Origin of the sequence: Rhizobium sp. AB2/73, assembly GCF_020871915.1 — a bacterium.
Lineage (GTDB): Bacteria > Pseudomonadota > Alphaproteobacteria > Rhizobiales > Rhizobiaceae > Rhizobium > Rhizobium dioscoreae.
This window is the reverse complement of record NZ_CP067073.1, coordinates 511362-740565: the sequence shown is the minus strand read 5'-3', so window position 1 is coordinate 740565 and position 229204 is coordinate 511362. Positions and strand designations below refer to the sequence as shown.

The 229204-nt window shown below is 59.6% G+C and carries 196 protein-coding genes and 15 pseudogenes (1 of these 211 running past the window's edge); 125 read left to right on the top strand and 86 right to left on the bottom strand.

From position 1 onward, the window contains the following. Nucleotides 1-279: 279 nt before the first annotated feature. The 11 genes from I8E17_RS29450 (at nucleotide 280) to I8E17_RS29400 (ending at nucleotide 10672) form a co-directional block, all read left to right on the top strand. Nucleotides 280-882: an amino acid synthesis family protein gene (locus I8E17_RS29450; protein WP_069615048.1), complete on the top strand. Its 603-nt coding sequence runs from the start codon at nucleotides 280-282 to the stop codon at nucleotides 880-882. Between the two features lie 16 nt (nucleotides 883-898). Next, nucleotides 899-1744, top strand: a complete 846-nt coding sequence (locus I8E17_RS29445) for an alpha/beta hydrolase (RefSeq protein WP_069615049.1) — start codon at nucleotides 899-901, stop codon at nucleotides 1742-1744. Further along, the gene (locus tag I8E17_RS29440) at nucleotides 1741-2676 is read left to right on the top strand and encodes a flavin reductase family protein (RefSeq protein ID WP_069615050.1); all 936 of its coding nucleotides are present in this window, start codon (nucleotides 1741-1743) and stop codon (nucleotides 2674-2676) included. The genes I8E17_RS29445 and I8E17_RS29440 overlap by 4 nt, the downstream gene beginning before the upstream one ends. Beyond that, entirely contained in the window at nucleotides 2673-3713 is a 1041-nt protein-coding gene (locus I8E17_RS29435) for an LLM class flavin-dependent oxidoreductase (protein ID WP_069615051.1), read from the top strand. Before I8E17_RS29440 ends, I8E17_RS29435 begins: the two co-directional genes overlap by 4 nt. Before the next feature lie 5 nt (nucleotides 3714-3718). Further along, the gene (locus I8E17_RS29430; RefSeq protein WP_113366268.1) at nucleotides 3719-5182 is read left to right on the top strand and encodes an aldehyde dehydrogenase; all 1464 of its coding nucleotides are present in this window, start codon (nucleotides 3719-3721) and stop codon (nucleotides 5180-5182) included. A 5-nt stretch (nucleotides 5183-5187) separates the two neighbouring features. Continuing rightward, nucleotides 5188-5502, top strand: a complete 315-nt coding sequence (locus I8E17_RS29425; protein WP_069615053.1) for an NIPSNAP family protein — start codon at nucleotides 5188-5190, stop codon at nucleotides 5500-5502. A 54-nt stretch (nucleotides 5503-5556) separates the two neighbouring features. Beyond that, nucleotides 5557-6567 carry an ABC transporter substrate-binding protein gene (locus tag I8E17_RS29420; protein WP_113366269.1) on the top strand — a complete coding sequence of 337 codons (1011 nt, stop codon included), beginning with the start codon at nucleotides 5557-5559 and terminating at the stop codon, nucleotides 6565-6567. Nucleotides 6568-6680: 113 nt separating this feature from the next. Further along, complete coding sequence (locus tag I8E17_RS29415) at nucleotides 6681-7553, top strand: ABC transporter permease (RefSeq protein ID WP_069615055.1); 873 nt, start codon at nucleotides 6681-6683, stop codon at nucleotides 7551-7553. 1 nt (nucleotide 7554) lies between these two features. Beyond that, nucleotides 7555-8355, top strand: a complete 801-nt coding sequence (locus tag I8E17_RS29410; protein WP_113366270.1) for an ABC transporter permease — start codon at nucleotides 7555-7557, stop codon at nucleotides 8353-8355. Then, a complete protein-coding gene (locus I8E17_RS29405; RefSeq protein ID WP_069615057.1) occupies nucleotides 8352-9431 on the top strand; it encodes an ABC transporter ATP-binding protein in 1080 nt (359 codons plus the stop codon). The genes I8E17_RS29410 and I8E17_RS29405 overlap by 4 nt, the downstream gene beginning before the upstream one ends. 227 nt (nucleotides 9432-9658) lie before the next feature. After that, nucleotides 9659-10672: an aldo/keto reductase gene (locus I8E17_RS29400; RefSeq protein ID WP_113366307.1), complete on the top strand. Its 1014-nt coding sequence runs from the start codon at nucleotides 9659-9661 to the stop codon at nucleotides 10670-10672. An 18-nt stretch (nucleotides 10673-10690) separates the two neighbouring features. Here the strand turns inward: I8E17_RS29400 and I8E17_RS29395 are convergent, their stop codons facing one another. After that, nucleotides 10691-10912, bottom strand: coding sequence for a hypothetical protein (locus I8E17_RS29395; protein WP_219511756.1), 222 nt, complete (start codon nucleotides 10910-10912; stop codon nucleotides 10691-10693). Nucleotides 10913-10928: 16 nt separating this feature from the next. Continuing rightward, nucleotides 10929-11945, bottom strand: a complete 1017-nt coding sequence (locus tag I8E17_RS29390) for an alpha/beta hydrolase (protein WP_069615246.1) — start codon at nucleotides 11943-11945, stop codon at nucleotides 10929-10931. Nucleotides 11946-12142: 197 nt separating this feature from the next. Between I8E17_RS29390 and I8E17_RS29385 the strand changes: the two genes are divergently transcribed. Then, nucleotides 12143-13054, top strand: a complete 912-nt coding sequence (locus I8E17_RS29385; RefSeq protein ID WP_162750888.1) for a LysR family transcriptional regulator — start codon at nucleotides 12143-12145, stop codon at nucleotides 13052-13054. Nucleotides 13055-13224: 170 nt separating this feature from the next. Here the strand turns inward: I8E17_RS29385 and I8E17_RS29380 are convergent. The 3 pseudogenes from I8E17_RS29380 to I8E17_RS29370 all read right to left on the bottom strand — a co-directional run. Further along, nucleotides 13225-13699, bottom strand: a pseudogene (locus tag I8E17_RS29380) (transposase); the annotation flags it as partial. 4 nt (nucleotides 13700-13703) lie between these two features. Beyond that, nucleotides 13704-13793 (bottom strand): annotated as a pseudogene (locus I8E17_RS29375) (IS66 family insertion sequence element accessory protein TnpB); the annotation flags it as partial. A 74-nt stretch (nucleotides 13794-13867) separates the two neighbouring features. Next, nucleotides 13868-14377, bottom strand: a pseudogene (locus I8E17_RS29370) (DUF1194 domain-containing protein); the annotation flags it as partial. A 23-nt stretch (nucleotides 14378-14400) separates the two neighbouring features. On the opposite strand from I8E17_RS29370, the gene I8E17_RS29365 reads away from it, so the two are divergent. Next, complete coding sequence (locus I8E17_RS29365; RefSeq protein WP_113366274.1) at nucleotides 14401-14889, top strand: response regulator; 489 nt, start codon at nucleotides 14401-14403, stop codon at nucleotides 14887-14889. Here I8E17_RS29365 and I8E17_RS29360 read toward each other — a convergent pair. After that, nucleotides 14875-14994, bottom strand: a pseudogene (locus I8E17_RS29360) (IS6 family transposase); the annotation flags it as partial. The gene I8E17_RS29365 and the pseudogene I8E17_RS29360 sit on opposite strands and share 15 nt — an antisense overlap. Nucleotides 14995-15007: 13 nt before the next feature. Beyond that, nucleotides 15008-15355, bottom strand: a complete 348-nt coding sequence (locus I8E17_RS29355; protein ID WP_069615063.1) for a helix-turn-helix domain-containing protein — start codon at nucleotides 15353-15355, stop codon at nucleotides 15008-15010. 136 nt (nucleotides 15356-15491) lie between these two features. On the opposite strand from I8E17_RS29355, the gene I8E17_RS29350 reads away from it, so the two are divergent. After that, entirely contained in the window at nucleotides 15492-16346 is an 855-nt protein-coding gene (locus tag I8E17_RS29350) for an SDR family oxidoreductase (RefSeq protein ID WP_113366275.1), read from the top strand. 193 nt (nucleotides 16347-16539) lie between these two features. Next, the gene (locus I8E17_RS29345) at nucleotides 16540-17064 is read left to right on the top strand and encodes a hypothetical protein (RefSeq protein WP_229002225.1); all 525 of its coding nucleotides are present in this window, start codon (nucleotides 16540-16542) and stop codon (nucleotides 17062-17064) included. A gap of 98 nt (nucleotides 17065-17162) precedes the next feature. Here I8E17_RS29345 and I8E17_RS29340 read toward each other — a convergent pair whose 3' ends face one another. From I8E17_RS29340 to I8E17_RS29330, 3 genes are all read right to left on the bottom strand, one after another. Continuing rightward, complete coding sequence (locus tag I8E17_RS29340) at nucleotides 17163-18869, bottom strand: CocE/NonD family hydrolase (RefSeq protein WP_229002224.1); 1707 nt, start codon at nucleotides 18867-18869, stop codon at nucleotides 17163-17165. Nucleotides 18870-19078: 209 nt separating this feature from the next. After that, nucleotides 19079-20068, bottom strand: coding sequence for an SDR family oxidoreductase (locus I8E17_RS29335; RefSeq protein WP_113366276.1), 990 nt, complete (start codon nucleotides 20066-20068; stop codon nucleotides 19079-19081). Nucleotides 20069-20111: 43 nt separating this feature from the next. Then, a complete protein-coding gene (locus tag I8E17_RS29330) occupies nucleotides 20112-21002 on the bottom strand; it encodes an SDR family oxidoreductase (protein ID WP_113366277.1) in 891 nt (296 codons plus the stop codon). Between the two features lie 104 nt (nucleotides 21003-21106). Here I8E17_RS29330 and I8E17_RS29325 point away from each other — a divergent pair, with 104 nt between their 5' ends. After that, nucleotides 21107-22075, top strand: a complete 969-nt coding sequence (locus tag I8E17_RS29325) for an AraC family transcriptional regulator (RefSeq protein ID WP_113366278.1) — start codon at nucleotides 21107-21109, stop codon at nucleotides 22073-22075. Between the two features lie 224 nt (nucleotides 22076-22299). Here the strand turns inward: I8E17_RS29325 and I8E17_RS29320 are convergent, their stop codons facing one another. Then, a complete protein-coding gene (locus I8E17_RS29320; RefSeq protein WP_069615068.1) occupies nucleotides 22300-22893 on the bottom strand; it encodes an NAD(P)H-dependent oxidoreductase in 594 nt (197 codons plus the stop codon). Nucleotides 22894-22982: 89 nt separating this feature from the next. On the opposite strand from I8E17_RS29320, the gene I8E17_RS29315 reads away from it, so the two are divergent. Then, the gene (locus I8E17_RS29315; RefSeq protein WP_069615069.1) at nucleotides 22983-23381 is read left to right on the top strand and encodes a helix-turn-helix domain-containing protein; all 399 of its coding nucleotides are present in this window, start codon (nucleotides 22983-22985) and stop codon (nucleotides 23379-23381) included. A gap of 102 nt (nucleotides 23382-23483) precedes the next feature. Here the strand turns inward: I8E17_RS29315 and I8E17_RS29310 are convergent. Then, a pseudogene (locus tag I8E17_RS29310) lies at nucleotides 23484-23939 on the bottom strand (FAD-dependent monooxygenase); the annotation flags it as partial. A 118-nt stretch (nucleotides 23940-24057) separates the two neighbouring features. Between I8E17_RS29310 and I8E17_RS29305 the strand changes: the two are divergent. The 3 genes from I8E17_RS29305 (at nucleotide 24058) to I8E17_RS29295 (ending at nucleotide 26518) form a co-directional block, all read left to right on the top strand. Further along, nucleotides 24058-24504 carry a transposase gene (locus I8E17_RS29305; RefSeq protein ID WP_162750996.1) on the top strand — a complete coding sequence of 149 codons (447 nt, stop codon included), beginning with the start codon at nucleotides 24058-24060 and terminating at the stop codon, nucleotides 24502-24504. Beyond that, nucleotides 24497-24850, top strand: a complete 354-nt coding sequence (gene tnpB / locus I8E17_RS29300; RefSeq protein ID WP_113367575.1) for an IS66 family insertion sequence element accessory protein TnpB — start codon at nucleotides 24497-24499, stop codon at nucleotides 24848-24850. Before I8E17_RS29305 ends, tnpB begins: the two co-directional genes overlap by 8 nt. Before the next feature lie 69 nt (nucleotides 24851-24919). Then, a complete protein-coding gene (locus I8E17_RS29295) occupies nucleotides 24920-26518 on the top strand; it encodes an IS66 family transposase (RefSeq protein WP_113367574.1) in 1599 nt (532 codons plus the stop codon). A 98-nt stretch (nucleotides 26519-26616) separates the two neighbouring features. Here the strand turns inward: I8E17_RS29295 and I8E17_RS29290 are convergent. Then, nucleotides 26617-27285: pseudogene (locus I8E17_RS29290) on the bottom strand (FAD-dependent monooxygenase); the annotation flags it as partial. Between the two features lie 81 nt (nucleotides 27286-27366). Between I8E17_RS29290 and I8E17_RS29285 the strand changes: the two are divergent. Beyond that, nucleotides 27367-28044, top strand: a complete 678-nt coding sequence (locus I8E17_RS29285) for a TetR family transcriptional regulator (RefSeq protein ID WP_069615071.1) — start codon at nucleotides 27367-27369, stop codon at nucleotides 28042-28044. A 73-nt stretch (nucleotides 28045-28117) separates the two neighbouring features. Here I8E17_RS29285 and I8E17_RS29280 read toward each other — a convergent pair. Both I8E17_RS29280 and I8E17_RS29275 read right to left on the bottom strand, forming a co-directional pair. After that, a pseudogene (locus I8E17_RS29280) lies at nucleotides 28118-28405 on the bottom strand (helix-turn-helix transcriptional regulator); the annotation flags it as partial. Between the two features lie 177 nt (nucleotides 28406-28582). Beyond that, entirely contained in the window at nucleotides 28583-29149 is a 567-nt protein-coding gene (locus I8E17_RS29275) for a TetR/AcrR family transcriptional regulator (RefSeq protein ID WP_069615073.1), read from the bottom strand. A gap of 150 nt (nucleotides 29150-29299) precedes the next feature. Here I8E17_RS29275 and I8E17_RS29270 point away from each other — a divergent pair, with 150 nt between their 5' ends. Then, nucleotides 29300-30706, top strand: coding sequence for an amidase (locus I8E17_RS29270; protein WP_113366280.1), 1407 nt, complete (start codon nucleotides 29300-29302; stop codon nucleotides 30704-30706). A gap of 80 nt (nucleotides 30707-30786) precedes the next feature. Here I8E17_RS29270 and I8E17_RS29265 read toward each other — a convergent pair whose 3' ends face one another. Further along, a complete protein-coding gene (locus I8E17_RS29265; RefSeq protein ID WP_113366309.1) occupies nucleotides 30787-31413 on the bottom strand; it encodes a TetR/AcrR family transcriptional regulator in 627 nt (208 codons plus the stop codon). Between the two features lie 210 nt (nucleotides 31414-31623). On the opposite strand from I8E17_RS29265, the gene I8E17_RS29260 reads away from it, so the two are divergent. Next, nucleotides 31624-32757: an alpha/beta hydrolase gene (locus tag I8E17_RS29260; RefSeq protein WP_069615075.1), complete on the top strand. Its 1134-nt coding sequence runs from the start codon at nucleotides 31624-31626 to the stop codon at nucleotides 32755-32757. Nucleotides 32758-32823: 66 nt separating this feature from the next. Here I8E17_RS29260 and I8E17_RS29255 read toward each other — a convergent pair whose 3' ends face one another. After that, the gene (locus I8E17_RS29255) at nucleotides 32824-33747 is read right to left on the bottom strand and encodes a LysR family transcriptional regulator (RefSeq protein ID WP_069615076.1); all 924 of its coding nucleotides are present in this window, start codon (nucleotides 33745-33747) and stop codon (nucleotides 32824-32826) included. 87 nt (nucleotides 33748-33834) lie between these two features. On the opposite strand from I8E17_RS29255, the gene I8E17_RS29250 reads away from it, so the two are divergent. Then, nucleotides 33835-34242, top strand: coding sequence for a nuclear transport factor 2 family protein (locus I8E17_RS29250; protein WP_069615077.1), 408 nt, complete (start codon nucleotides 33835-33837; stop codon nucleotides 34240-34242). A 305-nt stretch (nucleotides 34243-34547) separates the two neighbouring features. Here the strand turns inward: I8E17_RS29250 and I8E17_RS29245 are convergent, their stop codons facing one another. Beyond that, entirely contained in the window at nucleotides 34548-35348 is an 801-nt protein-coding gene (locus I8E17_RS29245; RefSeq protein WP_113366281.1) for a BtpA/SgcQ family protein, read from the bottom strand. Nucleotides 35349-35405: 57 nt separating this feature from the next. Next, nucleotides 35406-36260: a DeoR/GlpR family DNA-binding transcription regulator gene (locus I8E17_RS29240; protein WP_069615079.1), complete on the bottom strand. Its 855-nt coding sequence runs from the start codon at nucleotides 36258-36260 to the stop codon at nucleotides 35406-35408. A gap of 184 nt (nucleotides 36261-36444) precedes the next feature. On the opposite strand from I8E17_RS29240, the gene I8E17_RS29235 reads away from it, so the two are divergent. Genes I8E17_RS29235 through atzF form a run of 7 tightly spaced genes read left to right on the top strand, consistent with a single transcriptional unit; the run spans nucleotide 36445 to nucleotide 43683 of the window. Next, nucleotides 36445-37224: an SDR family NAD(P)-dependent oxidoreductase gene (locus I8E17_RS29235; RefSeq protein WP_113366282.1), complete on the top strand. Its 780-nt coding sequence runs from the start codon at nucleotides 36445-36447 to the stop codon at nucleotides 37222-37224. 42 nt (nucleotides 37225-37266) lie between these two features. Beyond that, entirely contained in the window at nucleotides 37267-38430 is a 1164-nt protein-coding gene (gene ugpC / locus I8E17_RS29230; RefSeq protein ID WP_113366283.1) for a sn-glycerol-3-phosphate ABC transporter ATP-binding protein UgpC, read from the top strand. Between the two features lie 14 nt (nucleotides 38431-38444). Next, nucleotides 38445-39932, top strand: coding sequence for an FGGY-family carbohydrate kinase (locus I8E17_RS29225; RefSeq protein WP_113366284.1), 1488 nt, complete (start codon nucleotides 38445-38447; stop codon nucleotides 39930-39932). Then, nucleotides 39929-40540, top strand: a complete 612-nt coding sequence (locus I8E17_RS29220; RefSeq protein WP_069615083.1) for an HAD family phosphatase — start codon at nucleotides 39929-39931, stop codon at nucleotides 40538-40540. Before I8E17_RS29225 ends, I8E17_RS29220 begins: the two co-directional genes overlap by 4 nt. Next, on the top strand, nucleotides 40537-41208 hold the full coding sequence (locus I8E17_RS29215) for an isochorismatase family cysteine hydrolase (protein WP_113366285.1): 672 nt from the start codon (nucleotides 40537-40539) through the stop codon (nucleotides 41206-41208). The genes I8E17_RS29220 and I8E17_RS29215 overlap by 4 nt, the downstream gene beginning before the upstream one ends. Then, a complete protein-coding gene (locus I8E17_RS29210) occupies nucleotides 41201-41833 on the top strand; it encodes a cysteine hydrolase (protein ID WP_069615085.1) in 633 nt (210 codons plus the stop codon). The genes I8E17_RS29215 and I8E17_RS29210 overlap by 8 nt, the downstream gene beginning before the upstream one ends. Nucleotides 41834-41844: 11 nt before the next feature. Beyond that, the gene (atzF, locus tag I8E17_RS29205) at nucleotides 41845-43683 is read left to right on the top strand and encodes an allophanate hydrolase (protein WP_113366286.1); all 1839 of its coding nucleotides are present in this window, start codon (nucleotides 41845-41847) and stop codon (nucleotides 43681-43683) included. Nucleotides 43684-43818: 135 nt separating this feature from the next. Here the strand turns inward: atzF and I8E17_RS29200 are convergent, their stop codons facing one another. The 3 genes from I8E17_RS29200 to I8E17_RS29190 all read right to left on the bottom strand — a co-directional run bounded on the left by I8E17_RS29200 (nucleotide 43819) and on the right by I8E17_RS29190 (nucleotide 47025). Further along, nucleotides 43819-44640 carry a carbohydrate ABC transporter permease gene (locus tag I8E17_RS29200; RefSeq protein WP_219511752.1) on the bottom strand — a complete coding sequence of 274 codons (822 nt, stop codon included), beginning with the start codon at nucleotides 44638-44640 and terminating at the stop codon, nucleotides 43819-43821. Then, nucleotides 44637-45581: a sugar ABC transporter permease gene (locus tag I8E17_RS29195; RefSeq protein WP_113366311.1), complete on the bottom strand. Its 945-nt coding sequence runs from the start codon at nucleotides 45579-45581 to the stop codon at nucleotides 44637-44639. Before I8E17_RS29195 ends, I8E17_RS29200 begins: the two co-directional genes overlap by 4 nt. Nucleotides 45582-45741: 160 nt before the next feature. Further along, nucleotides 45742-47025, bottom strand: coding sequence for a sugar ABC transporter substrate-binding protein (locus tag I8E17_RS29190; protein ID WP_113366287.1), 1284 nt, complete (start codon nucleotides 47023-47025; stop codon nucleotides 45742-45744). A 241-nt stretch (nucleotides 47026-47266) separates the two neighbouring features. On the opposite strand from I8E17_RS29190, the gene I8E17_RS29185 reads away from it, so the two are divergent. Further along, nucleotides 47267-48730, top strand: a complete 1464-nt coding sequence (locus I8E17_RS29185) for an NAD(P)/FAD-dependent oxidoreductase (RefSeq protein ID WP_229002223.1) — start codon at nucleotides 47267-47269, stop codon at nucleotides 48728-48730. After that, a complete protein-coding gene (locus I8E17_RS29180) occupies nucleotides 48727-49752 on the top strand; it encodes a questin oxidase family protein (protein WP_113366289.1) in 1026 nt (341 codons plus the stop codon). Before I8E17_RS29185 ends, I8E17_RS29180 begins: the two co-directional genes overlap by 4 nt. A gap of 597 nt (nucleotides 49753-50349) precedes the next feature. Here the strand turns inward: I8E17_RS29180 and I8E17_RS29175 are convergent. Then, nucleotides 50350-51147 carry an NAD(P)H-dependent oxidoreductase gene (locus I8E17_RS29175; protein ID WP_113366290.1) on the bottom strand — a complete coding sequence of 266 codons (798 nt, stop codon included), beginning with the start codon at nucleotides 51145-51147 and terminating at the stop codon, nucleotides 50350-50352. Nucleotides 51148-51241: 94 nt separating this feature from the next. Between I8E17_RS29175 and I8E17_RS29170 the strand changes: the two genes are divergently transcribed. Next, nucleotides 51242-52159, top strand: a complete 918-nt coding sequence (locus I8E17_RS29170) for a LysR family transcriptional regulator (protein ID WP_113366291.1) — start codon at nucleotides 51242-51244, stop codon at nucleotides 52157-52159. A 170-nt stretch (nucleotides 52160-52329) separates the two neighbouring features. Here I8E17_RS29170 and I8E17_RS29165 read toward each other — a convergent pair. Further along, nucleotides 52330-52455 (bottom strand): annotated as a pseudogene (locus I8E17_RS29165) (LLM class flavin-dependent oxidoreductase); the annotation flags it as partial. A 156-nt stretch (nucleotides 52456-52611) separates the two neighbouring features. On the opposite strand from I8E17_RS29165, the gene I8E17_RS29160 reads away from it, so the two are divergent. Beyond that, nucleotides 52612-53964 carry an FAD/NAD(P)-binding protein gene (locus tag I8E17_RS29160; RefSeq protein ID WP_113366292.1) on the top strand — a complete coding sequence of 451 codons (1353 nt, stop codon included), beginning with the start codon at nucleotides 52612-52614 and terminating at the stop codon, nucleotides 53962-53964. Between the two features lie 33 nt (nucleotides 53965-53997). Here the strand turns inward: I8E17_RS29160 and I8E17_RS29155 are convergent, their stop codons facing one another. The 4 genes from I8E17_RS29155 to I8E17_RS29140 all read right to left on the bottom strand — a co-directional run bounded on the left by I8E17_RS29155 (nucleotide 53998) and on the right by I8E17_RS29140 (nucleotide 56541). Next, nucleotides 53998-55029, bottom strand: coding sequence for an NADP-dependent oxidoreductase (locus I8E17_RS29155; protein ID WP_113366293.1), 1032 nt, complete (start codon nucleotides 55027-55029; stop codon nucleotides 53998-54000). 128 nt (nucleotides 55030-55157) lie between these two features. Next, complete coding sequence (locus tag I8E17_RS29150) at nucleotides 55158-56003, bottom strand: VOC family protein (RefSeq protein WP_113366294.1); 846 nt, start codon at nucleotides 56001-56003, stop codon at nucleotides 55158-55160. A 140-nt stretch (nucleotides 56004-56143) separates the two neighbouring features. Continuing rightward, the gene (locus I8E17_RS29145; protein WP_069615095.1) at nucleotides 56144-56335 is read right to left on the bottom strand and encodes a hypothetical protein; all 192 of its coding nucleotides are present in this window, start codon (nucleotides 56333-56335) and stop codon (nucleotides 56144-56146) included. A gap of 11 nt (nucleotides 56336-56346) precedes the next feature. Further along, nucleotides 56347-56541, bottom strand: a complete 195-nt coding sequence (locus I8E17_RS29140) for a hypothetical protein (protein WP_113366312.1) — start codon at nucleotides 56539-56541, stop codon at nucleotides 56347-56349. Nucleotides 56542-56946: 405 nt separating this feature from the next. Between I8E17_RS29140 and I8E17_RS29135 the strand changes: the two genes are divergently transcribed. The 9 genes and pseudogenes from I8E17_RS29135 to I8E17_RS29095 all read left to right on the top strand — a co-directional run bounded on the left by I8E17_RS29135 (nucleotide 56947) and on the right by I8E17_RS29095 (nucleotide 68412). Further along, nucleotides 56947-58572, top strand: coding sequence for a TIGR04028 family ABC transporter substrate-binding protein (locus tag I8E17_RS29135; RefSeq protein WP_113366295.1), 1626 nt, complete (start codon nucleotides 56947-56949; stop codon nucleotides 58570-58572). Between the two features lie 61 nt (nucleotides 58573-58633). Beyond that, nucleotides 58634-59575, top strand: a complete 942-nt coding sequence (locus I8E17_RS29130; RefSeq protein WP_069615097.1) for an ABC transporter permease — start codon at nucleotides 58634-58636, stop codon at nucleotides 59573-59575. Further along, nucleotides 59575-60492 (top strand): ABC transporter permease, encoded by a 918-nt coding sequence (locus tag I8E17_RS29125; protein WP_113366296.1) that lies wholly within the window; start codon nucleotides 59575-59577, stop codon nucleotides 60490-60492. Before I8E17_RS29130 ends, I8E17_RS29125 begins: the two co-directional genes overlap by 1 nt. Beyond that, nucleotides 60489-62168, top strand: coding sequence for an ABC transporter ATP-binding protein (locus I8E17_RS29120; protein ID WP_113366297.1), 1680 nt, complete (start codon nucleotides 60489-60491; stop codon nucleotides 62166-62168). Before I8E17_RS29125 ends, I8E17_RS29120 begins: the two co-directional genes overlap by 4 nt. Before the next feature lie 4 nt (nucleotides 62169-62172). Next, the gene (locus I8E17_RS29115) at nucleotides 62173-63222 is read left to right on the top strand and encodes a putative FMN-dependent luciferase-like monooxygenase (RefSeq protein WP_113366298.1); all 1050 of its coding nucleotides are present in this window, start codon (nucleotides 62173-62175) and stop codon (nucleotides 63220-63222) included. A 30-nt stretch (nucleotides 63223-63252) separates the two neighbouring features. Next, the gene (locus I8E17_RS29110; RefSeq protein ID WP_113366299.1) at nucleotides 63253-63882 is read left to right on the top strand and encodes a CMD domain protein; all 630 of its coding nucleotides are present in this window, start codon (nucleotides 63253-63255) and stop codon (nucleotides 63880-63882) included. 23 nt (nucleotides 63883-63905) lie between these two features. Next, nucleotides 63906-64508, top strand: a complete 603-nt coding sequence (locus I8E17_RS29105; protein WP_069615102.1) for an alkylhydroperoxidase domain protein — start codon at nucleotides 63906-63908, stop codon at nucleotides 64506-64508. Between the two features lie 145 nt (nucleotides 64509-64653). After that, nucleotides 64654-64920 (top strand): annotated as a pseudogene (locus tag I8E17_RS29100) (N5,N10-methylene tetrahydromethanopterin reductase); the annotation flags it as partial. Between the two features lie 465 nt (nucleotides 64921-65385). After that, nucleotides 65386-68412 carry a glycoside hydrolase family 38 C-terminal domain-containing protein gene (locus tag I8E17_RS29095; protein ID WP_113397239.1) on the top strand — a complete coding sequence of 1009 codons (3027 nt, stop codon included), beginning with the start codon at nucleotides 65386-65388 and terminating at the stop codon, nucleotides 68410-68412. 73 nt (nucleotides 68413-68485) lie between these two features. On the opposite strand, the pseudogene I8E17_RS29090 reads toward I8E17_RS29095, so the two are convergent. Next, nucleotides 68486-68785, bottom strand: a pseudogene (locus tag I8E17_RS29090) (ATP-binding cassette domain-containing protein); the annotation flags it as partial. Here I8E17_RS29090 and I8E17_RS29085 point away from each other — a divergent pair. Further along, a pseudogene (locus I8E17_RS29085) lies at nucleotides 68769-68873 on the top strand (LacI family transcriptional regulator); the annotation flags it as partial. The pseudogenes I8E17_RS29090 and I8E17_RS29085 overlap by 17 nt on opposite strands. A gap of 147 nt (nucleotides 68874-69020) precedes the next feature. On the opposite strand, the gene I8E17_RS29080 reads toward I8E17_RS29085, so the two are convergent. The 15 genes from I8E17_RS29080 to I8E17_RS29010 form a co-directional block, all read right to left on the bottom strand. Beyond that, nucleotides 69021-69968 carry an AraC family transcriptional regulator gene (locus I8E17_RS29080; protein WP_229002222.1) on the bottom strand — a complete coding sequence of 316 codons (948 nt, stop codon included), beginning with the start codon at nucleotides 69966-69968 and terminating at the stop codon, nucleotides 69021-69023. 1137 nt (nucleotides 69969-71105) lie between these two features. Then, a complete protein-coding gene (locus I8E17_RS29075; protein ID WP_229002221.1) occupies nucleotides 71106-71669 on the bottom strand; it encodes a DUF995 domain-containing protein in 564 nt (187 codons plus the stop codon). Further along, entirely contained in the window at nucleotides 71636-72583 is a 948-nt protein-coding gene (locus tag I8E17_RS29070; protein ID WP_069615108.1) for a glycosyl hydrolase, read from the bottom strand. Before I8E17_RS29070 ends, I8E17_RS29075 begins: the two co-directional genes overlap by 34 nt. A 17-nt stretch (nucleotides 72584-72600) precedes the next feature. Further along, the gene (locus I8E17_RS29065; protein ID WP_112723855.1) at nucleotides 72601-73140 is read right to left on the bottom strand and encodes a DUF995 domain-containing protein; all 540 of its coding nucleotides are present in this window, start codon (nucleotides 73138-73140) and stop codon (nucleotides 72601-72603) included. After that, nucleotides 73137-74555: a UDP-glucose/GDP-mannose dehydrogenase family protein gene (locus tag I8E17_RS29060; protein ID WP_069615110.1), complete on the bottom strand. Its 1419-nt coding sequence runs from the start codon at nucleotides 74553-74555 to the stop codon at nucleotides 73137-73139. Before I8E17_RS29060 ends, I8E17_RS29065 begins: the two co-directional genes overlap by 4 nt. A gap of 38 nt (nucleotides 74556-74593) precedes the next feature. Next, nucleotides 74594-76423 carry a glycosyltransferase family 2 protein gene (locus I8E17_RS29055; protein ID WP_113367491.1) on the bottom strand — a complete coding sequence of 610 codons (1830 nt, stop codon included), beginning with the start codon at nucleotides 76421-76423 and terminating at the stop codon, nucleotides 74594-74596. Beyond that, on the bottom strand, nucleotides 76420-77406 hold the full coding sequence (gene galE, locus I8E17_RS29050) for a UDP-glucose 4-epimerase GalE (RefSeq protein WP_112723852.1): 987 nt from the start codon (nucleotides 77404-77406) through the stop codon (nucleotides 76420-76422). Before galE (I8E17_RS29050) ends, I8E17_RS29055 begins: the two co-directional genes overlap by 4 nt. Further along, entirely contained in the window at nucleotides 77406-78419 is a 1014-nt protein-coding gene (locus tag I8E17_RS29045; protein ID WP_069615113.1) for a UDP-glucuronic acid decarboxylase family protein, read from the bottom strand. Before I8E17_RS29045 ends, galE (I8E17_RS29050) begins: the two co-directional genes overlap by 1 nt. Before the next feature lie 578 nt (nucleotides 78420-78997). Continuing rightward, nucleotides 78998-79336 (bottom strand): hypothetical protein, encoded by a 339-nt coding sequence (locus tag I8E17_RS29040; protein WP_069615114.1) that lies wholly within the window; start codon nucleotides 79334-79336, stop codon nucleotides 78998-79000. An 18-nt stretch (nucleotides 79337-79354) separates the two neighbouring features. Next, nucleotides 79355-79909 (bottom strand): ATP-binding protein, encoded by a 555-nt coding sequence (locus I8E17_RS29035; protein WP_113367489.1) that lies wholly within the window; start codon nucleotides 79907-79909, stop codon nucleotides 79355-79357. A 4-nt stretch (nucleotides 79910-79913) separates the two neighbouring features. After that, nucleotides 79914-82274 (bottom strand): SpoIIE family protein phosphatase, encoded by a 2361-nt coding sequence (locus tag I8E17_RS29030; RefSeq protein ID WP_113367488.1) that lies wholly within the window; start codon nucleotides 82272-82274, stop codon nucleotides 79914-79916. After that, entirely contained in the window at nucleotides 82271-83446 is a 1176-nt protein-coding gene (locus tag I8E17_RS29025; protein WP_069615117.1) for a class I SAM-dependent methyltransferase, read from the bottom strand. Before I8E17_RS29025 ends, I8E17_RS29030 begins: the two co-directional genes overlap by 4 nt. Further along, nucleotides 83443-83952 carry a ubiquinone biosynthesis methyltransferase UbiE gene (locus I8E17_RS29020; protein WP_069615118.1) on the bottom strand — a complete coding sequence of 170 codons (510 nt, stop codon included), beginning with the start codon at nucleotides 83950-83952 and terminating at the stop codon, nucleotides 83443-83445. The genes I8E17_RS29025 and I8E17_RS29020 overlap by 4 nt, the downstream gene beginning before the upstream one ends. Before the next feature lie 38 nt (nucleotides 83953-83990). Further along, on the bottom strand, nucleotides 83991-85694 hold the full coding sequence (locus tag I8E17_RS29015) for a bifunctional diguanylate cyclase/phosphodiesterase (protein ID WP_219511749.1): 1704 nt from the start codon (nucleotides 85692-85694) through the stop codon (nucleotides 83991-83993). A 388-nt stretch (nucleotides 85695-86082) separates the two neighbouring features. Continuing rightward, nucleotides 86083-87270, bottom strand: coding sequence for a glycosyltransferase (locus I8E17_RS29010; protein WP_113367486.1), 1188 nt, complete (start codon nucleotides 87268-87270; stop codon nucleotides 86083-86085). Nucleotides 87271-87651: 381 nt separating this feature from the next. On the opposite strand from I8E17_RS29010, the gene I8E17_RS29005 reads away from it, so the two are divergent. From I8E17_RS29005 to I8E17_RS28990, 4 genes are all read left to right on the top strand, one after another. Next, nucleotides 87652-88920: a polysaccharide biosynthesis/export family protein gene (locus I8E17_RS29005; RefSeq protein WP_229002220.1), complete on the top strand. Its 1269-nt coding sequence runs from the start codon at nucleotides 87652-87654 to the stop codon at nucleotides 88918-88920. A 29-nt stretch (nucleotides 88921-88949) separates the two neighbouring features. Continuing rightward, the gene (locus I8E17_RS29000) at nucleotides 88950-92207 is read left to right on the top strand and encodes a GNVR domain-containing protein (RefSeq protein ID WP_229002219.1); all 3258 of its coding nucleotides are present in this window, start codon (nucleotides 88950-88952) and stop codon (nucleotides 92205-92207) included. 4 nt (nucleotides 92208-92211) lie between these two features. Continuing rightward, nucleotides 92212-93519, top strand: coding sequence for a glycosyltransferase family 4 protein (locus I8E17_RS28995; protein ID WP_113367485.1), 1308 nt, complete (start codon nucleotides 92212-92214; stop codon nucleotides 93517-93519). A 131-nt stretch (nucleotides 93520-93650) separates the two neighbouring features. Beyond that, complete coding sequence (locus I8E17_RS28990; RefSeq protein WP_069615122.1) at nucleotides 93651-94343, top strand: sugar transferase; 693 nt, start codon at nucleotides 93651-93653, stop codon at nucleotides 94341-94343. Here the strand turns inward: I8E17_RS28990 and I8E17_RS28985 are convergent. After that, a complete protein-coding gene (locus I8E17_RS28985; protein WP_162718440.1) occupies nucleotides 94333-94506 on the bottom strand; it encodes a hypothetical protein in 174 nt (57 codons plus the stop codon). The two genes, I8E17_RS28990 and I8E17_RS28985, sit on opposite strands and share 11 nt — an antisense overlap. 236 nt (nucleotides 94507-94742) lie before the next feature. On the opposite strand from I8E17_RS28985, the gene I8E17_RS28980 reads away from it, so the two are divergent. Both I8E17_RS28980 and I8E17_RS28975 read left to right on the top strand, forming a co-directional pair. Further along, nucleotides 94743-96293 carry an oligosaccharide flippase family protein gene (locus I8E17_RS28980; RefSeq protein ID WP_229002218.1) on the top strand — a complete coding sequence of 517 codons (1551 nt, stop codon included), beginning with the start codon at nucleotides 94743-94745 and terminating at the stop codon, nucleotides 96291-96293. A gap of 38 nt (nucleotides 96294-96331) precedes the next feature. Next, nucleotides 96332-97168 (top strand): methyltransferase, TIGR04325 family, encoded by an 837-nt coding sequence (locus I8E17_RS28975; protein WP_083258298.1) that lies wholly within the window; start codon nucleotides 96332-96334, stop codon nucleotides 97166-97168. An 86-nt stretch (nucleotides 97169-97254) separates the two neighbouring features. Here I8E17_RS28975 and I8E17_RS28970 read toward each other — a convergent pair whose 3' ends face one another. Further along, a complete protein-coding gene (locus I8E17_RS28970; protein ID WP_229002217.1) occupies nucleotides 97255-98973 on the bottom strand; it encodes a GMC family oxidoreductase in 1719 nt (572 codons plus the stop codon). Between the two features lie 212 nt (nucleotides 98974-99185). Between I8E17_RS28970 and I8E17_RS28965 the strand changes: the two genes are divergently transcribed. Further along, the gene (locus I8E17_RS28965) at nucleotides 99186-100370 is read left to right on the top strand and encodes a DegT/DnrJ/EryC1/StrS family aminotransferase (RefSeq protein ID WP_113367506.1); all 1185 of its coding nucleotides are present in this window, start codon (nucleotides 99186-99188) and stop codon (nucleotides 100368-100370) included. Between the two features lies 1 nt (nucleotide 100371). Further along, entirely contained in the window at nucleotides 100372-101109 is a 738-nt protein-coding gene (locus I8E17_RS28960; RefSeq protein ID WP_113367483.1) for a 4'-phosphopantetheinyl transferase superfamily protein, read from the top strand. Here I8E17_RS28960 and I8E17_RS28955 read toward each other — a convergent pair. From I8E17_RS28955 to I8E17_RS28935, 5 genes are all read right to left on the bottom strand, one after another. Then, complete coding sequence (locus I8E17_RS28955) at nucleotides 101079-102680, bottom strand: hypothetical protein (protein ID WP_113367482.1); 1602 nt, start codon at nucleotides 102678-102680, stop codon at nucleotides 101079-101081. The two genes, I8E17_RS28960 and I8E17_RS28955, sit on opposite strands and share 31 nt — an antisense overlap. 159 nt (nucleotides 102681-102839) lie before the next feature. Further along, entirely contained in the window at nucleotides 102840-105323 is a 2484-nt protein-coding gene (locus I8E17_RS28950) for a condensation domain-containing protein (RefSeq protein WP_113367481.1), read from the bottom strand. Next, nucleotides 105320-113404: a non-ribosomal peptide synthetase/type I polyketide synthase gene (locus tag I8E17_RS28945; protein ID WP_113367480.1), complete on the bottom strand. Its 8085-nt coding sequence runs from the start codon at nucleotides 113402-113404 to the stop codon at nucleotides 105320-105322. Before I8E17_RS28945 ends, I8E17_RS28950 begins: the two co-directional genes overlap by 4 nt. Continuing rightward, nucleotides 113401-115314: a non-ribosomal peptide synthetase gene (locus I8E17_RS28940; RefSeq protein WP_113367479.1), complete on the bottom strand. Its 1914-nt coding sequence runs from the start codon at nucleotides 115312-115314 to the stop codon at nucleotides 113401-113403. Before I8E17_RS28940 ends, I8E17_RS28945 begins: the two co-directional genes overlap by 4 nt. A 290-nt stretch (nucleotides 115315-115604) precedes the next feature. Next, entirely contained in the window at nucleotides 115605-116354 is a 750-nt protein-coding gene (locus I8E17_RS28935) for a glycoside hydrolase family 16 protein (protein ID WP_229002216.1), read from the bottom strand. Between the two features lie 243 nt (nucleotides 116355-116597). On the opposite strand from I8E17_RS28935, the gene I8E17_RS28930 reads away from it, so the two are divergent. The 4 genes from I8E17_RS28930 to I8E17_RS28915 all read left to right on the top strand — a co-directional run bounded on the left by I8E17_RS28930 (nucleotide 116598) and on the right by I8E17_RS28915 (nucleotide 121190). Beyond that, a complete protein-coding gene (locus tag I8E17_RS28930; RefSeq protein ID WP_219511746.1) occupies nucleotides 116598-118022 on the top strand; it encodes a hypothetical protein in 1425 nt (474 codons plus the stop codon). Beyond that, entirely contained in the window at nucleotides 118019-119239 is a 1221-nt protein-coding gene (locus tag I8E17_RS28925; protein ID WP_069615130.1) for a polysaccharide pyruvyl transferase family protein, read from the top strand. The genes I8E17_RS28930 and I8E17_RS28925 overlap by 4 nt, the downstream gene beginning before the upstream one ends. A 253-nt stretch (nucleotides 119240-119492) precedes the next feature. Next, on the top strand, nucleotides 119493-120164 hold the full coding sequence (locus I8E17_RS28920) for a Crp/Fnr family transcriptional regulator (RefSeq protein WP_069615131.1): 672 nt from the start codon (nucleotides 119493-119495) through the stop codon (nucleotides 120162-120164). Between the two features lie 258 nt (nucleotides 120165-120422). Further along, entirely contained in the window at nucleotides 120423-121190 is a 768-nt protein-coding gene (locus tag I8E17_RS28915) for a response regulator transcription factor (protein ID WP_069615132.1), read from the top strand. A gap of 388 nt (nucleotides 121191-121578) precedes the next feature. Here I8E17_RS28915 and I8E17_RS28910 read toward each other — a convergent pair whose 3' ends face one another. Continuing rightward, nucleotides 121579-122004 (bottom strand): hypothetical protein, encoded by a 426-nt coding sequence (locus tag I8E17_RS28910; protein ID WP_069615134.1) that lies wholly within the window; start codon nucleotides 122002-122004, stop codon nucleotides 121579-121581. A 399-nt stretch (nucleotides 122005-122403) separates the two neighbouring features. Continuing rightward, complete coding sequence (locus I8E17_RS28905; protein ID WP_069615136.1) at nucleotides 122404-122889, bottom strand: hypothetical protein; 486 nt, start codon at nucleotides 122887-122889, stop codon at nucleotides 122404-122406. A gap of 326 nt (nucleotides 122890-123215) precedes the next feature. Here I8E17_RS28905 and I8E17_RS28900 point away from each other — a divergent pair, with 326 nt between their 5' ends. The 5 genes from I8E17_RS28900 (at nucleotide 123216) to I8E17_RS28880 (ending at nucleotide 126638) form a co-directional block, all read left to right on the top strand. Further along, nucleotides 123216-124289 carry a hypothetical protein gene (locus I8E17_RS28900; RefSeq protein ID WP_112723832.1) on the top strand — a complete coding sequence of 358 codons (1074 nt, stop codon included), beginning with the start codon at nucleotides 123216-123218 and terminating at the stop codon, nucleotides 124287-124289. A gap of 27 nt (nucleotides 124290-124316) precedes the next feature. Continuing rightward, complete coding sequence (gene csgH / locus I8E17_RS28895) at nucleotides 124317-124745, top strand: curli-like amyloid fiber formation chaperone CsgH (protein ID WP_069615138.1); 429 nt, start codon at nucleotides 124317-124319, stop codon at nucleotides 124743-124745. Then, on the top strand, nucleotides 124742-125251 hold the full coding sequence (locus I8E17_RS28890) for a hypothetical protein (RefSeq protein WP_113367477.1): 510 nt from the start codon (nucleotides 124742-124744) through the stop codon (nucleotides 125249-125251). The genes csgH and I8E17_RS28890 overlap by 4 nt, the downstream gene beginning before the upstream one ends. 41 nt (nucleotides 125252-125292) lie before the next feature. After that, nucleotides 125293-125601 carry a curli assembly protein CsgF gene (locus I8E17_RS28885; protein WP_229002215.1) on the top strand — a complete coding sequence of 103 codons (309 nt, stop codon included), beginning with the start codon at nucleotides 125293-125295 and terminating at the stop codon, nucleotides 125599-125601. A gap of 143 nt (nucleotides 125602-125744) precedes the next feature. Then, a complete protein-coding gene (locus I8E17_RS28880) occupies nucleotides 125745-126638 on the top strand; it encodes a CsgG/HfaB family protein (RefSeq protein ID WP_229002214.1) in 894 nt (297 codons plus the stop codon). A 17-nt stretch (nucleotides 126639-126655) separates the two neighbouring features. On the opposite strand, the gene I8E17_RS28875 is transcribed toward I8E17_RS28880, so the two are convergent. Beyond that, nucleotides 126656-126946 carry a hypothetical protein gene (locus I8E17_RS28875; protein ID WP_141720100.1) on the bottom strand — a complete coding sequence of 97 codons (291 nt, stop codon included), beginning with the start codon at nucleotides 126944-126946 and terminating at the stop codon, nucleotides 126656-126658. A 195-nt stretch (nucleotides 126947-127141) separates the two neighbouring features. Further along, a complete protein-coding gene (locus I8E17_RS28870; RefSeq protein WP_112723827.1) occupies nucleotides 127142-127483 on the bottom strand; it encodes a hypothetical protein in 342 nt (113 codons plus the stop codon). A gap of 174 nt (nucleotides 127484-127657) precedes the next feature. Between I8E17_RS28870 and I8E17_RS28865 the strand changes: the two genes are divergently transcribed. Then, complete coding sequence (locus tag I8E17_RS28865) at nucleotides 127658-128290, top strand: invasion associated locus B family protein (protein ID WP_113367474.1); 633 nt, start codon at nucleotides 127658-127660, stop codon at nucleotides 128288-128290. 216 nt (nucleotides 128291-128506) lie between these two features. Here the strand turns inward: I8E17_RS28865 and I8E17_RS28860 are convergent, their stop codons facing one another. Further along, nucleotides 128507-129364, bottom strand: a complete 858-nt coding sequence (locus I8E17_RS28860; protein ID WP_113367473.1) for an alanine--tRNA ligase-related protein — start codon at nucleotides 129362-129364, stop codon at nucleotides 128507-128509. A gap of 371 nt (nucleotides 129365-129735) precedes the next feature. Between I8E17_RS28860 and I8E17_RS28855 the strand changes: the two genes are divergently transcribed. Then, nucleotides 129736-130356: a hypothetical protein gene (locus tag I8E17_RS28855; protein ID WP_069615143.1), complete on the top strand. Its 621-nt coding sequence runs from the start codon at nucleotides 129736-129738 to the stop codon at nucleotides 130354-130356. Between the two features lie 165 nt (nucleotides 130357-130521). On the opposite strand, the gene I8E17_RS28850 is transcribed toward I8E17_RS28855, so the two are convergent. Continuing rightward, a complete protein-coding gene (locus tag I8E17_RS28850) occupies nucleotides 130522-131433 on the bottom strand; it encodes a DMT family transporter (RefSeq protein WP_113367472.1) in 912 nt (303 codons plus the stop codon). A gap of 264 nt (nucleotides 131434-131697) precedes the next feature. Between I8E17_RS28850 and I8E17_RS28845 the strand changes: the two genes are divergently transcribed. Together I8E17_RS28845 and I8E17_RS28840 are read left to right on the top strand one after the other, a co-directional pair. After that, nucleotides 131698-132405: an MgtC/SapB family protein gene (locus I8E17_RS28845; RefSeq protein WP_113367505.1), complete on the top strand. Its 708-nt coding sequence runs from the start codon at nucleotides 131698-131700 to the stop codon at nucleotides 132403-132405. A 68-nt stretch (nucleotides 132406-132473) separates the two neighbouring features. Beyond that, nucleotides 132474-133025 carry a BON domain-containing protein gene (locus I8E17_RS28840; protein WP_113367471.1) on the top strand — a complete coding sequence of 184 codons (552 nt, stop codon included), beginning with the start codon at nucleotides 132474-132476 and terminating at the stop codon, nucleotides 133023-133025. Between the two features lie 174 nt (nucleotides 133026-133199). Here I8E17_RS28840 and I8E17_RS28835 read toward each other — a convergent pair whose 3' ends face one another. Beyond that, nucleotides 133200-133640 (bottom strand): hypothetical protein, encoded by a 441-nt coding sequence (locus I8E17_RS28835; RefSeq protein ID WP_229002213.1) that lies wholly within the window; start codon nucleotides 133638-133640, stop codon nucleotides 133200-133202. 347 nt (nucleotides 133641-133987) lie between these two features. Here I8E17_RS28835 and I8E17_RS28830 point away from each other — a divergent pair, with 347 nt between their 5' ends. Continuing rightward, nucleotides 133988-134344, top strand: coding sequence for a hypothetical protein (locus tag I8E17_RS28830; protein ID WP_083258313.1), 357 nt, complete (start codon nucleotides 133988-133990; stop codon nucleotides 134342-134344). A 106-nt stretch (nucleotides 134345-134450) separates the two neighbouring features. Here I8E17_RS28830 and I8E17_RS28825 read toward each other — a convergent pair whose 3' ends face one another. Beyond that, entirely contained in the window at nucleotides 134451-134708 is a 258-nt protein-coding gene (locus I8E17_RS28825) for a DUF2934 domain-containing protein (RefSeq protein ID WP_113367504.1), read from the bottom strand. A gap of 142 nt (nucleotides 134709-134850) precedes the next feature. Here I8E17_RS28825 and I8E17_RS28820 point away from each other — a divergent pair, with 142 nt between their 5' ends. From I8E17_RS28820 to I8E17_RS28810, 3 genes are read left to right on the top strand one after another with little or no spacing between them, the layout of a single operon-like run. Then, nucleotides 134851-135312 (top strand): YbhB/YbcL family Raf kinase inhibitor-like protein, encoded by a 462-nt coding sequence (locus tag I8E17_RS28820; protein ID WP_069615147.1) that lies wholly within the window; start codon nucleotides 134851-134853, stop codon nucleotides 135310-135312. Nucleotides 135313-135368: 56 nt separating this feature from the next. Further along, entirely contained in the window at nucleotides 135369-135539 is a 171-nt protein-coding gene (locus I8E17_RS28815) for a hypothetical protein (protein ID WP_176728046.1), read from the top strand. 39 nt (nucleotides 135540-135578) lie between these two features. Further along, the gene (locus tag I8E17_RS28810) at nucleotides 135579-135767 is read left to right on the top strand and encodes a DUF3008 family protein (RefSeq protein ID WP_095438378.1); all 189 of its coding nucleotides are present in this window, start codon (nucleotides 135579-135581) and stop codon (nucleotides 135765-135767) included. A gap of 35 nt (nucleotides 135768-135802) precedes the next feature. Here I8E17_RS28810 and I8E17_RS28805 read toward each other — a convergent pair whose 3' ends face one another. The 3 genes from I8E17_RS28805 to I8E17_RS28795 form a co-directional block, all read right to left on the bottom strand. Further along, nucleotides 135803-138178 carry a phosphoketolase family protein gene (locus I8E17_RS28805; RefSeq protein ID WP_113367468.1) on the bottom strand — a complete coding sequence of 792 codons (2376 nt, stop codon included), beginning with the start codon at nucleotides 138176-138178 and terminating at the stop codon, nucleotides 135803-135805. Nucleotides 138179-138196: 18 nt separating this feature from the next. Then, nucleotides 138197-139369 (bottom strand): acetate/propionate family kinase, encoded by a 1173-nt coding sequence (locus I8E17_RS28800; protein ID WP_113367467.1) that lies wholly within the window; start codon nucleotides 139367-139369, stop codon nucleotides 138197-138199. A gap of 157 nt (nucleotides 139370-139526) precedes the next feature. Next, a complete protein-coding gene (locus I8E17_RS28795; protein ID WP_069615151.1) occupies nucleotides 139527-139904 on the bottom strand; it encodes a hypothetical protein in 378 nt (125 codons plus the stop codon). A 332-nt stretch (nucleotides 139905-140236) separates the two neighbouring features. On the opposite strand from I8E17_RS28795, the gene I8E17_RS28790 reads away from it, so the two are divergent. Beyond that, nucleotides 140237-141877 (top strand): FAD-binding dehydrogenase, encoded by a 1641-nt coding sequence (locus I8E17_RS28790; RefSeq protein ID WP_113367466.1) that lies wholly within the window; start codon nucleotides 140237-140239, stop codon nucleotides 141875-141877. Between the two features lie 717 nt (nucleotides 141878-142594). On the opposite strand, the gene I8E17_RS28785 is transcribed toward I8E17_RS28790, so the two are convergent. Continuing rightward, on the bottom strand, nucleotides 142595-144328 hold the full coding sequence (locus tag I8E17_RS28785; protein ID WP_113367465.1) for a phospholipase D-like domain-containing protein: 1734 nt from the start codon (nucleotides 144326-144328) through the stop codon (nucleotides 142595-142597). A gap of 390 nt (nucleotides 144329-144718) precedes the next feature. On the opposite strand from I8E17_RS28785, the gene I8E17_RS28780 reads away from it, so the two are divergent. The 10 genes from I8E17_RS28780 (at nucleotide 144719) to I8E17_RS28735 (ending at nucleotide 153561) form a co-directional block, all read left to right on the top strand. Further along, nucleotides 144719-145765 (top strand): LacI family DNA-binding transcriptional regulator, encoded by a 1047-nt coding sequence (locus I8E17_RS28780; RefSeq protein WP_229002212.1) that lies wholly within the window; start codon nucleotides 144719-144721, stop codon nucleotides 145763-145765. 82 nt (nucleotides 145766-145847) lie between these two features. Next, complete coding sequence (locus I8E17_RS28775; RefSeq protein ID WP_069615154.1) at nucleotides 145848-147455, top strand: ABC transporter substrate-binding protein; 1608 nt, start codon at nucleotides 145848-145850, stop codon at nucleotides 147453-147455. 10 nt (nucleotides 147456-147465) lie between these two features. After that, nucleotides 147466-148434, top strand: coding sequence for an ABC transporter ATP-binding protein (locus tag I8E17_RS28770; protein WP_069615155.1), 969 nt, complete (start codon nucleotides 147466-147468; stop codon nucleotides 148432-148434). Next, entirely contained in the window at nucleotides 148427-149290 is an 864-nt protein-coding gene (locus I8E17_RS28765; RefSeq protein WP_113367503.1) for an ATP-binding cassette domain-containing protein, read from the top strand. The genes I8E17_RS28770 and I8E17_RS28765 overlap by 8 nt, the downstream gene beginning before the upstream one ends. A gap of 11 nt (nucleotides 149291-149301) precedes the next feature. Beyond that, complete coding sequence (locus I8E17_RS28760; RefSeq protein ID WP_069615156.1) at nucleotides 149302-150228, top strand: ABC transporter permease; 927 nt, start codon at nucleotides 149302-149304, stop codon at nucleotides 150226-150228. A gap of 108 nt (nucleotides 150229-150336) precedes the next feature. Continuing rightward, nucleotides 150337-151143 (top strand): ABC transporter permease, encoded by an 807-nt coding sequence (locus I8E17_RS28755; RefSeq protein WP_229002211.1) that lies wholly within the window; start codon nucleotides 150337-150339, stop codon nucleotides 151141-151143. A 37-nt stretch (nucleotides 151144-151180) separates the two neighbouring features. Then, on the top strand, nucleotides 151181-151978 hold the full coding sequence (locus I8E17_RS28750; RefSeq protein ID WP_069615158.1) for a glycerophosphodiester phosphodiesterase family protein: 798 nt from the start codon (nucleotides 151181-151183) through the stop codon (nucleotides 151976-151978). Nucleotides 151979-152062: 84 nt separating this feature from the next. Continuing rightward, the gene (locus I8E17_RS28745; RefSeq protein ID WP_069615159.1) at nucleotides 152063-152386 is read left to right on the top strand and encodes a metalloregulator ArsR/SmtB family transcription factor; all 324 of its coding nucleotides are present in this window, start codon (nucleotides 152063-152065) and stop codon (nucleotides 152384-152386) included. Continuing rightward, a complete protein-coding gene (locus I8E17_RS28740; protein ID WP_069615160.1) occupies nucleotides 152383-152814 on the top strand; it encodes an SRPBCC domain-containing protein in 432 nt (143 codons plus the stop codon). Before I8E17_RS28745 ends, I8E17_RS28740 begins: the two co-directional genes overlap by 4 nt. 126 nt (nucleotides 152815-152940) lie before the next feature. Then, nucleotides 152941-153561, top strand: a complete 621-nt coding sequence (locus I8E17_RS28735) for a YdeI/OmpD-associated family protein (RefSeq protein WP_069615263.1) — start codon at nucleotides 152941-152943, stop codon at nucleotides 153559-153561. Between the two features lie 72 nt (nucleotides 153562-153633). Here the strand turns inward: I8E17_RS28735 and I8E17_RS28730 are convergent, their stop codons facing one another. Then, nucleotides 153634-155193, bottom strand: coding sequence for a glycosyltransferase family 39 protein (locus I8E17_RS28730; protein WP_113367464.1), 1560 nt, complete (start codon nucleotides 155191-155193; stop codon nucleotides 153634-153636). Nucleotides 155194-155916: 723 nt separating this feature from the next. Between I8E17_RS28730 and I8E17_RS28725 the strand changes: the two genes are divergently transcribed. Further along, the gene (locus tag I8E17_RS28725) at nucleotides 155917-157206 is read left to right on the top strand and encodes an MFS transporter (protein ID WP_113367462.1); all 1290 of its coding nucleotides are present in this window, start codon (nucleotides 155917-155919) and stop codon (nucleotides 157204-157206) included. Nucleotides 157207-157255: 49 nt separating this feature from the next. On the opposite strand, the gene I8E17_RS28720 is transcribed toward I8E17_RS28725, so the two are convergent. The 4 genes from I8E17_RS28720 to I8E17_RS28705 form a co-directional block, all read right to left on the bottom strand. Then, nucleotides 157256-157840 carry a YigZ family protein gene (locus I8E17_RS28720; RefSeq protein ID WP_113367461.1) on the bottom strand — a complete coding sequence of 195 codons (585 nt, stop codon included), beginning with the start codon at nucleotides 157838-157840 and terminating at the stop codon, nucleotides 157256-157258. Between the two features lie 503 nt (nucleotides 157841-158343). Further along, complete coding sequence (locus I8E17_RS28715) at nucleotides 158344-160440, bottom strand: carboxy terminal-processing peptidase (RefSeq protein ID WP_219511744.1); 2097 nt, start codon at nucleotides 160438-160440, stop codon at nucleotides 158344-158346. Nucleotides 160441-160859: 419 nt separating this feature from the next. Next, nucleotides 160860-161909 (bottom strand): porin, encoded by a 1050-nt coding sequence (locus I8E17_RS28710; protein WP_069615165.1) that lies wholly within the window; start codon nucleotides 161907-161909, stop codon nucleotides 160860-160862. A 653-nt stretch (nucleotides 161910-162562) separates the two neighbouring features. Continuing rightward, nucleotides 162563-164035, bottom strand: coding sequence for a nucleobase:cation symporter-2 family protein (locus tag I8E17_RS28705; protein ID WP_113367502.1), 1473 nt, complete (start codon nucleotides 164033-164035; stop codon nucleotides 162563-162565). Nucleotides 164036-164378: 343 nt separating this feature from the next. Between I8E17_RS28705 and I8E17_RS28700 the strand changes: the two genes are divergently transcribed. The 3 genes from I8E17_RS28700 (at nucleotide 164379) to I8E17_RS28690 (ending at nucleotide 167587) form a co-directional block, all read left to right on the top strand. Then, nucleotides 164379-164711 carry a hypothetical protein gene (locus I8E17_RS28700; protein WP_229002209.1) on the top strand — a complete coding sequence of 111 codons (333 nt, stop codon included), beginning with the start codon at nucleotides 164379-164381 and terminating at the stop codon, nucleotides 164709-164711. A gap of 288 nt (nucleotides 164712-164999) precedes the next feature. Next, nucleotides 165000-166628 carry a thiamine pyrophosphate-binding protein gene (locus I8E17_RS28695; protein ID WP_112723800.1) on the top strand — a complete coding sequence of 543 codons (1629 nt, stop codon included), beginning with the start codon at nucleotides 165000-165002 and terminating at the stop codon, nucleotides 166626-166628. Between the two features lie 317 nt (nucleotides 166629-166945). Beyond that, nucleotides 166946-167587 (top strand): Pr6Pr family membrane protein, encoded by a 642-nt coding sequence (locus I8E17_RS28690; RefSeq protein WP_113367458.1) that lies wholly within the window; start codon nucleotides 166946-166948, stop codon nucleotides 167585-167587. A 77-nt stretch (nucleotides 167588-167664) separates the two neighbouring features. On the opposite strand, the gene I8E17_RS28685 is transcribed toward I8E17_RS28690, so the two are convergent. After that, a complete protein-coding gene (locus I8E17_RS28685) occupies nucleotides 167665-168888 on the bottom strand; it encodes an MFS transporter (protein WP_113367457.1) in 1224 nt (407 codons plus the stop codon). A 135-nt stretch (nucleotides 168889-169023) separates the two neighbouring features. Here I8E17_RS28685 and I8E17_RS28680 point away from each other — a divergent pair, with 135 nt between their 5' ends. After that, nucleotides 169024-169617 (top strand): TetR/AcrR family transcriptional regulator, encoded by a 594-nt coding sequence (locus I8E17_RS28680; protein WP_162750986.1) that lies wholly within the window; start codon nucleotides 169024-169026, stop codon nucleotides 169615-169617. 15 nt (nucleotides 169618-169632) lie between these two features. Here I8E17_RS28680 and I8E17_RS28675 read toward each other — a convergent pair whose 3' ends face one another. Continuing rightward, on the bottom strand, nucleotides 169633-170283 hold the full coding sequence (locus I8E17_RS28675) for a glutathione S-transferase family protein (protein WP_113367455.1): 651 nt from the start codon (nucleotides 170281-170283) through the stop codon (nucleotides 169633-169635). A gap of 143 nt (nucleotides 170284-170426) precedes the next feature. After that, on the bottom strand, nucleotides 170427-171380 hold the full coding sequence (locus I8E17_RS28670; protein WP_307777823.1) for a LysR family transcriptional regulator: 954 nt from the start codon (nucleotides 171378-171380) through the stop codon (nucleotides 170427-170429). A gap of 101 nt (nucleotides 171381-171481) precedes the next feature. On the opposite strand from I8E17_RS28670, the gene I8E17_RS28665 reads away from it, so the two are divergent. Both I8E17_RS28665 and I8E17_RS28660 read left to right on the top strand, forming a co-directional pair. Continuing rightward, nucleotides 171482-172192, top strand: a complete 711-nt coding sequence (locus I8E17_RS28665) for an SDR family NAD(P)-dependent oxidoreductase (protein WP_113367454.1) — start codon at nucleotides 171482-171484, stop codon at nucleotides 172190-172192. 178 nt (nucleotides 172193-172370) lie between these two features. After that, on the top strand, nucleotides 172371-172637 hold the full coding sequence (locus I8E17_RS28660; RefSeq protein ID WP_069615267.1) for a WGR domain-containing protein: 267 nt from the start codon (nucleotides 172371-172373) through the stop codon (nucleotides 172635-172637). A gap of 58 nt (nucleotides 172638-172695) precedes the next feature. Here I8E17_RS28660 and I8E17_RS28655 read toward each other — a convergent pair whose 3' ends face one another. After that, entirely contained in the window at nucleotides 172696-172899 is a 204-nt protein-coding gene (locus I8E17_RS28655; protein WP_047631453.1) for a cold-shock protein, read from the bottom strand. Nucleotides 172900-173238: 339 nt separating this feature from the next. Here I8E17_RS28655 and I8E17_RS28650 point away from each other — a divergent pair, with 339 nt between their 5' ends. Together I8E17_RS28650 and I8E17_RS28645 are read left to right on the top strand one after the other, a co-directional pair. Continuing rightward, entirely contained in the window at nucleotides 173239-174897 is a 1659-nt protein-coding gene (locus tag I8E17_RS28650; protein ID WP_113367452.1) for an acetolactate synthase large subunit, read from the top strand. Continuing rightward, a pseudogene (locus tag I8E17_RS28645) lies at nucleotides 174887-176277 on the top strand (aldehyde dehydrogenase family protein). Before I8E17_RS28650 ends, I8E17_RS28645 begins: the two are co-directional and overlap by 11 nt. Nucleotides 176278-176415: 138 nt before the next feature. On the opposite strand, the gene I8E17_RS28640 reads toward I8E17_RS28645, so the two are convergent. Next, entirely contained in the window at nucleotides 176416-176988 is a 573-nt protein-coding gene (locus I8E17_RS28640) for a TetR/AcrR family transcriptional regulator (RefSeq protein ID WP_113367451.1), read from the bottom strand. A gap of 141 nt (nucleotides 176989-177129) precedes the next feature. Between I8E17_RS28640 and I8E17_RS28635 the strand changes: the two genes are divergently transcribed. Next, the gene (locus I8E17_RS28635) at nucleotides 177130-177492 is read left to right on the top strand and encodes a DoxX family protein (protein WP_113367501.1); all 363 of its coding nucleotides are present in this window, start codon (nucleotides 177130-177132) and stop codon (nucleotides 177490-177492) included. A gap of 187 nt (nucleotides 177493-177679) precedes the next feature. Next, nucleotides 177680-178252, top strand: coding sequence for a flavodoxin family protein (locus I8E17_RS28630; protein ID WP_162750985.1), 573 nt, complete (start codon nucleotides 177680-177682; stop codon nucleotides 178250-178252). Between the two features lie 399 nt (nucleotides 178253-178651). Here the strand turns inward: I8E17_RS28630 and I8E17_RS28625 are convergent. Continuing rightward, nucleotides 178652-179262 (bottom strand): annotated as a pseudogene (locus I8E17_RS28625) (ROK family protein). A gap of 16 nt (nucleotides 179263-179278) precedes the next feature. Here I8E17_RS28625 and I8E17_RS28620 point away from each other — a divergent pair. The 3 genes and pseudogenes from I8E17_RS28620 to I8E17_RS28610 form a co-directional block, all read left to right on the top strand. Further along, nucleotides 179279-179419, top strand: a pseudogene (locus I8E17_RS28620) (sugar ABC transporter permease); the annotation flags it as partial. Beyond that, nucleotides 179416-180249, top strand: a complete 834-nt coding sequence (locus I8E17_RS28615; protein WP_113367449.1) for a carbohydrate ABC transporter permease — start codon at nucleotides 179416-179418, stop codon at nucleotides 180247-180249. The pseudogene I8E17_RS28620 and the gene I8E17_RS28615, both read left to right, overlap by 4 nt. A gap of 207 nt (nucleotides 180250-180456) precedes the next feature. Next, entirely contained in the window at nucleotides 180457-181386 is a 930-nt protein-coding gene (locus I8E17_RS28610) for an MYG1 family protein (RefSeq protein ID WP_069615178.1), read from the top strand. Between the two features lie 477 nt (nucleotides 181387-181863). On the opposite strand, the gene I8E17_RS28605 is transcribed toward I8E17_RS28610, so the two are convergent. Further along, a complete protein-coding gene (locus tag I8E17_RS28605) occupies nucleotides 181864-183342 on the bottom strand; it encodes an adenylate/guanylate cyclase domain-containing protein (RefSeq protein ID WP_229002208.1) in 1479 nt (492 codons plus the stop codon). A 577-nt stretch (nucleotides 183343-183919) separates the two neighbouring features. On the opposite strand from I8E17_RS28605, the pseudogene I8E17_RS28600 reads away from it, so the two are divergent. Together I8E17_RS28600 and I8E17_RS28595 are read left to right on the top strand one after the other, a co-directional pair. After that, a pseudogene (locus I8E17_RS28600) lies at nucleotides 183920-185050 on the top strand (2-isopropylmalate synthase); the annotation flags it as partial. A 190-nt stretch (nucleotides 185051-185240) separates the two neighbouring features. Beyond that, on the top strand, nucleotides 185241-187028 hold the full coding sequence (locus tag I8E17_RS28595; protein WP_113367446.1) for a thiamine pyrophosphate-dependent enzyme: 1788 nt from the start codon (nucleotides 185241-185243) through the stop codon (nucleotides 187026-187028). Nucleotides 187029-187067: 39 nt separating this feature from the next. Here I8E17_RS28595 and I8E17_RS28590 read toward each other — a convergent pair whose 3' ends face one another. Then, complete coding sequence (locus tag I8E17_RS28590; RefSeq protein WP_069615182.1) at nucleotides 187068-187301, bottom strand: hypothetical protein; 234 nt, start codon at nucleotides 187299-187301, stop codon at nucleotides 187068-187070. A 242-nt stretch (nucleotides 187302-187543) separates the two neighbouring features. Here I8E17_RS28590 and I8E17_RS28585 point away from each other — a divergent pair, with 242 nt between their 5' ends. From I8E17_RS28585 to I8E17_RS28550, 8 genes are all read left to right on the top strand, one after another. After that, nucleotides 187544-187795, top strand: a complete 252-nt coding sequence (locus I8E17_RS28585) for an antitoxin (RefSeq protein WP_069615183.1) — start codon at nucleotides 187544-187546, stop codon at nucleotides 187793-187795. Beyond that, nucleotides 187792-188103, top strand: coding sequence for a type II toxin-antitoxin system RelE/ParE family toxin (locus I8E17_RS28580; protein ID WP_069615184.1), 312 nt, complete (start codon nucleotides 187792-187794; stop codon nucleotides 188101-188103). Before I8E17_RS28585 ends, I8E17_RS28580 begins: the two co-directional genes overlap by 4 nt. A gap of 606 nt (nucleotides 188104-188709) precedes the next feature. Beyond that, the gene (locus tag I8E17_RS28575) at nucleotides 188710-189711 is read left to right on the top strand and encodes a glycosyltransferase family A protein (RefSeq protein WP_219511741.1); all 1002 of its coding nucleotides are present in this window, start codon (nucleotides 188710-188712) and stop codon (nucleotides 189709-189711) included. Further along, nucleotides 189708-191531, top strand: a complete 1824-nt coding sequence (locus tag I8E17_RS28570; RefSeq protein WP_113367444.1) for an ABC transporter ATP-binding protein — start codon at nucleotides 189708-189710, stop codon at nucleotides 191529-191531. Before I8E17_RS28575 ends, I8E17_RS28570 begins: the two co-directional genes overlap by 4 nt. Beyond that, on the top strand, nucleotides 191512-192735 hold the full coding sequence (locus I8E17_RS28565; RefSeq protein WP_113367443.1) for a glycosyltransferase: 1224 nt from the start codon (nucleotides 191512-191514) through the stop codon (nucleotides 192733-192735). Before I8E17_RS28570 ends, I8E17_RS28565 begins: the two co-directional genes overlap by 20 nt. Next, a complete protein-coding gene (locus I8E17_RS28560; protein WP_113367442.1) occupies nucleotides 192732-194045 on the top strand; it encodes a glycosyltransferase in 1314 nt (437 codons plus the stop codon). Before I8E17_RS28565 ends, I8E17_RS28560 begins: the two co-directional genes overlap by 4 nt. After that, complete coding sequence (locus I8E17_RS28555) at nucleotides 194042-194782, top strand: class I SAM-dependent methyltransferase (RefSeq protein ID WP_069615188.1); 741 nt, start codon at nucleotides 194042-194044, stop codon at nucleotides 194780-194782. The genes I8E17_RS28560 and I8E17_RS28555 overlap by 4 nt, the downstream gene beginning before the upstream one ends. Nucleotides 194783-194829: 47 nt before the next feature. After that, nucleotides 194830-196050 (top strand): glycosyltransferase family 4 protein, encoded by a 1221-nt coding sequence (locus I8E17_RS28550; protein ID WP_229002207.1) that lies wholly within the window; start codon nucleotides 194830-194832, stop codon nucleotides 196048-196050. Here I8E17_RS28550 and galE (I8E17_RS28545) read toward each other — a convergent pair. Beyond that, the gene (gene galE, locus I8E17_RS28545; protein ID WP_069615190.1) at nucleotides 196010-196984 is read right to left on the bottom strand and encodes a UDP-glucose 4-epimerase GalE; all 975 of its coding nucleotides are present in this window, start codon (nucleotides 196982-196984) and stop codon (nucleotides 196010-196012) included. The genes I8E17_RS28550 and galE (I8E17_RS28545) overlap by 41 nt on opposite strands. Then, complete coding sequence (locus I8E17_RS28540; RefSeq protein WP_113367440.1) at nucleotides 196981-197955, bottom strand: UDP-glucuronic acid decarboxylase family protein; 975 nt, start codon at nucleotides 197953-197955, stop codon at nucleotides 196981-196983. The genes galE (I8E17_RS28545) and I8E17_RS28540 overlap by 4 nt, the downstream gene beginning before the upstream one ends. Nucleotides 197956-198340: 385 nt before the next feature. Between I8E17_RS28540 and I8E17_RS28535 the strand changes: the two genes are divergently transcribed. Next, a complete protein-coding gene (locus I8E17_RS28535) occupies nucleotides 198341-199189 on the top strand; it encodes a sugar phosphate isomerase/epimerase family protein (protein ID WP_229002206.1) in 849 nt (282 codons plus the stop codon). Between the two features lie 25 nt (nucleotides 199190-199214). On the opposite strand, the gene I8E17_RS28530 is transcribed toward I8E17_RS28535, so the two are convergent. After that, nucleotides 199215-200102 carry a sugar phosphate isomerase/epimerase family protein gene (locus I8E17_RS28530; RefSeq protein WP_113367439.1) on the bottom strand — a complete coding sequence of 296 codons (888 nt, stop codon included), beginning with the start codon at nucleotides 200100-200102 and terminating at the stop codon, nucleotides 199215-199217. Between the two features lie 121 nt (nucleotides 200103-200223). Between I8E17_RS28530 and I8E17_RS28525 the strand changes: the two genes are divergently transcribed. Then, on the top strand, nucleotides 200224-201711 hold the full coding sequence (locus tag I8E17_RS28525) for a GMC oxidoreductase (protein WP_069615193.1): 1488 nt from the start codon (nucleotides 200224-200226) through the stop codon (nucleotides 201709-201711). 185 nt (nucleotides 201712-201896) lie between these two features. Here I8E17_RS28525 and serA read toward each other — a convergent pair whose 3' ends face one another. Continuing rightward, nucleotides 201897-203135 carry a phosphoglycerate dehydrogenase gene (gene serA, locus I8E17_RS28520; protein ID WP_113367438.1) on the bottom strand — a complete coding sequence of 413 codons (1239 nt, stop codon included), beginning with the start codon at nucleotides 203133-203135 and terminating at the stop codon, nucleotides 201897-201899. 263 nt (nucleotides 203136-203398) lie between these two features. On the opposite strand from serA, the gene I8E17_RS28515 reads away from it, so the two are divergent. Both I8E17_RS28515 and I8E17_RS28510 read left to right on the top strand, forming a co-directional pair. After that, the gene (locus tag I8E17_RS28515) at nucleotides 203399-203668 is read left to right on the top strand and encodes a type II toxin-antitoxin system ParD family antitoxin (protein ID WP_069615195.1); all 270 of its coding nucleotides are present in this window, start codon (nucleotides 203399-203401) and stop codon (nucleotides 203666-203668) included. Continuing rightward, nucleotides 203658-204008 carry a type II toxin-antitoxin system RelE/ParE family toxin gene (locus I8E17_RS28510; RefSeq protein ID WP_113367437.1) on the top strand — a complete coding sequence of 117 codons (351 nt, stop codon included), beginning with the start codon at nucleotides 203658-203660 and terminating at the stop codon, nucleotides 204006-204008. Before I8E17_RS28515 ends, I8E17_RS28510 begins: the two co-directional genes overlap by 11 nt. 248 nt (nucleotides 204009-204256) lie before the next feature. Here I8E17_RS28510 and I8E17_RS28500 read toward each other — a convergent pair whose 3' ends face one another. Next, on the bottom strand, nucleotides 204257-205003 hold the full coding sequence (locus I8E17_RS28500; protein WP_069615271.1) for a glucose 1-dehydrogenase: 747 nt from the start codon (nucleotides 205001-205003) through the stop codon (nucleotides 204257-204259). 147 nt (nucleotides 205004-205150) lie between these two features. Here I8E17_RS28500 and I8E17_RS28495 point away from each other — a divergent pair, with 147 nt between their 5' ends. After that, complete coding sequence (locus I8E17_RS28495; protein WP_113367499.1) at nucleotides 205151-206647, top strand: aldehyde dehydrogenase family protein; 1497 nt, start codon at nucleotides 205151-205153, stop codon at nucleotides 206645-206647. Between the two features lie 3 nt (nucleotides 206648-206650). Here I8E17_RS28495 and I8E17_RS28490 read toward each other — a convergent pair whose 3' ends face one another. Continuing rightward, complete coding sequence (locus tag I8E17_RS28490; RefSeq protein WP_113397243.1) at nucleotides 206651-207547, bottom strand: LysR family transcriptional regulator; 897 nt, start codon at nucleotides 207545-207547, stop codon at nucleotides 206651-206653. Nucleotides 207548-207867: 320 nt separating this feature from the next. Here I8E17_RS28490 and I8E17_RS28485 point away from each other — a divergent pair, with 320 nt between their 5' ends. Genes I8E17_RS28485 through I8E17_RS28470 form a run of 4 tightly spaced genes read left to right on the top strand, consistent with a single transcriptional unit; the run spans nucleotide 207868 to nucleotide 212054 of the window. After that, nucleotides 207868-209004, top strand: coding sequence for an efflux RND transporter periplasmic adaptor subunit (locus I8E17_RS28485; RefSeq protein ID WP_113367435.1), 1137 nt, complete (start codon nucleotides 207868-207870; stop codon nucleotides 209002-209004). Further along, nucleotides 209001-209711 (top strand): ABC transporter ATP-binding protein, encoded by a 711-nt coding sequence (locus I8E17_RS28480; RefSeq protein ID WP_113367434.1) that lies wholly within the window; start codon nucleotides 209001-209003, stop codon nucleotides 209709-209711. Before I8E17_RS28485 ends, I8E17_RS28480 begins: the two co-directional genes overlap by 4 nt. After that, the gene (locus I8E17_RS28475; protein WP_113367433.1) at nucleotides 209708-210850 is read left to right on the top strand and encodes an FtsX-like permease family protein; all 1143 of its coding nucleotides are present in this window, start codon (nucleotides 209708-209710) and stop codon (nucleotides 210848-210850) included. The genes I8E17_RS28480 and I8E17_RS28475 overlap by 4 nt, the downstream gene beginning before the upstream one ends. A 4-nt stretch (nucleotides 210851-210854) precedes the next feature. After that, the gene (locus tag I8E17_RS28470) at nucleotides 210855-212054 is read left to right on the top strand and encodes an ABC transporter permease (protein ID WP_113367432.1); all 1200 of its coding nucleotides are present in this window, start codon (nucleotides 210855-210857) and stop codon (nucleotides 212052-212054) included. Nucleotides 212055-212380: 326 nt separating this feature from the next. On the opposite strand, the gene I8E17_RS28465 is transcribed toward I8E17_RS28470, so the two are convergent. Further along, nucleotides 212381-213463, bottom strand: coding sequence for an FAD-binding oxidoreductase (locus tag I8E17_RS28465; RefSeq protein ID WP_069615201.1), 1083 nt, complete (start codon nucleotides 213461-213463; stop codon nucleotides 212381-212383). Further along, on the bottom strand, nucleotides 213453-214706 hold the full coding sequence (locus I8E17_RS28460) for an aromatic ring-hydroxylating dioxygenase subunit alpha (protein WP_069615202.1): 1254 nt from the start codon (nucleotides 214704-214706) through the stop codon (nucleotides 213453-213455). The genes I8E17_RS28465 and I8E17_RS28460 overlap by 11 nt, the downstream gene beginning before the upstream one ends. 108 nt (nucleotides 214707-214814) lie before the next feature. On the opposite strand from I8E17_RS28460, the gene I8E17_RS28455 reads away from it, so the two are divergent. Continuing rightward, a complete protein-coding gene (locus I8E17_RS28455; RefSeq protein WP_219511762.1) occupies nucleotides 214815-215702 on the top strand; it encodes a LysR substrate-binding domain-containing protein in 888 nt (295 codons plus the stop codon). A gap of 111 nt (nucleotides 215703-215813) precedes the next feature. On the opposite strand, the gene I8E17_RS28450 is transcribed toward I8E17_RS28455, so the two are convergent. Continuing rightward, nucleotides 215814-216821, bottom strand: a complete 1008-nt coding sequence (locus I8E17_RS28450; protein ID WP_083258315.1) for an AraC family transcriptional regulator — start codon at nucleotides 216819-216821, stop codon at nucleotides 215814-215816. A 195-nt stretch (nucleotides 216822-217016) separates the two neighbouring features. On the opposite strand from I8E17_RS28450, the gene I8E17_RS28445 reads away from it, so the two are divergent. From I8E17_RS28445 to lpdA, 7 genes are all read left to right on the top strand, one after another. Then, nucleotides 217017-217784 carry a 3-hydroxyacyl-CoA dehydrogenase gene (locus tag I8E17_RS28445; protein ID WP_113367431.1) on the top strand — a complete coding sequence of 256 codons (768 nt, stop codon included), beginning with the start codon at nucleotides 217017-217019 and terminating at the stop codon, nucleotides 217782-217784. A 26-nt stretch (nucleotides 217785-217810) separates the two neighbouring features. Continuing rightward, the gene (locus I8E17_RS28440) at nucleotides 217811-218998 is read left to right on the top strand and encodes an acetyl-CoA C-acyltransferase (RefSeq protein WP_113367430.1); all 1188 of its coding nucleotides are present in this window, start codon (nucleotides 217811-217813) and stop codon (nucleotides 218996-218998) included. A 24-nt stretch (nucleotides 218999-219022) separates the two neighbouring features. Then, entirely contained in the window at nucleotides 219023-220150 is a 1128-nt protein-coding gene (locus tag I8E17_RS28435; protein ID WP_113367429.1) for an acyl-CoA dehydrogenase family protein, read from the top strand. Nucleotides 220151-220230: 80 nt separating this feature from the next. Beyond that, complete coding sequence (locus I8E17_RS28430; RefSeq protein WP_219511739.1) at nucleotides 220231-221463, top strand: 3-methyl-2-oxobutanoate dehydrogenase (2-methylpropanoyl-transferring) subunit alpha; 1233 nt, start codon at nucleotides 220231-220233, stop codon at nucleotides 221461-221463. A 1-nt stretch (nucleotide 221464) separates the two neighbouring features. Further along, nucleotides 221465-222478, top strand: a complete 1014-nt coding sequence (locus I8E17_RS28425; RefSeq protein ID WP_112723766.1) for an alpha-ketoacid dehydrogenase subunit beta — start codon at nucleotides 221465-221467, stop codon at nucleotides 222476-222478. A 2-nt stretch (nucleotides 222479-222480) separates the two neighbouring features. After that, entirely contained in the window at nucleotides 222481-223785 is a 1305-nt protein-coding gene (locus I8E17_RS28420; RefSeq protein WP_113367428.1) for a dihydrolipoamide acetyltransferase family protein, read from the top strand. A gap of 4 nt (nucleotides 223786-223789) precedes the next feature. Beyond that, nucleotides 223790-225178, top strand: a complete 1389-nt coding sequence (lpdA, locus tag I8E17_RS28415; RefSeq protein ID WP_112723764.1) for a dihydrolipoyl dehydrogenase — start codon at nucleotides 223790-223792, stop codon at nucleotides 225176-225178. A 21-nt stretch (nucleotides 225179-225199) separates the two neighbouring features. Here the strand turns inward: lpdA and I8E17_RS28410 are convergent, their stop codons facing one another. After that, on the bottom strand, nucleotides 225200-225748 hold the full coding sequence (locus I8E17_RS28410; protein ID WP_113367427.1) for a VOC family protein: 549 nt from the start codon (nucleotides 225746-225748) through the stop codon (nucleotides 225200-225202). A 273-nt stretch (nucleotides 225749-226021) separates the two neighbouring features. On the opposite strand from I8E17_RS28410, the gene I8E17_RS28405 reads away from it, so the two are divergent. The 3 genes from I8E17_RS28405 to eutC all read left to right on the top strand — a co-directional run. Beyond that, entirely contained in the window at nucleotides 226022-227221 is a 1200-nt protein-coding gene (locus I8E17_RS28405; RefSeq protein ID WP_229002263.1) for a DUF3422 domain-containing protein, read from the top strand. A gap of 274 nt (nucleotides 227222-227495) precedes the next feature. After that, nucleotides 227496-228482 carry a hydroxyectoine utilization dehydratase EutB gene (gene eutB, locus I8E17_RS28400; RefSeq protein ID WP_219511736.1) on the top strand — a complete coding sequence of 329 codons (987 nt, stop codon included), beginning with the start codon at nucleotides 227496-227498 and terminating at the stop codon, nucleotides 228480-228482. Beyond that, nucleotides 228479-229204: the 5' portion of an ectoine utilization protein EutC gene (eutC, locus tag I8E17_RS28395; RefSeq protein WP_069615212.1), read on the top strand. 285 nt of this gene lie beyond the right edge of the window; only the first 726 of its 1011 coding nucleotides appear in the window; it begins with the start codon at nucleotides 228479-228481; the stop codon falls past the right edge of the window. The genes eutB and eutC overlap by 4 nt, the downstream gene beginning before the upstream one ends.

The window sequence follows — 229204 nt, the reverse complement described above, 5'->3', positions numbered from 1 at the left end:
CATCAAATTGTCGTTTGCCTGGCGGAGCGGGTTGACACTGCTACGCCTTCGGTGTGACGGCATACCATAATAACGAATACGGAAGCGGAGCATCGGCGGCTTAAGATCCGCCACGACAAGCATTGCTGTCGCGGGCATTTGCCTCTACCACTTCTTAAGTTACTGATCTGGATGATTATTTTCTGACGGCCCCAGGTTTTTTGGTCCGGTCGTTCAAAGCTGCTTGACAGCGACATATTATGGCATACCATCATATGTAATCCTAGATGAGAGCGAGCCATGAGCCTTCAGATCCGAAAAACCGTCCTGCAGATCGAAACGACGCTTGTTGAAGGGGGCAGGGCAGCGGCCACGCCGTTGAAGCTCTTCTCGGCATGCGCGATCGTCAAAAACCCTTGGAGTGGTCGTGGCTTCGTCCCGGATCTGAAGCCCGAGATTCATGCCGCGGCCCCCGTTCTCGGCGAACTGCTCACCAAGATGATCATCGATGCGGTCGGATCGGGCGAGGCCGTCGAGGCTTATGGCAAATCCGCCGTCGTCGGCCTCGATGGCGAGATCGAGCATGCATCCGCGCTGATCCACACTCTTCGCTTCGGCAATCATTATCGCCATGCCGTCGGCGCCAAATCCTATCTCGCCTTCTGCAACACGCGCGGACCGGCCAATGCGCCGATCATGATCCCGCTCATGGACAAGAATGATGAAGGTCGCCGCTCGCATTATCTGACAATCCAGACGTCGATACCGGATGCACCGGCGGCCGACGAAATCGTCATTGCGCTTGGTGCCTCGATCGGTGGTCGGCCGCATCATCGCATCGGCGATCGCTATCAGGATCTTAAGGATCTGGGACAGGACGTCTCCAATCCGGCCGGCGTTTAAGAGATCGGGCGTCTGGATGCCGGCGATGGAAACGATGGATCAGAACAAGGCCGATCTTCTGGATGTGGGAGGCTTGCCTCGCAAGCACACGGCGCGCGGCACAGCCTATCACGAAGTCGGCAAAGGTGAGCCGCTGGTGCTGATCCATGGTGTCGGCATGCGGCTTGAAGCCTGGACGCCACAGATCGAGGCTTTTTCCAGAAGCCATCGCGTCATCGCCGTCGATATGCCGGGTCATGGGGAAAGCGTTTGTTTGCCCCCCGGCAGCAAGCTGGAAGCCTTTGTCGCCTGGTTTGGCGGCTTTCTCGATGAGATGGCGTTCAGTGAGGTCAATGTCGCCGGCCATTCGATGGGCGCGCTCGTTGCCGGAGGGGCCGCCGCCACCTTCGGTGAGCGGATCAAGCGGGTCGCCTATCTCAATGGCGTCTATCGGCGCGATCCCGAGGCCAAGGCGGCCGTGCTGGCACGCGCGGCCGCGATACCGATTTCAGGTGTCGACAAGGAAGGCCCGCTGCTGCGTTGGTTCGGCGATGATGCACAAAGTGGAGTCGCGCGGGAACTCACGCGGAATTGGTTGAGCCTTGTGAATCCGAAAGCCTATGCCACGGCCTATGCGGCTTTCGCCGGTGGTGATGAGACCTATGCCAATCGCTGGCCGGATGTCGGGGCGCCGGCCTTGTTCCTGACGGGATCCGACGATCCGAACTCGACGCCACGGATGGCGGAGGAGATGGCCGCGGCGGCACCCAAAGGCTGGGCACGGATCGTCGAAGGGCACCGCCATATGGTGAACCTGACCGCGCCAGATATCGTCAATGAGCTGCTTGCCGAGTGGCTTTCATGCGGGGAGGACGCAAGATGACGGCACAAGATTTCGATCCAAGGGCGCTGCGCGACGCCTTCGGCGCGTTTCCGACGGGCGTGACGGTCGTGACAGCGCGCGATCAGGCCGGTCAGCCGATCGGCTTTACGGCGAATTCCTTCACGTCGGTATCGCTTGAACCGCCGCTTCTTCTTGTTTGCCTCGCCAAGACCTCGCGTAATTTCGCGGCCATGACGAGCGCGAAGCACTTTGCCATCAATGTGCTCTCGGAGACGCAGAAGGCCGTCTCCAACACCTTTGCCCGACCCGTTGAAGACCGGTTCGCCGCCGTCGAGTGGGCTTCCGGAGCGGATGGCTGTCCGATCCTTGCCGATGTCGCCGCCTGGTTCGAATGTGCCATGAGCGAAGTGATCGAAGCAGGCGATCACGTTGTCCTGATGGGACGTATCGTCTCGTTCGACAATAGCGGCCGCAATGGGCTGGGCTATGCCCGTGGCGGCTATTTCACCCCGATCCTGGCGAGCAAGGCGGTCTCCGCTGCGGCGGAGGGCAATATCGAGCTGGGTGCCGTTCTCGAGCGCGACGGTGAGATCCTGCTGCTCGGGGACGATGTTCTGGCTCTTCCGAATTGCGAGGGCAGGGAGGGCAGCCCCGCCGATATTCTCGGTCAGTATTTACGGACGCTGACCGGCCTTACCGTGACCGTCGGCTTTCTCTATTCCGTCTATGAAGGCAGGAGCGATGGCAAGCATCACATCGTCTATCGGGCCTTTGCTTCACAAGGTGAGCCGCGCGAGGGCCGGTTCCTCAAGCCGGATGCGCTCAAGACCGCGCATTTCAAGACCAGCTCCACCGCCGATATCGTCTCCCGATTCGCGCTGGAAAGCCAGATCGGCAATTTCGGGGTCTATTTTGGCGACGAGACCTCCGGCATGGTGCGACCGGTTTCCGGAAAGGCGGTGCGGGCATGAAATTCTCTCTCTTCGTTCACATGGAGCGCCTCGACGCGAACCAGACGCATAAAAGCCTCTATGACGAGTTCGTCGCGCTGTGCGAGATCGCCGACAAGGGCGGCATGCACGCGATCTGGACGGGCGAGCATCACGGGATGGATTTCACCATCGCGCCCAATCCCTTCGTGACCATCGCCGATCTGGCGCGGCGTACATCGCGGGTAAGGCTTGGCACCGGAACGGTGATCGCGCCTTTCTGGCATCCGATCAAGCTTGCCGGTGAAGCCGCCATGGCCGATATCATCTGCGACGGCAGGCTCGATATCGGCATTGCCCGCGGCGCCTACTCCTTTGAATATGAGCGATTGTTGCCGGGTCTCGACGCCTGGGGCGCTGGTCAGCGCATGCGCGAGCTGATCCCGGCCGTCAAAGGCATTTGGCAGGGGGATTACGCCCATGAGGGCGAGTTCTTCAAATTCCCGTCGACCACCTCGGCGCCAAAGCCGCTGCAGCAGCCCAATCCGCCGATCTGGGTTGCCGCGCGCGACCCGAATTCACATGAGTTCGCCGTCGCCAATGGCTGCAATGTCCAGGTGACGCCGCTCTGGCAGGGTGACGATGAAGTCGAGGCGCTGATGGGGCGGTTCAACGACGCCTGCGCGAAGAACCCGGACATCGAGCGGCCGAAGATCATGCTCCTACGCCATACCTATGTCGGCTCGTCCGAGGATGACATCGCACGGGCCGCTCATGAGCTCAGCGTCTATTACAACTACTTCTTCGCCTGGTTCAAGAACGAGAAGCCGATCCATCAGGGCCTGATCGAGCGCATCCCGGAAGAGGACATTCGCGCCAATGCCATGTTGTCCGGTGCGGTCATGCGCAGCAATAACGTCGTCGGCGATGCCCAAACCGTGATTGCCCGACTGAAGGCTTATCAGGCGATGGGCTACGACGAATATTCCTTCTGGATCGACACCGGCATGTCGTTCGAGCGCAAGAAGGCATCGCTCGAACGCTTCATCGCCGAGGTCATGCCGGCATTTCAGGAGTGAACGCCATGCAGCGCTTCCAGTATTACATCGACGGCGAATTTCTGGATGGGGAAGCCCGCTTCCAGAGCATCGATCCCGCGACTGGCGACGTCTGGGCAGAAATGCCGGAAGCGCGGGAGGCTGATGTCGACCGCGCCGTCGATGCCGCAGAGAAGGCGCTTTACGAAGGCCCCTGGGCAAAGATGACGGCGACGCAGCGTGGCAAGCTTCTCTACAGGCTTGCAGACCTCGTCGCGGCCAATGCACGGAAACTTGCCGAACTGGAAACGCGCGACACCGGCAAGATCATCCGCGAGACCTCGGCGCAAATCGCCTATGTCGCCGACTATTATCGCTACTATGCCGGCATCGCCGACAAGATTGAGGGCTCCTATCTGCCGATCGACAAACCGGACATGGATGTCTGGCTGCGCCGCGAGCCGGTCGGCGTCGTCGCCATGGTCGTGCCCTGGAATAGCCAGCTTTTTCTCTCGGCGGTGAAGATCGGCCCGGCGCTCGCCGCAGGCTGCACGATGGTCGTCAAGGCGTCCGAGGATGGTCCGGGGCCGCTGCTGGAATTCGCGCGCCTGGTTCATGAAGCCGGCTTTCCGGCCGGCGTCGTCAACATCATCACCGGTTTCGGCCCTTCTTGTGGCGCGGTACTGGGAGGGCACCCCAAGGTCGCGCATATCGCCTTTACCGGCGGACCTGAGACGGCACGCCATGTCATCCGCAATTCGGCCGAGAACCTTGCTTCGACCTCGCTGGAACTGGGTGGCAAATCACCCTTCATCGTCTTTGCCGATGCCGATCTCGAGAGCGCCGCGAATGCGCAAGTCGCCGGCATTTTCGCGGCGACCGGTCAAAGCTGCGTTGCCGGCTCGCGGCTTATCGTCGAGGCCAGCGTCAAGGACGCCTTTCTGTCGATCCTCAAGCGCAAGGCCGAGGCGATCCGCATCGGTTCACCGCTCGACATGGCGACCGAGGTCGGCCCGCTCGCCACGAAGCGCCAGCAGGATCATGTGACCGCTCTCCTCGATAAATCCATTGCGAGCGGCGCTCGGCTGATCACCGGCGGCCAAAAGCCAGACGGCGTGGGTTATTACTTCCCGCCGACGATCCTCGATTGCGATGGCGTCAACTCGCCGTCATTGGCCGAGGAATTCTTCGGGCCGGTTCTGTCGGTTGTCTCGTTCGAGAGCGAGGCAGAAGCGTTGAGGCTTGCAAACGACACCCGCTACGGCCTGGCATCCGGCGTGTTCACCCAGAACCTCACGCGGGCCCATCGCCTGATGAAGGGCATCCGCGCCGGCGTCGTCTGGGTCAATACCTATCGGGCGGTATCGCCTATCGCGCCCTTCGGTGGCTTTGGCCTTTCCGGCCATGGCAGGGAAGGCGGTCTTGCCGCAGCGCTCGATTATACGCGCACCAAGACGATCTGGCTGCGCACATCGGATGATCCGATTCCCGATCCCTTCGTCATGAGGTGAGACCGATGTTTTACGAGATCCGCACCTATCGGCTGAAGAACGGCACGACCCCGCAATATCTGAAGGCGGTGGAAGAGGAAGGGATCGCCATCCAGAAGGCTCATCTCGGCGATCTCGTCGGCTACTTCTACTCGGAAATCGGTGTCATCAACGAGATCGTGCACATCTGGGCCTATGCAAGCCTCGACGATCGCGAGGCGCGGCGCGGGCGGCTGGCCGCCGACCCCAAATGGCAGGCCTTCCTGCCGAAGATCCGCGACCTGATCGAACAAGCGGAAAACAAGATCATGAAGCCCGCCGGTTTCTCCCCATTGGGGTGAATGGGCGGGTGCGTAAGGCATGCCTCTAAAAACCGAAAACAAGGACAAGGGAACATGAAAGCAAGAATTGCACTCGCGGCCTTTGCCGCCATGATGGCCGCATCCATGCCCGCCAAGGCCGACACCATGGTCTTCACGAGCTGGGGAGGAACGACGCAGGATGCGCAGAAGGTCGCCTGGGCCAATCAGTTCACGGCAAAGACCGGTGTCGGCGTCATGCAGGACGGCCCAACGGATTACGGCAAGTTGAAAGCGATGGTCGAAGCCGGCCAGGTGAGCTGGGACGTTGTCGACGTCGAGGGTGATTATGCCGCGCAAGCCGGCAAGGCGGGTCTGCTCGAAAAGCTCGACTTTTCCGTCATCGACAAGTCCAAGCTCGATCCGCGTTTCGTGAGCGATTACTCCGTCGGTAGCTTCTATTATTCCTTTGTCATCGGCTGCAACGCCGATGCGGTCGGCGCCTGCCCGAAGACCTGGGCTGATCTCTTCGACACGAAGAAATTCCCCGGCAAGCGCACCTTCTACAAATGGTCCGCGCCGGGCGTCATCGAAGCGGCGCTCTTGGCCGATGGCGTTCCCGCCGACAAGCTCTATCCGCTCGATCTCGATCGCGCCTTCAAGAAGCTCGATACGATCAAATCCGATATCGTCTGGTGGTCGAGTGGCGCGCAATCGCAGCAGCTGCTGGCCTCGGCCGAAGCGCCTTTCGGCAGTCTCTGGAATGGCCGCATGACCGCGCTTGCCAGCAGCGGCGTCAAGACGGAGACCTCCTGGAGCCAGAACATCACGGCAGCGGATGCCCTTGTCATCCCCAAGGGTGCGCCGAACCTCGAAACGGCGATGAAATTCATCGCGCTCGCGACCTCGGCACAGTCGCAGGCCGATTTGGCGAAGGCCACCGGATATGCGCCGACAAACCTCGGCTCGGCGAAACTGATGGACCCTGAAATAGCCAAGACCTTGCCGGACCAGCAGACCGCCAGTCAGGTCAATGCCGACATGAATTACTGGGCCGCGAACAGGGATGCGATCGGCAAGAAGTGGTACGCCTGGCAGGCGCAGTAAACGGCGGAGATGACCAGACCACCGCGGACAAATCTCCGCGGTAGGGCATGCGAGGTCCAGGCCTGTGCATAGCGATCGCTGCTCAACAGCGCCCATGGTGGGAAAGGATTGCCATGTCGACATACGTAGACGTCGCGGACGCGGCCGCATCGGCGCGCAAGACGGCAGGGTCGACCGGATTCGCGCAGGTCGCGCCGGCCCTCGCCTTCGTCGCGATCTTTTTCATCTTTCCGGTCATCGCGTTGCTTCTGCGCAGCGTGATGGAGCCGGCATTCGGCTTCGGCAATTACGCCGAATTGCTGGGCTCCGAAACCTATCTGAAGATCTTCGCCAACACGTTCATCGTGTCGGGCCTCGTCACCGTCCTGTCGCTGCTGATCGGCTTTCCCGTGGCATGGACGCTGGCGATCATGCCGTCGCGCTGGTCCTCGGTCGTCTTTGCGATCCTGCTGCTGTCGATGTGGACGAACCTGCTCGCGCGCACCTATGCCTGGATGGTGCTTTTGCAGCGCACGGGATTGATCAACAAGATGCTCATCGGCATGGGCCTGATCGACAAGCCGCTTGCCCTCGTCAATAACCTTACAGGCGTGACGATCGGCATGACCTATATCATGCTGCCCTTCATCATCCTGCCGCTCTACGGCGTCATCAAGAAGATCGATCCGGCCGTATTGCAGGCGGCGGCGCTCTGCGGCGCCAGCCGTCTGCAGTGCCTCACTCGCATTCTGATACCGCTTGCCGCTCCCGGCATGATGGCGGGAGCCCTGATGGTGTTCGTCATGTCGCTCGGCTACTACGTCACGCCGTCGCTGCTTGGCGGCACCGCGAACATGATGCTCGCCGAACTCATCGCCCAGTTCGTGCAATCGCTCGTCAACTGGGGCATGGGCGGGGCGGCCGCCTTCGTCCTGCTCGTCGTCACCCTGACGCTCTATGCGGTCCAGCTGCGGCTCTTCGGCGTTCAAAGCACGGGGGGACGCTGAGATGTTGCTGAATTTCGACCGTCTCGGCTGGTGGAAATATGTGCTGCTTGCCATCACCGTCCTGACCGCGGCCTTTCTTCTTCTGCCGATCCTGTTCATCGCCGCCTTGTCGTTCGGCTCATCGCAATGGCTGATCTTTCCGCCGCCGAGTTGGACCTGGCGCTGGTACGCGGAACTGCTTTCCGATCCGCAATGGCTGGCCTCCGCCTGGACGAGCTTCAAGATAGCTTCGATCGTCACCGTGCTTTCGGTGCTGCTCGGTCTTGTGACCTCCTTCGGCCTGGTGCGCGGGAAGTTCATGTTTCGCGATGCGCTGAAGGCACTGTTCCTGACGCCGATGATCCTGCCTGTCGTCGTCTTCGCCGTCGCTCTCTACGCCTTCTTCCTGCGAATTGGGCTGGGCGGCACCTTGGTCGGCTTCGTGTTGTCCCATTTGGTCCTGGCGCTACCCTTTTCCATCCTGTCGATCGCTGGCGCGCTCGAAGGCTTTGACAAGTCGATCGAGGATGCCGCGGTGCTTTGCGGCGCATCTCCGCTCGAGGCGAAGATCAGGGTCACGCTGCCCGCCATCAGCCATGGATTGTTCTCGGCTGCCGTCTTCTCGTTCCTGACGTCCTGGGATGAGGTGGTCGTTGCGATCTTCATGGCGAGCCCGACGCTGCAGACGCTGCCCGTCAAAGTCTGGGCGACGCTCCGGCAGGACCTGACGCCGGTCGTCGCAGCAGCCTCCACACTTCTCATCCTTTTGACGGTCATGTTGATGACGCTGGCCGCGATCGTGCGCAAGGTTCAAAAAAAATGAGCGAATCCTTCCTGAAGATCAAAGGCATCCGCAAGGAATATGGTCCCGTCGTCGCGGTCCACGACGTCAATCTCGAGGTCAAGCGCGGCGAGTTCCTGACCTTTCTCGGCCCCTCCGGCTCGGGCAAGAGCACGACGCTCTATATCCTCGCCGGTTTCGAGAACCCCACCAAGGGTGATATCCTGCTGAACGGCGAGACGCTGCTGTCGACGCCATCGCACAAGCGCAATATCGGCATGGTGTTCCAGCGCTATACGCTATTTCCGCATTTGACCGTCGGAGAGAATATCGCCTTTCCGTTGAAGGTGCGCCGCAAGTCCAAGGCGGAGGTCGACAGCCGGGTCAGGGAGATGCTCCGCCTTGTCCGGCTGGAAGGCTTCGAGGATCGCAAGCCCGCGCAAATGTCCGGCGGCCAGCAGCAACGCGTCGCTCTTGCAAGGGCACTCGCTTATGATCCGCCAGTGCTTTTGATGGACGAGCCGTTGTCGGCTCTCGACAAGAAATTGCGCGAAGAGATCCAGCACGAGATCAAAAGGATCCACGAGCAAACCGAGGTAACGATCCTCTATGTGACCCACGACCAAGAAGAGGCCCTGCGGTTGTCCGATCGTATCGCCGTCTTCTCCAAAGGCATCATCGATCAGATAGGAACCGGCCCGGAACTCTATGCCAATCCACGTACCCGTTTTGTCGCCGAATTCATCGGCGACAGCGACTTCATCTCCTGTCATCTGCTTTCATCGGACAATGGCCAGGCGACGATCTCACTCGGCGGCAAGATCATCTTCGACAGCATCCCGGTTCACGGCCGGCCGGCGTCGGGGAGCAAAGCGGCATTGATGTTGCGGCCGGAACGCATCCGGCTCGGGCGCGAGGCGGGCGTGAGCAAGGGCCTCAGCGCGACCGTCAACGATATCACTTTCCTCGGCAACAACGTGCATGTGACCACGCGGATTGCCGCCGGGGAAACCCTGTCCGTGCGCCTGCCCTTCGGCCACGAAGCCATCTCTGGTCTAAGCCGCGGCGATAACGTGCATCTGGAGTTCGATCCCGACGCCGCGCATGTCTTCTGTTAGCGCTGACCGGAGGCCGGCGTGGTCGAAGCACGATGAAGACAATGGCAGCGAGGACGGCAGCCCTATTTGCGCCAGAGTGCGTTCTACACCATGCGGAGCTTCCTGCATTATTGCGCAGCGGCCACCCGTTTTTCATCAATGAAAAATACCCTGCAGATTTGGCTGTTTATCGCTCTGGCATCTCTCCCTATGTCTGCCTGCAACGATAGATGATCGTGGAGGACGACATGCTGACCAAACCCGATAGCACGACCACAATGACGCTCTGGAATGGCCGGGAAATTCCACGCCTGGGCATGGGATGCTGGGCGATTGGCGGACCGTTTTATGCTGGCGATGTGCCGCTCGGCTGGGGTGACGTCGATGATGATGAATCGGTCCGTGCCATCGACCGGGCGGTGGATCTCGGCATTCGCTTCTTCGACACCGCCTCGAATTACGGGGCTGGTCATTCCGAAGAGGTGGTCGGCAGGGCGATCGGCAATCGGGACGATATCACCATCGCCACCAAATTCGGCTTCGCGACGGACGAGAAGACCAAGCAAGCCACGGGCGCCTTTTCCGATCCTGCCTTTATCCGGCGGTCCGCTGAGACGTCATTGCGCCGCTTGCGCCGCGATCGTCTGGATCTGCTGCAGTTCCATCTTAACGATTTTCCGCTCGAAGCTTCTGACGAGGTATTTGAGACACTCGAAGCGCTCAAGGCCGAAGGCAAGATCGATGCTTTCGGCTGGAGTACGGATCATCCTGACCGCGCCGCACGTCACGTGCATCGCTCAGGGTTCGTTTCGGTTCAGCATACGATGAACGTCTTCGAGCCGGTCCCGGCGATGATCGATGTCATCGAGCGTAATGGTCTGATCTCCATCAATCGCGGTCCGCTCGCCATGGGGCTGCTCAGCGGCAAGTTCACGTCTGACAAGGCAGTCGGAGAAAAAGATGTGCGTGGTGCGAGCCTCGACTGGATGGTCTACTTCAAAGACGGCAGGATTGCTCCTGAATTTGCCGCGCGCCTGGAGGCGGTCCGCAATCTGCTGACTGAGGGGGGCCGCACCCTCACACAGGGTGCGCTTGCCTGGTTGTGGGCGCGTTCGCCGCGCACGCTGCCAATTCCGGGCTTCCGCACGGTTGCTCAAGTCGAGGAAAACGCCGGAGCCTTGGCCAAGGGACCGCTGCCGGCGGATGTGATGGCGGCAGTCGATCGGGCGCTCGCGGGTCTCCAGTCGTCGCTCCGCGAATAGGATGATGGGGCATGATGGTTAGATCTCTTTGCCGTCGTGTCGCGGCCGCAATGCCAGCCCGATCTGGCTCATGGCAGCCAGGATCCCGACGAAGCCACTGGAGATGGAAAGTGCCTCGCACACGTTAACGAGCAGCGGCTGAATGTAATAAGCGATCGCCACGGCGGTTGCCGCGGCGACCGTCAGCAGGCCAACAGCGCGATCGCTGAGGATTGTTGCACTCTTCATCTGCGAGGTCATTCTTCGATTACCGCCATCAAAGTTTTTTGCTCTGGAGCCAGCGTCGGATGGCCTGGATGAGTTCTTCCTTGCGCTCCAACGGCAGCCAATGCCCGCAGGGCATACTCGCCACGGTAAGGTCTCGGCAGGCTGCACGCATCGGGTCGCCCTGGCGATTTCCGTTGATGCTGCAGATCTGATCGAAGTCGCCGTTGACGAACAGCACCGGCTGCGACAGTCGGCCCCCATTGGGCGCCTCGCGCGCATAGACGGTGTTGGCGTCGCCGTTCAGATACAACGCGCAGGTAGGGAGGAAGCCACGAAGCTTGAACGCGTGCACCAGCTCTTCGAAGTCCGCCGGCGGCCACAGTGCCGGGTCGGGCCGAGTGGGCGGGGCTCGATGTGCGGCGCCGAAGCGCCCACCGTTGCGCGTGACTTTCGCGGATGGCGAAACCTCGCCGACGGCGGCAGGGCTGCCCGATCGAAAGATCGATGCCAACGATGCTTCCGCGTCCGCGTCGAGGTCGGCCACCGCCGTATCGAAATGCGTCGTGTAGTAGCGGTAGTAATCCCATTGGCCGTCCGGATACCGATCAGCGGGGTAAATCGTTCGATCGACCAGCGCAACGAGCGTGGGCAGGGCGTTCCCGTCGGGAAAATACGCCCACGAGATCAGTACGACGCCACGGCAGCGTTTCGGCTCATGCGCGGCCAACGCGCCGGCTACGATGCTGCCCCAGTCGTGGCCAACCCAGATCGCAGCCTCGCGGCCAAGGTGGTCGTGGAGCTCCGCCATGTCCGCCACAATTTCCTCGATGGTATAGGCATCGTTGGCTGCAGGTGCGAAAGAGCTGCCAAAGCCGCGAAGATCAGGAGCGATGCAGCGCCACCCGTCGGCGCCGAAGGCGTTCATCTGGGCGCGCCACATCAGACCTATGCCCGGCCAGCCGTGGAGGAAGATCATCAGCGGTCCGTCGGCCGGCCCGCATTCGATGTAATGCGTTGTCTGACGGGGCGTGCTGAAAGTGCGTGAAACCAGCGTTGATGAGGGCATTCCCCCCGCTGCGCCCGACAGGACGGCCGCGTCGGTCACCAGGGGGATGGACCGTTGGTTGGGATGTCCGATCAGCACCGTACCTTCGGCGGAATGGTATTGGATTGTAGGCATGCGCAACCGTACGCCGAACAGATGCTTGCGATTAGCCCCGAAATCAAACATGAAGTATGAAGCAAAACTTCAAGGTGGATCACTTGCGACAGAAAAATATCCTCGAAGGCGTGGCCGTGTTTGTCGCCGTGGCCGAAGCCGGTAGCTTTTCCGAAGCAGCGCGGCGTCTCGGCATCTCTCCATCTGCGGCCAGCCAGGCGATCCGAAGCCTCGAGGAGCGTCTCGGCGCGCCGCTTTTGCGCCGCTCGACCCGCAGTTTGAGTTTGACGGAAGTCGGTAGCGACTATCTGCTGGCGGCAGCTCCTGCCCTATCGCAATTGAGGCGAGCCGCGGAGGAGGCAGCACGGCGGGGCGGTCGACCAGCAGGCCCTTTGCGCCTCACCATGCCGCGCGCGCCCTTCGACCTGCTCATTGCCGCAGCACTGGCGGCTTTTCAGGATGCCTATCCTGAGGTGGAACTCGAAATCGCGGTCGAGGCACGCATGATCGACATCGTCAAGCAAGGCTACGACGCGGGATTACGCTATGGCAATTGCCTCGAGAAGGACATGGTGGCAGTTCCAGTCGCGCCCGAATCAGAAGCCATTCTCGTCGCGTCACCTGCCTATCTTCATGCCCGGGGGATGCCAAATCTCCCAAGCGATCTGCTCAGTCATCGCGCCGTGGTGTGCCGCAGTCAGACGACCGGTTTGATCATACCATGGATCCTGCAATCCGCAGCCGAGAGCGTACAGATCGCGCCGCCCGCGGCAACGATCGTTCACGATCTCGCCTCACAGATCGAGCTGACTGTAAGGGGGCTAGGAATTGTCAGCGCGCCGGCTGCGAGCGTGTCCGATCTCCTCGCCGCTGGAAAATTGTCACGGGTCCTGCCCGAATGGTCTTCGCCGCTGGAGGCGCTTTATCTCTATTTTCCGAGCAGGCGCCATCAATCAGCGGCATTGCGCGCGTTCGTCGCGTTTCTGAAGGGACGCTCCTATCTTGCCTCCAAATGAGTAATGGTCACGTTAAAAACCTAGATGGGCGAGATGAAGCCTCATCCCGCCCGGGATCAATTCGCGCTCGGCCTTAAGACTGATCAGCCTGAAGGTTAGCAAGCAGTATGGAAGGCATCGTAAAGTCAGCGGCCAAGCAGCAAGAAGATGACGCTCGTCGCAGGCACCGCTCATGCCCGCGCGATTTTCGTCCACAGCTTCATCGCCGCTGCGCGCAGTTCGCGATGATGGCTGGAGGGTAATCGTGGCGTGGGATGTGGAACAGGTTGGTAATCGGATCATGGATGGAAACGAAACGTTGCAAATGTCGCTTTGACTTGAAGCGCTTCATGATCCGCTCTCGCTGTCGGCTGGCTGGTGAGAATTCTCCACCGATTGTTCAGGCCTTTGTGGGACCGATGCTCGACGCCGGGCATGATCTCCCGCTTTGCGACATCGTAGGAGCGAAGCTTGTCGATGATCATCACACGTGGCGCCCGACCGAAACCTTTCAACAGCTTGCGCATCAGGCGCTTGGTCGCCTTGGCATTGCGGCGACTTTGCACGAGAACGTCCGGAACGAAACCGTTCTGATTGACGGCGGATCTCATTGGCGAAGGTGCGGCCGTATTTCTCCGCCCACAGTCGGACCGTCTGATGGGAAACAATGGCTTTCCCCTACAATCCGTAACTTCGTGTTGTCGGGCCGCCGTCGGTTTCCGCGACGAGGCTCTTCAACTTCGTATCACCCGGCAAATCCTCGCCATCCGCCCGATCGCCAACCTCGATGAAGAGTTTTTTCCGGATTGCATACGCATAGTCGGTGACGGCATTTGGAGTGATGACGAAGGAACCGGGGCCACCGATGACTTCGCGTTTGAAATAGCCGGGCAGATCGGACGTAATCCCAGGCTCTTGGGGAGTGACCGCAATGACATTGATCACCCGCCCTTTTTCCAGAGCGCGCCTGCGGCTTTCCAGAACCGGCGGACCATCATTATTGGTCCCGTTGGCCGAAATGTCTATGATTTTGCGAGCAGTTGACCATGGCAGGCGGTCCAGAAGAATACTTGCGGCATCGATCGCAAAGGACACCGAAGTTCGGCCCCCGCCAGGCCGTGCGAATCCACTGTCGGCTCCTTCTTCAATTGCGCTCGCGGCAGCTTCCGTGTCGCCTCGATTGCAAAGCCTTACCCAGGGAACAATTGTTTGAAACTGCCCTACGCTCGACCACTCTATATATGTCACGGCGATGCAGCCGAGCGGGCCGCTTGCAATCGCCGTGTTGACCATGTCGGAGCGCAGGGCCGCAGCATGGCCATCACGTTGCAGTCTTGCCGCCAAGGAATCGATCGAAAAGCGGTTCGATGTTTGCTCTTACTGTTCCCATTGCCACCGTAGATATTCCTGAGACAGAGATTGCTGACGAGGTGGTGACGAATGGCGCACTTGCCGTCGCGGTGATAGACGACGAGCGCGATGCTCTCGATGCGATCAGCCTGCTGTTGAAAACCCTTGGGCACAGGGTCTATGCCGGACGCTCGGCAACTGAGGCTTGCCGAGCGCACGCGGAAGCTTCGCTCGGTGAAGCCTTGCCGATTGACATCGTCATCACCGACTACCGGCTGGAGGCCGGGGCAAATGGTCTTGAGGCAATAGACCAGATGCGCAGATATGCGGACCGCTGTTTGCCGGCCATTACCTTGACCGGCGACACGTCGCCAGCCCGGCTGAAGCAAGTCTCCGAAAGCGGCCACTCGCTGTTGCACAAGCCGGTAGATGCCGAGCAGGTGCAGAAAGCAATCTTCGAATTGCTTGCGGTTCAAACGCGCGATGGTCCGTCCAACTGCAAATGATGATCGACGGCGGATCTCATTGGCGAAGGTGCGGCCGCATTTCTCCGCCTACAATCGGACCGTCTGATGGGAAAGAATGATCCCACGGGCAGCCAGCAAATCCTCGCCGTCAGCGACGCTAGGAGGTAGAATCACGCAACAGCAGGCGCGTCCCGACCTCTACGATGGATCTGATCGCGGGGAGGAGTTCCTTCCCCAACTCGGTCAACTCATATTCCACCGTGGGCGGTGATGTCGGTAAAACCTTGCGCGTGAGGACGCCGCGCTGTTCGAGATCCCGCAGCCTGCTCGTCATCACCTTCGCCGAGATGAAAGGATTGTCCCGGCGCAATTCCGAGAACCGGCGCGGGCCTTCACTCAGGGACCAGAGCACCTCCGGCGTCCAGCAGCCACCAAGGAGATCCATGCATTTGGACATGGGGCAGCCCGGAGGTGTCTCCACCTTCTTTCGTACCTTGAGTACCATCGTCCTTCCTTCAACGGCAGTTTCCAGTTGGTTACCGGAAAATAGAGGTAACCGCAAGATACGTGGTTTCCCATGGTAACGATGGACGCTATGTAAAGGCCATCGAATTCATTGCAACCACGAAATGGACTGAACGATGTACGCAGTAACTGGAGCAACAGGACAACTTGGCCGCCTCGTGATCGAGGCGCTGCTGAAAACCATTCCCGCCAACCGGATCGTCGCGGCGGTTCGCAATCCGGCAAAGGCCAGCGACCTGGCCGAACGCGGGGTGATCGTGCGCGAGGCGGACTATAGCCGGCCAGACACGCTTGGTCCGGCGCTGACTGGCGTGGAGAAACTGCTGCTGATTTCCTCGACCGAGGTCGATGGCCGCCTGCCGCGGCATCGGGCCGTGATCGAAGCGGCCGGGCGAGCCGGGATTTCGCTGATCGCCTACACCAGTATGTTGCACGCCGACACGTCACCGGCGAGGCTCGCAATCGAGCATCGCCAGACAGAGGAGGTCATCGCGGCCTCGGGGCTGCCCGCGGTGATCCTGCGCAATGGCTGGTACACCGAGAACCACCTCATGGCGCTCTCCGCAGCGCTTGAGCACGGCGCCTTCGTCGGCGCCGCGAAGGATGGGCGCTTCTCATCCGCGGCCCGGCAGGACTATGCCGAAGCCGCAGCCGTGGTGCTGGCGACTGACGGGCACGTCGGTAAGACGTATGAGCTTGCGGCCGACCAGGCCTTTAAGCTTGCCGAGCTTGCCGCGGAGGTCTCGCGCCAGTCGGGCAAGGTCGTCGTCTACAACGACCTGTCCGAGATTGCCTATCGTGATGTCCTGACGGGTGCCGGCCTGCCAGCCGATCTCGCCGCTCTCCTGGCGGATGCCGACGCCGCTGCCTCGCGCGGGGCGCTGTTCGACGAGGGTGGTGTGTTAGGGCGGTTGATTGGTCGTCCGACCACTTCGATGCAGAGCCTGGTCGCCGCCGCGTTGCGCGCCTGAGCCAGGCCTTCAGGCGATGTCACGTCGACAGAACTGCCGTGGTTTCCTGCTGGGCGGAACCGCCCGACTTCCATCCAGCCTCGCGAACTCGCGTGACACCAACGTGGCCGCGAGGGGGAGGAAGTCTCACCCATCAACGCGATCAAAGCTCAGTTCATCTCGTAAGATTAATCCAGAGAGCTGTCCCATGCCCATGAAATATCAAACAAACGACAAGGCGACGTCTTCAACAACGCGTCTGGAGCACAATTTGTCCCGCGCCGTCTCAGTCGGTTTCAGCGCTGGACTGACTGCCGGCGTGATCGTTCTCGTGCCGGTTCTGATCCTGCAACTGTCCCGGGGCGTCGGGATCGTACCTGAGATGCAACTGGCAGCCAGCAGCCTGATGGGCATGGCCGCCTATGCGGGCGCGACCGGCTTCGTCTTGGGGACGCTGCTCCACTTTTTCGTATCGGTCGTTCCAGCCGTCGCCTACGCGCTGGTCGTCTGGCAAGTGCCGGTCTTGAACCGCTGGGCGTGGATCGGTGGTCCTGTGCTCGGCATCATCCTGTTCTTCTTCATGGGCTTTGTCGTATTGCCGCTCAGCGCCTTCACGACACCCGCATCGGTGACCCCGATGCCCTTCGTGCCGGCCCTGCTGATCCATATGTTCGGTCTTGGGTTGCCGATCGCATGGGTTGTCAGGCGCGGATGGGCTCGGTCGAACGGTGTCGCTTGATCTGCTATGCGCGGTGATCAGCCTCGCTGGTAAGACAAGGTGAGGAAGAGCCCGATTTAGCGCGAAACGACAGCGGGTTGAACGCGGTTGATCGCCTCTCATCGGCGAGTCGATATGTGCGGTAACAGCAGATAGGATGCATGCTCTCCGCCCGTCGCCAGCGTATCCGTCCCGCCATAGAGGGTGGCGTCGCGGTTAGGATGCGCGGCGAAGAACAGCCCGGAGTTGCTGGAGTTCGGAAGATCGTAGTCCTTGGCGCGAACGATGGTTGCGCCCGGGCCGTAGCCGAAATCCTTGCCCTGGATGGTCAGAGCCAGACGATAGCCCTTCGGAATGACGATGCTCGTCGGTTCGGTGAATTCCACATCCACCGGGTAAAGCTGCCCGGGCGTCATCGGCTCCGACGTCAGATGCGGATGGAACGGAGCATACTCGGTCGAGCGCGCCGGATCGACCGCTCGGTGCGACCCGCGCAGATAGCCGAGGCCGAGCGGTACGTTCGGGTCGCTGTTGCCCATGAAGGCGACGTCGCGGCCCTGCGGATCGATCAGCCGCACGGCCGCGAAGATGTCCATGTCCGCTGTGGAGGAACCGACCCAGAGCCTGACGGCGATTGGGCCGGTGAACTCCGTCTCCTCAGTGAACGGCGCGGAGGTGAACGTCAGCCCGTCGCCTTGTCCGGGATAGGATTTTTCCGCGGGTGCGGCAGTTCCGAGCGCGGGGTCCATCGATCCGTTTGCCGCGTCGAGATAATAACGCTGCCACTGCGTTTGGGGGAGCGGCCACGCGGCGGCACTGCGCCACGTGGTTCCGTCGGGGCGACGGACCTGCACGGCGACTCGCGGCTCCTTCTCCCAGCCATTGTTCACGCCCTTGAGGAAGTGATCGAAGAAGCGCTTCTGCAGCGCTAGCGCTTCGTCTGAATAGAAGGGCGTCAGATGATCGCCGGTCTGGATGCGCAGCCATTTCTGCTTGCTCGCGGCGGAGCGAAAGCCCTCCGTGCTCCAGTCGGTCCAGTTGGCGACGTCGAGCAGCGGCACGGTGATGCGGCTGCCGTCGGGCGTGCGCTGGTGGTAATAGGCGTTGTCGAACGGGTGCTTGGCGAAGGCCTCGACCGGATCGACACGGTTCTGCTTCAAGACGTCCGGGGAGAGCGGCGCCCCGGTATCCTTGGCGCCATTGATGGAGTCGACCAGCGGCGTTTCCGCATTGCCGTTCTGGTTGGGCACCACCTGGTGCGTCCACCAATATTCCCAGGCGACGTTGAGAATGCCGCCGTAATAGGCGATCTCGCGATACTGATCGTACGCGCCTTCCCAAGGCAGGATCGCCGCGAGGCCTTCCGGTTGCAGGGCGGCAACCTGATACTGATTGATCGCCTGGAATGACGTGCCCAGCAGGCCGACCTTTCCCGAGCTCCAGGGCTGGTGCGCGGCCCAGGTGATCAGCGTCGCATAATCTTGCGTTTCGCGCGGCGAGAAGGGATCGAGCACGCCTGGTGAGGCGCCGGCGCCGCGGACATCGGCATGGATGACGATGTAGCCGTTCGTGACCCAGCGTTCGGGATCGGGCGCCTCGAAGCGGATGTAGCGGCAGGAGGATTTTTTGCAGAGATCGGGGTATTTCGCGATCAGCTTCGCCCACGACGTCTTGTAGGCGGGCGCATCCGCGAGGCTCGTATCCTTGCCATAGGGGCCCATCAGCATCAGCACCGGATAGCGGCCCGGCTTTTCCGGACGATAGATGTTGGCGCGCAGCTGCAGGCCATCGGTCATGGTGATCGGCACATCATGGTCGAAGAGCATCCCGGGAACGCCGGAGGCGACAGCGTCGCCAGGCTCGGCTTGGCAAAAGCGAGCGCGAGAGTGAAGGCAAGGGGCAGTAGTTTGGTCAATCGCATCGGAGGTTTTCCTTTGTTATCCGCAGGCCGAGCAGCGGCGTTCTTCAGCGCGCGCGATGTTCCGCGACCAAAGTCATGCAGGAATGTGAGTGTGCTTGTACCTTTGGGTTCGCTTCAGGCGAGGGCCGATGATGCCCGCGCCTCGGCGTTGCGGAGAGCCGCGCCGATATCGTCCATGAGCCGCGGATGGGTCGGCTGCCAGCTCAGGCGCCGCTGCGTGAGTTCACTGGACACGGGATTGTCGGCGCTGACGAAGGGCGCGAGCCAGCCGAAATGCTTGTGTGCGTCTTTCGGAAACAAACCTTCGACGCGGATTCCGAGGTGGCTGCCGATCGCCTCCGCGATGGCGCGCACCGGGATTCCTTCTTCGGCGACCGCATGATAGCAGGTGGCGGCTTCGCCCTGTTCGAGGACGAGGCGGAAGAGGCGCGATGCGTCGAGCCGATGGACAGCGCCCCACCTGTTTTCACTATCGCCGATGACATAGGCGGAGACCCGCTTCTTGCGCGCGATAGCGATCAACTGGGTGACGAGGCCCTGCCGGGTTTCGTCGTGTACCGAAGGCGGTAGCCGAACGATCGTGGCCTTCACGCCGCGGGCTGCGAGCGCCAGGGCTGCCCCCTCAGATCGGGCCCTGAGACCGCCCACAGCATTCGGATCGGCGGGATCCGTTTCAACCGCCAGCCGTCCCTGAACCATCGCCATTGTCGGAAAGGCAATGACCAGCGATCGCTGATCTCCGCGCAGCGCGTTGCCGAGCGTCTCGATCGCGCGCCGGTCCGCCTCGACGGCAGCGGTCATAAACCGCTTGACGATATTGGTCGGGCTGCCGCCGAGCATGACCCGCAGGCGCGTCGCGAGACTGGCGTACGAGAAGGCATGGAAGAAGGCGGTGTGAATCACGCCGTCCGCCCGGGCCGCGCCGCGTGCGAGGCTTTCGAGCTCCTCGATTCCGCCGCGCCGCGGTTTCGCGCCGGCCGCCTCAAGCTTCGCGGCTGCCTCCGCTGAGCGGACGAGCCCGGTGACCTCGTGCCCGGCCTCGATGAGCTCGCGGACGATGGCGGACCCGATGAAGCCGGTGGCTCCTGTAACAAAAACTCGCATTTCGGCTTCCTTTCCACTCCAGACTCAATGGATCGCGGGCTGCTTAGGCGCCGAAATAATCCGGACGGGCGAGATCCTCGAGCAGCTCCGGTTGCTCGGGTGTCCAATTCAGGAGCGTGCGCGTACGGTCGCTGCTGGTTGGTGCATCGAGGCCGACGAACAGCGCGAACCACCCGAAATGCTCGCTTGCCTCGGCGGCCGCCTTGGAGACCAGGGGAAGATCGAACCTGCGCGCGATCGCCTCGGCGATGTCTTTCAGCGCCACGCCCTGTTCTGCGACGGCATGAAACGGCCCCTCGGCGGTGCGCTCCAATGCCAAGCGGAAGATCCGCGCCGCGTCGAGCCGATGCACAGCCGGCCAGCGGTTCTGGCCATCGCCGATATAGGCCGACACGCCCCTGTCGCGGGCAATGCCGGCAAGACGCGGCACGAAGCCATGATCGCCGACGCCGTGCACCGTAGGAGCCAGACGCACCGTGGTGGCGCGGACGCCGCGACCGCGAAGCTCTTCGACGACCGCTTCGGACGCGCGCGGGAAGCGCTCCGTCACGGGTGGCGCCACATCGGCCTCGGTCGCGAGGCGACCTGGCGCGAGCAGGGCGACGCCGGACGTGACGATCAGCGGCCGCTCCGTTCCTTCGAGCTCCGCGCCCAATGCCTTGATGGCGTGCTTGTCGGCCGCGCAATTCTCCGCGAAGCGGGACCAGTCATGGTTGAAGGCGGTGTGGATGACCGCATCGGCCTGCGCCGCTGCGGCCCTCAGCACGTTGATGTCCTCGATCGATCCGTGCACCACCCGCGCACCGGCCGCTATCAACCGTTCGGCACTGGCCGGAGACCGGGCGAGGCCGGTGACCTCGTACCCTGTGGCGAGCAAGTCCTTCACCACGGCAGAGCCGACCCATCCGGTGGCACCGGTCACGAATATGCGCATGGTGCTTCTCCTCTATTGACTTCAAACCCAATTTAGGCCGTTGATCGGGAACGATCCATGTCGCATAGTTCGATTATGGTTTTCGATCGTTCAGGAAGTCACGAATGGATGCACTCTCGGATGTGCTCTCGCTTCTGAAGCTGCGTAGCTACGTGTCGGGCGGCTTCGATGCGGGCGGCGATTGGGCGATCAGCTTCGGGCCGCATGACGGGATCAAGTTCCACGCCGTCGTGACCGGCTCGTGCTGGATATCGGTCGAGGGCGAGTCCCCCGTTCAAGTCAATGCCGGCGAATGTTTCCTGCTGCCGCGTGGCCGGCCGTTCCAGATCGCCCGCGACCTCTCGGTCGAGCCGATCCATGTCAGCCAGGTGTTGCCGCCACGGCCGAACGGCCGCATCCTCACCTACAATGGCGGCGGCGATTATCTCAGTATCGGAGGCTATTTCACGCTGTCGGAGGGGCAATCGGAGCTGCTCTTGAATGTTCTGCCGCCACTCCTGCACATCCGCGATCGGCCCGGCAGCGCGACCTTGCAATGGTGTGTCGAGCGCATGCGGCAGGAGCTTTCGGAGGGGCAACCCGGCGATTTCATCATCGCGCAGCAATTGGCGACCATTGTGCTGGTCCAGGCGCTGCGGCTTTACCTATCCGACCGAACGAGCGAGGAAGTGGGATGGCTCTCGGCGCTCGCCGACAAGCGATTGCGCACGGCCATCGCTGCGATGCATGGAGCGCCTGGCCAGCGATGGACGCTACAGACTCTCGCTAGGGAGGCGGGGATGTCGCGCACTACCTTCGCGGTGACCTTCAAGGAAAGGGTTGGCCTTTCGCCGATGGACTATCTGACCCGCTGGCGCATGATGCAGGCGGCGGACAGGCTGACCTCGACGCGTCAGTCGCTTGCCGAGATCGGGTTGGCGCTTGGCTACGAATCCGAGAAGTCGTTCAGTACCGCTTTCAAGCGGGTGATGAACTGCTCGCCCCGGCAATATGGTCGCCGGCAGGTCGAGGCGGGTGAAGCTGAACGTCGCTTAGCGTCTGGCCGTGAACAGTCTTTCTCTTCAATCCTTTGACGATGGAGCGGACACGTTCAACGTGGCACCCGTTTTGGTCTCCGCCCGCAGGCGATCCCCGCGGTTGGCCGCGAGGATCTGTCCGACAACGGCACGTCCGCGATCCTGTCCGACGGGCCTGGCCGCGAGATCCGCTATCAGCAAATTTCGTTCGAACACTTGAAGCAGCGATTTCTGCCTCAAGGCGCGAAAGCTAGGCATGGCGGGCATTCGCGTCCGTGCTCTCAAGCTTCGAGTGGAGCCGGAGCTTTGGGGTTCGGAGAGACTTTGCGCGCCTCTTCAAGTGCGCCCGCGATCGAGGCCCGACGCACCTCCTCGCTGCGTCCGAGCCCCTCGGCGACAATAAACTCGATATCCGTGACGCCCATGAATGCGAATGCGGAGCGGAGCAGCGTCTCGGCATGTTCGGACGACTGATACGGCGAGCCTTCGCTGTAGACGTTGCCGCGCGCCAGCGCGACGATCACGCGCTTGCCCTGGGCGAGACCGATCGGCCCGTTTTCGCCGCGCGCGAAGGTCTTTCCCCGCACGACGATATGATCGATCCAGGCCTTGAGCTGGGTGGGGACCGAGAAATTGTAGAAGCCGGCGCCGATCACCACAACGTCCGCGTCGAGGAATTGCTGCACGTCGCTGCCGGCATCGAGCACCTTGAATGCCTCGAGGGTGAGATGCGGGAGCGGTTCGTTGGCAAGGTCGCGATAGGTGACGTCCACCGCGTCATGTGTTTCGACGATCCGCTCGACGATAGCGGCAGAGAGCACCCGGCTTGCCGAATTTTCGCCCATGATGCTGGAGTCGAGATGAAGAAGTTTCACTGGATATCTCCGGTCTTGATTTGTGACCAGGACTATCTATGTGACCACAGGTGCTCCGCCAAGAACGCATAATTTTAGGACCTGGTCACATGGATATGCCTGCCTCGCCGGCCGTCAGCGCCCAATGCCATAAGGTCGGCAAAGTGCTCGCCATCGTCGGCGACAAATGGACAGTGATGATCGTCAGGATACTGGTCGAGCGGCCGCACCGCTTCAACGAGATCAAACGGACGGTCGGGGGCATCTCGCAGCAGATGCTGACACGCACCCTGAAGGCGCTCGAGCGCGACGGGATGGTGAGCCGGACCGTCTATCCGACGGTGCCGCCGCAAGTCGAATATGCCCTGACGAAACTTGGACAATCCCTGGCTGTGCCGGTCCGCGCGCTGGGTGCATGGGCGGGAGAGCATATCGACGAGATCGAGAACAACCGGGCGCGCTATGATCAGGACAAGCATGGTCCCACCGGTCGCGGTGGATCAGAGTAGGCCCGACGTTCGGCGGAGGGCAGGCCGACATGGCTGAACGCGCTCGCTGCGCCACAGCCGATACGTTCGACATGCCAGCTTCGTTTCTCTGGCGCGCTGCGGTTATAGCGCGGCGCTGAGAAAATCGATGAGGCTGAAGGGCGCGTGCTCACCCAGGCAAAGGTCCAGGACCCGGTGCGCGTCCGCGGCAGCCACCTCGCTGCGCGAGAACATCGCCGCCTCATAAACGGTCAGCGCATTCTCGATGTCTTCAGGCTGAGCGGCTATGGCCTCGCCGAGCTCGGCCCCGTCGAGCATCGCCAGGTTTGCGCCGTCACCGGCCGGAGGCGACAGATGCGCGGCGTCGCCGAGCAGCGTCACCCCTGGCGTACGATCCCATCGATGACCAACCGGCAGCGCGTTGACCGCTCGCAGGACCGGCGCCGTGTCGCTGCCGGTGATCAATGTGGTGAGAGCCGATGTCCACCCGTCGAATTCGGCTGCTATCCGTGTTTTCACTGTCGCGGCATCGTTGAAGTCGATGTCCGCAAACCACGCCGCAGGTCGCATCAGTTGAACGGTAAACGCTCATTTCTAAGCACCTTCATTGGTTGAATGGAGTGGTGCAAAGGGTGTCCACCGACTGAAAGGGTGGACACCGATGGGAACTATGGGAGCGAATGGAGACAAACCGCACGTGCTGTTTGTCGACCGGCAAGGCAACCATCACTACGATCGTGCATGGAAGAAGCAGGTTGTTGCTTGCGCCCTTGAGCCCGGCGCATCGCTGTCGCGCGTTGCCATTGATCACGGGATAAATACGAACCTTGTGCGCAAATGGGTGCGTAAGCACAAGGCAGCGGAAATGGAAGCCTTGTCACCATCGCCACCTTTGGCGTCGGCTTTTATTCCGGTTCGCATCGAGCCTGCTACAAGTGGCGTCATACCTGGACATAATAGTGCTCACGCGCTGGATTTGGCTGCGAGCAATCCTGGCGCGATGCAGCTGGCATCTGCGAAGGTGGCGTCACTCTCTTCTGTCACCAAGCTGAATGTGACTTTGCCCAACGGTGTGACGTTATCGCTGGAATGCGATGATGTACGGACATTAACAGCCGTCATCGGAGCGGTTAGGGATGTTTAAGTTTGCCTCTGACGTTCAGGTCTATCTGCACCGTGATCCCATCGACTTCCGGGGCGGGATCAACAGCCTTGCAGTCCTTGTCCAGGAGGAGATGGAACTCGACCCGTTCACGCCAGCGATCTTTGCATTTTGCAACCGGCGTCGGGACCGAATGAAGATTTTGTTCTTCGATCGATCCGGCTTTGTGCTCATATTGAAGCGATTGACCGACGACAAATTCCGCTGGCCACAGCGTCAGGAAACAATAGTGCAGCTTACGACGGAACAATTACACTGGTTACTTGACGGTATCGATATCGATGCGATGGTTCGCCATCCGGTACGGCAATATAGAATTGCTGGTTGATGCGAATATCGTAACAAAATCTGAATTCATTTATTGACGCCGTTGGTCGCGTTCGATTCAAGCATTGGGATGAATCGAACCGACAACCCCACTGTTGAAGAACTGATGGCGCAGATAGCTGCGCTGCAAGCGGAGAACCAGAAGCTCTCCGAACGTGTCTTCAAACTTGAGGAAGAATTGGCCCTGGCGCGACTGCACCGTTTTGCTCCGCGTAGTGAGAAGGGTGTTGATCGCGTCTTCAACGAAGCCGAACAGGCTGCCCTTGAGGCAGATGCGGACGAAGACCTCGCCGATACCGATGATGTGGACACCGCTGAATTGCCAGAGACGGGATTGCCGGACACCGAGGCGGGGCAAGGCAAAAAGCGCGGACGTAAACCGCTTCCTTCAAACCTGCCACGCGAACGTGTCGAATACGACCTCCCCGACGATCAGAAGATTTGTCCATGTTGCAGTCGCCGGCTGCATCGCATGGGTGAACTGGTCACCGAGCAGCTTCACATCGAGGTGAAGGCCAAGGTCTTGCAGAATGCGCGTGCCAAATATGCGTGCCGAAACTGCGACCGTACCGGCATCAAAACACCGATCGTTATTGCCCCGATGCCTGCGCAACCTTTGCCGGGCAGCATCGCCACGGCTTCGACGCTGGCCTTCGCGCTCGTTCACAAGTTTGTTGACGGCACACCGCTCTATCGGTTGAGCAAGGCCTTCGAACGGGCTGGCGTTCCCGTTAGTCGTGGGGCTCTCGGACATTGGGTGATCGGTTCCAGCGAGAAGCATCTGCATCGGATCTATGACGCGCTAAAACTGCGGCTCAGATCCCATTCCCTCATCCACGGCGACGAGACCACGGTTCAGGTGCTGAAGGAAAAGGACAAGACTCCCACCAGCATATCCTACATGTGGGCGTATCGCAGCAGCCAGGATAGTGACGAACCGATCGTGCTGCTCGATTATCAGCCCGGTCGAGGGCAGCAATATCCGCAAGCCTTCCTTGGAGATTATCGCGGTATATTGGTGAGCGACGGTTATGCGGCCTGGCGCACCTTGAAAGGTGCCACCCATATCGGGTGCATGGCTCATTCACGGCGGCGCTTTGTCGAGGCGCTGCGAGCCAGAAAGAAAGGCGGGGGACCACCGGAACAGGCGCTGAAATTCTTCGAGCAACTTTACCGGATTGAAAAACAGGCTCGCGAGGAAAAGCCAAATGATGGTGAAACGCAGGCTGACTGTATTCGTCGCTTTCGTCAACAGCACAGCATTCCCGTCCTGAATGCCCTCAAGGAATGGCTCGACAAGATTGCCCCGAAGGTTTTGCCGGAAAGCAAGCTTGAGGATGCGGTCTCGTATACGCGGAACCAGTGGGAATACCTGATCCGCTACACCCAAGATGGCAACATGCCGATCGACAACAACCTTTTGGAACGAGACATCAGAATCTTTGCAACGGGAAGAAAATCCTGGCTCTTTAGCGATACCGTAGACGGAGCAAAGGCCAGTGCCGTCATCTATAGTCTGATGTTGACCTGCCGCGCATGCCGCATCGAACCCCTTGCGTGGCTGCGACACGTCCTCGCGGAACTGCCCCAGCGGCGTCCCGACGACAATATTGACGACCTGCTCCCCTTCAACTTCCCCAAGCGCTCGAGTGTTGAAGCCGCCGTCTGATTCGCGACGATCCAACCTCAAATCATAAAGTAATCGGCAATCCCCAGGCCGAAGACCGCAAAATCGCCTCTTAATAACCCCCGAAATTAGCGCTTACGTTGAACGTAAGTGTGGAGCGCGCCTGCCGGCTCCCGGTGCGCGGTGATTCCCTTGCCCGGCTCGAGCGCGAACATTCCGCCGGCCCCGACCGCCGCGGCCGTTGCGGGAAACCGCCGATCAGCGTCATGCAGGTAGGTCTCGACGAAGGACACGCCGACATAGCCCGGTTTCGCGTCTGACAACAGCGGCCGTACCTTCGACCAGGCGCCATCGGCTCCCACGAGCAATGCGGTCTCTACAGCCGAGCCATCGGTGAACGTCAGCTCGTGACGACCGGCGCCAAGCGGCCTGGCTCCGGCGAGCTTCCGCCCCCACCGGATCGTCCCGGCAGGCAAGGAGTCGATGAGGATCCGCCGCAGGTCACCCCGGAGCACCTCGGGACGCCGGCCGTCTCCGGGCTGGTCGAGCAGCACATTGCCGTTTCGGTCGAGGGCGCGCGTCGCGTCGCCACCGTCGTGAACGATTGCGCGGAATGCGTCGGTCAGGCCGGCGGCAGCGAGCGCGCGCTGACCGTCATGTTCGTGAACGTCAAGCTGTCCGCCTTGAGTGCGGGCGTGCGCGGAGGGCTCCGCTTCATAGATCGTGGCGGCGATGCCGTGAACGTGGAGTACGCGGGCGAGGGTCAGGCCGCCTGGGCCTGCGCCAATAATGGTAACGGAAGTGGTCATGCGGCACCTGTATCTGATTGGAACATTGTTCCATATATAGTAGGGATTGGAACGACGTTCCAGATATGTCATCATAGGTGCATGTCTAAACGAGCTCACCAGACAGCGCGGCGCGCGGACGCTCTTTCCAAGGCGCGGATTGTTGAGGCGGCGATCGAGATTCTCGATGCGCGCGGGGAGGCCGCTCTGACATTTCGGGCGCTGGCGACACAGCTGGCGACGGGCAGCGGGGCGATCTACTGGCATATCGCCGACAGGAACGATCTGCTCGCCGCCGCGACGGGAGACGTTCTCGCCCGTGCCCTGGCGGAATCGGTCACGGAAGAGGAGCCAAGGGCCGCGATCCGCGCCATCGCGCTCGCGGTATTCGATGCGATTGACGCTCACCCCTGGGCCGGCGCTCACCTTTCCCGCGAACCATGGCATTCCGCGGTTGGAGAGATCTTCGAACGCATCGGCGGATGGCTCCAGCCGCTTGGTGTTCCAGTGGATGCACAATTCGACTGCGCCTCAGCGCTCACGAACTACATCCTCGGCGTGGCCGGCCAGAACGCGGCCAACGCCCGCACGCTTCCGGGCGGAACGGATCGCAAGGCGTGGCTGGAGACCATAGCCAGGAGCTGGATTCAGGATGATCCCGAATCGCGTCCATTTCTTCGGCGGGTGGCGGCGCAGCTGAGCGAGCATGACGATCGCCAACAGTTCATTGCCGGCGTCGACTTCATCCTGACGGGCGCCTGCGTCAAGCCAAAGGCATAAGGCGGGACGGCGCTCATGCGCGGACAACAACTCTCCGGAGCGGGGCGCTTAGCTTCTTGACCGGCCGCGCCCGTCAGGATGCCGAAACAGGTTGCCGCCGCGCATAGCGCGCAGGCGGCAGGCCGACATGGCGGGTGAAGGCGACACTGAACGCGCTCGCCGAGCCGTAGCCGACGCGCTCTGCGATCTCGGCGATGCGAACCTCACCCCGCTGGAGCATGTTCTTGGCGAGTGCCATGCGCCAATTCAGCAAATAGGCCATTGGCGCCAGACCGACGGCGCGACTGAAACGCTCGAAGAACGCCGAACGGGAAAGGGCCGCCTCTTTCGCCAACTGCGCGACCGTCCGGGCCTTGGTCGGGCTCAATGAGGCCGCGGGCTCCAGCCGGCATAATCCATTTGAAGCGGAGTGAGCCGCCCATGGCATTCTGATCCCGCCCCGCAAGGAGCCTGGAGCCCGTGATGGAGCATGCATAGGTAAGCTGGGCAATGCCGGCGGCGCGTTGAATTGAATGCTAATAGGGAACCGAGCGGCGGATCACGTCTGTGCCGGCAGGAGCCCCGTGGCTCGGTAGCTTTCGATCAAGGCGTCGAACAATGATATGTCGCAGCGGCTTCTCGCCATCAGCTGAGCTCCGGCGATCGCCGCAAAGATCGCACGTGCCCGCGCCTCGCTGTCTTCCGGGCGGGTCACGCCGGCGGCAACGAGCACCTTTCTGATCCAGGCCACATTGATGTCGGAGAAGGTCTGAACCTCTGCCGTCACCTCATCTGGGAGATCATCATATTCCGCCGACATGAAGCTGCAGAGGCAAAGCCGGTTGCCGCTCGCCAGCGATCTTCGAAAGATTTTCGGATATTCCCGCAGGGCGCCGATGGGGTCATCCGAATCCTGGAGCAAGGTCGCCAGTTCGCTTTCGGTATCCTCCCAGTAGCGCCGAGCAACCGCTGCACCGAGGCCCGCCTTGCTGGGGAAGTGATGATAGATGCTTGCCGCCTTGATCCCAACCTGGGCCGCGAGATCGCGGAAGTTCAGCCCGCTGTAGCCATGTGATTGAGCGATCTGCCTGGCGGCCGCCAGGATCGCTTCCTTTGAATTCGTCATCGTCATCTCAGCGGCCAGGATTGAATGGTCATTGCCCTACCAAATGTTAGATAGGGGTTGACGCACAAAAAGGAAAGGGCTTATCTCTGCCTAACGAACGTTAGGTTGGCTACGTGCAGGGCGAGACGGAGCCGGAAGAGAGAGAAAGCCATGAGTGAGAACATCATCTATTCGGACGCGACCAAGCTCGCCGACATGATCCGCAGCCGCGAGGTCTCAGCGGTCGAGGTTGTCAAGGCCCATCTGAACCGGATCCAGGCCGTGGACCCGAAGATCAATGCGATCGTCACGCTCGCCGAGAACGCCCTGGAAAAGGCCGAGGCGGCGGACGCAGCGGTCCGCGCGGGTGACGAGCTGGGTGCCCTTCACGGCGTCCCCTTCACGGTCAAGGACTCGATCGATACCGCCGGGGTGGCGACGCAGCGCGGCTCGCCGATCTTCAAGGGACGCACGCCCGATGCCGACGCCACCAGCGTCGCACGCATGAAGAGGGCTGGCGGCATCCTGCTCGCGAAGACCAATCTTCCCGAATTCTCCTACTGGATCGAAAGCGACAATCTGCTTACCGGCCGGTCGAACAATCCCTGGGATCTCTCGCGGACGCCGGGCGGTTCGAGCGGTGGCGAGTCGGCCGCGATTGCGGCGGGCATGTCGCCCATCGGCCTCGGCACCGATCTCGCCATCTCGGTGCGCGGACCGGCCGCCCAGACCGGCATCTCGTCCATCAAGGCAACGCATGGCCGCATCCCGATGACAGGTATTTATCCGCGCGCGCCGCGCCGCTTCTGGCACGTAGGCCCAATGGCCCGCAGCATCCGCGACCTGGCGCTCGCCTTCTCGCAGCTTGCCGGCCCCGATGGCCATGACGCTTTCGCGACGAGCACGGTTCAATTCGACGCCGGTATCGGCCGCCAGCCCTATCGGCAGCTCCGGGTGGGTTGGCTGGTCGAACCGGGCTTCGGGCCGATCGACCCTGAAGTGGCCAAGGTGGTCGAGGCGGCCGCCGAGGCGCTCAAAGGTCTCGGGCTACATGTCGAGCCGGTGCGCATTCCCGCGCTTGAAAGGGATTTCGCGCTTGATGTCTTCAATCGTATCCACGTGATGGAGATGAAACAGGCCTTCGCGGAGGCGACCGCCGGGCACGAAGACCAGATGTACAAGATGTCCAAGACGATGCTGTCGCTGCCGGACACCTCCATGGCAGACTTCATCGAGGCCGAGCGGGCGGCCGAGCGTCTGCGAGATGGCTTCGCCGAGTATTTCCGGAAGTTCGATGCGCTGATCACGCCGGTGCTGCCCTTGCCGGCACACAAGCACGGCCAGGAGGAGTTCGTCATCAATGGCCGAACTGTCGACGCCACCTATCTGCAGGGTGCGACCGTGCCGCTCAACGTCACCGGCTTGCCGGGAATTTCAATGCGGTTCGGCACGAGTAGGGAAGGTCTGCCGATCAACGTCCAGATCGTCGGCAGCTGGCTGGCGGAGTCGACGATCCTGGCGGTCGCGTCCCAGCTGGAGAGCGTGAGCACTGTCAGGGATCTGCACCCAGATCTTTGATCGGGGCGCCGGGAGCGATCAAGTTCGTGCGGCAGCGTATGTGTCGCGATATTATTTTGTCGAGAGGAAGCTGTCCGTAGTCATGCCGATGGTAAACACCTCTGGCAACTAACCTCCGCCAGTGCCCCGAATACCGCCGGCGTGCGTTCCAGGCGTGCGATCGTTCGCGCGCCTTCGAGGGCGGCTACCAAAGCGGCCGCGGCAGAGGATGCGCGCGCGGGAGCGAAACCGCACCGCCTGAAATGCTCTGCAATAATCTGGGTCGAATCGACAAATCCGCGCGCGACCCTTTTGGTCAGCTCAGCGTCGAGCGCGGGCAGCTCGTTGGCCAGATTTTGCATCAGACAGCCATATTGGAAGTCGGAGGCGACCATTTCGGCGGCGAATGTTCCGAAAATCTGGCGAACGAAATTTTCAGCATCGCCTGCCGTATTCGCGGAGATATTTCGCAAAACCGCAATTCGGCTCGCAACGTATTGATCGATTGCTTCTTCTGCGAGCTGTGCCTTGCCGCGTGGAAAGTGAAAGTAGAACGATCCTTTAGGCGCACCGCTTTCTGTAATGATCTGAGTCAATCCAGTTGCGGTGTAACCTTGGATGCGAAACAGTCTTTGGGCCGTGGCAATCGCGTTGGCGCGGGCGTCAGTCTTACGTGGCATGCAACAAACATAACACGGTTCGCTTGACGCCGCTATGGCGATCGCCATACTATGGTGATCACCATAGAAAGAGGCCATCGGATGAATCATCCCGTTCGTTTCAAACCATCGATGTCCCGACGAGTCGTCTTGGCGATGGGCGCGGCCAGTCTGGTTGCCGCGTCCCTTCGATCGGCTCGCTCAAACCCCATGGGAGGAAGTGCTTTGACTACACCACCTTACGGCGGGGGAACGCTTCCCAAGGGGGTCCGCTCGCGCATGATCCACGGGGTCAACGGCCTTGATGTCCATATTCTCGAGGCCGGTTACGAAAACCCCGGCCGGCCGCTCGCGCTGCTTCTGCACGGCTTTCCGGATTTGGCTTACGGGTGGCGACACCTGATTCCGATTCTGGCTGACGCGGGGTACCATGTCGTGGCGCCCGATCAGCGGGGTTTTGGCTGCACCACCGGTTGGATGAACGGCTACGACACCCCGCTCGCGCCCTTCAGCCTCTTGAACATGACGCGCGACGCGCTCGGACTGGTTTCGGCGCTGGGGTATCGGCGCACGACGATGCTCGTCGGGCACGACTTCGGCTCGCCCGTGGCGGCTTATTGCGCGCTCGCTCGACCTGACGTCTTTCCATCGGTGGTGCTGATGAGCGCGCCGTTTCCCGGCCCGCCGGCATTTCCGTTCAACACCGCGGAAAGCGAGGCATCATCGTCGGTCCAACCGAACACTGACAATCAAAGGTTGGCGGCCGCGCTGGCCGCGCTCGATCCGCCCAGAGAGTATTATCAGCAATATTTGAGCACGCGGGAGGCCAATGATGACATGTGGCACCCCCCTCAAGGTCTACATGCGTTTCTTCGTGCCTTTTTCTATGTCAAAAGCGCCGACTGGCCGGGAAACAAGCCGCATCCGCTGCAGGCGCGAACCGCCACGGAGCTTGCAAAAATGCCCACCTACTACGTCATGGATCTCGGCAAGACGATGCCCGAGACTGTCGCTCCATTCCAGCCTTCCGCCGCCGAGGTCCAAACCTGCAAATGGCTCACCGAGCCGGAACTTGGCGTGTACACGGAGGAATATGGCCGCACCGGATTTCAGGGCGCGCTGCAGACTTATCGCGTCTATTCCGATCCTGACCTGAATGCCGAGTTGCGCCTGTTTTCGGGCAGGACGATCGATGTCCCGTTACTCTTTGTGGGCGGGAAGAGCGATTGGGGCACCTACGCGGCGCCGGGCGCGCTCGACGTCATGAGGACGAAGGCAGCGACGAAGATGGCTGGCATCGAGCTGATCGACGGCGCCGGTCACTGGATCCAGCAGGAGCAGCCGGGTCGGCTGAGCGAGCTGCTGCTCGCCTTCATGAAGGAGGCGGGTGGGGCGGATCGCATCCCCGGTTAGTCGCGGAATTCCTATTGAAGCTTGTGAAAATATTGCCGGCGCCAACGACGTGATTGGGGTGGAATGTTAGCGGAATGCCGCCACGTTCTTCCTGATGAACGTCATGACGCGATCTATTCGCGTCGGGTTAAGCGTATGGTTTCGACGGATCATCCACATCGTTGTCGGTTCGCACGCCCAATCATCGAGCACGGAGGACAAGCTGCCGGCCCGCAATGCATCGGCGACCAGCCAGTGGGGCGCCCACGCTATGCCGGCACCGGCAATTGCCGTTTGGACAACGGAGTTGGCATCGTCGAGGATCAATGCGGGGTTCGGGTACCATCGCAATTCGGAACTATCACCATGACGAGTGCCGAAGCGCCACGCATCCACGGCCCCGGTGCGTTGGTTGCGGAAACCGATAAGATCGTGATTTGACAAGTCACTCGGCGTCGATGGTTTTCCTCGGTTGGATAAATAGGCGGGCGACGCGCAGGCGACCCATGCAAAGTCGAATAGCGTCCGCTGAAGATGCCCAGGGATGCCGTCTATAGCTCCCGCACGCAGCACAATGTCCACCCCATCCTCTGCCAAGTCGATCATCTGATCGCTACCACGCAAGTCGAGTAGGATATCCGGATGTGTGCGCCTGAAGGCTGAAGTCAGGGGAGCAAGGCAGGCGCTGAGGAAAGCGGTTGGTGCTCCGACTCGGACGCGACCGTGGGCACCGTCTCGTGCTGCCGCTGTTAAGGCTGTGTCCACCTGTTCGATGCTGCGAACTGCTTCGCGGGCGAGTCCGATAAGTTCCTCACCTTCCGGGGTTAAGGAAAGGGAGTGCGTCGAGCGATTAAGCAGTCGCACTCCTCGTGTTTCCTCCAAGCGTGCGATCGTCTTCGATATGCCGGATGTGGACAAGCCCAGCTGCCGACCTGCTTCGGCGAACGATCCAGCGTCGACGATCCGCACGAAGCATTGCAGCTGAATTGTACTGAGTATTGGTGTTGACATGGTGTCAATACTGTCACGCCTGATCCGGCGCTACAAGGGCGGGAGGCGTCGTGCGATTTAGTCGAAATCAACAGAAGGAAAATCGACATGGATATGCGACATGTAACGCCATTTCTGAACGCCATGGACGCCGGCGAGGTAGACAAACTCGGCGAACATCTAAGCGACGACATCGTGCTGCTGAGCCCGTTTGTCGCCGATCCCTTTGTCGGCCGCGATGCCGTCGTTAAGGTGTTGGCTGTGCTGCACTCGGGTGTCGACTCATTTACGACGGAAGAAGTCATCGCGGGAGACAATCGCGCCGCGGTGATGCTGCGCATCCGGGCTGGCGGTATTGAAGTGACGGGCGTGGACGACATGCGGATCGGCGAGGATGGCCGTATCACAAGCATGTCGGTCCAGTGGCGGCCGCTCGCCAACATCGTAGCGATACAGCAGCGGCTGGCTCCCCTGATCGGCGCGCCGGTGCTCGAGCTCATCGAAAAGCGGGCGTGAGTGCAATGGCTCCAAGAGCGTGCCGTTGCTGATTAACAATCGCTCGGGTATCTCCAAATTCCAAGGAGCCTTTGAGATGCTCTTGTTATCGCCAGCGGCAACGAGGCAGCGCCGCCGCCAGCGTTCCCGCATGGGGGTGTCAAGGCGACCGGTATAGTCCGACTGTTATGAAAGATCCCGGGGTGCTTTCTTTCCGTCAGCGTGTCGTGGCTGAAATCGATCCGGAATTCGATGCTAAAATGAGTGGTGTTAAGCGGCGGCCGGCCGGTGATACTTCCAAGGCGCTGTTTGCCGCCGGAGCATCGTCAGCGAATAGCGCTGACGACGTCCATGAAGCGCTTGACGCGGGCGGGCTCGACCTTATTCCAAGTATTGCCCTCATATTTGAAATGCGTGCCGATGACGACGCCGCTGGCGCAGGAGAGGATGTCGGTGACATTGTCCTTGTTGACGCCTGTATTGGCGAAAACGGGAACATCCGTCACGGCTTCGCAGACCTTGCGCAAGCCGGAATGATCGACCGGCTGACCGGTCAGCGGCCCGGACACAAGGATGGCGTCGGCCAGCGATGAGAAGACGGCGCTCTTTGCGCGCAGTTCGATCGGGCGCTGGTCGAGCGAATGGGCGAATTCGGCATTGATGTTGAACAGCATCTTCATGTCGGTGCGGCCGAGCTTGGCGCGCAACCGCGCCGGTGTTGCGCAATCCGGGGCCCAGATACCCATGTCGGAGGCGAAGACGCCGGTGAAGATCTCGCGCACGAAGCTTGCGCCGGTGGCGGCGCCGATGGCGACGCTTGCCGTCGGATCCCAGAGATAGTTGACGCCGAAGGGAATCTTGAGTTCCGCCTTTGCAGCCTGGACGATCGCCGTCATCGCGGCAATACCTTCCGGCGGCGCCTTCAACTCGTAAGGCCTGTCATTCTCATTGCCAAACATGATGGCATCGACGCCGCCTTCCTGCAGCGCGCGAATATCTTCCATCACGTCATCGATGAGCTTCGAGACGCCGCCTTTCGGATCATAATTCGGCGAGCCGGGCAGGGCGCCGATATGCGCCATGGCAATGATGACCTTCTTCTTGTCACCAAAAAATTCAAAAACCATCGAAAGCTCCGAAATTGGGCGTTGGGGACAGCGGGTTTTCACAAACCCGATGCTTCTTCAGGAGGATGCGCCGGCGACCATCACTTCGACCCTGGCGGCTTCAAGCGCTTTTGCCAGTTCTGGCGGCGGCGATGCATTGGTGATCAGCATGTCGAATTGTGACAGCGGGGCGATGTGGACGAGCGACATGCAATCGAATTTCGATGCGTCGCAGAGAACGACCTTCTTCGTCGAGCGGCGGAGATAGACGCGCTTCATCTCCGTGTCATCGAAGGAATAATCATAGATACCGTCCGACGTCAGTCCGGAAACGCCGACAAAGGCGATGTCGAACCAAAGTGCTTCGAACTGGGAAATCGCCGTTGCATTGGAGATCGACAATTCATCGTTTCTCATGCGTCCGCCAGGCAGGTAGACTTCCGCCAGGCCTTCCCCAAGCTGGGTGGCGTTGCGCACGCTGTTGGTGAAGAACTTTACATGCTGCTGGCCGGCGAGCAACCGGGCGAGCAGGAATGTTGTGGTGCCGACATCGAGCGCGATGGTGCGAAGTCCGGCGGCGACCCGCGCTGCCGCTTCCGCAATCAGCCGCTTCGGCAATGCGTTCTTGGCAAGACGGGCCTGAAAGGTCGGCTCGTTGAGGCGCGAAGTGGTTGCTGAAAGGCCGGGTTCGACACTTGTGGTAAGGTCGGTGCTCACTGCCCCGCCATGAGTGCGGGCAAGCCGTCCTTCCTTCTCCAGTTCCGTCAGGTCACGCCGCACGGTCATTTCAGATACGCCGAGTTGCGCGGCAATTTCCGTGACGGATACAGCGCCCGTTTCGGCCAGCGCATCCAAAATGAAGGAACGGCGCGTGCGCGCGAGAACTTTCGTTTTTTCGACGGTCAGCGTTTCGGCGTCATGGCCTGTGATCATTGGTCTGTCTTTCATTTAGATAAGCTGGGCGGGTGTTTGCGTTCGCATACCACCGAAGCTCAGCCCTCCCATTACATAACCAGTGCTTAGCTCAGAAAGCGAACAAATTCAAACATAAATTTCGATTGATTTGTAAGTTTTTGTTGTTATATGATCGCCATGTTGTTTTTGGGAGATATGGTTCGTGGGACATCCGATATTTGCGGAACTCGACGGTTTGAAGGCGATCGTCACCGGCGGCGGCAATGGAATAGGTCGTGCAATCGCGCAGGCGCTGGCAAAACAGGGTGTCAAGATCACCATTTGCGACATCAATCTGAACGCGGCGAACACAGTCGCACAATCGATTGCCGGCCATGCGCTGGAGATCGATGTTCGTTCGCGTTCCTCCGTGGAAAAGACCTTCGAACGAGCTGCGGATGTCATGGGCGGCTACGATATACTGATTGCCAATGCCGGCGTCTCCACCATGCAGCATGCGTTGGAGATCACCGACGAAGAGTGGGACTTCAACTTCGACGTCAACACGCGCGGCATCTTCCTGACGAACCAGATCGCGGCGCGCCGCTTCGTGGCGCAGGGCCAGGGTGTGATTGTCAACACGGCCTCGCTTGCCGCAAAGGTTGGTGCGCCCCTTTTAGCGCATTACTCCGCCAGCAAGTTCGCCGTTCTCGGCTGGACCCAGGCGCTTGCCCGCGAACTTGCCCCGAAAGGCATCCGCGTCAATGCCGTCTGCCCGGGCTTCGTCAAGACCGGCATGCAGGAGCGCGAGATCGATTGGGAGGCCAAACTGCGCGGCGTCAGTCCCGAACGTGTCGTTGAAGACTATATCGCCCAGACGCCGCTCGGGCGGCTGGAAACACCCGAAGACGTCGCCGATGTCGTCGTTTTCCTCTGCTCGAATTCCGCCCGTTTCATGACCGGTCAGGGCGTCAATGTCACCGGCGGCGTCTATATGACCTGACAGGCCAGCCGACCGCCCAAGCCGCATCATATCGGAGAGAGCATGGCATCCATCGTCTTTGAGGGAGTGGAAAAGCGTTATCCGGACGGATATGCGGCAATCCAGCACCTCGACCTCACCATCGAGGATGGTGAGTTTCTGGTTCTGGTCGGCCCAAGCGGCTGTGGTAAGTCGACCGCGCTGCGAATGATTGCGGGTCTCGAGGATATCACTTCGGGTCGCCTGTTGGTTGGCGATACGCTCGCCAACGGCCTTGCGCCCCGTGACCGCGACATCGCGATGGTCTTCCAGTCCTACGCGCTTTATCCGCATATGACCGTTGCCGAGAATATCGGCTTCGGCCTTTCCGTGCGCGGCGTCGACAAGATGGAAATCGATCGCAAGGTCAGGGAAACGGCCAAGCTTCTCGAACTCGACGCCTATCTCGGCCGCAAGCCGGGGCAGCTTTCCGGCGGTCAGCGACAGCGCGTGGCGATGGGCCGGGCGCTGGTGCGCGCGCCCAAGGCGTTTCTGATGGACGAGCCTTTGAGCAATCTCGACGCACGGCTGCGCGGCCAGATGCGGGCGGAAATCGCCCGGCTGCAGAAGTTGAGCGGCATTACCACCGTCTATGTCACCCATGACCAGATCGAGGCCATGACCATGGGTGACCGCGTCGCCGTCATGCGCGCCGGCGTTTTGCAGCAGCTCGGCACGCCGCGCGCGCTTTACGACACGCCCGCCAATCTCTTCGTAGCCGGTTTCATCGGCACGCCGTCGATGAATTTCCTGAAAGCCACGCTGGCAGGCAGTGAGGGCCGCCTGGCTGCTGCTGCCGGAGGGTTCACTCTGCCGGTGTCAGAGCCTGTCCTTGCCACGCGTCCGGCGCTTGCGTGTCATGTCGGCAAGGAGATCATTGTCGGCGTGCGGGCCGAGGCGTTGAGCACCGTGGATGCCGTTGATCCCGGTTTCGGGCGCATGGAAGGAACAATTGCCTTCATCGAGGATTTCGGCGCCACGAAACTTATCCATCTCGATATTGGCGGGGCCGGCAAGCTGGAGGAAGTGACGGCGGAAGCCGACGAGGTTTCGCTTTCCGGCCCTCGACTGCGTGCCTCTGTGCCGGCGACGCTTCCGCTTCGCGTTGGCGAGACGCTCGCCCTGTCGGTCAATCCGGCAGAACTGCATTTCTTCGACGCCGAGACTGAAAACGCGATCCGCGACTGAAAGGTTCTTCCGCCATGCCCGTGTTCATCGGCATCGACATCGGCACCACCTCCACGATCGCGGTAGCGATGTCGGAAGCCGGCGAACCGTTGGCCTCGGCCTCGCGTCCCTCGCGCTTGTCTTCGCCGCATCCCGGCTTTGCCGAGGCCGACCCCGGGCAATGGTGGGCGAACACGCAGGTCGTCGTGCGCGAAACGATCACGCGCTTGCCGGAGGGATGCGAACTCGCCGGCGTCTGCGTCACCGGAATGCTGCCGGCTGTGGTGCTTCTCGATCGCGAGCGCCGCGTGCTGCGTCCAAGCATCCAGCAGAGCGATGCGCGTTGCGGGGCGGAAGTCGAAGTCATGAAAGCAGCGTTGGACGAGGCGCGCTTCCTTAGCCGCACCGGCCAGGGCCTGACCCAACAATTGGTTGCCCCGAAACTGCAATGGCTGAGGGCGCATGAACCGGATGTCTTTGGCCGGATCGCCCATGTCCTCGGCTCCTATGATTTCATCAACATGCACCTGACCGGCCACCTGACGGTCGAGCGTAACTGGGCGCTCGAAGCAGGCTTCATCGACCTTGACGATCACCGGATTGCGGACGACCTCGTGACGCTGTCAGGGCTTCGTCCCGGTGTCCTGCCGACGCTGGTCGCCTCGCATGAGGTCATCGGCGCAGTGACGGCGGAAGCGGCGGAACTGACCGGTCTGCCGGAAGGCCTACCTGTCTTCGGTGGGGCCGCCGACCATATCGCCTCTGCGCTCGCGGCAGGTCTGACGCAGGCCGGCGATGTTCTCCTCAAATTTGGTGGGGCAGGCGACATCATCGCCATTGCCGGCAGGCCGGAGCCCGACCGCCGGCTTTTCCTCGATTACCATCTCGTTCCCGGCCTTTATGCGCCGAACGGCTGCATGGCCTCCTCCGGCTCGCTCCTCCGATGGCTTGCCGCCCTCATCGGTGGCTCGGAAAGTGACGACGTTTTAAAGCAGCTCGACCAGGAAGCGGCGGCCGTGCCCGCCGGCGCGGATGGCGTGCGCGCACTGCCTTATTTTCTCGGTGAGAAGACGCCGATTCATGACCCGCTGGCGCGCGGTACGTTCACCGGCCTTAGTCTCGGTCATACACGCGGCCATATATGGCGCGCGGTGCTGGAGGCGATTGCCTGCGGTTTCCGCCATCACCTCGATGTGCTTGCGGAAACGGGACGCCCTGCGACGCGGCTGATTGCCTCCGACGGGGGAAGCCGAAGCCGCATCTGGATGCAGATCGTCGCCGATATCTGCGGCCAGCCGATCCACGTCCTGTCCGACGCCTTCGGCTCGTCGATTGGTGCGGCCTGGGTGGCGGCGGCCGGATCAGGCGTGGCGGCATGGGAGGATGTCGCGGCCTCCGTGCGGTTTGGCGTGGTGCTGCAGCCTTCGCCCGAAGGTGTCGCCGCCGGCGACCGGATCTATGCCGACTACCGCGATCTCTACCGGTCGCTGAAACCCTTCTTCGCGCGTGGAGACCAGCCATGATCAAGGCAATCGCCTGGGATGTCGACGGGACACTGATCGACAGCGAACCGGTTCACCACAAGGCGCTGATGGCCGTTTCGGAGCGCTATGGCGTCAACATTGCCGCCAACGATTCGCGTTTCATCGGGGTGGCAATGAGTGATGTCTGGACGGCGCTCACGCCGCTCTATCCGCCCGGACTTGGCCCCGAGACTTGGATCGCCGAGATTATCGAGGCCTATATTGAGCGGGCTGCCGAATTGCAGCCGATTGCGGGCGCACCGGAGACGGTGCTTGCGCTTGCCGCAGCAGGGCTTGTTCAGTGCGCTGTTTCCAACTCGTCTCGCCGCATTGTCGAGGCCAACCTTCAGGCTTTGACGCTCGACCGCGCGATGACCTTTGCGATCGGGCGCGAGGACGTAGTGCGCGGCAAACCTGATCCCGAGCCTTATCGGCTTGCCTGCGAACGTCTTGGTCTTGATGCTTCGCAGGTGCTGGCCGTCGAGGATAGCGTCGTGGGCGCGGCCTCGGCACTGGCGGCGGGCATGCCGGTGCTGCGCTATGGCGCGGATTTCACCGATTTCGCGGCGATCCTCGACCTCGTTGAGGAGCGGAGGCTTCGCGCATGATGAATTTCTGGCCCTGTAATCCGCCTGAACGCGCCGCTAAGGCGGCGCTTGTTGTGATTGACATGCAGGTCGATTTCTGCGCGCCGGGTGGGTGGGTCGATCAATTGGGCGAGGATGTCAACAATACGCGCTCCGTCATCCCGGCCGTTGCCGAGGCCCTGACAATCGCGCGGGCCGCGGGCCTTGCCGTCTTCCACACCCGAGAGGGCCATAAGCCGGACCTGTCGGACCTGTCGGCCAACAAGCAATGGCGTACCCGCCTCCATGGGCTCGGCATCGGCGATGAAGGTGCTTCCGGGCGCATCCTCGTGCGCGGCGAACCCGGCTTCGAAATCGTTCCCGAGCTTGCGCCGCTCGCTGGCGAAACGGTGATCGACAAGCCGGGCAAGTCGAGTTTCCACGCGACCGATTTCGATGCGCGGCTGACGGCTCACGGCATCACCCATCTCATCGTCATCGGCGTCACCTCCGATTGCTGTGTGCAATCGACCTTCAGAGACGGCTTCGAGCGCGGTTACGAATGCGTCATTCTCGAAGACTGCACGGCAGCGGTCGAAACGGCCAATCACGAAGCGACGATGGATATCTTGAAAGCTTTCGGCGGCCGCTGGGGGACAGTGTCCGATCTTGCGAGCTTCCGCGCCGCCGTGGAGGCGCTTCATGGCTGACAACTTCCCCGGCGTTGCCGCCGCCCCGTATTCCTGGCCCTTCGACGGGCAATGGAGCGCTGCCGACAGCGCGCTTCTCATTCTGGGGTTCCAGAACGGTACGATCGCGGCACTCGGTGCGGAGCCGGAGGCTGCTGTCGCGGCAAAGCTGATCGCCTGCGCCCGGGAGGCCGGCGTGCCGGTGATTGCGAGCCGGCGCGGCCGCAGCGAGACGCTTTCTCCGATTGCTGCCCGCCGCGCCGCCATGGGCGATCCCGTCTTTGCGCCCGGGACGTCGGAATGGCAGCTTTCAGACACGCTCGGCCTGCAGGTGGAGGCTTCGATCTTCGACCATCCGGGCGACAATGCCTTCTATTCGACCGGGCTCGAAGCCTGGTTGCGGCGGCGCGGCATCCGCAATCTCGTGCTGGCGGGCGTTCCAACCGAAGGCTTGCTGCATGCGACCCAGCGCGCTGCCAACGACATGGGCTTCGAATGCATCGCCGTTTCCGATGCGTGCAAGGGAACGACGGATGCCCGTCATGCCGGGCAATTGCGCGTCACCGTCTTCGGCAACGGGCTTTTTGGCACCGTGGCGTGCTCGGATCAACTGCTCTCGGCGCTGAGGGCGCCCATCCCGACCTGAAGAGGATCGACATGTCTGATTTTCATTGGCCGGCCGAGACCGGCGGCCTCGACTTCCATACGTTGACTGCTGCCTATGTGTCCGGTCAACTCAAGCCTTCCACGGTCGTCAACGCCATCTATGACCGGATCGAGGCGCGGAGTGACGACCATGTATGGATCTATCTCGTCTCCCGCGCCGACGCACTGAGAGCGGCAGAGGAATTGGAGAATGCCGGCTATGACGGCCGTCCTCTCTGGGGGATTCCTTTTTCGATCAAGGATTGCAACGACGTTATCGGCCTGCCGACGACGAATGCGCTGAAAGAGGGGATCTATATAGCCGAAAGCACCGGTCAGGCCGTGACGCGCCTTTTCGACAATGGTGCGATCTTGATCGGCAAGACCAATATGGACCAGTTCGGCATCGGCCTTGTCGGCATGCGTACGCCGTATGGTGCATGTTCGTCGGTGTTCAACGATGATTATATTTCCGGTGGTTCCAGTTCCGGTTCGGCCGTTTCGGTGGCCGCCGGGCTTTCCAGCTTCTCGATCGCCAATGACGCTGCGGGCTCCGGCCGCGTGCCGGCGGGTTTCAACAACATCGTCGGGATTAAGCCGACGCCAGGCATTGTCAGCAATGCCTGCGTATCGGGCGGCGGCTGCGTGAAGACGATCGAGACCGTATCCGTCTTCGCGCTGACGGTGGAGGATGGCATGGCGGTCATGCGCATCATCACCGGCTACGATCCGACCTATCCCTTTTCCAAGCCCGAGGCCGATCATGTCGCGCTCGACATGCGGCCGGCCCCGCCAAAGTTCCGCTTCGGCATTCCGGCCGGCGCGGCGCTTCGCTTCTTCGGCGACAGCGAGGCGGAGCGGTTGTTCCAGGAAGCCGTCAAGCGACTGGATGACATGGGCGGCGTGGCGGTCGAGGTCGATTTCGCCGCATTCGAGGAAACCCAGCGTATTCTCTACGAAGGCCCGTGGATTTCAGAGCGTGCGCTCAGCCTCGACAAGGTGCTGGCCCAGCATGGCGACGAGATCCATCCAGTGACAAAGAAGATCCTCGAAAACAGCGGCCAATATTCATCCCTTGATGCATTCCGCGCCATTCACCGCATCGCCGAGTTGAAATGCGCGACACGCCCGATCTGGGACGACATCGAAGTGCTTCTGGTGCCGACGACGCCGACGATCTATCGCAAAAGCGAGATTCTCGCCGATCCGATCGCGCTCAATGCGCGCCTCGGCATCTATACCAATTTCGTCAATCTGATGGGGCTTTGCGGGATCGCCGTGCCGAACGGTTTCCGCGTCGACGGGCTGCCCTCGGGTGTCACCTTCCTCGCTCCCGGCATGGCTGAAGCGAAAGCGGCGGCGATCGCGGCCGAATTCCATCGTCGCGCCGGCATTGGGCTCGGCATGAACCTCAATCCCTATCCGGCCTATGGCGCACCGACGGAAATTCCGGCCGGTCACCGCGAGATTGCCGTTGTCGGCGCACATCTGTCCGGCATGCCGCTCAATCATGAACTTACGGAGCGCGGCGGCGTATTCCGTGGCCATACCCGCACGACAGGCGACTATCGGCTTTATGCGCTCACCGGCACGACACCGGCCAAGCCCGGTCTCGTTCGCGATCCGAACGCCAAGGGACCGGGTATCGAGGTCGAGATCTGGTCACTGCCGCTCGCAGGCTTTGCCGATTTCATCGAGCGCATTCCGCAACCGCTGGGGATCGGTAAGGTCGCGCTTGAGAGCGGTCGCCAGGTATCCGGATTCCTTTGCGAGACCGTGGCGCTGAACGGCGCGATCGACATTACCGCGCATGCCGGCTGGAAGAATTATCTGGCTTCGAAAGCGGCTTGAGAAAGGTGCTTGCTGGGAGCGTTTCCGTTGAAACCAAAATCACATGAAGCGCTCCGCACGTTTTGTTTGTCTTGCTCGAAATGCCAAAAGGCGCCCCGCGAGAGCATGTCTTTTTAATCGTCGGGGTTTGTCCGCTCAGTTGATGCCTTTGGTCAGTCCCTGCACGAAATAGCGGTTGAGAACGAGGACGATGAGCACGATCGGCACGGTCGAGAAATGCGCCAGCGCTCCGAGCGTACCCCAGGTGATGTCCTTTGTTCCGTAGGCCGAAAGTAAGGCCACCGAGATCGGCTTGGAATCGAGCCGCGTCAGGAACATGGCGAAGAGGAAGTCGTTCCACGAGAAGAGCACGCAGAAAAGCGCGGAGGCGATGATGCCGGAGCGTACCGCAGGCAAAGATACTTTCCAGAAGGCGCCGAACTGCCCGCAGCCATCCGTCAGCGCCGCTTCTTCCAGCTCCTTCGGCAGGCCGCGGAAATAGGAAAACATCATCCAGCTCACGAAGGCGGTATTGAGCACGCAATTGATCAGGACGACGCTGAGCCAGCTGCCGATGAGGCCGATATCGCGCATGAGCAGATAGAACGGGATAAGCGCCGCGACAGCGGGGACCATGCGGATCGTCATGAAGAAATAGGCAACGCCCATGGCGGCCGGATGTGTCGAGCGGGCGAGCGCATAGCCGGCCGGAACGCCGAGTATCAGAGAAAGCAGCATCGAGCCGCCTGCAATCAGGAGGCTGGAAGTGATGAGGCTGCCAACATCGAAGATGCGCAGCGCATTGCGGAACTGGTCCAGCGTCGGCGTGAAGAAGAGATGTGGCGGAATGGAGAAGATCGCGTTCGACGGCTTATAGGCGGTCATTGCAAGCCACAGGAACGGCAGCAGGAAGAAGGCGAGCGTGAGCAGCAGGAAGCCGCGGCGCGCCGTATCAAAGACCATGGAGCGTGTCGTCATCGGCCGTTGGCCTTCTTGTCGAAATGGCGGATCATGAGGATGAAGCAGGTGGCGATGATCGCTACGCAGAGAAGCGCGATGTTGGAAATCGCCGACGCCTTGCCGATATTGAAAAAGCTCAGGCCCTCCTTCACCGCATAGACCATGAGCGTGTTGGTGGAATTCCCCGGTCCGCCACCGGTTGTCACGAACACGCTGTCAAAGACGCGGAAGGCGTCGATGGTACGTAGGGTCAGCGCCAGCATGAGGGCTGGCAGCATGAGCGGCAAGGTAATAGAACGGAAAGTGCGCCAGGCGGTTGCTCCGTCGACGGCGGCGGCCTCCAGGAGATCGCCGGGCAGCGCCTTTAAGCCGGCCAGTAGGATGAGCGCGACGAGCGGTGTCCATTCCCAGATGTCGATAAAGATGAGCGTGGCCAGCGCGGTCGACGGCGTTGCGAAGAGGCCGCGCGGATCGGTAATGCCCCATTGAGCTAGATAATAGCCGACCATGCCGTAGTCGGCGAGCAGCAAGCCCTTGAAGATGAGACCGACGACCAGCGGCGTGATGGTGACGGGAACGAGGATCAATGTCAGGCAGACGCGATTGAACCGGTCGTCGCGCCAGAGCGCCAGCGCGATGACAAAGCCGAAGACGAGTTCGATGGCGACGGAAAGGACGGTGAAGATCACCGTATCGGCGATGGCGCCGCGAAAATCGGCGTCTGCCAGCAGGTTGATATAGTTGTCGATGCCGACGAAATGCGTCCGCGCCGGTTTCAGCAGATTGTATTCGTAGAGGCTGTACCACATGCCCTTTACGAGCGGGAAGACGCCGAGCGCCATTACGTAGGCGACGGCGGGGAGCGCCATGGCAAGGAGGAAGAATTTTCGCCGCGTGGCAAAAGAGACAGGCGAGAAGCCCGTGGCTGCCTTGCTTTCAACGGAGCTGGTCAGGTTCATCGCGTAATTCGTCATCGCCGAATGGCCGCTTGCTTCGCGTTCGATCTGAGAGGAAAACGGGCCGGCGCGCAAACGGAATCTTGCTTCAGCGTGCCGCTGAAGCTCGCGCGACCAGCGCCCTCGAAAATGAAAGGCCCGCCTTTCGTGAAGCGGGCTGTTCTTAGAACAGCTTGGCGGCGGCTTCCTGCGCCGCGTCAAGCGCGGCCTTGGGCTCGACCGTACCAACGAGGACGGAGTTGACTGCCGTGCCCAGGATGTCCTGGATTTCCGGATATTCCGGAATGCGCGGGCGATAGTCGCCGTCGCCGTTCTCGAAGACTTCGTTGAGGACAGGCAGGAATGGATACTTGGCGTTCAGCTCCTTGTCGGTAACCGTACTCTTGCGGATATAGCTACCCGCGCCGAGCATGTTCATCTCCTTCTGGATCTTCGGGCTTGTGACCCACTTGATGAAGGTCCAGGCGGCTTCTTTCTGCTTGTCCTTCGCATCGGCGTTGATGGCCATGCCCCAGCCGCCGATTCCGTAGATCTTCGGTAAACCCTTGCCGCGCGGGGCAAGCGCGATATCGACCTTGCCGACCACCTTCGACGTCTTCGGATCGTAATAGCCGGGCGCGCCGACGGACCAGGTCTGCATCGTGGCGGCAATCCCCTGGCGGAAGCTTTCCTCGCGGCCGCCCCAGTCATAATCGGCGGCACCGGGAGGGGCTGCCTTCTTGAAGAGATCGCGATAAACAGTCAGGCTCTTGATATTGGCTTCGGAATTGAGCGCCGGTTTACCGTCCTTGTCGAGGATGGCGCCGCCCATTTCGGCATTATATTGCATCCAGTCCTGAGCGACCGCCGGGCCTTTCTGGCCGTTGGCGACAAAGCCGTACTGCTTCTTGGCCGGGTCGGTCAGCTTGTAGGCGGCGGCAACCAGGTCTTCCATCGTTTCCGGCGCCTTCAGGCCGGCGGCATCGAAGAGATCCTTGCGATAGGCGAGAACGTTGGCATAGCCGGCAAAGGGGTAGGCGACCTGCTTGCCCTTGTAGTTGCCGAGCGCTTCCGTGAGCTTGGGATAGATGTCGGCGGCATCGAGCTCCTTGGCATCGCGCTTCATCAGGTCGCTGAGATCGATCGTATAGCCGTTGGCGGCGAACTGCCCCGCCCAGACGATGTCCATGGTGATCAGGTCATAACCGGCGGTGTGACCCACGAAATCGGCGGTCGTCTTCGTCAGCAGGGAGCCGTAGTCCATAATGTCGACCTTGATCTCTGCGCCGGTCGCTTCCTTGAACTCGGGCGCGATCTGCGCCAGCACGGCCGAAAACTGGTCGTTCATGGATGCCAGATTGAGAGTGATGCCGGCCAGCGGCTTGTCGGCGGCCTGCGCCGTGCCCGCTGCCAGAGCAACGATGCAAACGCTAGCAAATTTCTGAAAATTCCCCTTCATGAATGTCATTAGTGTTCTCCTTTTCATGATTGATCGCCACTATACATCAAACAAAAACGCACTCAAGTACACTTGACAAAAAAGCATTAACGGCCTGAATATAACAAAATTGAACAATATCGCTCATTTTTTGCTTGGTGAATGTGCAGTATGCCTCGTTTTTGCGCATCGGCCGGCTTGCTTAAAAGACTTGCGGTCATGCCGGACTTGGCGCGAGGCCGTATCAAAGAAAAAAGTGTCAGGATCGAACATGAATGGAGGTCTCAGCATATCGCGACTTGAAACGCTAGAAAAACGGCTCGTCGCCGAGATGGAGGCCACGGAGGCGCTCGGGCGGGTCTGGGCTCCAGCGCCGGAGCCAGGACCTGCCAGCGTCGCGCGCTATAATGTCGTGATCTGTGGGGCCGGCATGTCGGGGCTCGCTATCGCCTTTGGCCTGAAACGGCGTGGGGTTGCGGGCGTTCAGGTGATCGACAGGGCCGAGAAGGGGCTGGAAGGGCCTTGGATCGGCTGCGCGCGCATGAAGACCCTGCGCTCGCCGAAATATCTCGCGGGGCCGGATTTCGGCCTGCCGTCGCTGACGCCGCGCGCCTGGTACGAAGCCGTCTATGGCACAGACGCCTATGAAAGCCTCGGCAAGATGTCACGGCAAGACTGGATGGCCTATCTCGGCTGGTATCGCGCAGTGACGGAGCCGGAAGTGGCCAACGGCACGAGCCTTGCCGGTATTTCGCAAGTCGGCGGCTGGTTGCGGCTTGCACTTGAAGCGGACGGTGAAACGCGACAGATCGAATGCCGTCGGCTTGTGCTGGCGACCGGTATTGATGGCGGTGGCGCGCCCATGATCCCCGATTTCGTTCGTGCCTTGCCCAAGCCGTACTGGACCCATAGTGCCGAGATCGCAGACGACAGCCATCTCAAGGATCGAGATGTTGCCGTTCTGGGTTCAGCGACCTCCAGCTTCGATTGGGCGGTGACGGCTTTGGAAAAGGGCGCGAAAAGCGTGGCGATGATCGGCCGTTCGCGCAATTTCGGCCGGACGGAAGTGCTGGCCTGGACCAATTTTCCGGGCTTCCTCGGTCATTTCGGCGACCTGCCGGATCTGCAGAAATGGCGTTATATGCGGCTCTACAATGGCTTCAAGATCCCGCCGACACAGGATCAATTCGACCGTGTCGTGTCCGATCCGCGCTTCACGATGGCGCTGGGCCATAAGGTAAGGTCCGTGACCTTGGATGCCGGGCGGGTTGTGATCGAAAGCGATAGCGGCATGTTCAGCGCCGATCATCTTCTGCTTGGAACCGGTTATACGATCGATTTCAACCGGCGCGCGGAATTGAAGAGTATCGCGTCGCATGTGGCATTCTGGTCCGATCGTTTCACGCCGCCGGATGGCGAGGCATCGGCCGAGATCGCGGCCCATCCTTATCTTGGGCGCGGCTTCGAACTCACGCCGAAGAATGCGGCGACCCACGGCTGGCTGTCGCATATCCATTTGTTCAACTGCTCGGCCATTGCTAGCCTCGGCCCGATCAGCAATGGTGTGACCGGCATGAAATACGGTCTACCGCGCATCGTCGATGCGGTCGTGGGCGGTCTCTTTCACGAGGCGGCCGACGATTTTCTCCGTGACCTTGCGGACTATCGGGAGCATCATTTCGATCCGCGCGGCTATGATGGAGACCTTGAAGGCATGAAGGAAGTGTCATCATGACAATCATACCTACGTTTCCGCTCGACAGGGTTCTGGAAAGGGCTCGGCGTGACAGCGTGGAATTTCCCTATCTGCTCGCCAATCACGTTCCAATGGTCCTCGTGGCGCTCGATCGCATGGGCGCGACCCCTGAGCGGCTCGACGAATGGTACGAGATTTATCGCGTGGCAAACCAGCTCGTTCCCGCGCCGCCAACCGTGAGCCAGATTCAGCGTGCGCATTGGGACGCGGCGTTAGGTGACCGGACGCGGGAATCCGATTATCGCGCCTATTTCATCGCAGAAGTCGAGCGGCTCGGGACCGATGCCGCGATCCGGCATTATTTGCCTCGGCTGATCCGGGGTGTCGCCGGCAGTGCGCTGCACCCGCTGATGCGGCTGGCTTACGCGGTGCTCAACAGCGACGCGAAGGAAGTCGGAACGGCGCTCGGATACTGGGCGACCTGTTATCTGCCCTTGCCGGATCCGACTGGAAGAAAGCCGGACACGGACGATCCGGCAGCAATTCTTGCTGCCATGAATGATGTTGCCGGCGCACACGACTATGTGCCTGAAACCGATCTTCTCTGGCACAATATACGCGAAGTCGCCGCCTTGCCGGATTTTCCGCCGGTGATCGATCGCTTGCGCATTGATGAAGCGACACCGAAACGCATGGCGGAGACGGCGCTGGCTCTATTCGCCTCGACCATGGATTTCTCGGCGCTCCACGCCGTTACCGGCTTGCATTGGGCTCGGTTGGTCGCGCCGCATCTGGATGATCCGCTGCCGCTCTATCGTGCCTTTTGGCAGGTGATTGCGACGCTCGTCCCCAAAATCGGCTTCCCAGCGCTTCCGGCTGCCGAAGCCCTTCAGGTGATGCGCGAGATGCGGGTGCCGGACTGGCCGGAGATAAGGGCCGCAGCCGTCGCCTCCAATGACGAACACGACGTTAGCTTGGTCTTTTCGGCGTTACAGGAACAACTGGCCTGGGGTGATCCTCTCTATCGGGTCGTGGCGGCGCGCCGCGTCCGGCTGATCTAGCGGTTGGCATCCTGGAAGCTCTTAACGCGTCACCCGATCGAATTGTTTTCGCACGCCCACCAAGCTCCGCCTCACACGTTGTGCCGGGAAAGAAGCTTACTCGTCATCAGACTAAGGTCCATGTTCAACGCAGCTCTATTCGGATAGTGCATGACTGCCCCCGGTCGCCGACACCACTGCCACCCGTCGGCGGTCTGCCCTGTCATCGGACCAACCTCCGGTGACAGGGCGAATATTCAGGCATTGGATCGGCGTTCGCTCGATGCCGCATGGACGGCGACTTCCCGCCGAAGGGGCTCTTCACCCGGTATCGTCAAGGCCAGCCTCTAGCGAGACCCCGAAGCGGCCCGGGGTCATGCGTTGAGCATCGGCGCCTTCCTGACAAAAGGATCACAACCACTCCTCTTTCTCCGACCGACCATTATCTTTCCGCAAGTCGGTAAGCGTCGGCTGCGACGATTGAAAGCCACCCGTCGCCAACGCCTGACCTGCGACGACGTGGGTCTCAAGTCGCCTTCGTTGCCATCATCTGCTGCTTCGAGCACTCGGCGCCCACGCGAACAACTCCATGGATAGGGATCGGTAGCACCGGGCGCGTTACCTGGACGCAGCCACATCTTTTCGATGAAGTGCGAAGCCTGATGCCTTCTGATCGCCCAGTTCCGAACGGAGTTGCATGGTCGGAATATGGTAATCCCCGCCATTTTGGCTCCTGTAAGGAATGGGGCTTGTTGTTTCGAGCGTTCGCATCCGATCGCGAAGATGTTTTGCAGCGGCTTCGAAGCGGGCGTCGTCGAAGCGATCGGTGCTGTAGGTCACGAAGGGCGGCAGCACATCGTAGCCGGGATAGTAGAGAATGCCGTGATTGATCGGAAACAGAAGATCGTCGATGGGGCCGTTGATTCCCCGAGGAGCGTAGTGTTCTTCCCACCCCCCTGCGGTTACGATCAACATGGCTCGCTTGCCGACCAAGGTTCCCTCTCCATAGCGATCACCCCAGCGCTTGTCGCTATGTTCGCCAACACCATAGGCGAAGCCGTAAGCAAACACGCGGTCGACCCAGCCTTTCAGAATGGCCGGCATGGCGAACCACCAGAGCGGAAACTGCAGGATCAATGCATCAGCCCAGAGAAGTTTTTCGATCTCCGCTTTGACATCGTCCGTCAGCGTGTCGCAGCTGAAGGCATGTTTGGAAGCGGCGACCGGCATAAGTCGCTCGTCGGGAGCCAAAGACGGGAAATCCGCGCGGTCGATCTCCGATTTCCAGCGCATGGCATGTAGGTCGGAAACCTGTACCGTGTGGCCGGCTGCTTCCAGCTCCTGGACCGCAACATCACGTAGCGATGCCGATAAGGATTTAGGTTCGGGGTGAGCGAAGACGATGAGCACATTCATGGTGGTACCTGCTTGTTGAAGAAAACTCTCCCTAAGCTAGGCCATGTTCCGCTAATGCGTTATATAGCAGAGATGGATAGGATAATGCCGAATAATGGATAGATCGGACATTACGCTCGAACGCATTCGCACCTTTGTCCGCGTCGCCGAACGCGGCAATCTGTCGGCTGTGGCCCGTGAGTTGAACATTGGTCAGTCCAGTGTCACGCGGCATGTGCGTGAGCTTGAGGAAGCCCTCGGCGTGGCGCTGTTGAGCCGCACGACCCGTCGTGTCACGCTCACCGAGGAAGGCGGGCTTTACTATGCCAATGCCATTCAAATCCTGCGTCTGCTGGAACAGGCGACCGATGAAGCGCGAAGCGCGCGGAGCGTCTCCGCCGGCACGGTTCGTATCTCCTGTACGGCGGCGCTCGGCGTCCGGCATGTCAGTCGTTTAGTCTTCGCCTTTCAGGATCGCCATCCGGACATCGCAGTCGACTTCAGCCTGACGGATGAACGCGTTGATCTCATCCGCGAAGGCGTGGACATCGCGCTGCGCCTCGGTCCGCTCGCCGACAGTTCGATGAAGCTGCGGGCGATCGGTCAAAGCCGGCGCGTCCTCGTCGCCTCTCCCGCCTATCTGGCAAGCCGTGGCCGGCCGTCGACACCCGAGGAGCTCAAGAACCACGAGGGCGTCCGCATGTCGAACGTTGCAGGAAGCGAATCTCTCGCGCTTGAGCGGGCGGGAGGCACGCGCCACGTCGTGCCTTTCAACGGGCATCTGCGCGTTGATCACGGGCTCGCCGCGCGCGAAGCCTTTATCGCGGGTCGCGGCCTAGGCCCCGCTCATATCTGGCTGGTGGACGACCTTCTCGCGGACGGCCGGCTCGAAGCGGTGCTGCCTGACTACGCTCCACCGGCCGTGCCGTTGAATATGCTTATCGCGCCCGAACGAACCGGCATCGCGCGTGTCCGGCTGCTGGTCGAGTTTCTGGCAGAGGGAATGCTCCGGGTCCCCGGTATAGAGCGGTAACGAACAGGGAGTTGGACCGCTTGCCTGAAGCACGCCGCGCCGCTTTCGAAGCCTCCGCCATATGGCGCGGAGCTCAATTGGATCTGGCGCCGCGGCGGAGATGGCATAGAGGCAGCGGTCTTGATCAAGAGGAAATCTGGACAAGCCTCTCGCGATTTCGACATCCGTCGTTATGCGGTAGACGGCCAGCCGAGACTAGGGGCCACCTGAGCGGGATTGGTCAATAGCCGCACATTCTCCGCAGGACCGAAAGTGGGCGGCAGGAAGAGAGCAATCTCGTCGGCTGCCGCCAAGCCAGACCCGCGTCCCGAACCCAAGCGCGTAGGGCGCATCCAATATTTCCCCCGCAATGCCACCATCACATGTTGGATCGGAAATCATCTGCCCTAGATCAGCGAAAGGGAGATATCGGTAATTGTCTTGCCTCTATTCGAAAGCGGAAAAGGCCAGCGATGATCTATGATGCCGTTGTCGTGGGTTCTGGTTTTTCCGCCATTTCCACCGTTTGCAATCTCGTAGAGCTGCTCCCTGAAACGGCATCGATCGCCATTGTCGGCGACGATCCTGGCTTTGGTCGCGGGACCGCCTATCGGACAGAACTCTATTTGCATCGCCTGAACGTGCCGGCCGGCCGCATGAGCTTGTTTCCGGATCGTCCGAATGCCTTTGTCGAATGGCTGCGGGAACGCAGGCGACCGCTGGACGCGGGAGATTTCGCCTCCAGGCAGGACTATGGCCTGTATATTCGAGACAGTTTGGCCGCTCTGCTGCGTAACAGGAAACAGCGTTGTCGGGTCGACTTCATTAAGGCCAAGGCGACGGGATGCGTTGAGCGATATGGTTCCGCGCTTGGCTTTATTTTGGACAACGGCAATGAGATCGCCGGGCGAAGCGTCGTGCTCTGTCTCGGCGTTGGCAATGCGCAACTGCCGTTTGATGTTTCCCGACTATCCGCCGACGCGCGCTCCCACATCATCGAAAATCCATGGCGGCTGTCATGGTTGAGACGGGTGGGTACGGCCGATACGATCTGCATCCTCGGTTCGGGATTGACGATGATCGACCAGGCTCTGGCACTGTCCGCCCACGGCTTTAAAGGAAAGATAGTCGTGCTGTCACGGCGCGGCCTCGTTCCGCACGATCATGTCAGCCATCCCAAGCTGGCGGTCGACATCGACGTCGAAGCCTTGCCCACGCGGATGAGTGAACTCCTGCATGTTCCCCGTCGCGAAAGCAAAGATGCGGGGGACTGGCGCAGGGTCATGGATGGCTTACGCCCGAAGACGCAAGCTCTCTGGTCGAGATTGCCGGAGACCGAGCGCCGTCGCTTTTTACGTCATACCCTGCCATGGTGGAACATTCATCGTCATCGTGTTGCTCCGGATGTGTTCCGGCGGTTTGAGAGGATGCTGCAAAGCGGCCAGGTTTCGGTCCGAGCCGGCTATCTGCGGAATGTCGAGAAAACCGAGGCTTTAACCGTACACTACCGGCCTCGCGGCGAGAGCTTTATCGCATGCATTGAGGCCGATTGGATCGTGAATTGCACTGGCATGGAACGGGCAGGCATCGCGCATTCCCCATTGCTGCAGGAGATGCAGCGCAAAGGCCTGATCGAGGCGGACCCGCTTGGTCTAGGACTGGTGGTCGATGAGCGCTCACGCATCCCTGACTCGAGCGGCGAGGAAGCAATCATCTATGCCGTTGGCGCGCTGACCGCTGGTCAGTTCTGGGAAATTACCGCCGTGCCGGATATCCGCGTGCAGGCAAGAAAAATCGCCGAGGCCATTGCGGATGGACTGCGGTGAAGGATCGATATCCGCCGACTTGAGAGCTGGCGGTCAGCTCTGTGCGGCACGCACGATCAGCTTACCGAAGTTCCGCCCTTCCAGAAGCCCGAGAAAAGCCTCCGGAGCGTTTTCGAGCCCATCTACGATGTCTTCCTTATATTTGAGGCGCCCCTCGGCAATCCATTTTCCGGCTTCGCGATAGAAATCGGGGCGTTGATCGGCGAATTCGCGCTGTATGAAACCTCGGATGGTCAGGCTTTTTCTCAGGATGGCGCGCATCACCGCAGGCAGTTGGTCTGTTCCGTGCGAGGTGGACGGGTCTTCGTTATAATGTGCGATCAGTCCGCAGACCGGAACGCGCGCGAAATCGTTCAGCAATGGAAACACCGCGTTCCAGACATGTCCGCCGACATTTTCGAAATAAATGTCGATGCCGTTCGGACAAGCCGACGCGAGCTGGGTTTGAAAGTCGTCGGCCCGGTGATCGATCACGGCATCGAAACCGAGTTCGTCGCGGATATAGCGGCACTTGTCCGGGCCGCCAGCGATCGCTACCACCCTTGCACCAAAGATCTTGCCCATTTGGCCGACAGCAGAGCCGACCGCGCCGCTTGCAGCCGCCACGACCAATGTCTCTCCGGCTTTTGGCCGCCCGATATTACGCAGCCCCGCATAGGCGGTGAAGCCCGGCATTCCGAGAATGCCGAGTGCCGTCGAGATAGGCGCCGCTTTCGGGTCGAGCTTGCGCAATCCCGCGCCGTTTGAGATCGCATGGCTCTGCCAGCCGGAATGGGAGAGGACGATGTCTCCCGGCGTGAACTCCGTATTGCGTGATTTGACCACGCGCGCAACGGTTCCTCCTTCCATCACGCCGCCAATTTCGACCGGCGCGGCATAGGATTTCGCGTCGTCCATCCGACCCCGCATATAGGGATCGAGGGAAAGATAAAGGATCTGCAGAAGAACCTCGCCTTCATCGATATCCCGCAAGGTCTCCCGTTCAAGCCGGAAGTTCGCCGCGACCGGTTTTCCAACGGGACGGGAGGCAAGCACGATGCGGCTGGTGACGGGCTGATTGGCCATGTGGAATTCCTTATCTCAAGTTCAGCTTCCGGACGCGACGCAATCGCAATGCCGGATTTCGTAATCTCGGTTGCAGCCGTCCCAGCGTTCATGCCGTATTACCGTGTGTGAGCGTCGGTCTTTCCAACTCATTCCTTGAACCATAGTGCGACTCCATTGGCGGCATCGGCATCAACAAGCAGGCCGCCTTCGAAGGAGCGAGGTGAAAAGCCTCCTTTAGCCAGTGCGTCCGCCGTCGTTTCAAGCGCTCGGACCTTCAGTCCGAGCGCCACTTTTCTTTCGTTTCCGTCAAAGCTTGCCGGAATGGCCGAGCCGAACCGGGAGGCGGCCGCAGCCTCGGAGAGGATATGAAGTGTGACGATGCCGGCGTGAATTGCAATGCCGTCCCTGCTGATTTCAGGCGCGGCGGTATTGGCAAATCCGCCTAGCAGTTCGGTTAACGCTTCGGGAGCGCGGCTGACGATGAAGACATCGACGATATCGAGAACACCGTTGGGGTGGCTCTGATCCCTCGGCTGCCATACCAGCTCCGGCGTATTGTGCTGGCAGAAAAAGAAGCGGCCGTTGGAGATCGCCTCCTTGCCGATCTGGAAGGTGCGGAAACTGGCTGACTTCTCTATGCCTCCCACGTCGACGGGGCGCGAGAAATCACGCCATTCGGTGACGGATTTGCCGGCGCCGCCCAATTCGCGTTGCAGGCTGGCGGCGTCGGTGGTTCGAAAGGCAAGCCCGTTCAAACCGACCGGATAAGACCAGAGCTCGGTGCGTTTGTCGTCACTGTCAGGCGGAAATCCCAGTAGCTCCAGGTAGTTCTCGCCGAACACGGCAAGATGATTGATGGAGCCCAGGGTATGGTAGCCTCGTGGCGTCAGCGCGAAGCCGAGTTTGCGATAGATCGCAGCGGCCTCGTCCAGCCGGTCAAGGACGCCAATGACGGCGTGATCGAGGATGAGGGGTTGGGCAGTAACAGCCATTGGGGACTCCCGACATAGAGGTATGTTAAATTGCGGTCTTCGCGCCGCATTCGGCATGCCGCGATTTGGTGATCACGTCAGCACGCGTATCCGCAGGCCGAACGAGGTCGGGTGCTGGACCGTTTGGACGGGATTGGTTATCAACGGGAATACCGGCGTCGATGCGAACCGATCTCATGAGATAGTTCGACGCATTTCGATTGCAGCTCATGGCTGGTACCGTCATCGACAAGATCATCGAGAATGAGCGCCCGATATTCTTGCGCCAGCAGCCTTGTCTCTATCTCGTCGCGTTGTGCCGAGAGGCGAAAGAAACGATGCAGCCTGCTCATGATACTCCTCCTTACGCGGCTCGGTTGAGATTGCCAGACGTGGACACCAACTTGTGGATTGCTCGCAGCACGTCGGAGGCGGCGGCAAAATGTTGACCATCAAGGTCATAGACGTGAAACTTGACCGCGATGAACCTCAGCGCGCCCTTGTCCGGGACGACGATGCCCACCGGAATGCCGGCATATTCGATCACTTGTCTGGTCATTTTCATCACCCGTTGACACCAATTCTCCCGAACGAGACGATTGGAGGCGTCCCAAAGTTCGATTAGTCCATTAATTTAGTGGATTATATGCGTGGTAGATGCGGCAGGCCATTCCCGGCAATGCCAAATAGTCGGGCCACAGGGGAAAACAATTCTCATAGAAAGGTTGAAGAGTACCGAGAAACAGAAGTGCATTGAAGATTGCGAAGTCGTTTTTGAATGCGCGAATATCGCACCGCTCGCTTCAAGCGGGTGCCAACCCCATCAAGGAGCCACCGCCTATTCAGCCTCGTGATATACCCGCGCGTTCGTTTCCTGACTTGCTACCAAATTAGAATATTAATTCTATAGATAGATTGGTGTTTGCCGTAGTTTGATGCGCGTTTTCATACAGAGGCTTACACAATGGGCATCAAAGCCAAATTCAAGGCGGCAAGTTTACTGAGCGTGTGGCTATTGGCGGCGCCGTCGGCATTCGCCGATGACCAGCCGCTCAAGGGCGGCACGCTGATTTATCTCGAGCAGCAGGCGCATACGAACCTTTACCCGCCGGCGGGCGGCTTCTATCCGAATGGTGGCATTCTCAACCAGATCACCGACAAGCTCACCTATCAGAACCCGAAGACGCTCGATATCGAGCCGTGGATCGCCGAATCCTGGACGGTCAACGACAAGGCGACGGAATATACGTTCAAGATCCGCAAGGGCGTGACCTTTTCCGACGGCACCCCGCTCGACGCCAATGTCGTCGCGAAGAATTATGATACGTTCGGCCTTGGCAACAAGGAGCTGAAGCAGCCGGTTTCCGAGGTCATCAACAACTACGATCACAGCGAAGTCGTCGATCCCTATACGGTCAAGTTCTACTTCAAGAAGCCGTCTCCGGGTTTCCTGCAGGGAACGTCCGTCATCGGGTCCGGTCTGGTCTCGTTGAAGACGCTCGCGCTGTCCTTCGACCAGCTCGGCGATGCGACGAAGATCATCGGGTCCGGTCCCTTTGTCGTCGAAAGCGAGACGCTCGGCAAGCAGCTCTCGCTGAAAGCGCGGACGGACTACAACTGGGGTCCGAGCAAGCTGGAGCATCAGGGCCGGGCCTATCTGGATGGCATCAAGTACATCATCACCGGCGAGGATAGCGTGCGCATCGGCGCATTGCTTTCCGGCCAGGCCGATTTCATCCGTCAGCTGCAGGCCTATGACGAGAAGCAGGTGTCCGATCAGAATTTCGCGATCTATGCGGCGCCGACACGCGGCGTGAACGACAGCGTCGCCTTCCGGCCGGACAATCCGCTCGTCGCCGATATTAGGGTTCGTCAGGCCCTCCTGCATGCGACCAACAACAAGGAAATCGTCGATACGCTGTTTTCGGCAAATTATCCGCAGGCGAAATCGGTCATTTCGTCGGCCGCGGCCGGCTACACGGATTTGTCGTCGAAGCTGACCTACGATCCGGCTCTTGCTGAAAAGCTCCTGGACGAAGCCGGGTGGAAGAAGGGCGCGAGCGGCGTTCGCGAGAAGGGTGGCAAGCCGCTTTCGCTTGCCGTCTATGAATCCTTGCCCCAGCCGCAGAACAAGGCCGTGCTGCAGCTCGTTGCGCAGCAATGGGCCAAGCTCGGTGTCAAGCTGCAGGTTCTTGCCGGAACCTCGGGAAATCTGGTCACCGACAATATCGATCCTGCCAAGACTCCGCTGGTCGTCGCCGAGGTCGGCCGTGCCGATCCCGATGTCATCAAGAGCCAGTTCTACCCCAAAAACCGCGATGCCCTGCTGCAGAAGGGCGGCCTCAGTCCCAAGGCGACCTTCTCGGATGACAAGCTGAACGGCATCCTGGAAACCGTCGCCTCCGAAACGGATCGCGACAAGCGACTGGCGGCGGCCAAGGCGGCGCAGGAATATCTGCTCGATCAGGCCTATGTCATCCCCTTCTTCGAGGAGCCGCAGGTCTTCGCTGGCGCGCCTTACGTGAAGGGGGTCGCATTCGAGGCCGTGGGACGCCCGTCCTTCTACAGTGCCTGGCTCGCTGAACATTGATGAAAAGGGGCTGGCCCGGCGTGGTGCCGGGCCCTCCTTCATGCGAAGACATGGTAGTGGCATGGCAAGATACATATTATCGAGGTTCGGGCAGGCGCTGTTCGTCTTATGGGCGGCCTTCACCGTTTCGTTCGTTTTGCTGCAGTCGCTGCCTGGCGACGCGGTGCTGATCAAGTTCCAGAACCCGGATTACGGACTAAGCCCCGAACAGCTTGCCGATATCAGGGCGGCTTATGGCGCCGACGGATCGTTCCTGCATCAATATCTCCATGCGGTCTGGAATTTTTTGACGGGGGATTTCGGCTATTCACTGCAAGCGGGCGTTCCGGTGAGCTCGCTGCTTGCCACCAATCTGCCACCATCCCTTCTGCTTGCAGCATCGGGGTTTGCGGTGGCGACACTTCTCGCCGTTCTGATCGCAATCGCCTGCAATCTCTCCGGTTTTGCCTGGCTGCGAAGCCTGATCCAATCCATTCCGTCGCTGTTCATATCGGTGCCGACTTTTTGGCTCGGCATCATGCTCATTCAGATATTCTCCTTCCGGCTTCGCCTCGTGCCGGTCATCAATCCTGGACCCTGGGAGGGTCTTTTCCTGCCCATTCTGACCGTCGCGGTGCCGATTTCCGCTCCGTTGGCGCAAATCCTGCTGAAGAACATAGACGAGGTCCTGACGAAGCCATTCGTGCCCGTGGCTCGGGCCAAGGGACTTTCGCATGCCAAGGTCCTGTGGCGCCACGTTGCCAAGAATACGCTGCTGCCGGTTCTGACCGTTGCCGGATTGCTGTTCGGGGAACTGATCGCCAGCGCGGTCATCACCGAAACGGTCTTTGGCCTCAATGGTATCGGCGGGCTGACGAAACAGGCCGTGGACAGTCAGGATGTCGCCGTTCTTCAAGCGATCGTCGTCATTGCCGCGACCGCTTTCGTCGTCATCAACCTTGTGGTCGATCTTCTCTATCCCGTGCTCGATCCGCGTCTGAAAACCAAGTTGGGAGCTGTGTGATGGCAACGATCGAAACCGCCCGACATCATCCAGACCTCGATGCGTCCGACCGGAAAGTCAGTGTATCGCCCGTGACGCCCGAGACCGATGTTCGTGAGAACGCCGGAGCTGGCGGGCGTTTTCCCCGCATTCAGCCTGGTCTCTTCCTTGCGTGCCTTATCCTCGCGCTGGCTATCCTTTGGGCATTCCTCCCCAGTCTCTTTACGATCTACAACCCTGTGCAGGGACTGCCCGGGCAACATCTACGACCGCCCAGCGCCACCCATCTCCTGGGGACGGATTCGCTCGGGCGGGATCTCTATGCCCGCATCGTCTATGGCGCAATTCACTCGCTATCGGGCGCGCTCGCGGCCGTCGGTATCGCGCTTGTGGCCGGCACGACGCTCGGCGTCCTTGCTGGATCATTTGGCGGCAGGATCGAGACGGTCATCATGAGGTTGGTCGATGTCATGCTGTCGATACCGGATCTTCTCTTATCGCTCAGCATCATCGTTCTGCTCGGTTTTGGCACCGTCAACGCCGCGATCGCGGTCGGCTGCACGCTGATCGCCAAGTTTGCCAGATTGGTTCGCTCCGAAGTCGTCACCGTGCGCCGAAGCGAATATGTCGAGGCCGCCTTCGGCAGCGGCGGCACCTTCCTCAAGGTGCTCTGGCGTCACATCCTGCCGAATTCGCTGACCTCGGTAATCGCCTTCGCGGCACTTCAGGCCGGCTGGGCGATCCTGCAGCTCGCGACGCTCGGCTTTCTCGGCTATGGCGCGCCGCCACCGACACCGGAATGGGGCCTGCTGATCGCCGAAGGACGCAATTATATCGCAACCGCCTGGTGGCTGACGGCGGCGCCCGGTCTTGTCGTCGTCCTGGTGGTTATTTCCATCAATCGCATCAGCCGGGCAATCGGGAGCATTGGGAAATGACGGCTCCGATCATTGAAACCATTAAGGAAGAGGGTGCGCCGATCCTCGATGTGGCGGGCCTCAGGGTCGCCTATCGCGACAAGAGCGGCCAGCGCACGGTCGTTCACGATATTGGCTTTGAGGTTCGCGCCGGCGAAGTGGTCGCCCTCGTCGGCGAATCCGGTTCAGGCAAGAGCTCCACCGCACAGGCGTTGACCGGCCTTCTGCCCGAAGGCGGCATTCTCCAGCAGGGAAGCATCCGCCTGAACGGCCAGGATATTGCCGGCTGGCCGCAAAGGCGGCTGGATGGCATTCGCGGCTCCGTCATCAGCCTCGTGCCGCAGGATCCGGGCAATTCGCTCAATCCGGTGAGGACGATCGGCGAACAGGTCGCCGAAATCCTGACGGTGCATGGCAGGGCCTCCGGAGCGGCTGCTCGCGCCCAAGCGATCGAATTGCTGGAACGTGTCGGCCTCAGCCAGCCTCAATTGCGTGCAAGGCAATATCCGCACGAGCTCTCCGGCGGCATGCGCCAGCGCGTGTTGATCGCCATTGCCATCGCGCTGAAACCTTCGCTGATCATCGCCGACGAACCCACGAGTGCCTTGGATGTGACGGTACAGAGGCACATTCTCGATCTGATCGACGATCTGAGACGGGAATATGGCACGGCGGTCCTCTTGGTGACCCATGACCTCGGGGTCGCCGCCGATCGATCCGACAGGCTGATCGTCCTGCAGCACGGCCGCATCCAGGAGCAGGGGCGCACGGCCGACATTCTCGCAAACCCGCGAAGCAACTATACGCGCCGCCTGCTTGCCGACGCGCCATCGTTGAATGCGCGGCCGAAGGCCGCCCCGGCACACCCGGTCGCATCTGTCGCGACGGACGACGACATCGTTGTGGTCGATAGGCTGGTGCAGGATTTCGGCGCCGATCGCGGCGGCAGTTTTCGGGCGGTCGACGATGTCTCTTTTCGCGTTCGCCGCGGCAGCACCCATGCAATCGTCGGTGAATCCGGCTCCGGCAAGACGACGACGATAAGGATCGTTTCCGCCTTTCAGAAGCCGACTTCGGGTCAGGTACTGATCGACGGGCTCGACCTGGCTTCGTTGCGCGGTGAAGCGCTGAGGCAGCTGCGCAAGAAGATCCAGCTCGTCTATCAAAATCCCTATGGTTCGCTCGACCCACGCCAGACGATTACGGGGATCGTGGAGGAGCCGTTGCTAAATTTCGAACGCCTATCCCGGCGTGAACGATTGGCGAAGGTAGCTGCCACTCTCGACAAGGTCAGGCTGCCAGCCGACATATCGCAACGTCGGCCGCATGCGCTTTCGGGAGGGCAGCGCCAGCGCGTCGCGATTGCCCGTGCCCTGGTGCTCGATCCGCAGATCCTGGTGCTCGACGAGGCTGTCTCCGCGCTTGACGTAACGGTGCAGGCGCAGATCCTCGATCTCTTGGGCGCGTTGCAGCGCGAGCTTGGGCTGACCTATCTGTTCGTCTCCCACGATCTCGCCGTCGTGCGACAGATCGCCGACACTGTCTCGGTGCTGAGCGCCGGGCAGCTGGTCGAGACGGGTCATGTCGAAGACGTCTTTTCCAATCCAAGCAGCCCGTACACGCGCGAGCTGATCGATGCGGTGCCAGGCAAGAAGTTTCCGTCCGCGACCGCGCCCGCCCCTATCAATGCAGGATGATCCCATGAGTACGCCAACATTACCGAAGCGACTGGGCTTCTTCAGCCGGGTCCTGGACCAGGTGGATGCCGGAACCCGCTACAGGCTGGTTGCCGAGCAGATCATCCATGCCGAAAAACATGGCTTCGACACGGCCTGGGTGGCGCAGCATCACTTCAACGGAGACGAAGGCGGCCTGCCTGCACCATTGGTGTTTCTCGCCGCCTTGGCCCCGCAGACCTCGCATATTCGTTTGGGCACGGGTGTCATCACCTTGCCGATGGAGAATGCGGTGCGGGTCGCGGAAGATGCCGCCGTGCTCGACAGCCTGCTTGATGGGCGGCTGGAAGTCGGCTTTGGTACTGGCGGCACTCCGCAAGCCTTTCTTCCCTTCGGCCTGGAAAGCAGCCAGCGCTCGGAAGTTTATGGCAACCATCTTGCGCTGGTGCGCAAGGCTTGGGCCGGCGGAGAGCTTACAGGCGGCAATCGCCTTTATCCCGCCGCGCCGCATCTGCGCGACCATGTCTGGCAGGCGACATTTTCCGTCGGCGGCGGCTTGCGTGCCGGCCGCGATGGCGACGGGTTGATGTTATCCAGGACGCAGCCACGGCCGCCGGAGACACCGGACGCCAAGCTTTCGGACCTGCAGAACCCGATCATCGATGCCTATCTTTCAGCGCTGCCTGCCGGGCGGCCGCCGCGAATATTGGGTTCGCGGAGCCTCTTTGTCGCCGACAGCAGGAAAGAGGCCCTTCGTTTTGCCGATATCGGCCTGAGACGGATCGTCGAACACTTCAAGGCAGCGGGTTTTGCTGTTCCCGGTGAAACCACGGCTGATTTGATTAAAGCATTCGACGTTCACGTCGGCACCCCTGACGATGTTATCTCATCGCTTCAGGCGGATGCGGTGCTGGCGCGTGTCACCGATCTGGTGTTTCAGGTGCATTCCGTCGATCCGCCGCATGAACATATCCTGCGTTCGCTGGAACTGACCGCCGCCCATGTCGCACCCGCATTCGGCTGGGTGCCGCAAAGCGCCGTGGGGAACGAACGTCGCTTCGCCGCGCAAGCCTGAATAGCAGTATCCGAAGAGAAGGCATCGACCATGACTTTGCAGAACAGAGATATCATCGACTTCCTCGTGGGAATAGAACCGGGGTCCCAACTTGATGGTCTACGGGCAAAGCGGCCCGAGACGCGCCTCAATGCGCAAAAGAGCTATGGGGCTCTCTTCGAACCCGAGCATTGGGGAAGCGTTACCCCGGCGGAGCGCTTTGCGGCCGCGGCCTTCGTAGCAGGGCTGCACAAGGCAGCCGTGGTCAGCAGCTATTACTTTTCCAAACTCCAGGATGAGCCCCATGGCTCCTGCCTTGTTGCCGTCATCGGTGCAGAAATAGAGCGGGGCAATGCAACCGGGCCTTACGGCCATTATCCGGCTGGCCCGCTTTCCCGCGAGGACCGGCCGGGCTTCGTTTATGAGGTTTCGGGCGAAAGCCGGCAACTTCTGGACCTGAAGCTCAGCGCGGCGCTTGAACACAGCCATCTTCTGGTCTTCCGTCCGAGGGAGGCGAGTGCAGCGGCGCTGCAGAAGCTGCTGGACGCCGGCTGGACGACCACGGGCATCGTTACCTTGTCACAGCTGGTCGCATTTCTAGCGTTTCAGATCAGGGTCGTTACAGGCTTGAGGGCCTTGGCTGCCAATCCAGCCGATGTCGGACATGTCGCGCAAGCCTGATCGCACCAACGAGGAATTATGCCATGACCGAAACTGTCATTCACCCGACAATCGAAAACCGACCAAATGCCTTCACTCAAGCTGAAATCGGCTGGACACCTTGGCTGCAGCCCCTTGATGAAGCGGACTTGACCGAGCGCCACTGGGCAGGCCTTGTGGATGCATCCCGCGCGAAGTCGCCGTATTTCATGCTGCTGGTACGCGATCCCGACATTCTCCAGGCCCGTACCAAGACGGACAAGGATATCTTCTACAATGTCTCGGCCGGCCTTCCTCGTGCTGAGCGTGAACTGGCTGCCACGGCCGCATCGCGGGCGAATGGCTGTATTTTTTGCGCATCGGTCCATTCTCGCTTCGCCGCCCATCATTCCAAGCGGACGGATGACGTGCAGCGTCTGCTGGATGATGGGCTTCAGGCGGACCTTGGCAGCCGCTGGAATGCGGTTGTCGAGGCTTCAGCCGCGCTCACCGCGACGCCATCGCAATTTGGAGCCAACGAGATCGTCAGATTGCGCGAGGAGGGCCTGGATGATCTGGAAATCGCCGACGTGATCCATGGGGCTGCCTTCTTCAATTGGGCAAACCGATTGATGCTATCGCTCGGCGAGCCGACACCAGCGGTCTGAAGCAGACGTTGTCGTGATTGAGCAGCGGAAGCTCGCCTGCAGGGCGGCTATCTCGATGGCAAGCGCTACAATACGGCGGGATCGAAACTGAAACGACGGACGAGATGGTCACGCAAAGAAAAAAATACTGCTCAACGCATTCAACATGAACTGCGTCGGGCACATCAATCACGGGCTATGGACGCATCCGCGAGATCAGTCCGATCGCTATAAAACGCTGAGCTATTGGACATCGCTTGCGGCGACGCTGGAGCGCGGCCTTTTCGATGGCATTTTCCTAGCCGATATTCTCGGCGTCTATGACGTCTACCAGAACTCGGTCGATCTAACGTTGCGGGAATCCATTCAGTTGCCGCTCAATGATCCCTTGTTGCTGGTATCCGCCATGGCGGCCGTGACGCGGCATCTCGGCATTGGTCGTCGCGCGCCGGGAAAACCGCCCAAGCCCGGTCGCGATGATCGATGTGGCGTTGAAAGATTTGGCTAAAACCTGGCGGGATGTCTGATTGAGGGCCAACGGTGGCAGAGTGAAGCTTATCTTAAGATCACCCCGCCCAGGAAGTCGCTTGCTGCCTCGATCAAGCCACATTGCTCAGCCGGTCATTTTGAAAATCGACGACCAGGATGGCAATTTCGTAGCCACGCCGCTGCAGCTGGCCGCCTTCCGACGACAGCGTGCCATTGGGGAAGATTGATCGACATCGACACAAAACTCTCGCAACTTATTTCTGTACGCCTTGACGCCAAAACAAAGTTACTTAATCTAAATCCGGGCTATGCGATCCGCTGGAGGAGAGGGGCGCGGCCGGCGACCAACTCGCGCTGATTTATTTTCTCCCCCGTCGTCAGTTGCCGATTTTCCGATAGGAACCCGCCAATGTCTCTCACTATTGCCCAACGCCTTGATCGCCTGAAAGTCCGCACTACGGAGCTTGCGTATTGGCGCGACAGGAAAAGTCTCGCAATCGACGGCTGGACCTTCGATGGGGAGCCGATTGCGCATCATCAGGACTGGCCGCATCGCAAAGGGACGGTTCGCTTTGCCGCCAAGGCAACGGCGCCGCAGGACTGGCCGCTTGAACAAATCCGCCTGCAGCTTGATCTTGGCGGCGAGAGCCTGCTGACGCTGCGTTATCCTGATGGCGAAGCGGAGACCTTCGGTCTGGATCCCTATCACCAGGAGTTTCCGATCAAGGGTCGCGACGTCCAGATCGCGACCGAGAGCGTCGCGCGCTTTCCGTTCGGCGAGCCGAACAGGGCGCCGAAGCTGAACAAGGCGCGATTGATCTGGCTGGATGGGGCCGTCCACCGGTTGCATCTTCTGCTGCAGCAGATCGGCGAGGCTGCCGATATTCTCGATGGCCATGAAGCCGTGCCGCATCTGATCGATGCCGCCGAACGGGCGCTGCGCAGCCTCGACTGGCCATCGGACACATCAGCCTATATCTCGCGCACCGCGGCGGGTGCAATGCAGCAGAAGATCTGGGAGCTGCCGGAACTTCAGGACGATCCGGCCGGTCTCAGCGAAGCACAGAGTGCTTCGGCTGCCGCTGCCTATGATGAATTGCTTGCGCAATTGAAAGAGCTTCAGACGCGTTTCCCGCAAAATGGCGAGCTGCTTCTGACCGGCCATGCCCATATCGATCTGGCCTGGCTTTGGCCCTACGGCGAAACGCGCCGCAAGATGCGCCGCACTTTCAACACCGCGCTTTCGCTGATGGAACGCTCCGACGACTTCCGCTTCAACCAGTCGACCGCCCAATATTATGCGCAGATCGAGGAAGATGATCCGGAACTGCTCGAGCGGATCAAAAAGAAAGTTGCCGAAGGCAAGTGGGAAACCGTCGGCGGCATGTGGGTCGAGCCGGATACCAACATGCCCACAGGCGAGAGCCTCGTGCGCCAGGTTCTCTATGGCCAGCGCTATTTCGAAAAGCATTTCGGCCTGCGTCATAGCGTCTGCTGGCTGCCGGATTGTTTCGGCTTTTCAGGTGCCTTGCCGCAAATCCTGCGGCTTGGGGGCATCGATAGCTTCTTCACGATCAAGGTGAACTGGAGCGAAACCAATCACATTCCGTCCGATCTCTTCTGGTGGAAGGGGCTCGATGGCAGCAAGGTGTTAACACATACATTCGACAATCCCATGCAAGGCTACAACGGCTTCGTGCAGCCGGATTGCTTCGTGCCGACCTGGAAGAATTTCCGCGGCAAGACGCAGCACGACACCTCGTTGCTGGCCGTCGGCTATGGCGATGGCGGTGGAGGCGTCACGCCGGAGATGGTCGAGCGTGAGGTACAGCTGCGCGACTTCCCGGCGATCCCGAAGGCGCGCTGGGGGACCGTGAAAGGCTACTACGAAAAGGCGCACCGCACCGCTAAGGAAAAGGAGCTTCCTGTCTGGGATGGGGAGATCTACCTAGAACTGCACCGCGCGACGCTGACGACGCAAAGCGGCGTCAAGCGCAAGCATCGCCAGGCCGAACGCGCCCTGATCACGGCGGAGACGCTGGCCTCGCTCGCCCATATGCTGGGCGCCGCCAAACCTCAAAGTCTTGAGGCCGATTGGCGCGTCGTTCTGAAAAACGAGTTTCACGATATCCTTCCCGGATCGAGTATTCGCGAGGTCTACGTGGATGCCGAGAGGGAACTTGACGACGTGATCGGCAAGGCCAAGGCGGAGCAGGCAAGCGCGCTGAAGACGCTATCGGCCCATCTTCCAGCCGGCGGAGTCGCGGATGCGCTTGTCGTCGTCAACCCCTCTTTGTCGCGGCGTCCGCTCACCGCAGTGCTGTCTGATGGAACGGTTCTGGCCTCCGCCGATCCCATCGCGCCTCTTTCCGTCGCGGTCTTCGATCGCAACGCTATCAGGCCGGCCGGGCCGCTGAAAGCCGATACCCATCATCTCGAAAACGAGCATTTGTCCGTCGTCATCGGGAAGGATGGAGCCGTCTCGAGCCTTGTTCACAAGGCAACGGGGCGGGAGGGGATCGAAGGGGCCGCCAACCAGCTCTGGGTCTATCCCGCCGACAAGCCACGCAACTGGGATGCGTGGGACGTGGATGCCGATTATGCCGAGAAAGGCATCCGGCTCGAACAGCCGGAGAGCATTACCTTGGTCGAGGAGGGGCCGCATCGCGCAGCGATCCGAGTTGTCTATCGATATCGCAACTCGACCGTGACCCAATTGTATGTTCTGACGGCCAATGCCCGTAGGCTGGATATCGAGACGGCCATCGATTGGCATGATCGGCGAACGCTGCTCAGAACCCTGAATCCGGTCGCCGTGCGGTCGCGCACCGCGACTTTCGAATGCGCCTTTGGCGTCGTCGAGCGGCAGACACATACCAACACCTCCTGGGAGCAGGCGATGTTCGAGGCGGCGGCGCATCGGTTCGTCGATCTGAGCGAGCCCGGTTTCGGCGTTGCCTTGCTCAATAATGCCAAATACGGTCATAGCGCCAGCGGCAATGTCATCGGTATGAGCCTCGTGCGCTCGCCGATCTATCCCGACCCACTCGCCGACGAAGGCCAGCAGTGCTTCACCTATGCGCTGATGCCGCATGAGGGCGCCTGGTATGAAGGCGGCGTCCTGTCGGAGGCGATCGATCTCAACCAGCCGCTGGTCAGCATGGAGGCAAGCGGTCTTGCGGCAGGCACTTTGTCACCAATTGACATCGAAGGTATACCGGTCGCCTTCTCAGGCCTGAAGCCGGCCGAGGAAGGGGAGGGCCTTATCCTGCGGCTTTACGAACCGGCCGGCCGGCGCGGCCGCCTGTCGCTGACCCCGCCGTCGGGATGGCAGGTTTCGGGGCCGCTGAACATCCTCGAAGAGCCAATGGAGCGCGCACGCCCTGCCGACATCATGCCGTTCGAAATCCGGACCTGGAAGTTGCAGCGGATCTGACGGCAGATTAATTCGGCGCCCACCTGCTCCAAAGAGCCGCCTTGTCAGCGGCTCTCCAGTAGCCGCATGAGCCGAGTTCCGTGGCCCTGGCATTCATCTGCTTATAATTTATCAGGCCGTATCGGCGCGGCAGATGTTCAAAGAGCAGGTTTTCGGCAACGCTAGGATTGGAAAGCGGGTGAAGTTCCTGATGAATGACCCGGATGCCCGCCTGAAACGCTTCCAGCGGAGAGGACGGATGATAGGCTTTGCCGTCAAAGAGGATGCGGCCATCATCCGGCTTGAAGAAGCCGCCAAGCAGATTGATCAGGGTCGATTTGCCGGCACCGCTTTCACCGAGAAGAATGTGACCCTTTGCCGTTTTGTTAAGCAAGCAGGATGCTCCGGCACTCGGTAAACCACTCCTGTTGGCCTGCGAGATCTCAGCGGGGGAAACAACGTCTTCACCGCAACCGGATTAAAAGATGATGCCGTTGGTTGTGGATGACACTACACCTAAATATTGATGAACTACATGCATGTCTTTCCCCGCTATTGTCCGTGAGACATGTGTTCAGCAGCCTCCGAACTGCATCGGAATTGTCTTACCGCCACATAATTCGTACCTATCAAATACCCAGCGTATTAAGCCAGTCGCTGAAGCTGGATGTCTTCGTCACTCGCGGTAGATGCTCAACCTTGCATTCCCCGCTATGCCTGCGGACTTCGCTTGGGCTGTAGCCGAATTCATGTGTGAAGGCCCTGCTGAAGTTGGCTGCCGATTCGAAGCCCAGATTACTTGCGATATCTGCAATTTTCTGACCATTGTTCAGGTCGGCTAGTGCTGCGCGCGCGGCCAGAAGGCGCCTTCTGCGCACGTAGTTCAAGACGCCACCCGATGCCTGGAACAATTCGTACAGTCTGGTTCGGGAGATTGCCAATTCACGGCTCAACGCTTCCGGCGTGAGCTCCGCTGATCCGAGATTGCTCTGAATAAAGCGGCGCGCTTTCGTCATCAGTCCGATCTCGGAGCTGCGATCGCCGATCGCATGGCCATCCACCAGCGGCGTGACGCTATGAAATATCATCTCTTGCAGCTGGTTGCGTACACTGTGGAGATCATCCCTCGTCAAACGGTTGAGGTTCGCTTCGAGAAAAGCGATGTAGTCGGCCAGCAGCTTGACGCGCGCGCCCCCCAGGACGATGTTGTTGCTTGCTCCAGGCAGTCCGCCATGATCGGCGAACAAATCGCAAGGTAGAATGAGGGTAACGGATTGTGCGCTTATGGTGCGGCCATAAAACGGGCAGCCAAGTGCCCGGATTTCCATCATCCCGGGCTCGTTTTCGACCACATGCCCATTGACGCTGGTCCATGTCTTGCCCGTGCGCAGGAATGTGATTTGCCAATGATCTATGGCGCTGAAGCGTAGTTTCTCCGGAGAGCGTTCATAGCTGAAGGCTGGCGTTTGCTGCTGGATGAGAAGCGCCCCTTCAAGATTCCAGACGGTTTGAGATGCCGCGAACCCTTCTCCGGCCTGGCCGCTTTCGGGAAGATACGCGTCTATCAGCGGCGCCATATGCTTCTGCCAAACCGGGAATTGCTGACTGGGAGCCTCATGGGATGTGGAGAATGGCAGTGACACGAGCTCTGGCACATCCGTGGTCTTGCCGCAAATTGGAGCTTCGGAAATGCGGGGCCACCGGCGCCTTTCGACAAAAGCAGGTTGTCCGGCTGTAGTCTCGGTCTTGTTCCACATCATCGTGGTGGCCTTTCGACAAAACGTGCCAAATCGGCTGGCAGTCGCCGCGGTATCCTTACCGCGGGCGGATGGAGGGGACAGGCACCTATAGGTGATGGACGCCCAAAATGGGTCGCGCGCGGAAAGCACGGGCCTTGTCCGGTTACGATCTTTCCCAATTGTCGCAAAACAGCCTGAATTCCAGTCCATCCGGGCGCCCGCCGGTTGGTGGACGGACATACGGAAAGTGATCGTTTCATGCCTTGAGCAAAGAATTTTGCCTCGCGATGCGCCTTGGCCGGCAAACCAAAGAAGTCTGTGGATGTCTGAGCCGAGGCTCTGTGCATCCGCCGAATGTCGCGCCAAGTTATTATCATCGCAGGCAGCATTGTTGCAGGTCCCCCGCCCGAAGGCTGTAAGGGAAACTAAGCAGATTTCATTAATATTTTCAAGGTATTTATGGAAGTTGCTTAAATATTTTCCGCTGAAATACACGAATGAAACTTGTCAAGGAGGTAAACTTATGGGTTTTTGGAAGAACTCTTGCAATCTATCCGCTGGTAATCGAAAGGCTGGCGTCTCTTTATCGATAATACTTGCGATTGCATCTTCGATGGTCATGCATGAAAATGCAAGTGCTGCCGAAAATGCGCACATAAGGAATAAGACTGTTCAGTTGTACATGAAGAAGTATCAGAAGAACAATGTCGTTTTCTATAGCGGAAGTTCACTTTCCAGGACGACTTCGGTTTCCGCCGAGGATTACTTCAAAGGTTCTCCTTACATCTGCACGCCAAGTGGATTTGGAAGAACGTCGCGTTGCTACAATCGCAGCGCATTTTGAGTTGAGCCGGCTGATGTCACGCACTGCGCGCGGCAAAGAATAGGGGCATTTCCCGGATGGCGGTTCGACGGAACAGGTGAGACGCATGCCGCCCGCTATCCAAATGAAAGCCCCTATGTGAGTATTCGACTTCAACCGGGCAGATGTCTGCGAACATAGTCGCCCGGCCGAAGTTTCAGAACTTCGTCATCATGTTTGATCGGATTATGACGGAACACATACCATTTTCCGCCTGATGCTCGTTTCTGATAGATGATCCCGGCCTTCTTGCGATGCAGGAAGCAGGACACGTTCGGTGCGGCGCTTTTCTTGCTGTACCAGACAGCGCTCATGCAAAGCCTACCGCGATCGGTCGCATACCACATACCCCTTGCGTAGGATTTTTGAGCGCCCGTATGCGACCAGGCCGTAAATCGACGGTGATGACGCGAGAAGAAGCCGGCCCCGTCCTTCCATATCCAGGAACGTCCCGAGTAGAGCTTTTTCAGTTCCTTGGCGCTCATTGGCATGGCTTGATGCGCCGCACGCGCTGTCATTCGATCGATTTGATGCGGTGTCGCCGCGTTCGCGGTGCCGACCAGCAGCATCGCGAACATGGCATTCAGGATGATGAAACGGAACCAAGACATGTGTTTCTCCTTAACCTCTTTCATCATCGCGGTTAATTCAAGAGCGGCGGCGTGGCGACGCGCCAATCCGGCCTGCCCAGACCATCCGGCCAGGGGTAGACTTCACGGTCGTTGAAGTAGACCACCGCTTTCAGGTCGGGGAATTCGGAATGCGGCTTGTTGGCTTCCTCGGCCCACGCGTGAACGTAGGCCTCATTTCCCTGATAGCCCAGTTCCGCGATCACGATCGGCTTCTTGAAGCGCTTCACACGGTCGTAGCCGGGCTTAGTCGCTTCCACGAAAGTCGAATCCCGCCCGAGCTTGCGCTGATCGAACGGCTGGTAACCGAAGACCGACAGCCCGACGACGTCGACGAATGAATCGCCGGGATAATAGGCTTCAAGCCCATCCTTGCCCATCGGCGACCACATATACTTTGCCGTGGGAAGGCTCTTGCGGCAGACGGTGACGGCGTGCCTGTAGGCCTTCACATACTCCTCCGCATTCCAGTAGGCCCAGGTGAACTGCCCGTTCTTCTCATCCATTTCCTGCGCCCAGCGAATGGTAACGGGTGCATTGAGCTTGGCGGCCGCGGAGCAGATCGCCGTCATGTTGGAATCGTAGTGGCCCGCCATAATTCCATTGAGTAGATCGGTAGGCGTGACGCGCCAGTCGCGGGCCCATGACCAGGGCTCGATGGTGATCAGCAGCGAGCGCCCGCGCTTGCGGGCATAATCGTCTGCCGTGCCCAGCGTCGACAGATCGACGTCTTCCCAAGGCAGGAAAAGATGCTCGATCTTCGGATTAGGGTCATTGGAAAAGTCCCCGTTGGGATCATAGGCACCCCCCGGCAGCGATTGAGGAGTGATGATCGGCCTCTTGTCGTTGAAGAGCGGCCGGGTCTCGGCCCTCGCGTCCAAGCCGTTGCTGGCAGCGTATACGCCCCCACACAGGGCGCCGGCCGCAAGCAAGGCCGTCGTTAGTTTTGATAAAGTTTTCATAGCATTGCCTCCTTCCTCTATTCGGTCTTGTGGACGGTCAAAGAGGTCTTCAAGGCCTCCAGTCGTTGTGAGACCAGATCATCGGCGATCAAGTTTGTCGCCTCGTCGGTTTTCTTGGTGACGGGATGGCGAAACACGAACCATGCTCCGCCAGTCTCGCGTTTCTGATAGATTGTTCCATCGAGAATGCGATGGATGAAGCAGGTCTTGGCGGGAAACTGGCCGTTCGTGGCGTGCCAGGTTGCCTCGAGACACAGACGACCGGTGTCTGTCACAGCCCAGCGGCCTTCGGCCCAGGATTGTCCCCCGGTCCCGTCGACCCAGGCCGAAAACCGACGGTCGGTATCCTGCATTCGGCCAGCACCGTCGGGCCAGCGCCAGCTCTTGTCGTGATAGAGCATGTAAAGTTCAACCGCCGTCATGGGTCTTGCTCCATCCGGCACCTTGGTGGTCGTAGCGGCCAAGGCCGTATTGCTCCCCGCTGCAAGTCCAAGCACGATCGCACATGCCAGCGATGCGGCGGGGACCAGGGAGGTCTGTGTCCTTGATGGCTTCATATTGCTTCTCCCGTATCGTGGATTGGAACGAGCTTTGGGGTTGCCGCCTTTACGGCTCGCTGCCGGTTTCGTCGCTTGGCGATATCGCGCAGGCTGCTATTTGTGCTTGCCGACTTACCTATGGAGCAGACGTGAAAGCCAATCCGGCGGGCGGCTTCCGCATCCAGCGCATTTCTCAGATCTATGAGAACAGGCTGGCGCAGTTTCTCCTTGAGTTGGGCCAGATCGATCTTTCGGATGGCGTCCCATTCCGTCATGACCACGACGGCATCCGCGTTTCTCGCGCATTCATAAAGATCTTCGTGGAAATCGACGCTGCTGAGGACTTTTGCTGCATTCTCGATGCCGACGGGGTCATATGCCCGGATGCGGGCACCCAGGCGCTGCAGGGTTTCGATGAGCGGCACGGAGGGCGCGTCGCGCATGTCGTCGGTATCGGGTCTGAAGGTCAAGCCGAGAATGGCGATGGTCAGGCCGTCAATGTCGCCGCCAAGTGCCTTGCTCACCTTCCGTGCCATGCGCCGCTTGCGCATCTCGTTGACGGCAAGGGTTTCCTCGACGATACGCAGCGCCACGCCATGGTCCTGCGCCGCCTGCAACAGTGCAAGTGCGCTTTTGGGGAAGCATGAGCCGCCATAGCCGGGGCCGGCGGCAAGGAGGCTTGCCCCGATGCGCTTGTCGAGTCCCATGCCGAGAGCCAGCTCTCCGACATCGCTGCCCATCTCCTCGCAAAGATCGGCAAGTTCGTTGATGAAGGTGATCTTCGTGGCGAGAAAGGCATTGGCGGCATGCTTGATCAGCTCAGCCGTCCGACGCATCGTGATGATGACGGGCGTATTCTGGCGCTCGATCGGGACATCATAGAGCTCGACAAGCCGTTTGCAGGCCCATTCCTCCTCCACGCCCAGGACGATGCGGTCCGGAGCGAGAAAATCCTGCACCGCAACGCCTTCGCGCAGAAATTCCGGATTGGAGGCGACGGCGAAGGTGCCAGGCGTCCGGACCGAGCTGATGATCCTGTGCACGGCGTCGCCGGTTCCGACCGGCACCGTCGATCTTATCACCACGATACTATCAGCCGAGATAAGCGCCGCTAGCTCGCGCGCTGCCTGGTAAACGAAGGAAAGGTCGACATCCGTCTGTCCTGGATGCGGCGGGGCGGCGATCGCTATGAAGACGATGGCTGCTCCTTCGACTGCCTTTGCGATGTCGCAGGTAAAGTCCAGCCGTCCAGCGGCATAGTTTCGTTCCACCAGCTCGTCGAGATCCGGTTCGTAGATCGGCATCCTGCCGTGACGAAGGGCGGCGATCTTATCGGCATTCTTGTCCACACAGACGACACGATTGCCCCATTCGGCAAAGCATGTGCCGCTGACCAAGCCCACATATCCGGTTCCAATAACAGCTATCTTCATGTGCGTTCCCGCCAATAGCGTCCTTCCCGTCATGAACCTCAATTGTCCGTGTCACTCACGTGCCAGTGCGGATTAAGCACCATTCTGTGCAGTCCACGCCCGCCAATTCCGGCGCCCGCCACCGAAAAGCGATTGTCGAACAGCACGTAGCCGTCGGTGTCCCAAATCAGTGATTGTACTCCAGCGCGGCCGTGCTCCATGATGCCGACAAATGGCAGCGCGGTCAGAGCAAGCAGAGCGCTGGCGAGCGCCGGCCGATAAAAGCGCTTGTTCGCGCCGAGCGTGTTTTCACGTGCATGCTGGACGATGATGACAAGCAGCAGCAAAGTGTAGATGGCGGCATTCATCGTTGCGAAGATATAAAAGCCGCTGCTCTCCTCCGCGCTGACGGCTAGTACCGGCAAGATGGATGCGAGAGAGAGAAGGGCATAGGGTGCAAGGACCCGGAACGGCAGCGGATCGACTTCCGATGTGCCTTTCGGCGTGACGCGGAAATCCACGAACGATCCGGTCGCCCAATCGCGAATGGCAGCCAGAGCGCCCACGAGTGCCCACGGCCAGCGGGCAAACAGGAACAATGTCATCTCCCAGCTCAGGATCCTGGCATTGACCGGCCTGAACGTCCGCGTACTGCGCCAGCGATAAGCGAACAGGATCAGCAGTACGGATTGCGGCACGAAGTGCAGCAGAAAGTCGGGATAGGAGACATCGACGAAGGTCCTGCCTCTAACAAGCGCGATGATGGGCATGACGAACATCAGCGCCATGAAGAGCGAGAAAAGAGAATACCAGAGCTGCGAAAACAGGAACTGGATCTTGAGACGCGGCGGCAGCCGTTTGATCAAGCTTGGTGAATATTGCAGCAGGATCATCATCAGGCTGCGCGACCACTGAAACTCCTGGGTGATGAGATCGGCAAAGGTGCGCGGGCCATCGCCATGCGCAATGGCATCGAGCGCATGAATGCCACGCCAGCCATGCGCATTCATCATCAGCGTGGTGGAGTGGTCTTCCGCCAGCTCTGGGCCTAGTCCGCCTATGCTCTTGAGGGCCTTGGTGCGAACGGCGTAGTGCGAGCCGATGCAAAGCGGCGACAGCCCGTGATTGAACCCCACCTGAAGCGATCCATGCATGCTGGCTTCAGCATAGAGACGGCCGCGTGCCGACCAGCTTTCGCCGGCATTCTGATCGCAGATGCTCGGCGCGGATACATAGCCGACCGCCGGATCGGCGAAGGGGCGAAGCATCTGAAAAAGATAGCCTTGCTCGGGCACATGATCGGCATCGAGCTGCACGACGAAATCATAGTCTTCATAGCCGTAGTGATCGTAGAAGAAGGCAAGATTGCCTTCCTTGCAACGGGTGCGCCGCGGCCAGGTCTGGCGGTGATAATCTTCGCGGCCCCTGCGCGTGGACACCTGGACGCCGTGTTCGCGGCACCAATCCAGCGTCGTGGGTGACGGATCTTCATCCGCGAGCCAGGTGTCGTGCGGCACATTCTGCATCAGCATGGCAGCCAACGTCCGGGCCACCACCGCGAAGGGCTCCGATGGCGCCTTGGTGACCACCATGGCGATGCGGCTGCGGGCGGGAAGCCGCAATTGCCCCGTCGGCTTTTCGGCGCGAAAGAAGACAATGATGAAATAGGCTGGAATGATCGTCACCCAGGCAAGCACCAGGGTCAGCAAGACCGATCCCATCGGGTCGACATGGTGTGCGGGTGTAAGCCACCAGCTCCAGAAATAGACAAGCGCCGCAAGCCATAGCGTGGCGCAAACGACATATTCCGCGCGCTGGCGACCCTGCAGGACCGGCGTCATCAACGCCCTTTCCTTCATTGCTTCAGCTCGTGTCCGGATCGATGTCATCCTCGCATCTCCAGTCCGAAGAAGGGAGCCGCGGTCCGGATGATTGTTTCGATATTCGAATGCAGAGCGTGGAAGCCGAGTTTCTCGGCGGCAAGTTCGGAAGCGGCATAAAGGACGGGCGGATCGCCCGGTCGCTGCCTGTGCATGGCGACGGGAACCTTGCGTCCGCAAACGCGCTCGATCGCGCCGACGATCTCCTTGATCGACGTGCCGTGCCCTGTCCCCAGATTGACGGCAAGATTGTCACCACCAGCCAATAGATACTCGACTGCCAGGACATGCGCCCTGGCGAGATCCAGCACGTGGATATAGTCGCGCACACAGGTACCATCCGGGGTGTCGTAATCGTCTCCATAGACCTCCAAGGTTTCGATCGCGCCGGCCGCCGCCAGCAACGCGCGTGGAATGAGATGCGTTTCGGGATCATGCCATTCGCCGAGTTCCCGTTCCGGATCGGCGCCCGAGGCGTTAAAGTAGCGTAGTGCCACATAGGAAAGTCCGTAGGCGGCTGAATAGTCGGCGAGCATGTGTTCGGCAATCAGCTTCGTTCTGCCATAAGGATTGATCGGTTGAGGCGTCGCGCATTCGCGGATCGGCAGATGGGCGGGAATTCCGTATATCGCGCAGCTCGATGAAAAGATCAGCTTATGGGCTTGCGCGCGGCGGCATGCCTCTAAAACCGACTGCGTGCCGGTGACATTGTTGGCGTAGTATTTCGCGGGATTTTCAACCGACTCGCCGACATAGGCCGAGGCGGCGAAATGTATGACCGCCGCAGGCCTGTGGCAATCGATCGCCTCAACAAGGCGGGGTGTGTCGAGAATATCGCCGTGGACGAAGGGCCCCCAGCGCACGGAGGTCAGGTGGCCCGTCGAGAGATTGTCATAGACGACGGGCTCGAAGCCCTGGCGATGGAGGAGTTTCGCGGTGTGGCTGCCGATGAAGCCGGCGCCACCCACGACGAGTATTTTTTGCCTGGCCATCACGCAACCTCGAAAAGCTCGCTGCTTGGACGAACCAGCTGCCGTTCGAAGTAGGCGACGGTGGACTTCAGCCCATCCGCTAGCGCGACCGACGGTTCCCATCCCAGTTCGCGTTTCGCGACGCTGATGTCGGGCCGGCGCTGACGCGGATCGTCGACCGGCAAGGGCTTATGGACGATCTTCGAGCTGGAGCCGGTGATCGCGATCACCTGTTCGGCAAGATTACGCACGGTAAATTCCGCCGGATTACCGAGATTGACAGGCGTATGGATGACCGTTTGGTCGGCCATAAGGCGGACGAAACCATCGATCAGGTCGGCGACGTAGCAGAACGAGCGCGTCTGGGAGCCATCGCCATAGACCGTGATGTCCTGGCCCCTGAGTGCCTGGACGATGAAATTGGATACGACGCGGCCGTCGTCGGGGCGCATGCGCGGCCCATAGGTGTTGAAGATGCGGGCAATCCTGATGTCGACGCCGTGCTTAGCGTGAAAGTCACGGAAAAGCGTTTCGGCGGAACGCTTGCCTTCGTCGTAGCACGAGCGGGGGCCGAAGGAATTGACGTTGCCCCAATAGTTCTCAGGCTGCGGATGTACCTGGGGATCTCCATAGATCTCCGAGGTGGAGGCCTGGAAGATGCGCGCCTGGTGATGCGCGGCTAGCTCCAGCAGGTTGAGCGAGCCGAAAACGCATGTTTTCATGGTGTGGATCGGATCGGCCTGATAATGTGGTGGAGATGCCGGGCAGGCTAGATTGTAGATCTCGCTGACAGGCAGATCGAGTGACGCTATGACGTCGTGGCGGATAAAGCTGAACGTATCGTAGCGAAGCAGATGCCACAAATTGTCCATCCGCCCGGTTGAAAAATCATCCACGCAGATGACCTCATGACCATCCTGCAGAAGCCGGTCGCAAAGGTGCGAGCCGAGGAACCCCGCGCCTCCCGCAACAAGAATCGTACGTCTCTTGGTATTTTTTGGAGTTATGCCTGCAGATTTGAACGCTATGCCCATCAAACCCTCCCGGTACTTTAGACACGCAGCCGAATATCAAGGCGAAGTAAGACTTCCGCCCTTGTTGTAGGCTGTTTACAACTGGGAATTATTTCTGCAATTTATGGCTATAGTTTACTAACGTTTAACTATGCTGTCGTTATCAAGGAATGCAGAAGTTTTACATTCTGTCCATTTTTGCCGCTATCAGAACCGATGTATTAATTTGAAATAATTTACATTGGATGTGCGATTTAAACTGAAGTTTTCACTATAGAAATTAGATATACATTAGTATCGTGAGATATTTTAGAGATATCAATGAGTATTGTTGTTTATCTCCGTCCTGAATGGCGAAGCCGATAGGTGCAAGGGAGAGTTGACCGAAATTCTGTTTCAAATAAATTCGCGCAATATGTTGTATCACAATGCGCCTCTTCTCCAGCAAGTTTCGTGTCCGCGCGCTGCGCAACGGCGACAAAGCATCGTGGCTCATATGAGATCTTGTAAGCGGATATCCCATAAGGCCGAATGCCCGAACCATGAGCGTTCTGACACCCCGAGGGAGCGGCAAGGATAAGGGCGCGGGCGCTTGATGGCTAGGTCAGGCGCAGATCCAGGCGCGGATGCAGCTTTTTCAGGTTTGGCAATGATTTCATCTGCCAGGGAATTTGCGACGAGCCGCAGACGGTAAGATGAACATCCGGATGCTTGCGCGCCTCTATCGTCAGTTTGGCAAGCAGGTTGATGCCTGAGGAATTCAAGAATTGCAGACCGGTGAGGTCGAAAGTCGCCTTGCCTCCACCCCCATGAAGGATCGTCCTAGCCAGATCATAGACCGGTGCATAGGCATCGGGACCCGCCAGACGCATGGTTCCGTCAAAATACAGAGTGCTGCCTTCGGACCAGACGCGGAATGCTTCTTCTTTGATTTCCATAAAAGGCCTCTCGCTGGTTCACGCCGATGAAATCGCCATTGCGGCATAGGTTTGCAGCTTGATCCGCTTGTGCGGACCATCGTCGTCGAAATGCCAGGCCAGCTGAACCTGGTAGTCGCTCATCAATGTCAACAGTCCTAACCCGGATGCATCGTCGCCGGCAAGAACACTTGCCTCGATCTGTTCTATCAGGAGATCGCCGGGATCGCCGGCCGTAACCCTCAACAATAATTCCTGGAAGCGTTCAGTCGCGTCGCGGTCGATAAAGTTTCCGATCCGCATCCTGAAATGATGGTCATCCCTCAGCGCCTCGATCAGGATCTCGCCCGTGGCGCGGAACTTGATGGAGTTTTCGATGAGCTCGTTGGTCAAATAACCGATATCGTGCCGTACCGTCTTGTATTGGCGCTCGGAAGCACGGAAATCGAGCGCCATCGTTTCCGCGATAAAGTCGGATGTCATGGCCGAATGGCGCCACGCCAGGTGGAGAGGTCCGTCGAACAGGCGAATGCGAAGGGCATTGGTGCCGTCGAACGAAACCAGATGTTCCTTGCCGAAAATTGCTGTCGTCATCTCCTCACCTGTGCCGCATCACCACAAGGGTAATATCGTCATGGATCTTATGGGTCCCGATGTAAGTCATCAAATCGTCGAGTATGCCCTCGACGACTTCTTCCGCAGTCCCGCCATGCAGGCGGCGAGCATCCTCCAAAAGCCTGTCGAAGCCGAACAGTTCACCCTTCGAATTCTCCGCTTCGGTGACACCGTCGGTATGCAGGACTACCATGTCGCCCTTCTCGAAAGATACCTGCCGCGTATCGATAAAGGGAGCTATGTCAGGCTCAAGGCCAACAGGAAGACCGAGATCGCCTGTGTCTATCCGCTCCACCTTGCCGTCTTGGCGAATGATGATCATGTCCTCGTGCTGGCCGGAAATGGTCAATCTCTCGCCGTCATAGTCGAGGAACGACAAGGTGAGATGCTTGTCCGTCCGTGTCCGTTCGATGTTCTTGAAGATGGCGCGATTGAGATCGGTCAGGAATTTTGCCGGATCCATCTCGCCTGCTTCCTGCAGGGCGCGGGCGATCGATTGCACCATCAGCATCAATACGCCGCTCTCCAGCCCGTGGCCGGTCACGTCGCCGATGCCGATCTTGAGGTTGTTCCCGTTCTGCAGGACATCATAGTAATCGCCGCCGACTTCGTCGGCCGGGCGCATGTAGGCGGCGATCTCCAGGTGCTTGATCGCCGTCAGCTCCTTGGCCCGCGGCAGGACCATGAGCTGGATCTGCCGGGCGACATTGAGCTCGGCACCCAGCCGCAGATTTTCGTTCTTCAATTGGCTGTTGAGGGTCGAAATCTCTTCCTTGGCCGCCTCGATCTCCTTGGTCCGGTCCGAAACGAGCTTTTCGAGGTTTTCGGTATGGAAGCTGATATCCTCCGCCATCCGGTTGAATGCGATGCCGGCCTCCGCCACCTCGTCCCGGGTCGAGATATCGACCCTGACCGAATAATCCTTCGCCTGTATGCGTTTGGCGGCGCTCGCCAGCGCGCTGATGCCGCTGGTGACGCGTTTCGAAGCGGCGAAGACCGCCGCCGTGACGATCATCAGCGACACAAGGACCGCCATGATCTGATAAAGCAGGATGCGGTTGGTCGCCCGCGATATCTCATCCTTGGCGGCAATGAGCGAGGCGTAGATCTCGTGCTCGGGCACGACTATCCCGAGCGACATGACTTCGCGTTGCACCGGTCCATCCACCCAAAGATTGGTCGGGCGCAATTGCTTGACGACCGCGAGGTAGGGCACATCCTCTCCCTGCTGGCTGAGGGTGATATGCTGGATCACGCCATCGGCGTCGAGCGGCAGCTTGGTGATCGCCGTTTGGGTGCTGTTGCGCAAGGATCGATCGACGCCGGTGACGCCCTTGGCGGCGGCATCGTTGGCGGCGCGCAAGCCGATGACCTTCTCGCCCACGGGATTGATCGCGACGACATTTCCATTCGACATGGCAAGGAAGCCGAAGCCGGTCTGGGCGACTTTCACATGCTCGACGATTTCGGCAAGTTGTGTGAGCGTGATATCAGCGCCAGCGGCACCGGCCAGGCCATGCCGATCCGGCGTCCAGAGCGGATGAAAAAAGCTGACGATCAGCTTGCCGGTGATGGCGTCGGTATAGGGAGCGGTCTGGGTGATGTAATCGGCAACCGGCCGTGACGACGGGTTGGAAGCCCATTGCTGCCAGGATTCGTAAAGGCCTGGAAAGAAGAATGTCCAAAAATCGGCGCTGTTATGGCCGGGATAAAGCCGGTCGAAAGTCTGTGCCTGCGTCGTATAGGGAGCGGTCCGGAAAATCGGACGCTCCCTAGGCCCGATATAATACATCTGCAACTTCGACGCGCCGTTATGCAGCAATGAAGGGGCGACCAGATCGAGCACCGCGCTCCATTCTATGTCTGCCTGCACCTGGGGCGGGGGATGGTGATCCTTATCGAGCAGGTACCCCCAGACACTGATGACGGAGGGCGTGCCGGGCAAGTTCTGTGACCACTGGCCAACCGGGTCGTAGGACACTGTTACCGCGCCCGGGGATGCCCTGCTCATGGCGGCCCCCACATCCACGCTTCGCGCCGGGTTGTCGATCTGTCCCTGCAGCACGCCCGCCAGCGCCTTCACGTCGGAATGGACCTGGTCGATCAGCAGGCCGACCTCCGCGGCGGTCGAATCCGCATAGGAGCGAATGTAATCCTGGCTCGCCTTCTCCAGGCCTTGCCCCACTTCCGTCGTGGCGTTGCGCGAAAGACGCTGGACGTTCCACAGTGCAAGGCCGCCGCTGACGAGGAGGTCGAAAAGAACCGCTCCCCCGACCACGAGTAGAAATTTGGCGCGAAAGGAGCGCAGTCCGAGCCGTTGCTTGGCGGTTGACGCGTCTGTCATAGCGGTTTCTGTCCCGAGGAAGCCCAGATCGGCCAGCCGGCATAGCCTCTTGGATGGAGCGCGGCAAAAATATGATCCGCGAAACCTTGTTTGAATCGCTCGATGAATGCGGCCGAATCCCCTCTTCGGACCGCCATCTCATCTGCGTAGACATTCCGCCACGCCGTGATGATGTCGGCGAAATCCTGGGGATCGCCGTCGAGATTGGTGACCATGAAGCTTTCCATCCGCACATCCTTGAAGCCGGCATCCAGCAGCATGCGGCGGCCCTTGGGACCCATTTCGACATCCATGTCGAAATGGGCAAACAGCTTCGCGACCTCGTTATAAGTCCATTGGATGCTGTCGGCTCTGGGCTCGCCAAGACAATGGGAGTTCTTCTCGTTGGTGATGTAGACCCTGCCGCCTGGCTTGCATATCCGATAGAGTTCGCGCAGCAGAATATCCGGACGGTCGAAGATCTGCAGCGAATGCCTGCAGGTCACGAAATCGAACTGGTCGCTCTCGAACAGCATCTGGGATGCATCGCCATAGGTATATTCGATGTCGCGGACATCGAAGTCGTCCGCGACCTTGCGGGCATATTCCAGGCTCGGCACCGAGTGATCGAGGGCAACGATCCGCGCCGGCCTGAAATCCTTTCGCAGCAGCATGGCGAAATCGCCGATGCCGCAACAGATGTCGGCAACATGCAAACCTTCACGAAGGCCGTGTCGCGGCAATATCTCGCGTTCGTGCCGCCAGGTCATCTTGGTCTGGGTTCGGAGGATCGGGATGAAGCTCTGGTTCTCCACGAATGTCTGCCCGGGATAGAAGGCGGAATCATAGATCTCGACGACGATGTTGGGCGACAGATCGCTCAAATGGCGAAACAGCCGCGATGCCCATGCAACGACGCTCGAGGCGACGACCGTCAGTTTGAGATCCGGCCTCGACCGGGTGGCATCGAGGAGTGCATGCGTCAGGGCGCGGAACGCCGTGTTGTTCATGTGGATGACGCGCTTCAGATTGATGTAGCAGACACCGTTCACCGTCTCGATACCGTTTCGCAGCAGGGCGAGATCATCGGCGAGCTCGGCAACCGAATGCGGTCTGAGGACTCCCGACAGGGAGAATTCCTGATTATTGGCATCGAATTGCGCTGTGAAACGGCTAGAGGAGGGGTTGTTCAATTGAGTAGCCTTTCGAGTGCGAGATCCACCACGAAAGTCATCACGCCTGTATCCTGATCGAACAGCCCGATATCGGCATCGTAATTGACGGCCAGGCCAAGAAGGATCGCATGCTCGGCACGCGCGGCGTCATCGGTGATGACATCGAGATAGTTTGCAAGCGCCTGGCCGTTTCCGATTCGCTCGACGATTGCCTGATATGAATCGCGTTGTTCGGCCGAGCAGGGAAAGGTCAGTTCGATTCGCTCGATCAAGCCATTCCGGTAGAAGCGGCAGGTAAGAGTACCGCCGCTTTCCCTGGTATGGAACGACATCTCGAAGAGTTCATTCAGGGCTGACGAAAGCAGGTTGGCATGACGGATGGGATCGTGGCGATCGTGGCTGACCATGCGTGCCACATAAGCGGCGCATTGGTCGCAACGCGACCAGTCCGCCACCAGGGTCGCCATCTCCATCTCCAGCTCAAGCAATGGCTCGAAAGCCGCGTCCACTTGCACCTCCTCCATGGTACCCCCTCGAGAAATTCCCGAACGAAATGCGAAACTCACGGGCTGGCGTGATATTCGTCGAATGTGGTGGCCGGCTGAGTGCGCGCACCCCGCCTTATGAAATCATCGAGCTTGTCGGCGCTGAGCGGAGGGCTGATGCTATAGCCCTGCAGGCGGTCGCAGCCTTCTTCCCGGAGCCAGGCTGCCTGTTGCTGCGTTTCGACGCCTTCCGCGGTCACCCGCATGTCCAGGCCGTGGGCGAGCCCGATCACCGAGCGCACAATGGCTTGGCTTTTGCCGTCCTGCAACATATCCCTGATGAAGTAGCGATCGATCTTGATCGTATCGAAGGGAAAATTCTTGAGATAGCTGAGCGAGGAATATTCCGTGCCGAAGTCATCGAGGGAAATCTGGATACCGAGCACGTTCAGCGTGTTCAGCGTGTCCAGATTGTTGGTCGTTCGTTCCAGAAGCACGCCTTCGGTGATTTCCAGCTCCAGGCGCTCGGCTGGAAATCCGACGATATCGAGCGTTTGGGAGATGCGATCGGTCAGGCCCGGCGTCAGGAATTCCGCCGGAGAAAGGTTCACTGCAAGCGTATAATGCGCCGGCCACGCCAAGGCCTCGCGGCAGGCTTCTTCCAGCATCCACTGACCGATTTCGCGCATGAGACCGTCGGCTTCCGCCATGGGAATGAAAGCTGCCGGCGGAATGATCCCGAGGGTCGGATGCCGCCAGCGCAGCAGCGCCTCGAAGCCGACTATATGGGACGAAGACTCCACCAGCGGCTGATATTCGATGAAGAACTCGTCGCGTTGCAGTGCCACGCGCAGGCTGCGCCGCAGCAGCTCCCTTTGTTCGACCACGATCAGCATGGCCGGATCGAAAGTCCGCGCCCGCCGTCGTCCCTCTTTCTTGGCGGCATAAAGGGCGACATCGGCAGCCTTCATCAGCTGCTCCCCCTCGTTGCCGTCGCGCGGCGCAATTGCAATGCCGACGCTCACGCCAACGAAAAGAGAGATGCCGTTGACCGTGAACGGCTTCTTGAATTCGGTCACCAGCGCGTCTGCCAGCCGTTCCGCCTCGAAGGCACGCTGCGGTCCGACCTGGATGACGGCGAATTCGTCGCCGGCGAGACGGTAGACCGTTCCGCCCTCGCCGAGCGCTTCCTTGATTCGTTCGGCGGCGAGTTTCAGCACGATGTCGCCGGCACCGTGGCCGAGCGTGTCGTTGACGGGCTTGAAGTCGTCGAGATCGAGCTGCATCAGCGCCGGCCCGATCTTGCCGCGCGCTGGAAGGAGTTGCGCCAGCGCCGTACTGAATTGGCGGCGATTGGGCAACCCGGTCAACGCGTCGTGTGTTGCCTGATGGATCAGCCGCGCTTTTTCACTGTCTTCGGATGACAGGTTCCCACTCGAGCTTGCCCCGTTGGTTTCGACAATCAGGAGGCCTACTCGAATGTAGGAGATGAGAACGTTGCGTTTTCCTCGCCTCGGATCGTCGAGCGGGATCGTGCGAGCTTCACCCGTATCGATTACCTGACGGATGAGCTCGGCAAGCGCCGGTTTTGCAAGTGCCGGATAGGCCTCCCACAATGTCACCTCGCTTCGGGACGCAGCGCCGATATGCTCTTTGAATCCCTTAGAGGAGTCGAGCAGTTTGAGATCGAGGTTCCAAAGCGAAATCATCGCCTCTAAACCGTTGTCGGATTCGGACTCATATGGAATTTGCTGCGACCGATCCACTCGGTTCTCAGGCATATGGCCTCGTCCTCCCCAAGCCGGCCACACAAATCCGGCCATTGTCCAGTTTGAACTGGTCCGTTGGCATCGAATCATGCGCATCAACAATCGCAGTCTCATCGAGCGTGCGGGCGCAAGTTATAACTTACCAGAACGCGATAGCCGCTTTAAGCGAGTATATTACGAGATCTTCATATTTAGCAATGATTGCTAAGACATGTGCAGATTAAATCGAACCGCGGCGATATTGTCTGTTTCATTTTGAGTGCCGGGAGATTGCGCTCCCAGATCGCAGGATGCGTTTAGATTGCAGTGCTTCCATCGGGTGATTTCGATGGCTCCATGGTTTGATTCGCGGAGCGTCCTCTTTTCTGACCGACGCCGGTGGCCGCCGTCCCGCCGACTTCTACTGAAGTGTCCTGCTTTGCGGCTCCATCGCAAGGACCGGCAATTGCGCTTCGCGGCCTCCTTGAACGGCAGGGTGGCTGCGAAGCCTTGCGGCCTTGCGGATCAACAACTCCTCATTGATGATCGCTTGCATGCTCGCGGTGAATTTACGCGGACTGAACTGTTCCGCATGCGCTTGCAGTGTTTCCGGGTGAAAGCGGTGCTGCATGGCCTCGAAATCGATCACGGCCTTGATCAGCGCGTCGACGGACTGCTGATCGAAGAGAACGCCGGTCACGCCCGGCGCGACCGTTTCCAGCGCTCCGCCACTTCCGTAAGCGATAACGGGTCGCCCGCTGGCCATCGCTTCCACCGGAACCATGCCAAAGTCCTCCTCGCCGGGAAAGACCAGCGCACGGCAGCGGGCAAGCTTTTCCCTCAATATTGGAAATGGGGTCCGGCCGAGAAAAGTGATTGATGGACCGGCGATACGTTTGAGCCCCTCCGCTTCGCTGCCTTCGCCGATGACGACCAGTTGGCGATTCATCCGGGTAAAAGCCTTCACCGCCAGATCAATCCGCTTGTAGGGAACCAACTGGCCGGCGCAGAGATAAAAATCCTCGATCGATGGCGCCGGCGTGAAGTCGTCGACATTGACGGGTGGATAGACCACGGTCGCGGGCCGTCGATAATACTTGCCGATGCGGTCGCAGACATGATGCGAGTTGGCGATAAAGCGATCGACGCGCATGCTCGTATTGACGTCCCAGGAGCGCAGCATCGGCGCCAGCATCGGCAACATGAGCCGGGATGCGAGGCCTGCATGGGATCGATAGAAGTGATAATGATCCCAAAGATAACGCATGGGGGAATGGCAATAGCAGATATGCGTTGCCCGCGGCGGCGGGATGATACCCTTGGCCGGGCCGGATTCGCTGGAAATGATCAGATCGTAGCCGGTGAGGTTGAAGCTCTCCAACGCGAAGGGCATCAGCGGCAAGAGCGATTGGTAGGTCTTGGCGGCACCCGGAATCCGCTGAAGGAAGGAGGTGAAAATCTTGTGCCTGCGAATCTTCTCGGAGACACGGCTTTCATCGTAGACGAGAGTGAAGATATCGGCGTCCGGATACATGTCGCAGAGCGCCTCGACCACTTTTTCTCCGCCGCGCATCGATACCAGCCAATAATGCACGATCGCTACCCGCATTGCTCTTCCCTCCATGGGCCGAAACAACATTGGGCAGCCGGCAACTTTTACGACAGGGCCTACATCGGTTCACCGCGGCATACAAATGGCCGAAGGGAGTGACCAAAAGATTTAGCTGCCGGTGTGTGCCTGCACACAAGGATATGCCCATCCGACCAAGAGACGGCGGCGTCGCCTACCCCCCTGCCAGAAATGATAAGCCCTGTTGCTTCGGTAGGGGGTTTACACGTTATGCGTTCAGCTGCTGATCTCGCTCCATGGCGCCTTTTCCGTGTGATGGCGCAAGCGATCAAGAAAGCGAGATTTCGACTCATGTCCAGAGTGCGCGCTTCAGCTTACCATTCCATCTCCAGGCCATCTCGATTGATGGCGCCCTGGTTGATGGCATTACTTCTTTCCGGCGTGGGGATGCATGGCATGGCGGGTGCTGCGGCCGCCGACGCCTATCGTGTCGGGCCTCAGGCGCGGATCAAGATCGCCATCGTCGAATGGATCGCTGCAACCGGCGAATACAAGGAATGGACCGCGCTGAACGGCGAATATGTCGTATCGCAATCGGGTTCGGTCTCAATTCCGATGATTGGAGAAATGCGGGTCGGCGACAAGACCGTCGAGGACATCAGCGCCGATATCGGCGACAAGCTGAAGCAGATCACCGGTCTGGCGCTTGCGCCGACCGCTTCGGTCGAGATCGTCAAATATCCGATGATCTACGTGTCCGGCGCTGTCGAAAAGCCGAGCGAGCTGGAGTTCAGGCCCGGCCTGACGGTGAAGCAGGCGGTTGCCATGGCGGGCGGGCGTGAGCGTCGGTCCAGCCAGACCGGTGACTACTCGGAGGCGCAGCAGGTCAGCTATGCCGGCGAGATCAGCCGGATGGAGCTGCAACTGAAACAGCTCGGCGCCCGGCGGGCCCGCCTGATGGCCGAGCTCAACGATCAGCCGGCGATCACATTCCCGCCGGAGATCAAGGCCGCTCCCGAGGGATCGGCCATCTGGCAGATCATGACGAGCGAAGTAGACCTGTTCAATGCCAGGGCGGATGCTCTGCGTCAGCAACTCGCCGCCGCCGCGGATCTGGAAGTGCTGCTGCGCAACGAAATCAACATCCTTGATGAGAAAATGTCGTCGCAGGACGAGCAGGTGAAGATCGCGCAGGACGAGTTGAGCGACATTTCCAAGCTGGTCGACACGAAGATTCTGACCACCTCTCGGAAAACCTCGCTGGAGCGGATCGTCGCCGAGATGCAGGCAGGCAAGCTGGATCTTGTCGTTGCTTCGATGCAGGCAAAGCAGAAGCTGAGCGAGACCGAACGTGACGCGCTCAATCTCAAGGGCCAGCGCAAGACCGATGCCGGCCAACTGCTGCAGACTACCGAGACCGAAATCGAGGACACCAAACTAAAGCGAAACACGACGCTGCAACTTCTGCAGCTTTCGGGCGCTTCGCTTTCGAGAATTCAGAGCATGAAAGCGCTCGATCTCCAGCCGATGGAATACTGGATCACCCGCAACGGCGACGAGGCCAATGCGATCAAGGCATCGGAAGCGACCGCGCTGCAGCCGGGGGACGTTCTGGATGTGCGCTACAATATTTCCGGAAGCCTGGACGGCACGGCGCTTTCGTCTGCCGATACCGGCCAATCTCAATAGTGATAAGCGAGCAATGTGGGGCGACAATCATGGCAATTCACGAGATCGGTAAGGGCTTACGCAGCATTCCTTCGAGCGCCAAGGGGACAGGGGGCAGCGAATATATCTCCTTTCGTGACGTCTGGCGTTTCCTGCAGCGCCACTGGATGATCTTCGCACTGTTTACGGGGGCGGGTCTCGGCATCGGCGGTTTCTACATGGCGACGACGCAGCCGGTCTATCTGGCGACCACGCGGCTCGTCATGGATCCAGACCAAGGGCGCATCGTCTCGCAGGACGCCTTCACCGGAACGGTCATCATCGAGGCGGCGGAAATTGCGAGCCAGGTCGAGATCGTCAAATCCGAGGCGATCGCGCGCGCGGTCGTGCAGAAACTCAATCTCACGGAAGATCCGGAAATAGTCGGCGGCATGTCCTGGCAGGCGACGCTGCATGACAAGCTGCGCACACTCTTCAGCTACTTCAAGCACGGCGATGATGGCGGCGCGAAAGCGGAAACCACGGAGGATGATCTCATGCGCCGCACCATGGCCTCCTTCCTCTCCAGGGTCGAGGTTACCCGCGTTGGCCAATCCTACATTCTTGAGATCGGATATAGTTCGGTCGATCCGCAAAAAGCGGCTTTGGCGGCGAACGCGATTGCAGAGGCCTATATCAGCACCGGCCTGTCGGAGCGGGCTTCCGCAGCGCAAAGTGGAGCCAAATGGCTGGAGACACGTTTGATCGAAGTCGGACGACAGGCTCGCGAGGCAGCTATGAATGTCGAGGAGTTTCGCGCCAAAAACGGCATCATGGAGATCAGCACGTCGTCTTCCCTCGATCAGCAGCAATTATCGGAGATCAGTAGTCAGGCAGTTGCGGCCAAGGCACAGACGGCGGCGGAATCAGCCAAGCTCGCGACACTCAACCAGCTGATGTCGGGTGGCAAAGTCGAAGGCGATGTCGACGAGACGATGAACAATCCGCGCATACAGAAGCTGCAGGAGGATCTCGGAGCTGCGACGATCAAATTGAACAACCTTACCGGCAGATATGATGCCGATAATCCCGCCATCATTGCCGCGCAGCAGGAAATCGATCGAATAAAGGGAGATATGCGCAAGGAGTTCGAGCGTATCCAGGCAGTCCACAAGGTGAATCTGGAAGTCGCCCAAACCCGCGAAAAGCTGCTCAGCGATGAATTGGCGTCGCTCAAGGACGCCGGAACGGACAAGAATCTGGCAAGGGTGGAGCTGTCGGAGATGGAAAGCCGCGCCACCACCTACCGACGGATGTATGAAAGCATCCTGCAGCAGCTGATTGGCGCGCTGCAAAAGGAATCGTTTCCGCTCGGCAATGTTCGTGTCGTGACCGCGGCCGCCGTGCCGCTGGCAAAGAGCTGGCCGAAGTCCTCCTTCGTCCTGCCCTTCACGGCCATGCTCGGCCTTGCGGCCGGCGTCATGGCGGCGCTTTTGCGGGACGGCTTGGATCGCCGCGTCAGCTCCAGTGAAAAGCTGCGGCGGGAATTGGGGATCAGCTCTCTTGGCCACGTGCCCGTCTACGTGAGCCCGTCCTTCCTGCCGGGAAGAATGGCGGCCGCCAACGCCGGCTGGCGACGAACGATGCTGCCGTTGAGATCCGTGCTCGATACGCCCTATTCGCAATTTTCCGAAGCCTTGCGTGGCGTCAAGCACTCGATCGATTCCGCATTTCCGCCGAACGCACCCATGGTGATCGGCATCACCTCGGTCGGCACCGGCGAAGGCAAGACCACGATCGCGACCAATCTCGCGCAACTCTATCAGCACGAAGGTGCATCCGTTGTGCTCGTCGACGCCGATTTTCTCAATGCGAGACTGAGCTGCGTGGTGACCGAAGCCGGCACGGAGTTCGGCATGGAGGCCTTGAGCATCAACGATGTCCCGCGCCGCTATGCCGTCGCCCATGAAGGCGGCCTGCTTGTCGCGAAGGCCGAGCATGAGCCGGAGGCGGAGGTCATGCAGGCCCATGGTGGCGTCCCGGTCGTCACCGTCGACGAGACCGAAAAATCCGTGACCGCTTTTCAGCGCTATGGGCATCTGCCCGCGCTGAAGGCTGAGATCGACTTGTTGCGCCGGCGATACAAGGTCGTCATCGTCGATATGTCTGCCTTCGAGGATTCTGCCGATACCCGCGTCATCTGCACCTATCTCGAGGGCATTGTCGTCGTCGTCGGGCAGACGAACAAGATGACGGTGGAGAGGCTGTCGGACGCGCTGGCAAGTTTTGGCACGACAACGATCAATATCCTCGGCATCATCGCCAATCGCAGCCATGAGAGGCGCCACCGCCAGGACAAGCGTCTTTGGCGCAGCCGTCAGGACCGCCGCCAGGTGCGTGCGTCGGTGCGACGACTTACGGGCAGCGTAACGGGTCGGCCCTTGAAGATCACGCTCGGTGTCGCAAGTTCCGGTCGCCGCGATATCCTGTCGTCCATCCTCCCCCATGTGGCCAGCCAAACCCGGAAGCCGGACGAGATCGTCATCTGCCTTTCCTCGCCGGAAGACATCGATCCGAGCTGCCTTAGAAATCTCGACATTCCCGTGCGGGTGCTTATCAGCGAGCGCGGGCTCTGCCGTCAGCGCAATCGCATCCTCGACAGCGTTCAGGACGCGGATATCGTCCTTTTCCTCGATGATGATTTTCTGATGACGCCTGCCTATATCGAGGAAACGGAACGACTGTTTCAGCTGCAGCCGGATGTTGCCATGTGCACCGGCACGGTCCTGGCCGACGGCATTACCGGACCGGGTATTTCTGTTCGTGACGGCTTACGATTGGTCAGCTCGGAGCGCCGCCGCCGCTCCGAGCCCTCAATGCAAATCCGATCTGTTTACAATGCCTATGGCTGCAACATGGCGATCCGCATGGCCATCGTCAAAGCCGCGGCCCTGCGTTTCGACGAGAACCTGCCCTTCTATGGCTGGCTCGAGGATGTCGATTTCAGCAGGCTCGTGGCCCATTACGGCCAGGTCGTCAGCGTCAAGCAACTCGAAGGCGTTCATCTCGGCACGAAAGGTGGCCGACCGGGCGGCGTTCGTCTTGGCTATTCGCAAATAGCCAACCCGCTCTATCTCATGCGCAAGCGCACGATGAGCGTGCCGCAGGCAACAATGCAGATCGGCCGCAATCTCGCGGCTAACCTCGTCAAAATCTGGCGACCGGAGCCTTGGGTCGACCGCAAGGGCCGCCTTAAAGGCAATGTCATCGCGCTTCGTGATCTCCTCAAGGGAAGGTTGGCGCCGCAAAACATCGAAGCGCTGGATTAATCCGGTGGCACGCTCATCCGACCTCGATCGTGTCATCATCATCAACGACCGTTCCGCCAAGATAGGCGGAGCCTCGAATCTGGCGATGCTCTCGGCCACTTTGCTGCAGGAAGCCGGGGTAGCCGTGACCTACTTCGCCGGCGATGGCGCCGGCTCGGAACAGCCGGCGGCCGACACCATCAATCTGGCCGCGCAGCCGCTAACTCAGCAACCGCGTCTCAGTGCACTTGCCAGCGGTCTTTATAGCCATCGGGCCTATGAAGGCTTGAGCGCTCTCATGTCGCGCGTCGATACCAAGGGCACTATTTATCATGTCCACGGCTGGTCGAAGATCCTATCGCCGTCGATTTTCCGCGCCCTATGGCCGGTTCGGGACCGAGTCGTCCTGCACGCTCATGACTATTTCCTCTCGTGCCCGAACGGAGGATTTGCCAATTACCGGAGAAGCCAGGTCTGCCCTCTGACGCCGATGTCGCTCGGCTGTCTGGCGACAAACTGCGACAAGCGCGGCTATCACGAGAAGATCTGGAGATCGGCCCGCCAGATGGTGAGGGAGCATTATTACCCCATCCAGCAATTTGCCGCCAATATCATCGTCGTGCATCAACGTATGCGCGAATACTTCGCCCGCGGGCGGATCAACATGGGCAATATCGAGACAATTCGCAATCCGGTCGAACCCTTTCTCGATCATCCTACTGAGCCGTGGAAGAAGCGCGATTTCTTCTTTGTTGGTCGACTGGAGCCGGAAAAGGGATTTGAAGATGCCGCGATCGCGGCGCGGCTTGCCGGTGGAAAGCTGCAGATCATAGGCGATGGCGCCGGCCGCGGTCGGCTGGAACGGGACTTTCCCGAAGTCGTCATTCACGGCTGGAAATCCAAGAGTGAGATGCGGAACATCCTTTGCGACGCGCGCGCCCTCGTCATTTCCTCCCGGGTGCCGGAACCTTTCGGATTGGCGGCGCTCGAGGCCGTGACGAGCGGCATACCGGTGATATTGCCGGATACCGCGCTTCTCGGCGATGAACTTGCGATACTCGGATGCGGACTGACCTTTCAGGGCGGCAAGGTGGAAACGCTGGCAAGCGGAATGCGCCGGCTTGCCAGCGATGACATACTTCTTCGACGGATGAGCGTGAATTGCCTCCGCCGATCAGGCGAGCTGGCGCACACACCTGTCTCATGGCGCGAAGCATTGCTTACCCTGTACGATCGTGTTCTTGACCGCGCAAACGCTGCCAGACCGAACTTGCGGTCGACCTTGAACGACGACTTTTCAGCCGCTCATCGACTGATCGACGAAGCGGGCTGAGGCTTGTGGGTAGCTTTGTGCCCGGCGTCCTACGCCAATGGGACTAACCCAATGTCCGCAGGGTCAATTGTCAAGGATTGGGGCAGCTGGCAGCCTTTGAAGGAGCATGATGGTGGTGAGGGGTCCGGAAGATGTTATCGACTTTTGACAGCATTGCCCATCGCGAGCGATCTCGCCGCGAGGCGAAGCGGGCGGAACGGCGGGGACGCGCCAAGCGTATTGTCGACCTCGTTCTTTCTGGGCTCGGGCTGTTGTTTCTGGCGCCGGCGCTGCTTGTCATCGCGATTGCACTGCTTCTGGTCGACGGCCGGCCCGTCATCTATCGCCATACGCGCGTCGGCCGCGATGGACGCCCGTTCGACTGCCTGAAATTCCGCACGATGCGCAAGGATGCCGATCGGCAGCTGGCGGAGCTGCTGGCACGTGACGAAACGCGAAAGCAGGAGTGGCTATCGACACAGAAGCTGACGAACGACCCTCGCGTGCACTGGCTCGGGAAATACCTGCGCATGAGCAGCGCCGACGAGCTACCGCAACTGGTGAACGTTCAGCGCGGTGAGATGAGCCTGGTCGGACCTCGACCTGTCGTTGCCGCGGAGCTCGATCGCTATGGAGCCAATCTCTATTGTTATCTGGGGCTGCGGCCGGGGATCACGGGCCTCTGGCAGGTCAACCGCCATGCCGATACCACTTACGAGGAGCGTATCCAGTTCGATCTGGATTACTTCCATAGCCGTTCCTTGCGCACCGATTTTGCAATTCTCGTAAAAACGGTTGGCGTCGTGCTGCTCGCACGCAACGAAAAAGAACGTCTCACCAAATGAAAAAAGCGGCTACGGCAATCCAGACGACAAGGCAGAAAATCACCAGAATCCAACGAAGCAAAAGTTTCTGGCGCAATCCACCCGGCCGTTCCGGGGCGATGCGATCATGGTTTTCGTCTTTCATAAGCGGCTCTGCGTGGTGTTTCATGACGATTGCCGGCAAGCCCCTCTTCTATTGCCGAGAATTTCCATCGGACCCTGACGTTCAGGGTAATAATTTCTCTGATGCAAAATCGAATAATTCCGGCGCACCCCGCTTGCAGGCAGCGCTTCATTGCACGGAATCATGTCCTGAATGGGAACACTATAGACTTTATCTGGTGCAAGGCTGGAAACAATTGTGGATTATCATGTTACACTTCAATGGGATTTCTCAACCGGGCGATGCGAAGGCCGCCTATGCTCGTATTTACTTGTCGCGACGGTGCGCTGATGGATAACTTTCCGCTTCGCCCCAAGCGTGCCATCTGGACGAGCCTACGTTACTGGATAGCCGCCCGCATGCCCGCGATCGTCGGCGACGGAGCGTCGACGCTCGTTTCGAAAGTCGTATCTCAGGTCGTCCAGCTTCTCATATTCCTCGTCGCCGCCCGTGTGCTGGAATCGGCCGAATTCGGTCTCTATGCGTTCAGTTCCGCTATTGTCGTCATGCTCGTCGTGATCTCTGAAGGTGGATGGGGCGAGTTCGTCATGAAGGCCGAGTGTACGGATCGCGAGCTCGACCAGATCGGCACGCTTTCGATCGTCGCCGGGGTGCTCGTGACCATCGTCGGGCTGCTTGCTTCCGCCATTGCCTGGCTCCTTTTCGGCAGGCCGCATGAAGCGCTTCTCCTCGTTCTTTTCAGCTGCTGGTTTTTGCCATCGTCCCTTTACGCGGTTTACGATGGGTTGTTGGTCGCACGTGGCCTGCTGCGCAAGCAGGCCACCATCCGGATGGCAAGCGAAATTGCCGGGCTCTGCGCTACGATGCTTGGGCTGTGGCTCGGCTGGAACGTGTTTTCGCTCGCGGCGGGGCGGCTCGTTTCGCAGCTCGTTTGTCTTACCGGCTCGGCAGCCGTGCTTGGCTGGCGTCCCAAGCTGCATCTCACCTGGCCTTTCGCGCGCGAAATTCTCGAATTTTCCAGCCATATCCTGTCGAACCGGCTGATCCTCTTTCTGCGATCCTATTCCGGAACGCTCGCGATCGGCAGCTTTCTGGGCCTCGCGGAGGCAGGTTATTATCGCGTCGCGGAACGTATCGTCGCGGCATTTTCCGAACTCATCGGCGAACCCGCGCGAATGCTGGCCTGGACCCTGTTTCGCCGTGCCGCGATCGTGATCGGGGTGGACGGAAGGCAGGTTCGCGACGCCGGTCCTTCCGCAACGATCTTCATGACGGTCCTCATGGCAATTTCGACGCCGATCTATCTCGGCCTTTCGCTCATATCATCCGATTTGATCGACATCGTCCTCGGCAAAAAATGGGCGCCAGCGGCGATTCTGGTCGCGATCCTGTCCATAAAACAGATCCTGTTGATGCCGGGCTACGTCACGGAAGCCCTGCTATCCCTGTCGGGCAATATCAGGCGCATGCCTCCCACCCTGCTGTTGAATGCGGTGGTCTCCGTCTCCCTGATCCTGCTTCTGGCGCCTTTCGGCGTGGTTGCCGCCGCCTGGGGACAGTGTCTGGCGTCGTTGATCTCCTTTTTAACATCGATGCACCTGCAAAAGAACTATGGCGGCCTTCGCTGGGGGCGTGTGCTGCGCAAGAGCGGTTATCTTGCCATTGCCGTCGTGTTGATGGCGTCGGCGGTTTACGGGCTCGGCTATTTCGCCGGATCACTGAGCATGCAGCGCGTGCTGACCGTGTTGCTGCAGGTGGTCTCGGGCGGGGCAATCTATGTCTGCACGCTTCTGGCTTTGGAGAAGATGAGCGGAGGCGCGGTTTCGATTCTCTCGGGCAGGCGGTGATCGGCGGCGATAGGATGGTTAGAGATAGGGGATGTAGGATGACGGCTTCATTGGAGTCCAATGTGTCATGGTCGGCACATGCGCGTTCGGCCTTGAAGAGCGCCGCACAGACCGCCGCTCAAGGGCTTTCGCCACTGCGCCTTGCCAGAGGACGACTGAACTATCTCTTGCCCTTTCCACGGCGGTTTACCGGCGCCTATGGCACCTATGGCGCTGCCATGGCTGCCGCCCGCAGACAGACCATGGCCGGCTACGATCACGATGAGATCGCGACCGTGGCCTTCGCCAAAATGTGTGAGGTGACGCCCTGGGATTATCCGGTGCTGTTCTGGGTCCGCAATTTGCTGCATGAGATCGATGGCCTCGTCGATGCTGGTGGGCACATGGGCACGAAATATCGCGCCTTCCGTCCCCTGCTGCCGCTCGACGGCGCTTTTCGCTGGGTCGTCTACGATCTGCCGGCCATCGTCCGCGCCGGGCAGAGCCTTGCCGAAAAGGAAGGCCTGACGAGCCTGTCCTTTGTCGATCGGATCGCAGACGCCGGCGAAATGCCATTGTTGCTTGGATCGGGGTTGATGCAGTATCTCGATATGCCGCTATCCGGACTGCTATCGCAAATGCCTTCGCTGCCGCGGCATCTGATCCTCAACAAGGTTGCGCTGCGCAAGGGCAGCACGGTCGTCACGCTGGAACGCATCGGCAGGTCAAATGTCCCCTATCACGTGCGCAACGAGGCGGACTTCATCGACGATATCGCAAGGCTCGGCTACAAGCAGGTCGACCGCTGGTCCATTCCCTCCCTGTCCCACGCCATAGACACGCACCCGGAACTCGGCCGCAGCGAGAGCGCCGGTTTCTATTTTCGGCTGGGCTAGGACAATTCCGGGGAAAGTGCATAGCGGCTTTCCGTCGGGAATTGCGCAAAAAGGCCAGAGCATTTTCGCGACTCGAGCGGAAGGTTTTAGCCGCGATGGAGCGATAGGTCCGCTTCGTTCCGATGATCCGGCCTATGCGATTGCTTGGACGCGTGCCGTTGCTTGAGGTGATCGGCAAGGCGAATAGCCAAGGCGAGAAGCATCAGCGTCGGATTGGCGTGGCCCGGCGTCGGGAAGACCGAGCTGCCGGCGACAAACAAGCCATCGATGCCGTGAACCATGGCATTGGTATCGACGACGCTCGTTCGCGGATCGGTTCCCATGCGGGTGGTGCAGGAAGGGTGGGCCATATCCATGAAGACGGGCTGGGCGTTCTCCCTTGCCGCGATCCAATCCGGCAGCACTGGTTTCGGTAAGCCAACGCGAACGAATTCTTTCGAGATCAATCCTGCAAGCCGTTTGACACTGGCGATTTCGCGCTGGCCGATTTTCCAGTTGACCCGCGGCAATGGCTGACCGAACCGATCGCGCTGTTGGGCGAGCATGATACGGCTTTCGGGATCGAGCTGTTGCTCGACCATGACGTCGAAGCGCAATTCAGTCGAGCGATGCGGCAGGCCGCGCTTGCGCACGAGGCGTTCGTAGAGCCCAGAGCTGATCATATCAGCCGATCTCGCGACTGTCGCAAGATCTCCCATGACGGTCTTGCCCGCCCCCTTCGTCAAGCGCTTTAGTGCCGCCCAGGGATCATCCCAAGCATGGAGCTGCACCGGATAGGCGGCGCAGTTGGTAAGGCCTTCATATGCCTGAATTTCCGCGCTTAAGGACAGGCCCCTGAGATAGAAATGCGTGCGTCCCCCGTGGCTGAGGCCATAGAAATTGAAATGACGTGCGATCGCATCGATGTCGCGTCCCGTGAAGCGGCAGAGCGATGTTCGGGGGTGGTCGCAGAGATAGCGGCCGACAACATCATGCTTATTGCCTATGCCCGCCGGCAGATGAGAATTGGATGCGAGCAGCAGGCGTGCATTCTCGACGCCCCCACCGCAAAGAACGATGGTGTTTGCACGGACAGTCGCGCTGCGGCCGATGGCGCTCCGGAGATTGAGCGAGGTCACCCGGCGGCCCTGGCTGTCGACATTGATCTCGGTCGCCGTGGCATGCGTCAGAAAGCTTATGTTCGCGGCCGTGATATCGCCAGCAAGTCGGGCAAAGCGCATCGGCTCGGCACGCGGATGGCGCATGTGGCTGAATTGCCAGAAGAAAGGCTTCAGAAGCTGCTTGTCCAGGCCAAGATCGTCCGGGCGTGAATGGAGCAGCGCAAAAAGGCGCTCATCGTAGAGGTTCGGCCCGAGGTTGAGCAGTTTGCCGGCTCGATCGAGAGCAGGCAGCAGCTGCCCGCGATCGATCGGCCAGCCGGAGAGCGGCAGCCACGGTCGGTTCTCGAAATCGATGTCATCGAAGGCGGCGCATTTGCCGACCCAGGTATGGCTGCTGCCGCCAAGCATGCGATTTCGCAACTCGAATGCGGGAACATCGTTCAGCCATGCCAATCCGCCGGTATAGCCCCGTCCTTCGGGCACGGCATTCGCCGAAACGAATGGCTCGCCAATGTTCTCGACGGAATTCAGCGCCTGTATTTCCGCCTCGTAATCCTGGCCGCCGCTCTCGATGACAATGACGCGAATGCGGGTATCGGCCAACTCGCGGGCGATCGCAATTCCGGCCGGTCCGCCACCGACAATCGCAATATCGGCATGTATTTCAATCCCTTCCGGTATAGATCTCAAGTCACTGGTTATCATGATCGTTTTTCCGCTCGTTTTCCTATTTTTTACCAGCATCGCGAGCATGTGGATAACTGTTCGATTGGCATAGGCGGGCGCGATATCTACCGATTTCGGATAGGTGATCTGATCGGTTCCGGCGCTTCTTTCAGTCGGAAGTCCATGCTGAAAATGCGCCAATCACAGGCTAGGCTCTCCAGCAAATGCCGAGTTTCCTGGGAGCGAAGATCATGGCCAAGGTGGGGTTACGGGAGTGGTTGGCGCTCGCGCCGGTATTTGCCTCGGGCAAATTGGCACGCTACAGCGACGAGACCGGCGGCCCGCTCGGGCGCTTCGAAGCCGATTTTTCCACGAAGTTCGGTGTGCGCCATACCTTGGCCACGAGCAGCGGAACCGGCGCATTGATCTCGGCGCTGGTTGCCGCCGGCGTCGGTCCCGGGGATGAAGTGCTCGTGCCCGCCTATACCTGGATCGCGACCGCTGCCGCTCCACTGGCCGCCGGCGCGGTGCCGGTCCTGGTCGATATCGACCACACGCTAACGATGGATCCGCGGGACATATTGCGTAAGATCACGCCGCAGACGAGAGCAATCATTCCCGTCCATATGTCGAACATGGTGTGCGACATGGACAGTATCATGCGCATTGCCCGGGAGAACAACCTCGTCGTCATCGAGGATGCATGCCAGGCTGTCGGATTGCACTACAAGACCAAGCGGGTTGGGACGATCGGTGATTTCGGAGCCTTCAGCTTCAATCAGTTCAAGAACATCAATTGCGGGGAGGGCGGGGCCGTTGTCACGAACGACGCGCGGCTGTTTGCGCGCGCCCGGATGTATCACGACATCGGCTCCATGTTTCGCGGCCACCTCGACAATGCCAACGAACCGCCCATGCTGGGGGTGAATTTCAAGGCGAGCCAGATTCAAGGCGCCATGCTGAACGTGCAGTTGAAAAAGCTTGATCCGATGATTGCCCGCTTGCGTGAGCGCTACGATGTGATGAGCGAAATCTTCGCCAAGAGCGGACAGATCATGGTGGGGCCTCACAACGATATCGGCAATGCGGCGGGCCTCCACGTCATCTTCGAGACGTCGGACGAGGCCAAGCGATTTGCCGAGGAGAACAAGCGTGGTGTCTATCGGCTGTTCGATTCCAGCCGCCACGTTTATACCAACTGGCAACCTGTTCTGCAGCAACGCACAGGACATCCGGCGATGAACCCCTTCCACTGGACCGATCGGAAGATCGAATACACACCGGAACTTTGCGCGCAGACACTCGACATCCTGAAGCGCAGCTGCCGCATCAGCCTTGGAGAAAACTATCCCGTCGCGTTGGTCGCCTATATGGCGAAGCGGATGTCACGGCAGGCAAAATCGAAGAACGCCAATCTCTTCTACGCAACGATCTGACATGGAGAGCATCGGACCCGACACAATCGATGTCTGGCACTGGAAGCTGGACATGCCGTTGCCTGATCTCGGCATGTATATCACATTGCTGTCGCTCGACGAATGCGTTCGGACCATTCGCTTCTTCCATGATCGCGACAGGCATCGTTTCGTCGCCGCCAGGACCGGAATGCGGGTTATCCTCGGGCGCTATCTCGGCATTCCGCCGCGGTCGATAGGCTTCGACTACGGCGACAACGGGAAGCCTTATGTCGCGATCGGCGGCGCTTGTCCCATCCATTTCAATCTCAGCCACAGCGCCGACCGGGCTGTCCTTGCTGTTTCCGATCGTTACGAACTCGGCATCGATATCGAGGAAATTCGGTTCCTGAAGGAAGATATTGCGAAATGGTTCTTCTCCCGCAAGGAGTATCAGACGCTTCGATCTCTGCCGGCTGACAGCTACCTGGATGGTTTCTATCGCTGCTGGACGCGCAAGGAAGCGTTCATCAAAGCCCATGGTGCCGGCTTGTCGCTGCCGCTCGACAGTTTCGATGTCACGTTCGACAGATCGAAGCAATCGCGATTGGAACGGCTGGAGGGGGACGAGGATGCACCGCAAAACTGGGCCATTCTGGAGCTTGCGACACCGGCCAACTTCGCTGGCGCGGTAGTTGCCTCGACCGGCGGGCACCAGGTAGGCCTGCGCTATCGCAACGGAAATATCAGTCAGATGGTCAGCCGCGCATCGAGAATGTAGCGGCCGTCGACGGCATCGAAATGATGGCAACCATGAAGTCCGGCCTTGAAAGCCGGGGTAATGGTGCGAATGCGGCGTTCACGATAATCGTCGAGCGTGAGTCTCTCGATCTCCATGATGTTGAGAGCATAGCCATAAATGCCGTATGCATTGTGCTGCGAGGGCCGCAACAGCCTGCCGCCACGTTCGAAGATGCGCCCTGCGCCTCGAGCCTCGGTACTCCCGATGACGACCGGATTTCGCTTGTGGGGTCTTATGCCTGTGAGCGCCGGGCCGTCGACTTCGAACAGATAGAGCTCGCTGCAATGGTCTTCATAGGCATGGAAATCCGACAGGTTGGTGAATAGCCACCATTTGCCGCCATGGCGGATCAAGACGCTATCGGCCGGCGATTGGCCCTCGAAGGCAGTGGCGTGCAGCTCCCATTTCACCGGAAACTCACGGCAGCGCCAGACCTCGAGCCGCCGTGCCTGATGCGTTTCCGGTATCATGAAGATCTGGTCGCCATCGCGAAATATGAATGGATAGGAGAGATGGTAGGGGCGCTCCAGCGCCACCCCGACCTGCGTGAGTGCATCGCCGTCGAAACGGCCGACCGCGATATGCGCCTTGCGGTCGCCGTGGGAATAGGCCTCATAGAACAGGTAGCATTTGCCATCCTCCTGAAACAGGAACGGATCGGCCTTGATGCTGTTGTTGAGAGGTGGAATTTCCACCGCCTTGCTCGGATCGAAATCATCGATGTGACCGTGTCCCGTATAAAGTGTCCATATGGCCGACTCGGCGCGGAGCCTCGCCCTGATCGATTTGAATGCCTTGACCGAGATCGTTCCCGCGACGATGCAGCCGTAGCGAAAGAGATCGCCGGGCGATGGCGCCTGCTCGATGATCGAGCCAGCAAAGGCGGATGGGTTGAACCGCCTGGTGTCGGCGAGCCGCGTCAGCTCCCGCAGCAGAAGGGTAACGCTTCGCTCCCTTACAAAGGCACTCAATCGCGCTGCACTGGGCTTGATGTTGAATGACGCCCGCGCAATCTCGAACCTGCCGGCCTTGCCACCGCGCTTGGCATAGAGGATCAGATCGGCAGTCGACGCGCGAGCAAGGACCTCGGCATAGCCGTACCAATCGACATCCGCCGATCGCCGGTCGGAGAGGTTGAAGGCCCATTCCCCGAATGGGAGAGCCGCGATCGCATCGTCGGCCATGCTCATTGGAACCATGCGGATGACGAGGTCGAGCTTCAGACGGCGCAGCGACGCCACCGTAACGTTGTCGACAGTGCCCGTCTTGTCGCCATCGGATTCGTAGCAGTCGACAAAACGACGGCGGCTATTGAAATGCTTTGGCAAATAGGCGGGTTGACGCGCAAGAGCCCGGGTCTCCAGTCGCGCACTCCAGGACAACAGCTTCGATGCCTTGCCGACGCCGAACGGATGAGGATGAGTGAGCACGGCTGCAAGCTCCAGGCCCGGGGCGGCCAGAATTCGGTCCAGGATCATCAGCTCCCAATTTGCGAGCGCATGTCCGCGCGCGACGAGAATGCCGACCCTCAATGGCTTGGTCTCGTTCATGACTGTTTCCTCTATGGCTCGACCATTTGCCGGATACGGTTCGAGGCATTGGCGGCTACCTAAAGCCTTTCCGCTTTTTCGAGTCGCGAAAGCGCTCTATCCTTTTGTTTTCACGTAATTCCGGATTGAAAGCCGCTATGCACTTTTCCTGGAATTAATCTAGGCATCGGCGAGTTTTCCCGAGAGCGTCGACGCCAGGTCGCGGATGCCGTTGCTGGTCAACGAATCCTCATGCCAGCCGTCGATATCGACCACCATGCAGTCCTCTCCGACCGCCTCACCCCATCCAAACCGCATTTTGCGCGCTCGAGGATGGGTCGCACTGCTTCGAAGCAGGACAACGCTCTCGTCCCTTGTCCGCGGCGGCTTATAGCGGCGCGCCGCCGTCACCAGCAATTTGGTAACGGCCTCGTTCGCCTCTTCTTCCGGAGAGTATTGACCGGCCCTGACGCCAAGGATCCTCAGTAGCGCCAGTGAGACCTCGAACTCCTTGAGATAGTCGATCAGCCGGATACGGCGGGACAGAAGTTTCCGGGTGAAATAGGCAAGACGTTTGCGCCGCCGCTCCCGATGCCATCGCGCTTGCTCCTGCTTCGGCAGGGAGGCGAAATAGCCTGGAGCCCAGGCATCGATAATGGCCGTGACGCCGACATCCATGCCTCTCTCACGCAATTGCCGGCTGATTTCCATCGCAAGGACGCCATTGACGCAGAGCCCGACGATGGCAATGCGGTCCGCGGCCTTGTCGATCCGCATGGCATCGATCGCATGGCTGGCGATATCCTCGATGCTGAGACCGTCCAGGCCTCCTGTCAGATCCGCATGGAACATGTTGACGTTGTATACCGAAATCTCGTCCGGCAATTCATTGGCAAGACGGTAGTACAGGAATGGATGGTTGAGGGTATAGACCGCCCCGGTCCCCACCCCATGTTTGCAGGTAATCAACTCCCACGGGTTTACTGCTTTTTCCCGCGGTTTCTCGATCTCCTCGCTGTTGAAGATCGCAGCTGCAAAGCCCGCAAACGTCGGCTGTTTGAATAGAAGCTGCAATGTCGGGCTTGTATCAAGTCTTGCGCGTGTTTCCGATAGTAGCCGGAGCGCGAGAAGCGAGTGGCCACCGAGCGCGAAGAAATCATCATCCGGGCGTATTTGCGGAACCTGTAGGACTTCCTTCCAGATTTTAGCAAGCGCTTCCATTCGCGTATTCGGTGGCGATTTGCCTGTGACGGCGCCATCCATCGGCGCAGTCTCGGCGGCAGCTGCCACGTGCCGGTCCGGCGCAATGAGCGAAGAAAGCGGCGCCTCAGGGCGATCGAGAGCAATTTCATAAGCGTTCCTCCATAGTTGCAGGAGGCTTTCGATGGTGCTGGCTTCGAAAAGGTCGGCATTGTATTCGATCGACATGCGCCAGCCTGTCGGCCGTCCGATCATGATGAAGCTTAGGTCGTAGATGACGCCGGGGGATTGCGAGGGCGAGCTGATCAGCTCGAAGCCGCCGTAGCGACGATCCTCGAGAAAGGCTTTCTGCAGATTGAAGTTGACCGAGATCAGCGGGTTGCGCGCCGGATCGCGCACCGGATTGACCAGTTCCACGAGCTTGTTGAACGGCATGCGCTGATGGTTCAGCGCCCCTTCGATTGTCGCGCTGACGGAACGGATATGTTCGGCGAAGCTGACATCGGAGCCGAAATCGAAACGCAGCACCAGATTGTTGATAAAGACGCCGATCATATCCTCCAGATCGCTATGTTCACGGCCGGCGATCTGCGAGCCGAAGAGCACGGTCGGAGCCTCGGTCAACCGATGAAGGGCCGCACTGAGGACGGCAGCGCCGAAACTATATTGCGAGACGCAATGAGCGCGCGCGGCCGCATCCATGCGATCGGTGAAGGCGGGTGGCTGGACAATGGAGAGAATATCACCGCGATTGGTTTTAACCTGACCGCGAGGCCGGTCGGAAATGACTTCGAAATAGGGGGCGCCGAGCAGAGTTTCGCGCCAGAAGGTTTTTTCCGTCTCGAAGCCGTAGCTCTGCAGATATTCCTGTTGCCAGAGGGCATAGTCGCCATATTGCAAGGGCAGCTCGGGCAGGACCGGTGCACGCCCCGCATCGATTGCGGCGGCTATTTCGCCGACCTCTCGCCCGAGGACGCGGATCGACCAGCCGTCGAAGCAACTCTGATGGGCCGTGATCAGCAGGAAACCGCGCTCGTTTTCCGCCATCAGCAGTGTGACGCGGAACAGGCCCGGCGCGCTGAGATCGAATGGCGCCTGCGCCGTCTCCTCGCCGATCGACAGGATCCGCGCCTGGCGCTGCTCCGGCGGCATGCCGCGCAGATCGATCACCGACATCTTGAAGTTGACGTCGCTGACGGCCTGCTGGAAGGGCCTGCCGTTCCTCTCGATGAAGCGCGTTCGAAGGATCTCGTGACGCTGAATGATCTTTCGAAAGGCTGCTTCAAGGGTCGAGACCCTGAATATCCCCCGGATTTCCCACCGAACCGCGACATTGAGCGCCGGGTTGCCGGGATTGAGCTGATCGAGAATCCAGCAGCGCAGCTGTGTCTGTGTACAAGGAAATTCACCGATGATCTGCGGTTCGGCAAGCGAACCGCTTGGGCTGTTATCGACTGTACTCATAGAGATGCCCCCAGGCCGCGGCGCGCGCCGTTACGAAAATCTCGCAGTGATGGAATGTGGAGATGCACTGCATCGGATGGATCCCCTCCCTGGGCGTCGGCAAAGGCTGCCAGCGCGGCGATCGTTGGATGGCGCAATAGATGTTTTGCCTCGAGCGACAACCCGTTGTCGCGCATGCGGGCGGCGATACGGAATATGGCAAGTGAATCGGCGCCCAGCGCGTAGAGATTGTCGTCAATGCCGATGTCGCCGAGGTTGAGCACATCCTGCCAGATCGCCAGCAGCCGTTTTTCCATCTCGGTTTTCGGCTGGACCTTGGTTGGCGCGACAACACGCTGCGGTACGCCGCGCTGCTGCAAGGTCTTGCGGTCGAGCTTCCCGTTGCCGGTCTGCGGCAGCTCGCTTTCCATCACCCAGAAGCTCGGCACCATATGCGCCGGCAGATTGGCTTTGGCATGTGCCGCGATATCGGCTGCAAGTGCTTCGCCGCCCTCCGCGGTCGGCACGATGTAGCAGACCAGGGAACGATCGCCCCTGGCGTTTTCGGCGACGACGGTCGCACATTGGCGCACGCCTTCCACCTTGGAAATGACGGCCTCGATGTCGCCAAGCTCGATGCGGAAGCCGCGCAGCTTGATCTGCTGGTCACGCCGCCCGAGCAGCTGCAGCGACCCATCGGCAAGCCGCCGTCCGACATCGCCGGTCTTATAAAGCCGCATCGGCTTCCCGATGGCAAAGCAATGCGGAACGAAAGCCTTCTCGGTGAGATCGAGACGATCGAAGTAGCCTTCGGCAAGCCCGTCGCCTCCGATGTGCAGCTCGCCAATGACACCGACCGGTGCGATATTCTCGCTCTGGTCGAGGATGAAGAGCTGGGTGTTGGCGATCGGATGGCCGATCGTGATCGGCTGATCCGCATCGGTGATGCGCTGCAGCGACGACCAGATCGTCGTTTCAGTCGGGCCGTACATGTTCCAGAGCTCGCCACCGATTTGGAGCAGGGAGCGCGCCAGCTCTTTGGGCAGGGGTTCGCCGCCGCAGAGCATTTTCAGCGCCGGCCGATCCTTCAGGCCCGCCTCCACCAGCATCTGCCAAAGCGTAGGCGTTGCCTGCAGCACCGTGGCATCGTGTTCGTCGATGAGCTTGACCAGTTCGAAGCCGTCCTGGACCTGACTGCGGCTGGCGATGACGACCTTTCCGCCCGATATCAGCGGCAGGTAAAGTTCCAGACCGGCTATGTCGAACGAGATGGTCGTCACTGCGACAAGCGTGTCATCCGCACTAAAGCCCGGTTCCTTCGCCATGGAGAGCAGGAAGTTCGTCAGGGACCGATGCGAGACCTCCACGCCCTTCGGCATGCCGGTGGAACCGGATGTGAAGATGATGTAGGCCGATGCTGTGGTATCGACGGGCAGGGTCTTCAGGGGGAGGCCCGTCATCGAGTTGATCGCCTTGGCATCCTGATCGAGCCGGATAACGGGGATATCCGCCGATGCCAGCCGAGCCATGTCGTCGCTATCGCAGATCAGGCCGCGGATGCGGGCGATTTCCAGCGTCTGCCGTAGGCGTGGTTCCGGGTGCGCCGGATCCATCGGTACGTAGGTATGCCCCGCTTTCATGACGGCGAGGAGGGCGACGATCATATTCACCGAACGCTCGACCAATATAGCAATCCGCTGGCCGGGGTCGGGAAGCGCCATCTGGAGGTAGAGGGCTAGCTGGTTCGATCGGGTTTCCAGCTCGCCGTAAGTGATCGACTGGCCGTCATGTTGAGCCGCAACGGCATTCGGATGTTCGGCCGCCCGTCTGGAGAAGAGCGAGAAGACGAATTGATCGTGATCGTAAGGCATTGCCGTCCGGTTGAGATCGTCGATCAGCCAGGACTTCTCGGCCGCGGAAAGCAGAGGCAGCTCGGCGATCTTGTGATCCATGTCCTTGGCCAAGGCTGCCGCCAGCGTCGAGAAATGGCCGATCCATCGTTCCACGGTCGCGCGGTCGAAGACATCGGCGTTATAGTCGACATCGATGCGGATGTGGTCGCTCGCCTCGATCATGTTGAAGAACAGGTCGAAGTTGGAAAAGGCCTTTGCATTCGGCTCGATGGTTGGCGTTAGATCGCCAAAGGACGATCCGCCGGCCATGCGTTCGAGGTTGAACTGGATCTCGGTGAGCGGCAGGCGGCGTGGATCACGCTTGGTATCCAGTTTGCGCACCAGCGTGCCGTAGGTGTAATCCTGATGTTCAAAAGCCTGGAATACGAGCTGCTGCGTTGCCTTCAGATGTGCCGCAAACGGCTCTGTCAGCGATACAACCTGACGCAACGGCAGCAGATTGACGCAATGGCCGACGAGGATTTGGCCGTCAAGCAGGCTTTGACCGGCCGAGGGAATGGCGATGACGATATCATCCTGGCCCGATAGCCGTGATACCATCACCTGGAGGGTCGCCAGCAGCGTTGAAAATAGTGTAGCGCCCGACTTCGCCCCCCTTTTCTTCAGCGCCTTGTAGACCTCGGCGCCGATATAGCCGGTGCAGCTTCCGCCGGCAAAGCTGCGATATTCCGGCCGTGGGCGATCCAGCGGCAGATCGGGAAGATCGGGAACCGTCTTGAACTGATCGAGCCAGAATTGCTCGGTCGCCTGCGATGTCTCCGGCCTGGGCGAAAGGTCGGTCGAATAGGTGGCAAAGGAAAGTGCCGGCTGGAATTCCGGAACATTCCCGGCGCTATAGGCCTTATAGGCCATCGCCAGTTCTTCGATGAAAGTGTTGATCGACCACCCGTCGCAGATGATGTGATGAGCCGTGAAGACCAGCACATGCTTTTCGGGTGCCAACCTGATGATGCTGGCGCGGACAAGAGGGCCGTTGATCAGGTCAAAGGGTGTATGAGCATCATCGTCGATGAGAATCGCAAGGCCTTGGTCATCGATGTCTTCAAGGAGCGGCAGCTCGAGCCTGAAATCCGGAATGAAGCGGAAATATTCGCCGCCGCGATCGAAGCGAATATGGAAAGCGTCGTGACGCGCGATGACCGTATCGAACGCCCGCCGGATGGCTGTCTCGTCCAGGGTCCCCTCCAACGTCAGCGAGAAGGACTCGTTGAACGAGCAGGAGGCTTCGTCGCCCGCCTGGGCTGCAAGCCATATTTCCGTCTGCGCTTCCGTCAGCGGCGCGGATTGCGGCCTTGCGTCGGATGCCTGCACCGGCATTGGCGATAGGGTTGGCTCCCTGATCGCGGTGAAAATACCAACCGCCTGCATGGCGTCGAGGCTGTCGCGGAAGGCTTTCGCGATGGAGCGGAAGTCGTCCTCGCTGTGGGCTGTCGTCAGGAAGCAGGGGTAACCGTCCTGTATATGGACGCCATTCAGTCGCATCTGTGCATAAAACAACGCGCCGAGCGGGTCCTGACTGGAGAAATCGGTGGCAAACCAGCTCTTGTAGCCATGAACGACATCGGCGATGCCGCGCCTGGCGAGATCGGCCTTGATCTCGGCTACGAGTGCCTCCGTTCGCTCTGCGACACGGTCGTAGAGGGCGGAGCCTTCTCCCTTGATATGATGCAACACGGCCTCGGCGGCGGCAAGCACCAGCGGATGACGGACGAAGGTCCCGGCAAAGAATGTCGGTGCCGTCATGGGAACGGAATTATCACCGTAGGTCCAATGGCCGCCGTCGAGGGCGTCCATGAAACGCGGGCTGCCGACCAGCACGCCGATCGGCATACCGCCGCCCACGACCTTGCCATAGGTCGCCATGTCGCCCTTGATGCCCCAGATCGCCTGCATCCCGCCGGGATCGACGCGGAAGCCGGTGACGACCTCGTCGAAGACGAGGGCGAATTCGAATTGAGTGGCGATATCACGCAATTCCCGGACGAATTCGCGCGGCTGCAGTTCCGGATGGCGGCTCTGAATCGGTTCGATGATGACAGCCGCTATATCGGTTGCATTGGCGCGGATGAAATCGAGGCTCTCCGGCGCGCCATAGCGCAGGACCGTCATGTTCGACACGGAGGCCAACGGAATGCCGGAGGCGACCGGCAGGGCAATCGGCTTGTCGGCACGATTACGGCCCTTGACCAGCACCTCGTCGAACTGGCCGTGATAATCGTTGGCAAAGACCACGACCCGATCGCGGCCGGTGACGGCGCGCGCCAGGCGCATCGCGGCCATGACCGCTTCCGAGCCGGTGTTGCAGAAGGTCACCCGATCATGGCCGGTCACTTCGGCGATCATCTTGGCGACATCACCGGCGAGCGGCGTCTGCGGACCGATGGCAAACCCGCGGTCGGCTTGAGCCTTGACGGCGTCGATCACGAAATCCGGTGCGTGGCCGAAGGCCGTCTGTCCGAAGCCATTGACCAGGTCGACATACTGGTTGCCGTCGATATCCCATATATAGGCCCCCTTGGAGTGGTCGCAGACGATCGGGAAGACCATCTCCTTCCAATCTGCGCGGAAGCCCGATGCGGATCTGGGGTCGGCCAGATATCCGCGATGCTCCTGCGTGAAGGCCTTGGACTTGGCATTCTTGGTTTCATAGGCCTTGGTGAGATCGGTAATGAAACCCTGCTTGGCGGCGGAAATCTCCGATGTCACGCTTTTGGCGTTCGGACGATAAAGCTTGATGCGCTCGGTGCCGAAATCGCTTTCGGCAGGTGCTGGCGTGGCAGGAGGGGAGGATGGCTGGCTTGCTGCATCTTGCTGGGCTGGCAAGACGGTCGCTGTGGACGGCATGCTTGGCGTTACCGCAGCCGGAACCCCGCCCTGCATGGCCTGCAGCATCAGCAATTGCTGGGAAAACAGGGTTTGCGCCATCTGGATCTGCGATTGCAGTACCGTGGCGAGATCCGATGCCCCAGCCGGGATCGATGCGAGCTGTGGAGCAGGCGCAATGATCGGCATCGGCGTCGAAACCGGCATGGGAGGTGCCGCCGCAGCAGCGTTGGGGGCCGCGGTCAATGGTTCGGCCGTCTTCACCGCATCCTGTGGCATTTGACGATCGAGATAACCAGCCAGATCGGCAACGGAGGGAATATCGCTCAGCAGTTCCCGGAAGGAGATCTTGACCTTGAAGTCTTTCTCGATGCGCTGCGCGAACTGGCCGACGAAGAGGGAATCGAAGCCGAGCTCCAGAAAGGTTGCTGCTCGCTCATCCGGCCCGAGCGTTTCGCCCGACATGTCGCTGAGCAAGGTCAGAAGAGCCGCTTCCAATTGCGGCAGACGGTTGGAGGTGGGAATGGGTGCTGCAACATTCATTGCTCGATTCTCCCCGATAAGGTTGACGTCAGAGACAAAGGGTTCGGCGGCTGGCCGACTGTCTATTTCGGCATTCGGGCGCTGGGTCGATGCCCGACGCGAGGATGGCGGGGCATCGATCCAGTGGCGCTGCCGCTGGAAGGGATAGGTCGGCAGGGACAGGCGCTGCCGTGACACCGATGGAAGTGCCGGCCAGTTGAGGCGGCAGCCGGCCATCCACAGCTTGCCGTGAGCCTCTGCAAGCGTTGCCGCGGCGGCGGAGGCCCGGTCATGTTCGGGCAGGCTTTGTACGATTGCGGCAAGACCGTCGCGTGCGATCGTCTGGGCGGCAAAGACCGACAGTGTGCGTCCCGGCCCCACTTCGAGAAGAACCGGCTTGCGGTCGCGGCAGAGCGTGGCAAGCCCGTCGGCGAAGCGAACGGCGTCGCGGCAATGCATGGCCCAGTAATCCGGCGAGGTCGCCAATTCGGCTGTCTGCCAATCACCCGTCACACCGGAGATGAAGGGTATGGTGGCCGTACCGTAGGTGACCTTCTCGGTCTCCTGGCGTAGCGCCAGAGCCGCATCGTTCATCATGGCGGAATGGAAGGCGTGCGATGTGTGCAGCCGGCTGAAGGCGATCTCAGCTTCCGAAAGTGCCGCGCAAACGGTCTCGATATCGGCAAACGGACCGGAGATGACGCAAAGTTTCGGGGCATTGATCGCGGCGATCTCCACCGCGCCGCGCAGGTAGGAGGCCGTCGTTGCGGCATCGGCACGAACGGATACCATCGCACCTTGCGGCTGATGCTGCATCAACCGGCCGCGATTGGCCACAAGACGGAGGCCATCCTCGAACGAAATGACGTTGGCGAGCGTAGCGGCGACAAACTCGCCAACGCTGTGGCCGATCATGGCATACGGCTTGACGCCGCGGCTGAACCACAATCGGGCAAGCGCATATTCGACGAGATAGAGGCAGGGCTGCGCGATGCGGGTTTCGCGCTGCTCGTCGGTGATGGCCTGCGTCGCCGAGCCGGTGTGGCAGATGTAGTCGCGCAGATCGAGCCCGAGCGTCATCTTCAAAAGCTCGGAACCGCGGTCGATCCAGCGCGCAAACTCCGGCTCCGAGCGGTAAAGCCCGGCACCCATGCCGACATATTGCGCGCCCTGGCCTGGGAACATGAAGGCGACGGACGGCTGATCGGCGGCGACGAGCGGCTGGTAGCTCTCCGTCGTCAGCTTGAGGATCGCTTCCTCGATATTTTCGGCGGTAACGGCCAGCCGGTGACCGAACTCGCGTCGTCCGGTTTGAAGCGTGTGGGCCAGTCGCGCCATTGAAAGCTTCGGGTTTTCGGCGAGATGGTCACTCAGATTGGCGCGCATCTCCGCAAGCGCCTGCTTGCTGCGAGCCGAAAGCGGGAGAATGTGGTGGCCCTCTGCCTCTTTCGACTGAGCCAGGGGGTAGGGGGGCTCCTCCAAAACGACGTGAACGTTTGTTCCGCCTACGCCGAAAGCGCTGACACCCGCCCTTCGTGGCGCCTGTCCCCGTGGCCACTCGGTTGCCGTCGCCGGAATGTAGAAGGGACTTTTCTCAAGATCGATGCGGGGATTGGGCTGCTGATAATTGGGCATCGGCGGGATTTTCCCGCTGTGCAGGGCCAAGGCCGTCTTGATGAGGCCTGTCACGCCGGCCGCCGCGTCGGTATGACCGATGGTGCCCTTGACCGATCCGAGCGCGCAGCGGCCTGGCTGCGACGCATCCTGTGCGAAGGCGCGCGTCAATCCGTTGAATTCGATGGGGTCGCCGAGCGGCGTCGCCGTGCCATGGCATTCGATATAGCCGATGGTCGAGGGATCGACGGCCGCATTTGCGAGAGCCGTGGCAATCGCTTCGGCCTGGCCTTCCACACTCGGTGCCGTGAAGCCGACCTTGTCGCTGCCGTCATTGTTGATGCCATAGCCGCGAATGACCGCATAGATGTGATCGCCGTCCTTGAGCGCGTCCTCATACCGTTTCAGGAGGACGACGCCCGCCCCGCTGGCAAAAACCGTTCCGGCGGCGTTGGCATCGAACGGCCGGCAGGTTCCGTCGGGTGAGGCCATGCCGCCTTCCTGGTAGATGTAGCCTCGCTTTTGCGGAATGGTGACGGACACGCCGCCCGCCAAAGCCATGTCGCAGCTATAGGTCAGCAGGTTCTGGCATGCCTGGGAAACCGCGAGGAGCGAGGTTGAGCAGGCGGATTGCACTGTGAAAGCCGGACCGCGCAGGTTGAATTTATAGGCGATACGGGTCGCCAGCGTGTCGTTGAGCGCGCCAACAAGCTCATGGAAGCAGCCGATCTGGTAGTTCGACGTGAATTCTTCCGCCTTGGCGCGATCGCGCAGAACATTGTTGATCAGGTAGGTCGGCATCGAAGAGCCGGCGAAAACCCCGATCAGGCCGTCATAGCGCTGTGGATCGTAGCCGCCGTCCTCGAGGGCTTCCCAGCATATTTCGAGGAAGATCCGGTGCTGCGGATCTGTAACGGCGGCTTCGCGCGGAAACATGCCGAAGAACTCAGCGTCGAACATATCGGCGCCGTCGAGATGGGGCCTTGCGGCGACATAATTCGGCTGTGCCCGTTCTTCATCGGTAAAAGCGTCTTCAATCTCATCCGGCGAAAAAAGCGAAAAGGCGTTCTTTCCTTCGAGTACAAGCTGCCAGAGTGCCTGCACCGAAGGGGCTCCGGGAAAGCGGCCGGACATGCCGATAATGGCGATATGCCCGGAAATTTGCTCGCTCAGGTCCTCATTGTCTTCGAAATCACGCTGATTGCCATTGTCCTGGTGATTCCCTTTCATAAGGAGCTCCTGCGGATATGAGAGATCGCCTTTTTCTGCAGCGCGGCACGCTGCGCCGCGGCGGCAAGACGGGTTGGGCCGGATGCGCGGCCATCCAGGTGAAGTGCGAGTTCGCGAATGGTCGGATGACGCAGCAACGCAACCACATCAATCGCGTGACCGAGCGTCTCTTCGAGCCCGGCATGAATTTCCATCAGCTGAAGGGACGTGCCGCCGAGATCGAAGAAGTTCCGATCGAGATCGACGCTTTCGAGCGCCAATGCGTCTTGCCATAGCGTCGTCAGCAGTTCCTCCGTCCGGCTCCTGACATCGGCGGGCTTTGTCTGGGTTTCGACCGGAGGCGGCAGCAATTTCGAACGATCGACTTTCCCGGCCGGGGTCAGCGGCAAGGCGTCAACGATAACCGTGGCATTCGGGATCATATAGGCGGGAAGAGCCGCGCGCAGTGTCGCCATGACGCTCTGCGCCAGATCGGCGCCCGCGCCCATATAGCTTTCCTTCGGGCACAGATAGGCAACGATGCGCTTGAGGTTCTCACCCTGCATGTGGCAAAGCACGATCCCGTCGGCAAGGCGTGGATCACGGCGAAGTGCTGCCTCGATCTCATCGAGTTCAATGCGCTTGCCGTTGATCTTGATCTGCCGGTCCCGGCGTCCCTTAAAGATGACAGTGCCGTCCGGCTTCAGGCAGGCCACGTCGCCGGTCAGATAGAAGCGCGTCACGCCATCCCTGGTTTCGATGGTGACGAATTTCTGTTCCGTCAGCTCCGGTCGCTTGAAATAGCCAATAGCGAGGCCGTCCCCCGAAATCGCCAATTGGCCCTCAATGCCTGGAGGAACAACACGCAATTCCTCGTCTAATATCGCGATTCCGGTATGAGCGATTGCCTTACCGATCGGCAGCTCAGTGCCCGAAAAGCTTGGCAAAACCTGAAAAGCGGTGGCAAAGACGGTCGTTTCGGTCGGCCCATAGGCATTGGTGAGCCTGCAGCCGGGATAGTGCTCCAGGAAGCGGCGAGCGTGAACGGCCGAACCGACATCGCCTCCAAAGAGGATATGACGAAGTTTCGGCAGGGTCGCGCGGGCGTGATCGGCAAAGAGATTGAATAGCCCCGTCGTCAGGAAGGCGATACTGACACCCGTCTCCTGCATGAAATCGGACAGCCGTGAAATCGAGAAATCGGTATCGGGCATGACCGCCAATGTGCTGCCGTTGAGGAGCGCACCCCAGATTTCGAGTGTCGATGCGTCGAAGGAGATGGTGGCCGTGTGCAGGACGACGTCATCGCGGTCGAATTCGATATAGTTCTGATCGAGAACGACCCGCGAAATACTGCGATGGCAGATCATCGTTCCCTTGGGCCGCCCGGTTGAGCCGGACGTGTACATGATATAGGCGAGATCGCCGCCCGTTATCTCGATGGACGGCATGGTTGCGCCGGGCCGATGTGCCATTTCCGCGATGATGGCATCCGCTTCGATGACCTTGCCGTTCATGCTCGGCACGCCGGCCAGCTTCTCGCCATGGGCGCAGTCGACGAAAATGACCTTGGGAGCGCATTCCGCGATGACGAAGTCGAGATGCTCCACGGGAAAGGCTGGGTCGAGCGGGAGATAGGCGCCGCCGGCTTTCAGTATGGCCAGGGTACAAATGATCGCATTGATGCTGCGCGGCAGGAAAAGGCCGACGATGTCGGCCTTGTGGACACCTACCTTTATCAAATGCAACGCCAGCGCATCGGATATGCGATCAAGGTCACGATAGGTGATACGGATATCGCGGGAAACGAGAGCTGTTGCCTCCGGTACTGCCCTGGCCTGTTCGCGTAGCATGTGATGAAGGCAAAGATTGCGATCGTAATGCATGCTTGCTGCGCCAATTGTGTCTGCCTGCGCCTCGCGGTCAATCATTATCGCTCTCCGGGTTGTCCTGCGATGGATGACGGCATGTTGCGAAATGCTTCGTCGTCGATCGCAGAATTTCACGCTGGAGCAAAAGCACCAGCTGGTCATTGGGATGATTGTCCGCACCACCGAAAGTCGTAAGTCATGAGGGCGCGTAGCCATTTTGTCGGAGAGGTCCGCCATGGCCGCCGCAACGCGACCGAAAGCATTATGCGCGGCATCTATCCTGCCAATCGAAAGGTCACACGGTCGCCATGGTTCAGGAAGAATTACCGGAGAGCCGGACGATGCAGAGGCTATTTGAACTGATAGGCTCTGACGTAATCGACGAACATGAATGATGGGTCGGCCGCAGCCATCTTGGATATGCCGTCGACGATACCGAGGTCGATGAGCATATACATCGGCTGGCGATGTTCCGGCGGAATTTTGGTTTTCCAGACGAGATTACCGTCGAAATACATGCGTATGAAATCGGAATCAATCTTCACGCCATAGGTGTGCAAATCAGCGGGACTTGCGGTGGCGAATACATTGATGCGGGAAAAGGCAGAGTCGTGCCGCCCATCCCGATGCCAGACATGCACCGTCGAAGAGTAGGCGCCGGGCTTATCGCCGTAATATTCGATGACATCTATCTCGGCGGTAGCCTTTGACCGATCCCTGCCGATAAGCCAGAAGGCCGGCCAGACACCGGGTCCATCCGGCAATCGCGCCCGCATCTCGAAGTAGCCATATTGCTGAGAGAAACCGTTTCCATGCTCATCGACCGAGGCAATCAAGCCGGAGCGCCATAGACCCTTGCTGTCGCGTGCAGCGGTAATGCGCAACGTCCCATCCTGTATTGCGAAGGGGAAGTCACCACTCGGATCCGAGAAGCGAGCGCCACCAAAGTCGCCATTCCATGGTGTGTGGGAAATCCAGCGGGTACCGGGTCCCCAGGCGGAGATGCTGAGATCGTTGAAAGCATCCTCGAAGGTAAGTGTCATACTGCTGACATCAAGCGTATCGCCTGTATCACCGGCGCGAACAATTCCTGCATCCATGATCGAAACCAATGCAGCCGCAATCGACGCGCGAAGAAATACGCGGCGGTTGCTCCTGCATCGAACATTGGATATCGGCGAGAACTGATCCATGCATATGAGAATGAACGGTACAATTTCTGCGGTATAGAACGTATTTCGGCCATAACGTCCACCAAAAGGCTTAGGCGTGGCGGAAATACAGCTGCATGACGCCGTGGTAGTTTGCGGCGATATTGAGGCAGAGCAACCGGATTGCCAGACATGAATGCCATGGGGCTCGTAACACTGATTGTAGGAGTTGTTGCGCTGACCGCGCCTGTGCGATGGTCATTCATCATCATGGTTTTGTCGACGGTATTCGGTGCGGCGGCGGCCTTCAGCATACCCGGTCTTGGCGGTGCATCGGTACTCGTTCCGAGCCTGTTTCTGATATTCTTCGCCGCACGGTTGTTTGCGGCCCATGGAGAGGGGCCGTTCCTCGGCGCCCTGGCTCCCTGGCGCCCTGGTTTCTTTCTGCTGCTTCTGACGGCTTTCGGAATCTTCTCTGCGATTTTCTTCCCGCGCATGTTCCAAGGCATGACGCAGACGATGACGGTCGAACGATCGATAGGGGCACGTAACCTGATCGCGTTGGTGCCGTTACGTTTCTCTTCAAACAATATCACTCAATCGGTCTACGCGGCGGGCGGCCTCATCTGCTTCATGACGACCTTTGCCTTCTTTCGGCGTCAGGACACCCCTTCGGCCTTTATCAATGGCGTGCTGGTTGTCGTCGGTGTCAATCTCAGCTTCGCGCTGGCCGACATAGTGACCCATTTCACCCATACGGACTTTCTGCTGAGTTTCGTGCGGACAGCCAATTACGCGCTCCTGACCAATGCCGAAAAGGGCGGCCTGAAGCGCATTTCAGGAACGTTTCCCGAAGCCTCGGCCTTCGCCGATTTCACGCTCGTGCTCTTTGCCATCGTCACCAGCCTCTGGCTTGGGGGCATCCGCTCGAAGGTCACCGGCACTTTTTCAGGTCTGCTGCTGGTCGCGCTGATCCTGTCGACGTCGGCGACCGCACTTGTCGGGCTCGCCGCCATCCTGCCGATCCTCAGCCTTCAGTCGTTTCTGGCCTCCCGTCGCGAGCCTGGCGCCGGCCGGCCCGTCCTGATCGTGTCCATTCTGGCCAGCATGCCGCTCGTCATCTTCTTCGTTCTCATCGTCATGCCGGATCTCGCGCATAATCTGCAAGATTTTCTGGACGAGATGCTCTTTTCGAAGGCCGATAGCCAGTCGGGGCGGGAGCGCTTCATGTGGAACGCCATGGCTTACCGGGCCTTTCTGGACACGAGCGGCTTTGGCGCCGGCCTTGGGAGTGCCCGGGCATCGAGCTTCGGTCTGGTGCTGCTGTCCAATATCGGCGTCTTCGGCACGCTACTCTTTGCGATGTTCGTCGCTCGGCTGCTCTTGGCCGACATGCGCGGCTCGCATTCATCATCGCGGGAAACCACCGCGGTTCTGCGCGCTGCCAAGGCCGGGATCATCACGGTTCTCATTTCAGCGGCCACGTCCGGTACCGTGTATGACCTCGGACTGATGTTCTATATCCTCGCAGGCAGCATTTCCGCGCTGAGTGCCGAAGCACGGCAGATCCGGGGCGAATACACCCCGCGGCTGCGCACCATCGGGGAGATGCAATGAAGGTTGTCGTCTTCAACGTCAAATACAGCGAAAATCTCGGGGACGGGCTGCTTGCGGAATGCGTCGAATCCGCCTTGGCGAGCGGCAGGGATGAGATCGAAGTGGAAACGATCGACCTGGCCGGGCGACAGGCCTTCGCGACAGGTCATGGCGGCCGCAGACGGCTCGTGCTGGGATTGCTCCATCGACTGCCCGCCGGCGCCCGTCGGCGGCTCGTTCGCGCCGTACTGGAGCGCAGGCTGCGCGCGCTTCGCGGACAATGGGAAGAGAAGGTTGCGGTTGCCGATGCCGTCGTGATCGGCGGCGGGAACCTGTTTCAGGACGATGATCTCAATTTCCCGCTGAAGATCGGCGCGGTGCTCGATTGTGTCGTACGGTACGATCGGCCGCTGGCGATCTATGCTGTTGGGGTCGGCAGCCATTGGTCGGAGCCAGCATATCATCTCTTTGCCCGATTGAAGCAGGCGCGCCTTGTTCATCTTTCGGTACGCGACGGCTTTGCGCAGGATAACTGGCGTGAGCACTTTCCCGATGGACCCGATGCGAAGATCGTGCGTGATCCCGGACTGCTGATACAGGCCTCGCCGGGGCATGAAGGCGTGCGCGCTCCGTCCAAAGGCCCTTTTACCATAGGTCTGTGCGTGACGGATCCCATCGTCCTGCATCGGCATGGTGCCGTTCAGGCCGATGGGATCCCCTTCGCCGATGTTGAAGCCTACCGCGATCTGATCGAGCTTCTCCTGGATGATGGCCAGCAGGTGGTCTTGTTCTGCAATGGAGCCAAAGAGGATCAAGCTTTTGCGGAGCGTATCGGCGCTTCGGTCGCCAGGCAGCGTATCGCCAAATCCGGCACTCTGCATGTTTGCAGACGCCCGCGGCTTCCGATCGATCTCATCCAGATCATCCAGTCCCTGGATGTGGTTCTGGCTCACAGATTGCACGCATGCATTGCCGCCTATGCGCTCGGAATTCCCCATGTCGGCTTGGCTTGGGACAAGAAGGTCGAAGGTTTCTTCAACTCGGTCGGGCGCGAAACATACTTCATAAAGGGAATATCGCCGCCGCCGAAGCACGTCGCCCTGCTCCTGAAGGCGGCGCAGCAGGAAGGCATAGAGGCGCGCCGCCATCGCGACACGATTTCGGAAGCCCGCGCCGGAATCTCCAACATGCGGCGACATCTGGTCGAGCGCGACCAATGCGCTATGTCGCGGATATAGGTGCACGCATAACGATACAGGAAGCCGATAGTATAGAATTTGTGACGCGGGCGGAAATACTAAAAATTATACATAAAAATCTCGAATTTTGTTCCGCCATGGCGGTAAAAATTTGAGGAACAACGGATATCAATTTACAATAAAGACATCGTTGATTTTCTATGGTATTGAATACTTGGAACTCACGAAAAGTATATTTTCGAATGGCCCCTAGAGCATTCAAAATATGCTTTTCGTCCGAGGAGATGACGGCATGGCAGCGCAGCTTTCAATTGAGCATATTCGCAGCCTCGGTGGCGTAGCGCGGACCTTTGTTGCAGGTAGTGTGATCTGCGACTACGATAACGATACGCCACGCCTACTCTTTGTGCTCGATGGGTGGGCCTCGCGCAGCAAGATGCTTCCGAACGGCACGCGCTTCATGACGGAATTCGTGTTGCGCGGCGATATGATTTCGACATCCCTGACGGCGCTTTCGCGCGAGACCGTGCGGGCGATCACCAATGTCACGGTGATGGTCTTCCCTGACTTCACGTCGCTGCCGAAGATCGAAGCGCCAACGTTTTTCTATCGTATCGTCATTGCTGAACTGGTGCGGCATCAGGCGCGCATGTCTGAGAGGCTCGCCAATATAGGACGCCGCGACGCTCTGGAGAAAACCGGCTACCTGCTGCTCGAGCTCGGGGCACGCATCGGCACCTCGCGGGACTATGCAAATGCAGAATATTTCGATTGCCCTTTGACCCAGGCGGATATTGGTGATGCGGTTGGCTTGTCGACGGTGCACATCAACCGCGTCCTCAGGGACATGCGTGAAGCCGGCCTGCTGTCCTTCCGCAACGGCGTTGTCGCCTTTCTCGATCGGCCGCGGCTAGCCGATCTCGTCGACTTCGACGAGTCCTGTTTCGACACAACTATGGTTTGAGCAATGCTTTGCCTCTATTATTAATGGAGCAAGAAAGAATTATTTTATGCAATATTTAAATTCATTATTAACATATGTTAATGCGCGGAAAAACAAAATAAGCAATTACTACGGTAACATAAACCTAAAAAGAGGGGACAAATATGGGAGCTCAAGAAGATCCTCGGCTTAAACGGATGTTATTCTATTTAAATCGAGTAAATACTCTAAAGGTTGCAAGAAATACAAAGGCCATTTTAAAAGTTGGGGGTAACGGCCATGATTGGACAATCGCTCACAAGTGAAAAATTCACGTCAGACACGGGCGCACGCATCATTTCAGTTCGGACATCCGACACGTTGAGGCCATTCATCGCATCCGGCACGCCCGGGATCGATGAATGGGAAGACTATATTCTTCTCATAGATTCTCGCGCTCTCGATCGCGAGTGCCTGTCGAAAAGTCTGACCGAATGCGATAGCGCCATGCATATCGTTACCGTGGGTTCGCTTGACGAATGGCAGATGCGCAATATGCAGGTATTACCGTCCGCGGTTCTCTTCATGATCGGCGGCCGTAAGGTTTCCGACGCGGATGTCAGTGCCAAGATCTGCGCTCTGGTGGAAAGATTCCAGACGAGTCCGGTGATCGTGGGCGCTGATGGCGATGAGCTTGCGCAGTTGCTGCATGCGCTGGAGTGCGGCGCCCGCGGCTACATCCCGACCAGCGTCGGAATCAAGGTCGCCGCCGAAGCGGTGGCTCTCGCGCGGGCAGGTGGTGTCTTCGTGCCGGCAAGCAGCCTGCTGGCCGCCAAGGAGGCGATCGCACCCGTGGCCAGCCGCAACTGCTGCCTCGATAGCCTGTTTACGCCACGCGAAGTCGTCGTCGCGGAGGCTTTGAGGCGAGGCAAGGCAAACAAGATCATCGCCTACGAGATGGATCTTTGCGAGAGCACGGTCAAAGTGCACATTCGCAATATCATGAAGAAACTAAACGCGACGAACCGAACGGAAGTTGCCTACAAGATTCGGGAACTCGTTCGATAATAAGTCGGCCGCGGCCCACCTACCATGTAAAATAATGCCGGGAAACGCCGTGTCGCTCCAGCTAGAAGCCACCGGCCCCCGGCGCCGGCGCACAAGTGACCTGCAGGGCAGGTTCGCAAAGCCTCGGCTGTTGAAGCTGCCGTCGGTCGATGGAAAAGCGCCGGCGGCTGATCGCGGCCAAAAGTTGATATAGCAAGTTCGGAATTCCCGCGTATTTGAGCTGCCGGGCCTGTTCTAAGGGGCCGACCAACAGGCATTTCCGCCGGAGTTTGAGTTTACTGCTTTTGCACGATGAGTGGAGCTTTCACACGCGTCGACGACGGAATCTTAAAAAACCAATCCGACAAATGGCGATGCTGTTTGGTGGCCGAAGTTCGCGCGGGCCAGCTCAATGTTGTACCACACGCAGGGAAGCGATTTCCGCGGGCTTGTCGTCGATGATCGCACTCACGGTCAGAAGGCCCGGCTGACGCAATCTCAGCGGTGAAAAGACAAGGCTGGCGCCCACGACGACATTGATCGGGATATCACTCGCTTCCGCGTTCTCCATGACATCCTTCTGCTCGCTGAGCTGGGTGGCGTCCAATCGCTCTTCAAGAAGCGGCTGACGGTCGCCGGGCGCGGTGCAGCGCAAAACGATCGATCGGTAGGGTTCCGTCGCCAAGGTGATCAGATTCACATGCACGCAGAACTTCGCCAGTGTAAAGGGAAATTCCGGCAGCATCAGGACGCCGCTATAGACGCCGATGAAGCTGAGCTTTTCGCCGATTTCCGTGCGAACGTCGTCGCAAAATATGCAATATCCATAGCGCATGTGTTTCAATCGTCCCGATCGTTGTTGCTGCGAGCAATTATCGTGCGGATGGCCCTTGATGAGCTCCAGGAAACGGTCCCGCCGGAACGAACCGGATGGATAGCTGCCCGGGTCTCCGGTTCGGAGAGGCCACTACCGTCTGCCGTAGACCCCTTGGGATCGCACAGCTCAATGTGGATCTCTTTGTCGAGCGCCCAGGCGAGATCCGCGATCGAACGAAGCGGAAGCTCTGTTTGCCCGCAGAGATAACGGTTCAGATCCCTTCGGCTGACGCCGACCAACTCCGCAAGTCGCTGCTGAGTAAACCCTTTCTGCGATCGCCTTTCGAGGACGGCGGCGGCCAGGTCGCTGCGAACATCTGCGATGAAACGGCTGGCCGCCCGCGCCCGCGCCCCTATCTCAAACCGAAATGACATCTTCCGGATTTACTCCCTCTACGCACAACGCATCATCCACACCAAGCGTGCGGCGCAATCGACGCACCTCCAGCCGATAGCCGCGGTAAAGATCGTGATCCTTCACATGGTCGGCCCAGTCCCCAAAGACAGCGACAAAACAGTCTCGCATGACGAACCAGCCGAATATGCGGAAATCGACAGTCTTCAGTTCCCAAACCGCATTTCGTTCGACCCGGATTGCCCGGAACTGTCGGCAATGAATGAGCGGTTTCCCTGAAACGAATGTATAGAAAAGAAAATCCAGCTGCTCGACAGGTCTGAGGACCGCACCGAGCGGAGATGGTTCGTCTTTGCTTACGCGTTCGCTCAACCAGTTCACGAAGCTTGGTGTCGCGAAAAGCAGTCGCTTGGGTGACTGCTTTCGACCAAGCTGGATCTCAACTTTAACGATTGCTTCGGATGCCACGAGACTGTCAAACGTAGCCATAGCTGTCAACTAATCCATTATCATGTGGCAAGCCTTTCATCGAAGCTATCTATGAGTAGCATGAATTGCTGCACACCTGGATTGTATTTATCTAGATTTCATATGGGTTAGAATGCCTAATCAAAGAAGAGTATAGCTCATACGTCATAGCGATACACATCTAATCCGTTACTCATTTCGAAGTAGGCGATTTCTATTTCACATAGATCTGTGTTGCTGTCTTAGTCCGAACGGTTCTCTTGTTCGGCTCTCCTTCCGCGGCCTATTAAAAAGCTCGAGGGCGGCGAATGGTCGCTTGCCCCGTCATGGAGAACAGGGAGGATCACATGAGGACGATTGGAGCTCTCGCCGTCTTGCTGGCAAGCACGTCTTTGACATTTGCCGGGCCCCCGTCGCCGCCAGCCGAAAATGAATCGTTTATCGGCCAGGTGGGTGCATTCAACGGTGCTTTCGTCAGTCAGAACACTGGCAATAATGATGCTCTGACATTCCAGAATGGTGTCGGCAACTTCGCCGTCACCAATCAGGACAAGGCCAAATCCAACACATCAGCCATCTTGCAATTCGGTGACGGCAACGTCGCCTTCGCCGACCAGAAAGGCAAGACGAACGATCAGAGCACGTTCCAGGCCGGCGTCATGAACTTCGCCTCGACCCTGCAGCGGGACGGCGCGGATAACAACTCGACGATCGCCCAGTTCGGCTTCGGTAATTCCGCCTTCGCGGACCAGTCCAAGGGAGATAACTCCCAAGACACGCTGCAGGTCGGTGGTCTAAACTTCGCCTCGACGACCCAGACCGATGGCAAGCATGGCGGAAACGACTCCAGTACCATGCAGTTCGGCTGGGGTAACGGCGCCATCGTCGGCCAGGACGGCGGCGGCAACGACCAGACAACGCTGCAGGTCGGCGCCGGCAACTTTGCCGTCACCTCTCAGTTCGGTGTCATCGGCTTCAACGGCAATTCGTCGTCGACGACCCAGTTCGGTTGGGGCAATATATCCTTCGCCGATCAGGCGGGCGGCAACAACTCGCAAGACACGTTGCAGGCGGGCGCGCATAATTTTGCCATGACCGGCCAGTCGTCGTTCTTCGGCACGAACAAGGCGACCACGGCGCAGTTCGGTGTGGGCAACACCGCTCTGACATCCCAGATCGCCAATCCGCTCGGCTCCAACAATTCGATGATCGTGCAGGCCGGCTATCGCAATACCGCGATCGCTTCGCAATCGGGGCTGCAGACAGTGTTCCCCGTCAGCGGTTCGAACCTTCAGGGAACCATCCAGATCGGTTCGGGAAACTATGCCGTTACCTCTCAAACCAGCTCGAGCGGCCTGACGAACACGTCGGTTACGGCGCAGTTCGGCTATCGCAACACGGCCGTTACGGTCCAGCACTGAGTTTGCCGATGGAGGAGGCGAAAGCAAATGTCCGCCTCCTCCTTTAATGCGGCTGAACCAGCCATGTATGCCGGAATCAATGTCGGGCGATCAACATCCATTTTGCTTCTGAAATCCTTCTTGTCCGCGGCCTTGTTGTTCGCGTTCGCCGTCCCTGCCTCGTCTCAGGCCGAGTTTGAGTGCCTGATCAAAGCAGACAGGAAGGACGAGTTTCTTATGGTGCGGGCGATTGCAAAGTCGGTAGTAACAGTATCCGGAACATACAGGCTGGTTCTTTTCAAACATAACGCAACAGGCTCAAGCCAGAGCATTCAGCAAGGTAGCTTCGCATTAAAGCCAGGAGCAGAGAACCTTCTTGCCACGACAATGGTCGATGCAGGAAACGGGGTAGAACTGAGTGCAAGGCTATTGATCGAAACCGATCGAGGTATATCACAATGCAGATTGCCAGAATGAAACGCCTGAACGATACGAAATCCGTGCTCGGCGCCGCTCTCGTCTTGGCTGCCTCGTTCTGCCAGATTGCAACGGAATGTCGAGCCGAGACGGCCTATGTCGCCCAGATCCCGGTCAATGTCACGACGACTGCGCAACTTGGAAATCTGCCGCCTCAACAGCAGCAGCAATATCATTCTTCGTCATCCCACCTTTCCGCAGGTATGGCCGCTACGCCGGAAGCGATCCTGGTGCCGCGAGGCAATAACTTGGCAAGGACGCTGGAAATAGGAACGCGCAACAGCGTGTATCACCTTCAGTCAGGAACGGGTAACAGCTCGACTGCCGGTATCATAGGGAACTACGGCAATATCAACGTCCTGCAGGGCGGCAATAATCTGAAGTCGAATGTCGTATTGCTGAATGGCGCAGGCCTGAACGTAAGCGTTCTTCAGCCCGCGGGTTCGGCACCTGTCAATGTGCTGATCGCACGTTTACCGGGTGGTGGTTTGCTCATCAAACGTTGAGTGGGCGCAGCAGCCTTTGAAAATAGGGGAGGGGAATAGCAATGAGAATAGATGCGGCAATGATTACAGTTGGTCTGGCGGCCCTGATGGCGGCGCCGGCCATGGCGGGGCAATTGGTCTATCAGCCGACCAATCCGACATTTGGAGGCAATCCGTTGAATGGTTCATTCCTGCTTTCGACGGCGCAGACGCAGGGCGCCGGCGTCAAGTCGGGGCAGCAACAGACGCCGGATCTGTCCGGTCTCGATAAGGCCTTGAGCAATCTTGGGAACGTTGATCAAGGTACGGGTTCAACCGGAACATCTCCGGTCATCGTGATCCAGAGCGGCCAGGTGCCGGCCAATCCTTGAACCAAATTGATTGCGTCCTCGTTCGGTGTTGTTGGGAGCGATTTATTCGAGCGGCCATGTCACATGTTGGTTTTCCTGTCGCAGCCATCCTATGCGGATTGGGTCTTGGTGGCTGCGCCGCCGCGGGCAGCAGCCTAGACCCGATGAGCACTCCAGCGACGCTTATGCCCGCCACGAAGTCAGGTGTGGCATTGGAGAGTCTGCCGCCGCCCATACAGAAGCTCGATGTGGCGGTCTATTCCTTTCCCGATCTGACGGGACAGAACAAACCAAACGAAAACTTTGCCGAATATTCCCGCGCTCTGACGCAGGGCGGCGCGCAGCTGTTGACTGACGTTCTGACCAAGGCTGGTAACGGCAATTGGTTCAATGTCGTCGAGCGTACCGATCTGCAATCGCTGCTGCAGGAACGCCAGATCATCCAGAACACGAGGTCGGCGGTTTACGGCGCGAAGGCTGGCGGCATCCCGCCGCTTCGGTTTGCCGGAGTGCTGCTGGATGGCGGTATCATCGGCTATGATTCCAATGAAACGACGGGCGGTATCGGTGCCAATTATCTCGGGATCGGCGGGAACACGCAGTACCGCAAGGACATCGTGACTGTATCCTTGCGGGCCGTCAGCGTCAGTACCGGGCGGGTGCTAGCCTCTGTCAGCACGACCAAGACGATCTATTCCGTGCAGTTGCAGGGATCGGCGTTCCGTTTCGTCGGTGTCGATCAACTGCTCCAGATCGAGGGCGGTATTACACGAAATGCACCCACGACCTTGGGCGTCCAGGAAGGCATTCAGCTCGCAGTCTATTCGTTGATTTTCGAGGGCGTAAGGAACGGGCTGTGGCAATTCAGGGATGCCGCCGCCGGCGCGGCGTTCATGCGATATCTGGACGAGCATCAAAGAGCCATGACGTACAAGCTCGATGCCAACGGTCGGCCGATCGGCCCGGCGGTCGCCGTTCCCGCCGCCAGCGCGGCGCAACCGGCCGTGGAGGCTACCTCCCAGCCCATCCTGGTCAAGGACAGGCCGAAGAGCTCATGATCGTTGCCGGCGCCAAATCATTTTTTCCGGCAGATTTCAGATTGCGCGTTGTCAGGTCCGCAGGTCGCAGCTCCGTTCTGGGTGCTGGTATTCGGATTTGGTTTGACCGGAGCCTTGGCGGTGGGTCCTTTCTCCAGGTTGCCGTTCTTCCTCGGCGGAATACGTCCTTTCACCTGGGGAATTTGGGTCTCTGAAAATCCGGAACGCCGGATGATGGGTTGACTGCTTGCTAGGACATCGGCTGAGCCGAGCGTGCCGGCAAGAAGCAAGATAGTCGTAACAGCAATGGTTTTACTGGGATGCATCATGTCGATATTGCTCCTCAATCGCAATCTTGAGCCGATATCGAATTATCGGCTCCGAACATGCCGCTCTCGAAGTTTCAGCTGGCCGAAGGCCTCTCAGTTTCATGCTTGCTGCCGCTCCTATTGGCGGTCTTGTTCTCGCCGCGCGCCTGGGGCGGTCGCCTGGTGCTTTGATCATTGCCTGCCGCCAAGATACAGTCAGCGTGATACCGCGCCTGCCCCAACCGTTGGCAAATGGCCATCGGCCGGTGCGGGTGCAGCCCGCTCGGTCACGCCATTGCCGACATTCGGAAAAATGCTGCCTGCCAATCGGACGTTCGCCTGCGTTCGTGATGCCTGCCTTTGCTTGTGCGGCATCACCCGGCGGTTAATCGGAGATCGAGGCACGGGCATGACGGATGTCTCCGGCAGCTGTTCGACGAAGGCAGGGTTTGCTTCCGCGGAGGGAGCCTGTTGCAGATAGCTTTCGTCGCATACGGCTCCATCGGTCAGCGCGAGCATGGCGATCAGGGAGTAGCCGACAACGAGTCTTGATGTCATCTGAATTGTTCCCTTGCGTGTGATTGAATATTAAACGGCTATATTTCTACATCGAATAACTGAATTGAAAATTCATCGAAATTTTATCTTTCTTTAAATGTAATTTTAAACTGATCTATATTCGACATTATTGCAATTGTACTGTAAAATTGCAAACAAAATCGGGAGGATGACATGAATTTATATTTGAAGGCATTCGTGTCTTGTGTGGTTTTCTCGCTTTGCGAAGCGGGTGTATCCTCCACGCTCCGGGCCGATGATAGTTCAGGGGCGCCGCAATCGGGGTCTCAAAATGTGACGCCGGATGCCGGCAAGAGCGATCCATCCAGAGCCGCGGCGCCGGCTCCGGCTACATCAGCGCCAGCCGGTCCGCAGATTAGCGAGCAGAAGTTCGATGCGTGGATATTGCAATGTTCGGCCGACAAAACGATGAAGCCGCGCTGTCAGATCGTCTACCGGTTGACGTCACCGGATCAAAGGCAGGTGTTCATGGTCATCAGCATGGCGCGTTCCGCGGACAAGAAGATTGGCATGCAGATGGCTCTTCCGCTTGGTTTTGCTATTCAGGGTGGTGTGAAGATTGGCTTCGGCAGCAAATATTCGACGATGGCGAAGGTATCGCGCTGCACCACGCAAGGATGCCTGGTGGAGGGATTGTGCCCACCCGCGATGCTTGCCGCCTTGATGAAGGAAAAGTCGGGAAAAGTCTCGATCCGGATGATGCAGGGAAACATGGCGGAGCTTCCGATCTCTCTGACCGGTTTCGGCGCCGCCTTTCAGGCTATGCAGGCGGATAGCGGATCATGATCAGGACGCTTCCGTCCGCTCGCACGTCGCCGTTTTTACGACTACAAAGAGAAAGCTTTTGATATCGCTGCCAGCGGCCGCTTGGTGATCTCCGGAAATTCGGGATCTTCCCGACTTCCCGAGAATTGGCCCGCTCCATATCCTCGCGTGTTTCCGGAAGGGCGGCGAAGGCGGCCGCTCGCACGATCTCCTTCGCCGCTTCATCATCAGTCGACGCTACGTTCCATTTATCGCCTGCAGGTCGGCGACATCGATGCCGTGCGTGTCGAACCACCATTCCGGTGGCATGTCGGGATATTTTTCGCGAAGGCGCAAATATTTGGAGCGCAATCGTTCCTGACGCACGACTTCCTGTTCGAAATAGGGATGGTCCAGTGCTCCGCCCATCACATGGATGCGGCGGAGGAGCTTTCGCAAGACATATCCCTGCTCCTTGTTTCCCGGCTTGTAGCCGCTCTCCACGACCCGCATGACGGTATCTTGCAATGTGGCCAGAGCGTCATCCGGAGGCGTGCCGTTCACGATCATGTCGAGGCGTTCGGCGCCGAAACCCACGTCGATACAGGTTCCGAGCGGATTGACGATATTCCCGATCTCGATGCCATCCTTGTAGAACTCGGTGCAGTAGCCGCTGACGTTGCCGTCGCTCCAGGTGCATCCTTCATCCGGAACGATAGGAATGCGATTCCGATAAAGCGGCGTCCAATCCTCCAGTCGGTCCGGATGGATCGTGACATGGTCCGGGACCAGGCCGAGCGTCCCGAGAAACTCGATCCAGAAGTCGATGGCGTCGCCGACGGTCAGTTCTCGAAACGAGAAAAGCCCCAGCATCGTGAAGTGAAGGAAATGCGTTCCGTCCCCGATCTCATCGAGATCGCCCATTCTCAGGCAGGCCTGAGTGTTGGCGACGGTACCAATATGGGAAGGGTCGGAGAAGAGTGGTTTGTACTGCTGCATCCCAGCGCTGCAGAAGAGCGTGGTATTATCGTGCGGCCGTACGGAGTCTATGCGTGTGAATTTGATGCCTTTGGAAAGGCAGAAGTCTTGGTATTGCTGGATCAGGCGTCCCGCGATGACATAGGCAACCTCCTTTGCTGTTCGTGTGCCTTCTTAGAACATAGCGACACGATGTGGGATCTGCAATGCGCAGACACGAGTTTCACCTTGCCAGGCGGAAGTGCATGCCGCTTCAAGTGGCGGATCTTCTTCACCTTTGCTACATGCCTGTCTTGCTTTTGTTGCAGATCAGGTCCCGAGGTGCCGATGTTTATTTTTTGACGGGAGCGACGAGATTGCTTCGTCGATCGGTTTGGTGTACGGCCTTGGCCCACAATGATCGCAAGCGATCGCCGCGCGACGGTCGTTGTTCTCAGAGAATGCCAGCCTCTCATCAATGCTGATTGTCCATCAACTGCGCTCCGTCTTCGAGCACACACTGAAATATCATGGTTAAACAGACAAAACCCTTCGTTATCGAAATCAAATCCTCCCGCCGAACCAAAGCAAAGCCAGTCGAATTGACAAGATCGATCTGGGGAGAGCTTGCAGCCGATCTCAAGCAGACCCTGGCGATGGAGCAGGAAACGCAGTCAAGCGCGTCTCAGCTCGCGGATCGCGCGGCGCTTCCGACACCGGATTCCGAGACGGTTATCGATCATGATGAAGCGACGGCTCCGCGGCCGGGATTTCAGTTTCTTGAAAAATGGATTGCAAGGAAGGCTGAGAAGCCGAAGGCCGGCACGCAGGGCGTGGTCGAGGCGTTCCTCGCGCGGCTTGACCAGCAAAAGATCCTGCTTGCGGAGTTTCAGTCGGATCCCGACGGTTTCAAGCGCTGGCGCTCGGCGTGGTTTCGCAAGGTCACCGGTGGTTTCGGCGTGAGCGTCAGCCATGACCTGATCGATGCTGGTGGCGGTTTGCGATATGTCGTCGTCGATACGCTTGATGGCGTCTCTCAGTTTCTTGATGATCTCCGTCATCACGCGCAAACCGATCTGAATTTTCAGCGAGCTTTGGAGCTGAACCGCATGCAACGCGCAGCCCGGCTGACTGGCGGCAAAGCAATCTGATGGCTTTTCGGGACAAGGGTATGTCCCAGCTCAAAGACCCGGACTGTGGCGCGATCCGGCGGAGCGGCTTCAGCCACTTAACGTCCTGATCTTCGGTATCCTCGTCGTAAAGCCGCCATCTGCTTTCGCGCATCTGGCTCGTGGTTTCGAGTGCAGGCGGACCATCTATCGGTGGCGTCTCAGTATTTCACGTTCTTCCGGTGGACGTGCCATGCGGCGCTCCCACAGGATAAGCAGGAAGCTTGAGGCGATGATGATGAGGGCCCCGGCAAAGACGTTCGTCGCCGGAATCTCGGCCCAGATCACATAGCCGTACACGAAAGCCCAAACGAGGCCGCTATATTCGATGGGCGCCAGCGTCGAAGCGGGTGCGTATCGAAAGCCTTCGTAGAGCAGAAACTGCCCAATCGTCGAGATAATGCCGAGGGTCAGCATCAGTGCCCAGCCGCTCGCGTCAGGGGTCTTCCATGTCCATGGAAACGACAGGGCACAGGCAATGCCGAATATCAGGCTCGTGGCATACATCTGGGTAAGCGTGGTCTCGCTTCGGCTGACGAGTCGGATCAGGATCGTGCTCCAAGCCCAGCAAAAACCCGCGACGATGCACATGGCGGCGGGCAGGAGGTTGGGCGAATGACTTGGATTTGCCGCGATCGCCACCCCGATGAAGCCTCCTATGCAGGCGATCCAGCGGCCCGCATGGACCTTCTCCTTGAGAACGACGATCGACAGAACCACGACGATGATCGGCGCCGAAAAGTACAGTGTCGTCAGTTCCGCCAGACCCAGATAACGGGCCGCATTGTAGAAGAGCAGCCAGGCAAGCAGCATCAGCCCGGCGCGCAGGACGACCGTGCCGCGATAGGGGCTTTTGAAAATTGAGGGATGGCGCCGATAACGGACGAGCACGCCTGCGACCAGCACGATGACCAGACTGCGCATGAAGAGGATCTCTGGTACTTCGTAGCTGGCGACCAGCCACTTCACCATCGCGTCCTGAAGGGAAAAGCAGGCATATCCCGCGCAGGCGAGCGCGATCCCTGCAATGGGTCCCTTCTCACGGTTTCCGGAAATCATATGGCCTCGCAGGGTATGTCGAATCGATACGGTCGCTTGCCATTGCAGGAAGCGGTTCGCGGTATGGTGGCGCGAGCGATCCTCTGGCTAAGCGCTTTCCCTCGAACTGACAAGAGAGCTCGAAATCATCATGCTGCTTTTATTACGCTTTTCGTGAACGATTCCGTTGGGATGGAACGAAACGCCGTCTGCGATGTTCCCCAACTGGAAAATCCCGGTGGTGGCATTTTCTGGGAGGACATCGTGCCTGACCTTAGTGAGATCATGCGGGTGGAGGTGGATGGGCTGGATATTGTCGTCCGTCTGGTGCTGGTTGTCATTGCCGGAGGGCTGATCGGCGTCAATCGAGAGATGGGCGGGCATGCGGCTGGGTTTCGCACGACGATCCTGGTCGGGCTTGCCGCGTGCCTGTCGATGATCCAGGCCAATCTCCTGCTATCCACATTGGGCAAGACGTCACAATCGTTTGCCTCGATGGATGTGCTGCGCTTTCCGCTCGGCGTCCTCACCGGCGTCGGCTTCATCGGCGGCGGCGCCATCCTTAAGCGCGGAGATCTCGTCACCGGCGTAACGACGGCTGCGACCCTGTGGATCATGACGGCCGTTGGCCTATGCATCGGCGGCGGTCAACTGATTGTCGGTTCGGCCGGCGCCCTCATCGCCTTTGTGGTGCTCTCGCCGTTTAAACAATTCGACAGGCTGATCCCTCGCAGGCAGAAGGCGCGTATCGTGATAGAGCTGCCTTGCGATGCCGGCGTTGGGATCACCGATATGCAGGCAGCGCTTGAACCGCTCGGCTATGTCTTCTCTTTTGTCGGCAAGGCGGCGGGCTCGACCGAGGCCACTGCGCATATTTCCTACGAGGTGCGATGGCGGCAGGCAGGACTGGATGGCGGCGGTGCGCGGCTGCTGGCATCCCTTCAAGAGCGTTATAAGGTCGTGTCTTTGGAAATGCTGACGAGTGGAACTTGATACGACCCTCAACATCGGAACATTCCGGAGCGGTGAAAGTTTGTCCCTAATCAAAGAGGGAGAAAACCATGACCGAAACCAAGCAACAGACAAGGGCAAAGGATTCTCCGGATCGCGGCGATATACGCACCCTTCAGGCGCTTGACCAAGCCGCCGGTGGCTCGGGGGATGTCGCAGCCGAGGAGACCAGGCGACCTTCGTCAAAGGAAATTCGGCCTGAGCAGGGTACGGATGACGCACGCTGCGAGGATTCAGCCGAATCCGACCGGCAGCGCGAGCAAACGGCCGATGAAATTTCCGTCAGGATTTCCAATGTCAGGACGACCTCCGGGTCAGGGGAGGCCGGGGACGACAGAATCTCCGAAGACCCGCCAGCCAGAACCTCCGGGCCGACCTCGGAAAGGACCGATGAGGAAATTCGTACCGAGATCGAAGGCAGGCTGAAGGCCGACCGATTGCTAAACGAGGCGAGCATCTTCGTCACTGTCAGTCGCGGGCGAGTCGTTGTCGAGGGGTCTGTTGAAAATCACGAAGCCAAGCAGCGCGCCGAGGCGATCACCCGGCAAGCCAGCGGCATAATCGGGCATGACAGCAATCTTACCGTGCGCAAATCCGCGTAGGATCAGGACTTCGACATGCGAATGCTGCTGCTCCTCATTTTCGGCGTGATGATCGCGTCCATTCTGGGGATTCTCGTCATTAAGCCGTTTACGTCGAGCGATCATCGAGATTCTGGCGCCGTTACGCACGGTCCCATAGAGCAGCCCGAGCCAAAGCCGTAGGAAAGATCGGCTCTACTTGTCTGGCTGTTGGCCGTTTTGCTGTTCTTTCGGCTGGTCGCCAGGCTTGATGACAGGCGTGTTGCCGACCTGCGGGGCGGGCTTTTCCATTTTGCTGTCACCGACAGGCGGTGGTTTCAGCACGCCGCCGCAGTCGGACAGCTTCTGGCTGGGATTGCCGTCCGGCGTGGACGTCCGCCCGCTTTCCGCATGCCTGTTGTCAGTCTGCCGGTTGGTATCCTCTGCCTTGCATCGATCGTCGTTCGATTGTTGTGCGAACACGAAATTCGATGACATGACGGCCGCTACCGCCGTTATCAGCAGGAAGCGTCCGGATTTGGCCACCGCACACCGGGTATTCGAAAGGAGCAACCGATCAAACCGGGGCGGAGATAATAATGGCGGTGACGCCAACGATTTCTTCGGCGGCACCGCGCTAGTGATAATTCTTGCCATTGTTCACCTCGATGACGGTATGCATCGTCGTCGGACGCGGCCGGGACCCACGGTAGAGCATCAAAGGCCCATCCCTTTCCGTCTCCTCGAATGTTGGAAAGGTCGCAGATCGGATGGGTAGGAAGCTCGGCTGCCGTTTCGTTGGCCATGGAGAGAAAGCGGAAAAATCTCCATATTCTTCAGCACCATCACGTCCGCTTGGCACGATCTGTAACCTCATGAGGCTAACGCGGGGCTCTGCGCATTGTTCCGGTTTAATGCCGATCGGATGCGGGTGCTCCTTTGATGGAACCATCTTTCGACGTCTCTGTTAGGTCCATATGGAATTTGTAGAGATGGAGCTTGCCATGGCATTCGAGGAACCGAAGAAGCCCCAGGATCAGAAGAAGCCATTGTCCGCGACCGAGGCCCGCCAGGGGGTACGTGGCACGCATTTGTCTACCATCTTGATCACGGCATTGGTTCTGGCGGCAATCGTATGGGCCGGCGTTGAAGTTTGGGGCCGTTACATCGAGCCAAGCAAACCGCAGAACCCGGCGCCAACGATAAGTTCCTCCAGCGGCCAGCCGCAGGCAGGCACGATCGACAATACGCCGCCGGCTGGGCAATCCACACAGCCCGCTCCAACCGATCGTACGGAGAACAATCAGCAGGGCACGAAGAGCACGCCGGCCCAACCAAATCGCGACGGAACGCAGAACTAGCGGGCAGGCTTTGGAATTTCATAGGGATCAATGTGTATAGCGGATATCCGTTCCCCCTTTAAGGGATCGGACATGGGAACGGCTTGCTGGCGGAAACTGCCGGAAATTATCCGACGCGGCGATCCTCGGAGGGAGTGTCTTCCTCGGATTTCTGAGCGTCATTCTTGGGCGGGTTTGTTGCAGCCCTCCGCCGAAACCTTGCGAGCACTTCTTCTCCGTCCACGGAGGCTCGCGTTCTCTCCATGATCTCGCGTTCCTTGGCCGCCTGCTCCCAGTGATGCTGGCTGCAGCCCCAGGGACGGCCGGCTGCTTCCCAAATGGCGTAGGCCCTCTTGCTGATCCACTCGAACCGTTCGTCCGTCATTTTTTCCTCCTTCATGGACGCTCCCACAACTGCCGGTGAGTGCGATTGTTCCCTATTGGGAACAATAATGATTCTGATGTGTTCCACTTTAGGATCAGAAGTTCACAGGCTCATGAATCCATGACAGCAAGAGGAGGATCGAATGGCTTTGACGTTGATCAGCAAGGCCTTTGCTGAGAATGCGCCGATACCGAGCAAATACGCGCTGGACGGAGAAAATATATTCCCGCCGCTTGCCTGGGGCGGCGCTCCCAAAGGCACCCAAAGCTTCGCCTTGATCATCGAGGATCCGGATGCGCCGGCGGGAACATTCCGCCATTGCGGCATCGCCAATATTCCGGCGGAGTGGAGCGGCTTGGTTGAAAACGTGGATGCTATGCAGGAGCAGGCGCTGCGTTTCTACAAGAATGATTTCGGCAATGCCCGTTACGACGGTCCGCGGCCTCCGGCAGGCGATCCGCCGCATCGGTACGTTTTCCGGCTTGCCGCGCTCGATGTACCGCGGATGACGCTTCCCGAAGCCGCTGGCGCGGAAGCCATGTGGCAAAAAGTGAAGAAACACATGCTTGCAGAGGCAAGCCTTACTGGCAGCTACCAATCGTAAGCCATGCTTTGCAAGCAGACACGATCGGCGGTTCCTGCCGCCGAGGGATGGTTGCCATGAGCAGAAGAGACCAAGACGGTGCGCACAAACAGGAACCGCGCACGTTTTCTGCGGAAGATGCACGCCAAGGCGAGATCATCCTGAAGCGACGGTGGCAGCGTCTGGTGTTTATCGGCGGACTTGCCGCCGTAGTCCTCGTTATCCTGCTGGTGCGTTTCGCTGGCTAGGCCGGCAAAATCCCAACCTAATTCGAAGGAGATATAATCATGCCAGCAAAATCGAAATCACAGCAAATGGCCGCCGGTGCGGCGCTTGCCGCCAAACGCGGCGAAAGAAAGAAGAGCGAACTGAAGGGGGCATCGAAGAGCATGGTCGACTCCATGAGCGAGAAGGAGCTTCACGACATGGCCTCGACCAAGCAAAAGGGAAAGCCACAGCACGCGTCCAAGTCCTGAGGTCCGGGAACGCTGCACGGCGGTATTCCGCTGCTCTATCGCTTCCACCGCCAATTTGAGACTTCCGGCATATCCTCGCCGTGCCGGCGGACGTAATCGTGATGTTTGGTGAGTTTTGCTTTCAGGCCATCCACGACCTCCGGCACCTTTTCCGATAGGCCGGGAATACGATTGATCGCCTCCAAGGCGAGATGGTAGCGATCGAGTTCATTCAACACGGTCATATCGAATGGCGTGGTCGTTGTGCCCTCTTCGATGAAGCCGCGAACATGGATGTTGTCATGGTTGGTCCGCCGATAGGTCAGCCGGTGGATCAGGTAGGGATAGCCGTGATAGGCGAAGATCACCGGCTTGTCGGTGGTGAAGATCTGGTCGAATGCCTGGTGATCGAGACCATGCGGATGCTGTTGTGGGTCCTGTAGAGCCAGGAGATCGACCACGTTGACCGTGCGGATCTTGAGATCGGGGATCGCCTCGTGCAGCAGCATGACGGCGGCAAGCGTCTCCATGGTCGGGACATCACCGGCGCAGGCCATCACGACGTCGGGGGCGATGGTGTCGTCTTCGTAGCTCGCCCAATCCCAGATGCCGACGCCGGCCTTACAATGGGCGGCCGCTTCGTCGATGCTGAGCCACTGCGATTCCGGTTGCTTGCCGGCGACGATGACGTTGATCCGGTCATAGGTCCTGAGGCAGTGATCACCGACCCACAGCAGCGTATTGGCATCCGGCGGCAGATAGATGCGCACGATGTCGGCCTTCTTGTTGGCGACGAGATCGACGAAGCCCGGATCCTGGTGGGAAAAGCCATTGTGATCCTGTCGCCAGACATGCGACGTCAATAGATAGTTCAGCGACGAGATCGGTTTGCGCCAGGGCAATTCGCGCGAAACCTTCAGCCATTTGGCATGCTGGTTGAACATGGAATCGACGATATGGATGAAAGCTTCATAGCACGAAAAAAGCCCATGCCGACCCGTGAGCAGGTAGCCCTCCAACCAGCCCTGACATAGATGTTCGCTGAGCACCTCCATCACCCGCCCGTCGCGGGACAGATGGACGTCATAATCCTCGATCGCCTCCATCCAGACCCGATTCGTGGCTTCGAAGACGCTGCCGAGCCGGTTCGATTCCGTTTCGTCGGGGCCGAAGATGCGGAAATTCCGCTTGGCATCATTGAGCTTCAGCGTGTCGCGTAAATAGTGCCCCAGGATTTCGGTGGATTGTACCTGTTTGCTGCCGCGCTCGCCGATCTCTATCGCGTAGTCCTCGATGGAGGGAACCGAAAGCTCCTTGCGCAGCAGGCCGCCATTAGCGCGGGGATTGGCGCCCATGCGCCTTTCGCCGCGCGGCGCCAGCGCTTGCAGCTCCTCCTTCAGCCGCCCGCTATGATCGAAAAGATCGTCCGGATCATAGCTGCGCATCCAGTCTTCCAGGATCTTGCGATGCGCCTCGTCGCCGCGGCAATTGGCGACCGGCACCTGATGTGCCCGCCAGAATCCTTCCACCTTCTTGCCATCGACCTGCTTGGGGCCGGTCCAGCCTTTCGGGCTTCGCAACACGATCATGGGCCAGCGCGGCATGCTTTCGGACGACGTTTGTTCGCGTGCGTTTCTTTGTATGCCGCGGATGCGGTCGAACACCTGGTCAAACGTGCCGGCCATCGCCTGATGCATGGTGGATGGTTCATGTCCCTCGACGAAGAAGGGTTCGTAGCCATAGCCTGAGAACAGCTTGCGCAGATCGTCGTCGCTTTCCCGGCCAAGGACCGTCGGATTGGCGATCTTGTAGCCGTTGAGGTGGAGGATCGGCAATACCGCGCCATCGCGCGCCGGATTGAGAAACTTGTTCGAATGCCAGCTCGCGGCCAGAGGTCCGGTTTCGGCCTCGCCATCGCCGACGACGCAGGCAACAATCAGATCGGGATTGTCGAAAGCGGCGCCGTAGGCATGTACCAGCGCATAGCCCAGTTCGCCACCCTCGTGGATGGAGCCGGGCGTTTCCGGTGCTGCGTGGCTCGGAATGCCACCTGGGAAGGAAAACTGCTTAAACAGTCTTTGCATGCCTTCCGTCGTCTCGGAGATATCCGGATAGATCTCGCTATAGGTACCCTCGAGATAGGTGTTGGCGACCATGCCGGGACCGCCATGGCCGGGGCCGCATATATAGATGACGTCGAGATCGCGCGCCTTGATGATGCGGTTGAGGTGCGCATAAATGAAATTCAATCCGGGCGTCGTGCCCCAGTGGCCGAGCAGTCTCGGTTTGATATGCTCCGGTTTCAACGGTTCGCGCAGCAGCGGATTGTCCATCAGATAGATCTGGCCGACCGACAAATAGTTTGCCGCTTTCCAGTAGCGGTCGATCAGGGAGAGTTCCTCGGGCGAAAGCGGTGTGGTCACGGCATTCATCTGCGTCTCCTCGTTTCGTCAGGCGATGAGGGCAAGCGCCTCCTCGGCGATCACACGTTCCTCGTCGGTCGGGATCACGAATAGCTTGATGCGGCTGGATGCCGCGTTGATCGAGGTCAAATTGCTGTCATTTGCATTTTCATCGATCTCGATACCCAGCCACTGCAACCTTCGTGCGACACGCGTCCTGATCTGCGGCTGGTTTTCACCGATGCCGGCGGTGAAGACTATGGCGTCGAGACCGCCAGTCGTTGCGCATAGCCGCCCGATCTCGCCTGAGATGCGCAGGCAGAACAAATCTATGGCCTCGGCTGCTTCCGGGCTCTTGTCATCGAGCAGAACCCGTGTGTCGCCGCTGATACCGGAGACGCCGAGCAGGCCGCATTGATGATAGAGGAAATCCTCGATCCGTTCAGGCTGCTGAATTCCCGTTCTCATGAGATAAAGCAGGGCGCCTGGATCCAGCCAGCCGGGGCGGGTTGCCATGGGGATGCCGTCAAGCGCCGAGAAACCCATGCTCGTGTCGCGACTGATGCCGTTTTCCATCGCGCACAGGCTGGCGCCGCTGCCGAGATGGCAGGTGACGACCTTGCCCTCCGCTGCTTCCGGATCGATCTCTCGAAGCTTCGCGGCGATGTATTTGTAGGAGAGCCCGTGAAAGCCGTAGCGGCGCACGCCGTCGTCATGCATGGCGCGCGGTATCGCCAGCCGCCGCACGGCATCGGCTTGCGACGAATGGAAGGCCGTGTCGAAGGAGGCGGTCTGTTGGACGTCCGGCCTCAGCGTTTGCATCGACCGAATGGCACGCAGAGCCTGCGGCTGGTGCAGAGGCGCAAGAGGAACGAGCTTCTCGATCCGCTCGATTGCGGCATTATCCAAGAGGGTAGCCTCCTGAAACGCCATGCCGCCGTGGACGACGCGATGTGCGACCGTCCGGAGCCTGCCGGGAAGATGAGCGAGCATATGGTCCAGCGTTTCGGAGACCACGGAGACGAACTGCGTGTCGTTATCACCCCTGATCGTCTTCTCGTATCTATCCGTTCCGATGGAGTAGCGGAGCATCAGCGGGCTCTGATCGAAATCGATCTTGCCGCGGCCGACATTCCTTGCCCCTTCGGTCGCCAGCTCGAAGACCCCGATTTTCAAGGTCGAGGAGCCGGCATTGAATGTCAGCAGGACATCGTCGGACATGTCAGCCTCGAGTGGAGAGTGTCGACCACCGTAAGCTAGCGCACTCCAGCCCGGAGGCAACCGGGCATAGGGCCGCAGCTTCTCTTATCGATACCGGTCTGTCGCATAACGCTTCCGTTGACGGCCTGTTCAAGAGAGCTGCGCACTCCGCGTGTCGTCAGATTTCCATCACATCCTCGAATGCTTCGGGGAAGCTTTCGCGCGCCACTTTCTCGTTGATGACGAGCATGGCCTCATAGGAGAGCGGATCGAAATCCTTGGCGGCGGGCAGCACCTCCCGTCCGAACAGGAGGTTCAGCCGCGCAGCATCGAGATTGCCGCGCTCGAAGGGCTCGGCTCCAAAATGATGCCAGAGCGCGTGCAGGAATGCGGCATCGATCAGATGTTCCTGCGATCCTGGCCGCGCACGCCGCGGCAGTTTCTTGATCGGCGTCACGCCCTTGGGATTTGCGCGGCGAATGGTGAATTGCACCCCCGTACCCGGCATGCCGGAAGGAAAGCCGCGGTGTTTCGTCATATCGGGAAGCTTGCCCATGGCTGCTGCTCCTCTCTTGATTAAGCAATCGGATGGCGCCTTTTCCGATGTCAGGCAAGCCGATGCGATGGAGAAGGCCGTAGCACCTACTCTGTCGTGATTTCCCTCCGCCAGTCAATTGTGGGACGAGGTTTCGTTGTGGAAGCGACGCCATCCTGGCTCGGTCGCCGCCAACGTCGCAAGACAACATGAACAGCGTGCAGGTTTCATGGAGGCAACATGCAGGCTCGGTGGATCGATTCCCAATGCCCTTCAGCTCCGGTATCTGTTTTACTTTTACGTAAGGTTCACTAAGCTCTCTCGTTGATACGCTATTCGCGAGGGGAGAACGAATGAGCAGTCGTGCAGATGTCGTCATCGTCGGAGCCGGCCTCTCGGGCCTTGTCGCCGCTTGCGAGTTGATAGAGCGCCGAAAGCGGGCGATCCTTGTCGATCAGGAGCCGCGGGCAAGTCTCGGTGGTCAGGCCTTCTGGTCGCTCGGCGGCCTGTTCATGATCGATACGCCGGAACAGAGGCGCATGCGTATTCGCGACAGTCTCGATCTCGCCCGTCAGGATTGGCTGGGGGCGGCGGGTTTCGACCGGGCCGAGGATTTCTGGCCGCGTGCCTGGGCGGATGCTTATCTCAATTTTGCCGCCGGCGAGATGCGCAGCTGGCTGCATGGGCTCGGCATGCGCTGGTTTCCCGTCGTCGGCTGGGCGGAACGTGGCGGAGGCCTTGCCGACGGACATGGCAATTCCGTGCCGCGCTTCCATCTCACCTGGGGCACGGGTCCCGGCGTTCTCGATCCATTCCTAAAGCGGGTTTTGGCGGCGGCGAGGGAAGGCAAAATCGAGCTGTTGTTCCGTCGGCGAGTGACGCGGCTGATCGGCGATCGCGATGGTATAACCGGCGTGGAAGGCGAGCTTCTGGCGGAGGATGGTACCCCCCGTGGTCGGCAATCGAACCGTGACGTCGTGGGGGATTTCCGCATCGAGGGTGCCGTGATCGTGGCAAGCGGCGGCATCGGCGGCAATCCGGAACTGGTTCGCCGCGCCTGGCCCGTCGAACGTCTTGGCGCACCCCCGGAGCGGATGCTGAGCGGCGTGCCTCATCACGTGGATGGCTTAATGATCGGTCATGCCGAGGCGGCCGGCGCGCGGTCGATCAATGGCGACCGGATGTGGCACTATACCGAAGGCATTGCCAACTGGGACCCGATCTGGCCGAACCACGGTATCCGCATCCTGCCTGGCCCGTCCTCCCTCTGGTTCGACGCCAATGGCAATCGCATGCCGGCGCCTTGCCTGCCGGGCTTCGACAGTCTTGCGACGCTGCGGCATATCTGCAAGCTCGGTCACGGTTACAGCTGGTTCGTCACCACGCAGAAGATCGTCAAGAAGGAGTTTGCCCTTTCGGGCTCCGAACAGAATCCGGATCTTACGGGACGCGACATCGGGCTCCTTCTGCGCAGCCGCTTGGGGCGGTCGGCTCCGCCCCCGGTGGAAGCCTTCAAGGCGCAGGGCAGGGATTTCATCGTCGCTGAAACACTGGAAGAACTGGTCGCCGGCATGAACCGTATCGGCGACCACCCGCTCGACCTTGCGCATCTGCGTTCCCAGATAGAAGCCCGTGATCGCGAGTTGGACAATCCTTTTGCCAAGGATGCCCAGATCGTCGCTTTGAGACAGGCGCGCAGCTATCTCGGCGATCGATTCATGCGCACGGCCCCACCCCATCGCATATTGGATGCGAAGGCCGGCCCATTGATTGCAGTGCGCCTCAACATTCTCACACGAAAATCCCTCGGCGGACTGGAGACCGATCTGAATAGCCAAGCGCTCGGACAGAGCGGCGCGCCCATACCGGGATTGTATGCTTGCGGTGAGGCGGCGGGCTTTGGCGGCGGTGGATATCACGGCTACAATGCGCTGGAAGGCACGTTCCTGGGAGGATGCATTTTCTCCGGCCGCAAGGCGGGGCGGGCAGCGTGAGCCGGTCGAATTAACCGCTCCTCCACGGGAGGGTGTCCGACGACACTGCGAGGGCATGCAGTCTCGTCGGACGCTGCAATGCCCGGCTCGGGGGTGGCGTCCAAGCCGGTAGAGTAAGTTATAGCATCTACCAGAGGTTTATTTAACCTACCCGAATGGACGGCTGAGAGCCCTGGCGACTTGGGAGGGCAAACAGGGGGATCATTCATGTTCGCTGGTCGGCTTGCGAAGGTTCGTTAGGAGCCGCTGTTCGCCAATGGCGCGAACGCAGAATGTATAGAAGGATCCTCGCTCTTTCGAAATAGCCAGGCGTTGCGGGCGAGCTACCATCGTCATGTAGCGAGGAAGTCTGGCGGAACTCGCGACCGAAGCGGAGCGGCACGGCATTGCCGGCAATCTTATGTCCTGCAATGAACTGTCGTTCGGGTATGGGACGAAGAACGCCAGCGAGTGGCCGGTGATATTGACCAACCATCTCGCTCGATCCGTCCCTATGGGTTTTGACGACGACGAAAGGCCACGCCGTAAGCGCCAAGCGCCGATAAGGAGAAGCATGGGAGGGGAGTAGCGGAGCAACATTCGGAAATCCAGATTGTTGCCAAGCCACTAGAAGCCGAAGATTGCGTCGGCATTACACATGCACGAAAAAGTCGAGCCATCCCCGCAAGCAGGATCGCGGCAGGTTTGCTGCGATCCGGGGTTGCTGCGCATCAGATCTCAGTTGTTGTCATTTTTGCCGAACCAGAAGTCGAGCTCGCGTATGCGACGCTTGTCATAGGGTTGATCCGGCGATTTGATCTGCCAGTCGTCATCATTGGCTAGACCGGTCCACTTGGGCGCGCCGCCCTGTTTCTGCACGGATTGCCGCCAGCGATACTGGGCGTAGATTTCCATGATCTTGCCGGCATACTGGCTGGCAAGATCGCCGTTGCCGGTAATGATCACCAGGTTCTCATCGTTCACGCCGCTGGCCTTGGGTCCCATATTGTGGGAGCCGGTCATGACGACGGGATCGGGACCATATGGATCGACGATGACGACCTTGCTATGGACCATGGCGTGAGCCGTCGGCAGCTTCAGAACTTCCTTCTGCCAATAGGCGAAACGGCCGGGGATGGCGGCAGGCAGGACGACGTCGGCATTGGCGTCGATCCGCTCGCTTCTGTTGAACAGCACCACAGGGTTCTTTGCCGTACCCGGATTCTGGTTGACCACGCCCTGGATGTAGAGATCGGGCTTGAACGAAGGGCTCGACGGAGACGCAAGCTCGATGATGTCGTTGAGAAGTGTACCGCGAGGCCCGGGATTGAACATGGCGAACAGGATGCCCTGCTGGGCGCCACGGATCAGCTCGCCTGCCTGTTCTAGATCTAACCCTTCGCGCATGGGCGTGAACCAGACCGTCGTATTCTTGGCTTTCGGCGTTGTTCGGGGCTCGGCATTGCTTTGATAGAGGGCGGGCGGGGAATCGTTGCCGTCGGCGGCCAGCGTCTTCCACTGATCGAGATAGAATTGCGCCACGGCCGGGTTGTCGATCAGAAGCGCATTATTGGCCTGGGTGCAAAGGCCGGTCATTGTCCAGTTCGTGCTGCCGGTCCATACGGACTGTGGCGATTTGTCGGCGCCGCAGATGACGAGGAACTTATTGTGCGCCAATGCCCGCGGCGCGCTCATGCGATCCCTGACATCACAGGAAGACAGGTCGGATCGGGCCTCCTCGTTTTCGTCCTCTCCCTTTTTCTTGACGCTGCCATTTCCGAGCACGATATGGGCGCGTTTCTTGAAACCCTGCAGCAGCGCAATAAGCTCAGGATCGTCCAGCTCGAACAGGGCAGCGTAGATATGGCCGCCATTCGACCTGATATCGCTTAGGAGCGATACCAGCTTGTCGCGGATCGGCCCTGCAAGGAACTGGCGGATCGGGTCCTCCGGGTTGGCGATGGCCTTCTTGAGTTTGGTGGTGGGAGCCTCTTCCGGCAATAGGCGGGCAAGCCATTGGCTGGCGATGATGCCCCGGTTGAAATAGCAGCTGACATGCCCGGTGGTTTCGGCCCCGATCTGCACGGCATCGCTCCAGTCCGATACATGATCGGCCGATTCCTGCAATGCCGTCTCAGGCCCGATCATGGCGGAGACGCGGTAGGCGACGACATCGCCCGGATTGACGGCGAAATCGGACCAGAGATATTTCTGGATCGGCCATTCCGTCGTCGGCTTGCGCGTGCCTTCCTCGACGGGCGGCCCGTCGGCGAAGCCGACCCAACTCGCGACGATCTCCTCGTGAAAGCCGTCGGGCTCGACATCGGAGATCGTATTCGGGCTTTGCGGGCTTCCCGCCGCCCGCTTGATCTTCCGCCGCAAGGCAAAGCCACGGCACTGGTCGATGAAGTCGCTGCGCCAGGCAATAAGAGCGCTATCCACACCGGGATGCACGATCAGACTAATGTTCATTGGACCTCTCCCTCGATGATTGCTCCAGTTGCTACGATTGCTGCCAGGCATGAGATAAGTGCTGACGCTTTGATCGCCGCGGGACTTGGTCGGGTGTGTCAGGCGAGCGGCGCGCCGATCTGGTCGTCTGGCCAGTTGAGTGGCTTTATCCCACTTTGCGTCACAGCCGTGACGATCTCATGAATTGCTCTGTGGGCTCTAAAAATGGGCATAATGCCATTCCTGATTCAGCAGCTTTTAAAGCAGCAGTGGAATTGGTGATTCCATAGTCGCCTATGAAAATTTCTCTGCAAGTCGAAATGTGATCTTGCGTCTCGAGGCAACTGAGGCAAGAGTCTCGGAACCTCCTGGCGCCGGTGCGGCGCGGCGCGAAAAATTTCGGCAGACCGTATGAAAGCACCCAAAAGAATAGGCATTCTGGACGTCGCCCGGCTGGCTGGCGTGTCCGCGACGACGGTATCCCGCGTCCTGAACGGCCAGGCTGACAGCCGCATCAGCCTGGAGACGCAGGAGCGGGTCAGGGCAACGGCAAGCAGCGTCGGCTATGTCGTCAACCGTCTGGCAACATCGCTTCGGACGCACAAGACCGGCGTCTTCGGGGCGATCGTCAATAGCCTCTCCGGCCATTATCAGCCGCATCTGACAAGTCGCCTCCAAATCGTGGCACAGCGCCGTGGCGTGGAACTGCTGGTCGCGCAGGCTAAAGCGGACGCCGGCGAGATTGCTGGCCAGCTGCGTTTGTTTCAGCAGGATTTCTTCGATGGCGTCATCATGGTCAGCGACCTTCCGGGCCAGCAGGCACTCTGCGATCACCTTGATCTCATGGGCAAGGCACATGTGACGCTTGGCGCGGGGCTGACAGGGCCGCTTCCCGCGGTTCTCACCGACGACAGGCAGGGCATTAGACTGCTGTTTGATCACCTTGTGGAGCTCGGCCACCGCCGCATTTCCTTCGTCTACCGCGTCAGCCGCAGCGCCCTTCGCGATCGCCTGTCGATATTCCAGGACGCCGTTGCCGGCAGAGCAGGCTTGATTGTCGGCGACGTCATTTCCTTTGAGAAGGGCGAGCGCGACCGCAAGCTCTTTGCAGATCTCTTGACATCGCCGCAATGTCCGACGGCGCTGATCTGTGGCAGCGACGGGCTTGCGATCGAAGTCGTCGCCTTCCTGCGCGATCTCGGTCTGCGAATTCCTGCCGATATTTCCGTCGTCGGCTATGACAACGTGCCCGACACCGCCTATTGGGCCCCGCCCCTGACGACGGTCGCACAGCCGACGGATGCACTGTGCGAAGCATCGCTTGATCTTCTGATTGAGCTTTCAAATCTTCCGGCGGATCTGCGCGTTGAAAAGCGTCCGATCCGGTTCGTTACTCCTGAACTTGTCATACGTGCGTCATCGAGCTCGCCTAGCTTGCGGCCATTCTCCCTTGCGTAAAAGAAACGGTGGTTCTGAACGCAAGTGGCCGTTTTTTATGTGCGCAAACGTTTGTGCAAAGCTTTAATAGGAGAGTGTGCCGATGTCCGAATTTCTGCTCACCGGCCTCAACAGCCCGGTTACCCGTCGTACGACCCTTCTTATGGGAGCTGCCGCCGGCCTCTCCGCCTTCATCCCGGCGCTGTCAGCTTCCGCTGATGAAAACGCCGATAAAAGGCCGGAGCTTCATATCGCCGTTCAGATGAATCCGGTCTCGCAGGAGCCCGTCGATGCCGCCAGCAACGTCGCTTTCCGCAACAACTATTCCATCCACGAGACTGTGCTCGCGCTCGACATGCGCGGCGATTTCTCGGTGAAGCCCAATCTCGCGACGTCCTGGACCTGGATTTCGCCGACCGTACTCGAAATGAAGCTGCGTCCCGGTGTGATCTTCCATGATGGCCGCGAGATGACCGCCGAGGATGTCGCCTTCTCCTTTGGGCCTGAGCGGCTCCTGAACAAGGACGCGCCGGGCTACCCGACCTATCGCACCAATTTCACCAGCCTCGACCGTGTCGAGGTGGTCGATCCTCTGACCGTCCGCTTCGTCACCAAGTTCCAGGACCCGATCTTCCTGCAGCGCCTTGCATCTTATGCGGCTGTCGTCATCAGCAAGGATGCCTGGCAGAAAAACGGCGGCAACTGGACGACCTGGCGGCAGAAACCTGTCGGCGCCGGCCCCTATAAGGTCGAAAGCTATACGGCCAATGAGAGCGTCGTTCTCGCCGCTCACGATCAAGCCTATCGCGGCAAGCCGGCGGCCAAGCGCGTGACCTTGCGCATCGTGCCGGAGGTATCCTCGCGCATTGCCGGCCTGCTGGCCGGCGACTATGACATTGCGACGGACCTGCCGCCGGACCAGCTCTCGGTTGTTACCGCCAGCACAGATCACGAGATCGTCGGCGGCCCGGTGCCGAACAACCGCATCCTGTTCTTCGACAAGAACAATCCGGCGCTGAAGGACCCGCGCGTTCGCCAGGCACTCATCCTCGCCATCGATCGCCAGGCGATCGTCGACACAATCTGGAACGGCCGCACGAAAGTGCCGAACGGGCTGCAGTTCGAGCTCTACGGTCCTGTCTATCTCAAGGATTATCCGGCCTATCAGTACGATCCCGATCGCGCGATGCAGCTCCTGAAGGATGCCGGCTACAATGGCGAGGAGATCGAGATCCGCTCGCAGAACAATTATTACACGGCGGAAAACCCGGTGACGCAGGCGGTTGTCGCCATGTGGCAGGCTGTCGGCGTCAACGCCAAGATGAAGTTCGTGGAATCCGGCAAGCTGTTTGAGAACTCGCCAACCCGCGCGACCGGCAACTGGTCGAGCACCGGCCAGGTTCCCGACCCCTATATCTCCTTCTTCACGCAGTTCAGCTCCGCCGGCAACCTGAGCTCGTTCAAGATCTGGCAGAATCCCGATTTCGATGCGCTCGGCGCCAAGATGGAGCAGGCCGTCGATCCGGCCGACCGCGCCAAGATCTTCCGCGACATGCTGCATCTGATCGAATGGGAAGATCCGGGCGTCACCGTCCTGCATCAGAACGCTGTCTTCTTCGGCATCCGCAAGGGCATCAAGTGGCAACCTCTGCCGGCCTTCCAAATGGATCTCGGCGCGGGCAATCTTTCCTTCGAAGAGCAGAAGAGCTGAGCGGCCGATCATGGCGACGCCCGTTCTTTCGGTCGACAATTTGAGTGTCTCGTTCAGAACGGGCGCCGGACGGTTTCATCCCGTCAATAACGTATCTTTCGACCTTGCCGAGGGTGAGATCCTCGGCATTGTCGGAGAGAGCGGATCGGGAAAGAGCCTCACCTGTCTTGCACTTGCGGGTCTTCTTGGGCCGAGCGCCAGTGCCACGGGCTATATTTCCTTCCAGGACGCCATGTACGACGCGGCCGAGCTCGGTCCGCGCTCAAGAGTGAAGCTGCCGCCGATCGGGCTGATCTTTCAGGAGCCTGTTTCCTGCCTCGATCCGGTTCGCACGATCGGCTCCCAGATCGCCGAGGCGGCTGTCAGCGCCGGCATGTCGACAAGGGAAGCCAGGGACGAGGCGCTCCGGCTTCTGACCGAGGTCTCCATTCCGCAACCCGAGACACGCTACAATGCCTATCCCGCGCAATTTTCCGGCGGCATGTGCCAGCGCGTGATGATCGCCACGGCGCTCGCCATGCAGCCGCGATTGATTATCGCCGACGAACCCACGACAGCGCTTGACGTCACGGTGCAGGCGCAGGTCGTCGCTCTCCTCGTCAAGGCAGTGCGCGAGCGTGGCATCCCCATGATCTTCATCAGCCACGATCTCGATCTCGTCGCGGAGGTCTGCGACCGTATCGCGGTCATGTATGCGGGCTCCCTGGTCGAGATCAATCGCACGGATGATCTCTACGACAATCCGCGCCATCCCTATACGCGCCTGTTGCTGGAGGCCATGCCCGGACGGGGCAGGCCGCTGGAGAAGCTTGCGGACATTCCCGGCGAACTGAAATTGCATGATGACCTGCCGCAGGCCTGCGCCTTCGCACCCCGTTGTCCGCGCGCGGAGCCGAATTGCGCGACGATGGTTCCGCCGTTGATTGCCGGCGCGGCGGCGCTTGCCTGCTTCAATCCATGGAGTGCCCATGATGCCTGAGAAGCAAATCGCCGCCAATTCAGAGACGAGAATTGCACTTGCCGCCCGCGATCTGCAATTTTCCTATGCTCCGGGTTTTTCCCTTTGGCCGGGACGCGCAAAGGGATTTCACGCGATCAAGGATGTGAGCCTGGAATTGAGACCAGGGGAAACGCTGGGTCTTGTCGGCGAATCCGGTTGTGGCAAGTCCACGCTTGCGTCCTTGCTCTGCGGCGATCGCATGCCAACATCAGGCGAAATCACGCTGTTCGGTCAGCCCTTCAAAAACCTGATGAAACCGAACCGGCGTGGTCTGGCAAAGCATCTGCAGGTCATTTCGCAGGATACGATGGGTGCGCTCGACCCGCGCCGGAGCGTCGGCCATCAGATGGTGGAGACGCTGACAATTCATGGCATAGGTTATCCGGCAAGCCGGCTCGATCGTGCGGCGGAGACATTCAAGGCCGTCAGCTTGCCGGTCTCCGCCTTGCAGAAATTTCCCCATCAGCTCTCCGGCGGCCAGCGTCAGCGCGTCGCCATCGCCCGTGCCCTCGTGGTCGAACCGCAAATTCTACTCTGCGATGAGCCGGTTTCGGCGCTCGACGTTTCCGTGCAGGCCCAGGTGCTCAACCTTCTACTCGAATTGCAGCGGGCACGCGGCCTATCGCTGCTTTTCATCAGCCATGACGTGCGCGTGGTCCGTCATGTCTCGCACCGCGTCGCGATCATGGAGGCTGGCCAGATCGTGGAAACCGGCCCGACAGAGGAAGTCTTCGCAAACCCGGCCCACCCCTATACCGCCAAGCTCCTGTCGGCTGTTCCTCGCGGGCGGCGCGGCAGGGTACGGCAGGCAGCGGCCATGCTCGAAACACTCTGAAGGAACAGGTCATGCTTCAATCCATCCTGCGGGCGCTTCTGCGAGCACTCGTGACCCTGTTCCTGGCGATGACCTTCACCTTCGTTATCCTGCGCGTCAGCGGCGACCCGCTGCATTCCCTTTTGCCGATCGAGACACCGCCGGAAGTCGTGGCGCTGATGCGGCAGCAATGGGGTCTCGATCAGCCGCTCTACATTCAATACTTCTCCTATCTCGGCCACCTCCTGCACGGCGATTTCGGCACGTCGCTATTGAATGGACAGGATGCGCTGACGCTGGTTCTGTCGAAAGTCCCGGCGACGCTCGAATTGATGGGCGCTGGCCTTATATTGGCGTTTGGCGCCGGCGTACCCTTCGGCATTCTGGCCGCGCGCAACCGCGGCGGACTGATCGACCGCCTTGTCATGGCGCTTGCGGTGCTGATGCATTCACTTCCGAACTTCCTGATCGCCATCCTGCTCATCCAGCTTTTCGCCGTCTCCCTGCGGATCCTGCCGAGCGGCGGGGGATCGACGATGGCGCATCTCGTCATGCCCGTTCTGGTCATTGGTCTCTACAATGCCGGTATTATCGCCCGCTTCGTCCGCTCCAGCGTGCTGGAGGTCCTGGGCCAGCGTTTCATATTGGCGGCGCGCGCCAAGCGCATCGGCGAAAGCGCCCTTTTGTGGCGGCATATCATGCCGAACGCGGCCTTGCCGCTCCTGACCATGCTTGGCTTCCTTGTTGGTGGCATGATCGGCGGCGCGGCCGTGGTCGAGAGCGTTTACGCCTGGCCGGGTGTCGGCCGCTTTCTCGTCTCCTCCGTTGCGCAGCGCGATCTGAACATCGTGCAGACCATCGTCCTGCTCATCACGGCGACGATGGTGACGGCCAATCTCATGATCGATTGTCTCTACATTCTCGCTGATCCGCGTCTGCGGCATCGCGCATCGGCCTGATCGGCCGTCTCGAAAGGTAAAACCATGGCGAATGCAGCGACCGGCGCCGACGTTCCTCGCAAAACCAGATCGGAGCGATCTTTTCAACCCAGGCTTCGGTTCGATTTGATGACGGCCATTTGCGCCATTGTTCTCGTGACCTTCATCATAGTCGCCATCTTCGCCAATGTGCTTGCGCCTCATGGTTTCGCACAGATCGATCTTCATGCCCGCAAGGCGCCGCCGATCCTGTTCGGCGGCTCGTTCAAGCACATTCTCGGCACGGACGAGCTTGGCCGCGATATTCTAAGCCGCATCTTCTATGGATTGCGAACCAGCCTGCTGATCGCGCTTGGCGCGTCAGCGATCAGCCTGGCGCTGGGCACCGTGCTTGGGCTGCTTGCCGCTTTCGGGCGCGGATTTGCCGATATGCTGATCCGCGTCGCCGTCGATTTTCAGGCCTCGATGCCGTTCCTCATCATTGCCCTCGCTGTCCTCGCCTTCTTTGGCGATAATCTCTGGCTTTTCATGGCGTTGCTCGGCCTCTATGGCTGGGAACGCTACGCGCGGCTGGTGCGGGCCATGGCGGGGCTGGAGCTGGAGCGGGGCTACGTCGCAGCACTGAGGCGCAACGGCGCCGGAACGGCACGCATCGCCTTCCAGCATGTTTTGCCCAACACGCTCTCTGTTGTCCTCGTCAATCTGACGATTGTCCTGCCTGAAATCCTGTTGCAGGAATCGGCGTTGAGCTTTTTGGGCCTCGGCATCCAGCCGCCGCTCGTCACCCTCGGCAGCATGGTGGGCGCGGGCCGCGACTATGTGATGACCGAATGGTGGATCGCCATCCTGCCCGGCATCGTGATCTTCATCCTGTCGCTATCGATCAGCCTGATCGGCGATTATCTGCGCGACGTTCTCGATCCGACACTTCACTAGCTTGCCCCCTAAAGAACCGACTCCAAGGAGACTTGCATTGCCTTTGCCCCTTCACGCCGCTCGCCATGGTTCGCTCCGCATCGCCGCTCATCGCGGCTTCAGCCGGCGCTTCCCGGAAAACACTATTCTCGCCTTCCAGGCAGGTGTGAACGCAGGCGCCAACGAGTGCGAAATCGACCTCATGCTGACGCGCGACGACCAGATCGTCGTGATTCACGACAGAACGCTTGATCGCACGACCAACGGCTTCGGCTTCGTTGCCGATCACGATCTCCAGCACATTCTTTCGCTCGATGCCGGCGCGAAATTCGATCCGCGCTTCGCCGGGACCCGCGTGCCGACGCTTGCCGATACACTGCTGTGGGCAAAGCAAACGGATACCCGCCTAGCGATCGAAATGAAGGAGCCGGAGCGTGCCGAGCGCCTCATCGATATCATGATCGCGACACTGCGAGAACTCGACGCGTTTGACCATGTCGCCATATCCTCCTTTGATCATATCGATCTGCGGCGGGTGAAAGAGCTCGAACCGCGCCTGCAGACGGAAGCGATCCTCCACCATCGTCCGGTAGACATCGTCGCCTCGATGCGTGCCGGCGGCATTGATGGCGTCTCGCTGGAATTGAACCGCTTTCACCGCACCGACGCAGAGGCGCTGCAGGAGGCCGGCATTGCAGTGCGTCTGAGTCTGCCGCTGCCGGAAAAGCTTGCCATGTTCTGGCAGGGTGGCCGCGACCTGCTTCCCATGATCCGCAGCTGCGTCAGGGACCGGCTGGTCGATGCTCTTATCGGTGACGATGTGGATTTCCTCCGCATGCTGAGCACGAGCGCCTGAGAATAGCGCCGCCGATCGGCGCTTGACTTATTCATAGCTCGTCAGCTATTGATCTAATCAATAGCCACAGAGTTATGAATCGGTATGGCAAACGCCCATGATCCCATTTTCCGAGCGCTCGCCGATCCGACGCGGCGGGCGATATTCGAGCGATTGTGCCGTGACGGTGATCAGACCGTCGTCGCGCTTACGGCTTATGCCGGTGTCTCCCAGCCGGGCGTTTCAAAGCATCTTGCCGTTCTGAAGCATGCGGGGCTGGTATGCGACCGGCACGAAGGACGCCAGACGCATTATAGCGCGCAACGAAATGCTCTTGCGCCGTTGCTTGACTGGGCGAGCGAAATGGCCGGTTTCTGGGAAGACAAGTTCGATCATCTCGAAGACTTGCTTGATCGGATGGATCAATGAAAGCGGCATCGGGCGAGATACGCGCTGTGGTCGTTGAGCGCGAAATTGCGCATCCGCCGGCAAAGGTCTGGCATGCACTCACACAGTCGCATCTGATCGCAGAGTGGTTGATGAAGAACGACTTCGTTCCCATCCTGGGACATCGGTTTAGCTTTCGTGGCGATTGGGGTGGCGTCCTGGATTGCGAAGTGCTCGTCGTCGAGCCGAACGCCAGGCTGTCCTATCGATGGAATTTCGCACATGATGATCCGGCTTTCGATCTGAAGAGCGTTGTGACCTTCACGCTCACGCAAACGGACAAGGGAACGCATCTGCGCATGGAGCAGATCGGCTTCCGACCGGACCAGAAGCAGGCCTATGGCGGTGCCAAGGCGGGATGGCGGCAGTTCCTCGAAAGACTAGAACAGGTGCTGGTAGAATTGAAGTGAGACCCATTGCTGGCAAGCCCGGAATACAATCATGCGGGCATGGTCCGGCCGCTTGCTTTCACCACGCCTTGCTCGAGCTGACGGTGTCGATGCTTCAGATAGCCGGAATATGAAGTGGATGAGGACATGATTACCGATATCGAGGACTTCTTTACCAAGGGATGCGGACGTTGCGAACGCTTTGCGACGCCGGACTGTTCGACGAGGCTGTGGATTGACGGTCTGAACGAACTGCGCCGAATCTGCCTGGAGGCGGGGCTCGTCGAGACGGTGAAGTGGGCTCATCCGTGCTACATGCATGAGGGACGCAACATCGTGATCATCGGTGCCTTTCGTGGCAATTTTCGCCTCACTTTCTTCAACGCGGCACTGATGAAGGACCCTGAGGGCGTGCTCGAAAAGCAAGGGCAGAATACCCGGCATCCCGATATGATCCGCTTTGTGAGCAATGACGCCGTGGCGAAAATGGAGCCCGTCATCCGATCTTATCTGAAGGAGGCAATGGGTTATGCCGAGGCCGGCATCAAGCCGCCGAAAGAGCAAAGCGATATCGAATTGCCTGACGAGCTGATCGAGGCGCTGGATTCCGATCCCGAATTGGCGGAGGCTTTCCATGATCTGACGCCGGGGCGAAAGAAAAGCTATGTGATCAACCTCGGCTCGGTGAAGAAGTCCGAAACGCGGACCGCGCGAATTGCGAAGTTTCGCAATCATATTCTCGCCGGAAAGGGCGCGCTGGAGCGCTAGCCGGCAATTGATCTCTCCTGCTACTCGATCGTCTCATCCGCCGATGAGATCGAACCGTTGCGCAATCTCAAGTCAGTTCGGTTTGGGATAATACCAAGCATAGCCGAAGTGATAGCGATCCGGCTCCCTGCCGTAGTAATACGGAAGGGCGACATCCTGTTGCGGCGGCAACTCTACCCCCGTTCCGTATTTCGACGTGAGCCATTGCTGGAGTGCATTCGGCATGGTTGATTGATGTCCGTCCCGCTCGTTCCAAACCAACAGGACCGGTCCATCTCCTATGGCCTGCGGGCTGAGATCAGACGCTGGATATTCCGTCGATATGACCGATGTGTGCGGCATGTTCACACGCAGATTGCCGGCCTTGAGCCAGGTCGTCGTCACGACTACCGAGTGTTGTTTTCCTTCTGCGGTAACGACTTTGTCCACGAAGGTGGCATAGGGCGCGTTCAGGTGCTCATAAGAATGGAAAAACCGCGCAAAAAGGACACCCCCGGCTATGATCAGAGGCAGCGCAATCATCATGACGATAGGTACGTAAAGGAATTTCTTAATATCGGCTTGGCTGTGCTGTCCCGCTGCATCGAGCTTCAAACAGAAGTAGGCCGGCAGCAGAAACAGGAAGGGGAGCAGCCAGCGGTCACGAAACTCCGTGAGCGTGATTACCAGTATCAAGATCAGCAGGATCGCGAAGGTGCTTAAAAGTATCCTTCCGACGAAATCGCTCCACTCGCTTCTGGCACGCAGCGAACGCAGGAATGATTGACGGAAGAACAGAAGAAAGATCACGCACGTAGGGGCAACGATCGCGACGCTGGTTTTGATAAGTTCTAGAAGTCCGAAACCGATGTCGGAAAGTTTTCCGCCGGAGCCTTGCTCCGACATGGTGTGGACCGTCGTTGCCAGGACCCGGTCCATGTTGGACACCATCCATATCGCGTGGGGCAGGAACACGAGAACGGCGATCGCCAGCGTTAGCAAAAGGCGCCAGTCGATGAGCCTTTTTCGCCCGACCGGATGCAAGAAGGTTGCTATGACAACGCTGCCAATCACCAGAGCGAAATTGTATTTCGTCAGCATGCCAAGCCCGGCCCATAGGCCGATCAAGGCGTAGGAGATCAGCGTCGGGCGACGAATGGTTACGACGACGAAATAGATCAACATGAGCACCGCAAGGAGGGTGCCGACCGTATGCGTCAGGTCTCTCTGCGCCTGCCAAAACATCTGCGGCATCGTCAAGAGCGACAGCGTCCCGACCGCCGCCAGGCTTTTGTCGGCCACAAGCAATCGCAAAAGCTTGTAATAGGCGAGATAGACGAGGAAAAGCAGGAGATTCTTCACGATGACGAGCGATGCGACGCTCGTGCCGAAGATTTCGAAGATGCCGTACTGAATCCAGTTGTAGAGCGGTGGCTGGGCGTCATAACCCCAGGCGAGCCATTGGCCGACGAGAAACTGCTGTGCTTCGTCGATCCGCAGCGAGCTGGAGATGGCGATGCGGATGGCTGCCTGGACGATGAAATATATGGCCAGGCTTCCCGGTACCCACCAATATTCGGAGGGTGAGCTGCTGTCGATGGACGCAGCCTGCGGATGCGCGCCCGCAAACCTGTCTTTTCCCAGAAAGTTCATCCGGCTCTCCCAGCGATTGCCACTATCGTCGCAGGCGCCATGTCATAGATGTCGCGGCGACACAATCGTTTTCAGTAAGATTTCAGGGGGCGGCATCTCGAGGGCAGATCTGATTTACCAGATATTATTCCTTCGGTAGCCAGGTCGTCAAAGCATCCTCGTCGTTCTTTGCGTTCAGCGCTCCCGTGTGACGCCGGGCGAATCCGCCTGCTCAGATAACCGCCGGTGGCTGCGGGAATATGAATGCCGCGACACGTGCGAACAAGAATTTTTTCCAGTTGCCGCCTTAATCCGCATTGAACTTGTTGTCAAACATACCGAATGTATGTATATAGGAACCAAGCTTGGGCGAGGAGGCGTTTTTAAACTCCGAGTCCGCCACAATCCGACACACTGTGTCGGTAGCAGCAGCCCGTCGTTCCAATCCGATGAGGCTGCCCACCCCGATCGGTTGACCTCCGATCAAGACGAGAAGGATTCGGCTTTCCCTCCGAATCCTTCTCTTTTTTGTCTACGAGACAGGCGAAGCTTTCCTCGAACGGCAGCGTGCTATCGAGATCGCGATGGTTCGGCTGCTTCAATGTCGGATAAACACCGACGGCAAGATTGATTTCGCCACAGGAGCTGGGACCGCGAGCCTAGGGCGTCAATCTCTAACAGAAGGGAACCTTTTGCCATCCAGCGCTTTTCATCTGACGATTTCAGGAACCATGTGGTTGTCATTTGTCGCGTCCATCCCGAAACGACCAGCAGCAAGCCCAAGCTCTCATCCCACTTGGATTTCTGAATTTCTTCATGGCCGATGTTCAGGCGGGCATTGGACCCTTCCTTGGGGTTTTCCTCGTCGCCCATGGCTGGCAAAGCGGGTCGATCGGCTCCGTCATGACGATCGGCGGGATTGCGGGGATGGTGATGATGGCGCCTGCCGGAGCCTTCATCGATGAGACGACGCATAAGCGCACATGCGTGATCGTGCTCGGCATCTGCACGGTCCTCGCCTCCATGATCATATTGGTCTCGCAGCTCTTCTGGGTCGTGGCCCTGTCGCAGGTTGCGACCGCTATTGCCGGCGCCGCGATCGGGCCTGCCCTCAATGGCATCACGCTCGGCATTGTCCGGCAGGCGGGCTTCAATCGGCAGAATGGTTACAATCAGGCATTCAATCATGCCGGCAACCTCGTTGGCGCCGGGCTGTCGGGATGGCTCGGCTGGATGTTCGGGCTGACTGCCGTGTTCTGGTTGTCGGCCGTGTTCGGCGTGCTGACCATCATTTCCGTGCTAATGATCCCGGCCGATGCGATCGACGATGACGAAGCGCGTGGCGCTACCCTTGCCGCCCTTGGTCCGGTGGGGGAGATGGAGCCTCCCAGACACCGAAAACCGAGCGGTTTTAAAGTACTCGCCGAGTCGAAGCCGCTGCTGATCCTGGCGGGTGCGCTTGCGCTGTTCCATCTCGGCAACGGCGCGATGTTGCCGTTGTTCGGGCTGGCTGTCGTCTCTGCCGGTCGCGCCGATCCCGCTGGCTTTGTTGCCCTGACCGTGGTGGTGGCGCAGGGCACGATGATCATCACCTCCTTGCTCGCGATGCATATGGCGGAAAGGAGAGGGCAGTGGCTCGTGCTGTTGGTTTCGTTTATCTCCTTGCCGATCCGCGGCTTCGTGGCGGCGCATCTGATTACATCCTGGGGTGTCTATCCCGTTCAGGTTCTCGATGGCATCGGCGCGGGCCTGCAAAGCGTTGCCGTACCGACGCTCGTTGCCCGCATCCTGAACGAAACCGGCCGCATCAATGTCGGTCAGGGCGTCGTCATGACGATGCAAGGGGTCGGCGCATCCCTGAGCCCGGCGATCGGCGGCTGGCTGGCGCAGGAGATCGGCTATGGCACGATGTTCATGATCCTCGGCAGTTTTGCACTCGGGTCGATTGCGCTTTGGGTCGGGTTTCATGGCGTGCTGCGCGTAGCCGCTTCCGTACCGGGGCAGCCTCAGGGCGTGGTGTTCTCCGGCGATTGATTTGCTTATCGCCGCTCCGTCACAAGGCTTCGAGAGCGCGATCCCCCGATCAGTCCAACTTTACGGTTGCTCGGCCGCTTGTGAGATCCTGAATATTGTCAACGACCCGTTCGACCATCGTGGCGGCTATGGTCACACCGAGCACGGCTCCGGATTCGGTGAAGCGTTCCTCCACAAGCCGCACGCCTGCCTCTGCCAGAAGTTTCGCTTTCACCAGAGCGAGATTTGAAAACTGCACATCGATCGTTGCCGCGACGGTTGGGAGTATTTCTCTCTTCTCCGCGCCTTGCAGACATAGTGCGGCGGTGCCGCCATAAGCGCGGATCAGCCCGCCAGCACCCAATAGAGTGCCGCCGAACCAGCGTGTCACGACGACGACCACCATATCCAATTCGAAGCCGTCGATTGCCTGGAGGATCGGCTTGCCGGCGGTTCCGCCCGGTTCGCCATCATCGCTGAAGCGATAGGTTTGTCCGATACGCCAGGCCCAGCAATTGTGATTGGCATCCGTGACCGAGTGCTGTGCGACAAACACCTTTGCTGCCTCGCTATCGGCAATCGGACCGGCCGTCGCAACGAACCGGCTTCGCTTGATTTCCTGATTGGCGGTGGCGATAGAAACAAGCTCAAACATAGGGCCTCTTAGCCAATTTCGTGCACTCTGCGAAGAGGCAGTTGCCGCTCTCCCGAGAGACATGAGGTGGCGTGGGACAAAATGAATTGGATGAGGATAGCCGCGAGAGTTTCCAAGGCCTTCAATGGCGTAGCCGGAACTCGTTGAGCGTGGTCAAGGCGGGAAAGCTCTGCCTCATGGGCATGAGGCAGAGCAGAGAGCCTTATCGGCGCCTCGTGCGAAACTTTGTTGGGGGCGCAAGTATCGCACGCACATAGCTTATAACGGGTAGCTGAAACGTAGCTGAGGCACCGCAGGCAGATGAATTCAGGTCTGTCCAACGAAAAACGAGAATTCTCTTTAAAATCAAGCAGATATAGCGGACGCGCCCAAAAGTCATCCACACTTTTTGGCATTTTGCTTTAGCTGCGAGTCTTATGCACCCACAGCCGGCGAGGTGGTGGTCGACGTCATGGCGGCGACGTCGATTCCTCGGCCGTGAGCGACACGATGTGACTTCGCGACTATTTTGCCGCGGCCCTCGACGTGCCGGCCTGCAGATCCGCCTCGTCGGCAACGATGGAGGCAGCCTCGTTCTGCAGGATATCCTTTGCGTTCTTGCGGGCCTTTTCGATGGCGATATCGGCGCTCAGGCTGCGCTCGTTGGCCTGCAGGCCATCATCCTCGCCGGTATCGATGCCGTCATTGGCCTGTCCGCGCGCCTTGATGCGGTTTGCCTGGGCGGTCAGCTCGTTGCGGCGCTCGGTTTCGTTGAGAGAGATGACCTTCTTGTCGCGCTGCTCCTTCAGCGTGGTGACGTCTTCCACGAAGCGCTGGTATTCCGGATCATCCTTCACTCGCGCGTCATGGCGACCCTGCAGCTGCGGTAGCAGCGCCTGGATGTCACCCCAGGGCTTGTAATTCGCCGGCTTTACCTGTGTCCAAGGCAGCGCGTTGTCGTAGCTGGATTCGCCGAAGGTCTTGAGGTCGGCAAGTCCCGGCAGGCTGATATCCGGCGTCACGCCGCGCAACTGCGTCGTACCGCCGTTGACGCGGAAGAATTGAGCGACCGTCAGTTTCAGCGCGCCGAATTTCGGTTTCTGATTGTGGGCCACCTGATCGAGATTGACCACGGTCTGCACCGTGCCCTTGCCGAAGCTCGGTTCGCCGATGATCACGCCGCGACCGTAATCCTGGATCGCCGCCGCGAAAATCTCGGAGGCCGATGCCGAGCCGCGATTGATCAGCACGCCGACCGGGCCGGTCCAGGCCGGAGCGGCAAGATCATCGCTCTCGACCTCCACCTCGCCGCCTGCATCGCGCTGCTGGACGACGGGACCCTTGCCGACGAACAGGCCCGTCAGGTCAATCGCTTCGGCCAGCGAGCCGCCGCCATTGTTGCGCAAGTCGATCAGGACACCGTCGACCTTCTCCTGCTTCAACTCGCCGAGAAGCTTGGCGACGTCGCGGCTGGCGCTGCGGTAATCTTTGTCGCCCTTGCGCCGGGCTTCGAAATCTTCATAGAAAGCCGGCAGAGTGATCACCCCGATCCTGCGCGTCGTATTGCCATCCTTTACCGACAGGATCGTCTGCTTGGCAGCCTGCTTGTCGAGGCTGATCTTGTCACGGACGAGACTGATGACGTGATGCTTGCCATCCGGCCCGGCGTCGGCGGGCAAAATATCAAGGCGCACGACCGAACCCTTAGCGCCGCGTATCATCTGCACGATTTCATCGAGTCGCGTGCCGACGACTTCCTTTATAGGACCGGTTTCGCCTTGACCGACACCGATGATGCGATCGCCGACCGCGAGCTTGCCGGAGAGTTGCGCCGGGCCGCCCGCGACCAGTTCGCGGATCGTGGTGTAATCATCCCTTTCCTGCAGCACCGCGCCGATACCGACCAGAGAGAGCTTCATGGAAATATCGAATTCGGCCGAGGCGGTCGCGCCGAAATAGTCGGTATGTGGATCGACCGACGTCGTATAGGCGTCCATGAATGTCTGGAAGACATCGTCGCTCTTGTATTTATACGCGCGCTCGAGAGAGTTTTCATAGCGCTTGTCAAGCGTATCGCGAATGGCGGCATCATCCTTGCCGGCGAGCTTGAGGCGCAGCCAGTCGTTCTTGACGCGTTTGCGCCAGAGATCGTTGCTTTCCGCCTCGGTTTGCGGCCAAGGCTCCTTGTCGCGCAGGAGCGCGTAGTCTTCCTTGGTGGCAAAGTCCAGCTTCTGATTGAGCAGGCTGCGCGCATAGGTCATGCGATCGACGACGCGCTGCTCGTACACATTGAAAATGGAAAACGGGATATTCAAGTCTTCCTGATTGATGGCGTCATCGATCTTGGTGCTGCCCGCCATGAACTTGTCGATATCGCTCTGCAGGAAGATGAGCCGGTCCGGGTCGAGGGACTTGATGAAGCGATTCATGATCCTGGCGGAGAGGACGTCGTCCAGTGGAACCGGCTTATAGTGGAAGCGCTGCAGAAATTGCGCTGTCAAATGCGCGGCCTGCGCCTGCTGCGGCAGCGGCGTCAAAACTGGCGGTGAACCGGCTTCCAGAGCATATGCCGATGAGGCAAATGCCAGGAACAGGCAGAGGAAACCATATTTCATACGCATCAAGTCTTGGCCCGATTCTCAATCGTTAAATGTTCAATCTATAATCTAGGTGGAACAATTATGGTTTTTTGGCAACCAGACAGATGCTTTCCTCCGAGAAAGATTCTCGAAACATTTGCGTGAAGCGAATGTGACTGTCGTCGGCAGATCGACAAAAGCGAAGCTACGGGCGCCGAAGTCAACCTTCAAATGTCAGGGGCGCCACGCGAGCCGTTCGGTGGCACCGCCGTCATAGGCCCGGCGGAATCATCGTCGGATCAGCCCATTGATGATCGACACCCCATCCGATCGGGCAATCGGGCTTGCCGGCCATGCGGTCTGGAATGACCGCCCGAATACAGCTGCAATAAAATAGAAGAAGACCTGGAGGGAAACCAGGTCTTCTTCCGTCTCTGATCGGAGGTCTAGTTCAGATCAGATTAGAACGTACGCTCGAAGCGGAGAATGCCAGCCCACTGGTCCTGATTGATGGAGTCCCAGTTGGTGTAGGTGACTTCCGGCTCGATGAGCAGGTTCTTAACAGGCTTCCACTTGACGTTCGTCGTTGCCGAGAAGGTCTTGTTGTCGGTGTAGGCGAGCTGCAGGTTCCACTTCAGCTTTTCGTTGACCGGAACGCCAACGCCACCCCAAACAGCCCAGTCGCCCCAGCTCTGGCCGATCGAATCGCCAGGCGCATACTTGTTCAACTTGTCGCCGTCAGTGTTCCAGGCGCCCATCAAGAAGGCCGAGAATACGCCGAAGTCAGCGTCTACGCGAGCCTTGATGGCGCCTTCTTCGACGATCGAGTCGTAACCACCAACGAGCTTGAAGCTCCATGCGCCGGCCTTGTAACCAGCACCGGCGACCACGTCCGGAGCGTAATGGTTGTGGCTGTCTTCGCCGTTTGCACCCGTGGCACCCGGGCCAGAGTTGCTGTCTTCGAGCGAGATCACAGCCGTGAAGCCGTTGCCGGCGTCGTAGTTGTAGGTGATCTGGTTCAGTTCGTACGGGCCGTCGGCGATCACGTCGTCGTTGATGACGTCGCCGGCGTAACCGGTGAAGACGTTGAACTGCGAGTCTTCCTTACCAACGGTGAAGCCACCGAGGCTGATGCTGGCGTGCAGCAGGTTGGTAGCCGTAGCGCCGCCGTCGTTCCAGTCCCAACGCAGCTCGGTGTTGGTTTTCAGCGGGCCGTATTCGGTGTCGGTTGCCGTCTGCAGCTGCAGCTCGGCACGAGTGTGCCAGAGAGTGCCAAAGTGAGTGTCTGGGTCGTAGGCGTCGTACCACTTACCTTCGGTACGAACCTTACCGCCGATCTTGAGGCAGGTTTCGGTGCCCGGGATGAAGAAGTAACCTGCGCCGTATGCGTCGCAGATGCGGACGTATTCCAGCGGCTCCGGCTCGGCTGCGACGATCGCGTCAGCCGCGTGAGCACCGGATACTGCTGCCAGGGCAGCAGCGGAGCCGAGAAGAAGGCTCTTGATATTCATTTTTTCTCCAATCGATTTGCCGGATCGGAACGCAGCCGGAGGTCTTCCGCCACGTTCATCAATTCGGTGTTCCCTCTTACCGAAAGCCCGAAAGACTTTCGTGCTGGCACGCTAGCGGGGGTTTTGATGCATCGGAATAGAATAATTTGAAGTTATAAAGTAATTACCGTCATAAATTCGTCAAAGATGCAAAAATACACCATAAAATCACGCGACCTTAGTATGTATGTGAAGTATGTTAGAGATCTATACGCAATAAACGTACGAAATGTATGTCACTAATCGAGAATGTCGCAAAAATAATAAGTAAAGAATACAAACTATACAATAATTACTGAGGGATGCGTGTAGCGCGAATCCTGACTCAATCTTACTCAAGTCAGTTAGATGAATTGCGGAGGGATCGGAGATCGTGGTTTACGACCTGCCAATCTACGGGTGGAGAGGGGAAGTGCTGCTCGGCAGCGCGCCTTGAGCCGAACTTAGCGCAGGCCACTTGCGGACTCGGGCATTGCTTCAGCAGCAGATGTCCCCCCGGCCAAATGGCTGGGTTACGAGACCGGCGCAATTGCGGGGCCGCCAGTCTATGGGTTTGGCAGGCGGACTCAGCCGTGCGCAATGATTTGCAGCCGCCGAAGCAAGTCCCCCCGTTTTTAATGGGCTTCTGCGGAAACCAATGGAACTTCCGCGCCATTGGCGTCGTAAAGCTTGCCGTTCAGGAAATAATCGCCGTCATGCAGGCTGGCAATGTCCTGATAGCGGATCAGGCGTTCCGTTCCCGCGACGAAGACCGATTGCTGATCCGAGTTTCCGGTCGTCAGGTGATTGAACAGGAGGTTCAGCGCGATCGCCATCAATGCCGCCGAGCTGATGCCGGAGTGGAAGATGGTGATGACCCATGCGGGAAAATGTTCGTAGAAGCCGGGTGAGGCGATCGGGATCATGCCGAAGCCGATCGAGGTCGCCACGATGATGAGGTTCATGTTGTTCTCATAGTCGACCTTGGCGAGCGTGCGGATACCGCTTGCCGCGACGGTCCCGAACAGGACGAGGCCTGCTCCTCCGAGGACGGAACTCGGAACGGCGGCGACGATGCGGCCGACGATCGGCAGCAAGCCGAGAGCGACGAGAAAGAGGCCGCCGGTCGCCACGACAAATCGGCTCTTGATGCCGGTCACGGCCACGAGGCCGACATTCTGGGCAAAGGCGCTCTGCGTGAAGGAGCCGACGACCGGGGCGAGGATGCTGGAAAGCATATCGGCACGCAGGCCGTTGCCGAGCCGGCGCGCATCGACCTTGGTGCCGACGATCTCGCCGACGGCGAGGATATCCGCCGAGGTTTCGACCAGCGTCACCATGATGACGATGCACATCGAGATGATCGCCGCGGTATCGAACACGGGATAGCCGAAATGGAAGATCTGCGGCAGCGCGACGAAGGGACCGCTCGTCACCCGCGAGAAGTCCGCTATGCCGGCCGCATAGGCGATCCCCGTCCCGATCATGATGGCGAGCAGGATCGATAGTCTTGATATGGCGGCACTACCCAACTTGCTGAGCAGCAGCACGATCACGAGCGTTACCGCCGCAAGCAGGATATTGGCCCGGCTGCCGAAATCCGGCGCGCTCCTGTTGCCGCCCATCGCCCAGCCCGCCGCGACCGGCATCAGCGTCAACCCAATGGTGGTGATGACGATGCCGGTGACGATCGGCGGAAAGAAACGGGTGATGCGTGAAAAGACGGGCGTGATGAGGAGCCCGATGAAGGACGCCGCAATGACTGCGCCGAGAACGGCCTGGATGCCCCCATGTCCGGTAATGGCAATCATCGTCGCGACGCCGGAAAAGGATACGCCCTGCACCAGGGGGAGACGGCTGCCGAAGAACGGTATTCCGATCGTCTGCAGGATGGTCGCGAGACCGCCGGCAAACAGCGATGCGGTCACGAGCAGACCGACGTCGGGAGGTGTCAGGCCCGATGCCTGGCCGATGATCAACGGAACGGCAACGATGCCACCATACATGGTCAGGACATGTTGAAGGCCATAGGCCAGATTGGCGCCAAGGCTGAGCTTTTCATCTTCGGGGGCCGGGCGTGCGGTATTTTCCTCTGCTGCTATTGCCAAGGTAATCTCCTCCATACCTTTGCGTTTCTCGTTTCCTCCAAACGAGCGTTGCACGTTACGGTGTGTGCCGTCTCATGACTTTATAGAAAAATGCGAAACACCTTACCGGAAGGCCATGCCCGCGCTGGTCTGGTTGGCGGGCCGCGCTCTTTCGCTGGTGGAGTCGGAAGGTGGGAAGGCCCCGTGCAGCCGAGACGGAGCAGCGATTTTATATCCGCTCGCGTCGACACAAGTGACGATGCGGCCATTGAGGCCGGTTCAGTCTCGCGAAAGAATACATGGGCAGAAACATATAGTCTATTTTCGGGCTCGAGTATCATTCGGAAGATTTGGGTGGGGTATAATGAGCGAATATCAAAACAAGGCAGTCAGGTTATTGGCTTCGAGCGTCGGGCACGAGTCGCTGCTGGATTTGAACGATCGCCGGGATGCGTTTTTATATCGAGCTCTGGAGCTCTATTTCGCTGCCGGCGGCGCCTTGGATGCAATCCAGCCGATCATCGAGAAAGTCTATTCGCAGAACAAGCCACGCGTGGATATAGCTGTTGGCGATGTGCTTTATAAATTGGCCGGCGTCGGTCATGCAGCCGATATCGATATCATACAGGCAGGTTATAATAAGCTTGACGACACCAAGCAGAAACTTGCGGGCGAAAACCTCCATCTTTCCCGATAGGAGAGTTGGCCTGCCTCGTCGGCGGCCGCAGAATTGGGACAAAATCATTTGGTCCCCTTAATATCTCGCGTTCTGGAACCGCCTCTATCTTCCGGGGAGATGGCGGATTTTGATGGCACGATGTACCCTGGATGAGTTCGTGCACGTATCGTGCATTCCTTTCCGATTTGTGAAATTACCTTGCGCGGCGATAGGGTTTCTATCTGGAACTTGCGCGCCTTTTGCACGCTCTTGCTGATATTCTGAGCATCAGTGATTTGAGGCGCTGCGGGAGGGAAAATACCCAAGATGGCCGAAAATGCGATCTATGTGTACCAGTCGATTGCACGTGCGGTTTGCGATCACGATGCCGGCACGATGTTCGGCCTCATGGGGGATGCCAACCTCTTCATGATCGACCACTATGTACGCGGATGCGGCGGCCGCTTCGTGCCGGCGGCCCATGAGGGAAGCTCGGTCCTTATGGCGCTCGCCTATGCCCATGTCTCCGGAAAGGTCGGTGTGGCCAGCGTGACTCACGGTCCGGCTTTGACCAATTGCGTCACCGCGCTCACCGAAGGTGCCCGCGGTTCCATCCCCATGGTGCTCCTGGCGGGTGACACGCCGGTCGTCAACCCGCACCATCTGCAAAGCATCGACCAGCGCGAGGTGGTCAAGGCCACCGGCGCCGGCTTCGAGCAGATGCGCTCGCCAGAAACGGCAACGTGGGACGTTGCCCGCGCTTTCTATCGTGCGAGAGTCGAGCGGCGCCCGATCGTCTTGAACATGCCGGCCGATTTCATGTGGTGCGAGCAGGCCCACATGCGGGCCGTGTTTGAAGTCTTCGATGCTCCCGGATATGTGCCTGAAGGAGATGGGTTGGACAGGGCCATTGGCATAATTGCCTCTGCAAAGCGTCCGCTCATCCTCGCGGGCGGCGGGGCTTGCGCTGCGCGCGATCAGCTTATCCGCCTGGCGGACCGGCTGGAGGCTCCGCTTGCGACGACCTTGAAAGCAAAGGGGCTCTTCGGTGGGCATCCTTATAATATGGACATTTTCGGCACGCTCAGCACCCCTGCCGCCTATGACCTGATCGCCAGGACGGATTGCCTGATCTGCTTCGGAGCGGGACTGCATGATTTCACCACCGACAGGGGCAAGCTCCTGAAGGGCAAGCGCGTCGTCCAGATCGATATGGATGCGCGCGCGATCGGCAAGAACATTCATCCGGATGCGGCCTTGGTGGCCGATTCAGGCCTGACGGCGGACAATTTCGTCCATTGGCTGGATGCGGCTGAAATTCCGCCGAGCGGCTTCACGCAAGAACTGGATGTCCCATCGCTGACCACCCATCCACGCGATCAGCGCGGCAAGACGAGCGCGGGATATGTGAATTACATCTGGGCGCTCGAAGAGCTGGAAAAGGCCTTGCCGAAGAACCGAGTGCTTGTGACCGACGGTGGGCGTTTCATGACCGAGGTCTGGTGCCGGATTTCCGTCAGCGACCCGCGGAGCTTCGTCGTGACGGCAAATTTCGGCTCGATCGGTCTGGGATTGCAGGAAGCGATTGGCGCAAGCGTCGCCGCGCCGGATCGACCGGTGGCGCTTTTCACCGGAGATGGCGGTTTCATGATGAGCGGCGTCAACGAGTTCAATACCGCCGTGCGCCTCGGGCAGGACTTGATCGTCATCGTCTGCAATGATTCCGCCTACGGGGCCGAACATATCCAGTTTCGTGATCGCAGCATGGATCCGGGGCTAACCCAGTTCAACTGGCCTTCCTTTGCCGAGGTCGCGACCGCGCTCGGCGGACACGGCGTTGCGGTCAGCTCGGCTCACGAGCTTGAAGGGGCTCTGGACGCCATCAGGAATCGTAGCCGCCCGGTGCTGATCGAGCTGCGCCTCGATCCCAACGATGTGCCACGGATGCGCATCTGACGATCTCCTGTGAGGGTCGAAAGGCAAGACCGCTTTTAGAGCTCATATGGACTTAGCCGAGAGCTGTCTTTACCGCGTGGCCGAAGAATTCCTTCAGCCGTTCGATGCTTGCTTTTGATTTGCCGCAATCGAATAGTCTTTTGCGAAACGATAGATGTCTTCGATACAGTCGATCTCGCCGCGGAGGTTGGCGGATTGACGAAGGTTTCAAGGCGTGTCTTGTCTTCAATGAGCTATAGAATTTCGATGAAATCGAACGAGGCAATGTTGACTTCCCGCAACCTCCGGTCCGAGGTCGCTCCAGCGGGTGAGGCATAATGGCGGGTCTAATTCGAATCTATCGCTATCTGCTTGCCCTGCTCGCTTTATCGGGTATCGCGGTCTCATATTTCGCCATCATACCGGGCGCGGATGTTTCGCGGCTAACGATGACGGTGAACTTCTTCAGCTATTTCACCATGCAATCCAATCTTTTGCTCGCTGTGACACTGCTTTGCGCGCAAATTGCGCCGCTCTCGTCGATCGGCAAATGGGCGAACAAGCCGTCGGTACGAAGCGCCCTTCTTCTTTACGTGGGGATCGCCGGCCTCGTTTACGTTTTGATGCTAAGGGACGTTTGGCACCCTCGCGGGTGGCAATTGCTCGGAGACCAGATACTCCATTATTGCGTTCCGCTGCTGTACGCCGTGGATTGGATTTTACTGAGTAAGCGCGGCAAGCTTTCCTGGCGCGATGTGCTCTGGTGGTTGGCTTTTCCTGCGGCATACTCCGCTTATACGCTTGCGCATGGATATGTCTCTCACTTCTACCCATACCCGTTCCTGGATGTCCGCGATATCGGCCTTGAAGCGGTCCTTCTGAACATGGGGCTCCTGGCATCGGCCCTGCTGGTTTTGGGGGGAGTGCTGACTTTTCTCGACTGGGTCGGTGCCAGGCAACGGACCTTTCGGCGCGCATAGGCAATGTTGTCACGAAGGCAAATTCGTCACTGACCAATATGCCCCCGCGTGGCTCTTGTTGGAACTTGGCGGCCCGCTCATTCCGCCAGTTGTGTGACGGCGGCTGAGCCGGACGCACGCGTGCCGGAAAGGCTTGCTTGTCCGACCGCTACCACCATGACGGTTGTGATGCTTGCCGCGACCGAAACCCAGAAGCCGTTTGCAGGCCCGAAGCTGTCCACCACCCAGCCGGAGACGAAGGCGCCGAGTGCCATGCCGATACCGATGCCGGTCATCACCCAGGTCACGCCTTCGGTCAGCATGGCTTCGGGCACGCGGCGTTCGATCAATCCGAAGGCGGTGATGAAGGTGGGAGAAATGGCAACGCCGCTGAGGAAGACGGCAAAGGCAAGCAGAGCGACCGAGGTGCTGGCAGCCAGAAGCGGCAGGGAGGTAAGGGCGAGAACGCTGACGGCCACCAGCAACTGACGCTGCAATGGCATCTTGAGGTTCAGCGCTCCGATGATGAGACCGACGATGAAGGAGCCGAGCGCATAGACGCCGATGACGATGCTGGCGGCACCCGGCTCTCCGAGTTGCTTGGTGATGGCAACGGCACTCACTTCCGCCGTGGCGAAGGTGGCGCCGACGAAGATCAGGGCGAGCGTGATGATCTGGACCGGCCGCAGCCGGATCGCCGAGCGTTGCGAGCCTGCGGAGCCAGCCGCGCGCACCTTCGGTTCCGTCGATCGCTGCGCCAGGAAGGCCGCCGATCCAAGCGCGAGGAAGATGGTGCTGACGACCATGCCGGCTTCCGGGAACAGCGAGACCGCTAACCCGACGGAAAGAGATGCGCCCATGATGTAGACGAGCTCGTCGGCGGCGGATTCGAAGGCGAAGGCTGTATTCAATTCGGGCCGGTCCCGGAAGATCTCCGTCCAGCGGGCGCGTACCATTGCCGGTATGCTCGGCATGACTGCCGCGAAGAAGGCCGAGGTAAACAGTGTCCATGCCGGCCAGACCTGGTTTGCGGCGACGATGAGAATGATGAAGGCGATGACCGAAAGTATGGTGGCGGGCGTAGCGACCGCACGCTGACCGAGCCGGTCGACGAGGCGCGATATCTGCGGCGAGACAAACGCATTGGTCAGGGCGAAGGTCGCCGAAACGGCGCCGGCCAGCCAATATTCGCCGCGCGTCTGCGACAGCATGGCGACGATGCCGATGGGAGCCATTGCAAGCGGAAGACGGGCAAAGAAGGCCGCGGCCGAAAAGCTCCTGGCGCCCGGCGCGCGGAAAATCGCTCTGTACGGATTGGACATCGGAACATTCCCTGTATTGAACGAAATGGCCGCAGACATACGCGGCGTATGTGAATGAAGTAATTGCATACGCGGCGTATGTCAACTAATATACGCGACGTATGCAAACTAATGCTGGTGACCGACGGAGACGCAGTGCGCAAACCTCGCAGTGAAATGATCGCGGAGACGCGAGCCAAGCTGCTCGCCGCCGGCCGTAAGGCATTCGGGAGCGCCGGCTATGCCGATGCATCGATGGACGACTTTACAGCGGCCGCCGGACTGACGCGGGGCGCACTTTATCATCATTTCGGCGACAAGAAGGGGCTTCTGCAGGCCGTCGTCAGCGAGATCGATGCGGAAATGACCACAAGGCTCTGTCAGATCGCGTCGAAAGCGCCGTCGCGCTGGCAGGCATTCGTCGACGAGAATGTCGGTTATGTCGAAATGGCGCTGGAGCCGGAAATCCAGCGCATCATGTTTCGTGATGGCCCTGCCGTGCTCGGCGATCCCTCGGGATGGCCGAGCGCCAACGGTTGTATCGCCACGATCAGAGAAAGCCTTCGTTGCCTTCGCGAGGAGGGGATCATCGTTGATATAGACGCGGAAGCCGGTGCTCGCCTCATCAATGCTGCAAGCAGCTGTGCCGCGCAGTGGATCGCCAATTCGGACGATCCCGAGACGACCTCGAAACGGGCAGTCGGCGCATTTCGGACTTTCCTTGAAGGCTTGCGGGTCGACAACGGTTGATCGGTCTGAATTCGTCTAGTCGGTCGATGCGGCGGTGAAGACCGCCAGTTGAGCCTCGAAGGCCCGCTTGTATGCCGGCCGGGCCTCGCCGCGGGCGACGTAGGCGGAGAGGTTCGGATATTCCTGCAATAGGCCCGAGTCCTTCAGCCTGAGCAGGACCGATATCATCAAAAGATCGCCGGCACTGAATGCATCCTCGAGCCAGTCCGCACTGCCGAGGCGATCGGAAAGTTCGTTCAGCCGGTGGCGGATGCGCTCATCGATCATGGACAGGCGCTGCTGATACCAAATCTGATCGCGCTCCTGGATTCTTGCGATTGCGCGATCGATGATCGGCGGCTCCACCGTGGAGAGCGCAGCAAACATCCATGTGATCGCCCGTGCCCGCGCCTTGGCGTCGTCCGGCAGTAGCCCGGCATGGCACTCCGCGATATGGAACACGATCGAGCCCGATTCGAACAGTGCAAGGCCGTCCTCTTCATAGGTCGGGATCTGCCCGAAGGGATGAAGGGCGAGATGCGCAGGCTCCTTCATCGCCTTGAAGGAGAGGAGGCGCACCTCATAAGGCTGTCCGACTTCTTCGAGCGCCCAGCGAACGCGCATGTCGCGCGCCAGGCCTCTGCCGCGATCCGGCGATTTTTCAAAGGCGGTGATCGTTATCATCATTGCTGCCCTCCGTGGCTTTGTCTGCCTTAAAGACGACCGGCTGAGCGAGAATCCGACACTCCATTCTCGAGATGGCTTTCAGAGCCGGGAATGATGCGGGCCAGTGCATCTCATTTCGCAGTTCGACTGCCTGCTGGATCAGTTCATGGGTAGGCCGCGCGGCAGACGCGCGTGATGAGATTGCGCAGCCATTTATGAGCGGGGTCGGCGTCGACGCGCGGATGCCATATGGCGGCTACGAGTATTTCCGGCGTTTCGAACGGCAATTCAAAGCTTCGAATACCAAACTCGCCCACCGGCTCGTTCAGCTTGCTCTTGCCGAGGCAGGAGAGGGGGACAGCCGCGATGAAATCCGTCGAAGCTGCAATTCTCATCGCATCCGGAAAACCAGGCACCACGACGCGGATTTCCCGTTTCAGACCTTTCCTTTCCAAGGCCTCATCGACCGTTTCGGCAAATTCTCCCTTTCTGGACGCGGCGAGGTGACTGCAGGCCGCATAGCGCTTTGCCGTTACCGGCCCGCCCGTCAGCAGAGGATGACCTTCCCGCGCCACTCCAACCAGCCGATCGCGAAGCAGAAGTCGCGTGCGCAGCTCGGGCGCAGGCACGCCTAAGACGCCGATTTCCAGATCGATCAGTCCTTCCCGCAACATGTGCGGCTCCTTGTCGCGCTTGAGCACGAAGCGGATGCGAACGCGGGGTGCGGCCTCCGTGATGGCCGCGACAAGGGGCGCAGACAAAAGCTCAAGAAAGGCTTCGCTCACGCGGATCGAAAATGTGGTCTCCAATGTGGTAACGTCGAGTTCGCCGGCCGCAGGCCGAAGAATGGCGCGCGCATCCAGTGTGACGGCATGAACGCGATCCCGAAGGGTCTCGGCAAAGCGTGTCGGCACGAGGGATCTGCCTGCCCTGACAAGCAACGGATCCCCGGTCACGGCACGCAGCCGCGACAGCGTGCGGCTCATGGCGGAAGGGCTCAAGCCAAGACGTTTTGCCGCTTCCGTCACGCTCCCCTCGGCAAGCAGGACGTCAAGGGCGATGAGAAGATTGAGATCTATGTCTTCCATGGCATTGGCGTAGACCAGATCGATCGCCATGCCTAGCGTCCGACGCAACTATTCTTTGCATCCTGTGCGTCTGGAGAAATCCGGACCGGGCTTTCATATTGGGCTCGCAGCAAACAAAGGAGGCGTGCCCCATGCCGTCATCATCATCGTCCACCGGCAGCATCCTGATCATCGGTGCATCACGCGGTCTCGGCCATGCCATGGCCGAAGAATTCTTCAAGAAGGGCTGGTCCGTCGTCGGCACGGTGCGGGCCTCGACGGCGACGACGAAACTGCATGATCTGGCGGACCGTTCCGACGGCCGCGTCACCATCGAAACGCTTGAGATCAACGAGCCGGAACAGCTCGCCTCGCTGCGAGAGCGCCTCGGCGGCCGCATCTTCGACATGCTGTTCGTCAATGCGGGAACGACGAATGTCCCGACTGAGACGATCGCGGAGGTGACGACGGAAGAGTTCGTGCGTGTCATGGTGACGAATGCGCTAAGCCCGATGCGGACCGTGGAAGGGTTGCAGGACCTCGTTTCGCCGACGGGGCTGATCGGCGTCATGTCCTCGGGCCAGGGGAGCGTCAGCAACAATACCACGGGCATGCGGGAGGTCTACCGCGGCAGCAAGGCGGCCTTGAACACGTTGATGCGCAGCTATGCCGCCCGGCATGCGGAAGATGCGCGTGCATTGGTTCTCATGGCTCCCGGTTGGGTCAAGACCGATCTGGGCGGCCCCGACGGGCGGCTGACGATCGAGGAAAGCATTCCGAACCTGGTGAACGTGCTTCTCGGCCAGCAAGGGAAGCGGGGCCTTGAATATCTGGACTATCTGGGCCGAACGGTTCCCTGGTGATCCGTCGTCAACGTAGCACATCAGCCTTGAGGTACCGCTGGATTGGAGCCGGCGCCCGGCGATTGGGCTGACGATTGTTCGGCGGATCGCCGAATACATCACGGAAATGAATCGGAGCCCGCCGACCGATTCAAAACACTCGTTGGACCGCAGCCGCGCGATCGACGATTCTTCCGGCATGCTTACTCAGCCCTATCATCTCTATATCGAGCGCACCAATGCCACGAAGAACATGGCACGCTATTATGCACTGGAGATATCGACGACCCTGTTCGGCGACACGTGTCTTACGCGACGATGGGGCCGAATAGGCTTCAGCGGACAGACGATGGCGCATCATTTCGAGGATGAAAAGGATGCCGTCAAACTGTTCCTCGCGCTGACACGGCAGAAGCGGGCAAAGGGCTATCGCCCATGTCCCTTGCGAGGCAGGGCGCTCACATGATTTCCCCGGCGCCCGAGTGCACTACCCGAGATCTCGGGTAGTGACGTGTCCATAATGATTAGAGCGGTCTGACGTTTTCCGCCTTCGACTTGCCCGTCTTCCGGTCCTGACCCAGATCGTAGGAGACGGATTGCCCCTCCCTGAGCACATTGCCGTATTGCAGGGCGGAGACGTGAACGAAAACGTCAGGTCCTCCGCTTTCCGGCGTAATGAAGCCAAAGCCCTTGTCGGTGTTGAAAAACTTAACCGTGCCAGTTGGCATGAAATCCCCATGTCTTTGCAGTTGATCGCGGCGGCAACCTAGCGGGCAACTGCTGTCAGATCAAGCACATCTGCTAATGGCTCCCGTCAGGTCCTGTGATCAAACGTGTTTTTTGCGCCAGATCGTCTTTGAAGTCTTGTATCAGCGATAGCCATTCCTTCTGTGACTCGGCTTTGCCTGCTTTCGTCGAGCATTCGCGCGCAGCTCCGGTCATCCGCGGTAACTGGAATCTGATAGAACTCTGATGGACTAGCCTGCAAAAGGATCTATTCTTGCGGTCCATCTTCCAGTTTTGGAAGCATCTATCAATCGATCTGCCAACAAGCACGAGCTCCATCCATGACCAAAGGCTCCGATCTCCTGGTGGCCGCACTCGAAAACGAGGGTGTCGACCGTATCTTCGGTATTCCAGGCGAAGAAAATCTCGATGTTGTCGAGTCTATCCGCAAATCGTCCATTCAGCTGGTGCTGACCCGGCATGAGCAGGCGGCTGCGTTCATGGCCGCGACCTATGGTCGCCTGACCGGCAAGCCGGGTGTGTGCCTGACGACGCTCGGGCCGGGCGCCTTGAACCTTTCGACGGGCGCGGCATACGCGTTGCTCGGCGCCATGCCAATGGTGATGATCACCGGCCAGAAAGGGATACTTTCGTCCCGGCAGGCCCGGTTCCAGGTGGTAGACGTGGTGGCGTCGATGAAGCCGCTCACCAAGCTTGCCAGGCAGATCGTTTCGCCGCAGATGATTCCGACGATGGTCAGGGAGGCATTCCGGATCGCACAGGAGGAGCGGCCGGGACCGGTCCATCTCGAGCTTCCGGAGGACATCGCCGCCGAGGAATGCGCGCCGGTCGCTCTCGTCGCTCCGCATCAACTGGAGCTGCCGATCGCAAGTGACGCGGCCCTTGATCGCGCGGCCACCCTCATCACCGCGGCAAAACGCCCGCTGCTCATGCTCGGGGCAGCCGCTTCGCGTCCCAGGTCGACCTCTGATATCGCGCAGTTCGTCATCCGCACCGGCATCCCGTTCTTCACGACCCAGATGGGTAAGGGAACGGTCCCGGGCGGAACCGAGCTCTACATGGGCACGGCCGCACTGTCGGAGCGGGACTATGTCCACGAGGCGATCGAGCAGGCCGATCTCATTATCACCATCGGCCATGACACGATCGAGAAGCCGCCCTTCATCATGGGCAAGGGTGGTCCGAATGTCGTCCATGTCGGATATCAGCCCGCGACCGTCGAGCAGGTCTACTTTCCTCAGTCGGAGGTCATCGGCGACATTGGCCCATCGTTGAAGGCGCTGGCGGATCGCCTTGCGGGTAAATTGCCGAACGCGCAGGCCCTTCTTCATCTTAGGGGACGGATCCTCGAGCGCATCGCGGATCGTGCGACGGAAGATCGGTTCACGCCGCAGCGGCTCGTCCATGACATCCGGGAAGTCATGCCGCATGACGGCATCCTCGCGCTCGACAACGGCATGTACAAGATCTGGTTCGCCCGGAACTACCGGACGCGCATGGCGAACACGCTGCTGCTCGACAACGCCCTCGCGACAATGGGTGCCGGGCTCCCTTCGGCCATGGTCGCCTCGATGCTCTATCCCGAGCGGCGTGTCATGGCAGTCTGCGGGGATGGCGGCTTCATGATGAACTCGCAGGAGATTGAGACGGCCGTCCGGCTGAAACTGAACCTTGTCATCCTCGTCATCGAGGATGACGCCTATGGCATGATCCGCTGGAAGCAGGCGGTGGACGAATTTCCAGACTTCGGAATGACGTTCGGCAACCCGGATTTCGTTAGATATGCGCAATCTTATGGCGCCAAGGGAACGAGGGTCGACGACATCGGCCAGTTCAAGCAGGCGCTTGAAGATGCTTTTTCCGGCGGTGGTGTTCATCTCGTCAACGTCCCGGTCGATTATTCGGAAAACGAACGTGTGCTGGTGAAGGAATTGCGCGAACGGCTTCCCGCCATTCTGGAGGATCAAGATGACGCCTAAGCTGAAGGTCTATCAGGCATTCGATCGCGCGCTCATTGCCGAAATACCGGCCGATGATGCCGCTGTTCTCGAGCATAAGCTCGATGTCGCCGCGAAAGCCTATGCCGATCGTAGCGCCTGGCTGCCCACGCATCGCAGGATGGCTATTCTCAGAAGGGTGTCCGAGCTTCTCTCGGAGAACCGTGAACGCTTTGCCATCATGATCGCCCGCGAAGGTGGCAAGCCGCTGACGGATGCGATCGTCGAGGTCACCCGCGGGATCGATGGTCTCGTCAACGCGGCGGACGAGCTGCGCAATTTTGGCGGCAAGGAAATCCCGATGGGCCTGACAGCTGCCAGCACCAACCGATGGGCTTTCACGACAAAGGAGCCGATCGGCGTCGTGGCGGCGATATCGGCGTTCAACCACCCCCTCAATCTCATCATCCACCAGATTGCGCCCGCGGTGGCCGTTGGCTGCCCGTCATCGTCAAGCCGGCGGCAACCACCCCGATTTCCTGCATCGAGATCGTCAAGCTGTTCTGGGAGGCGGGACTGGACGAGCGCTGGTGCCAGACCTTCATCACCGAGGACAATGCGCTTGCCGAGAGCCTTGCCGTGGATCAGCGCGTCGGCTTCCTGAGCTTCATCGGTTCGGCGAAGGTCGGCTGGTATCTGAAAAGCAAGCTGCCGCCGGGCACGAGATGTGCGCTGGAACATGGTGGAGCAGCCCCCGTCATCGTCGATCGCAGCGCCAGCATCGACGCGATCGTCGGGACGATCGTCAAAGGCGGATATTATCACGCGGGGCAGGTCTGCGTGTCGGTGCAGCGCCTCTTCGTGCACGATGACATCCTAGCCAACTTCACCGACGCCCTTGCCGCCAAGGTCGCAAGCCTGCGTGTCGGCGATCCTACGTTGAAGGAGACGGAGGTCGGGCCGCTGATCCTGCCGCGCGAGACGGAACGTGTCGCAAGTTGGATCAAGGAAGCGACCGATGCGGGAGCAAGGCAATTCGGGGGAGGGCGGCTGTCCGAGACCACGCTTCTGCCCTCCGTCCTGCTCGATCCGCCGGCGGACGCCAAGGTGTCGCGGCTCGAGGTGTTCGGACCGCTGACCTGTGTCTATGGCTATAGCGACATCGACGAGGCGATCCGTATTGCCAACTCGCTCTCCTACGCATTCCAGGCGAGCGTCTTCTCCACCGATATAGCCGTCGCGCTCAAGGCGGCAAGGCATCTCGATGCATCCGCGGTGCTCGTCAACGACCACACGGCGTTTCGAACCGACTGGATGCCTTTTGCCGGGCGCAGGCAGTCGGGATATGGTGTCGGGGGTATTCCCTGGACGATGGAGGAGATGGCGGACGACAAGATGGTGGTGTTCAACGGCGTCAGCTAGGTGAGCCTCGGCAAGCCTGATCCTCGGACTTCTCCCGCGCGATCTTCGTGGCCGCAGGATTATTTCAGTCGGAAACGGAATTCGCCTGCCTTCAGGGTTGTCATTGAAGCCCTGCGACAATCCTAAAGGCAGAATCTCTCAGATCCGACCCGATATCATCTGCGTGATGAGGGTGACGCGGTGAGACCGAAAAGCGGGTCTTATTCTGCCGTGGCGCTCGAGTTCCGCCAATCCGTGGAGCGCCGCCCAGAAAGTCTCGGTAGCGGTATCCCCATCCTTGAAGAATGGCGTGATCACGGTCGCCATGGCTCCAAAACCCTCACGGAGCTGTGCTGGCGTGTCGGATTTGGCGAAGCGGAGACCGGTCGGAAGGATAAACATCGCCTCGTACATTGCAGGCCGGGCGAAGGCGAAATCGAGATAGGCGGTCGCGACACTTTCCACCAACTCTCCCGGCGTGGACGATGGCCGGATCGCGGCACGCAGTATTGTCGCCAACTCACTAAAGCCCTCAAGCGCGACCGCACCGACGATTTCGTCGCGATTTTGGAAATGCGAATAGAGAACGGGCTGGCTGTATTCTATCTCGTCGGCAAGACGCCGGATCGTGACCGAAGCCCAGCCGTCGCGTTCCGCGATCGTCCTCGCAGCGGCTACGATCCTACGGCGTCGTTCGTCCTTTTCCCGGATCTTGCGTTCGCTGATGCCCATGTTGGCTCCCGTCGTCGTTCGCGATTTCTCTACCGCGAAGCTATCAAAAAGAATGTCGATTGACAAACTAGCAATGCTAGAATATATACTATAGCTATGATAAGTCGCGCCGATATGGCGTCTGCACAAAAGAGAATATCGATGAATCTTCCAGTTCAAATTTTCACAGGCGCCACCCTGCTCGATATCGTTCTGATCTGGCTCTCCGCGGGGGCGTTTCTCACTGGCGCCATCGTCAACATGAGTGGCCACCAAAAAATCCGCGCGGGCTTTGTACAGCTCGGATTTCCGTCCTGGTGGTGCTGGGTTACGGCTGCGCTTGAGCTCTTGACGGCGGTGTTTTTGGTAACAGCCGGTATCCGATACATCGGAGTGGCATTGGGCGCTTGCATCATGCTCGCTGCAATTGCGGCCATTGCCCGTATCCGGAACTATAGAGAACTCCCGCCGCCTGTGGTGGTCCTGTTGTTGCTGGTACTGGCCGGTGTCAGCGGTCATGTTTGAGCATCTCGCAGCAGATAAGCTCATCGCCCCGAGAACTTCCGCACAGCTGGCTGGCTAAAACCATCTGTCGCTAGACGCTGGACGTCACGCGAACTGCCGCCATCAACCCTTCCGAAGGAAAGCGCCGTACGGAGCGAAATCGCCTTCGGACGGTGTAAAGCAACGGCCCCAAGGAGGCCAAACCATCATGTCACATCGCAAAGCCAATATAGTCGTCGTCTATCACTCCGGTTACGGTCACACCCAACGGATGGCTCAGGCCGTCGCGGAAGGGGCAGGAGGCGTGCTTTACGTCATTGACGCCGATGGCAATCTTTCAGATGACGGATGGGCCGCGTTGGATGCCGCGGACGCCATCATTTTCGGGTCGCCAACCTACATGGGCGGCCCGAGCTGGCAGTTTAAGAAGTTTGCCGATACGTCGTCGAAGGCCTGGTTTGCCAACAAATGGCGGGACAAGGTATTCGGGGGCTTCACCAACAGCGCCAGTTTGAACGGCGACAAGCTCAACACCCTCGAATACTTCGTGCTTCTGGCGGGACAGCACGGCGGTCTTTGGGTCAGTCTGGGGATGAAACCGGCAAATGTGAAGGCGTCGAAACGAGACGATGCGAACAGGATGGGGTCATATATCGCGCCCATGGCGCAGTCCGATGCCGACGCAGCCCCAAGTGAAATGTCGAGCGGCGATCTCGAAACCGCCCGCATGTACGGAGAGCGGGTGGCACAAGTTGCGCAGCGGTTAACAGCGGCAGCCTGATATAGGCGCCAGCTCTCGAGGTGTAAGCAGCTCTGGAGCGGATGCGCTGACGGGTACCGTGGGCGAAGGAAGAGAAGGTAGTGAAACTGAATGAGGTCCGCGATTTGCTGCGCAACGTCGAGGAGCAGATCGCGGCCGCAATCGGTGCACTGGATCGCACTGTCGCTCATGCGCCGACGGACGAAGGGCATCGTGGTTACTTCGCCGTCGGCAAGGTCATCGCTCCAGACGAATTGCTTGTGGAATGGCCGCGTTCCATTCACGCAAGTCGGGCACCTGCCGCGCATTCCCGATTGTTCATATACTCCTTGAGGCCAGTTGTCCGGCAGCCTGCTATCTTTAAATTCTGCCTGTTGAATTTGTCTTCAAGCAACTCGCTTGCGCGATACGATGCCCATCTCATGAATCTTGCAAATCAACACCGAACAGCTCCTGGTGCATGTGCTCGACTGCGATGCCGATGCCGCCGACCAGAGCCGCCCGATTGCCAAGCTGACTGATCTCGATGCGAGGTGGGTAAGGCGTACAACGTGGCAAATACCTGCGAATGGCTTCAACAAGTTCGGGGCGCGCGCCGATACTGCCGCCCATGATCACCGGTTCCGGATCGAGGGTGGCACCGATCGCGGCAATGGCAAGCGCAATCGATCGTGAAGTTTCCTCAATCACCGCAACAGCGGCCGGCTCGCCAGCCACCAGAGCCGAAAAAAGATCCGCGACTGTTGCGTCGCTCTGCCCGCCATATCCGGAATAGCGCCGCACCATCGCCGCGCTACCCACGGCGGGACGGCCGCGATTTTGGTTCCGCCTAGATCGATCGATGCAGCGAAACCGGCACTTGCATCGAGCTCGTAGGTTATTGCGGTTCTCCCCAGGCGCCCATCGGTGTATCCAATCGGCTTCAACCAACCATTATTTTCGAGATTGCGAACGACGTCGGAAATCGTTTGCTTGGACAATCGCGTTTGCTTGGCGATATCCGCGCGGGAAATGGGGTCTTTTGCAAGTATGGTCCGAACGACGGAATATATATATGAGCTTGGCTTTCAACTGAACCGTTATGGATATGCTTCAGCCGTTGCCATCATCGGTGCGATTCTCGTCTTTATTATCAACTATGCCGTTCACCGACTGGTGCGACCTGTGAATGACGGGAGTGCAACGTGAGCAGAGATTTTCATGCGCTAGGCGCGGTGCTACCCTCACGTATCATTCTTTGGTTGTTCGCGGTCTTGGCGATTGTTCCCTTCACCCTTCTGATACTTACGTCTCTGAAGAGCCGCGCCGATCTGATACAAGGCGCATTCGTATTGCCAGCCTATCCGCATTTCGAGAACTATGCAAATGCTTGGATCGATGGCCGGTTTAATGTCTATTTCCTGAACTCCGTCATGATTGTTTTCCCCGTTGCCGTGGTTAGCATCATACTTGGCACGTTGACGGGATTCGGATTCGCGTTCCTGACCTTTCCGTTCAGGCGAACCATTTTCGTCCTTTTAACTGTTGGCATGATGGTGCCGACCGAAGCCTTCATTATACCACTCTACTATGAAATGCGCTATGTCGGCCTCATAAATACGTATGCTGCGCTGATCCTTCCCCAAATTGCCATGTCTCTGCCTTTTGCCACCATGTTCATGGCCAGCGCGATGCAACAGCTACCATCGGAAATCATAGAAGCAGCAGTTCTCGATGGGGCATCCAGAAGATACATTCTTTCAAAAGTTATCGTACCTTTGATGCTGCCGTCGATGTCTACGCTGGCATTGTTCCTGTTTATTTGGGCATGGAATGAGTTTCTTATTCCGCTTGTTCTTGTCAATGACGATAACTGTCGCACTCTGCCAATTGGTATGTTATTTTTCCAGGGACGTTATACGGTCAATACGCCCGTGTTGACGGCGGGCGCTGTCATCGTCATCGGACCACTCATTCTTGCCTATATGTTCTTCCAACGGAAACTCATCACAGGCCTGACGGCTGGAGCGACGAAGTAAAACCACCTTGCTCTCGATTGAGGAGATCGGTCGCGCGCTCGGGTGCCATGGAGTAATGGGAATCTTTTCGCCGAGCATCGCACCATTCCCGCGCCGAATGCGGCCATGCAATTATTGGATCCCCTAATCGCTTTGCCGGTTGAGATGACGCGCAAATCTGGTTATCTGCCTGTCCGTCCAATTCGCGAATAGTAAGGTCCCGGCCGTATGGCTCCCAATTTCCTCGTCACCCATTCCGGCGGCTTCCATGCCGACGAACTATTGTCCAGCGTCATTCTCACGCGGCTTTTCCCTGATGCGCGCCTGGTTCGCAGCAGGGCGCCAGAATGGATCACACCCGGTGTCGATCGCATTGTCTATGATGTCGGCGGCGCTTATGATGCGACTGCCGGGATTTTCGATCATCACCAGCGCGGCGCACCGCGGCGCGACGATGGTCAGCCCTTCAGCTCGTTCGGGTTGATCTGGAAACATTTCGGTCGCGACTACCTGACAGCCCTTTTGGTCCCAAGCGGCTTTGTCGAAACCGTGCATGCGGCTTTCGATGCCGGCTTCGTCCTGCCGATCGACTTGGTTGACAATGGTGCGCTCAGCCCGGATAGTGCCGGCCTGCTGGCTGGGTTGACCCTGCCGTCGTTGCTCGAAACATTGAAGCCCGTCTTCGACGACGCGGACCCGGAGGCGACTGATCGGGCATTCCACGCCGCCATTGCGATCGCCCGCAATTTCGTCGAAGCGAAGATTGCCGGACTCCATGCGAAACAGCGTGCCGAAACTCTGGTGCTGCAGGCGATTGCGTCCGCCGGCGAGAGCCGTGTTCTCGAACTGCCGATGGGCATGCCGTTTCGTTCGGCGATCGTGAAGGCGGGTGCCGATCATCTCCTGTTCGTGGTCCATCCGCGCGAGGCCGACTGGTGCCTGACGGGAATTCGACGCGCGGAGGAAGGATTTGAACTGCGAGCCGATCTTCCGGCGGGCTGGGCCGGGTTGAGCGGGCGCGACCTGGAAATGGCGACCGGTATTGAGGGCGCCAGTTTCTGCCACAACGGCCGCTTTATCGCCGCCGCCAAAACGCGAGAGGCGGCGCTTGCTCTCGCCAGATTGGCGGTGAATGACGCGGAGCAAGGAGCCGGTTGACTATTGGCTCGAGGCCGAGCGCGATCGCCGTTTCACGGGGCGACTCCGGCCTGAGCATTGAGCGGATCGGCATACGGAAGCCACTCATTTTGCAACCAGAACCGGGTTGCTCCTGAATCCGCACGCTGTTCAGATTGGCTGAAAATACTTCCAGCTGAAATTATTTGGGGATGATCCCGCGTCACCGTTGCTCCCATGAGCATGGATTGGCACGATCACGACACCAAAAAGGAGGCTTGTCATGCGCTTATCCGCCCCGCCGATGTCGAAAGAACGACTTGCGCAGTTGCTCGCTGGTTTTTCGCCGGATACCAAGCAGCAAGTGGGCCAAACCGGTATGCGGAGCCAGGACGGTGGAAAAGTGATATGCGAAGAAGGCTCGCCCGGCGGAACTAATTCGCAGTAGCTTAAGATCGCGCTCGAAGCGTTGGTAGGGAAACGTGCGGACGCGACAGAAAGGGCGCATCAAGGTGATAGTCAACAGTTTGGCTCATCCGGCAGACCGTAAACCGCGGCGGGCTGGCTCACACCCTTCAGCGTGAAAATCCCGAGCCGTTCAAATCCGTCTTGGACCTGCGAAGCGAATAGTTCGGAGGCCAACACGCTGCGTTGGACCGTATCGCACAACTTTTCCATCCGCGCCGCCTCGTTGACAGCTCTGCCGATTGCCGTGAAATCAAGTCTGCGGGCAGCTCCGACGTTTCCGTAGAATACGTCTCCGATATGCAGAACGATATCGACGAGGAGCCGTGGTTCCTCGGAAACCATGCGTGCCCGGTTGACCGCCGCATTCGCCTCGATTGCCATCTTCGCCGCGGACAGGGCCCTTTCACACGCGTTGGCCGGATCTTCGATATCTGTCGGGAAGATTGCAAGTAGGCTATCGCCCATGAATTTGAGGATCTCGCCGCCGAATTGCTCGACTGGCCCTCCGATCGCGTCGAAATGCTCGTTCAGCCAACCGACGATACGCTCGGGCGGAAAACCTTCGTTTAGCGCCGTGAAATTCTTCAGGTCCGCAAGCAGGATGGCGGCATGGATGGCATCACCATTGCCACGCCGTGTCTGGCCGCTGAGAATGCGGCCGCTCGTGCGGGCTCCGGTATAAACGGCGAGCATGTCTGTCGCCACACGCATCGCCGCGATACGGCAACATGCGAGGGCGAGAGCCGGTAGAAATTCATCCAGGGCGGCAATCTGGCCGTCGGAGAACCCCTCCGGGTTATCGACGGCCAAGGAGAAGCCGATACCGGCCAGCGCGGTTCCCCCAGGAAACCGGGCAAGTTTTACCAGGTAATCGGTTGCCCCAAGATCGGAGAGTTCGTTTAGCAGCGGGAACCCGGCCGCGTCACCGCCGGGCGGCAGTCTCCAGCGCCCAACATCGAGCTCTCGTGAAAGAAGATACGAAATAGGCGAGCGGCGAAACATCGCGTCACCCGCTTCGCCGTGCTCTTGTATTTCGAGAGAGATGCTCGACGACCGCGACCAGGAAATAGAAGAGCCCTTTTGAAGTGGATCGATGGACGGCATGGCTATGGACGCCCTAACGAGTGGGTAGCCGAGCCTGGTCAGCCGTTCTGAAACTCCGGTCAGGATCTCTTCGATGCTGTCGCTGGTTAGGCCCATGGCTATGATCCAGTCGACCAACTCCCGCGTCTGCGTCACTTCGCAAGGCCCTCCGAACGGCAACATTTGAGAAGATCGTCGACCGAATTTGGTGCTCCGGTCCAAATCAATGGGCAGCCTAGCATGGAAACTGGCGAAAGTACCTTGCGCGCGCACGAGGGGGGTGGACGGCCATGAACAAGATCCGCGAATAGTCGCGCGGGTGCCGGCAATCGTCGACGTGTGGGATGCTGCCGAAGAGCTGCCGGGGTAGGTGCCAACCGTCGTCATATCATTGAAATGCCAGCTGGCAGAAACAAGTGTGGCAAAGTGGCGACACGTGTCGATCACTAAGCAAAAAGCCGTAGTTTCCTAAGAATAGTCCATAGTTTTCTAAAATACCGCCGCCTCGAATGCAGCCATCCTCGCCATGGTAACCATTCGGTGCGCTATGGATATTCAATTCTCAGGTTTTGAAATTTTTGCTCCGAAAATAGAGGTGGCCTGGACTATTCCGCAACGGCCAAATGCCCGCCGCGCCCGTGCGGGGACGGAGCTCCCCTCCGATCACACGCATGCTGGACCGCATCCCGCTCCGAAGCCGATGCTGCCCGGGGACACGGATATCACAGCAGATCGAAAGCCAGACATCTGGATGGGACGCGTACACCAAGAATTGCGAAATTTCGCCGACGGCGCAGGCGGGGATACCGATCAAAGCGTGAAGCGCTTTATCCGGTTTCCAGCATGCCGGCAACGCCAGAGGCGATCAGGATCAGATCTGACGAGACTTGCATCCGATGATGGATTTTCGCCGCAGGCATGAAACGCGCCCGAGGCATCGATCATCCATGACTTGTGTGTAGTGCCATAAAGCCAGCCTTAGGAATTCGGCAAAGCCGATGCTTCAATTGATCGGGAGAGTCGCATGAACACTGAAAAGATCATAATCTTTGACACCACTTTGCGTGACGGCGAGCAAAGCCCCGGCATCAACCTCGACGCCGGGGAAAAGGTCGAGATCGCGCTTATGCTCGAAGGGCTGAAAGTCGACGTGATCGAGGCCGGCTTTGCCGTCTCCAGTCCAGGCGAGTTCGATGCCATCAAGGCCGTGGCGAGTGTCGTGAAGGACAGCACGATTTGCAGCCTGAGCCGCGCGGTCGAGCGCGATATCGATCTGACGGCGGAGGCTGTTTCCGGTGCGGCATCGTCCCGTATCCATATCGTGCTGGCGACCTCGCCCATTCACATGAAATATAAGTTGCAAATGACTCCGGAAAACGTGCTCGAACATGCCGTTCGCGCGGTGGCTCACGCGCGACGTTATTCCGAGAATATCGAATTTTCCTGCGAGGACGCGAGCCGATCGGAGCCTGAATTTCTTGCCCGTTTCGTGGAACAGGTGATCAAAGCCGGCGCAACCACGGTCAGTCTGCCTGATACGGTCGGCTACGCCACGCCTTACGAATACGGCAAGCTATTCACCTATCTGCGCGATGTCGTGCCCAACGCTGACAAGGCCGTGTTCTCCGCGCATTGTCACAATGATCTGGGCATGGCTGTTTCCAACTCGCTCGAAGCGACCCGGCAGGGCGCGCGTCAGATCGAATGCACGATCAACGGTATCGGTGAGCGAGCGGGCAATGCGTCGCTTGAGGAGATCGTCATGGCGCTGCATACACGCGAGGATTTTTTCCGATGCCAAACCTCCGTTGAAACCCGTCGTTTGACGGCCGCATCCAGGCTCGTCTCGGAGATCACGGGTTTCGTTGTGCAGCCTAACAAAGCGATCGTCGGCAGGAATGCCTTCTCGCATCAGTCCGGCATTCACCAGGATGGCATGCTGAAGAACCCGCTGACCTATCAGATCATGACGGCGGCGGAGGTCGGTGCCGACGAGTATCGGCTGGTGCTAGGTAAGAATTCGGGCCGCAACGGTTTTCGCATGTGCATGCGCTCGCTGGGGGTCGAGTTCGGTTCCGATGCCGATCTCGATCGCGCTTTCTCCCGTTTCAAGGATATCGCCGATCAAAAGGCATCGCTTTGCGATGAGGATCTTCTGGCGACGGTTGTCGGTATGGAAGCCCTCTCCTTGGAAAGCCACATCGCCTAGTTCTGCTTCCAGAACGTCTAATCGGGATCGGCCATGTGCCGGAACCGCGCTTGCTGCGGACCTCGGCCGGCCCGGGAACCGCGCGTCAATAGTTTGCAGCATTCGGGAACGATGGTCACAGCGGAGAGGCGAGAAAATGACGGTGGATCTTTCAGTCGAAACGGCGGGCGACATTCGGATAGCCAAGCCGAGAACAGTGCCAAAAACAGGATATGAATTCCTGATCGATACGCTCGCGAGCTGGAATGTGCGTCACTATGCCGGCGTCACGGGAGGAGGGGTCATCCATTTGCTCAAACACATCGAGCCGATGGTCTCCGCCAACGACGGTGCCGAGTTCCCGGTTTTCTTCAATATCGGAGAGTATGTCGCCGGCTTTATTCCGTTGGGATACTATCTGGCGAGCGGGAAAATCGGCGCGGCTATTGCGACGACGGGAGCCGCAACGCGGCTGCTGACCTGCGGCCTGAGCGATGCGAAATTGCACAATATTCCCGCGATCTACCTCATTCCTCTTAGCCCCGCGGATACGCGATACCGAGCGCCGCTGCAAGATACGAGCCCGGAAGGCGCCGACGTCGTGGCTCAGCTGAAGGCCGAGCTGCCATCAGGCACATTCGTCCTGAATGATCCAGAACGTATCGGGGAGCAACTCGAGCAGGCCCGCAAGCACCTCGATCAGGGCTCGCCTATAGCACTTCTCATGCCGCCGGAGGCACTTGGAAAAATGGTGCCTGAGCCCGTCCATGCGCCTTGGCGTGGCGATTACGCCCATAAACCGAACAAGATCGACCACGGGGCGCTCGCTCATTTTCTGGCCGAATTCCCGCGGCAATCGGCTGGACGTCGGGTGATCGTGCTGGCGGGGGAAGAGGCCGCCATATACCCGTATATGCCTGTTCTCACCACACGTTTATGCAAGGCATTACAGGCACCGATCGTCTGGAGCATAAACGGGGCGAATGCGGTGGCGCGCAACAATGTCTTCGGTTTCGGCTATCTGGGATTTGGCGGTAACGATCGCGCAATGCAGCTCTGGAGAAGCCTTGGCCCTGACGATATTGTCATCACTCTCGGATTTTGCCCTGACGAATATACGCTTAATTTTTCGGACATACCTGCTCATACGACATGGAATTTCACCAATCTGGCCGCCCCTTATGGCAGCGTTGGGGGCGAGTTTCGGCATCGTGTGCGCGGCGAATATTTCGATGTTCGAGGACCGATCGATCAGGTCCTGAGCGAAGCGATCGGTCGGCTCGAGGGCCTTCAGCTGCCGCGCCCTCCGGCACCGGCTTTCGTGGCCGATCTTAATGATCGCGAGATCATGCCGCCGCGTCCTGGCACAATCGATATCGCCCGATTTTATCAGGAGCTCGATCGTCATTGGCGGCCGGGAAGCGTCGCATTCGATGACGTGTGCCTTGCCTACAAAGATCGTCAGTATGTCACGCAGCGCCCGCATTCGGACGTCCGCTTCCATTCGCTCTATCGCGGTTCGGCAATGGGCGGAGCATTCGGCGCGGCAATCGGCGCAAAGCTCGCGAAACCGGACGCGACGGTGTTCGCTTTTACGGGTGATGGCTGCTTCCGGTTGATTGCCGGTTGCCTGGCCGAAGCGCGATCCTTGGGGCTCGTCCTGTTCGTACTGGACAACGGCGCGCTTGGCATCATGGTGCAGGGCCTGCCCGTGGTCATTCCAGGCTATTCGTCCGATCGTTACCATAGCGATCTGCACCGCATCGACTTTGGATCGATGGCGCGCGCATGCGGCTGGGAAAGCCGCAAGCTGGCGCCGGATCTTAGCAACCTGGCCGAGATCATGCGCGAAAGCTACGGCCCTGGCCGCCCATCCATCCTGGTCGAGGTACCGGTCGACGCAGAGCAGGTGGTGGGACAAAATCCGCGGGCCAACAATCTGTAGCGCCACCCGAAGCGGCCGATGCCAGATCAATGCACCAGATCAATGTAATGGTGTCGAAGGCGTCATCTCCATGTCACCGATGACCGTATCGAAATAGTTGTCGGCGATTTCAAGCAGAGCTTCCGCTATGCACTGAGGCTCCGATCCATCTTGCAGGAGATCCTGCACGGCCGCATCGATTGTCCGCTGGAGTTGCTCGTGGCATTGCCGCTTCGATTGATCTGCAAAACCGATCAGCCATTGCTTAGCTGGCATGACGATGCTCTCCTCCATGACGACAGACGTCCATATTTATCGACAAGGTATAGCGGAGGTGAGCGCAGGCAACCGCTGCAAGGCTATTTTTCAAGCGAAGTACCATCATTTGCTCGCCGTTACGAATAGGCAATTCTCCTATTCTAGGAGTGGTTGTAGCGCTTGGGAGCGGCCGCCGTGCTTTTCAATAAGCCTCGCGGCAGTGGTCACGTACCCACATATGTGCTAATGTGGGTCTTTCCAGTTCAGGAGCACGCTAGATGAGCCGTTTAACGATCGACATGACAGACCAGCAACATCAAAGCCTAAAGGCGATGGCCGCTTTGCAGGGTAAGACAATCAAACAATATGCACTTGAGCGTCTCTTTCCCGGGGATATAGATGGAGATCGAGCCTGGGAGGAGTTAAAGATGTTGATGAATACGCGCATCAATGATGGGCTCGCCGGAAAACTGTCGACTAAAACCGTCGGTGACATCCTCGATGAAGAAATTGCCGAGGATCGTGCTTGACGGCTTACATTCTTACCGCGGATGCAGAATCGGATTTGCGCTCTGTAATCCGCTACACGCATGCGCAATGGGGTGCAGCTCAGGTGCGCTGGTACATCTCGGCTTTGGAGCGAGGTTTTGCAAATCTTGCCGAGGGTAAGGGTCCTTTTAAGGATATGAGGGCGCTTTATCCGGCATTGCGAATGGCGCGATGTGAACACCACTATGTCTTTTGTCTGCTTCGCGAAGATGCACCTGCACTGATCGTGGCGATTTTTCATGAACGAATGGATTTGATGAAGCGATTGGCTGGCCGTCTGAACGAATGATCTTTGGACGAAGGCGAGATGTCTTGCAGATGGTGGAGGTGGTCGGATAGGATCACGCATCAAGCCCAGTCGTTGTCCGATCGATCTACGCGCCGTCGTCGCGACCCCGTTACATATGCAAGCCACGTGCGCGCCGATGTGTTGAAATTGCTGGCGCCTCCGGTTGGCGTCCGCCGGCGTTTCGCATTGAATGGATCAGCGCCGAATCGAAATATGGTAGGCGGCGGCGATGTATATGCCCGCAAAGTCACCGCCCCGCGGTGAGATCAGCTGGAAGTGCCCGTAAAAAATCCCGCTGAAAACTATTGCAACCGGCAATCGTTCCGCTGATTTTGGCAACAAAGCCATCTACATCAGACTAAAGTCCGGTTTGTGATTGGACCTAGGACCAAGGACGCAATCTTTAGTCCTAATGCCATGGATTGCCCCGGCCTTTGCGCCAGTTGTTTCCCGCGAGGGAAGCGGCGGGATATTCGGCCGCTGTCGTAGTGCATGCGGAGAGATCGATGAATATGGACGGCGCGCGTGAAAGCGGCATCCCAGCCCCGGCATTCACCAATGCTTCCGTCGGTGGCTGTATCATCGGCTTCGTCGCCAAGGGCGGCAATGGCTGTGGAAGCTAAGCGAAGGACCACGGTTGCGGTTGTCGTACCGATGTTCAACGCCGAACGAACGATCGGTGCGACCCTGGCCAGCATCTGTCGCCAGACGCATCAGGAGCTCGATATCATCATTGTCGATGATGGATCTTCGGATCGATCATTATCGATCGTGGCTGAATACGCGAGGCAGGATCCACGAATCCGGATTCTTCGGCAGGCCAATAGCGGTGTCGCCGTCGCGCGTAACAACGGTGCGGCCGCGACCGACGCCGAATTTCTCGCATTTATCGATGCCGACGATTTATGGGCTCCGTCAAAGATCGCCCTTCAGTGGCAAGCGCTTGACATGGGCGGGCCGTCGGTGGGATTGGCCTATTGCTGGTATGCGCTCATTGACGAACATAGCCGCGTGTTTTCGCTGCATAACCGGCCAAGCCATGAAGGATATGTGCTTCAGCGCATGTGCAGAAACAATTTCGTCGGCAACGGCAGTTCGATGCTCATGCGTCGTTCCGCCTTCGAGGGCGCCGGGCAGTTCGACCCATCCTTAAGGGCACGCAACGCGCAGGGTTGCGAGGATCTTCTGATCTGCCTCAGAATTGCGGAGAATTACGAATTCCGCGTCATACAGCAGCACTTGATCGGCTACCGCATGACGAACACGAACATGTCGAGCGACGTCAGGCGGATGCTCTCTTCATGCGAAATCGTCCTCGCCGAGTATCGTGAAAAATATCCTCAGTATGGCAGCGATCTCGATGCCCATCTGGTCGATATGATCCATTGGCTGGTCGTCAGAGCTTTTGTCAGCGGTCGCTTTTTCGATGGTTGTGATCTGCTGCGGCGATTTCTGGCATTGGAGCCACGTCAGGCGATTTCGAGCCTGCCAAACATATTCGACGTATATTGCCGTGCCAGGCTGGTTCCCGATTGGCTCAAGGTTCGGCTGAGGGGATTGCAAAGAAACGCGGAGTTGCGGCCGCTCTATATGGAGACGATCCCGTGAGGCCGGGCGGTTCGTTTCTCACGCGGCTGCAACGGCTCTTCCGTCTGGCGGAGGCGCCTGCCTGGGCAGGACCGACCATCATCGGGCTCGGCCTTGCCGCCGCGGTTCTAGAGGGTGCAGGCCTCTTTCTCTTCATTCCCCTCATTCAGAGTCTCGGCGCCGTAGCGGCGCAGCAGGGAGAATGGCAGCGAATTTTCGACCGGCTGCTCGCGCCCGTTCCACAAAGCCACTTGACGGCATTCCTGGTGGGCGTGCTGTGCGTCAGCATTCTTCTGAAGAACGCCGTCCATCTCGTCAATATCTGGGTGACCCGGTATATCGACGGTCTCGTTGCGCATCGGCTAAGAGCAAGGGTCTTCGATCAGACGATAAGCTCGTGCATCGACTACCGGGTGGAAAACAAACGCTCCGATATCGTCACGACGATCGCCAACAACACCTGGAAAGTCAGTCAGGCCCTAAGCCTTGCTTATCGTTTGATGATCTGCTTCTGCACCTTCGCCGTCTTCATGCTGCTGATGCTGCTGATTTCCATCCGTCTGACCTTCTTCTCGACGATATTCCTGCTCATGGGCGCCATGGCCATTCGCCTGGCCACTCGGCGCGCGGACGAGACCGGCAAGGCCGTTGTCGAGGAAAACAAGCAGTTCGGCCTGAGGATGTGGGAGAGCATCAACGCGCTGCAATTGATCCGCGCCTTCGCCCAGGAGGACTACGAACGCAACCGCTTCCGGGAGACTTCCGACAATGTGCGGCGACGCCTTCTGAAGCTCGATATGCTGTGGGCGACACCGGGACCTGTCTCGGAAATCTCGATTACGATCCTGATCGGTGCGCTCGTTCTTGTCGCTCAATCGGTAGGATTGGGCATTGCGGCACTGGCCGCGTTTCTCTCGCTGCTATATCGTCTGCAAGGCCCAACGCGCGAGTTGCTGCAATCAAAGATCGCGCTCGATGGGCTCGCCGGCAGCATCGACGATGTCGACGACTTCCTCCGCACGACGGAGAAGCCTTTTCTCTCGCAGGGGCACGTGCAGGCGCCCGCCTTCAAGAAAGCCGTCGAATTTCGCGATGTCTCCTTCCGCTATGCGCCTGCTCAGCCGCTTGCGCTGGAAGATGTCTCCTTCAGCATTCCTGCCGGCAAAACCACGGCGATCGTCGGCGAGTCAGGGGCCGGCAAATCCACAGTGATGGCGCTGCTCTTTCGCTTCATGGATCCGACATCCGGTGCGATCGTGGCAGACGGTATGCCTCTTTCAGAATTCGATCTTCGAAGCTGGCGCAAACGCCTGTCGCTGATGTCGCAGGAGGTTCATCTCTTCAACGACACGATTGCAGGCAACATCGCCTATGGCGATCTGGAGGCCGGGCCGGCCGAGATCCGCAAAGCTGCCGAAATCGCCAAGGCGGATGATTTCATCCGCCTGCTTCCGGATGGCTACGGCACACGGATCGGCGATCAGGGAATGCGCCTGTCGGGCGGGCAGAGGCAGCGCGTGGCGCTCGCGCGAACGATCCTTCGAAATCCCGATATCCTGCTCCTGGACGAGGCGACGAACGCGCTCGACGCCGAAACCGAACAGGCGTTTCAGCTGGCGCTCGACGAGTACTCACACAACCGCACCGTTGTCGTGATCGCTCACCGGCTCTCGACCGTTCTGGCCGCCGATCAGATCATCGTCATGACGAAGGGCCGTGTGGTCGAGGCTGGTTCGCCGGAAGAACTCTTCAAGCGGCAGGGACATTTTTCCAGGCTACACGAATTTCAGCACGGCCGCCGCGGCGGGCGGGAGTTGGGTGATGAGTTACAAGCTTATTGATATCGAGTTGTCGAAGCCCCTGGCGCCGATCGAACTCTCGGCTGAGCAGACCGGTGTCGGCTTGATCGCGCGATGGCAGGGCCGGCTGATCGCATTTGAAATGATCGAGCGACCCGCCGGCTCCATGCTGCCAGCCGAGAGCTTGAAATCCCTTGCTGATGAGCGATTTGCGGAACGCATCCTCGTCGCGAAGCTGGAGGAGGAGCTGAGGGCGCGCTTGCCGGCGAGCGAGACGACGCTGCCCAGTCTCAGCATCGCGATCTGCACCAAGGATCGTGCGCAGCGCCTCTCCCGGTTGCTGCGGTCGCTCGATCAGGTTCGGGATGAATCTCCCTTCCAGTTCGTCGAAATCATCGTGGTCGACAATGCCTCGGTGGATGCGGCCACGCGCGAAGCCGTCGAGAGTTTCCGCGATATCCGCTACGTTTTCGAACCGAAGGCTGGGCTGGATTTCGCACGAAACGCCGCCCTTCATGCGGGTTGGGGCGATATTATCGCCTATCTGGACGATGATGTCGTGGTGGACCGCAATTGGCTTGCAGGCCTTGCCAAGGCGTGCCGCGACAACCCTGGCGTCGGCGGTTTCACCGGCCTCGTGCTGCCGTTTCGTCTCGACACCGAGGCGCAGATCTTTTTCGAGCGACGCGGAGGGTTCGGTCGCGGCTTTACGCGACGGGAGTTTCACAAGGCGCGCTTTGACAATCCGCTCCATCCCGTCGGCGCCGGCGTTCTCGGCGCCGGCTGCAACATGGCCTTCGATCGCGCATTGCTGATCGAGCTCGGCGGCTTCGACGAGGCGCTCGATACGGGCGCGCCGCTGCCCGGAGGCGGGGATCTCGATATCTTTTACCGCGTCCTGCGCTCCGGACGCCCGATGATCTATGAGCCGGAATATGCGGTTTATCACGAGCACCGCGAAACCATTCCGCAGCTCAGGCGGCAATACTGGAGCTGGGGTCTTGGCATGATGGCCTTTCTCGTCAAGAGCTATCGCACCGATCGCGTGATGCGAGCGCGCCATCGCGCCATGGTCCGCTGGTGGTTCTTCGACCAGTTGAAGGCGCTTGCCCGCGCTGCGCGGCGGCTGCGTGGGCATGAGCTGCGTTTCGGTATCGCGGAGCTGTGGGGCGGAATCTACGGCCTTGCCGGTGAATACGATCGCTCGCGCGCCCGTATCAGGTCGATCCGGGAGCGCAATTCATGACGACGGAACGTTTTGAGGTGAGGCATGTCGATCTTGCTGCGGCGGATATCGGCGGCGCTCGCACGCCCGCATTGTCTATCTTCTGGTGGAAGGACCTGCCGCTCGGGGCACGGGCGTCCCTGGAGGACGAGCTACCTCACGGTGCCTCTCAATTGCGCCAGCTTGCTGCCGAACATGCGGCCGCACAACTCCAAGCGCGCAGCGTCGGGCTGGGCGCGCCGTTGCGTGCCACCTACGAGGGACAGCCCAAGCCCGCGCTCTCGCTGGAGACCGCGCTTGAATCGGAAAATCTGGTAGAGACGCTCGATGCGATCGCAATTCCATCCTCGGCTTCGGCGCGAGATGTCTCAGTGATTGTCTGCACCCGTGATCGTGGTTCGGCCCTGAGCAAATGTCTGGCCAGTCTCGCAGCGCAACGCAGCGCTCCGGGCGAGGTCGTCATCGTCGACAATTCCGAAGACGGGAACGCCAGGGACATCTGCAGGCAATTCCCCGATTTTCGCTATGTCCACGAGCCCCATGCCGGTCTAAGCCGAGCCCGGAACACTGGGATTCAAACCAGCCAGTTTGATATCGTCGCCTTCACCGATGACGACGTTGAAGCCCATCCGGGCTGGACCGCGGAGATCGCGCGTGCCTTTGCGGAACGGAATGTCGTCGACGCGTTCACCGGTCTGGTGCTGCCGGCGCGTCTCGATACGGCGGCGCAATGCTCCTTTCAGTTCACCATGGGCGGCTTTGGCTCCACCTTTGTGCCGCTCACCTTCGACAGGCGTTTCTTTGAGGAGACGCGGCCGAGCGGAGCCCATGTCTGGAAGATCGGCGCCGGTGCCAACATGGCCTTTCGACGCTGCGTATTCGAGCGGGTTGGCCTCTTCGACGAACGCCTTGGCGCGGGGGCGGCGGGATGCTCTGAGGATTCAGAGCTTTGGTACCGACTGTTGGCGACCGGCGGCGTATGCCTCTACGAACCCCGGGCCGTTGTCTTCCACCACCATCGTAGCGACTGGCCCGGCCTCAAGCGCCAGATCAAAGCCTATATGAAGGGCCATGTCGCAGCCCTCGTGACGCAATACGACAATTTCGGCGATCGCGGAAACATCGTGCGCATCAGCAAGCAGCTGCCGGTCTATTTTGCGAAGACCTTCGTCAAGGCGCTTTTCGAAGGGCCTCCGGGCAGGCTCGGAATTTTGGCGGCCGAAGTCGAGGGCTGGCTCGCCGGCCTGCAGTTTCTCCTGCGCTTCGGCTGGAGAATGCGGCGAACCCCGATGGGGACCGCTGCTAAGGCTGAAAAGGGAATATCGCGATGATCAAGAAAGCAGCGCTTGGCCAGTTTCTGTCCGGAAACCCTTATCCGAACGGCTTAACGGATGGTCTGTTCTATCGCGAAAAGATGCGCGCCATCCATCGGGTGGCGCCAGTGGAAACCGGAGGCACCGGACGGGTGCTGGAAATCGGCGGCGGTCGCAGCGGTCTTGCCAGCATCCTTTATCCGCAGGCCGAAATCGTCACGCTCGACATCGACCCCGACCTTGCCGACCATCAGCCGTCCTGGGCGAAATCGACCTTCATTTGCGGCGACGCCTGCTCGCTGCCAATGGATGACGACAGTTTCGATATCGTCACCATGTTCGACGTGCTGGAGCACATCGAGGACGACCGCCGCGCAGCGCAGGAGGCGCTGCGGGTGGTACGGCCGGGCGGATATGTCCTCATCTCCACCCCCGAGATCAACTGGCATTATCCCTATTTCAGCGTCATGAAACGCCATTGCCCTAATGAAAGCGAACTGATGCGAGAATGGGGCCATGTCAGGCGGGGATACCGGGACCCGGAACTCGCGGCCCTTTTCGACAGACGCCCGGAACGGCGCGCTACCTTCATCAACGCCGCCACCGCGTTTTTCCACGACGTTTCGTTTTCCCGCATCGGACGCCGTCGTCGCAAGGTCCTCTATGCGCTGGCCGCGCCCGTGACCTTCCTCGGTTACTTGATACACCGGCCATCCACGCGTGGCACCGAGACGGCTTTTGCCTGGCGCAAATGAGAGGTGACCAGACATCAAAGGTGATCGCGCTTTTCCCTTGGGGAGACGTGATCGAAGAATTTCTCGATCCGATCGGGCTTGAACTTCAGGATTTCGCCGAGCGGATGACGGGAGGCTGGCTGTTCGGCTATGCGGCGGCACTGGGTTCGGCCGGCCACAAGCCGATCATCGTCTGTGCATCGGAGCGAGTGAACAGGATTGAGTGCTATGAGCATTCCGGCACGGGCACGCCGATCTGGGTCGCACCGGCAAAGCGGCCACGCCAGGGCCATTCTCCTGCCGCCCATAGCCTGCGACGCTGGTCTGCAACACCGCTTTCAGCCTTCCGCGAGATTCTTTGCCGCTCCAAATGCGATCTGCTGCTTGCCCAGGAATATGAATATACGCGCTTCGATGCGCTGGCATGGCTGGCACGAGGCTTGGACCTCCCACTCTATGCCACCTTTCAGGGAGGGGATCGCACGCTGTCCTGGGTCGAGGCCGCCGCAAGACGGCTTTCGCTGCGCGCGTGCCGCGGCCTGATCGTTGCGTCTTCCGCGGAGCGTGAGCGTCTTGCCAGGGCCTATCCACGCATTGCTCCCAATATAGCGAATATCCCCAATCCGGTGGCTACCCAGGAATGGCAAGCGATGGATCGCAGCGAGGCGCGAGCAATTCTTGGCCTGCCGCGGGATTGCTTCATCGTCGTCAATCACGGGCGCATCGATATCCGCCGCAAGGGGCTCGATGTGCTTCTGAAGGCCTGGGAACGCTTCGCCGGTGCTTCTGCGTGCCGATTGGTGATCATTGGCTCGGGTCAGGACAATGACGCTTTCGCCAAACTCGTTCGCGCAAGCGAACTGGAGAATGTGCAATGGTTGTCCGGCTACATGACGGACCGAACCTTGATCCGCCGCTGGCTATCGGCCGCGGACGTCTATGTAACGGCTTCCCGTATCGAGGGCATGCCGGTCGCGCCATTGGAAGCCATGGCTTGCGGCCTTCCCGTCATCGCTTCGGATGCACAAGGCCTGCCGGACATTCTCGTCGGCGGCGAGGCCTCGGGCGGCCTGATGGTCGCGCAGGAACAGCCGGAGGAAATCGCGTGGGCCTTGGCGAGATTGAAAGATGATGGAGTTCTTCGCGCGCGACTGGGTGCCGCCGCCCGACGGCGGGTGATGGAAAAGTTTTCGATCGAAGCGGTTGGCGCCGCTCTCGATGAGTTCCTGACAACGGCACAGGTAAGGATCACATCCGGTCGCGATACCAGGCGAGCGCCGTCTCGATAATCCTTTCGATGCTGGAATGCCTAGGCACCCATCCAAGCTCTCGCCCGGCTTTATCGGCCGCAGCCACAAGAGCCGGTGGGTCGCCGGCCCTGCGGGGACCATAGGCAACCGGAAGACTGCGTCCACAAATGCGGCTGACGGCATCGACCAATTCCCTAACGGTCGTTCCGTTGCCGGTGCCGAGGTTGTAGATGTGTACGCCCTCATCCCGCAACAGCTTCTCTCCACCAAGGACATGAGCCTGCGCGAGATCGCTGACGTGAATGTAGTCGCGGATGGCCGTTCCGTCGCGCGTGTCGAAATCGGTGCCGTTGACGGTGAAGGTTCGGCCCGGTCTGATCGCCGCTTCTATGGCGAGCGGCACGACATGGGTCTCGGGCTCGTGCCGTTCACCGATCTCGCCATCGGGATCGCAGCCGGCCGCATTGAAATATCGCAGCATCACCGCGTTGAGGCCGTGGGCGCGCGAGAAATCCTCCACCATCCGCTCGATCATGAACTTCGACCATCCATAGGGATTGATCGGCCGCTGCGGATGGCTCTCGTCAATCGGGGTGCGGGTCGGAATGCCATAGGATGCGCAGGTGCTTGAAAAGATCAGCCGGTTGACGCCCGCTTTGAGCATTTCCTCGATGAGAACCAGCGTCCCGAACGTGTTGTTCCGATAGTAGAGTTCAGGAAACTCGACGGATTCGCCGACATAGGCATAGGCCGCGAAATGGGCGACCACATCCGGACGGTATTGGCGTAACGTCGCCGCCACCGCCTCGGCGTCGGCAATATCGCCTTCGACCAGCGGCCCCCATTTCACGGCGTCACGCCAGCCGCGGGACAGATTGTCGTAGGTGACAACCGACCATCCAGCCTCGGCGAAGGCCTTGCAGCAATGCGATCCGATATAGCCGGCTCCGCCGGTGACAAGGACCGTCCTCATTCGGCGGCGATCGCGTGTGAGCGGCCAGACGAAAGCAGTTCCTCGAAATAGGCGATCGTCTTGCCAAGCCCGGCTTTCAACTGAACCTTCGGTTTCCAGCCGAGTTCGCGCGACGCGAGCCCGATATCCGGCTGCCGTTGCCTGGGATCATCGGCCGGCAGTGGCAGGTATTTTATCGCCGAGCGGCTGCCGGTCAGTTCTATCGCGAGATTGGCAAGTTCCAGCATCGTAAACTCCGCCGGGTTGCCGAGATTGATCGGGCCTGTGACCTCGTCCTTTGTTCCCATCAGGCGAACCAGGCCGTCGATAAGATCGTCGACATAGCAGAACGAGCGCGTCTGCTGGCCGCTGCCATAGACCGTTATCGGCTTGTTCTGCAGCGCCTGCACGATGAAGTTGGAGACGACGCGGCCGTCATCGGGGCGCATCCTTGGGCCATAGGTGTTGAAGATGCGCGCCACCTTGATCCGTAGCCGGTGCTGACGCCAGTAATCGAAGAACAGGGTCTCCGCGCAGCGCTTGCCCTCGTCGTAGCAGGAGCGCGGGCCTATCGGGTTCACCCGGCCCCAATACTCCTCCTGTTGGGGATGGATCTCGGGATCGCCATAGACTTCGGATGTCGAGGCCTGGAGGATCTTGGCGCCGACCCGCTTGGCGAGGCCAAGCATGTTGATCGCGCCGTGGACGCTGGTCTTGGTGGTCTGCACCGGATCGAACTGATAGTGAACCGGGCTCGCCGGACAGGCGAGATTATAGATCTCGTCGACCTCCACATAAAGGGGGAAGGTAATGTCGTGGCGGACGATTTCGAAAGATCTGCTATCGAGCAGATGCGAGATGTTGCTTTTCCGTCCTGTAAAAAAATTATCTACGCAGATAACCTCGTGTTTTTCTTGCAAAAGCCGTTCGCATAGGAAGGAGCCGAGAAAACCTGCGCCGCCGGTAACCAGGATTCGCTTTGTTTGCTGCATGACGGTTAGCTCGCCACTAGTGGCGTGATATCGCAGCCGTCGGAAGCCATGCCGGATGCCGGGGCTGGGATGCCGCTTTCAAGGACGCCGTTGATATTCATCGACCTTCTCCGCATGCATTACGACAGCGGCCGGTATCCGACCGCTTTCATCGCCGGAAACAACTGGCGCAAAGGCCCGGGCAATCCATGGCATTAGGACCAAAGATTGCGCCTTCGGGCCTAGGTCCTGTCGTGGATTGGACTTTAGTCCGATGGAAGCCGAAAGCCTTCCGGACGGCAGGATGGCGGGCATCGCGTCCTGGCTGCCAATGACCGATTGATCGGCCCTGGATTGGCTGACATAGTGCCGCCGCTATCCGACCATGCCACGCGAAGACCCAACAATGACCGAATCCGCTGCTAATTCCTTTTCGCCCGTTTCCGCCCGCCCATTGGCGAAGATCAGCCTGAAATGGGGCATGGTCGAGGAGCCTTCGCTCTCCATCCTGGAGAAGTTCCAGCTCCTGCGGGATCTCGGCTATGACGGGGTGGAGCTCGATGCGCCCAACGATCTGCCGCTCGACGAAGTTCTGAATGCCCGCGACAAGACTGGGCTCGCTATCCCCGGCCTCGTCAATGCCGTACACTGGAAGCGTCCGCTGACGGATCCCGATCCATCGGCACGCCGGGCTTGTGTCGATTCGATGATCAAGGCTCTGCATGATGCAAAGCTCTATGGCGCGACGACGGTGCTGCTTGTTCCCGGCATTGTCAATGCAGGCACCAGTTACAAGACCGCTTACGCGAGAGCTGGCGAGGAAATCGCCAGGATCCTGCCCGCCGCGGAAGAGAGCGGCGTATCGATCGCGCTCGAAAACGTGTGGAACGACTTTCTGCTAAGCCCCCTTGAGGCGGCGGATTTCATCGATCGCTTCCGCCATCCGAAGCTCGGCTGGTATTTCGATGTCGGCAATGTACTTCGCTACGGCCGGCCGACCCATTGGATCGAGGCGCTCGGCAAGCGCATTCTGAAAATCGACATCAAGGAATACAGCCTGGAAAAGATGAACAGCGAAGGCCCATGGAAGGGCTTCGATGTCGAGCTGGGCGAGGGCGACTGCGATTGGGCCGCGGTCAACAAGGCCCTGTCTGATATCGGCTATTCCGGCTGGGCCTCCCTCGAGGTGGCGGGAGGCGACCGACAGCGCCTCGCCGATTTGAAGAAGCGCGTCGATCGGATCGCCGCGCTCTGATGGCTGGATTGCAAGCGGGCGATGGTCAGCGGCCGGCGGCGGCCGCAAACATTGCCTTCGCATTCTTCAGGCCGGTTTCGCAGCCAAATTGCGTCGGCTCGTTGCCTTCATATTCCAGCGAGACGAAGCCGTCATAGCCCGAGGCGACGATGTCTTCGATGATGGACCTGACAGGCAGGTCGCCATAGCCGAAGACCGAGCCGCGGATCGCCTGGCCGCCGACCGTCCGCAGCCAGTCCGCGCCAGGCGCTGACTGGCGCACATAGAAATCCTTGAGGTGGATGAAACTTGCATGAGAGAGGCATGCACGCGTCCCCGTGAGCGGATTCTCGTCGACGCAGAGGAAATTGCCGATATCGACGGTCAACCTGAAGCTCGGCAGATTGACGGCATGAAGAAGCCGCTTGATCCGCTCGCTGGAATTCATGAAGAATCCGTGATCCTCGACGCTGGTGGTCACGCCATAACGCCCGGCATGCGCGGCGAGCTCATGGGTGGCGTCGGCGATTGCCGGAAATGCCGCTTCGAACTGGCCGGGCTCCGTTGCGCGGAGCGACCAGGGTACGACATCGTGGCGCAGGAAGCGGACACCGAGCTTGTCACAAAGCTCGACATAACGCTTCAGCCGGCCAAGCTGGAATGCGCGTTCGCCGTCATCAATGAAATTGCCGGACATGCAGAGGCCGGAAAGCGGGACGCCGTTTTTCTGGGACGCGCCCTTCAGCCGCTCCAGCATCTCCCCGTCATCGGCGAGTTCATATCGCAGGTCCTGCCCTTCGGGCGCCACGGAAAGCGTCGCCAGTTCGACATGATCGCCGCCATGTTTGCCGACCCAGGCAAAGACATCCTCGATCTGCATGGCGCCGCTCTGCATCAACGGACGGAAACTGTATGAACTCAGACCTATCTTCATCGTGCCTCTCCTCGAGCTTTTCACAAAAACTTTGTTCGGCAACTTAACAATCCCGGTTGACTTCGGCTACGATACATCTTTGTTTGCAATCAAATTGATTTAAGAGTGGGGAATAGCAGGAATGTCTCGTCAGTCCGCCGACGTCGTCATCATCGGAAGTGGCCCGACTGGCTCGGCCTACGCGCGGGTCATCAGGAACAACTGGCCGGAAGCGCGTATCCTGATGGTGGAAGCCGGCCCGCAGATTCTGCCGCAAAAGGGCGCACATCTCGACAATATTCTCGATCTCGACGAGCGCGCGGCCTGCGAGGTGCGTGCCCAGGGCGGCGACCGCAGCCCGCGCATGCCAATCAACAAGGAAGAGTGGGAGGCCCGCCGCGCTGGCGGCTTCGATCATTCGTTGCTGCGCCGCTCGGGCCTTTTCATCGCCAATGACGCCGATGCCCAGGATGAGAACCTCTTCGCCGGCTTCTCTGCGGCCAATGTCGGTGGCATGGGCACCAAGTGGTCGACCGGCACGCCGGTGCCGTCCGAGATCGAACTGGTGCCCTTCATCCCCACCGATGAGATGCATGAGGCCCTGGCCGTGTCGGCGCGATTGCTGGGTACCAACAAGGACCCACGCGCCGGCGATGCCGCGGCAATCGCCATGCGCGAGCGCCTGGGCGAGGTCTTCAATCCCGGTCGCTCACCCGATCGCTTCGTCCAGCCAATGCCACTCGCGGCAACGCCCGGTCCTGCCGGCCTGCGCTATCACGGCACTGACGTCGTTCTCGGCGACCTTGTCGACGAGCCCGAGGAGAGCTTTCATATTCTCTCTGAAACCGCCTGCCGCCGCGTGATCCATGAAAATGGTCATGTCACGGGGGTTGAACTTGCCCGCGCCGGCTCGGAGGAAACCTTCATTGTCAAGGCCGGCACGGTCGTTGTTGCATGCGACTCGCTGCATTCTCCTCAGCTGCTCTACGCCTCCGGCATCCGCCCTGAAGCGCTCGGCCGCTACATCAACGACCATTATATCGTCTCGCAGATCACCGAGATGCAAACCGATGTGCCCATGACCGCGATGAGCTGGATTCCGGCTACCAAGGATTTCCCCTATTCGGTCACCATCGCGCCGGCGAGCCTGCACTCGATGCCGCATGCCAGCGACATGAGCGGCCAGCCGATTGGCATGGGCGTTTTCGTGCCCTCCGATATCAGCGCCGACAACCGTGTCACCTTCGATGACGATCGCCGTGACTGGCTCGGGCTGCCGGCTATTTCCATCCATTGGCGTCAGTCGGAGGGCGACAAGGCGCGCCTCGAAGAGGCCAAGGGCCATGCCCAGCGAATTTCAGCCATTATCGGTCGCCCGGCGCCCGGTTTTGCCACTTTCGTGCAGCCGGTCGGCTCGTCGCTACATTATCAGGGCACGATCCGTATGGGCGAGCGCGACGATGGCACCAGCGTTTGCGACAGGAATTCCAAAGTCTGGGGCTTCGACAACCTCTATGTTGCCGGCAATGGGGTCATTCCCACGAAGACCGCCACAAACCCGACCCTGTTCAGCGTCGCTCTCGCCAGTATCGGCGCCACCCAGATCGCTGCCGCTCGCCGTATCGCCTGATCGAGAGACCCGCTGAATTATTGAGGAAAAACTCGAGGGCCGATCTCGGCCCGCCAAGCCTTGCTGAAGGTGGTAGGTCTGCTGGACGATGCCATGTCGCGTTCAACGCTATGGATCAATGATATTGAAGGGGTGTGCGCCCTTATCGTCGCCGAAAGGCGCCACCGTCGTCAACAGCAGATCGGTCAGTAGACCAATCGCGCTCGTATCGTTCCGGGGATCTGGCGGAGCGTATCGAGTATCTCGTTCGCCGTTTGGCCAACGCCTTCGACTTCAATGACCACGTAACCCGTGTCGCCGTGGGTCTGCAGGAACTCACCGACGATATTCAGCCCACGCGATGAAAAGATCGTATTCAGGCTGTTCAGGATCCCCGGGCGATTTTCGTGGACATGGATGAAACGCGTGCCGTTTGGACGCGGAGGCAATTGAACCTGCGGGAAGTTGACCGCGCCGAGCGTCGAGCCGACATCGGAATATTCAACAAGCTTCCTGGAAACTTCCCTTCCGATACGTTCCTGGGCTTCTTCGGTCGATCCGCCGATATGCGGAGTGAGAATCACATTGTCCAAACCTTGCAGCGGCGTTTCGAAGCGTTCCTTGTTCGATGCCGGCTCCTTGGGGAACACGTCGACGGCAGCGCCGGCGAGGTGTCCCTCTTTCAAGACCCTCGCAAGCGCATCAAGATCGACCACGGTGCCGCGGGAGTTGTTGATGAAGAAGGCGCCCTTCTTCATCCTGCGCAGCTCGGTCTCGGTGATCATGTTCTGGGTCGAGCTGGTTTCGGGAACATGCATCGTCACGAAATCCGCGATTTCGAGCAACTCGCCAAGCGAAGCCATGGATTCCGAATTGCCGTGGCGAAGCTTGTCCGACGGATCGAAATAGCGAACGTTCATACCCATGCTTTCGGCAAGGACGCTCAGCTGCGAGCCGATATTGCCGTAGCCCACGATACCGAGCGTTTTCCCGCGCATCTCGCGACTGCCTTCGGCGGATTTATCCCATCCGCCTGCATGAGCCGAGGCCGAACGCGGAAAAATCCGCCTGGTGAGCATGATGATTTCACCGATGACGAGTTCGGCAACCGAGCGCGTATTCGAATAGGGAGCGTTGAACACCGGTATCCCGCGCCGACGAGCCGCATCCAGATCGACCTGATTAGTTCCCACGGAAAAACAGCCGACCGCCATGAGCTTCTTGGCGGCGCTGAAAATCTCTTCTGTCAGCTGCGTGCGCGACCGGATGCCGATGATGTGTGCTTCGGCGATGTGGCTCTTGAGATCCTTGTCATCGAGGGCCTTCGGCAAATGGGTAAGATTGACGTAACCGGATGAGGCAAAATAGTCCACCGCGCTCTGGCTGATCCCTTCCAGGAGAAGGACTGAAATCCGGTCACGGGGAAGAGAAAGTTGTCCGGTCATTGAATTACCTTCGATCGTCAAATTCGATTAGGCCGACGTCGCTCGCCGCCACGACCACATGACTTAGACCATCCAAGGGACAGCGCAAGAACAAACTCGATTCGCTCTGCGGAGAGGAGCTTTGTTCTAGCAAGTCACCATGGTGATGGACCTATCCTTACTTTCTCGCGGTTGCCAGATCGGCGTCTGCATCAGACGAATGGATTGACGGTTGCTCTACTACTGAGTAGTATATAGAGCGCGGCAACAGGGAGCGAAGCGGGATGTCGGTAAAAGCATCAGTCTCAATTTCCGACCAGCAGGACGTCTTTGCGAGAAAGCTGGTCGAAGAGGGGCGCTTCTCAAGCCTGAGCGCCGTCGTGCAGCATGGGCTTGAACTCGTTCGCGAAGAAGCCGAGCTGAGGGCGGCCGAGCTTGCGGCCTTGAAGGCTCTGATTTCCGAGCGGCAGGCAGGTGACTTTCTGACCTTGGAGGAAGGTCGCCGGCGGACCCAGGAGCTGATCTCCTCCAAGAAGGCATCTCATGGTCTTTAAAGTCGTGCGTTCCGCCGACAGCGACCGGGACCTCGGCCTGATCTTCGACCATCTGATCGAATCCTATATCGCTCTTGGCGATCCGCTGGCTGACGCCTTCGATCGTGCTGCAGCGCGCCTTCACACGATCGAAGGCGACATGGAAGCACTTGCCCAGGCGCCGTATCAGGGAACGCTTCTGCCCGACGTGGCTCCAGGCCTGCGGCAGGTTACCAAGAACCGGGCTATCTTTAATTTCGACCTTGACGAAGAACGGCAAGTTCTTCGAGTGCTTGCCATCTTTTTCGGCGGGCAAGACCATCTACGAAGATACCTGACGCAGCTTGGCCGGGCGGAATAAGCACCGACTGCGAGCACGGTTCGTCATCGCCCACGCGAGTGCCGAAGCATGTCATCGAAGGTCGGTTCGGAAAGCTCTCGTCCGTCTTCAGGAAATGCTCCGCACCGGCTGGATATTCCCGGCAATTGAAATGCGAGCGATTGCCCAGAGCCGCCATGACCACCTCGACCACGACTGCGCAGACCTCCGGACCGGTGCCGTCGCCATGAACGACGGCAATCTCTTACATATCCTTCATCGCTGCCTCTTCAGATGCACTTGCCGCCATCGACATTGAGATCGACGCCGGTGATCATGCTCGCTTCGTCCGAGCACAGAAAAGCGGCGGCGTTGCCCATGTCCGCGGGCGTCGAAAGCCGCCCCATCGGAATGGTGGCGACGATCCGCGCCCGGCTTTCGTCGCTGTCGGAGCCGATGAAGGTCGAGAGCAATGGCGTATCGCCGGCGACGGGATTGATCGCGTTGACGCGAATCCCGAAGGGAGCAAGCTCCACGGCCATGGCGCGGGTGGCGGCGATACCCCATCCTTTCGAAGCATTGTACCAGGTGAGATTGGGGCGAGGGGAGACGCCGCCGGTCGAGGCGATATTCAAAATGGCGCCGTGCCGCTCGGCCTTGAAATGCGGCAGCACCGCCCGCGCACCATTGTAGATCGAGCGGATGTTGACATTGAAGATGCGCTCGAACTGGCCCTCGTCCATATCCTCCATCGGCATCGGTGGCTGTCCTATGCCGGCATTGTTGACCAGGATGTGCAGACCGGCGAATCGCGCCAGCGCGAGATCTCGCGCGGCAGCGAGGCTGCCGAGCGTGGCGACATCGCCGGCAAGCGGTACGACCGATCCTTCGTGCTGCGTTGCCACCCGCTCGGCTGCGGCGAGGTCGCGATCGACGAGCACGACCCGCGCGCCTTCCTCGACGAATTTTCGGACGATTCCTTCGCCGAAACCCGATCCGCCACCGGTAACGATCGCCACTTTTCCCGTAAGACGCATGTCAAGCTCCTCCATTTCCTACAGCATCGGATAACTCGAAGCGATTTCACAGTCCGATTATCTGAACGCCTTTTTAGCTTTCTTTATTTGTATTGTGGCCGTCTGATAGTGAATATCGACAATAGAATGAAGCTGGGAGGCCGCGCCATGACATTGACTTTCGACGCCAAGCAGATGGCGGCCGAGCTTTACGATGGTGGCTTCCGGCCAATGTTCATCGGCGGCCAATGGGTTGCGGCCCAATCCGGCGAAGTCAGCGAGACCTATAATCCGGCGACCGGCGCAGTCCTTGCAACGGTTCCGTTGGCTGCTCCCGCCGATGTCGACCGCGCCGTCGCCGCGGCGCGTCAGGCTCTGGAAGGGCCGTGGTCGAAGTTCTCACCCTATGAGCGCCAGGCGCTGCTCCTGAAAATCGCCGACCTGTTTGAGGCGAATTGGGAACGCCTTTCGGTTTCCGATACACTGAACATGGGCATGCCGATCACGCGCACGCTTGCCAACAAGCGTCGGGTCATCGGCATGCTGCGGTTTTACGCCGGCATGGCGACAGCCCTTCACGGTGAGGTGATCGACAATTCCATACCCGGCGAGATCGTGACTTTCACCCGCCGGGAGCCGATCGGGGTCGTCGGTGCGATCATCCCCTGGAACGCGCCTACCGCAGCATCGATCTGGAAGATCGCCCCGGCGCTGGCGACGGGCTGCACGGTGGTCCTGAAACCCTCGGAGGACGCGCCGCTCACGCCGCTGCTGATCGCCAAACTCATGCAAGAGGCCGGCGTGCCGGACGGCGTGGTCAATATCGTTACCGGCAAGGGATCGGTCGCCGGCGCCCGGCTGGCCGAGCATCCCGATGTCAACAAGATCGTCTTCACCGGGTCCACCGCCACCGGACAATCGATCGCCCGTGCCGCGGTCGGCAACTTGAAACGTGTTTCGCTGGAGCTCGGCGGCAAGTCGCCGGTGATTGTCTGCCGTGATGCTGACATAGACCGAGCCGTGCCCGTCGCCGCCATGGCGGTCTTTGCACATTCCGGGCAGATTTGCATCGCCGGTTCCCGCTTGTTCGTCGCGCGTGAGATCCACGAGGAATTCGTCGCCAAGGTCGCCGCTTTTGCCCGGTCGCTTCGGATCGGCCACGGGATCGAAGCCGATACCGACATCGGGCCGTTGATTTCGGCTCGCCAGGCACGGGTCGTCGAGAGTTTCATCGCATCTGGGCAGAGCGAAGGTGCTGCTTTGGTCGCGGGCGGCACGCGCCTTTCCGGAGCTCTCTACGACAAGGGAAACTTCATCGCGCCGACCGTATTCGGCGGCGTGAAGGACGAGATGAGGATCGCCCGCGAGGAGATCTTCGGGCCGGTCATTTCAGCGATGCCCTTCGATACGATCGAGGAAGCGGTCGAGCGCGCCAATGCATCGCCCTACGGGCTGGCAGCCGGCATTTTCACCCAAAATCTCGGAATGGCGCACAAGCTGGTGCGCCGCATCAAGGCGGGCTCGGTCTGGGTCAACATGTATCATGCGCTCGACCCGGCCGTACCATTCGGGGGCATGAAGATGTCAGGCTACGGGCGCGAGGGTGGTATCGAACACCTTCACGAGTATCTCGAAACCAAGGCTGTTTGGATACAGACGGACTAGCGTTCAGCCTTCGCCGCGCAGATTGGTGCGGATAAGCGCGATGAGTTGCTCGGCATAGCGCTGCTGCACATAGCCACGGGTCGTGATGATGCCGACAGCCCGCCGGGCGTTGGGATTTTCGAGCGGTACGACGCGGACGCGGCTGTCGACATTCTGCCCCAACGCGATACCGGGCACGATCGAAACGCCGAGCCCCGACGCGGCGAGCGCTAGCGCGGTTTGTGCGCTCTCGACCTCGTATTGAACATCAAGCTCGACGCCATCCTCACGCGTCAGGCGATCGACGAGGCCGCGAACGGCGGTCTTGCGATTGAGCATGATCAGCGGGAATTGGGCGATTGTCTTCAGCCGGATCGTTTTTTCACCGCTGTATAGCTCTTCGGGAATGCAGGCGACGAGCGGATCGTCGATGATCGATTCGAAGTGGAAGTCGTTGAGGTTGGGCACCTCCGGGCCGATATAGAATTCCACCTCTTGCTGCTGCAGCATGACGAGTGCTGCCTGCGGCGGGGTTTCCTGCACCTCGACCATGCTGCGCGGATAGCGCAGCTTGAAGGTCGACAGGATGTCGCCGAGCCGGCTGGTGGCAAGCGTCGGGGCGCAGGCGATCTGGACTTTCCCCTTGCGGCGGGCGGCCAATTCCGCCAGCCTGTCGAGACTGGCCTGAACGTCGGCCATGGCACGCCCAACTTCCTCGAACAGCGCCTGGCCCTCGTTGGTGAGATTGACCCGCTGCGGCGTGCGTGTGAACAGGCTGATGCCGATCTGCTCCTCAAGATCCTTGATCTGCATGCTCACCGCCGAAGGTGACCGATTGCTTTCTTCCGCGGCCTTGCGGAAACTTCCGGATTCCGCTGCAAGAAGAAAGGTTTGCAGCAATTTAAGATTGATATTTGGCATGGCTGTTATGGTCTCACTCGCGCCGATCGATCCCGATCGACCACCTCCGAGCGTGAGCATATTCATGCGATTGTTACAAGATCGACCATGGAAAAAAGCCGCCTGTGATGCTCGGCGCAAGCGGCCCGCCGAGCAGCTTGGATCGGGAGGGATCAACGAACGCCGCAAGCATGATTTTCTCTTCGGGTGCATCCGATACTGGAGTTGCGAAAGAAGACCGTTTGGAGGCAGCAGGGCGCAAGAAGTATCAGATCGCGATCGAGTACGGGCCAGAACGCGTTTGAGGTCGAGTTTTTGCGGGTCTCGTTCATGTTCTCGGCATGAACACGAACACCGAACAAAACCGCAAACTCGCTGAAACGCTCAGGTCATTGTCGCTTGAGCCTTCGTTCCAAACATTGGAGCCGCCGGCCAAGAAGAGCCGGCGGCTTGTCCTCACGAGTACCATGCTCACTCTTGGCGTCAACGCGATCGCGGTCGCCTTCTTCTGGCCGGATATCGCGCCTCGCCTCAAAACCTCCCTTCAGCCGCAGCCGGACATCGAGGCCTGGGGCACGGCGCAAACTGGTGACAAATCAAGTGTTCCATCCATTCAGGCGGCCTCCGGTAGCGGTTCGCCCATCCCTTCCGACAATTCGCTGAGATCGGCATCCGCGCCGGAGATAACCGGTTCCGGCTTCGTCGTCACCCCGCGTATCGTGACGGTCTTTTCCAAATATGAGGGAGAGATCGCATCCGTTGGCGTCAGTATCGGCGATCGCGTTGAAGCCGGGCAGGTTATCGTCAGGATCGATGACGTCAGTGCCGGCTTCTCACTCGAGCAGGCCAAGGCCGACAGCGATGCCGCCAAGCTTGTCCTCGACGGAAAGATCCTGGCCCTCAAGCAGGCCGACAGCTCGTTGCAACGCAATACGGTGCTCTCTGCGAAGAGCGCTGTCTCGATCCAGACCGTCGAGGAAGCACAAACAGCCAGAGATGCGGCGGTGAATGCCGTCGATCAGGCACGCCAAAGCTATGCCAGAGCCCAACTCGGCGTGAAGATCGCGCAGGAACATGTTGATGCGTTGACCGTCAGAGCTCCGATCTCGGGCACGGTGACACGGCTCGACGCCCACGTCGGCGGTCGGGTACTGGCCAGAGTGGACGGTATCAAGGAAAATGAAAGCCTGCTGACGATCACCGATACCAAAACCCTGGTGATCGACGCCGATGTCGCCGAAACCAATATCGGCGAACTTAGTCCGGGCCTTCGCGGCGAAGCCGTCCTCGACGGCTTTCCGGACAAGCCCTTCGCGACCGAGATTCTCCAGCTTTGGCCAGTCGCTTCGGCGGAAAAGGGCACGATCAGGCTGCGCCTGGCGCTCCTCGATCCACCTGACGGCACCATGCCCAACATGGCCGTCCGCATTCGTATTTCGACGATCCCAGCACAGCAGCCAGGAGACACACCTCGATGACCGCCTCCACAAGCAACGAGCCCTATATCGTACTCAACAATGTCAAGAAGGGATACAGGATAGGGACCGAGACCGTCCCGATCTTTGCCGATCTCAATCTTGAGATAGCACGTGGCGAGTTCGTCGCGATCATGGGGCCTTCCGGATCCGGGAAATCGACGCTGCTCAACATGCTGTCGGGCATAGACAAGCCGGATCAGGGTCGTCTGCGTATCGGAGTCAGCAATCTCGATCAGATGGGCGAGGCGGCCCGTTCGTCCTGGCGCGCCCACAATATGGGGATCGTCTTTCAGTTCTATAATCTCCTGCCGATGCTGAACGCGGCCGAGAACATCGAACTGCCGCTTCTCTTGAAGCCGCTCTCGTCGCGGGAGCGCCAGGTCCGTGTTAACAAGGTTCTGGATCTGGTGGGGCTTTCGGGTCGCCAGAAGCAGTATCCGAAGCTGATGTCCGGCGGTCAGCAGCAGCGCGTCGGTATCGCGCGGGCGATCGTCGCGGACCCGGCATTGCTGCTCTGCGACGAGCCCACGGGCGACCTCGACCGCCGGTCGGCGGACGAGGTGCTGGAAATGCTGCGCTTTCTGAACCGCGAACTTCGCAAGACAATCATCATGGTGACCCACGACCCGCGGGCCGCAAGCTATGCCAGCCGAACGCTTCATCTCGACAAGGGCCATTTCGTCGAAGAGCGGAGGGCGGACGCATGACGTTCCTCGATCTCGTACGAAAAAGTATGCGGAGAAAGCCGCTGCGTACGATATTGCTGATGGTCAGCGTCGCCACGGCCTTTCTCATCTATGGTCTGACGACGAGCTTCATCGACGGTAGCCAGGGCTCGTCGGCGGCCAGTGAGGACATCCTCGGGGTCATGAGCGCGGCTGGCCGCGCCCAGCCGCTGCCGATGTCCTACCTGAACCGGATCGCCGCCGCACCAGGTGTAGCCGCCGTCGGCTATATGTCGCGCCTGCGTGGCTTCGCGACGGTCGAGAAGAACATCATCGCCGTGAGTGCCGCCGATCCAGCGCGACTTTACAGTTCGAACGGTAAGGAGCTCGGGCTGACGCCAGATCTGATGGGCGCACTCAGCAGGGACCGCGGCACCGTCCTCGTAGGCCAGGCGCTCGCCGAGGCGCAAGGCTGGACCGTCGGCCAAAAGATCACCGTCACCAGCTTCGATATGGCAAGGCAGGATGGCAGCCGTGACTGGTCCTTTGAAATCGCCGGCATCTTCAACGGCGAGAACGCCTCCACCGACACCTATTTCGTCATCGCTCAATACGACTACGTCAATGCGCTCAGAGCCCGCAACAAGGATACGGTCGACGCCTTCATCATTAGACCTCAGCCTGATGTTCAGACAGGGGAACTTGCCTCGAAGATAGATCAGCTGTTCGCCAATTCGGCGGCGCCGACACAGACCAGATCGGAAAAGCAGTTCCTCGAGGCCTTCCTGCGCCAATATGCCGATATCGGCCTCATCGTGAACATGGTGGTCGGCGCGGCATTCGTCACGCTGCTGATGATCGTCGGCAACACCATGGTCTTTGCCGTTCGCGAGCGCACCTTCGAGATCGGCGTTTTGAAAACCCTGGGCTTTTCCGGCTCATGGATCATGGCGCTGATCCTCGGCGAAACATTCTTCATATTTGTGGTCGGCGCCGCCATCGGCCTGATACTTGCATTGCTTGCAACGGTCATCACGGGACCTGCGATCGGCCTCGTCTTTTCCAATGCGATTTTTGCAAGAGCCCTGGCGTTGGTCATCCTGCTTGCGCTTTTGACAGGTGCGCTTCCGGCCCTGAACGCGCTTAGGATCCCGATAATCTCCGCATTCAGAACGAGGTAGATCCATGTCTTCCAATGCCAGGCAAGCATTCGTCATGATCAGGGCAAATCTGTTCAGCCTGCCGCGACGCATCTCCATTTCCGCCTCCATGGTTCTTTCCGTGGCGCTCGTTGTCTGCGTTCTCGCGGGCTTCCTGGCCATGGCAAGAGGCTTCGAGACGGCTCTGCAAAGTGCCGGCTCCAGCTCCGTCGCGGTCGTCCTGGGTGGCGGCACCAACCAGGAGACCGGCTCAGATGTACCCGCCTCGGTCATTCGCAACCTGAGCGCAATGACCGACGATATCGGCGTGACGCGAGACACCAACGGCATGCTGATTTTCTCCCGTGAAATCGTCGTTGCCGTCGACGCCAAATCGAACGGGCCGGATACGAGCCGGACCTTGGCTCTTCGCGGCATGGATCAGTCCGGTCCCTCTATCCGCGACCATATCGCCTTGTCGTCCGGCCGCCTGTTCACGCCCGGTTCGCGTGAGATCGTCGTCGGGGACCGCCTCGCGCAACAGGTCGGAATATCGATCGGCGGCACCTTACGGCTCGGCATGGTCGACTGGACGGTGGTAGGCCTGTTCTCGGCGCGGGGCAGCGCCTTCGAGTCCGAGATCTGGGCCGACCTCGACGCTGTTCGATCAGCCTTCGACCGGCAGGGGCAGGTCCAGAGCCTGCGCTTACGCCTGTCCGATCCCACCTCTGTGTCCCGGCTGCAGGCCAAGCTCGACACAATAAAGACAACGCCGTTGCGCGCCGTTGTTGAAGCCGACCTCTATGCGGCGCAATCAGCCCGCACGGCCAGTCTCATCCGGCTGTTCGGCTGGCCACTTGCGTTATTGATGGCCGTCGGAGCGACCGCCGGTGCGCTCAATACAATGATGAATTCCGTGTCGGACCGTACCGTCGAGATCGCAACGGTTCGGGCGCTCGGCTTCAGCCGGCTATCCGCGTTTCTCGGCACATGGGTGGAGGCAATCATGCTTGCCGCCCTCGGCGTGGCGTTTGGACTGCTCGCATCCTGGCTGGCTTTCAATGGCTGGCAGGCAAGCACGGTGGGGGCGAATGGAACGCGAATGGCGTTCCAGCTCTCCGTAACCGGCGATGTCATGGCGACGGCGGGTCTGCTCGGACTTGCGATCGGCATTCTGGGCGGCGCCTTGCCGGCGACCCTCGCCAGCCGGCTGCCCTTGACTGCAGCGCTTCGGTCAAGCGGATGACCGCCCAAGCGTGAGGGTTTAGTATTTTCATAGCGCCTATTCATAGAGTAATGGCGCTATTAATGACGTAGATGTCGCGTTATTTGAAATACAAACGAGTAATCAAAAAAAGAATTGCATCAACCTTCGGATGTAAGCTCGTAGTCCTGATCGAAAGAAGGTCTTTTCTTGTAAAAGCAGGCTCTTCTGCGAACTTGGAACGCCAAGTCGTGCCTGACTTGGCCCTCAATGCCCAATTCCGCACCGCTCATCAGGCCTTTAAGGCAGAAGGGACGTTTCCAAGGGTTCGGAGGGGCACACCGGGTCGATCCTGGCGCCTCGCTTCGTCAGCGATCAATGACGAGATCGCTAAGCGGCTTCGAGCAACAGGGCAGGAACATCCCGGCATCGATCTCCCGCTGACGGATACCGCCATTGTGATTCATTTCGACCGAGCCCGAGACGAGCTTGGATTTGCACGTCCCGCACATGCCATTCGAACAGGACGAAGGAAGCCTGATGCTGCCTTTCTTCGCGGCTGCAAGCACCGTTTGATCGGAGGAGACTTGCAGCATTCGCCTCTGCTTCGAGAATTCGACCCGATAGATCTGCTGGACGGGTTGTTGCTCGACCTCCGGTCCCGGCTCGCCGATGACAGCCGCATCGAAACTCTCTTCGATGTAATTCGACGCGGGAACGCCCAATACCGCGGTGATGGAACGCGCCGCCGCCATGAAGGGCGCTGGACCGCAGCACATGACGACACGCTCGGCGATGTCGGGAACCGCAAGCTTGAGGTACTCGAGCGAGAGCCGGCCGGCCAACCCCGGCCAGGCCGGCTCGCCAGCCACCGTTTCCGGCAGGAATTGGAGACGCAGGCCTTTCATCCTTGTCGCGAGACCGGCAAGGTCATGGCGAAAGATGAGGTCGGAGGGCGTGCGTGCGGCATGAAGAAAAACGATGTCCGAGGGTTCGTATCGGTCCGCCAGATCGCGTGTGATCGACATGACGGGCGTGATGCCGGAGCCGCCCGAGAGCAGCAGGAGTTTCGTCTTTTCGCCTTTCGGACGGATGAAGTGACCGAGAGGCCCTTGGCCCTTGACCATCATGCCGGCAGCCATGGTGTCGTGCAGCCAGTTCGAGACCTTGCCGCCGGGCACGCGCTTGACCGTGACCGTGAATGCATTGTCGCGATGGGGCGACGACGAGATGCTGTAGCAGCGCGCTTCGCTATCCGGACCCATCGGGAAATCGAACAGAAAGTACTGCCCGGCATCGAAGCTGAAGCGCTTGCCTTCCGGAGACGCGAACGTGAAGCTCTTCACGTCATGCGTCTCCTGGTGCACGTCGATACATACAAGCGTCTCGTCGTGCTCCGGATCCCACATAGCGACCTGGCCGCGCTGCATTTGAGCGAATTCAATACCCATGGGCGCGCATCCGATCGATATACCAGGTCGCGAACTTATCCAGATTGGTTTCCGAGAATCGAGAATAGGGGCCGGGCTGGTAGGCAGGGTCGAGTACGCCGGCATGCGAGCGGGCGACGAGGCCTGCATCCTGGTCCGTCGTGGCGACCCAGACGTCCGTGAGCTTGTCGAGGTCGTAGTCCTTACCTTCGACGGCATCCTTGTGGACCAGCCATTTGGTTCTGACGAGCGTCTTGCCGGCAGAGAGCGGGATGACGATCGCGACGACAGCGTGATCGCCCATGAAGTGATTCCAGCTATTGTGGCCCCAAAGATGCGTGTCGCCGAGATCCTTGCGGGTCATCCGACCAAGCAGCTTCGATGATGCCGCGGTCGCATCATGTGTCTGGGATTCGCCGGCCCCGGCTATGATCAGACGCTGTGTGCGGAAGTTCGTGGCGCAGTCGACGAGCTGTTCGACCGCCGCCGACGGGAAACCATCCGCCTCCCAGGCTTTTGTCCGTTCGTCGTAGAGCCGGAAGTGCTCGGCGGCCTGCTCGCGGTCGTCTGGGTTCAGCGTTTCCGGATCAAAGCCGAAGTCGAGATCGACGAAGGAGACGCAGAGCTCGGGATGATTTGCGGAACAGTGGTAACACTCGCGATTGTTTTCCATCGTGAGCTTCCAGTTGCCGTCCTCGATGACATCGGTCTGGTAAGCGACCTTGGCATTCCGGATATCGTAGGGCGCAAGGCGCTCGATCATCACCTGCTCGAGGATTGCGATGTCTTCCGGCGGATTGTCGGAGAGGCACACATAGATCAGGCCGCCGATCGACTTGAAGTTCACCGGCTTGAGGCTATGGCACCGCTTGTCCAGATCCTTGCCCATGTGTGGCGCATAGCTCAGCTCCCCTGTCAGTTCGTAGGTCCAGGTGTGATAGGGACAGACAAGCTTCGAGACGATCGTCTTGCCGGCATCGAGCAGGCGCGACCCGCGATGGCGACAGACGTTGTGAAGCACGCGAATTTCGCCGTCGTCGTCGCGAAGCAGGATCAGGCTGGTCTTGCCAATATCGACAACGGTGGCATCGCCGGATTCCGGTACGTCGCAGTCGAGGCCGACGCAGATCCAGTGCTTGTGAAAGAAGACGTCGATATCGGCCTCGAAGACATCCTCGCGGGTATAGAGGCCGGCAGGCAGGGAATAACCATCGGTGCGTGCTTCAAGCAGGGCGGAGATGGAGGATGGAAGCCTGTTTAGCATGATAACCTCTTATGCCTCTATGATCCGCAGCTTGCCCTTGCATCCGTTATGCTTCAACGGCAATAATTTTCACGAACACATAATATTATGTAATGCGAAGGATGCATGATGAACTTTCGGCGGCGAATTCCCTCCCTGACCGCGTTGATGACTCTCGAGGCCGTTCTGCGGCACCGGAGCTTCACGGCGGCGGCGATGGAGCTTGGCGTCACTCAGGCAGCCGTCAGCCGCCAGATCGCGACATTGGAAGAGGAACTCGGTCTGCCGATGTTCGTACGCAAGCATCGCGCCATCGAACCGACTGCCGCGTGCCTCACCCTGGGAACGACGCTCGCGCAAAGCTTCGCCAGCATCGCGGACGCCGTCGATGTGGTCAGATCCTCCCAGCAGAACGTCGTGACGATCGGCGCGACCGTCGCCTTCTCCTCCTTTTGGCTGCTCCCGCGGCTGGCGGAGTTTCGGCGGGAGAATGCGGGCGTGCAGATCAGGGTCATCTCGCAGGACGCGAGAATTGACCTGGACGCTGGCGGCATAGACGTAGCCGTTCGATACGGCAGGCCGCCGTTTGCCGACGCCAAGATAGTCGCCGCCCAGGAGGACGTCGTCGTTCCCGTATGCTCGCCCGACTATTGTCGGCGTCGTCCGACCGCGCAGATGTCCGATGCCGATGAGTTCATAGAGACAGACGCTCACGATCGATCGTGGCTCTCCTGGACGCAATGGGTTCAGGAAACGGGCCGGGCGTTGCGAATAAAGCCGCATCTTCGCTTCAACCACTATACGGAGGCGATCGCGGCCGCGCGTGCGGGGCAGGGGATCGCACTCGGCTGGCGTCTTCTCGTCCGGACTTTCCTGGAGGATGGCACGCTCGTCGCCTTGGAGGAGCCCGAGATAATCACCGCCGACCGATATCACATTCTCCTTCCAGCGAGGCCGCGCCTTACGCTCGCCGCGGAACACGCCGCACACTGGCTTGCCAATGCGCTGACGCGGTAAGGCCAGTTTCGAAACTCAAGCTAGATAAAGCTTGTCGAGATCGCGAATACCGTCGCTGGCCATGACGAAACACCATGGCGCAGGCCGTTGGAAGACCGGCGGCTGGCGTGATCACCGGTTCCGCGCGGTCATCTCCTTTCGAAATGCAGCCGGGCTTCTTGCGGTCCACTTTCGGAATGCCCGATGAAAGGCGCTGGGTTCGGAAAAGCCGAGGCGCGTCGCGATCTCCCCGACGCCGAACTTGGTCGTTTGCAGCATCTCGATTGCAACGTCGCGGCGGATTTCATCTTTGATGGCGGCATAGTTCTGGCCCTCGGCATGCAGACGATGCCGCAGGGTCGAAGGAGACATGCGCATTTGCGCGGCCAAATCATCGAATGCCTTCCATGAGGCAGGCGATGATTGGCGCAGCCGCTTGCGCACGCTCGCCGCAAGGCCGGCGTCATAACGGTAACGCACGAGGATATTGGCCGGCGCATTGCGTAGAAATTGCCTCAGGGCCTGCTCGTTGCGTGTCACCGGCAGTTTGAGGAGAGCGGCATCGAAGGCGAGCCTGCTAACCGGCCGCAAGAAGCGAACGGGCGCCCCGAAGAATTGTCGGTACTCGGCGCCATGATCCGGCTCCGCACAGCGAAAGTCGACCATTCTAAGCGGAATGCGGCGCCCGATGAGCCAGCATGCAATGCCGTGCAGGAGAATCCAGTAGGTCCGATAGGCAAAGGCTGAGCGTTCGCTCGCACGGTCGGTCAGCACGATATGCGCCAACCCATCCGCCACTTCGAGATGCCCTTCCGGATCCTCCAGCACGATGTTTAAGAACCTGAGCGCGCGCCGCAGCGCCTGGTCGAGGGTCCTTGCGTGCAGCACGCAATGGCAAAGCAGCGTGAAGCTGCCGCGACGCATGGGCCTGCCGCCCATGCCGAAGAATTCGTCATCCAACTCGGCCGCGATCGCCAGCCACAGCGCGCCATAGCTTTCGGCCGAAACCGGCACGTCGATCTGCGTGGATAGACCAAGTATCGCGAGCAATCGTTCGGGGGATTTTCCCTGCCGCCGAAGGCAGTCGATCGCCTCTTTCACGAAGAAAGGTGATATCATCCGCCGCGCGGTTTCCGTCATCGTCATCACCTGTAAAATATGGTAAAACTGGCCGATAATTTGAGACGCTTTTGTCATCGAATGCAATATCGCGCGACGATAAGCTTGGGCGAAGCGCAAGGTGAATCGGGCTCTTCCGGGGATGCGATACTGCGGGCGACTGCACGAAGCGTGGAGGCCCTCGGTTGAAATCGACTGCGCTGCAGGAGAGCGACCATGTTGATCCAGGGAAAGACTTTCGTCGTTACCGGTGGCGGTTCGGGCCTTGGAGCCGCGGTCGCACGCATGCTGACGGATGAGGGGGCTAATGTCGTCATAGCCGACGTCAATGCCGATGCTGGCGCCGGTATTGTCGGTGAGCTTGGTGCCCGCGCGACCTTTATCAAGACGGATGTCACGCAGGAGGAAGACGGCCAGGCCGCGATCGACATGGCGCTGGAGCGCTTTGGCCATCTGCATGGGCTCGTCAACTGCGCCGGCGTCGCGCCCGGCGAGAAGGTGATCGGCCGCAACGGTCCGCACCGGCTCGACAGTTTTAGCCGCGCGATCGGCATTAATCTTATCGGTACTTTCAACATGATCCGGCTCGCGGCGGCGGCCATCGCCAAGGAGCAGCCGGATACGGACGGCGAGCGCGGGGTCATCGTCAGCACGGCTTCGATTGCCGCCTTCGACGGACAGATCGGTCAGGCGGCCTATGCGGCTTCCAAGGGCGGCGTTGCCGCCATGACGCTGCCGATCGCTCGCGAATTGGCGCGCAGCGGCATTCGCGTCGTCGCCATCGCGCCAGGCATTTTCGAGACGCCGATGATGGCCGGTATGCCGCAGGAGGTGCAGGATTCGCTGAGCGAGAGCGTGCCCTTTCCGCAGCGCTTCGGAAAGCCGGTGGAATTCGCCGCATTGGTACGCCACATCTGTAAGAACGTCATGCTGAATGGCGAAGTCATCCGCCTCGATGGCGCGTTGCGCATGGCACCGCACTGAGGCAGGCTCATTACGGGAGGTTTGATATGACGCGAGAAGATCCGATCGTCATCGTTGGCGCGGCCCGTACTCCAATGGGTAGCTTCCAGGGAGATCTTAAGGATTGCACGGCGCCGGAACTCGGTGCCGCCGCCATCCGCGCGGCCCTCGAGCGCGGCGGCGTTGGCCCGGACGCGATTGAGGAGGTGGTCTTCGGTTGCGTTCTTTCGGCCGGGCAGGGTCAGGCACCGGCAAGACAGGCCGCGATCGGCGCTGGCCTGCCGTTTGCGACGGGAGCGACAACCGTCAACAAGATGTGCGGTTCGGGAATGAAGGCCGTCATGCTGGCACACGATCTGATCGGCGCCGGCAGCGCGTCGATCGCCCTTGCCGGCGGCATGGAGAGCATGACAAATGCCCCCTATCTTCTCGATAGGGCACGCGGCGGCTACCGGCTCGGGCATGGCCGCGTCATCGACCATATGTTCCTTGATGGGCTCGAAGACGCCTATGACAAGGGGCGCCTCATGGGGACTTTCGCCGAGGATTGCGCCGAAGCCTATCAGTTTACGCGCGCGGCGCAGGATGACTACGCCGTCACATCCTTGACCCGCGCCCGCAAGGCGATCGAGGAGGGGGCATTCGATAGTGAGATCGTGCCAGTCACCGTCAAGACAGGGCGATCCGAACTGGTTGTCGGCCGTGACGAACAGCCCGGCAAAGCGAAGCCGGAAAAAATCCCGACGCTCAAGCCGGCTTTCCGTGAAAACGGCACGGTGACCGCCGCGAATGCCTCGTCCATCTCCGATGGCGCCGCCGCGCTGGTGCTGATGCGGCGCTCAACGGCCGAGCGCGAAGGTATCGCACCGCTTGCCACCATCGTCGGCCACGCCACGCATTCGCAGGCGCCCAATCTCTTCGCGACCGCGCCGATCGGCGCGCTGCGCAAGCTTTCCGAACGCACCGGCTGGAGCCTTCGGGATGTCGATCTGTTCGAGGTCAACGAGGCCTTTGCTGTCGTCGCCATGGCGGCTATGCGCGATCTCGACCTGCCGCACGACAAGGTCAACGTTCACGGCGGCGCCTGCGCGCTCGGCCATCCGATCGGCGCGTCCGGGGCCCGCGTGGTAGTCACGCTGCTTGCTGCACTCAAGCGCCACGGCATGAGGCGTGGCATGGCGACGCTTTGCATCGGCGGCGGCGAAGCAACCGCCATGGCCGTCGAACTGAACTGAAGGGTTCGAGGAGGAGACCGGACCATGATCCTGAGCGAAGACCAGATCCAGATTCGCGACATGGCGCGTGATTTTGCCAGGGAGCGCCTGGCTCCGGGAGCCGCCGAGCGCGACGCGAAGAGCCTCTTTCCTCGCGAGGAATTGAAGGAGATGGGCGAACTCGGCCTCCTCGGCATGCTCGTGCCCGAGGCCTATGGCGGTTCGGAAACGGGCGTGATCGCCTATACCGTGGCACTTGAGGAAATTGCCGCCGGAGACGGGCCGTGTTCGACCATCATGAGCGTGCACAGTTCCGTCGGCTGCGTACCGATCCTGAAATACGGCACGGAGGAGCAGAAGCAGCGCTTCCTGCCGAAACTGGCAAGCGGCGAATGGATCGGTGGCTTTGCCCTGACGGAGCCGCAGGCTGGCTCCGATGCCTCGAACCTGAAGACTCGCGCCCGCCGAGACGGTGATCATTATGTTATCGACGGCGCCAAGCAGTTCATTACTTCGGGTAAGAATGGCAATGTCATCATCGTCTTTGCCGTCACCGATCCCGTGGCGGGCAAGAAGGGCATTTCCGCCTTCATCGTGCCGACCGACACGCCCGGCTACGAAGTCGTGCGCGTCGAACACAAGCTCGGTCTCCACTCGTCCGACACCTGCCAGATCGCCTTTACCGGCATGCGCGTCCCGGTGGAAAATCGGCTCGGCGAGGAAGGCGACGGCTACAGGATCGCCCTGTCGAATCTAGAAGGCGGGCGCATTGGCATCGCATCGCAATCCGTCGGCATGGCGCGAGCGGCTTTCGAGGCGGCACGCGACTATGCCCGTGAGCGCAAGACGTTCGGCTCGCCGATCATCGATCATCAGGCTGTCGCCTTCCGGCTTGCCGATATGGCGACTCGGATCGAGGTCGCCCGCCAGATGGTGTTGCACGCGGCGCAGTTGAAGGAGGAGGGGCAGCCCTGCCTTACCGAAGCGTCGATGGCGAAGCTGTTCGCGTCGGAAATGGCCGAAAAGGTCTGCTCCGACGCGATCCAGATCCATGGCGGCTACGGATATATGGCGGACTATCCGGTCGAACGCATCTACCGGGACGTCCGCATCTGCCAGATTTACGAGGGAACGAGCGACGTTCAGCGCATCGTTATCGCGCGCAACTTATAGTATGTTTCGTGGAATGTTTGCGGTCGTGCCCGCCGTGGGGAGCGCGGGTGGGGCGGCCGATAAGGGAGGTATCACAGCGCATGAACGAGGTTCCAAATCTCAGCCTGCACGTGCCCGAGCCGGCGGTGCGGCCAGGCGGCCAGCCGGATTTCTCCAATGTCAAGATCGCCAAGGCCGGCTCCGTGCCAAGACCGGCGGTCGACGTTGCGCCCGAGGAGATCCGCGATCTCGCCTATTCCATCATCCGCGTTCTCAACCGTGACGGCGAGGCGGTCGGCCCCTGGGCCGGATTGCTCTCCGATGAGGAGTTGCTGACGGGCTTGCGCAACATGATGAAGCTCAGGGCCTTCGACGCGCGCATGCTGATGGCGCAGCGACAGGGAAAGACCTCCTTCTATATGCAGCATCTTGGCGAAGAGGCGGTGAGTTCCGCCTTTCGCAAGGCGCTGAACAAAGGGGACATGAACTTTCCGACCTACCGGCAGGCGGGCCTCCTGATCGCCGACGGCTATCCGATGGTCGAGATGATGAACCAGATCTACTCGAACGAGGCCGATCCCTTGCGTGGTCGGCAACTGCCGATCATGTATTCATCGAAGGAGCATGGCTTCTTTACCATCTCCGGCAATCTTGCCACCCAATATGTGCAGGCGGTCGGCTGGGCGATGGCGTCGGCCATCAAGAACGACACCAAGATCGCCGCCGCATGGATCGGCGACGGTTCGACGGCCGAATCCGACTTCCATTCGGCGCTGGTCTTCGCCTCCACCTACAAGGCGCCGGTCATCCTCAATATCGTCAACAATCAATGGGCCATCTCCACCTTCCAGGGCATTGCCCGTGGCGGTTCCGGCACCTTCGCCGCTCGCGGCCTTGGCTTCGGCATCCCAGCGCTTCGGGTCGACGGCAATGACTATCTGGCGGTCTATGCCGTCGCCAAATGGGCGGCCGAGCGCGCAAGGCGCAACCTCGGCCCAACACTGATCGAATATGTCACCTACCGCGTCGGCGCGCATTCCACCTCCGATGACCCGAGCGCCTATCGGCCGAAAACCGAATCCGAGGCCTGGCCGCTCGGCGACCCGGTGTTGCGGCTAAAAAAGCATCTGATCGTGCGTGGTGTCTGGTCGGAAGAGCGCCATGCCCAGGCGGAGGCCGAGATTCTCGATGAAGTTATCGAGGCACAGAAGCAGGCCGAAAGCCACGGCACGCTGCATGCGGGCGGCAAGCCATCGGTGCGCGACATCTTCGAGGGCGTCTATGCGGAAATGCCCGCTCATATCCGCCGCCAGCGGCAAAAGGCAGGGTACTGACATGGCAAGAATGACAATGATCGAGGCCGTGCGCAGCGCCATGGACGTCTCGATGGGGCGTGACGACGATGTCGTCGTCTTCGGCGAGGATGTCGGCTACTTCGGCGGGGTTTTTCGCGCCACGCAAGGACTCCAGGCCAAATACGGCAAGACCCGCTGCTTCGATGCGCCCATCAACGAATCCGGTATTCTCGGTACGGCGATCGGCATGGCGGCCTACGGCTTGAAGCCCTGCGTCGAAATCCAGTTCGCTGATTATATGTATCCGGCCTATGACCAGATCACCCAGGAAGCGGCGCGCATCCGCTACCGCTCCAATGGCGACTTTACCTGCCCGATCGTCGTGCGCATGCCGACCGGCGGCGGCATCTTCGGCGGGCAGACGCATAGCCAGAGCCCGGAAGCGCTGTTTACCCATGTCTGCGGATTGAAGGTGATCGTGCCGTCCAATCCCTACGACGCCAAGGGCCTGCTGATCGCGGCGATAGAGGATCCGGACCCGGTGATGTTCCTCGAACCGAAGCGGCTCTATAACGGCCCCTTCGATGGTCATCACGAAAGGCCGGTGACGCCCTGGTCGAAACATGAGCTCGGCGAGGTTCCGGAAGGGCATTACACGATCCCGATCGGTAAGGCGGAAATCCGCCGGCCGGGGAGTGCCGTCACCGTGGTCGCCTACGGTACGATGGTGCATGTGGCGCTTGCCGCGGCCGAGGAGACGGGGATCGATGCCGAGGTGATCGATCTGCGCAGTCTTCTGCCGCTCGACCTCGATACGATCGTCCGGTCGGTGAAGAAGACCGGCCGCTGCGTCGTCGTGCACGAGGCGACGCTTACCTCCGGCTTCGGCGCGGAAGTCGCATCACTGGTTCAGGAGTACTGCTTCTATAGTCTCGAGGCGCCGATCGTGCGCGTGACCGGCTGGGACACGCCGTATCCGCACGCGCAGGAATGGGACTATTTCCCCGGTCCCGCCCGTGTCGGCCGGGCGTTGAAAGAAGTGATGGAGGGCTGAGGATGGGTGAATTCGTCATCAAGATGCCCGATGTGGGTGAGGGCGTGGCCGAGGCCGAGCTGGTCGAATGGCATGTCAAGCCGGGTGACCCGGTGCGTGAGGACATGGTGCTCGCGGCAGTCATGACCGACAAGGCGACAGTGGAAATCCCCTCGCCGGTCGAAGGGGTCGTGCTCTGGCTCGGCGCCGATGTCGGCGATACGGTCGCTGTCAAGGCGCCGCTCTTGCGAATCCAGGTCGCCGGCGAGGATGGGAATGCGAGCGAAGAGGCCTCCCTCGCCGCGGCTCCCCAACCTGTGAAGACCGAACCGGCCAAGGACGAGGTGACGGGCGCCAAGCCGGTCGCACCACCTCCGGCAAGACCGACGGTCGAAGCGAAGGCTATTCAGTCGGCGATGCCGGTCGAGCGCCCGGTTCCCCGCGAACCGGCGGAGCGTCCGCTTGCTTCCCCTGCCGTGCGGTTGCGTGCCCAGGAGGCTGGTGTCGATTTGCGCCAGGTGCCTGGCACTGGGCCAGCGGGACGCATTACCCATGATAATCTCGATCAGTTCATCGCGCATGGCGTGCAGCATGCAACCGCTGCTCCAACCGGCCCCGCCCGCAGGACCGATGTCGAGGAGATCAAGCTCACCGGCCTGCGCCGGCGTATCGCCGAGAAGATGCGCCTCGCCGCCTCGCGCATTCCCCACATCACCTATGTCGAAGAGGTCGATGTCACCGACCTTGAGGACTTGCGAGCGACGATGAATGCCGGCCGCAAGTCCGATCAGCCGAAGCTGACCATTCTGCCCTTCCTGATGCGGGCGATGGTGAAGACGCTGGGCGAGCAGCCCGGTATCAACGCCACCTTCGACGATGATGCCGGTGTCGTCACCCGCTACGGCGCCGTCCATATCGGCATCGCCACGCAGACGCCCTCCGGCCTGACCGTACCGGTCGTCCGCCACGCCGAAGCCAGGTCGATCTGGGATTGCGCCGCCGAGCTGACACGCCTTGCCGACGCCGCCCGCAATGGCACCGCGGCACGCGAGGAGCTGTCCGGTTCCACGATCACTATCTCCTCGCTCGGCGCGCTCGGCGGCATCGTGACGACGCCGATCATCAACCATCCCGAAGTCGCCATCATCGGCGTCAACAAGATCATGACCCAGCCCGTCTGGGACGGGACCCAGTTCATCCCGCGCAAGATCATGAACCTGTCGTCGAGCTTCGACCATCGCATCGTCGACGGCTGGGACGCGGCGGTCTTCGTCCAGCGGATCAAGGCGCTGCTCGAAACCCCCGCGCTGATCTTCATCGAAGGTTGATGACATGAAAGAAATCGTCTGCAAGCTCCTCGTCATCGGCGCCGGACCCGGCGGCTATATCTGCGCCATCCGCGCCGGTCAGCTCGGCGTCGATACGGTGATCGTCGAATCCACAAAGGCTGGCGGCACCTGCCTGAATATCGGCTGCATCCCCTCCAAGGCGCTGATCCATGCGGCCGAGGAGTTCGAAAAGGTCAGCCACATGACCACACCCAACGCGCTCGGCATCACTGTCGAGGCGCCAAAGCTCGATCTCGCGCAGACCATACGCTGGAAGGACGGCATCGTCGGCCGCCTGAACAACGGCGTACTCGGTCTTTTGCGCAAGTCCAAGGTCAAGATCGTGCACGGCCAGGCGACGTTCCGCGACGGCAAGACCGTCGAGGTCGAGACCGAGACCGGAACTCAGGTCATCCGTGCCGAAGCGGTTGTCATCGCGACTGGCTCCGAACCGGTCGAGTTGCCGCTGCTGCCCTTTGGCGGAGCGGTCCTCTCGTCCACCGAGGCGCTGTCGCTGACGAGTGTTCCCAATAGTCTCGCTGTTGTCGGCGGCGGCTATATCGGCCTGGAACTCGGCACTGCCTTCGCCAAGCTGGGCGCGCAGGTCACAGTGGTCGAGGCAATGCCGCGAATCCTGCCACAATATGACGCCGAGCTCGTCAAGCCGGTTGCCAAACGCTTGGGTGAACTCGGCGTGCGCGTTCTGACTGGAGCGAATGCGAAAGCCTATTCGGGAGAGGCGCTGCTGATAGAAACCGCTGCCGGCGAGGAAGAGCGGATCGCCGCTGACAAGGTTCTCGTCACAGTCGGGCGCAAGCCACGCACGGAAGGTTGGGGTCTCGAGGAACTCGATCTCGATCGCGCGGGCCGTTTCATTCGTATCGATGAGCGTTGCCGCACCTCCATGCGCGGTGTCTATGCCATCGGCGATGTCACGGGCGAGCCGATGCTTGCCCATCGCGCCATGGCGCAAGGAGAGATGGTTGCGGAGATCGTCGCCGGCCGCAAGCGTGTCTGGGATAAACGTGCCATTCCCGCCGTCTGCTTCACCGATCCCGAGATCGTCACCACGGGGCTCTCACCCGATGAAGCGCGCGCCCAGGGCCATGAAATCCGCGTCGGTCTCTTTCCCTTCGCCGCCAACGGCCGTGCGATGACGACCCAGTCGGAAGACGGTTTTGTGCGGGCTGTAGCGCGCGCGGACACCAATCTGGTGCTTGGCCTGCAGGCGGTTGGTGCCGGCGTCTCGGAACTGTCAAGCGCGTTCTCGCTGGCACTCGAGATGGGCGCGCGGTTGGAAGACATCGCCGGGACGATCCACGCCCACCCGACCCGCAGCGAAAGCCTGCAGGAAGCCGCGTTGAAAGCGCTCGGCCATGCCCTGCACATCTGAGCCGGTCTCAGCTGCCAATAGTCATTTTTCCGGAGATTTCGGCGACCAAAGGATGGTTTCGGCCGTCTTTTCGTAGGCCATGCCCTCCGGATAGCTGATGAGTTCCAATTGCAAGCCCCAGGGTGATTGGAAATAGAGGATGCTCTGTCCGGCATTCGGTCCCTCGCTGATGGGGAGCGGTCCGAGGCGGGTCGGGATGCCTTGTGTATCGAGGTAGGCCTTGGCCGCCTGAATGTCTTCGACATAAAGCCCGACATGGAAGGCGCCAATGTCGCTGTTCCTTTGTTCAAGGCGGCGCTGGTCCGGTGCCTCATATTGGAAGAGCTCCAGATTGGAGCCGTGGCCGACGCGGATAAGCGCCGCGCGCCTGATGCGGGCGCGTGGATGAGTGCCCAGCGCCTGGCGCATGAAATCGCCGTCTTCGTCACCGATCGGGCCGAAGGTGTAGGCATGCCTGCAACCAAGTATTCGGACGAAGAAATCGAGTGCCTCGTCGAGATCGGGAACGGTAATGCCCGTATGGTCCTGACCCAGAAGGCCTGGCAACCCCAGGCTTGCGGCATTTGTCATGCAAGTCTCCCTTTCAACAGTTCCAGGACGAACCGTCGCCTGCGTGGTTCCGCGGCCCCGTCGCGCGGTTGCCGCTATTTTCTACCGAAAGCCTTGCTTCGCAAGTTATGCGATCGATGTTGGTTGCGTCGAGCCTACCCTATGTCAGAATTCAGGCGAGCAGGATTGCCTTCAAAACCTCGGGACACTCTGTCGCAGGCAGCGAAGCATTGCCGATCGCAGCAATGGCCGGCATACGATGAGAGTAGGGATGTGCTTAGGGGGGCGAAAGCGGTGGCAGTCGATTTCAATTCGGAACTTCATGCGCGGCCATCGATCTATTTTTCGGGTCCGGCGCTGGTCGAGCATATAGCCCTGTCGGGCACATCACCCTCGATCTCCGACCTCAGCCACCGCGTTGTCGTTGCCGAGGACGCAATCGAGGGCCCTCGAACACAAGTCGAGTTTCATACCGAGTTCGTGACCGTCACCCGAGTGACACCTCTTGAGACCGATCCCTCGACCTGGCCCGCGGGTTCCCTGTCGATCGATGAGGCGGCGCGGCTCGCTGGTTTGACCGACTGGTCATTCATTTGCCGATTGGAAATTCTCATTTGCGGATCGGCGCCCAGCGAACTCGGCCCTCTCCTTTCGTCGCTTCAATTCGGCGATACGGCAGCGTCCACCATTGGCGGCGGAGCCGCGCTCGTTTGCTCGGATTTTCGCGTCGGAGATAATGGTACCAGCCGCACGATCCTTTTCAATCACGACCTCAACGCATATCGGCTCGGCCGCATGGTGCGCAGGGTCTATGAAATCGAGACCTACCGCGTCATGGCGCTTTTGGGTTTTCCGGAGGCGCGGCGGCTTGGCCCGGTTCTTGGCGGCTACGACCGGAAGCTTGTCGAATTGACCAATCGCCATGTATCGACCTCCGCCGAAGACCATAAACAACTGCTCGATGAGATTTCTCAGCTTTCCGCGGAGGTGATCTCCGCGGCGGCACAGACGCGCAATCGCTTTGGCGCAACGGCAGCCTACGCCAAGATCGTCGAGGAACGCATCGCCGAGCTGCGCGAGACCCATGTTCCAGGTTTTCAGCGTTTCGGGGTTTTCGTGGCGCGCCGCTTCAAACCGGCGGTCAGGAGCTGTGAAGCGACCGCATTGCGCCTGGAGCAGTTGTCACATGCGACCATGCATCTGATCGACCTGCTCCAGACCCGCATCCAGGTGGAGATCGAGGTCCAGAACGCCGTTCAGATCCAGGCCATGGCCGAGCGCGCCGAAACCCAGGTCAAAATTCAGCGGGCGGTCGAGGGTCTCTCGATCATCGCCATCAGCTACTACCTTCTGAGCCTGATCAAGGTCGCGATCGAGACGGCGGATCATGCCGGTCTTCATGTCAATCCGATCTACATGCTGATCTCCATTCCCGTGGTGATCGGAGCGGTCGCCCTCGCGATCCTGAGGGTCAGGCACGCACTGAAATCCTGAAGTCTTTTTGAACGTAGCGCGCGGCAACTGCTGCCCAGCATCAGCACGAATCCAAACTCCCGCGCGCTTGGCGAGCCGCAAGCGCGTGTCATGCCGACATGGCCTCAATTGGCTGTCGGTCTTGGAGGAAGCACTTATAATTGTAATGAAACAATATACAGATTGACATGATCCATTGTCTCTTTCACGCTGATGTCATGAACATTCAGCCCGAGAAAGAGATGACATTCGTGATGACGCCGGTTGCATCATTGGCAAGGCATCGGTGCGCGCCATGACAATGATGGTGACGCTGGAGGATATAGAAGCGGCGCGGCGGCGCATTGCCCCAAAGGTGCTGCGCACGCCGTTGCGGCTCTCGCAAGCTCTGTCTCAGCGGACGGGTATTCCAGTTCATCTCAAGCTGGAAAACCATCAGCATACGGGCAGTTTCAAACTTCGCGGCGCCACGAACGCGCTTCTATGTTTGGATGAAAAGGAACGTTCGCGCGGGCTGGTGACGGCATCGACCGGCAATCACGGCAGGGCGGTTGCCCACGCCGCCAAGGCGATGGGAGCCCGTGCGACCATCTGCCTGTCCGCGCTTGTTCCGACCAACAAGGTCGAAGCTATCCGAAATCTTGGCGCGGACATCCGTATCGTCGGATACTCGCAGGATGATGCGATGTCGGAGGTCGAGCGCCTCGTCCGTGAAGAGGGCATGTATTTCATTCCCCCGTTTGATGATGCCGATGTCATTGCAGGCCAAGGCACGCTCGGACTCGAGGTCGCCGATGACTTGCCTGAGACCGCGCTTGTCCTTGTACCACTCTCGGGCGGAGGGCTGGCCTCGGGCGTCGCCGCCGCGATCAGGAGCCGTCTGCCGACCGCCAAGGTGGTCGGCGTTTCGATGGAGCGCGGCGCGGCGATGGCGGCAAGCCTTGCGGCCGGTCGTCCAACGGATGTGCAGGAGGTAGAGACCCTGGCGGATTCGTTGGGCGGCGGCATTGGGCTCGATAACCGCCTGACGTTCCGAATGTGCCGGACGCTTCTCGATGATGTCATCCTGCTCAGCGAGGAGGAGATCGCCGCCGGCATTCGCCATGCGGCCTTGATCGAGGAATTGACGGTCGAAGGGGCGGGCGCGGTCGGGATAGCGGCCCTGCTTGCCGGCAAGATCAAATCCGATGGTCCAACGGTTGTCGTCGTTTCCGGGGGCAATATCGATCCGGCTGTCCATCGGGCAATCGTTGATGGTATCAAGGCGGAGGTGGCGCCATGACGCGCGTGTTGATCCTGACGGAGACAGACCTTCGCAAGGTCGTTCAGCTCGATAGCGATGCTGTCGATTGCGTCGAGCAGGCATTCGCGGCGTTGGCGACGAAGGCCGTGGAAATGCCGCCGATCATGCGGCTCGACATCCCCGCCCATCGCGGCGAGGTCGACGTGAAGACGGCCTATGTTCCCGATCTCGCCAGTTTCGCGATCAAGGTCAGCCCCGGCTTCTTCGACAATCCATCACTTGGACTGCCAAGCACCAACGGGCTGATGATGCTCCTGTCGGCACGCACCGGCCTTGTCGAGGCGCTCCTGCTCGATAATGGCTATCTGACGGATGTGCGCACGGCCGCCGCGGGGGCCGTTGCCGCGCGACACCTGTCCCGCCCAGATAGCCGGATCGCAGCGATTTTTGGCGCCGGCATGCAAGCCCGTCTGCAATTGTGCGCGCTTGCGCTCGTCCGGCCGATCGAGGCTGCTCGGATTTGGGCGCGCGATCTGGCGAAGGCGGAAAGGCTCGCTCAGGAGCTGACGGCCGAACTCGGCTTTCCCGTCGTGGCGGAAGCCGATGCCGAAGCGGCTTGCCGCGGCGCTGACATCATCGTGACGACGACGCCCTCCGACAAACCGATCCTCAAGGCCGCCTGGCTGCGGCCGGGTCAGCACGTCACCGCCATGGGTTCCGACGCCGAGCATAAGAACGAGATCGATCCGACCCTGATTTTG

What these genes read in the sequence shown, in the direction of transcription:
- I8E17_RS29450 (WP_069615048.1), top strand. Translation starts at nt 280, where the DNA reads ATGAGCCTTCAGATCCGAAAAACCGTCCTGCAGATCGAAACGACGCTT.
- I8E17_RS29445 (WP_069615049.1), top strand. Translation starts at nt 899, where the DNA reads ATGCCGGCGATGGAAACGATGGATCAGAACAAGGCCGATCTTCTGGAT.
- I8E17_RS29440 (WP_069615050.1), top strand. Translation starts at nt 1,741, where the DNA reads ATGACGGCACAAGATTTCGATCCAAGGGCGCTGCGCGACGCCTTCGGC.
- I8E17_RS29435 (WP_069615051.1), top strand. Translation starts at nt 2,673, where the DNA reads ATGAAATTCTCTCTCTTCGTTCACATGGAGCGCCTCGACGCGAACCAG.
- I8E17_RS29430 (WP_113366268.1), top strand. Translation starts at nt 3,719, where the DNA reads ATGCAGCGCTTCCAGTATTACATCGACGGCGAATTTCTGGATGGGGAA.
- I8E17_RS29425 (WP_069615053.1), top strand. Translation starts at nt 5,188, where the DNA reads ATGTTTTACGAGATCCGCACCTATCGGCTGAAGAACGGCACGACCCCG.
- I8E17_RS29420 (WP_113366269.1), top strand. Translation starts at nt 5,557, where the DNA reads ATGAAAGCAAGAATTGCACTCGCGGCCTTTGCCGCCATGATGGCCGCA.
- I8E17_RS29415 (WP_069615055.1), top strand. Translation starts at nt 6,681, where the DNA reads ATGTCGACATACGTAGACGTCGCGGACGCGGCCGCATCGGCGCGCAAG.
- I8E17_RS29410 (WP_113366270.1), top strand. Translation starts at nt 7,555, where the DNA reads ATGTTGCTGAATTTCGACCGTCTCGGCTGGTGGAAATATGTGCTGCTT.
- I8E17_RS29405 (WP_069615057.1), top strand. Translation starts at nt 8,352, where the DNA reads ATGAGCGAATCCTTCCTGAAGATCAAAGGCATCCGCAAGGAATATGGT.
- I8E17_RS29400 (WP_113366307.1), top strand. Translation starts at nt 9,659, where the DNA reads ATGCTGACCAAACCCGATAGCACGACCACAATGACGCTCTGGAATGGC.
- I8E17_RS29395 (WP_219511756.1), bottom strand. Translation starts at nt 10,912, where the DNA reads ATGACCTCGCAGATGAAGAGTGCAACAATCCTCAGCGATCGCGCTGTT.
- I8E17_RS29390 (WP_069615246.1), bottom strand. Translation starts at nt 11,945, where the DNA reads ATGCCCTCATCAACGCTGGTTTCACGCACTTTCAGCACGCCCCGTCAG.
- I8E17_RS29365 (WP_113366274.1), top strand. Translation starts at nt 14,401, where the DNA reads ATGTTTGCTCTTACTGTTCCCATTGCCACCGTAGATATTCCTGAGACA.
- I8E17_RS29355 (WP_069615063.1), bottom strand. Translation starts at nt 15,355, where the DNA reads ATGGTACTCAAGGTACGAAAGAAGGTGGAGACACCTCCGGGCTGCCCC.
- I8E17_RS29350 (WP_113366275.1), top strand. Translation starts at nt 15,492, where the DNA reads ATGTACGCAGTAACTGGAGCAACAGGACAACTTGGCCGCCTCGTGATC.
- I8E17_RS29345 (WP_229002225.1), top strand. Translation starts at nt 16,540, where the DNA reads ATGAAATATCAAACAAACGACAAGGCGACGTCTTCAACAACGCGTCTG.
- I8E17_RS29340 (WP_229002224.1), bottom strand. Translation starts at nt 18,869, where the DNA reads ATGCTCTTCGACCATGATGTGCCGATCACCATGACCGATGGCCTGCAG.
- I8E17_RS29335 (WP_113366276.1), bottom strand. Translation starts at nt 20,068, where the DNA reads ATGCGAGTTTTTGTTACAGGAGCCACCGGCTTCATCGGGTCCGCCATC.
- I8E17_RS29330 (WP_113366277.1), bottom strand. Translation starts at nt 21,002, where the DNA reads ATGCGCATATTCGTGACCGGTGCCACCGGATGGGTCGGCTCTGCCGTG.
- I8E17_RS29325 (WP_113366278.1), top strand. Translation starts at nt 21,107, where the DNA reads ATGGATGCACTCTCGGATGTGCTCTCGCTTCTGAAGCTGCGTAGCTAC.
- I8E17_RS29315 (WP_069615069.1), top strand. Translation starts at nt 22,983, where the DNA reads ATGGATATGCCTGCCTCGCCGGCCGTCAGCGCCCAATGCCATAAGGTC.
- tnpB (WP_113367575.1), top strand. Translation starts at nt 24,497, where the DNA reads ATGTTTAAGTTTGCCTCTGACGTTCAGGTCTATCTGCACCGTGATCCC.
- I8E17_RS29295 (WP_113367574.1), top strand. Translation starts at nt 24,920, where the DNA reads ATGAATCGAACCGACAACCCCACTGTTGAAGAACTGATGGCGCAGATA.
- I8E17_RS29285 (WP_069615071.1), top strand. Translation starts at nt 27,367, where the DNA reads ATGTCTAAACGAGCTCACCAGACAGCGCGGCGCGCGGACGCTCTTTCC.
- I8E17_RS29275 (WP_069615073.1), bottom strand. Translation starts at nt 29,149, where the DNA reads ATGACGAATTCAAAGGAAGCGATCCTGGCGGCCGCCAGGCAGATCGCT.
- I8E17_RS29270 (WP_113366280.1), top strand. Translation starts at nt 29,300, where the DNA reads ATGAGTGAGAACATCATCTATTCGGACGCGACCAAGCTCGCCGACATG.
- I8E17_RS29265 (WP_113366309.1), bottom strand. Translation starts at nt 31,413, where the DNA reads ATGGCGATCGCCATAGCGGCGTCAAGCGAACCGTGTTATGTTTGTTGC.
- I8E17_RS29260 (WP_069615075.1), top strand. Translation starts at nt 31,624, where the DNA reads ATGATCCACGGGGTCAACGGCCTTGATGTCCATATTCTCGAGGCCGGT.
- I8E17_RS29255 (WP_069615076.1), bottom strand. Translation starts at nt 33,747, where the DNA reads ATGTCAACACCAATACTCAGTACAATTCAGCTGCAATGCTTCGTGCGG.
- I8E17_RS29250 (WP_069615077.1), top strand. Translation starts at nt 33,835, where the DNA reads ATGGATATGCGACATGTAACGCCATTTCTGAACGCCATGGACGCCGGC.
- I8E17_RS29245 (WP_113366281.1), bottom strand. Translation starts at nt 35,348, where the DNA reads ATGGTTTTTGAATTTTTTGGTGACAAGAAGAAGGTCATCATTGCCATG.
- I8E17_RS29240 (WP_069615079.1), bottom strand. Translation starts at nt 36,260, where the DNA reads ATGATCACAGGCCATGACGCCGAAACGCTGACCGTCGAAAAAACGAAA.
- ugpC (WP_113366283.1), top strand. Translation starts at nt 37,267, where the DNA reads ATGGCATCCATCGTCTTTGAGGGAGTGGAAAAGCGTTATCCGGACGGA.
- I8E17_RS29225 (WP_113366284.1), top strand. Translation starts at nt 38,445, where the DNA reads ATGCCCGTGTTCATCGGCATCGACATCGGCACCACCTCCACGATCGCG.
- I8E17_RS29220 (WP_069615083.1), top strand. Translation starts at nt 39,929, where the DNA reads ATGATCAAGGCAATCGCCTGGGATGTCGACGGGACACTGATCGACAGC.
- I8E17_RS29215 (WP_113366285.1), top strand. Translation starts at nt 40,537, where the DNA reads ATGATGAATTTCTGGCCCTGTAATCCGCCTGAACGCGCCGCTAAGGCG.
- I8E17_RS29210 (WP_069615085.1), top strand. Translation starts at nt 41,201, where the DNA reads ATGGCTGACAACTTCCCCGGCGTTGCCGCCGCCCCGTATTCCTGGCCC.
- atzF (WP_113366286.1), top strand. Translation starts at nt 41,845, where the DNA reads ATGTCTGATTTTCATTGGCCGGCCGAGACCGGCGGCCTCGACTTCCAT.
- I8E17_RS29200 (WP_219511752.1), bottom strand. Translation starts at nt 44,640, where the DNA reads ATGACGACACGCTCCATGGTCTTTGATACGGCGCGCCGCGGCTTCCTG.
- I8E17_RS29195 (WP_113366311.1), bottom strand. Translation starts at nt 45,581, where the DNA reads ATGAACCTGACCAGCTCCGTTGAAAGCAAGGCAGCCACGGGCTTCTCG.
- I8E17_RS29190 (WP_113366287.1), bottom strand. Translation starts at nt 47,025, where the DNA reads ATGACATTCATGAAGGGGAATTTTCAGAAATTTGCTAGCGTTTGCATC.
- I8E17_RS29185 (WP_229002223.1), top strand. Translation starts at nt 47,267, where the DNA reads ATGAATGGAGGTCTCAGCATATCGCGACTTGAAACGCTAGAAAAACGG.
- I8E17_RS29180 (WP_113366289.1), top strand. Translation starts at nt 48,727, where the DNA reads ATGACAATCATACCTACGTTTCCGCTCGACAGGGTTCTGGAAAGGGCT.
- I8E17_RS29175 (WP_113366290.1), bottom strand. Translation starts at nt 51,147, where the DNA reads ATGAATGTGCTCATCGTCTTCGCTCACCCCGAACCTAAATCCTTATCG.
- I8E17_RS29170 (WP_113366291.1), top strand. Translation starts at nt 51,242, where the DNA reads ATGGATAGATCGGACATTACGCTCGAACGCATTCGCACCTTTGTCCGC.
- I8E17_RS29160 (WP_113366292.1), top strand. Translation starts at nt 52,612, where the DNA reads ATGATCTATGATGCCGTTGTCGTGGGTTCTGGTTTTTCCGCCATTTCC.
- I8E17_RS29155 (WP_113366293.1), bottom strand. Translation starts at nt 55,029, where the DNA reads ATGGCCAATCAGCCCGTCACCAGCCGCATCGTGCTTGCCTCCCGTCCC.
- I8E17_RS29150 (WP_113366294.1), bottom strand. Translation starts at nt 56,003, where the DNA reads ATGGCTGTTACTGCCCAACCCCTCATCCTCGATCACGCCGTCATTGGC.
- I8E17_RS29145 (WP_069615095.1), bottom strand. Translation starts at nt 56,335, where the DNA reads ATGAGCAGGCTGCATCGTTTCTTTCGCCTCTCGGCACAACGCGACGAG.
- I8E17_RS29140 (WP_113366312.1), bottom strand. Translation starts at nt 56,541, where the DNA reads ATGACCAGACAAGTGATCGAATATGCCGGCATTCCGGTGGGCATCGTC.
- I8E17_RS29135 (WP_113366295.1), top strand. Translation starts at nt 56,947, where the DNA reads ATGGGCATCAAAGCCAAATTCAAGGCGGCAAGTTTACTGAGCGTGTGG.
- I8E17_RS29130 (WP_069615097.1), top strand. Translation starts at nt 58,634, where the DNA reads ATGGCAAGATACATATTATCGAGGTTCGGGCAGGCGCTGTTCGTCTTA.
- I8E17_RS29125 (WP_113366296.1), top strand. Translation starts at nt 59,575, where the DNA reads ATGGCAACGATCGAAACCGCCCGACATCATCCAGACCTCGATGCGTCC.
- I8E17_RS29120 (WP_113366297.1), top strand. Translation starts at nt 60,489, where the DNA reads ATGACGGCTCCGATCATTGAAACCATTAAGGAAGAGGGTGCGCCGATC.
- I8E17_RS29115 (WP_113366298.1), top strand. Translation starts at nt 62,173, where the DNA reads ATGAGTACGCCAACATTACCGAAGCGACTGGGCTTCTTCAGCCGGGTC.
- I8E17_RS29110 (WP_113366299.1), top strand. Translation starts at nt 63,253, where the DNA reads ATGACTTTGCAGAACAGAGATATCATCGACTTCCTCGTGGGAATAGAA.
- I8E17_RS29105 (WP_069615102.1), top strand. Translation starts at nt 63,906, where the DNA reads ATGACCGAAACTGTCATTCACCCGACAATCGAAAACCGACCAAATGCC.
- I8E17_RS29095 (WP_113397239.1), top strand. Translation starts at nt 65,386, where the DNA reads ATGTCTCTCACTATTGCCCAACGCCTTGATCGCCTGAAAGTCCGCACT.
- I8E17_RS29080 (WP_229002222.1), bottom strand. Translation starts at nt 69,968, where the DNA reads ATGGCGCCGCTGATAGACGCGTATCTTCCCGAAAGCGGCCAGGCCGGA.
- I8E17_RS29070 (WP_069615108.1), bottom strand. Translation starts at nt 72,583, where the DNA reads ATGAAAACTTTATCAAAACTAACGACGGCCTTGCTTGCGGCCGGCGCC.
- I8E17_RS29065 (WP_112723855.1), bottom strand. Translation starts at nt 73,140, where the DNA reads ATGAAGCCATCAAGGACACAGACCTCCCTGGTCCCCGCCGCATCGCTG.
- I8E17_RS29060 (WP_069615110.1), bottom strand. Translation starts at nt 74,555, where the DNA reads ATGAAGATAGCTGTTATTGGAACCGGATATGTGGGCTTGGTCAGCGGC.
- I8E17_RS29055 (WP_113367491.1), bottom strand. Translation starts at nt 76,423, where the DNA reads ATGACATCGATCCGGACACGAGCTGAAGCAATGAAGGAAAGGGCGTTG.
- galE (WP_112723852.1), bottom strand. Translation starts at nt 77,406, where the DNA reads ATGGCCAGGCAAAAAATACTCGTCGTGGGTGGCGCCGGCTTCATCGGC.
- I8E17_RS29045 (WP_069615113.1), bottom strand. Translation starts at nt 78,419, where the DNA reads ATGGGCATAGCGTTCAAATCTGCAGGCATAACTCCAAAAAATACCAAG.
- I8E17_RS29040 (WP_069615114.1), bottom strand. Translation starts at nt 79,336, where the DNA reads ATGGAAATCAAAGAAGAAGCATTCCGCGTCTGGTCCGAAGGCAGCACT.
- I8E17_RS29035 (WP_113367489.1), bottom strand. Translation starts at nt 79,909, where the DNA reads ATGACGACAGCAATTTTCGGCAAGGAACATCTGGTTTCGTTCGACGGC.
- I8E17_RS29030 (WP_113367488.1), bottom strand. Translation starts at nt 82,274, where the DNA reads ATGACAGACGCGTCAACCGCCAAGCAACGGCTCGGACTGCGCTCCTTT.
- I8E17_RS29020 (WP_069615118.1), bottom strand. Translation starts at nt 83,952, where the DNA reads ATGGAGGAGGTGCAAGTGGACGCGGCTTTCGAGCCATTGCTTGAGCTG.
- I8E17_RS29015 (WP_219511749.1), bottom strand. Translation starts at nt 85,694, where the DNA reads ATGCCTGAGAACCGAGTGGATCGGTCGCAGCAAATTCCATATGAGTCC.
- I8E17_RS29010 (WP_113367486.1), bottom strand. Translation starts at nt 87,270, where the DNA reads ATGCGGGTAGCGATCGTGCATTATTGGCTGGTATCGATGCGCGGCGGA.
- I8E17_RS29005 (WP_229002220.1), top strand. Translation starts at nt 87,652, where the DNA reads ATGGCATTACTTCTTTCCGGCGTGGGGATGCATGGCATGGCGGGTGCT.
- I8E17_RS29000 (WP_229002219.1), top strand. Translation starts at nt 88,950, where the DNA reads ATGGCAATTCACGAGATCGGTAAGGGCTTACGCAGCATTCCTTCGAGC.
- I8E17_RS28990 (WP_069615122.1), top strand. Translation starts at nt 93,651, where the DNA reads ATGTTATCGACTTTTGACAGCATTGCCCATCGCGAGCGATCTCGCCGC.
- I8E17_RS28980 (WP_229002218.1), top strand. Translation starts at nt 94,743, where the DNA reads ATGCTCGTATTTACTTGTCGCGACGGTGCGCTGATGGATAACTTTCCG.
- I8E17_RS28975 (WP_083258298.1), top strand. Translation starts at nt 96,332, where the DNA reads ATGACGGCTTCATTGGAGTCCAATGTGTCATGGTCGGCACATGCGCGT.
- I8E17_RS28970 (WP_229002217.1), bottom strand. Translation starts at nt 98,973, where the DNA reads ATGATAACCAGTGACTTGAGATCTATACCGGAAGGGATTGAAATACAT.
- I8E17_RS28965 (WP_113367506.1), top strand. Translation starts at nt 99,186, where the DNA reads ATGGCCAAGGTGGGGTTACGGGAGTGGTTGGCGCTCGCGCCGGTATTT.
- I8E17_RS28960 (WP_113367483.1), top strand. Translation starts at nt 100,372, where the DNA reads ATGGAGAGCATCGGACCCGACACAATCGATGTCTGGCACTGGAAGCTG.
- I8E17_RS28955 (WP_113367482.1), bottom strand. Translation starts at nt 102,680, where the DNA reads ATGAACGAGACCAAGCCATTGAGGGTCGGCATTCTCGTCGCGCGCGGA.
- I8E17_RS28950 (WP_113367481.1), bottom strand. Translation starts at nt 105,323, where the DNA reads ATGAGTACAGTCGATAACAGCCCAAGCGGTTCGCTTGCCGAACCGCAG.
- I8E17_RS28945 (WP_113367480.1), bottom strand. Translation starts at nt 113,404, where the DNA reads ATGAAAGGGAATCACCAGGACAATGGCAATCAGCGTGATTTCGAAGAC.
- I8E17_RS28940 (WP_113367479.1), bottom strand. Translation starts at nt 115,314, where the DNA reads ATGATTGACCGCGAGGCGCAGGCAGACACAATTGGCGCAGCAAGCATG.
- I8E17_RS28935 (WP_229002216.1), bottom strand. Translation starts at nt 116,354, where the DNA reads ATGGATGCAGGAATTGTTCGCGCCGGTGATACAGGCGATACGCTTGAT.
- I8E17_RS28930 (WP_219511746.1), top strand. Translation starts at nt 116,598, where the DNA reads ATGAATGCCATGGGGCTCGTAACACTGATTGTAGGAGTTGTTGCGCTG.
- I8E17_RS28925 (WP_069615130.1), top strand. Translation starts at nt 118,019, where the DNA reads ATGAAGGTTGTCGTCTTCAACGTCAAATACAGCGAAAATCTCGGGGAC.
- I8E17_RS28920 (WP_069615131.1), top strand. Translation starts at nt 119,493, where the DNA reads ATGGCAGCGCAGCTTTCAATTGAGCATATTCGCAGCCTCGGTGGCGTA.
- I8E17_RS28915 (WP_069615132.1), top strand. Translation starts at nt 120,423, where the DNA reads ATGATTGGACAATCGCTCACAAGTGAAAAATTCACGTCAGACACGGGC.
- I8E17_RS28910 (WP_069615134.1), bottom strand. Translation starts at nt 122,004, where the DNA reads ATGCGCTATGGATATTGCATATTTTGCGACGACGTTCGCACGGAAATC.
- I8E17_RS28905 (WP_069615136.1), bottom strand. Translation starts at nt 122,889, where the DNA reads ATGGCTACGTTTGACAGTCTCGTGGCATCCGAAGCAATCGTTAAAGTT.
- I8E17_RS28900 (WP_112723832.1), top strand. Translation starts at nt 123,216, where the DNA reads ATGAGGACGATTGGAGCTCTCGCCGTCTTGCTGGCAAGCACGTCTTTG.
- csgH (WP_069615138.1), top strand. Translation starts at nt 124,317, where the DNA reads ATGTCCGCCTCCTCCTTTAATGCGGCTGAACCAGCCATGTATGCCGGA.
- I8E17_RS28890 (WP_113367477.1), top strand. Translation starts at nt 124,742, where the DNA reads ATGAAACGCCTGAACGATACGAAATCCGTGCTCGGCGCCGCTCTCGTC.
- I8E17_RS28885 (WP_229002215.1), top strand. Translation starts at nt 125,293, where the DNA reads ATGAGAATAGATGCGGCAATGATTACAGTTGGTCTGGCGGCCCTGATG.
- I8E17_RS28880 (WP_229002214.1), top strand. Translation starts at nt 125,745, where the DNA reads ATGAGCACTCCAGCGACGCTTATGCCCGCCACGAAGTCAGGTGTGGCA.
- I8E17_RS28875 (WP_141720100.1), bottom strand. Translation starts at nt 126,946, where the DNA reads ATGATGCATCCCAGTAAAACCATTGCTGTTACGACTATCTTGCTTCTT.
- I8E17_RS28870 (WP_112723827.1), bottom strand. Translation starts at nt 127,483, where the DNA reads ATGACATCAAGACTCGTTGTCGGCTACTCCCTGATCGCCATGCTCGCG.
- I8E17_RS28865 (WP_113367474.1), top strand. Translation starts at nt 127,658, where the DNA reads ATGAATTTATATTTGAAGGCATTCGTGTCTTGTGTGGTTTTCTCGCTT.
- I8E17_RS28855 (WP_069615143.1), top strand. Translation starts at nt 129,736, where the DNA reads ATGGTTAAACAGACAAAACCCTTCGTTATCGAAATCAAATCCTCCCGC.
- I8E17_RS28850 (WP_113367472.1), bottom strand. Translation starts at nt 131,433, where the DNA reads ATGATTTCCGGAAACCGTGAGAAGGGACCCATTGCAGGGATCGCGCTC.
- I8E17_RS28845 (WP_113367505.1), top strand. Translation starts at nt 131,698, where the DNA reads ATGCGGGTGGAGGTGGATGGGCTGGATATTGTCGTCCGTCTGGTGCTG.
- I8E17_RS28840 (WP_113367471.1), top strand. Translation starts at nt 132,474, where the DNA reads ATGACCGAAACCAAGCAACAGACAAGGGCAAAGGATTCTCCGGATCGC.
- I8E17_RS28835 (WP_229002213.1), bottom strand. Translation starts at nt 133,640, where the DNA reads ATGGCAAGAATTATCACTAGCGCGGTGCCGCCGAAGAAATCGTTGGCG.
- I8E17_RS28830 (WP_083258313.1), top strand. Translation starts at nt 133,988, where the DNA reads ATGGCATTCGAGGAACCGAAGAAGCCCCAGGATCAGAAGAAGCCATTG.
- I8E17_RS28825 (WP_113367504.1), bottom strand. Translation starts at nt 134,708, where the DNA reads ATGACGGACGAACGGTTCGAGTGGATCAGCAAGAGGGCCTACGCCATT.
- I8E17_RS28820 (WP_069615147.1), top strand. Translation starts at nt 134,851, where the DNA reads ATGGCTTTGACGTTGATCAGCAAGGCCTTTGCTGAGAATGCGCCGATA.
- I8E17_RS28815 (WP_176728046.1), top strand. Translation starts at nt 135,369, where the DNA reads ATGAGCAGAAGAGACCAAGACGGTGCGCACAAACAGGAACCGCGCACG.
- I8E17_RS28810 (WP_095438378.1), top strand. Translation starts at nt 135,579, where the DNA reads ATGCCAGCAAAATCGAAATCACAGCAAATGGCCGCCGGTGCGGCGCTT.
- I8E17_RS28805 (WP_113367468.1), bottom strand. Translation starts at nt 138,178, where the DNA reads ATGAATGCCGTGACCACACCGCTTTCGCCCGAGGAACTCTCCCTGATC.
- I8E17_RS28800 (WP_113367467.1), bottom strand. Translation starts at nt 139,369, where the DNA reads ATGTCCGACGATGTCCTGCTGACATTCAATGCCGGCTCCTCGACCTTG.
- I8E17_RS28795 (WP_069615151.1), bottom strand. Translation starts at nt 139,904, where the DNA reads ATGGGCAAGCTTCCCGATATGACGAAACACCGCGGCTTTCCTTCCGGC.
- I8E17_RS28790 (WP_113367466.1), top strand. Translation starts at nt 140,237, where the DNA reads ATGAGCAGTCGTGCAGATGTCGTCATCGTCGGAGCCGGCCTCTCGGGC.
- I8E17_RS28785 (WP_113367465.1), bottom strand. Translation starts at nt 144,328, where the DNA reads ATGAACATTAGTCTGATCGTGCATCCCGGTGTGGATAGCGCTCTTATT.
- I8E17_RS28780 (WP_229002212.1), top strand. Translation starts at nt 144,719, where the DNA reads ATGAAAGCACCCAAAAGAATAGGCATTCTGGACGTCGCCCGGCTGGCT.
- I8E17_RS28775 (WP_069615154.1), top strand. Translation starts at nt 145,848, where the DNA reads ATGTCCGAATTTCTGCTCACCGGCCTCAACAGCCCGGTTACCCGTCGT.
- I8E17_RS28770 (WP_069615155.1), top strand. Translation starts at nt 147,466, where the DNA reads ATGGCGACGCCCGTTCTTTCGGTCGACAATTTGAGTGTCTCGTTCAGA.
- I8E17_RS28765 (WP_113367503.1), top strand. Translation starts at nt 148,427, where the DNA reads ATGCCTGAGAAGCAAATCGCCGCCAATTCAGAGACGAGAATTGCACTT.
- I8E17_RS28760 (WP_069615156.1), top strand. Translation starts at nt 149,302, where the DNA reads ATGCTTCAATCCATCCTGCGGGCGCTTCTGCGAGCACTCGTGACCCTG.
- I8E17_RS28755 (WP_229002211.1), top strand. Translation starts at nt 150,337, where the DNA reads ATGACGGCCATTTGCGCCATTGTTCTCGTGACCTTCATCATAGTCGCC.
- I8E17_RS28745 (WP_069615159.1), top strand. Translation starts at nt 152,063, where the DNA reads ATGGCAAACGCCCATGATCCCATTTTCCGAGCGCTCGCCGATCCGACG.
- I8E17_RS28740 (WP_069615160.1), top strand. Translation starts at nt 152,383, where the DNA reads ATGAAAGCGGCATCGGGCGAGATACGCGCTGTGGTCGTTGAGCGCGAA.
- I8E17_RS28735 (WP_069615263.1), top strand. Translation starts at nt 152,941, where the DNA reads ATGATTACCGATATCGAGGACTTCTTTACCAAGGGATGCGGACGTTGC.
- I8E17_RS28730 (WP_113367464.1), bottom strand. Translation starts at nt 155,193, where the DNA reads ATGAACTTTCTGGGAAAAGACAGGTTTGCGGGCGCGCATCCGCAGGCT.
- I8E17_RS28720 (WP_113367461.1), bottom strand. Translation starts at nt 157,840, where the DNA reads ATGTTTGAGCTTGTTTCTATCGCCACCGCCAATCAGGAAATCAAGCGA.
- I8E17_RS28715 (WP_219511744.1), bottom strand. Translation starts at nt 160,440, where the DNA reads ATGCGTATGAAATATGGTTTCCTCTGCCTGTTCCTGGCATTTGCCTCA.
- I8E17_RS28710 (WP_069615165.1), bottom strand. Translation starts at nt 161,909, where the DNA reads ATGAATATCAAGAGCCTTCTTCTCGGCTCCGCTGCTGCCCTGGCAGCA.
- I8E17_RS28700 (WP_229002209.1), top strand. Translation starts at nt 164,379, where the DNA reads ATGAGCGAATATCAAAACAAGGCAGTCAGGTTATTGGCTTCGAGCGTC.
- I8E17_RS28695 (WP_112723800.1), top strand. Translation starts at nt 165,000, where the DNA reads ATGGCCGAAAATGCGATCTATGTGTACCAGTCGATTGCACGTGCGGTT.
- I8E17_RS28690 (WP_113367458.1), top strand. Translation starts at nt 166,946, where the DNA reads ATGGCGGGTCTAATTCGAATCTATCGCTATCTGCTTGCCCTGCTCGCT.
- I8E17_RS28685 (WP_113367457.1), bottom strand. Translation starts at nt 168,888, where the DNA reads ATGTCCAATCCGTACAGAGCGATTTTCCGCGCGCCGGGCGCCAGGAGC.
- I8E17_RS28675 (WP_113367455.1), bottom strand. Translation starts at nt 170,283, where the DNA reads ATGATGATAACGATCACCGCCTTTGAAAAATCGCCGGATCGCGGCAGA.
- I8E17_RS28670 (WP_307777823.1), bottom strand. Translation starts at nt 171,380, where the DNA reads ATGGCGATCGATCTGGTCTACGCCAATGCCATGGAAGACATAGATCTC.
- I8E17_RS28665 (WP_113367454.1), top strand. Translation starts at nt 171,482, where the DNA reads ATGCCGTCATCATCATCGTCCACCGGCAGCATCCTGATCATCGGTGCA.
- I8E17_RS28660 (WP_069615267.1), top strand. Translation starts at nt 172,371, where the DNA reads ATGCTTACTCAGCCCTATCATCTCTATATCGAGCGCACCAATGCCACG.
- I8E17_RS28655 (WP_047631453.1), bottom strand. Translation starts at nt 172,899, where the DNA reads ATGCCAACTGGCACGGTTAAGTTTTTCAACACCGACAAGGGCTTTGGC.
- I8E17_RS28650 (WP_113367452.1), top strand. Translation starts at nt 173,239, where the DNA reads ATGACCAAAGGCTCCGATCTCCTGGTGGCCGCACTCGAAAACGAGGGT.
- I8E17_RS28640 (WP_113367451.1), bottom strand. Translation starts at nt 176,988, where the DNA reads ATGGGCATCAGCGAACGCAAGATCCGGGAAAAGGACGAACGACGCCGT.
- I8E17_RS28635 (WP_113367501.1), top strand. Translation starts at nt 177,130, where the DNA reads ATGAATCTTCCAGTTCAAATTTTCACAGGCGCCACCCTGCTCGATATC.
- I8E17_RS28630 (WP_162750985.1), top strand. Translation starts at nt 177,680, where the DNA reads ATGTCACATCGCAAAGCCAATATAGTCGTCGTCTATCACTCCGGTTAC.
- I8E17_RS28610 (WP_069615178.1), top strand. Translation starts at nt 180,457, where the DNA reads ATGGCTCCCAATTTCCTCGTCACCCATTCCGGCGGCTTCCATGCCGAC.
- I8E17_RS28595 (WP_113367446.1), top strand. Translation starts at nt 185,241, where the DNA reads ATGACGGTGGATCTTTCAGTCGAAACGGCGGGCGACATTCGGATAGCC.
- I8E17_RS28590 (WP_069615182.1), bottom strand. Translation starts at nt 187,301, where the DNA reads ATGGAGGAGAGCATCGTCATGCCAGCTAAGCAATGGCTGATCGGTTTT.
- I8E17_RS28585 (WP_069615183.1), top strand. Translation starts at nt 187,544, where the DNA reads ATGAGCCGTTTAACGATCGACATGACAGACCAGCAACATCAAAGCCTA.
- I8E17_RS28575 (WP_219511741.1), top strand. Translation starts at nt 188,710, where the DNA reads ATGGCTGTGGAAGCTAAGCGAAGGACCACGGTTGCGGTTGTCGTACCG.
- I8E17_RS28565 (WP_113367443.1), top strand. Translation starts at nt 191,512, where the DNA reads ATGAGTTACAAGCTTATTGATATCGAGTTGTCGAAGCCCCTGGCGCCG.
- I8E17_RS28560 (WP_113367442.1), top strand. Translation starts at nt 192,732, where the DNA reads ATGACGACGGAACGTTTTGAGGTGAGGCATGTCGATCTTGCTGCGGCG.
- I8E17_RS28555 (WP_069615188.1), top strand. Translation starts at nt 194,042, where the DNA reads ATGATCAAGAAAGCAGCGCTTGGCCAGTTTCTGTCCGGAAACCCTTAT.
- galE (WP_069615190.1), bottom strand. Translation starts at nt 196,984, where the DNA reads ATGAGGACGGTCCTTGTCACCGGCGGAGCCGGCTATATCGGATCGCAT.
- I8E17_RS28540 (WP_113367440.1), bottom strand. Translation starts at nt 197,955, where the DNA reads ATGCAGCAAACAAAGCGAATCCTGGTTACCGGCGGCGCAGGTTTTCTC.
- I8E17_RS28535 (WP_229002206.1), top strand. Translation starts at nt 198,341, where the DNA reads ATGACCGAATCCGCTGCTAATTCCTTTTCGCCCGTTTCCGCCCGCCCA.
- I8E17_RS28530 (WP_113367439.1), bottom strand. Translation starts at nt 200,102, where the DNA reads ATGAAGATAGGTCTGAGTTCATACAGTTTCCGTCCGTTGATGCAGAGC.
- I8E17_RS28525 (WP_069615193.1), top strand. Translation starts at nt 200,224, where the DNA reads ATGTCTCGTCAGTCCGCCGACGTCGTCATCATCGGAAGTGGCCCGACT.
- serA (WP_113367438.1), bottom strand. Translation starts at nt 203,135, where the DNA reads ATGACCGGACAACTTTCTCTTCCCCGTGACCGGATTTCAGTCCTTCTC.
- I8E17_RS28515 (WP_069615195.1), top strand. Translation starts at nt 203,399, where the DNA reads ATGTCGGTAAAAGCATCAGTCTCAATTTCCGACCAGCAGGACGTCTTT.
- I8E17_RS28510 (WP_113367437.1), top strand. Translation starts at nt 203,658, where the DNA reads ATGGTCTTTAAAGTCGTGCGTTCCGCCGACAGCGACCGGGACCTCGGC.
- I8E17_RS28500 (WP_069615271.1), bottom strand. Translation starts at nt 205,003, where the DNA reads ATGCGTCTTACGGGAAAAGTGGCGATCGTTACCGGTGGCGGATCGGGT.
- I8E17_RS28495 (WP_113367499.1), top strand. Translation starts at nt 205,151, where the DNA reads ATGACATTGACTTTCGACGCCAAGCAGATGGCGGCCGAGCTTTACGAT.
- I8E17_RS28490 (WP_113397243.1), bottom strand. Translation starts at nt 207,547, where the DNA reads ATGCCAAATATCAATCTTAAATTGCTGCAAACCTTTCTTCTTGCAGCG.
- I8E17_RS28485 (WP_113367435.1), top strand. Translation starts at nt 207,868, where the DNA reads ATGAACACGAACACCGAACAAAACCGCAAACTCGCTGAAACGCTCAGG.
- I8E17_RS28480 (WP_113367434.1), top strand. Translation starts at nt 209,001, where the DNA reads ATGACCGCCTCCACAAGCAACGAGCCCTATATCGTACTCAACAATGTC.
- I8E17_RS28475 (WP_113367433.1), top strand. Translation starts at nt 209,708, where the DNA reads ATGACGTTCCTCGATCTCGTACGAAAAAGTATGCGGAGAAAGCCGCTG.
- I8E17_RS28470 (WP_113367432.1), top strand. Translation starts at nt 210,855, where the DNA reads ATGTCTTCCAATGCCAGGCAAGCATTCGTCATGATCAGGGCAAATCTG.
- I8E17_RS28465 (WP_069615201.1), bottom strand. Translation starts at nt 213,463, where the DNA reads ATGGGTATTGAATTCGCTCAAATGCAGCGCGGCCAGGTCGCTATGTGG.
- I8E17_RS28460 (WP_069615202.1), bottom strand. Translation starts at nt 214,706, where the DNA reads ATGCTAAACAGGCTTCCATCCTCCATCTCCGCCCTGCTTGAAGCACGC.
- I8E17_RS28455 (WP_219511762.1), top strand. Translation starts at nt 214,815, where the DNA reads ATGAACTTTCGGCGGCGAATTCCCTCCCTGACCGCGTTGATGACTCTC.
- I8E17_RS28450 (WP_083258315.1), bottom strand. Translation starts at nt 216,821, where the DNA reads ATGACGGAAACCGCGCGGCGGATGATATCACCTTTCTTCGTGAAAGAG.
- I8E17_RS28445 (WP_113367431.1), top strand. Translation starts at nt 217,017, where the DNA reads ATGTTGATCCAGGGAAAGACTTTCGTCGTTACCGGTGGCGGTTCGGGC.
- I8E17_RS28440 (WP_113367430.1), top strand. Translation starts at nt 217,811, where the DNA reads ATGACGCGAGAAGATCCGATCGTCATCGTTGGCGCGGCCCGTACTCCA.
- I8E17_RS28435 (WP_113367429.1), top strand. Translation starts at nt 219,023, where the DNA reads ATGATCCTGAGCGAAGACCAGATCCAGATTCGCGACATGGCGCGTGAT.
- I8E17_RS28430 (WP_219511739.1), top strand. Translation starts at nt 220,231, where the DNA reads ATGAACGAGGTTCCAAATCTCAGCCTGCACGTGCCCGAGCCGGCGGTG.
- I8E17_RS28425 (WP_112723766.1), top strand. Translation starts at nt 221,465, where the DNA reads ATGGCAAGAATGACAATGATCGAGGCCGTGCGCAGCGCCATGGACGTC.
- I8E17_RS28420 (WP_113367428.1), top strand. Translation starts at nt 222,481, where the DNA reads ATGGGTGAATTCGTCATCAAGATGCCCGATGTGGGTGAGGGCGTGGCC.
- lpdA (WP_112723764.1), top strand. Translation starts at nt 223,790, where the DNA reads ATGAAAGAAATCGTCTGCAAGCTCCTCGTCATCGGCGCCGGACCCGGC.
- I8E17_RS28410 (WP_113367427.1), bottom strand. Translation starts at nt 225,748, where the DNA reads ATGACAAATGCCGCAAGCCTGGGGTTGCCAGGCCTTCTGGGTCAGGAC.
- eutB (WP_219511736.1), top strand. Translation starts at nt 227,496, where the DNA reads ATGACAATGATGGTGACGCTGGAGGATATAGAAGCGGCGCGGCGGCGC.